Origin of the sequence: Streptomyces sp. NPDC004542, assembly GCF_040610035.1 — a bacterium.
Taxonomy (GTDB): domain Bacteria; phylum Actinomycetota; class Actinomycetes; order Streptomycetales; family Streptomycetaceae; genus Streptomyces.
This window is the reverse complement of record NZ_JBEXLP010000001.1, coordinates 131,488-321,082: the sequence shown is the minus strand read 5'-3', so window position 1 is coordinate 321,082 and position 189,595 is coordinate 131,488. Positions and strand designations below refer to the sequence as shown.

163 protein-coding genes, 11 pseudogenes and 1 riboswitch are annotated in these 189,595 nt (G+C 72.2%); of the genes and pseudogenes, 108 read left to right on the top strand and 66 right to left on the bottom strand.

Annotated elements, in window-relative coordinates; genetic code table 11:
* Positions 1-174: 174 nt before the first annotated feature.
* On the bottom strand, positions 175-1,128 hold the full coding sequence (locus ABZX30_RS01505; RefSeq protein ID WP_355927350.1) for a DUF389 domain-containing protein: 954 nt from the start codon (positions 1,126-1,128) through the stop codon (positions 175-177).
* A 16-nt stretch (positions 1,129-1,144) separates the two neighbouring features.
* A complete protein-coding gene (coaA, locus tag ABZX30_RS01500; protein ID WP_355927347.1) occupies positions 1,145-2,113 on the bottom strand; it encodes a type I pantothenate kinase in 969 nt (322 codons plus the stop codon).
* Between the two features lie 200 nt (positions 2,114-2,313).
* On the opposite strand from coaA, the gene glmS reads away from it, so the two are divergent.
* The 8 genes from glmS to ABZX30_RS01460 all read left to right on the top strand — a co-directional run bounded on the left by glmS (position 2,314) and on the right by ABZX30_RS01460 (position 10,675).
* Positions 2,314-4,161, top strand: coding sequence for a glutamine--fructose-6-phosphate transaminase (isomerizing) (gene glmS / locus ABZX30_RS01495; RefSeq protein ID WP_355927344.1), 1,848 nt, complete (start codon positions 2,314-2,316; stop codon positions 4,159-4,161).
* 43 nt (positions 4,162-4,204) lie between these two features.
* Complete coding sequence (locus tag ABZX30_RS01490) at positions 4,205-4,576, top strand: holo-ACP synthase (protein ID WP_355927341.1); 372 nt, start codon at positions 4,205-4,207, stop codon at positions 4,574-4,576.
* Positions 4,577-4,630: 54 nt separating this feature from the next.
* Positions 4,631-6,064 carry an NAD(P)H-hydrate dehydratase gene (locus ABZX30_RS01485; protein ID WP_355927339.1) on the top strand — a complete coding sequence of 478 codons (1,434 nt, stop codon included), beginning with the start codon at positions 4,631-4,633 and terminating at the stop codon, positions 6,062-6,064.
* A gap of 377 nt (positions 6,065-6,441) precedes the next feature.
* A complete protein-coding gene (locus ABZX30_RS01480) occupies positions 6,442-7,305 on the top strand; it encodes a L,D-transpeptidase family protein (RefSeq protein ID WP_355927336.1) in 864 nt (287 codons plus the stop codon).
* A 58-nt stretch (positions 7,306-7,363) separates the two neighbouring features.
* The gene (alr, locus tag ABZX30_RS01475; protein ID WP_355927332.1) at positions 7,364-8,542 is read left to right on the top strand and encodes an alanine racemase; all 1,179 of its coding nucleotides are present in this window, start codon (positions 7,364-7,366) and stop codon (positions 8,540-8,542) included.
* A gap of 85 nt (positions 8,543-8,627) precedes the next feature.
* Complete coding sequence (locus ABZX30_RS01470; RefSeq protein ID WP_355927330.1) at positions 8,628-9,899, top strand: alpha/beta hydrolase; 1,272 nt, start codon at positions 8,628-8,630, stop codon at positions 9,897-9,899.
* Positions 9,865-10,377 carry a tRNA (adenosine(37)-N6)-threonylcarbamoyltransferase complex ATPase subunit type 1 TsaE gene (gene tsaE, locus ABZX30_RS01465; protein ID WP_355927328.1) on the top strand — a complete coding sequence of 171 codons (513 nt, stop codon included), beginning with the start codon at positions 9,865-9,867 and terminating at the stop codon, positions 10,375-10,377. Before ABZX30_RS01470 ends, tsaE begins: the two co-directional genes overlap by 35 nt.
* A 130-nt stretch (positions 10,378-10,507) precedes the next feature.
* Positions 10,508-10,675, top strand: a complete 168-nt coding sequence (locus ABZX30_RS01460) for a hypothetical protein (RefSeq protein WP_355927325.1) — start codon at positions 10,508-10,510, stop codon at positions 10,673-10,675.
* 335 nt (positions 10,676-11,010) lie between these two features.
* Here ABZX30_RS01460 and ABZX30_RS01455 read toward each other — a convergent pair whose 3' ends face one another.
* On the bottom strand, positions 11,011-11,562 hold the full coding sequence (locus ABZX30_RS01455) for a hypothetical protein (protein WP_355927323.1): 552 nt from the start codon (positions 11,560-11,562) through the stop codon (positions 11,011-11,013).
* 125 nt (positions 11,563-11,687) lie between these two features.
* Between ABZX30_RS01455 and tsaB the strand changes: the two genes are divergently transcribed.
* The 4 genes from tsaB to ABZX30_RS01435 are packed head-to-tail and all read left to right on the top strand — an operon-like array spanning position 11,688 to position 14,236.
* Positions 11,688-12,344 (top strand): tRNA (adenosine(37)-N6)-threonylcarbamoyltransferase complex dimerization subunit type 1 TsaB, encoded by a 657-nt coding sequence (tsaB, locus tag ABZX30_RS01450; RefSeq protein WP_355927321.1) that lies wholly within the window; start codon positions 11,688-11,690, stop codon positions 12,342-12,344.
* Positions 12,345-12,373: 29 nt separating this feature from the next.
* A complete protein-coding gene (gene rimI, locus ABZX30_RS01445) occupies positions 12,374-12,904 on the top strand; it encodes a ribosomal protein S18-alanine N-acetyltransferase (protein ID WP_355927385.1) in 531 nt (176 codons plus the stop codon).
* Entirely contained in the window at positions 12,897-13,982 is a 1,086-nt protein-coding gene (tsaD, locus tag ABZX30_RS01440; protein WP_355927320.1) for a tRNA (adenosine(37)-N6)-threonylcarbamoyltransferase complex transferase subunit TsaD, read from the top strand. Before rimI ends, tsaD begins: the two co-directional genes overlap by 8 nt.
* Positions 13,979-14,236, top strand: coding sequence for a hypothetical protein (locus ABZX30_RS01435; protein WP_355927318.1), 258 nt, complete (start codon positions 13,979-13,981; stop codon positions 14,234-14,236). Before tsaD ends, ABZX30_RS01435 begins: the two co-directional genes overlap by 4 nt.
* 212 nt (positions 14,237-14,448) lie before the next feature.
* On the opposite strand, the gene ABZX30_RS01430 is transcribed toward ABZX30_RS01435, so the two are convergent.
* Entirely contained in the window at positions 14,449-16,755 is a 2,307-nt protein-coding gene (locus ABZX30_RS01430; protein ID WP_355927317.1) for a glycoside hydrolase family 3 N-terminal domain-containing protein, read from the bottom strand.
* A 106-nt stretch (positions 16,756-16,861) separates the two neighbouring features.
* Between ABZX30_RS01430 and ABZX30_RS01425 the strand changes: the two genes are divergently transcribed.
* The 5 genes from ABZX30_RS01425 (at position 16,862) to ABZX30_RS01405 (ending at position 22,333) form a co-directional block, all read left to right on the top strand.
* Positions 16,862-17,893: a LacI family DNA-binding transcriptional regulator gene (locus tag ABZX30_RS01425; RefSeq protein ID WP_355927315.1), complete on the top strand. Its 1,032-nt coding sequence runs from the start codon at positions 16,862-16,864 to the stop codon at positions 17,891-17,893.
* Between the two features lie 92 nt (positions 17,894-17,985).
* Complete coding sequence (locus ABZX30_RS01420) at positions 17,986-19,344, top strand: endo-1,4-beta-xylanase (protein ID WP_355927313.1); 1,359 nt, start codon at positions 17,986-17,988, stop codon at positions 19,342-19,344.
* A 109-nt stretch (positions 19,345-19,453) separates the two neighbouring features.
* On the top strand, positions 19,454-20,497 hold the full coding sequence (locus ABZX30_RS01415; protein WP_355927310.1) for an LCP family protein: 1,044 nt from the start codon (positions 19,454-19,456) through the stop codon (positions 20,495-20,497).
* A gap of 112 nt (positions 20,498-20,609) precedes the next feature.
* Positions 20,610-20,966, top strand: coding sequence for a YciI family protein (locus tag ABZX30_RS01410; RefSeq protein WP_355927308.1), 357 nt, complete (start codon positions 20,610-20,612; stop codon positions 20,964-20,966).
* Positions 20,967-21,010: 44 nt separating this feature from the next.
* Positions 21,011-22,333: an RNA polymerase sigma factor gene (locus tag ABZX30_RS01405; RefSeq protein ID WP_355927306.1), complete on the top strand. Its 1,323-nt coding sequence runs from the start codon at positions 21,011-21,013 to the stop codon at positions 22,331-22,333.
* Here ABZX30_RS01405 and ABZX30_RS01400 read toward each other — a convergent pair.
* Positions 22,281-23,561, bottom strand: a complete 1,281-nt coding sequence (locus ABZX30_RS01400) for a methyltransferase domain-containing protein (RefSeq protein ID WP_355927303.1) — start codon at positions 23,559-23,561, stop codon at positions 22,281-22,283. The genes ABZX30_RS01405 and ABZX30_RS01400 overlap by 53 nt on opposite strands.
* Here ABZX30_RS01400 and ABZX30_RS01395 point away from each other — a divergent pair.
* The 4 genes from ABZX30_RS01395 (at position 23,544) to groL (ending at position 27,674) form a co-directional block, all read left to right on the top strand.
* A complete protein-coding gene (locus tag ABZX30_RS01395) occupies positions 23,544-24,491 on the top strand; it encodes a polysaccharide deacetylase family protein (RefSeq protein WP_355927302.1) in 948 nt (315 codons plus the stop codon). The two genes, ABZX30_RS01400 and ABZX30_RS01395, sit on opposite strands and share 18 nt — an antisense overlap.
* Positions 24,488-25,330: a polysaccharide deacetylase family protein gene (locus ABZX30_RS01390; RefSeq protein WP_355927299.1), complete on the top strand. Its 843-nt coding sequence runs from the start codon at positions 24,488-24,490 to the stop codon at positions 25,328-25,330. The genes ABZX30_RS01395 and ABZX30_RS01390 overlap by 4 nt, the downstream gene beginning before the upstream one ends.
* A gap of 285 nt (positions 25,331-25,615) precedes the next feature.
* A complete protein-coding gene (gene groES / locus ABZX30_RS01385; RefSeq protein WP_165240547.1) occupies positions 25,616-25,924 on the top strand; it encodes a co-chaperone GroES in 309 nt (102 codons plus the stop codon).
* Positions 25,925-26,048: 124 nt separating this feature from the next.
* A complete protein-coding gene (groL, locus tag ABZX30_RS01380; protein WP_355927296.1) occupies positions 26,049-27,674 on the top strand; it encodes a chaperonin GroEL in 1,626 nt (541 codons plus the stop codon).
* Between the two features lie 114 nt (positions 27,675-27,788).
* Here the strand turns inward: groL and ABZX30_RS01375 are convergent, their stop codons facing one another.
* The 3 genes from ABZX30_RS01375 to ABZX30_RS01365 form a co-directional block, all read right to left on the bottom strand.
* Positions 27,789-28,496 (bottom strand): ester cyclase, encoded by a 708-nt coding sequence (locus ABZX30_RS01375; RefSeq protein ID WP_355927294.1) that lies wholly within the window; start codon positions 28,494-28,496, stop codon positions 27,789-27,791.
* A gap of 73 nt (positions 28,497-28,569) precedes the next feature.
* On the bottom strand, positions 28,570-29,343 hold the full coding sequence (locus ABZX30_RS01370; protein ID WP_355927291.1) for an SDR family oxidoreductase: 774 nt from the start codon (positions 29,341-29,343) through the stop codon (positions 28,570-28,572).
* A gap of 52 nt (positions 29,344-29,395) precedes the next feature.
* Entirely contained in the window at positions 29,396-30,064 is a 669-nt protein-coding gene (locus tag ABZX30_RS01365) for an MOSC domain-containing protein (protein ID WP_355927288.1), read from the bottom strand.
* Between the two features lie 79 nt (positions 30,065-30,143).
* On the opposite strand from ABZX30_RS01365, the gene ABZX30_RS01360 reads away from it, so the two are divergent.
* Positions 30,144-31,040 carry a LysR family transcriptional regulator gene (locus ABZX30_RS01360; protein WP_355927286.1) on the top strand — a complete coding sequence of 299 codons (897 nt, stop codon included), beginning with the start codon at positions 30,144-30,146 and terminating at the stop codon, positions 31,038-31,040.
* A gap of 155 nt (positions 31,041-31,195) precedes the next feature.
* Here the strand turns inward: ABZX30_RS01360 and ABZX30_RS01355 are convergent, their stop codons facing one another.
* A complete protein-coding gene (locus ABZX30_RS01355) occupies positions 31,196-31,525 on the bottom strand; it encodes a WhiB family transcriptional regulator (RefSeq protein WP_355927283.1) in 330 nt (109 codons plus the stop codon).
* Between the two features lie 381 nt (positions 31,526-31,906).
* On the opposite strand from ABZX30_RS01355, the gene ABZX30_RS01350 reads away from it, so the two are divergent.
* The 4 genes from ABZX30_RS01350 to ABZX30_RS01335 all read left to right on the top strand — a co-directional run bounded on the left by ABZX30_RS01350 (position 31,907) and on the right by ABZX30_RS01335 (position 36,479).
* Complete coding sequence (locus tag ABZX30_RS01350) at positions 31,907-32,518, top strand: response regulator transcription factor (RefSeq protein ID WP_003948568.1); 612 nt, start codon at positions 31,907-31,909, stop codon at positions 32,516-32,518.
* A 443-nt stretch (positions 32,519-32,961) separates the two neighbouring features.
* Complete coding sequence (locus ABZX30_RS01345) at positions 32,962-33,549, top strand: sigma-70 family RNA polymerase sigma factor (RefSeq protein ID WP_132856136.1); 588 nt, start codon at positions 32,962-32,964, stop codon at positions 33,547-33,549.
* 182 nt (positions 33,550-33,731) lie between these two features.
* On the top strand, positions 33,732-35,237 hold the full coding sequence (guaB, locus tag ABZX30_RS01340) for an IMP dehydrogenase (RefSeq protein WP_355927280.1): 1,506 nt from the start codon (positions 33,732-33,734) through the stop codon (positions 35,235-35,237).
* A gap of 117 nt (positions 35,238-35,354) precedes the next feature.
* The gene (locus ABZX30_RS01335) at positions 35,355-36,479 is read left to right on the top strand and encodes a GuaB3 family IMP dehydrogenase-related protein (RefSeq protein ID WP_355927278.1); all 1,125 of its coding nucleotides are present in this window, start codon (positions 35,355-35,357) and stop codon (positions 36,477-36,479) included.
* A gap of 112 nt (positions 36,480-36,591) precedes the next feature.
* On the opposite strand, the gene ABZX30_RS01330 is transcribed toward ABZX30_RS01335, so the two are convergent.
* Complete coding sequence (locus ABZX30_RS01330; RefSeq protein ID WP_355927275.1) at positions 36,592-37,146, bottom strand: hypothetical protein; 555 nt, start codon at positions 37,144-37,146, stop codon at positions 36,592-36,594.
* Positions 37,147-37,349: 203 nt separating this feature from the next.
* Positions 37,350-38,558 (bottom strand): nucleotide sugar dehydrogenase, encoded by a 1,209-nt coding sequence (locus ABZX30_RS01325; RefSeq protein WP_355927272.1) that lies wholly within the window; start codon positions 38,556-38,558, stop codon positions 37,350-37,352.
* Between the two features lie 280 nt (positions 38,559-38,838).
* Between ABZX30_RS01325 and ABZX30_RS01320 the strand changes: the two genes are divergently transcribed.
* The 5 genes from ABZX30_RS01320 to ABZX30_RS01300 all read left to right on the top strand — a co-directional run bounded on the left by ABZX30_RS01320 (position 38,839) and on the right by ABZX30_RS01300 (position 49,334).
* On the top strand, positions 38,839-40,545 hold the full coding sequence (locus tag ABZX30_RS01320) for a glycerol-3-phosphate dehydrogenase/oxidase (protein WP_355927269.1): 1,707 nt from the start codon (positions 38,839-38,841) through the stop codon (positions 40,543-40,545).
* Positions 40,546-40,815: 270 nt separating this feature from the next.
* Entirely contained in the window at positions 40,816-42,975 is a 2,160-nt protein-coding gene (locus ABZX30_RS01315) for a serine/threonine-protein kinase (protein ID WP_355927266.1), read from the top strand.
* Positions 42,976-43,138: 163 nt separating this feature from the next.
* Positions 43,139-45,706 carry a protein kinase gene (locus ABZX30_RS01310; RefSeq protein WP_355927264.1) on the top strand — a complete coding sequence of 856 codons (2,568 nt, stop codon included), beginning with the start codon at positions 43,139-43,141 and terminating at the stop codon, positions 45,704-45,706.
* A gap of 147 nt (positions 45,707-45,853) precedes the next feature.
* Positions 45,854-47,653, top strand: coding sequence for a serine/threonine-protein kinase (locus ABZX30_RS01305; protein WP_355927382.1), 1,800 nt, complete (start codon positions 45,854-45,856; stop codon positions 47,651-47,653).
* A 76-nt stretch (positions 47,654-47,729) separates the two neighbouring features.
* Positions 47,730-49,334, top strand: coding sequence for a protein kinase (locus ABZX30_RS01300; RefSeq protein ID WP_355927261.1), 1,605 nt, complete (start codon positions 47,730-47,732; stop codon positions 49,332-49,334).
* 8 nt (positions 49,335-49,342) lie between these two features.
* On the opposite strand, the gene ABZX30_RS01295 is transcribed toward ABZX30_RS01300, so the two are convergent.
* Entirely contained in the window at positions 49,343-50,155 is an 813-nt protein-coding gene (locus ABZX30_RS01295; RefSeq protein WP_355927259.1) for a hypothetical protein, read from the bottom strand.
* A gap of 471 nt (positions 50,156-50,626) precedes the next feature.
* Here ABZX30_RS01295 and ABZX30_RS01290 point away from each other — a divergent pair.
* Positions 50,627-51,076: pseudogene (locus ABZX30_RS01290) on the top strand (Hint domain-containing protein); the annotation flags it as partial.
* A gap of 357 nt (positions 51,077-51,433) precedes the next feature.
* Positions 51,434-51,862, top strand: a complete 429-nt coding sequence (locus tag ABZX30_RS01285; protein ID WP_355927257.1) for a DUF4259 domain-containing protein — start codon at positions 51,434-51,436, stop codon at positions 51,860-51,862.
* A gap of 105 nt (positions 51,863-51,967) precedes the next feature.
* Here the strand turns inward: ABZX30_RS01285 and ABZX30_RS01280 are convergent, their stop codons facing one another.
* The 3 genes from ABZX30_RS01280 to ABZX30_RS01270 form a co-directional block, all read right to left on the bottom strand.
* Positions 51,968-52,132 carry an integrase gene (locus ABZX30_RS01280; protein ID WP_355927256.1) on the bottom strand — a complete coding sequence of 55 codons (165 nt, stop codon included), beginning with the start codon at positions 52,130-52,132 and terminating at the stop codon, positions 51,968-51,970.
* Positions 52,133-52,439: 307 nt separating this feature from the next.
* Entirely contained in the window at positions 52,440-52,655 is a 216-nt protein-coding gene (locus tag ABZX30_RS01275; protein WP_355927254.1) for a DUF397 domain-containing protein, read from the bottom strand.
* A gap of 10 nt (positions 52,656-52,665) precedes the next feature.
* Positions 52,666-53,517 carry a helix-turn-helix transcriptional regulator gene (locus ABZX30_RS01270; protein ID WP_355927252.1) on the bottom strand — a complete coding sequence of 284 codons (852 nt, stop codon included), beginning with the start codon at positions 53,515-53,517 and terminating at the stop codon, positions 52,666-52,668.
* Between the two features lie 234 nt (positions 53,518-53,751).
* On the opposite strand from ABZX30_RS01270, the gene ABZX30_RS01265 reads away from it, so the two are divergent.
* Positions 53,752-54,234, top strand: a complete 483-nt coding sequence (locus ABZX30_RS01265) for an ATP-binding protein (RefSeq protein WP_355927249.1) — start codon at positions 53,752-53,754, stop codon at positions 54,232-54,234.
* 80 nt (positions 54,235-54,314) lie between these two features.
* Positions 54,315-54,935, top strand: coding sequence for a Uma2 family endonuclease (locus tag ABZX30_RS01260; protein WP_355927247.1), 621 nt, complete (start codon positions 54,315-54,317; stop codon positions 54,933-54,935).
* On the opposite strand, the pseudogene ABZX30_RS01255 reads toward ABZX30_RS01260, so the two are convergent.
* Positions 54,895-55,484 (bottom strand): annotated as a pseudogene (locus tag ABZX30_RS01255) (AraC family transcriptional regulator); the annotation flags it as partial. The gene ABZX30_RS01260 and the pseudogene ABZX30_RS01255 overlap by 41 nt on opposite strands.
* Before the next feature lie 88 nt (positions 55,485-55,572).
* Here ABZX30_RS01255 and ABZX30_RS01250 point away from each other — a divergent pair.
* The 4 genes and pseudogenes from ABZX30_RS01250 to ABZX30_RS01235 all read left to right on the top strand — a co-directional run.
* Positions 55,573-55,734, top strand: a pseudogene (locus ABZX30_RS01250) (MBL fold metallo-hydrolase); the annotation flags it as partial.
* 46 nt (positions 55,735-55,780) lie between these two features.
* Positions 55,781-56,770, top strand: coding sequence for a serine/threonine-protein kinase (locus tag ABZX30_RS01245; protein ID WP_355927244.1), 990 nt, complete (start codon positions 55,781-55,783; stop codon positions 56,768-56,770).
* Positions 56,771-56,886: 116 nt separating this feature from the next.
* Complete coding sequence (locus ABZX30_RS01240) at positions 56,887-58,500, top strand: succinic semialdehyde dehydrogenase (protein ID WP_355927241.1); 1,614 nt, start codon at positions 56,887-56,889, stop codon at positions 58,498-58,500.
* Between the two features lie 50 nt (positions 58,501-58,550).
* Positions 58,551-60,383, top strand: a complete 1,833-nt coding sequence (locus ABZX30_RS01235; protein ID WP_355927238.1) for a GMC family oxidoreductase — start codon at positions 58,551-58,553, stop codon at positions 60,381-60,383.
* 132 nt (positions 60,384-60,515) lie between these two features.
* Here the strand turns inward: ABZX30_RS01235 and ABZX30_RS01230 are convergent, their stop codons facing one another.
* Positions 60,516-61,544, bottom strand: coding sequence for an LAETG motif-containing sortase-dependent surface protein (locus ABZX30_RS01230; protein WP_355927235.1), 1,029 nt, complete (start codon positions 61,542-61,544; stop codon positions 60,516-60,518).
* A gap of 549 nt (positions 61,545-62,093) precedes the next feature.
* Positions 62,094-62,360, bottom strand: a complete 267-nt coding sequence (locus ABZX30_RS01225) for a chorismate mutase (RefSeq protein WP_355927232.1) — start codon at positions 62,358-62,360, stop codon at positions 62,094-62,096.
* 435 nt (positions 62,361-62,795) lie between these two features.
* On the opposite strand from ABZX30_RS01225, the gene guaA reads away from it, so the two are divergent.
* Positions 62,796-64,370, top strand: coding sequence for a glutamine-hydrolyzing GMP synthase (gene guaA, locus ABZX30_RS01220; protein ID WP_355927229.1), 1,575 nt, complete (start codon positions 62,796-62,798; stop codon positions 64,368-64,370).
* Here the strand turns inward: guaA and ABZX30_RS01215 are convergent, their stop codons facing one another.
* A complete protein-coding gene (locus ABZX30_RS01215; RefSeq protein WP_355927226.1) occupies positions 64,371-64,838 on the bottom strand; it encodes a pyridoxamine 5'-phosphate oxidase family protein in 468 nt (155 codons plus the stop codon).
* A 111-nt stretch (positions 64,839-64,949) separates the two neighbouring features.
* On the opposite strand from ABZX30_RS01215, the gene ABZX30_RS01210 reads away from it, so the two are divergent.
* The 3 genes from ABZX30_RS01210 to ABZX30_RS01200 all read left to right on the top strand — a co-directional run bounded on the left by ABZX30_RS01210 (position 64,950) and on the right by ABZX30_RS01200 (position 68,044).
* Positions 64,950-65,771, top strand: a complete 822-nt coding sequence (locus tag ABZX30_RS01210) for a class II aldolase/adducin family protein (protein WP_355927224.1) — start codon at positions 64,950-64,952, stop codon at positions 65,769-65,771.
* A gap of 213 nt (positions 65,772-65,984) precedes the next feature.
* On the top strand, positions 65,985-67,262 hold the full coding sequence (locus ABZX30_RS01205) for a hypothetical protein (protein WP_355927221.1): 1,278 nt from the start codon (positions 65,985-65,987) through the stop codon (positions 67,260-67,262).
* A 248-nt stretch (positions 67,263-67,510) separates the two neighbouring features.
* Entirely contained in the window at positions 67,511-68,044 is a 534-nt protein-coding gene (locus tag ABZX30_RS01200) for a DoxX family protein (protein ID WP_355927219.1), read from the top strand.
* On the opposite strand, the gene ABZX30_RS01195 is transcribed toward ABZX30_RS01200, so the two are convergent.
* Positions 68,041-68,295, bottom strand: coding sequence for a hypothetical protein (locus tag ABZX30_RS01195; RefSeq protein WP_355927218.1), 255 nt, complete (start codon positions 68,293-68,295; stop codon positions 68,041-68,043). The genes ABZX30_RS01200 and ABZX30_RS01195 overlap by 4 nt on opposite strands.
* A complete protein-coding gene (locus ABZX30_RS01190; RefSeq protein ID WP_355927215.1) occupies positions 68,282-69,655 on the bottom strand; it encodes a PspC domain-containing protein in 1,374 nt (457 codons plus the stop codon). The genes ABZX30_RS01195 and ABZX30_RS01190 overlap by 14 nt, the downstream gene beginning before the upstream one ends.
* Positions 69,656-69,834: 179 nt before the next feature.
* Between ABZX30_RS01190 and ABZX30_RS01185 the strand changes: the two genes are divergently transcribed.
* From ABZX30_RS01185 to ABZX30_RS01170, 4 genes and pseudogenes are all read left to right on the top strand, one after another.
* Complete coding sequence (locus ABZX30_RS01185) at positions 69,835-71,127, top strand: PspC domain-containing protein (RefSeq protein ID WP_355927213.1); 1,293 nt, start codon at positions 69,835-69,837, stop codon at positions 71,125-71,127.
* Positions 71,124-71,831, top strand: coding sequence for a response regulator transcription factor (locus ABZX30_RS01180; RefSeq protein ID WP_355927210.1), 708 nt, complete (start codon positions 71,124-71,126; stop codon positions 71,829-71,831). Before ABZX30_RS01185 ends, ABZX30_RS01180 begins: the two co-directional genes overlap by 4 nt.
* Before the next feature lie 104 nt (positions 71,832-71,935).
* A pseudogene (locus ABZX30_RS01175) lies at positions 71,936-72,127 on the top strand (sensor histidine kinase); the annotation flags it as partial.
* Entirely contained in the window at positions 72,115-72,765 is a 651-nt protein-coding gene (locus tag ABZX30_RS01170; protein WP_355927208.1) for a response regulator transcription factor, read from the top strand. The pseudogene ABZX30_RS01175 and the gene ABZX30_RS01170, both read left to right, overlap by 13 nt.
* A gap of 90 nt (positions 72,766-72,855) precedes the next feature.
* On the opposite strand, the gene ABZX30_RS01165 is transcribed toward ABZX30_RS01170, so the two are convergent.
* Positions 72,856-73,884 carry an NlpC/P60 family protein gene (locus ABZX30_RS01165; protein WP_355927379.1) on the bottom strand — a complete coding sequence of 343 codons (1,029 nt, stop codon included), beginning with the start codon at positions 73,882-73,884 and terminating at the stop codon, positions 72,856-72,858.
* A 369-nt stretch (positions 73,885-74,253) separates the two neighbouring features.
* Between ABZX30_RS01165 and ABZX30_RS01160 the strand changes: the two genes are divergently transcribed.
* On the top strand, positions 74,254-74,607 hold the full coding sequence (locus ABZX30_RS01160; RefSeq protein WP_355927205.1) for a hypothetical protein: 354 nt from the start codon (positions 74,254-74,256) through the stop codon (positions 74,605-74,607).
* Here the strand turns inward: ABZX30_RS01160 and ABZX30_RS01155 are convergent.
* The gene (locus ABZX30_RS01155; RefSeq protein ID WP_355927204.1) at positions 74,585-75,538 is read right to left on the bottom strand and encodes a tellurite resistance/C4-dicarboxylate transporter family protein; all 954 of its coding nucleotides are present in this window, start codon (positions 75,536-75,538) and stop codon (positions 74,585-74,587) included. The two genes, ABZX30_RS01160 and ABZX30_RS01155, sit on opposite strands and share 23 nt — an antisense overlap.
* 25 nt (positions 75,539-75,563) lie before the next feature.
* Positions 75,564-76,733, bottom strand: coding sequence for an NlpC/P60 family protein (locus tag ABZX30_RS01150; protein WP_355927202.1), 1,170 nt, complete (start codon positions 76,731-76,733; stop codon positions 75,564-75,566).
* A 7-nt stretch (positions 76,734-76,740) separates the two neighbouring features.
* Positions 76,741-76,919: riboswitch (cyclic di-AMP (ydaO/yuaA leader) on the bottom strand.
* 292 nt (positions 76,920-77,211) lie between these two features.
* Between ABZX30_RS01150 and pcrA the strand changes: the two genes are divergently transcribed.
* The gene (pcrA, locus tag ABZX30_RS01145) at positions 77,212-79,692 is read left to right on the top strand and encodes a DNA helicase PcrA (protein WP_355927199.1); all 2,481 of its coding nucleotides are present in this window, start codon (positions 77,212-77,214) and stop codon (positions 79,690-79,692) included.
* Positions 79,693-79,749: 57 nt separating this feature from the next.
* Here pcrA and ABZX30_RS01140 read toward each other — a convergent pair whose 3' ends face one another.
* A complete protein-coding gene (locus ABZX30_RS01140; protein WP_355927196.1) occupies positions 79,750-81,318 on the bottom strand; it encodes a M23 family metallopeptidase in 1,569 nt (522 codons plus the stop codon).
* A gap of 254 nt (positions 81,319-81,572) precedes the next feature.
* Positions 81,573-82,436 (bottom strand): alpha/beta fold hydrolase, encoded by an 864-nt coding sequence (locus ABZX30_RS01135; RefSeq protein WP_355927193.1) that lies wholly within the window; start codon positions 82,434-82,436, stop codon positions 81,573-81,575.
* Positions 82,437-82,731: 295 nt separating this feature from the next.
* Here ABZX30_RS01135 and ABZX30_RS01130 point away from each other — a divergent pair, with 295 nt between their 5' ends.
* On the top strand, positions 82,732-83,148 hold the full coding sequence (locus ABZX30_RS01130; protein ID WP_355927191.1) for a cobalamin B12-binding domain-containing protein: 417 nt from the start codon (positions 82,732-82,734) through the stop codon (positions 83,146-83,148).
* 134 nt (positions 83,149-83,282) lie between these two features.
* Here ABZX30_RS01130 and ABZX30_RS01125 read toward each other — a convergent pair whose 3' ends face one another.
* Together ABZX30_RS01125 and ABZX30_RS01120 are read right to left on the bottom strand one after the other, a co-directional pair.
* A complete protein-coding gene (locus ABZX30_RS01125) occupies positions 83,283-84,905 on the bottom strand; it encodes a DUF5691 domain-containing protein (RefSeq protein WP_355927190.1) in 1,623 nt (540 codons plus the stop codon).
* Positions 84,906-84,988: 83 nt separating this feature from the next.
* Positions 84,989-86,356 carry an SWIM zinc finger family protein gene (locus tag ABZX30_RS01120; RefSeq protein WP_355927187.1) on the bottom strand — a complete coding sequence of 456 codons (1,368 nt, stop codon included), beginning with the start codon at positions 86,354-86,356 and terminating at the stop codon, positions 84,989-84,991.
* A 132-nt stretch (positions 86,357-86,488) separates the two neighbouring features.
* Between ABZX30_RS01120 and ABZX30_RS01115 the strand changes: the two genes are divergently transcribed.
* From ABZX30_RS01115 to sucD, 6 genes are all read left to right on the top strand, one after another.
* Positions 86,489-87,619, top strand: a complete 1,131-nt coding sequence (locus ABZX30_RS01115) for an AAA family ATPase (protein ID WP_355927185.1) — start codon at positions 86,489-86,491, stop codon at positions 87,617-87,619.
* The gene (locus tag ABZX30_RS01110; RefSeq protein WP_355927183.1) at positions 87,616-89,988 is read left to right on the top strand and encodes a DUF5682 family protein; all 2,373 of its coding nucleotides are present in this window, start codon (positions 87,616-87,618) and stop codon (positions 89,986-89,988) included. Before ABZX30_RS01115 ends, ABZX30_RS01110 begins: the two co-directional genes overlap by 4 nt.
* Entirely contained in the window at positions 89,985-91,160 is a 1,176-nt protein-coding gene (locus tag ABZX30_RS01105) for a VWA domain-containing protein (RefSeq protein WP_355927181.1), read from the top strand. The genes ABZX30_RS01110 and ABZX30_RS01105 overlap by 4 nt, the downstream gene beginning before the upstream one ends.
* Positions 91,161-91,478: 318 nt before the next feature.
* A complete protein-coding gene (locus ABZX30_RS01100; protein WP_355927178.1) occupies positions 91,479-92,399 on the top strand; it encodes a hypothetical protein in 921 nt (306 codons plus the stop codon).
* A gap of 580 nt (positions 92,400-92,979) precedes the next feature.
* A complete protein-coding gene (gene sucC, locus ABZX30_RS01095; protein ID WP_355927176.1) occupies positions 92,980-94,161 on the top strand; it encodes an ADP-forming succinate--CoA ligase subunit beta in 1,182 nt (393 codons plus the stop codon).
* Positions 94,162-94,188: 27 nt separating this feature from the next.
* Positions 94,189-95,073 carry a succinate--CoA ligase subunit alpha gene (gene sucD / locus ABZX30_RS01090; protein ID WP_355927175.1) on the top strand — a complete coding sequence of 295 codons (885 nt, stop codon included), beginning with the start codon at positions 94,189-94,191 and terminating at the stop codon, positions 95,071-95,073.
* Between the two features lie 168 nt (positions 95,074-95,241).
* Here the strand turns inward: sucD and ABZX30_RS01085 are convergent, their stop codons facing one another.
* Complete coding sequence (locus tag ABZX30_RS01085) at positions 95,242-96,060, bottom strand: sigma factor-like helix-turn-helix DNA-binding protein (RefSeq protein WP_355927172.1); 819 nt, start codon at positions 96,058-96,060, stop codon at positions 95,242-95,244.
* Positions 96,061-96,173: 113 nt separating this feature from the next.
* Between ABZX30_RS01085 and ABZX30_RS01080 the strand changes: the two genes are divergently transcribed.
* On the top strand, positions 96,174-97,832 hold the full coding sequence (locus ABZX30_RS01080) for a DUF6350 family protein (RefSeq protein WP_355927377.1): 1,659 nt from the start codon (positions 96,174-96,176) through the stop codon (positions 97,830-97,832).
* 32 nt (positions 97,833-97,864) lie between these two features.
* Here the strand turns inward: ABZX30_RS01080 and ABZX30_RS01075 are convergent, their stop codons facing one another.
* The gene (locus ABZX30_RS01075) at positions 97,865-98,659 is read right to left on the bottom strand and encodes a hypothetical protein (protein WP_355927171.1); all 795 of its coding nucleotides are present in this window, start codon (positions 98,657-98,659) and stop codon (positions 97,865-97,867) included.
* Positions 98,660-98,937: 278 nt separating this feature from the next.
* On the opposite strand from ABZX30_RS01075, the gene purN reads away from it, so the two are divergent.
* Together purN and purH are read left to right on the top strand one after the other, a co-directional pair.
* Entirely contained in the window at positions 98,938-99,567 is a 630-nt protein-coding gene (gene purN / locus ABZX30_RS01070; protein ID WP_355927169.1) for a phosphoribosylglycinamide formyltransferase, read from the top strand.
* Positions 99,564-101,153 carry a bifunctional phosphoribosylaminoimidazolecarboxamide formyltransferase/IMP cyclohydrolase gene (purH, locus tag ABZX30_RS01065; protein WP_355927167.1) on the top strand — a complete coding sequence of 530 codons (1,590 nt, stop codon included), beginning with the start codon at positions 99,564-99,566 and terminating at the stop codon, positions 101,151-101,153. The genes purN and purH overlap by 4 nt, the downstream gene beginning before the upstream one ends.
* 73 nt (positions 101,154-101,226) lie before the next feature.
* On the opposite strand, the gene ABZX30_RS01060 is transcribed toward purH, so the two are convergent.
* From ABZX30_RS01060 to ABZX30_RS01040, 5 genes are all read right to left on the bottom strand, one after another.
* Positions 101,227-101,706: a hypothetical protein gene (locus tag ABZX30_RS01060; protein WP_355927164.1), complete on the bottom strand. Its 480-nt coding sequence runs from the start codon at positions 101,704-101,706 to the stop codon at positions 101,227-101,229.
* 60 nt (positions 101,707-101,766) lie between these two features.
* On the bottom strand, positions 101,767-102,693 hold the full coding sequence (locus ABZX30_RS01055) for a hypothetical protein (protein WP_355927163.1): 927 nt from the start codon (positions 102,691-102,693) through the stop codon (positions 101,767-101,769).
* Between the two features lie 120 nt (positions 102,694-102,813).
* Positions 102,814-104,346 (bottom strand): protein kinase, encoded by a 1,533-nt coding sequence (locus ABZX30_RS01050; protein ID WP_355927161.1) that lies wholly within the window; start codon positions 104,344-104,346, stop codon positions 102,814-102,816.
* Between the two features lie 4 nt (positions 104,347-104,350).
* Positions 104,351-105,091 (bottom strand): FHA domain-containing protein, encoded by a 741-nt coding sequence (locus tag ABZX30_RS01045; protein ID WP_355927159.1) that lies wholly within the window; start codon positions 105,089-105,091, stop codon positions 104,351-104,353.
* Between the two features lie 178 nt (positions 105,092-105,269).
* Positions 105,270-105,881, bottom strand: a complete 612-nt coding sequence (locus tag ABZX30_RS01040; protein ID WP_355927157.1) for a hypothetical protein — start codon at positions 105,879-105,881, stop codon at positions 105,270-105,272.
* A gap of 344 nt (positions 105,882-106,225) precedes the next feature.
* Here ABZX30_RS01040 and ABZX30_RS01035 point away from each other — a divergent pair, with 344 nt between their 5' ends.
* From ABZX30_RS01035 to ABZX30_RS00985, 11 genes and pseudogenes are all read left to right on the top strand, one after another.
* The gene (locus ABZX30_RS01035; RefSeq protein ID WP_355927155.1) at positions 106,226-107,080 is read left to right on the top strand and encodes a bifunctional methylenetetrahydrofolate dehydrogenase/methenyltetrahydrofolate cyclohydrolase; all 855 of its coding nucleotides are present in this window, start codon (positions 106,226-106,228) and stop codon (positions 107,078-107,080) included.
* Positions 107,070-107,543 (top strand): DUF3017 domain-containing protein, encoded by a 474-nt coding sequence (locus ABZX30_RS01030; protein ID WP_355927153.1) that lies wholly within the window; start codon positions 107,070-107,072, stop codon positions 107,541-107,543. The genes ABZX30_RS01035 and ABZX30_RS01030 overlap by 11 nt, the downstream gene beginning before the upstream one ends.
* A 296-nt stretch (positions 107,544-107,839) precedes the next feature.
* Complete coding sequence (locus ABZX30_RS01025) at positions 107,840-108,973, top strand: DUF2690 domain-containing protein (RefSeq protein WP_355927151.1); 1,134 nt, start codon at positions 107,840-107,842, stop codon at positions 108,971-108,973.
* Between the two features lie 429 nt (positions 108,974-109,402).
* The gene (locus ABZX30_RS01020; protein ID WP_355927149.1) at positions 109,403-110,392 is read left to right on the top strand and encodes a malate dehydrogenase; all 990 of its coding nucleotides are present in this window, start codon (positions 109,403-109,405) and stop codon (positions 110,390-110,392) included.
* A 122-nt stretch (positions 110,393-110,514) separates the two neighbouring features.
* On the top strand, positions 110,515-111,690 hold the full coding sequence (locus tag ABZX30_RS01015; RefSeq protein ID WP_355927147.1) for a hypothetical protein: 1,176 nt from the start codon (positions 110,515-110,517) through the stop codon (positions 111,688-111,690).
* 205 nt (positions 111,691-111,895) lie between these two features.
* A pseudogene (locus ABZX30_RS01010) lies at positions 111,896-112,126 on the top strand (LysR family transcriptional regulator); the annotation flags it as partial.
* Between the two features lie 251 nt (positions 112,127-112,377).
* A complete protein-coding gene (locus tag ABZX30_RS01005; protein WP_355927145.1) occupies positions 112,378-113,898 on the top strand; it encodes an aldehyde dehydrogenase family protein in 1,521 nt (506 codons plus the stop codon).
* A gap of 95 nt (positions 113,899-113,993) precedes the next feature.
* Positions 113,994-115,526, top strand: coding sequence for a GMC oxidoreductase (locus tag ABZX30_RS01000; protein WP_355927142.1), 1,533 nt, complete (start codon positions 113,994-113,996; stop codon positions 115,524-115,526).
* Positions 115,523-116,611, top strand: a complete 1,089-nt coding sequence (locus tag ABZX30_RS00995) for a glycine betaine/L-proline ABC transporter ATP-binding protein (protein ID WP_355927139.1) — start codon at positions 115,523-115,525, stop codon at positions 116,609-116,611. The genes ABZX30_RS01000 and ABZX30_RS00995 overlap by 4 nt, the downstream gene beginning before the upstream one ends.
* Positions 116,611-118,569, top strand: coding sequence for an ABC transporter permease subunit (locus ABZX30_RS00990; protein WP_355927137.1), 1,959 nt, complete (start codon positions 116,611-116,613; stop codon positions 118,567-118,569). Before ABZX30_RS00995 ends, ABZX30_RS00990 begins: the two co-directional genes overlap by 1 nt.
* A gap of 1 nt (position 118,570) precedes the next feature.
* Positions 118,571-119,533 (top strand): ABC transporter substrate-binding protein, encoded by a 963-nt coding sequence (locus tag ABZX30_RS00985; protein WP_355927135.1) that lies wholly within the window; start codon positions 118,571-118,573, stop codon positions 119,531-119,533.
* 3 nt (positions 119,534-119,536) lie between these two features.
* Here ABZX30_RS00985 and ABZX30_RS00980 read toward each other — a convergent pair whose 3' ends face one another.
* Genes ABZX30_RS00980 through ABZX30_RS00970 form a run of 3 tightly spaced genes read right to left on the bottom strand, consistent with a single transcriptional unit; the run spans position 119,537 to position 121,199 of the window.
* Positions 119,537-120,256 (bottom strand): isocitrate lyase/phosphoenolpyruvate mutase family protein, encoded by a 720-nt coding sequence (locus ABZX30_RS00980; RefSeq protein ID WP_355927133.1) that lies wholly within the window; start codon positions 120,254-120,256, stop codon positions 119,537-119,539.
* Complete coding sequence (locus ABZX30_RS00975) at positions 120,253-120,696, bottom strand: carboxymuconolactone decarboxylase family protein (RefSeq protein ID WP_355927130.1); 444 nt, start codon at positions 120,694-120,696, stop codon at positions 120,253-120,255. Before ABZX30_RS00975 ends, ABZX30_RS00980 begins: the two co-directional genes overlap by 4 nt.
* On the bottom strand, positions 120,693-121,199 hold the full coding sequence (locus ABZX30_RS00970; RefSeq protein ID WP_355927127.1) for a carboxymuconolactone decarboxylase family protein: 507 nt from the start codon (positions 121,197-121,199) through the stop codon (positions 120,693-120,695). Before ABZX30_RS00970 ends, ABZX30_RS00975 begins: the two co-directional genes overlap by 4 nt.
* Before the next feature lie 47 nt (positions 121,200-121,246).
* Between ABZX30_RS00970 and ABZX30_RS00965 the strand changes: the two genes are divergently transcribed.
* The gene (locus ABZX30_RS00965) at positions 121,247-122,638 is read left to right on the top strand and encodes a PLP-dependent aminotransferase family protein (RefSeq protein WP_355927125.1); all 1,392 of its coding nucleotides are present in this window, start codon (positions 121,247-121,249) and stop codon (positions 122,636-122,638) included.
* 68 nt (positions 122,639-122,706) lie between these two features.
* On the opposite strand, the gene pabB is transcribed toward ABZX30_RS00965, so the two are convergent.
* Together pabB and ABZX30_RS00955 are read right to left on the bottom strand one after the other, a co-directional pair.
* Positions 122,707-124,986 (bottom strand): aminodeoxychorismate synthase component I, encoded by a 2,280-nt coding sequence (gene pabB, locus ABZX30_RS00960; RefSeq protein ID WP_355927122.1) that lies wholly within the window; start codon positions 124,984-124,986, stop codon positions 122,707-122,709.
* Between the two features lie 244 nt (positions 124,987-125,230).
* A pseudogene (locus ABZX30_RS00955) lies at positions 125,231-125,467 on the bottom strand (hypothetical protein); the annotation flags it as partial.
* A 3-nt stretch (positions 125,468-125,470) separates the two neighbouring features.
* Between ABZX30_RS00955 and ABZX30_RS00950 the strand changes: the two are divergent.
* The 4 genes and pseudogenes from ABZX30_RS00950 to ABZX30_RS00935 form a co-directional block, all read left to right on the top strand.
* Positions 125,471-125,887: pseudogene (locus ABZX30_RS00950) on the top strand (glutathionylspermidine synthase family protein); the annotation flags it as partial.
* Between the two features lie 343 nt (positions 125,888-126,230).
* A complete protein-coding gene (locus ABZX30_RS00945; RefSeq protein ID WP_355927120.1) occupies positions 126,231-127,682 on the top strand; it encodes a glycine hydroxymethyltransferase in 1,452 nt (483 codons plus the stop codon).
* 77 nt (positions 127,683-127,759) lie between these two features.
* Positions 127,760-128,773, top strand: coding sequence for a tryptophan--tRNA ligase (trpS, locus tag ABZX30_RS00940; protein WP_355927117.1), 1,014 nt, complete (start codon positions 127,760-127,762; stop codon positions 128,771-128,773).
* A gap of 186 nt (positions 128,774-128,959) precedes the next feature.
* Positions 128,960-129,547: a 2'-5' RNA ligase family protein gene (locus ABZX30_RS00935; protein WP_355927114.1), complete on the top strand. Its 588-nt coding sequence runs from the start codon at positions 128,960-128,962 to the stop codon at positions 129,545-129,547.
* Between the two features lie 203 nt (positions 129,548-129,750).
* Here ABZX30_RS00935 and ABZX30_RS00930 read toward each other — a convergent pair whose 3' ends face one another.
* Both ABZX30_RS00930 and ABZX30_RS00925 read right to left on the bottom strand, forming a co-directional pair.
* Positions 129,751-130,509, bottom strand: a complete 759-nt coding sequence (locus ABZX30_RS00930; protein WP_355927111.1) for a decaprenylphospho-beta-D-erythro-pentofuranosid-2-ulose 2-reductase — start codon at positions 130,507-130,509, stop codon at positions 129,751-129,753.
* A gap of 88 nt (positions 130,510-130,597) precedes the next feature.
* Positions 130,598-131,947: an FAD-binding oxidoreductase gene (locus ABZX30_RS00925; RefSeq protein WP_355927108.1), complete on the bottom strand. Its 1,350-nt coding sequence runs from the start codon at positions 131,945-131,947 to the stop codon at positions 130,598-130,600.
* 133 nt (positions 131,948-132,080) lie between these two features.
* Here ABZX30_RS00925 and ABZX30_RS00920 point away from each other — a divergent pair, with 133 nt between their 5' ends.
* Genes ABZX30_RS00920 through ABZX30_RS00905 form a run of 4 tightly spaced genes read left to right on the top strand, consistent with a single transcriptional unit; the run spans position 132,081 to position 134,857 of the window.
* Positions 132,081-132,593, top strand: a complete 513-nt coding sequence (locus tag ABZX30_RS00920) for a phosphatase PAP2 family protein (protein ID WP_355927105.1) — start codon at positions 132,081-132,083, stop codon at positions 132,591-132,593.
* A complete protein-coding gene (locus tag ABZX30_RS00915) occupies positions 132,586-133,536 on the top strand; it encodes a decaprenyl-phosphate phosphoribosyltransferase (RefSeq protein WP_355927104.1) in 951 nt (316 codons plus the stop codon). Before ABZX30_RS00920 ends, ABZX30_RS00915 begins: the two co-directional genes overlap by 8 nt.
* Entirely contained in the window at positions 133,533-133,961 is a 429-nt protein-coding gene (locus tag ABZX30_RS00910) for a GtrA family protein (RefSeq protein WP_355927102.1), read from the top strand. The genes ABZX30_RS00915 and ABZX30_RS00910 overlap by 4 nt, the downstream gene beginning before the upstream one ends.
* Complete coding sequence (locus tag ABZX30_RS00905) at positions 133,949-134,857, top strand: YihY/virulence factor BrkB family protein (RefSeq protein WP_355927100.1); 909 nt, start codon at positions 133,949-133,951, stop codon at positions 134,855-134,857. Before ABZX30_RS00910 ends, ABZX30_RS00905 begins: the two co-directional genes overlap by 13 nt.
* Before the next feature lie 49 nt (positions 134,858-134,906).
* On the opposite strand, the gene ABZX30_RS00900 is transcribed toward ABZX30_RS00905, so the two are convergent.
* The gene (locus ABZX30_RS00900) at positions 134,907-136,163 is read right to left on the bottom strand and encodes a D-alanyl-D-alanine carboxypeptidase (protein ID WP_355927098.1); all 1,257 of its coding nucleotides are present in this window, start codon (positions 136,161-136,163) and stop codon (positions 134,907-134,909) included.
* On the opposite strand from ABZX30_RS00900, the gene ABZX30_RS00895 reads away from it, so the two are divergent.
* From ABZX30_RS00895 to ABZX30_RS00885, 3 genes are all read left to right on the top strand, one after another.
* The gene (locus tag ABZX30_RS00895; RefSeq protein WP_355927095.1) at positions 136,162-136,401 is read left to right on the top strand and encodes a hypothetical protein; all 240 of its coding nucleotides are present in this window, start codon (positions 136,162-136,164) and stop codon (positions 136,399-136,401) included. The two genes, ABZX30_RS00900 and ABZX30_RS00895, sit on opposite strands and share 2 nt — an antisense overlap.
* A 40-nt stretch (positions 136,402-136,441) precedes the next feature.
* Positions 136,442-137,779, top strand: coding sequence for a metallophosphoesterase (locus ABZX30_RS00890; protein WP_355927093.1), 1,338 nt, complete (start codon positions 136,442-136,444; stop codon positions 137,777-137,779).
* A gap of 198 nt (positions 137,780-137,977) precedes the next feature.
* Complete coding sequence (locus ABZX30_RS00885) at positions 137,978-139,519, top strand: ABC transporter substrate-binding protein (protein ID WP_355927092.1); 1,542 nt, start codon at positions 137,978-137,980, stop codon at positions 139,517-139,519.
* Positions 139,520-139,720: 201 nt separating this feature from the next.
* On the opposite strand, the pseudogene ABZX30_RS00880 reads toward ABZX30_RS00885, so the two are convergent.
* Positions 139,721-140,109 (bottom strand): annotated as a pseudogene (locus ABZX30_RS00880) (response regulator); the annotation flags it as partial.
* Positions 140,110-140,293: 184 nt separating this feature from the next.
* Between ABZX30_RS00880 and ABZX30_RS00875 the strand changes: the two are divergent.
* Entirely contained in the window at positions 140,294-142,717 is a 2,424-nt protein-coding gene (locus ABZX30_RS00875; RefSeq protein WP_355927089.1) for an MMPL family transporter, read from the top strand.
* Here ABZX30_RS00875 and ABZX30_RS00870 read toward each other — a convergent pair.
* The 5 genes from ABZX30_RS00870 to ABZX30_RS00850 form a co-directional block, all read right to left on the bottom strand.
* On the bottom strand, positions 142,710-143,324 hold the full coding sequence (locus ABZX30_RS00870; protein ID WP_355927087.1) for a Uma2 family endonuclease: 615 nt from the start codon (positions 143,322-143,324) through the stop codon (positions 142,710-142,712). The two genes, ABZX30_RS00875 and ABZX30_RS00870, sit on opposite strands and share 8 nt — an antisense overlap.
* A 90-nt stretch (positions 143,325-143,414) precedes the next feature.
* Entirely contained in the window at positions 143,415-144,137 is a 723-nt protein-coding gene (locus ABZX30_RS00865; RefSeq protein WP_355927085.1) for a TetR family transcriptional regulator, read from the bottom strand.
* Positions 144,138-144,147: 10 nt separating this feature from the next.
* Positions 144,148-144,657: a DCC1-like thiol-disulfide oxidoreductase family protein gene (locus ABZX30_RS00860; RefSeq protein ID WP_355927083.1), complete on the bottom strand. Its 510-nt coding sequence runs from the start codon at positions 144,655-144,657 to the stop codon at positions 144,148-144,150.
* Between the two features lie 32 nt (positions 144,658-144,689).
* Positions 144,690-145,097: a hypothetical protein gene (locus tag ABZX30_RS00855; RefSeq protein WP_355927080.1), complete on the bottom strand. Its 408-nt coding sequence runs from the start codon at positions 145,095-145,097 to the stop codon at positions 144,690-144,692.
* A 92-nt stretch (positions 145,098-145,189) separates the two neighbouring features.
* Positions 145,190-145,600 (bottom strand): VOC family protein, encoded by a 411-nt coding sequence (locus ABZX30_RS00850; protein ID WP_355927079.1) that lies wholly within the window; start codon positions 145,598-145,600, stop codon positions 145,190-145,192.
* A 190-nt stretch (positions 145,601-145,790) separates the two neighbouring features.
* On the opposite strand from ABZX30_RS00850, the gene ABZX30_RS00845 reads away from it, so the two are divergent.
* From ABZX30_RS00845 to ABZX30_RS00835, 3 genes are all read left to right on the top strand, one after another.
* On the top strand, positions 145,791-146,195 hold the full coding sequence (locus ABZX30_RS00845; RefSeq protein ID WP_355927076.1) for a TM2 domain-containing protein: 405 nt from the start codon (positions 145,791-145,793) through the stop codon (positions 146,193-146,195).
* Positions 146,188-146,607: a DUF2752 domain-containing protein gene (locus ABZX30_RS00840; RefSeq protein WP_355927074.1), complete on the top strand. Its 420-nt coding sequence runs from the start codon at positions 146,188-146,190 to the stop codon at positions 146,605-146,607. The genes ABZX30_RS00845 and ABZX30_RS00840 overlap by 8 nt, the downstream gene beginning before the upstream one ends.
* Positions 146,608-146,843: 236 nt before the next feature.
* Entirely contained in the window at positions 146,844-147,107 is a 264-nt protein-coding gene (locus tag ABZX30_RS00835; RefSeq protein WP_355927071.1) for a TM2 domain-containing protein, read from the top strand.
* A 152-nt stretch (positions 147,108-147,259) separates the two neighbouring features.
* On the opposite strand, the gene ABZX30_RS00830 is transcribed toward ABZX30_RS00835, so the two are convergent.
* Positions 147,260-150,730 (bottom strand): DNRLRE domain-containing protein, encoded by a 3,471-nt coding sequence (locus ABZX30_RS00830; protein ID WP_355927068.1) that lies wholly within the window; start codon positions 150,728-150,730, stop codon positions 147,260-147,262.
* Between the two features lie 51 nt (positions 150,731-150,781).
* Between ABZX30_RS00830 and ABZX30_RS00825 the strand changes: the two are divergent.
* Positions 150,782-152,377: pseudogene (locus tag ABZX30_RS00825) on the top strand (polymorphic toxin-type HINT domain-containing protein); the annotation flags it as partial.
* A gap of 965 nt (positions 152,378-153,342) precedes the next feature.
* Here ABZX30_RS00825 and ABZX30_RS00820 read toward each other — a convergent pair.
* The 7 genes and pseudogenes from ABZX30_RS00820 to ABZX30_RS00790 form a co-directional block, all read right to left on the bottom strand.
* Positions 153,343-153,977 (bottom strand): annotated as a pseudogene (locus ABZX30_RS00820) (site-specific integrase); the annotation flags it as partial.
* 404 nt (positions 153,978-154,381) lie between these two features.
* The gene (locus tag ABZX30_RS00815; RefSeq protein ID WP_355927066.1) at positions 154,382-154,960 is read right to left on the bottom strand and encodes a 1,4-alpha-glucan branching protein; all 579 of its coding nucleotides are present in this window, start codon (positions 154,958-154,960) and stop codon (positions 154,382-154,384) included.
* Positions 154,961-155,160: 200 nt separating this feature from the next.
* Complete coding sequence (locus ABZX30_RS00810; protein WP_355927064.1) at positions 155,161-155,940, bottom strand: succinate dehydrogenase iron-sulfur subunit; 780 nt, start codon at positions 155,938-155,940, stop codon at positions 155,161-155,163.
* Positions 155,940-157,694 carry a succinate dehydrogenase flavoprotein subunit gene (gene sdhA, locus ABZX30_RS00805; protein WP_355927061.1) on the bottom strand — a complete coding sequence of 585 codons (1,755 nt, stop codon included), beginning with the start codon at positions 157,692-157,694 and terminating at the stop codon, positions 155,940-155,942. The genes ABZX30_RS00810 and sdhA overlap by 1 nt, the downstream gene beginning before the upstream one ends.
* Positions 157,695-157,713: 19 nt before the next feature.
* A complete protein-coding gene (locus tag ABZX30_RS00800; RefSeq protein WP_355927059.1) occupies positions 157,714-158,208 on the bottom strand; it encodes a succinate dehydrogenase hydrophobic membrane anchor subunit in 495 nt (164 codons plus the stop codon).
* Positions 158,209-158,216: 8 nt separating this feature from the next.
* Positions 158,217-158,597, bottom strand: coding sequence for a succinate dehydrogenase, cytochrome b556 subunit (sdhC, locus tag ABZX30_RS00795; RefSeq protein WP_043406142.1), 381 nt, complete (start codon positions 158,595-158,597; stop codon positions 158,217-158,219).
* 170 nt (positions 158,598-158,767) lie between these two features.
* Positions 158,768-159,361: a 2-oxo-4-hydroxy-4-carboxy-5-ureidoimidazoline decarboxylase gene (locus ABZX30_RS00790; RefSeq protein ID WP_355927056.1), complete on the bottom strand. Its 594-nt coding sequence runs from the start codon at positions 159,359-159,361 to the stop codon at positions 158,768-158,770.
* A gap of 257 nt (positions 159,362-159,618) precedes the next feature.
* On the opposite strand from ABZX30_RS00790, the gene ABZX30_RS00785 reads away from it, so the two are divergent.
* A complete protein-coding gene (locus ABZX30_RS00785; protein WP_355927053.1) occupies positions 159,619-161,208 on the top strand; it encodes a glycoside hydrolase family 20 protein in 1,590 nt (529 codons plus the stop codon).
* Between the two features lie 621 nt (positions 161,209-161,829).
* Here ABZX30_RS00785 and ABZX30_RS00780 read toward each other — a convergent pair.
* Positions 161,830-162,324 (bottom strand): DUF1877 family protein, encoded by a 495-nt coding sequence (locus tag ABZX30_RS00780; protein ID WP_355927374.1) that lies wholly within the window; start codon positions 162,322-162,324, stop codon positions 161,830-161,832.
* 182 nt (positions 162,325-162,506) lie between these two features.
* On the opposite strand from ABZX30_RS00780, the gene ABZX30_RS00775 reads away from it, so the two are divergent.
* From ABZX30_RS00775 to ABZX30_RS00765, 3 genes are all read left to right on the top strand, one after another.
* The gene (locus ABZX30_RS00775) at positions 162,507-162,932 is read left to right on the top strand and encodes a hypothetical protein (protein WP_355927051.1); all 426 of its coding nucleotides are present in this window, start codon (positions 162,507-162,509) and stop codon (positions 162,930-162,932) included.
* A 110-nt stretch (positions 162,933-163,042) separates the two neighbouring features.
* On the top strand, positions 163,043-163,645 hold the full coding sequence (locus ABZX30_RS00770) for an RNA polymerase sigma factor (protein ID WP_355927048.1): 603 nt from the start codon (positions 163,043-163,045) through the stop codon (positions 163,643-163,645).
* A 42-nt stretch (positions 163,646-163,687) separates the two neighbouring features.
* A complete protein-coding gene (locus tag ABZX30_RS00765; RefSeq protein WP_355927045.1) occupies positions 163,688-164,398 on the top strand; it encodes a hypothetical protein in 711 nt (236 codons plus the stop codon).
* A gap of 12 nt (positions 164,399-164,410) precedes the next feature.
* Here the strand turns inward: ABZX30_RS00765 and ABZX30_RS00760 are convergent, their stop codons facing one another.
* Positions 164,411-165,016, bottom strand: a complete 606-nt coding sequence (locus tag ABZX30_RS00760) for a TetR/AcrR family transcriptional regulator (RefSeq protein WP_355927043.1) — start codon at positions 165,014-165,016, stop codon at positions 164,411-164,413.
* A gap of 125 nt (positions 165,017-165,141) precedes the next feature.
* Here ABZX30_RS00760 and ABZX30_RS00755 point away from each other — a divergent pair, with 125 nt between their 5' ends.
* The 4 genes from ABZX30_RS00755 to ABZX30_RS00740 all read left to right on the top strand — a co-directional run bounded on the left by ABZX30_RS00755 (position 165,142) and on the right by ABZX30_RS00740 (position 168,689).
* A complete protein-coding gene (locus ABZX30_RS00755) occupies positions 165,142-165,600 on the top strand; it encodes a cupin domain-containing protein (RefSeq protein WP_355927041.1) in 459 nt (152 codons plus the stop codon).
* A gap of 46 nt (positions 165,601-165,646) precedes the next feature.
* Complete coding sequence (locus ABZX30_RS00750; protein ID WP_355927039.1) at positions 165,647-166,456, top strand: alpha/beta hydrolase; 810 nt, start codon at positions 165,647-165,649, stop codon at positions 166,454-166,456.
* Positions 166,457-166,905: 449 nt separating this feature from the next.
* A complete protein-coding gene (locus ABZX30_RS00745; RefSeq protein WP_355927037.1) occupies positions 166,906-167,568 on the top strand; it encodes an RNA polymerase sigma factor in 663 nt (220 codons plus the stop codon).
* Positions 167,568-168,689, top strand: coding sequence for a hypothetical protein (locus ABZX30_RS00740; protein WP_355927034.1), 1,122 nt, complete (start codon positions 167,568-167,570; stop codon positions 168,687-168,689). Before ABZX30_RS00745 ends, ABZX30_RS00740 begins: the two co-directional genes overlap by 1 nt.
* A gap of 225 nt (positions 168,690-168,914) precedes the next feature.
* Here the strand turns inward: ABZX30_RS00740 and ABZX30_RS00735 are convergent, their stop codons facing one another.
* Positions 168,915-169,718, bottom strand: coding sequence for a L,D-transpeptidase family protein (locus ABZX30_RS00735; protein WP_355927031.1), 804 nt, complete (start codon positions 169,716-169,718; stop codon positions 168,915-168,917).
* A gap of 82 nt (positions 169,719-169,800) precedes the next feature.
* On the opposite strand from ABZX30_RS00735, the gene ABZX30_RS00730 reads away from it, so the two are divergent.
* The 3 genes from ABZX30_RS00730 to ABZX30_RS00720 all read left to right on the top strand — a co-directional run bounded on the left by ABZX30_RS00730 (position 169,801) and on the right by ABZX30_RS00720 (position 173,971).
* Entirely contained in the window at positions 169,801-171,381 is a 1,581-nt protein-coding gene (locus ABZX30_RS00730) for a methylmalonyl-CoA mutase family protein (RefSeq protein WP_355927372.1), read from the top strand.
* A 266-nt stretch (positions 171,382-171,647) separates the two neighbouring features.
* Positions 171,648-172,634 (top strand): glycosyltransferase family 2 protein, encoded by a 987-nt coding sequence (locus ABZX30_RS00725; RefSeq protein ID WP_355927029.1) that lies wholly within the window; start codon positions 171,648-171,650, stop codon positions 172,632-172,634.
* Complete coding sequence (locus ABZX30_RS00720) at positions 172,631-173,971, top strand: polysialyltransferase family glycosyltransferase (protein ID WP_355927026.1); 1,341 nt, start codon at positions 172,631-172,633, stop codon at positions 173,969-173,971. The genes ABZX30_RS00725 and ABZX30_RS00720 overlap by 4 nt, the downstream gene beginning before the upstream one ends.
* Positions 173,972-174,033: 62 nt before the next feature.
* Here ABZX30_RS00720 and ABZX30_RS00715 read toward each other — a convergent pair whose 3' ends face one another.
* The 3 genes from ABZX30_RS00715 to ABZX30_RS00705 form a co-directional block, all read right to left on the bottom strand.
* Positions 174,034-175,206 carry an acyltransferase gene (locus ABZX30_RS00715; RefSeq protein ID WP_355927023.1) on the bottom strand — a complete coding sequence of 391 codons (1,173 nt, stop codon included), beginning with the start codon at positions 175,204-175,206 and terminating at the stop codon, positions 174,034-174,036.
* 243 nt (positions 175,207-175,449) lie between these two features.
* Positions 175,450-176,814 carry a polysialyltransferase family glycosyltransferase gene (locus tag ABZX30_RS00710; RefSeq protein ID WP_355927021.1) on the bottom strand — a complete coding sequence of 455 codons (1,365 nt, stop codon included), beginning with the start codon at positions 176,812-176,814 and terminating at the stop codon, positions 175,450-175,452.
* Entirely contained in the window at positions 176,814-177,794 is a 981-nt protein-coding gene (locus ABZX30_RS00705) for a glycosyltransferase family 2 protein (protein WP_355927020.1), read from the bottom strand. Before ABZX30_RS00705 ends, ABZX30_RS00710 begins: the two co-directional genes overlap by 1 nt.
* Positions 177,795-177,992: 198 nt before the next feature.
* Here ABZX30_RS00705 and ABZX30_RS00700 point away from each other — a divergent pair, with 198 nt between their 5' ends.
* Genes ABZX30_RS00700 through ABZX30_RS00685 form a run of 4 tightly spaced genes read left to right on the top strand, consistent with a single transcriptional unit; the run spans position 177,993 to position 182,742 of the window.
* On the top strand, positions 177,993-179,348 hold the full coding sequence (locus ABZX30_RS00700; RefSeq protein ID WP_355927018.1) for a DUF6716 putative glycosyltransferase: 1,356 nt from the start codon (positions 177,993-177,995) through the stop codon (positions 179,346-179,348).
* A gap of 20 nt (positions 179,349-179,368) precedes the next feature.
* On the top strand, positions 179,369-180,595 hold the full coding sequence (locus tag ABZX30_RS00695) for an N-acylneuraminate cytidylyltransferase (RefSeq protein ID WP_355927015.1): 1,227 nt from the start codon (positions 179,369-179,371) through the stop codon (positions 180,593-180,595).
* 13 nt (positions 180,596-180,608) lie between these two features.
* Positions 180,609-181,547, top strand: a complete 939-nt coding sequence (locus ABZX30_RS00690) for an N-acetylneuraminate synthase family protein (protein ID WP_355927012.1) — start codon at positions 180,609-180,611, stop codon at positions 181,545-181,547.
* Between the two features lie 43 nt (positions 181,548-181,590).
* Positions 181,591-182,742: a hypothetical protein gene (locus ABZX30_RS00685; protein ID WP_355927011.1), complete on the top strand. Its 1,152-nt coding sequence runs from the start codon at positions 181,591-181,593 to the stop codon at positions 182,740-182,742.
* Here the strand turns inward: ABZX30_RS00685 and ABZX30_RS00680 are convergent, their stop codons facing one another.
* Positions 182,743-182,937, bottom strand: a complete 195-nt coding sequence (locus tag ABZX30_RS00680) for a DUF397 domain-containing protein (protein WP_355927008.1) — start codon at positions 182,935-182,937, stop codon at positions 182,743-182,745.
* Positions 182,937-183,779, bottom strand: a complete 843-nt coding sequence (locus ABZX30_RS00675) for a helix-turn-helix transcriptional regulator (RefSeq protein WP_355927006.1) — start codon at positions 183,777-183,779, stop codon at positions 182,937-182,939. The genes ABZX30_RS00680 and ABZX30_RS00675 overlap by 1 nt, the downstream gene beginning before the upstream one ends.
* 204 nt (positions 183,780-183,983) lie before the next feature.
* On the opposite strand from ABZX30_RS00675, the gene ABZX30_RS00670 reads away from it, so the two are divergent.
* From ABZX30_RS00670 to ABZX30_RS00660, 3 genes are read left to right on the top strand one after another with little or no spacing between them, the layout of a single operon-like run.
* Positions 183,984-184,388 carry an ATP-binding protein gene (locus ABZX30_RS00670; protein ID WP_355927003.1) on the top strand — a complete coding sequence of 135 codons (405 nt, stop codon included), beginning with the start codon at positions 183,984-183,986 and terminating at the stop codon, positions 184,386-184,388.
* A 36-nt stretch (positions 184,389-184,424) separates the two neighbouring features.
* Complete coding sequence (locus ABZX30_RS00665) at positions 184,425-185,345, top strand: hypothetical protein (RefSeq protein ID WP_355927001.1); 921 nt, start codon at positions 184,425-184,427, stop codon at positions 185,343-185,345.
* Positions 185,346-185,351: 6 nt separating this feature from the next.
* A complete protein-coding gene (locus ABZX30_RS00660) occupies positions 185,352-185,633 on the top strand; it encodes a hypothetical protein (RefSeq protein ID WP_355926999.1) in 282 nt (93 codons plus the stop codon).
* Positions 185,634-185,662: 29 nt separating this feature from the next.
* Here the strand turns inward: ABZX30_RS00660 and ABZX30_RS00655 are convergent, their stop codons facing one another.
* Positions 185,663-186,325 (bottom strand): class I SAM-dependent methyltransferase, encoded by a 663-nt coding sequence (locus ABZX30_RS00655; protein ID WP_355926997.1) that lies wholly within the window; start codon positions 186,323-186,325, stop codon positions 185,663-185,665.
* A gap of 278 nt (positions 186,326-186,603) precedes the next feature.
* Between ABZX30_RS00655 and ABZX30_RS00650 the strand changes: the two genes are divergently transcribed.
* The 3 genes and pseudogenes from ABZX30_RS00650 to ABZX30_RS00640 form a co-directional block, all read left to right on the top strand.
* Entirely contained in the window at positions 186,604-187,836 is a 1,233-nt protein-coding gene (locus ABZX30_RS00650; RefSeq protein WP_355926995.1) for an amidohydrolase, read from the top strand.
* Positions 187,837-188,135: 299 nt separating this feature from the next.
* Positions 188,136-189,164 (top strand): BMP family ABC transporter substrate-binding protein, encoded by a 1,029-nt coding sequence (locus ABZX30_RS00645; RefSeq protein ID WP_355926993.1) that lies wholly within the window; start codon positions 188,136-188,138, stop codon positions 189,162-189,164.
* A 226-nt stretch (positions 189,165-189,390) separates the two neighbouring features.
* Positions 189,391-189,595 (top strand): annotated as a pseudogene (locus ABZX30_RS00640) (BMP family ABC transporter substrate-binding protein); the annotation flags it as partial.

Below are 189,595 nucleotides of genomic sequence, written 5' to 3'. Positions count from 1 at the left end.
CGGCGGTGGGGGCCCCTCCCGCGCGAGCGAAGCCGAGCGTGGGGGAGCCGTGCCGGGCGTCGCGAGCCGGTGAACCTTTCCGGCCACAGCACTGGGGGGCGTCCGACACATGCCCGCGGCGAGCGTGCGTGCCCGACGCCGCTCCTGCTCCCGCGCTCATGAGTCAGACACCCCCTAGGCCGTCCCGCTCCCGGATGTCGGGGTGCGCTCGCGCTGTCTGGCCCAGAACCACCGCTGGGCGAGCAGCGTGAGCGTGCCGGCGATGACGATGCCGAGCAGGTTCAGCAGCAGCTGCTCCGACGAACGCACGGTCTGGTGCCCGTCGCCGTAGATCAGGGCCACGGCCGCGTTGGCGGCGGCCGGCACGGTCGTCACGGAGATGGCGACGCCGACCAGGGCACCGGACTTGGCGGACGTCAGCGACAGCGTCCCGGCGGCCCCCGCGAGCACGGCCACCACGAACGAGAACCAGTCCGGGGCGTAGATGAACCCGGTGTTGGGCCGGTCTGCCTCCAACTGCGCCTTGCTGAACAGGCCCACCGCGTCCATGAAGACGCTGAACGCCGAGGTCAGCAGCATGGCCGCCGCGAAGCCCACCAGCAGCGCGATCAACGAGCGCAGCGCCAGCCGCGGCGCCCGCCGCACCACCGCGGTGCAGATCCCGGCCAGCGGACCGAACTCCGGCCCCACCGCCATCGCGCCCACGATCAGGATCGCGTTGTCGAGCACCACGCCGCAGGCCGCGATCATCGTGGCCAGGGTTATGAAGGCGACGTAGGTCACCGACAGCGTCGACTCCTCGTGCGTCGCCTCGACCAGGTGCTCCCACAGCACCGCGTCCGCGCCCTCGCCGGGCGCCTCCTCCTCGGCCTTGTCGGCCCGCCGGGACAGGGACAGGTCGACGTTCTCGACGGCGATGGAACCGGTGCTGTCGATGTCCAGTCGCTGCAACTCCGTCAGCAGTGCGTCGCCCGCCTCCCGGGCCACGTCGCACATCACGATGTCCCCGGCGGGATCGCGGGCGACGCCCGGGAGCACGGCGAGGTGCGTGGTGCCGACCGTCTTCTCGATCAGGCGCACCACCTCGTCCGTCCTGTCGGCCGGTGTGATCAGACGCAGATGCAGCATGCCCGCAGGGTAGCGCTCAGAGTTTCCGCAGCCTCAGACGCTGCACCTTGTGGTCCGGGCCCTTGCGGAGGATGAGGGTGGCGCGGCCGCGGGTGGGCGCGATGTTCTCCACCAGGTTGGGCCTGTTGATGGTCCGCCACAGGGTCCGCGCGTAGTCGAGGGCCTCCTCCTCGGACACCTGGGTGTACGTGCGGAAGTAGGAGGAGGGGTTCTGGAAGGCGGTCCGGCGCAGCTTCTTGAACCGGCTGAGGTACCAGCGTTCGATGTCCTCGCCGCTCGCGTCGACGTACACGCTGAAGTCGAAGTAGTCGGCCAGGCCGACCCGGGTGCGGCCGTCCTTGCCGGGCAGCGCGGGCTGGAGGACGTTGAGCCCCTCGACGATCAGGATGTCGGGCCGCCGGACGGTGAGCCGCCGGTCGGGCACGATGTCGTAGATGAGGTGGGAGTAGACGGGCGCCGTCACCTCGTCCTTGCCCGCCTTGATGTCGGCGACGAAACGGGTGAGCGCCCGGCGGTCGTACGACTCCGGGAAGCCCTTGCGCGACATCAGGCCGCGCGCCTGGAGTTCCCTGGTGGGCAGCAGGAACCCGTCCGTCGTGACCAGTTCGACGCGCGGATGCTCGGGCCAGCGGGACAGCAGCGCCTGGAGCAGACGGGCGACGGTGGACTTGCCGACGGCGACCGAACCCGCGACGCCTATCACGAAGGGCGTGCCCGACTGGGAGCCCTGCTCGCCGAGGAACGTGTTGAGCGCCCCCCTCAGTCCGTCCGTGGCGCCGACGTAGAGGTTGAGCAGCCGGGACAGCGGGAGGTAGATGTCCCGTACCTCGTCGAGGTCGATGACGTCACCGAGACCGCGCAGTTTCTCGACCTCCTCGGCGGTGAGCGGCAGCGGCGTCTTGTCGCGCAGCGCGCTCCACTCGGCTCGGGTGAGGTCGACGTAGGGAGTCGCCTCCGGCCTGTGCCGGTGGGCGCTCCGGGGCATCGGGGAGACCGGAGAGATCACATTCCATTGTGAACGGAGTTTGAACGGCGCGGTGGGTGGGGTGGGTCACGCCCAGCCGGGGCTCCGGTGCGGCACTTGGCTGTGATCAGTCCTGCGGGGGTGGTAAATGCCCTGAGTATTTCCGATTTCGGGCACGCGGAGACAGTTTTCGACCGGCTTCGGATCGTAGGCTGCGGCGCATGTGCGGAATCGTGGGATACGTGGGGTCGCAGTCGGCGCTCGAGGTCGTGATGGCCGGGCTGAAACGGCTGGAGTACCGGGGATACGACTCGGCGGGCGTCGCCGTGCCGGCGGACGGCGGACTGGCCGCCGCCAAGAAGGCCGGGAAGCTGGTGAATCTGGAGAAGGAGCTGGTCGACCGGCCGCTCCCGACGGGGTCGACGGGCATCGGCCACACCCGCTGGGCCACCCACGGGGCCCCCACGGACGCCAACGCGCACCCGCACCTGGACAACGCCGGCCGGGTCGCCGTCGTCCACAACGGGATCATCGAGAACTTCGCGGCGCTGCGCGCGGAACTGGCGGAGCGGGGCCATGACCTGGCCTCGGAGACGGACACGGAGGTCGTCGCCCACCTGCTGGCCGAGGAGTTCTCGGTGACCGCCGATCTCGCGGAGGCGATGCGGCTGGTGTGCCGCCGTCTTCAGGGGGCGTTCACGCTGGTCGCGGTGCACGCGGACGAACCGGACGTGGTCGTGGGCGCGCGGCGGAACTCCCCGCTCGTGGTGGGCGTCGGAGAGGGTGAGGCCTTTCTCGCCTCGGACGTCGCCGCGTTCATCGCCCACACGCGGTCGGCGATCGAGCTGGGCCAGGACCAGGTGGTGGAGCTGCGCCGGGACGGTGTGACGGTGACCGGTTTCGACGGCCGTCCCGCGGACGTCCACTCGTACCACATCGACTGGGACGTGTCGGCCGCGGAAAAGGGGGGGTACGACTACTTCATGCTCAAGGAGATCGCCGAGCAGCCCAAGGCGGTCGCCGATACGCTCCTGGGCCGCATCGACGCGGCCGGCTCACTGACCCTGGACGAGGTCCGGATCAGCGCCTTCGAGCTGCGCGAGGTGGACAAGGTCGTCATCGTCGCCTGCGGTACGGCCTTCCACGCCGGCCTCATCGCCAAGTACGCCATCGAGCACTGGACGCGCCTCCCGTGCGAGGTGGAACTGGCCAGCGAGTTCCGCTACCGGGACCCGATCCTGGACGCGCAGACCCTGGTGATCGCGATCTCCCAGTCCGGCGAGACCATGGACACGCTGATGGCCCTCCGCCACGCCCGCGAGCAGGGTTCCAAGGTGCTGGCCATCTGCAACACCAACGGCTCGACGATCCCCCGGGAGTCGGACGCGGTGCTCTACACGCACGCCGGGCCGGAGGTCGCGGTCGCCTCGACCAAGGCGTTCCTGACCCAGCTGGTGGCGTGCTACCTGGTCGCGCTGTACCTGGGCCAGGTCCGGGGCACCAAGTGGGGCGACGAGATCGGGGCCGTCATCCGCGACCTGTCGCAGATCTCCGGAGCGGTCGAGCGGGTGCTCGAGACCATGGAGCCGGTACGGTCGCTCGCGCGCTCCCTGGCCGCCCAGGACACGGTGCTGTTCCTGGGCCGGCACGTGGGCTATCCGGTCGCCCTCGAAGGCGCCCTGAAGCTCAAGGAGCTCGCCTACATGCACGCCGAGGGCTTCGCGGCGGGCGAGCTCAAGCACGGCCCGATCGCGCTCATCGAGGACGACCTGCCGGTGGTCGTGGTGGTGCCCTCCCCGCGCGGCCGGTCCGTCCTGCACGACAAGATCGTCTCCAACATCCAGGAGATCCGGGCCAGGGGCGCCCGCACGATCGTGATCGCCGAGGAGGACGACGAGGCGGTGGTCCCGTACGCGGACCACCTGATCCGCATCCCGGCGACCCCGACGCTGCTGCAGCCCCTGGTGGCGACGGTGCCGCTCCAGGTGTTCGCCTGCGAACTGGCGACCGCCCGCGGCAACGAGGTCGACCAGCCCCGCAACCTCGCGAAGTCCGTGACGGTGGAGTAGCGCTCGCGCCCGCGGACTCGCCCGTCGCCCTAGGCTGCCGGGCATGACCATCATCGGTGTCGGTATCGACGTGGCCGAGATCGACCGGTTCCGGGCGTCTTTGGACCGTACCCCCGGGCTGGCCGACCGGCTCTTCGTCGCGAGCGAGTTGCTGTTGCCCAGCGGGGAGCGACGGGGCATCGCCTCGCTCGCCGTGCGTTTCGCGGCGAAGGAGGCGCTCGCCAAGGCCCTCGGCGCGCCGCCCGGGCTGCACTGGACGGACGCGGAGGTGTACGTCGAGGACAGCGGTCAGCCACGGCTGAGGGTGAAGGGCACGGTGGCGGCCAGGGCGGCCGAACTCGGGGTGCGGTCCTGGCATGTGTCGCTCAGTCACGACGCGGGAGTCGCGTCGGCGGTGGTGATCGCGGAAGGGTGAGCGCACCCGGGTCGGGGGTGCGGGTCCGGCCGGATCCGGGGCAGACTCGACCGCATGCGTACCGCGTACAGCGTAGAGACGGTAAGGACAGCCGAGCGCGCGCTCATGGCACGGCTCCCCGACGGTGCCCTCATGCAGCGGGCCGCCGCCGGACTGGCCGCCGCCTGTGCGGACTTGCTGGGGCGGGTGTACGGGCGCCGGGTCGTGCTCCTCGTCGGCAGCGGGGACAACGGCGGGGACGCCCTGTACGCCGGCGCCCGGCTCGCCCGGCGCGGCGCCGGGGTCGCGGCCGTGCTGCTCAGCCCCGACCGCGCCCACCCGGGCGGCCTGGCGGCCCTGCGCCGCGCGGGCGGCACCGTCGCCCGCCCCGGCGGCACGGCCGAGGACCTCGTCGCCCGCGCCGACCTCGTCGTCGACGGCATCGTCGGGATCGGCGGCAAGGGCGGCCTGCGCCCCGACGCCGAGGCACTCGCCCGGGCCGCCCGCGCCTCCCGCGCCGCCGTCGTCGCCGTGGACCTGCCGAGCGGGGTCGAGGCGGACACCGGCGAGGTGCGCGGGGCCGCGGTCCGCGCCGACCTGACCGTGACCTTCGGGACGCACAAGCCGGGCCTGCTGATCGATCCCGCCCGTGAGTACGCCGGGACCGTCCGCCTCGTCGACATCGGGCTGGAGCTGCCCCCCGAGGCCGAACTCGAGGCCCTGCAGCACGCCGACGTGGCCCGCCTGCTCCCCCTGCCCGCCGCCGAGAGCGACAAGTACCGGCGGGGTGTCGTCGGCGTCGCGGCCGGGTCGGCGCGCTATCCGGGCGCGGCCGTCCTCGCGGTGTCGGGCGCCCTGCGCGGCGGGGCGGGCGCCGTGCGGTACGTCGGGCCCGCCGGGGACGCCGTGATCGCCCGCTTCCCCGAGACCCTCGTCTCCGACCGGGGCCCGCGCGAGGCGGGGCGGGTGCAGGCCTGGGTGGTCGGGCCCGGCGCCGGGGACGACGCCGCCACCGTCGCCGAGGTGGTGGAGACGGACGTGCCGGTGCTCATCGACGCGGACGGGCTGCGCCTCGCGGACCGCGACGCCGTCCGGGCCCGTACCGCACCGACCCTGATGACCCCGCACGCCGGTGAGGCCGCCGCGCTGCTCGGTGCGGCCCGCGAGGAGGTCGAGGCGGCGCGGCTGGAGGCCGTGCGGAAGCTGGCGCTGCGGTACGGGGCGACCGTGCTGCTGAAGGGGTCGACCACGCTGGTCGCGGACGCCGGGGGCGGGGCGGTACGGGTGAACGCCACGGGCACGCCGTGGCTGGCCACGGCCGGGAGCGGGGACGTCCTGTCGGGGCTGGCCGGCTCGCTGCTGGCGTCGGGACTCCCGGCGCTGGACGCGGGGAGCGCGGCGGCGTATCTGCACGGCCTCGCCGGGCGGTACGCGGCGGACGGGGCGCCGGCGGGGGCGCACGACGTGGCTGCCGCCGTTCCCGCGGCCTGGCGGGACGTGTGCGGCTGACGTACGCGGCCGGCGTACGCGTCTGACGCCGGCGTCTGGGGTACGGGTCCCCGACGTACGGGTTCCCGGCGTACGCGTCTGACGTAGACGTCCGGGACAGGCGTCTGACGGACGCTTCCGGGCGCCCGCGGCCGGCTGCTCCTCGGGCACCGGGCGCGACACCGGCGACTCCACGGGCGCCGCCGGTGCCCCGGCCCCCGTCCGTGACCGGCGTACGTACGGGGCCGGCGTGCGCGGCCGGTCCACGCGCAGCGGCGTCTCCCGGCGCCGGTGTCCACCCCTCGGGTGACCTGCCCGCGCGGCTGCCGGGATTCGGCGGAACGGCCCGCTTCGCTGATCATGTGAAAAGTGGACATATTGCTTACCGGTTCATCGTCATGCTTCTGGCCGCCGCCACCGTCCTCCCCACGGCCGGGACCGCCCGGGCCGCCGCCCCGGCGTCCCCGCCGCCCGCCGCGGGCGCCATGACCGAACTGGTGCCCGGGGTCGCCCCCGGCCCGCAGCAGCCCTGGCAGATCGACACACCCGACCAGATGCTGCCGCCGAGGGTGTACGCGCCGAGCCCCGAGGAGGACGCCGTCGAGCCGCGGAAGGCGGCACCGGGGACGTACGACCTGATCGAGTACGTGCCGCTCGGTGACGCCGTCGCCAAGGTGTCGTGCAGCAAGCAGGCCGGGCCCTATCAGCGGCAGGTCGAGCGGTGGCTGAAGCGGAAGGTGGACGGGAAGCAGTCCGCGGCCGATTGCAGGGCCATCCGGGACTTCCAGAAGAAGCACGGGATCAAGCCCGCGATCGGATTCGCCGGCCCCGTCACCTGGGCGCAGATGATGCTCATCTCGGCCAGGAAGAACCCGAACGCGGCGAAGAAGTGCCCGGTGCGGACCTACCGGGTCGCCTGCGTGGACCTCGACCGGCAGGTCACCTGGGTGCAGAAGGGCAAGAAGGTGGTGTTCGGGCCGGTGCCGATGCGCAGCGGCCGCAAGGGGTACGCCACCCGGGCCGGGTGGCACACCGTGTACTGGCGGCACAAGAACCACTGGTCGACGCTGTACAACCAAGCCATGCCGTACGCCCAGTTCTTCGACGGCGGCCAGGCCTTCCACGCCGTCTACGGCAGCATCTACACCACCGTCGGCTCCTGGGGCTGCGTGAACCTCAGGCTGGCCGACGCGCGCAAGCTGTGGGGCGTGTTGAAGAAAGGCGACCGGGTATTCGTCTGGGGCCGCAGGCCCGGCTCCTAGGCCGTGCGAGGGCCTGCGCCCGGAGGCCGCCGGGGGCCTCTGAGACACTGGGGGCGCGATGACTGAAAGACCACCTGTGCCGACCGCGCCCCTGCGCGCCCGTGCCGAGATCGACCTGGCCGCCCTGCGGGCCAACGTGCGGACCCTGCGCGCCCGTGCGCCCCGGTCGGCCCTGATGGCCGTGGTGAAGTCCGACGGCTACGGACACGGAGCGGTGCCCTGTGCCCGCGCGGCCGTCGAGGCGGGCGCGAGCTGGCTCGGCACCGCCACTCCCGAGGAGGCGTTCGCGCTGCGCGCGGCCGGGCTGACGGGGCCGATCCTGTGCTGGCTGTGGACCCCGGGCGGGCCGTGGCGGGAGGCGGTCGAGGCCGGCGTCGACGTGTCGGTCAGCGGTATGTGGGCGCTGCGGGAGGCGGTCGAGGCGGCCCGGCAGGCCGGGCGGCCCGCGCGCGTGCAGCTCAAGGCCGACACCGGGCTCGGCCGGGCCGGCTGCCAGCCGGGACCGGACTGGGCCGAACTCGTCGCCGAGGCCCTGCACGCGGAGCGCGAGGGGCTGGTGCGGATCACCGGGCTGTGGTCGCACTTCGCCTGCGCCGACGAGCCCGGCCACCCGTCGATCGACGCCCAGCTCGTCCGCTTCCGGGAGATGCTGGCGTACGCGGAGGGGCGGGGCGTGCGCCCCGAGGTCCGGCACATCGCCAACTCCCCTGCCACGCTCACCCTGCCCGAGGCCCACTTCGACCTCGTCCGGACGGGCATCGCCCTGTACGGGATCTCGCCGAGCCCGGAGATCGGCACCCCGGCGGACTTCGGGCTGCGTCCCGTGATGACCCTGTCGGCGTCGCTGGCCCTGGTGAAGCACGTACCGGGCGGGCACGGCGTCAGCTACGGGCACCACTACGTCACCCCGGGCGGGACGACCCTCGGCCTGGTGCCGGTCGGCTACGCGGACGGCATCCCCCGGCACGCCTCCGGCACCGGCCCTGTTCTGGTCGGCGGCAAGTGGCGTACGGTCGCCGGGCGGGTCGCGATGGACCAGTTCGTGGTCGACCTCGGCGGGGACGAGCCCGCGCCCGGGGAGCGGGCCGTGCTGTTCGGCCCCGGTGACCGCGGCGAGCCCACGGCCGAGGACTGGGCGCAGGCGTCCGGCACGATCGCGTACGAGATCGTCACGCGCATCGGAACGCGCGTTCCCCGCGTCTATGTGAACGGGGAACAGGACCGGCAGCACGGGTGACCGGCACCCGCGCGGAGGGAACTCGCCGGGGTGTGGCCCGGGGGACACCTGTGACGACAGCAGCAGTCGTGATGAGGAGCGGTACGTGAGCGAGAGCAGTGCGGAGGTCGTCGCGGACGTGGCGGACGTCGCCGCCGCGGCCGTCGCCGCCTCCGCCGCGGGGGCGGCCGGGAGCTGGCGCAGGGCGACCGGCCTCGCCGGTGCCGCGATAGGCGTCCTCGCCGCGGGCGCGGCGGCCGGTGTCGCCATCGAACGGATGACCGTCGGCCGGGGCATGCGCAGGAGGGCCCGGCTGGCGCTGGACTCGGCGGGTCCGTACGGCGCCCTGCGCGGCACCCCGGGCAAGGCGCGCGCCGACGACGGCACCGAGTTGTACTACGAGGTCGACGACGTCGAGCCCGACGCCGGCGGCCCGAACCTCTCCCCGCGCCGGCGCCGGCTCTTCGGCCGCAAGGCGCCCGCCCCGGTCACGGTCGTGTTCAGCCACGGCTACTGCCTCAGCCAGGACTCCTGGCACTTCCAGCGCGCCGCCCTGCGCGGTGTCGTCCGCACCGTGCACTGGGACCAGCGCAGCCACGGGCGGTCCGCGCGGGGTGTCGCCCAGATCCAGGACGGGGTGCCGCTCACCATCGACCAGCTGGGACGCGACCTGAAGGCCGTCATCGACGCGGCCGTGCCCGAGGGCCCGATCGTGCTGGTCGGGCACTCGATGGGCGGGATGACGGTGATGGCCCTGGCCGCGCAGTACCCGGAGCTGATCCGGGACCGGGTGGTCGCCACCGCCTTCGTCGGTACGTCGTCCGGGCGGCTCGGCGAGGTCAACTTCGGGCTGCCCGTCGCCGGTGTCAACGCGGTGCGCCGGGTGCTCCCCGGGGTGCTGAAGGCGCTGGGGCAGCAGGCGGCGCTGGTGGAGAAGGGGCGGCGGGCCACCGCCGACCTGTTCGCCGGGATCATCAAGCGGTACTCGTTCGCCGGGCGGGACGTCGACCCGGCGATCGCGCGGTTCGCGGAACGCATGATCGAGTCCACGCCGATCGACGTGGTCGCCGAGTTCTACCCGGCGTTCACCGACCACGACAAGGCCGAGGCCCTCGCCTGCTTCACCGACATGCCGGTCCTCGTGCTGGCCGGGGTCCAGGACCTCGTCACGCCCAGCGAGCACAGCGAGGCCATCGCCGACCTGCTGCCCGAGGCCGAACTGGTCCTCGTGCCGGACGCCGGGCACCTGGTCATGCTGGAGCACCCGGAAGTGGTGACCGACCGCCTCGCGGACCTGCTCACCCGCGCGGGTGCCGTGCCCGCAGGGGCTACGGTAAGTGGCTATGGAAGCACCAGCAGCACCGCACAACCCCGCTGAGACCCAGCTGACCGTCACCTCCCCGGAACAGATGCGGGAGCTCGGCCGCCGCCTGGCCAAGCTGCTGCGCGCGGGCGATCTGGTGATGCTCACCGGTGAGCTCGGCGCGGGCAAGACGACGCTCACCCGCGGGCTGGGCGAGGGGCTCGGCGTGCGCGGAGCGGTGACCTCGCCGACCTTCGTGATCGCCCGCGTGCATCCGCCGCTGGGTGACGGTCCGCCGCTCGTCCACGTCGACGCCTACCGGCTGTCCGGGGGGCTGGACGAGATGGAGGACCTCGACCTGGACGTGTCGCTGCCCGACTCGGTGGTCGTCGTGGAGTGGGGCGAGGGCAAGGTCGAGGAGCTGACCGAGGAACGGTTGCAGGTCGTCATCCACCGGGCCGTGGGGGACACCACGGACGAAGTACGGCAGGTGACCCTCACCGGTCTGGGCCGGCGGTGGGCGTCCGTGGACCTGGAGGCACTGGCGGCCTGAGGGCACCGACACTTTCCGACAAGCCGTCGGCAACATGTTGCGCCGGGCGTGGAAGCCGTGATGACATGGTGTCCAGTCCGTAGTTAGGTCTGCCTAACTGCGCCCGCCCCCGCACCTCAGGAGGCGCCCCATGCCCGCTTCCCAGCCCGCGCTGCCGTGGCGGCCGCCCGTGTCCGCCGGGATCTCCATGCGTGACCTGCTGGCGTCCTGCGCGGCGGCCGAGACGATCTCGCGCCCGCCCCGGGCCCCCGAGCCGGAGCGACTGGAGCCGGCGGAACGCCACCGCGACGCGGCGTGAGCGCGGGGCCGGTGGCCGAGGAGGCCGGTGTCCGGTGACCGGGTGGGCGATGTCCCGGTCGGCTGCTCGCGCGATGGGGTGGCGTGTCGCTCGTACCTGCGCGCTCGCCCCGGAGTGGCTGGAGCCGGCGGAACGCCACCGTGACGCGGCGTGAGCGCGGGGTCCGCGGACGAGGAGAGCGGTGTCCGGTGAGCCCGCGGGCGATGTTCCGCCCGGTGCTCGTGCCGTGCGGCAGCCCGTCGGCCGGAGCTGCGAGTGCGCGCTCGCACCGTGCGGGCGGGGTGCCGTCGGGGCGCCTGGGACGGTTCGCCGCGGGCCGATCCGTCGATCCGGCCCTACCGGACCACCACGACCGGCACCCCGATCGTCGCGAACATCCACATCGCGTTCCCGTCCGCCCGTGTCTCCCTGATACCGCCGGTCCGCACGGCCGGGTCCGGGGCCTGGGACGCGTCCGGGGCGACCGCGGCGCTGAAGCCGATGGCGACGTCGTCCACGCTGGTGAAGCGCACGACGTGTTCGACGGGAACGCCGTCGGTGCCGGTGACCGCGTGCGAGCGGGACGTGACCACGTAGGCGCCCGGAGGCGGATCCACACTGCCCGGCCTCACCCGGAAGGTGCGCAGCACCCGGTTGCGCTCGCTGACCAGCCACACCCGGTCGTCGTCCACCGAGTACACGACGCGTTCACCCGATCCGGAGAAGCCGGGCAGTGCCGTGGGGTTGCTCCGGTCGCGGGGCGCCTTGACCGGAGGTGACGCGCTCGCCCGGACCCTGTCGCCGAGACCGGCCGGGACCGTGGCGGAGGCCTGGTAGGTGAGGAAGCCGACCGCCCCGACGGCCGCCGCGGTGAGCCCGGCGACGATTCCCGCGCTGGTCCGTGCCACCTTCCGCCACCTCTGTCTCGCGTTATTTGTCGTACTTCGTACATAACTCTGTGCAGACGGTAGCAGTCGGTGACCACCTGACCGGGACGGCCGCCGCGCACGCGCTGGAGCCGTAGGCTGTTCGCGTGCTCTTGCTCGCTCTGGATACCGCCACCCCCGCCGTCACCGTCGCGCTGCACGACGGCACGGACGTCCTCGTCTCCTCCAGCCAGGTGGACGCGCGCCGGCACGGCGAGCTGCTGCTCCCGGCCGTCGACCGCGTGTTCGCCGAGGCCGGGCTGAAGCTCGACGCCGTCACCGGGATCGTCGTAGGCATCGGACCCGGCCCCTACACCGGGCTGCGGGTCGGCCTGATGACCGCCGACACGTTCGGGCTCGCGCTCGGCGTGCCCGTGCACGGCCTGTGCACGCTCGACGCCCTCGCCTACGCGACCGACATCGAGAAGGGCCCCTTCGTCGTGGCGACCGACGCCCGCCGCAAGGAGGTCTACTGGGCGACGTACGCCGACTCCCGCACCCGGCTCACCGACCCCGCCGTCGACCGGCCCGCCGACATCGCCGAGCGGGTGGCGGGCCTCCCGGCCGTCGGCGCGGGCGCCCTGCTCTACCCCGACACCTTCCCGCAGGCGCACGAACCCGAGCACGTCTCCGCCGCCGCCCTCGCCTCGCTGGCCGCCGAGAAGCTGGCCGCCGGGGAGGAGTTCCCGGCCGCCCGGCCGATGTACCTGCGCCGCCCCGACGCCCAGGTCCCCAAGAACTACAAGGTGGTCACCCCCAAGTGACCGAGCCCGCAACCACCCGACTGCGCGAGATGCGCTGGTGGGACATCGATCCCGTGCTGGAGCTGGAGAAGGACCTCTTCCCCGAGGACGCCTGGTCGCGGGGCATGTTCTGGTCCGAGCTGGCCCACTCCCGGGGCTCCGAGGCGACCCGGCGGTACGTCGTGGCCGAGGCGGGCGGCCGGATCGTCGGCTACGCGGGCCTGGCCGCCCAGGGAGCGGCGTCCGACAGCGGCTTCGCCGCGGTGGCCGACATCCAGACCATCGCCGTCGCCCGCGACCTCCAGGGCACCGGTCTGGGCAGCCTGCTGCTGGCCGAGCTGCTGCGGGCCGCGACCGCCTTCGAGTGCTCCGAAGTGATGCTGGAGTGCCGCGTGGACAACATCCGCGCGCAGAAGCTGTACGAGCGCTTCGGCTTCGCCCCCATCGGCTTCCGGCGCGGCTACTACCAGCCGGGGAACGTGGACGCCCTGGTGATGCGCCTCACCACGGAACCCGACGGCGGCCCCGCCGCGGGTCCCACCCCCGAACAAGGAACAGAGAGCACAGAGAGCAATGGCTGACGAACCCTTGGTCCTGGGGATCGAGACCTCCTGCGACGAGACCGGCGTCGGCATCGTCCGCGGCACCACCCTGCTGGCGGACGCCATCGCCTCCAGCGTCGACGAGCACGCCCGCTTCGGCGGGGTGGTGCCCGAGGTCGCCTCGAGGGCCCACCTGGAGGCGATGGTGCCCACCATCGACCGCGCCCTGAAGCAGGCCGGTGTCTCCGCCAGGGACCTGGACGGCGTCGCGGTGACCGCGGGTCCGGGGCTCGCGGGCGCCCTGCTGGTCGGCGTCTCGGCGGCGAAGGCGTACGCCTACGCCCTGGGCAAGCCCCTGTACGGCGTGAACCACCTCGCCTCCCACATCTGCGTGGACCAGCTGGAGCACGGCCCGCTCCCGGAGCCGACGATGGCACTGCTGGTCTCCGGCGGCCACTCGTCCCTGCTGCTGTCCTCGGACATCACCTCGGACGTGCGCCCGATGGGCTCGACCATCGACGACGCGGCGGGGGAGGCCTTCGACAAGATCGCCCGGGTGCTGGACCTGGGCTTCCCCGGCGGCCCGGTCATCGACCGCTACGCCAGGGAGGGCGACCCGGAGGCCATCGCCTTCCCGCGCGGCCTGACCGGCCCGCGGGACGCGGCGTACGACTTCTCCTTCTCCGGCCTGAAGACGGCCGTGGCCCGCTGGATCGAGGCCAGGCGGGCGGCGGGCGAGGAGGTCCCGGTCCGCGACGTGGCCGCCTCCTTCCAGGAGGCCGTGGTGGACGTGCTGACCCGCAAGGCCGTCCGGGCCTGCAAGGACGAGGGCGTCGACCATCTGATGATCGGTGGTGGTGTGGCCGCGAACTCCCGGCTGCGTGCCCTCGCCCAGGAACGCTGTGAGGCCGCCGGCATCCGGCTGCGCGTCCCGCGGCCCAAGCTGTGCACGGACAACGGCGCGATGGTGGCCGCCCTGGGCGCCGAGATGGTCGCCCGGAACCGGGCCGCCTCCGGCTGGGACCTGTCGGCGGACTCCTCCCTGCCGGTGACCGACCCGCACGTCCCCGGCCACGACCACGTGCACGAGGTCAGCAAGGAGAACCTGTACTCGTGACGGTCGCGCTGATGTGGGAGGCCCGGGCGGTGGCGGGACGCGGCGACGCACTGCTGGCCTGGGCCCGGGCGCAGCGGCTGCCGCGCCGGCCGCTGCGCCGGGAGATCCTGCGCGCCCCGCAGGACCGCGTCCTCGTCATCACCTGGTGGAACGCGGAGTACGACGCCGAGCTGCCCGAACTGCCCGAGCCGGACGGCGAGCTGGTCGCGCGGGCGGTGCACCGGTGGCGGTTCGAGTCGGTGGGGGAGGACTGACAGCGGTCCCCGCGGGCCGCCGAGTGGTGCGCGCGCCTGTTCCTGCCCTATGATGATCACACGTGAACGGCCGGGAGATCCGGTACGGACACGATGCGTTGGTGGTCCAAGGAAAGACGCCCCGCTTCCTGCGGGGAAATGCAGGTGCAAGGCCTGCCCGGCGCTCCGTTCCGCCCCCGTCCCCGGTTCTTCCGGGGGCGGGGGCGTTGTCGTCAGCCGACTGCCGTCACGGCGGTCTCGCACCGCAGCATCCGGTCGGCGCCGGCCTCCCGTACCGGGCCCGTGAGGTTCAGCCGTGCCGTGTGCCGTACGTCCGCGCTGGACGCCGCAAGCCGTAGCTCCAGGGCGCCCGGCTCGACCACCCGGGTTCCGGAGAGCCCGGTGAAGGCCGACAGGTCCGTGTGGAAGCGGAAGGTGACCCGGGCCGCCTCCCCGGGCTCCAGTTCCACCCGCCGGTAGCCGATCAGACGGACGTCCGGGCGGGTCACCGAGGCCACCGGGTCGTGCAGGTACAGCTGCACGACCTCCGCGCCCGCGCGGTCACCCGTGTTGCGCACCGTGAGCGAGACGTCGTACGAACCGTCCGTGCCGATCTCCGGGTCCGTGCCCGCGAAGTCCTCCCAGGCGAACGTCGTGTACGAACGCCCGTGCCCGAAGGGGTACAGCGGCGTCGGGTCGAGGTTGCTGACCTCGTCCGCCAGGCCCAGCGGCGGCTGGAGGTAGGTCCACGGCTGGCCTCCGGGGACGTGCGGGACGCTCACCGGGAGGCGGCCCGAGGGGTTCACGCGTCCCGACAGCACCCCCGCCACCGCCGGGCCGCCCCCCTGCCCCGGGAAGAACGCCTGGACCACGGCGGCCGGCCGGCCCTGCCGGCGGCCGAGGGCGTACGGACGGCCGGTCAGCAGGACCAGCACCACGGGGACCCCGGTGGCGATCAGCGCGTCCAGCAGCTCGCCCTGCACGCCCGGCAGACGCAGGTCCGTCACGTCGCAGCCCTCGCCCGAGGTGCCCCGGCCGAACAGCCCGGCCAGGTCGCCGAGCACCGCCACGCACACGTCGGCCTCCGCCGTCCGGGCCACCGCCTCCTCGAAGCCGGAGGTGTCGGGGTCGGACACTCCGCAGCCCTCGGCGAACGTCACCTTGGCGTCGGGGAGTTCGCTGCGCAGCGCCTCCAGGACGGACGGGACGTCGATGCCCATCGGCACCTCGGGGTGGTGCGTGAGGACATGGGAGGGGAAGGAGTAGCAGCCGAGCATCGCCAGCGCGTCGTCCGCGCGCGGGCCGACCACCGCGATCCGGGTGCCGGGGGCCAGCGGCAGCAGGCCGTCGGGGTTGTCGAGCAGCACCACCGACTCCTCGGCCAGCCGGCGGGCCAGCGCCCGGTTCGCCGCCGAGTCCAGGTCGACCGGGCCGGCCGGCTCCGGCTGCCAGTCCTCGTCGAGCAGGCCCAGCTCGGACTTCTGCGTCAGCACCCGGCGGGCCGCCCGGTCCACCAGTGCCTCGGGGACGCTGCCCTCCCGCACCGCCGCCACCAGCGGATTCCCGTAGCACTTGAGCGTGGGCAGCTCCACGTCGATGCCCGCCCGGAGCGCCAGGTGCGCCGCCTCGGTCTCGGTACCGGCGACCCGGTGCAGGGTCCGCAGGAAGCCGATGCCGAAGTAGTCGGCGACCACCGTCCCGGTGAAGCCCCACTCCTCCCGCAGGAGCCCGGTCAGCAGGCGCGCGTCCGCCGACGCGGGGACGCCGTCCGTCTCGGTGTACGCCGCCATCACCGAGCGGGCCCCGCCCTCGCGCAGCGCCATCTCGAAGGGCGGCAGGGTGACGTCCGCGAGCTCCCGGATCCCCGCCCGCACGGGCGCCAGGTTCCGCGCGCCCGCCGAGGACGCGTACCCGGCGAAGTGCTTGAGCGTGGCGACGACCCCGGCCGACTCCAGGCCCCGCACATAGGCCGTGCCGACCGTGCCGACCAGGTACGGGTCCTCACCGATCGTCTCCTCCACCCGGCCCCAGCGCGGATCCCGTACGACGTCCAGGACGGGCGCGAGGCCCTGGTGGACGCCGACCGAGCGCATGTCGTGGCCGATGTGCCGGCCCAGCTCCTCGACGAGCGGCGGGTCGAAGGTCGCGCCCCAGGCCAGCGGCACCGGGTAAGCCGTCGCGCCCCAGGCCGTGAAGCCCGCCAGGCACTCCTCGTGGGCGACCGCCGGGATGCCGAAGCGGCCCGCGCCGGCGATCCGGCGCTGGGCACGGGCCAGGGCCCGCGCGCCCAGCGCCGGGTCCACGGGGGCCGTGCCGAAGGAGCGGGTCAGCTGGCCCAGGCCGAGGGTGATCAGCTCGTCCCAGTCGTAGTCGGAGGTCATCTCGTGCTGGAGCGGGGCGACGCCTTCACCGTCCGTGGCCGCGCCCACCCATACGCCGTACAGCTGGGCGACCTTCTCCTCCAGGGTCATCCTCGCGAGCAGGTCGTCGACGCGGGCGGCGGCGGGCAGGGCGGGATCGCGCCAAGGAGCGGTTGTCATGTGATTCTCTGCTCCCGAATGTTTCGGAATTTAGATCGAATGTTCCGGGAATCTATGGCGGGACAGGGTCTTCGTCAAGAGGGCGGGCGGGGATACGATCGCCGGCATGAAGCCTCCGAAGCCCGCCGGAACGCAGACCGCGACCCTCGCCGAAATCGCTCGTCAGGCCGGTGTCTCCGCTCCGACTGTTTCGAAGGTGCTCAACGGCCGTGCCGATGTCGCCCCCGCCACCCGCACGCGCGTCGAGGAGCTCCTGCGCGCCTACGGCTACCGGCGCCGCCGCGCCGAGGCCTCCCGCTCGCCCCTGATCGACCTGGTCTTCCACGAACTGGACAGCACCTGGGCGATGGAGGTGATCCGGGGCGTGGAGAACGTGGCCAGGGAGGCGGGGCTGAGTGTCGTCCTCAGCGAGAGCGCGGGGCGGCACACTCCCGGCAGGACCTGGGCCGACCAGGTCGCCGCCCGTCGGCCGCACGGTGTGATCCTCGTCCTCTCCGGGCTCGACGACTCCCAGCGCGCACTGCTGACCAGCAGGTCCATCCCGTTCGTGGTGATGGACCCGGCCGGTGACCCGGGCCCCGACGTGCCCTCGATCGGCGCCACCAACTGGCAGGGCGGCCTCGCCGCCACCCGCCACCTCGTCGAACTCGGCCACACCCGCATCGGCGCGATCAGCGGCCCCTCCCGGATCATGTGCAGCCGCGCGCGGGTCGACGGCTACCGGGCCGCCCTGGAGACCGCCGGGCTGCCCGTCGACCAGGGCATGATCAAGGCCGGGGACTTCCACCACGAGGCCGGCTACCGGCTGGGCCTGGACCTGCTCGGCCGCCCCGACCGGCCCACCGCCGTCTTCGCGGGCAACGACCTCCAGGCGCTCGGACTGTACGAGGCCGCCCGTGAGCTCGGGCTGCGCATCCCGGAGGACCTCAGCGTGGTCGGCTTCGACGACCTGCCGGTGGCCCGCTGGGTGGGGCCGCCGCTGACGACCGTGCGGCAGCCGCTGACCGAGATGGCCGAGGCCGCGGCCAAGCTGGTCCTCGACCTGAGCCGGGACGAGGACTCCACGGTGGCGACCCGGGTGGAGCTGGCGACGAGCCTGGTGGTGCGCAGCAGTACGGCGGCGCCCGGGACGGTGTAGCGCGGGACGATTGTCTTGACGGGGGTTCCGCGTCCCCCCACACTGCTCCGAAGCCAATCGGTCGTTCAGCCGAAACTTTCGGAGGCATCCGCATGCGATCTCTGAGAAAAGGCTTGTCCCTCGCGTCCCTCCTGACGGGCGTCGCCACACTCGGTGCCGTGCTGGTCGCGGCACCCGCCGCGCACGCCGCCGACACCCCGCTGAGGGACCTCGCGGCCGCGCAGGGCAAGGTCATCGGCACGGCGGTCACCGGCTCCAAGCTCACCGGGACCTACGGCGACATCGCGGGGTCGCAGTTCAGCTCGCTCACCCCGGGCAACGCCATGAAGTGGGGCTCGGTCGAGCCCACCCGGGGCGGCTTCGACTGGACCGAGGCCGACCAGATCGTCGCCTTCGCGCAGGCCCACGACCAGCAGGTGCGGGGCCACACCCTGGTGTGGCACAACCAGAACCCGAGCTGGCTGACCAACGGAAGCTGGACGTCCGCGCAGCTCGGCAGCCTGCTGCAGAACCACATCAGCACCGAGGTGGGCCGCTACAAGGGGAAGATCGCGGCCTGGGACGTGGTCAACGAGCCCTTCAACGAGGACGGCACCTACCGCTCGACCCTCTGGTACGACGGCCTCGGCGCGGACTACATAGCCGATGCCCTGACCTGGGCGCACGCGGCCGACCCGGCCGCCAAGCTGTACATCAACGACTACAACGTCGAGGGCGTCAACGCCAAGAGCACCGCCCTGTACAACCTGGTCAAGTCCCTCAAGCAGCAGGGCGTGCCCATCGACGGCGTCGGTCTCCAGGCCCATCTGATCCTGGGCCAGGTCCCGTCGACGCTCCGGGAGAACATCCAGCGCTTCGCCGATCTCGGCGTGGACGTGGCGATCACCGAGCTGGACATCCGGATGGCGCTGCCCGCCGACAGTACGAAACTCGCCCAGCAGGCCGCCGACTTCACGTCGGTCGTGGCCGCCTGCGCGGCGGTCACCCGCTGCGTCAACGTCACCGTGTGGGGCTTCACCGACTCCGACTCGTGGGTGCCGGGCACCTTCCCCGGGTACGGGGCGGCGACACCGTACGACGAGAACTACAGCCCCAAGCCCGCCTACTACGGCATCGCCGAGGCACTCGGCGGCTCGACCACCCCGCCGCCGACGAACGGCGCCTGTACGGCGGCGTACAGCGTCACCAGCCAGTGGAACACCGCCTTCACCGGCCAGGTGAAGATCACCTGCTCCGGCGCCTCGCTGTCCTCCTGGAAGGTGAGCTGGACCTACGGCGCGGGCCAGCAGATCACGCAGGCCTGGAACGCCACCTGCACCCAGTCGGGCTCGGCGGTGAGCTGTGCGAACGCCTCGTACAACGGGTCGGTCGCGGACGGCGGTTCGGTGACCTTCGGGTTCAACGCGTCCTGGAGCGGCAGCAATCCGGTGCCCACGGTGACCTTGAGCTGAGCCGAGCCGAACTGAGCGCGGCATGAGAAGCGTGAGATTCTCCGAAGAAAACCACCTCGCGCCGATCCCGCTAACACTCCCCTAATAATTCGGACTTACGTTCCTCCCTGTGACGGGACACGACGGGGACAGACGGACAGGCCGGCGGCCGGCGGTGCTGAAGGCCGCCGGCCTCACCCTCGCAGCGGCGCTGGTGCTGGGCGGCGCGGCGGCGGGCTGGGCGTACTGGCACCTGAACGACAACATCCGCAGCGTCGACATCAACAGCGCGCTCGGCGACGACCGCCCGGCGAAGGCGGTCGTCACCCCGTCCGCCTCCGCCTCGGCGTCCGCGTCCCCGCTGCCGACCGGGGCACTGAACATCCTGGTCCTCGGCTCCGACTCGCGCAGCGGCAAGGCGAACAAGGAACTCGGCGGCGGCGACAGTTCCGGCGCCCGCTCCGACACGGCGATGGTCGTGCACATCGACGCCGGCCGCACCGCGGCCACCGTCGTCAGCATCCCGCGTGACACCCTGGTCACCCGCCCCTCCTGCCCGCTGTCGTCGGGCGGTTCGACCGCGGTGGCGTACGACGCCATGTTCAACAGCGCCTATGCGGTGGGCGGTCCGGTGTGCGCGGTGAAGACGGTCGAGTCGGTGACCGGCGTCCGCATGGACCACTACCTCGAGATCGACTTCTCCGGCTTCGCCGGCCTGGTCGACGCCCTCGGCGGGGTCACCGTCACCACCGCCCAGGACATCGACGACGACAAGAGCCGCCTCCACCTCGAGGCCGGCACCCACCGTCTGAACGGCGAGCAGGCCCTCGCCCTGGCCCGCACCCGGCACGGCATAGGCGACGGCAGCGACCTCGGCCGCATAGGGCTGCAGCAGAAGCTGGTCAAGGCGCTGCTGGAGCAGATCGCCGCCACCGACCTGCTCGCCGACCCCGCTCAGCTCTACCGGGTGGCCGACGCGGTCACCGGAAGCCTGACGACGGACACCGGCCTGAACTCCCTCGGCGAGCTGATGAGCCTGGGCCAGAGCCTGAAGGGCCTGACGGCCGACCGGATGAAGACGGTGATGATGCCGGTCGTCACGGCGCCCTCGGACCCCAACCGCGTCGTCGCGAGGGAACCGGCGGCGGGCGAGCTGTGGAAGTCACTGCGCTAGCCGAAAAAAGCTCCGAGGATTTCTCGCGGACCTGTCGATCCGGGCGTCTCCCGTTCGACGCACAGGTGAGAAGGCGGGGAGAGGCCCCGCCGACCGGACCCGAGGAGTCACCGTGCCCCGCTACCTGTCGCTCGTGCGCATCGACGAGTCCACCGCCCCCGCCGAGGGCCCCAGCCCCGAGCTGATGCAGCGGATGGGTGAGCTGATCGAGGAGATCACCAAGGCCGGCGTGATGCTGGACACCGCCGGGCTCACCCCCTCCGCCCAGGGCACCCGGGTCCGCTGGGAGAACGGGCAGCTCTCCGTCACCGACGGGCCCTTCACCGAGTCCAAGGAGGTCATCGGCGGCTACGTGCTCATGCAGTGCAAGGACAAGGCCGAGGCACTGGAGTGGACCAAGCGCTTCCTGAAGGTCCACGAGGACTTCTGGACCGTGACCTGCGAGGTCCGCGAGATCGCCGAGAGCTGACCGTCATTGGCGCGGGCCGGGCCGGGGGTGTTGCATGGGGGGCTGTGGAACAGCAGCCCACCGCCGCCGCCCAGGCCGTCGGGACCGCCATCGAGACCGTCTTCCGGCTGGAGTCGCCCCGGCTCGTCGCCGGCGTGACCCGGATCGTGCGCGACATCGCGATCGCCGAGGAACTGGCGCAGGACGCGCTGGTCGCCGCCCTGGAACGGTGGCCCCGGGACGGCGTGCCCGACAACCCCGGCGCCTGGCTCATGGCCACCGCCCGGCACCGCGCCGTCGACCTGGTCCGCCGCCGCGAGAACTACGCCCGCAAGCTCGCCGAGATCGGCCGCGACCTGGAAACCACGGCTGGGCCGCCGGAACCGGCCGACCCCGACGACATCGACGACGACCTGCTCCGCCTGGTCTTCACCACCTGCCACCCCGTGCTGTCCCCGGAGGCCCGCACGGCGCTCACCCTGCGCCTGCTGGGCGGCCTGAGCACGGCCGAGATCGCCCGCGCCTTCCTCGTTCCCGAGCCGACGGTCGCCCAGCGCATCGTCCGCGCCAAGCGCACCCTGGCGAGGCGGAACGTCGCCTTCGAGGTCCCCTGCGGCCCCGACCGGGAGGCCCGCCTCGGCTCCGTCCTCGACGTCATCTACCTGATCCACAACGAGGGGTACGCGGCCACCGCCGGCGACGACTGGCTGCGCCCCGCCCTGTGCGAGGACGCCCTCCGCCTGGCCCGCGTGCTGTCCGGCCTGATGCCCGAGGAGCCGGAGGTGCACGGCCTGACCGCCCTCCTGGAGTTCCAGTCCTCCCGGGCCGCCGCCCGTACCGGCCCCCGGGGTGAGCCGGTCCTGCTGAAGGACCAGAACCGCCGCCGCTGGAACCGCATGCTCATCGCCCGCGGCATCGCGGCCCTCGACCGCGCCGGGGCCGTGGCCACCGGTGCCCCCGGCCCGTACGTCCTGCAGGCGGCGATCGCGGCCTGCCACGCGCACGCCCACACGTACGAGGAGACGGACTGGCCGGCCATCGCCGCCCTGTACGACCTGCTCGCCGCCCGGGCCCCGTCCCCCGTCGTGGAGCTGAACCGCGCGGTCGCCGTCTCGATGGCGCGGGGTCCGGCTCCCGCGCTGGAGATCGTGGACCGGCTGGCCGCCGAACCCTCCCTCCGCGACTACCACCTGCTGCCCAGCGTCCGCGGCGACCTGCTCGCCCGGCTGGGCCGCCCGGCCGAGGCCCGCGCGGACTTCGAACGTGCGGCACGGCTCACCCGGAACGGGCGGGAGCGGGAGATGCTGCTGCGGCGGGCGGGGGAGTGCGCGCACGTCACCTCAACGGGTGGCCGACCAGCATCGTCGGCGCCCCCGCCACCCGGGTGAGGAACACCGTCGCCGAGTGGGGGCCCTGGGGCTTGACCTTCCTGCGGAGTTCCTCGGGTTCGACCGCCGAGCCGCGCTTCTTCACGGTCAGGACGCCGACCTCACGCTGTCTGAGCAGGGCTTTCAACTTCTTGACGTTGAAGGGGAGCTGGTCGGTGATCTCGTACGCGGAGGCGTACACCGTCGGCCGGTGGGCGTCCGCCGTGACGTAGGCGATGGTCGGGTCGATCAGCCCGCCGTCCACCTCCTCGGCGACCTCCGCCACCAGGTGCGCCCGGACGACGGCGCCGTCCGGCTCGTACAGGTACCGCCCCACGGGCCGCACTCCGGGGTCGGGCAGGCCCCGGGAGAGCAGCGAGCGTGGCCCCGGCAGCAGCGTGGCCCGCACGGCCGTGCCGCCGGTGCCGAACCAGAGCACCGCCTCCTTCACGTCCCCGCCGTCGGAGATCCACTCGGCCTCGGCCCGCTCGGGGACCGCCTCGTGCGGGATGCCGGGGGCGACCTTCAGGGCGGCCACCCGGGCCGCGGACGCGGCGCTCACGGCCCAGGACAAGGGCGGTGAGTACGCCTCGGGATCGAAGATACGGCCCCGTCCGCCGCGCCGGGCGGGGTCCACGAACACCGCGTCGTACCCGGCGGTGCCGACCTCCGTGACATCGGCCTCCCGCACCTCGATGAGTTCCGTCAGCCCCAGCGCCTCGGCGTTCGCCCGGGCCACGGCCACCGTCAGCGGATCGCGGTCCACGGCGAGGACGCGGATCCCGGCGCGGGCGAAGGCGATCGCGTCGCCGCCGATGCCGCAGCACAGGTCCGCGACGGACGTCACCCCCAGCTCCCTCAGCCGGCCGGCCCGGTAGCCCGCCACGCTCGTGCGGGTCGACTGCTCGACCCCGTTCGCAGTGAAGAACATCCGCTCCGCGTCCGCGGCGCCGAACTTGGCCGCCGCCCGCTGCCGCAGCCTGGCCTGGCCGAGGGCGGCCGAGACCAGGTCCGCGGGGTGGTCGCGGCGCAGCCGGGTGGCGACGGCGAGTTCCTCGGCCGGTGCCGTGCCGCGCACCTCGTCGAGGAGGGCGCGGCCCTCGGGGGTGAGCAGGGAGCGGAAGGGGAGCAGGTCGTTCACCGGGTCATTGTGGGCCAGCCGGTGGATGGTGCGCCCGCGGCGGCGGTGTCGGGCCGGTCGGGGGCCGGGGCTCTGCGAAGATCCCACACCATGCGAGTAGTAGTACAAAATGACAAAAATGGTGCGCGAGGGAGGCGGGCGGTCACCCGGTCCGGACTGGTCGCGCTCGCCGTGGCCGCCGTCGTCTCCGGCGGTCCCCTCTCCGGCTGTACGGCACCGGGCACGGCCCCGGACGTCCGGCCGGCCCCGGGCCAGCAGCGCCTCCGCGGGCCCGCCGAGGCCCTGGACTCCTACGCCTCCCGGCTGCGTACCTCCCACGCCGCCCTGGCCGCCGCCGCCCGGCGCTGGGGCCTGGCCGCGGCCCCGCTGACACCGCCGCCGCCCCCCGCCCGCAAGCCGCGGATCACCGCCCGCGACGGATTCGAGGTCGACGGCCAGGAGGAACTGGACCTGCCTCCGGTCTTCACCACGGTCCCCACCCGGCAGAAGATCGTCTTCCTCACGATCGACGACGGCGCCGAGAAGGACCCGGCCTTCCTGCGCATGATGAGCGACCTGAAGATCCCCTACACCGCGTTCCTCAGCAACTACCTGGTCGAGGACGACTACGGCTACTTCCGGACGATGCAGGCCAAGGGCATCACCCTCAACAACCACACCCTCACCCACCCCTACCTGCCGGGCCTGTCCTACGACGAGCAGCGCGACGAGATCTGCGGCATGCAGCGGATCATGCGCGAGCAGTTCGGCAAGACCCCGGCCGTCTTCCGCCCGCCCTACGGCAACTACAACCGCGACACCCTGCTCGCCGCCAAGTCCTGCGGCATCAAGTACGCGCCCATCTGGGACGAGGAGGTCTACGTCGACCACTGGGAGTACCGGGAGGACGACCAGAGCCTGCACCCCGGCGACATCGTCCTGACCCACTTCCGGGGACGGGACGACTGGAACGGCACGATGGTCGACGACATGCGCCGGTTCCTGGACAAGGTCACGGCCGAGGGGTACGCGGTGGCCCGCCTGGAGGACTACCTGTGAGGCGGCGGTGGCGGCGACGCCGGGTCCTGGCCGCCGCCGCGCTCACCGGGGCCGCACTCCTCCTCGCCGGCTGCGCCCAGTCCGTCGACCCGATCGAACGGCTGGGTGAGAAGGCGGCCCAGCGGGTACGCCACCCCGCGCCCGCCCGTGACGTGGCGTACCGCCACTGGGGGCTGCGCGCCCCGCTCGCCCCCGCCCCGAGCCCCCCGGCCCGCGTTCCGCTCCGTCCCCGCGCGCCCCGCCGGAGGGGCCTGCCCCCGCTCCCGGTCGTCGACCGCGTCCCGACCTCCGACAAGGTCGTCTTCCTCACCTACGACGACGGCGCCGAGAAGGACCCGCGCTTCGTCGACATGGTCCGCGAACTGCGCCTCCCGGTGAGCATGTTCCTCACCGACAGCGTCGTGGGCCCCGGCTACGGCCACTTCGCCCGCCTGCGGTCGGTCGGCGCCGCCGTCCAGAACCACACCCTCGACCATCCCGCCATGGCCGGACTGCCCTACGCCGGCCAGCGCGCCGAGATCTGCGGCCAGCAGGAGAAACTCCGGTCCCGCTTCGGCGTCCGCCCCCGCCTCTTCCGCCCGCCCTACGGCACGTACGACGCCACGACGCTGCGCGCCGCCGCCGACTGCGGCATCTCGGCGGTGGTCCTCTGGCGCGCCTCCGTGACGGCCGACGCCCTCGCCTACGCCAGGGGCGAACACCGTCTCCACCGCGGCGACATCATCCAGGTGGGCCCCGAGGGATCCACCGGCCCGGACCTGAAGGACCGCACCCTGCGCCTCCTGCGCGAGGCGCAGGCCCGGGGCCTGACGGTGGGCCGCCTGGAGGACTACGTCTGAGGACGCCTTCGCGTGCCGCTCGGCTCCGCCCGGCCGAAGCGGGGCCCGGGGGCAAAGGCCCCCGGCGGACGGCCGCCGACCCCCCCCGCACACCCGACGCGCCGCACGGCAACTGGCACTCCGCTTGACCGAGTGCTAATCGCGGTCATAGTCTCGGTTCTGGCACTCGCCACAGGAGAGTGCCAACAAAGCGACGGGCAGGTCCGGCACCCGCGACGACGGATCGACCTGGTCGCCACCTCAGACAGTTAACCCCGTGAGATCTCCGAAGGGGGAGGTCGGATCGTGACGACCGCCAGCACCAAGGTTGCCATCAAGCCGCTCGAGGACCGCATCGTGGTCCAGCCGCTGGACGCCGAGCAGACCACGGCCTCTGGCCTGGTCATCCCGGACACCGCCAAGGAGAAGCCCCAGGAGGGCGTCGTCCTGGCCGTGGGCCCGGGCCGCTTCGAGGACGGTAACCGTCTTCCGCTCGACGTCTCCGTCGGCGACGTCGTGCTCTACAGCAAGTACGGCGGTACCGAGGTGAAGTACAACGGCGAGGAGTACCTCGTCCTCTCGGCCCGCGACGTCCTCGCGATCATCGAGAAGTAGTTCACCGCTTCACCTCCAAGCACCTTTGCTTGAACTGCGCCCCTGGCCCCCGCATCCGTAAGAAGCCGGGCGCCCGGGGCGCAGTGCCGTTTTGATCCAGATTTCCGAGAGGGCTCCCGCTGCCATGGCGAAGATCCTGAAGTTCGACGAGGACGCCCGTCGCGCCCTCGAGCGCGGCGTCAACAAGCTGGCCGACACGGTCAAGGTGACGATCGGCCCCAAGGGCCGCAACGTCGTCATCGACAAGAAGTTCGGCGCTCCGACCATCACCAACGACGGCGTCACCATCGCCCGTGAGGTGGAGATCGAGGACCCGTACGAGAACCTCGGCGCCCAGCTGGTGAAGGAGGTGGCGACCAAGACCAACGACATCGCGGGTGACGGTACGACCACCGCCACCGTGCTGGCCCAGGCGCTCGTCCGCGAGGGTCTGAAGAACGTCGCCGCCGGCGCCTCCCCGGCCGCTCTGAAGAAGGGCATCGACGCCGCGGTCAAGGCCGTCTCCGACGACCTGCTCGCCTCGGCCCGCCCGATCGACGAGAAGTCGGACATCGCCGCCGTCGCCGCGCTGTCCGCCCAGGACCAGCAGGTCGGCGAGCTCATCGCCGAGGCCATGGACAAGGTCGGCAAGGACGGCGTCATCACCGTCGAGGAGTCCAACACCTTCGGGCTGGAGCTGGACTTCACCGAGGGCATGGCCTTCGACAAGGGCTACCTGTCGCCGTACTTCGTGACCGACCAGGAGCGTATGGAGGCCGTCCTCGACGACCCGTACATCCTGATCAACCAGGGCAAGATCTCCTCGATCGCCGACCTGCTGCCGCTGCTGGAGAAGGTCATCCAGACCAACTCCTCCAAGCCGCTGCTGATCATCGCCGAGGACGTCGAGGGCGAGGCCCTGTCCACCCTGGTCGTCAACAAGATCCGCGGCACCTTCAACGCGGTCGCGGTCAAGGCCCCCGGCTTCGGTGACCGCCGCAAGGCGATGCTGCAGGACATGGCGATCCTCACCGGCGCCACGGTCATCTCCGAGGAGGTCGGCCTCAAGCTCGACCAGGTCGGCCTGGACGTGCTGGGCTCCGCCCGCCGTGTCACGGTCACCAAGGACGACACGACCATCGTCGACGGCGCCGGCAACTCCGAGGACGTCGTGGGCCGCGTCGCGCAGATCAAGGCCGAGATCGAGAACACCGACTCCGACTGGGACCGCGAGAAGCTCCAGGAGCGCCTCGCGAAGCTGGCCGGCGGCGTGTGCGTGATCAAGGTCGGCGCCGCCACCGAGGTGGAGCTGAAGGAGAAGAAGCACCGTCTGGAGGACGCCATCTCCGCGACCCGCGCCGCGGTCGAGGAGGGCATCGTCTCCGGTGGTGGCTCCGCACTGGTCCACGCCGTCAAGGTCCTCGAGGGCAACCTCGACAAGACCGGCGACGAGGCCACCGGTGTCGCGGTCGTCCGCCGCGCCGCCGTCGAGCCGCTGCGCTGGATCGCCGAGAACGCCGGCCTCGAGGGCTACGTCATCGTCTCCAAGGTGGCCGAGCTGGAGAAGGGCAACGGCTACAACGCCGCCACCGGCGAGTACGGCGACCTGGTCAAGGCCGGCGTCATCGACCCGGTGAAGGTCACCCGCTCCGCCCTGGAGAACGCCGCCTCCATCGCCTCCCTCCTGCTGACGACCGAGACCCTGGTCGTCGAGAAGAAGGAAGAGGAAGAGCCGGCCGCCGCCGGCCACGGCCACGGGCACGCCCACTGAGCCCTGAGCCGGGTTCCGGCCCCGGCTGAGCCGGGCCGAGCCGACGGTGCCCAGTCCCCCGCGGGGGACTGGGCACCGTTTCGTTCTCCCTGAGCCCGGGTGCGCGCCGGGCGACTACTGCTCCAGCGCGTCCAGCGCCCCCAGCTGCTGCATCAGCCCCAGCTGGTCGTGCTGCCACCAGGTCTCGGCGATCTTCCCGTTGTCCCGGAAGCGGAACACGGTCGTCCCGGTCATGGTGACCTGCCTGTCCGTGGCGGGAATCCCCAGGAAGTCCGCCTTGTGCGTGGCGTTCCAGGTCCACCGCGTGCAGGCCCGGTCGCCCTGGGCGATCACGTCCTCGACCGCGAAGGCGAAGTCGAAGGCGTCCCGCCACATCCGGTACTCGCCGCGGACGGCGTCGAGACCGATCGTGTCCTGCGGGTTGACCGGGTCGTGGCTGTGGATGTCCTCGTCGAGCAGGTCGTTGAGCGGCGGCAGCTCACCCGGGGTGGCGAGCGTCCGGTGGAAGCGGCGGACCGTCGCCGCGTACAACGGCTCGTCCCGCACCACGTCCAGATCGGTGAACGTGGGCGTCTCGTCGCACAGGGCGACCATGTCCCGGAAGATCCGGCCGGTCTCCGGGAGCCGCGAGTTCCGCACCGCCTCCTCGTACGACGGGAACTCCACCACCTCGACGACGTGCGACGCGTCCGAGCGGTCCGTGCCGACCACCGCGTGCGTCGCGGTCCGCTTCCCCTTGGTCTGCTCGACCCAGTCGTCCATGAGCCGGTTCATCTCGTCCAGCCGGCTGGTCCTGCACTCGATGAGCTGTACGAAGGTCATGACGCCGCCTCCGGCCCCCCTGGTCCGGTTCCGTCACGCCCATTTTCGCACCGCAGTGACGGCGTCACCCGTCCTAGCGGGGCCCGTACTTGCGCCCCGTCCGAGAGCTGATCCCGCCCATCAGGCCGCGCGGCGCCACCTTCACCAGTCCCATCAGCACCTTGTAGCGCGGGTCCGGGACGGACAGCGACTTGCCGCGCGCGAGATCGGCCAGCGCCGCCGCGACCAGCTTGTCGGCGTCCAGCCACATCCAGTTCGGGATGTTGTCCGTGCCCATCCCGGCCCGCTCGTGGAACTCCGTGCGCACGAAGCCGGGGCACAGCGCCATCAGCCGGACGCCGCTGTCCGCCAGGTCCCTGGCCGCGCCCTGGGTGAACTGCACGACCCACGCCTTGGACGCCCCGTACGTACCCCGCGGCACGAAGGCCGCCACCGAGGCCACGTTGACCACGCCGCCGCGCCCGCGCTCCCGCATCGCCCCGGCGGCCGCCGACGTCAGCCGGAGCACCGCCTCGCAGTGCACCTTCAGCATCCGCAGCTCGTCGGCCATGGACACGTCCAGGTAGCGGCCCTTGTTGCCGAAGCCCGCGTTGTTGACCAGCAGGTCGACCGGGTTCCTGCGGTCACCCAGGCGGGCCGCGACCGCCTCGATGCCGTCGTCGGTGGCGAGGTCGGCGGTCAGCACCTCCGCCTCGATGCCGTGCCGGTCGTGCAGCTCGGTCGCCTGCTCGCGCAGCCGCTTGGTGTCCCGCGCGACCAGGACCAGGTCGTGCCCGTCCGCCGCCAGCCGCCGCGCGAACGCGGCGCCGATGCCCGCGGTCGATCCCGTAATCAGAGCCGTTGTCATGGCCCAAGGGTAGTTACCCGGACGGACCGCGTCCGCTACCGGTGACAGGCCTTCAGCGGCCCTGTTCGGCGACGTACTTGCGGGCCGCCGCCAGGGCCTCCGGGTGCAGCGCCGCACCGGCGGCGAGCAGGCGCGGCAGCAGCTCCCGCTCCGTGGTGACGGCGCGGAACTCCATCGCCGCCGTCACCCCGTGGTCCGGCCGGTGCACGATCTCGATCGGATCGCCCGCCCGTATCTCACCCGGCTCGATCACCCGCAGGTAGGCACCCGTCGCGCCCTTACGGGTGAACCTCTTCACCCAGCCCCGTTCGCCCAGGTGGCCCTGGAACGTACGGCAGGGGATCCGCCCCGAGGTCACCTCCAGAACCACCCCGGCACCGATCCGCCAGCGCTCGCCGACCAGCGCCCCGGAGACGTCCAGCCCGCTCGTCGTGAGGTTCTCGCCGAAGCGGCCGTTGGCCAGTGACCGGCCCAGCTCGGGCTCCCACGCGTCGAGGTCCTCGCGCGCGTACGCGTACACCGCCTGGTCGTCCCCGCCGTGATGGCGCAGCTCGCACACCGTGTCCCCGGCGAGCCCGCTCCCGCCCACCCCCTTCGGCCCCGGAGCGGCCACCCGCACCGGCCCGTCGGCCGGGCGCTTGTCGATGCCGGTCACCCCCTGGGGCTGGTCCGTGTACGGCACCACCTGCGGACGGCCGAGATTGACCGAGAGAAGCTTCATGCCCGCACGGTACGGGACGTGCCTCAAAGCGTCGACGCATTATTGGGCGCCGCACCCAAGACGGCCTTATGCTCGGGGGGTGATCGAGGCCCGTCATCTCCGCGTCCTGCGCGCCGTCGCCACCACCGGCTCCTTCTCGGCGGCGGGGCGCGAACTGGGCTGCACCCAGCCGGCGGTCAGCCAGCAGATGAAGGCCCTGGAGGCGTCGGTCGGCACCCCGCTGCTGGTCCGCGGCGGCCGGGAGATGCGGCTGACCCAGGCCGGCGAGGCGCTCGTCCGGCACGCGTCCGGGATCCTGGCCGGGCTCACCGCCGCCGAGGAGGAGGTGGCCGCGATCGCCGGGCTGCGGGCGGGCCGGGTCCGGCTGGTCTCCTTCCCCAGCGGCAGCTCCGCCCTCGTCCCCACCGCCCTCGCCGCCCTGCGCGCCGCCCACCCCGGCACCCGGGTCTCCCTGGAGGAGGCCGAGCCGCCGCACTCCGTCGAGCTGCTGCGCGAGGGCGACTGCGATGTGGCGCTCGCCTTCCGGTACGAGGGCGCGACGGGCGCCGAGGAGTGGGGCGACCTCGTCGTGCGGCCGCTGCTGACGGACCGCCTGGTGGGCCTCGTGCCCGAGCGGCACCGCCTCGCGCGCGCGGAGTCGGTGGCCATCGGCGAACTGGCCGGGGAACCCTGGATCGCGGGCTGCCCGCGCTGCCGGGGGCAGCTGGTGGAGGTCTGCGAGAGCGCGGGCTTCACCCCCCGCATCGACTTCGCCACCGACGACTACCCGGCGGTGGTCGGCCTGGTGGGCGCGGGTCTCGGGGTCGCCGTGCTGCCCCAGCTGGCGATCGAGTCGGTGCGGCCCAGGGGTGCCCGCGTCCTCGCCCTGGAGCCGGCGGTGCGCCGGGAGATCGTCGCCCTCACCCTGCCCGACCTGGCCCAGGTGCCGGCGGTGGCGGCCACGCTGGAGCAGCTGGCCCGGGCCGCGCGTCGCTGAGGCGCCGGAGCAGGCGGACGCTGAGGCGGAGGCCGAGGCGGCGCAGAGAACGCGGCGCAGAGAACGCGGCGCAGAGAACGCGGCGCAGAGAACGCGGCGCAGAGAAAACGGGCACGCCTGTGCGCGCCCGGTGGCGACCGTGCAGAAACGTTCCTTCAGTTGTCCGGGGCGGTGTCCCCGCTGGCTGACGACGCCGACACCAGCCGGTTCCGCGCCCGCCCCATGAGCTCTTCGCGCTCGTCCTCGGTCAGGCCGCCCCACACCCCGTACGGCTCGCGCACCGCCAGGGCGTGTGCCGCGCACTGCGCGCGGACCGGGCACCTCATGCAGACCTCCTTGGCCGAGTTCTCTCGAGCGCTCCGAGCCGCCCCGCGCTCGCCCTCCGGATGGAAGAAGAGCGAGCTGTCGACCCCGCGGCAGGCAGCCAGCAGCTGCCAGTCCCACAGGTCCGCGTTCGGTCCGGGAAGGCGGGAGAAATCTGCCATTGCGTGACCCCTTGTAGCCGTTCTGGGCGGATACGGTGCCAACGACCGTACATCTCCGGTCTAAGGAGATGAAAATATGACTCATTGCGAATCTAGCTCCAGACACCGAAAAACGGTACGAAAAAGGACCGAACGGGGCATAGGTTGTGTTGAAAAGTTGAGGATCCGCCCGACATGTCTGCACCGTGTCGACGCCCTCACGTAGAGTGCCGAAGACGGCATGTAGCCCCGTAACTCTTTCGAGTGACCGTCGTTGAGAGTGCGGAGGCGGTTGAGAACACAAGCGCTCGGGCAGGCGTCCGAGGCGGTCGACCGCACAGGTGACGATTCCGTACCAGCCTGGAGGCTCAAGGTGACGCGCATCAGCTGCGGAGGGCGGCCATGACATCCGTCCTCGTCTGCGACGACTCCCCGCTTGCCCGAGAGGCGCTGCGCCGCGCGGTCGCGACCGTGCCCGGCGTCGAGCGCGTGACGACCGCGGCCAACGGCGAGGAGGTCCTCCGCCGCTGGGGAGCGGACCGCTCGGACCTCATCCTGATGGACGTGCGCATGCCCGGTCTGGGCGGCGTCGAGACCGTGCGCCGGCTGCTGTCCGCCGACCCGGGCGCACGCATCATCATGCTCACCGTCGCCGAGGACCTCGACGGCGTGGCCCTCGCCGTCGCCGCCGGTGCCCGGGGTTACCTGCACAAGGACGCCTCCCGCGCGGAGCTGCGGGCCACGGTGACCCAGGCCCTCGCCGACCCGACCTGGCGGTTGGCCCCGCGCCGGCTGCGCTCCGCCGAGATGGGCGCCGCGCCCACGCTCACCGCGCGTGAGATCCAGGTCCTGGAGGGCATGAGCCACGGCCGCTCCAACGCCGAGATCGGCCGCGAGCTGTTCCTCTCCGAGGACACCGTCAAGACCCACGCCCGGCGGCTGTTCAAGAAGCTCGGCGCCTCGGACCGGGCGCACGCGGTCGCGCTCGGTTTCCGTTGGGGACTGGTCCGGTAGGACGGTGAGCCCTGGGGCCTGTGGCGAACGTCCCGTCGTCCGCCCTGAGGGCGGGCCCGCCGCCCACCGCGACGGGGCCGCCCGCGCGCGGGCCCGTGCCGGCGCGGGGGAGACCGATGTCACGCTCGGTGTGTGCGCTCGGCATACCGACGTCGCGGCCGGCCCTGACCGGGGCGGGGACGGTCCCGTGCCCCCCGCCCGCCGCGGCGGAAGGGGAGTCCGGCGGCCCGCCGAGCCGCCCGGTGCGGCGGTCTGTCGGGCGACCGATGCCAGTTTCGCCGCGGATGGCGCATCCTTGAGGTGTGGAGTTCCTCGGGGACGAGTCGGTCGAGCGGAAGGGGAGGGCGCAGGGAATGAGTGCCGGCGCACCTGCTCATAACGCTTCGGTGCACAACCACGAGCACGATGCGACGGACCGGACGGCCGCAAGGCACCATGGACCGATGCGCGACGACGAGGCGGGCACGGCTCAGGGCACGATCGGTGCGCTCGTCCACCGCGCCGTCGACGGGGACGAGCAGGCCACGCACGACCTGCTCGCCCATGTCCACCCCCTCGCGCTGCGCTACTGCCGCACCCGTCTGTCCCGGCTCCCGGGCGACGCGCGCCACTTCGTCGAGGACCTCGCGCAGGAGGTCTGCGTCGCGGTCCTGCTCGCCCTGCCGCGCTACCGGGACACCGGCCGTCCCTTCGAGGCCTTCGTCTTCGCCATCGCCTCGCACAAGGTCGCCGACCTCCAGCGGGCCGCGATGCGCCACCCCGGTTCGACGGCCGTCCCCTCGGACGAGATGCCGGAGCGCCCCGACGACTCCCTCGGCCCCGAGGAGCGCGCCCTGCTCAGCAGCGACGCCGAGTGGGCGAAGAAACTGCTGGCCAACCTCCCCGAGAACCAGCGCGAGCTGCTGCTCCTGCGCATCGCGGTGGGCTTGACGGCGGAGGAGACGGGACAGATGTTGGGAATGTCACCCGGCGCGGTCCGGGTGGCCCAGCACCGGGCGCTGAGCCGGTTGCGGGCGCTCGCCGAGCAGTAACCGCCGGTGGTCCAGGGGCGGTAGGCGCCTTCCGTGAACGGACGGGCGGCCCTTCCCGTACGAACGTGCGAGTCCGTACGAATGTACGAGGCTCGGGGTCCTCCTGAATCGTGGAATGAGCTGGCCGCGCTTCCCGTTAGCATGGACATCCGCACCGATCAAGGCCATTTGGGGAAGGTGTCATGACTGCGAACGTCGACGGAGTGCCCGGTAAATTCGCGACACTCGGGCTGACCTACGACGACGTGCTGCTGCTGCCGGGCGCGTCGGACATGGCGCCCGACGAGATCGACACCGCCTCGTACGTCTCCAAGAACGTGCGGGTCAACATCCCGCTGCTGTCCGCCGCGATGGACAAGGTCACCGAGTCGCGCATGGCGATCGCCATGGCCCGCCAGGGCGGCGTCGGCGTGCTGCACCGCAACCTCTCCATCGAGGACCAGGCCAACCAGGTCGACCTGGTGAAGCGCTCGGAGTCCGGCATGGTCGCGGACCCCATCACGGTGCATCCCGACGCCACCCTCGCCGAGGCCGACGCGCTGTGCGCCAAGTTCCGGATCAGCGGCGTGCCGGTCACGGACCCGGCCAAGAAGCTGCTCGGCATCGTCACCAACCGTGACATGGCCTTCGAGACCGACCGTTCGCGCCGTGTGCGCGAGGTCATGACGCCGATGCCGCTGGTCACCGGGAAGGTCGGCATCTCCGGCGTCGAGGCCATGGAGCTGCTGCGCAAGCACAAGATCGAGAAGCTGCCGCTGGTCGACGACGAGGGCGTCCTCAAGGGCCTGATCACCGTCAAGGACTTCGTCAAGGCGGAGAAGTACCCCAACGCCGCCAAGGACGCCGAGGGCCGCCTGCTGGTCGGTGCCGCGGTCGGTGTCGCCGGTGACGCCTTCGAGCGCGCCCAGGCCCTGATCGAGACCGGTGTCGACTTCATCGTCGTCGACACCGCGCACGGCCACTCCCGGCTGGTCGGCGACATGATCGCCAAGATCAAGTCCAACTCCTCGGGCGTCGACGTCATCGGCGGCAACATCGCCACCCGCGACGGCGCCAAGGCCCTCGTCGACGCCGGCGCCGACGGCATCAAGGTGGGTGTCGGACCGGGCTCGATCTGTACCACCCGTGTGGTCGCCGGCGTCGGCGTCCCGCAGGTCACCGCCATCTACGAGGCCGCGCTCGCCGCCAGGGAGGCCGGTGTCCCGGTCATCGGCGACGGTGGCCTGCAGTACTCGGGCGACATCGCCAAGGCCCTGGTCGCGGGCGCCGACACGGTGATGCTGGGCTCCCTGCTCGCGGGCTGCGAGGAGTCGCCGGGCGAGCTGCTGTTCATCAACGGCAAGCAGTTCAAGTCGTACCGCGGCATGGGCTCGCTGGGCGCCATGCAGACCCGCGGCGACCGCAGGTCGTTCTCCAAGGACCGCTACTTCCAGGAGGGCGTCGCCTCCGACGAGCAGCTGATCCCCGAGGGCATCGAGGGCCAGGTGCCCTACCGCGGCCCGCTCTCCTCGGTCGTCCACCAGCTGGTCGGCGGTCTGCGCCAGTCGATGTTCTACGTCGGCGGCAGGACGGTGCCCGAGCTCCAGGCGAACGGCCGCTTCGTCCGGATCACCTCGGCGGGCCTGAAGGAGAGCCACCCGCACGACATCCAGATGACGGTCGAGGCGCCGAACTACAGCCGTCAGTGACGCGCACGGGCACGTGAGGCACGGCGAAGGCGGCCCCGGAGCATCCGGGGCCGCCTTCGCCGTGCCCGTCGGCGATACTGGAAGGCGCTGCAACGCATTCGTGGAAAGGCCACAGACGTGACTGAGATCGAGATCGGGCGCGGCAAGCGCGGCCGCCGGGCGTACGCCTTCGACGACATCGCCGTCGTCCCCAGCCGCCGTACGCGGGACCCGAAGGAGGTCTCGATCGCCTGGCAGATCGACGCCTACCGCTTCGAGCTGCCCTTCCTGGCCGCCCCCATGGACTCCGTCGTCTCCCCGGCCACCGCGATCCGCATCGGGGAGCTGGGCGGGCTCGGCGTGCTGAACCTCGAGGGCCTGTGGACGCGGTACGAGGACCCGCAGCCGCTGCTCGACGAGATCGCCGGGCTGCCCGCCGAGGCGGCGACCCGCCGCCTGCAGGAGATCTACGCCGCTCCCATCAAGGAGGAGCTGATCGGCGCGCGCATCAAGGAGGTGCGCGACTCCGGCGTGGTGACCGCCGCGGCGCTCTCCCCGCAGCGCACCGCCCAGTTCTCCAAGGCGGTCGTGGACGCGGGCGTGGACATCTTCGTCATCCGGGGCACCACGGTGTCGGCGGAGCACGTCTCGTCCTCGCACGAGCCGCTGAACCTGAAGCAGTTCATCTACGAGCTCGACGTCCCGGTGATCGTCGGCGGCTGTGCCACCTACACCGCGGCCCTGCACCTGATGCGCAGCGGCGCGGCCGGTGTCCTGGTCGGCTTCGGCGGCGGCGCCGCGCACACCACGCGCAACGTGCTGGGCATCCAGGTCCCGATGGCCACGGCCGTGGCCGACGTGGCCGCCGCCCGCCGCGACTACATGGACGAGTCCGGCGGCCGGTACGTGCACGTGATCGCGGACGGCGGCGTCGGCTGGTCCGGTGACCTGCCGAAGGCGATCGCCTGCGGCGCCGACTCGGTGATGATGGGCTCCCCGCTGGCCCGCGCGACGGACGCGCCCGGCAGGGGCCACCACTGGGGCATGGAGGCCGTCAACGAGGAGCTGCCGCGCGGCAAGAAGGTCGACCTCGGCACGGTCGGCACGATCGAGGAGATCCTCACCGGCCCGTCCCACTTCCCCGACGGCTCGATGAACTTCTTCGGTGCCCTGCGCCGCGCCATGGCCACGACCGGCTACAGCGAGCTCAAGGAGTTCCAGCGGGTCGAGGTGACGGTGGCGGACAGCCAGCACAGGCGCTGAGCGCTCCGCCGGTCCGGCGGCCGGACCGGCGCGCCCCTCGGGGGCGGGCGTGCGGATAGGACGGCAAGGGCCCGTCCACCTCGGGTGGACGGGCCCTTCGGCTGCCCCGGTGTCAGGCCGCGGCCTTCTTGGCGCCCGAGAACGCGGCGAACGCGGCGATCGCGAAGAAGACGAAGGTGAGCGGGTCGGCGTCCGCCTTCCAGGCCTCCTGGACGAGGCCGAAGTGCTGGAAGAACAGCTCCGAGAAGCTCACGCCGACCGCGTCGGCGCCGATCATTGCCTCGCCGACCAGCTGGCCGATGTAGACCGAGCCCAGCGCGAGCACCGCCCCGACGATCCCGAGGGCGGGGTTGCGGCCGCCCACCTTGCCCGCGGCGAGGCCGATGACGAAGCCGACGCCGACCGCCGCCCAGCCGATCTCGTGCTTGGTCAGGCCGATGACGACACCGTAGAGGGCCGCGGCGACCAGGGCCGCACCGAGCGCGGCCGCCAGGCCGAGGCCGAGGTTGTCCTTCTGCGGCGCGGGCGGCACCGGCGGGGCGAACGGGGCCCCGGCGGGGGCCTGCTGGGCGTACGGGTTGGCGCCGGCGGGCTGGGCCTCGGCAGGCTGGGCCTCGGCAGGCTGGGGCTGCGGCTCGGAGTGCGGCGGTGGAGCTGACTGGCTCATGACAGGAATCCCCCCGTGGTACGGCAGAGCTGAATCGCGTGGTGAGGACGCACGGCTGTGCGACGAGTGGGGACATTAGCAGGCAGCGGTGACAACGCCGACGGAGTTGTGCGCCGGGAACGACGGAGTTGTCGGCCGGGAACGACGGAGTTGTCGGCCCGGAACGACGGCGTCATGCGCCCCCGGGGTCCCCGCGGCCCCGCTCAGAGCCGGTGCGCGGTCCCCGCGGGCGTGGCCCCCCGTGTGTCCAGCAGCAGCTGGGCCTTCACCGACAGGCCCTGGAGGTCGTACGTGCGGTGCTGCTGGAGCAGGACCGTGAGGTCGGCGTCGGCGGCGGCCTCGTAGAGGGAGTCCGCGCGCGGGACGGGGCGGTCCAGGACGCTCCAGGAGCCCACGTACGGGTCGTGGTAGCTGACGGCGGCGCCCAGTTCCATCAGCCGGACGGCGATCTCGCGCGCGGGCGTCTCCTGCTGGTCGCCGAGGTCCGCCTTGTAGGTGACGCCCAGCAGCAGCACGCGCGCGCCGCGGGCCGACTTGCCGTGCTCGTTGAGCAGGGCGGCGGCGCGCTGGACGACGTAGCGGGGCATCCGGCTGTTCACCTCCTGGGCCAGTTCCACCATGCGCAGGTTGCGGCCGGCGTGGCCGGTCAGGTCCTGCGCGAGGCCGTGACCGCCGACGCCGGGGCCCGGCCGGAAGGCCTGGAAGCCGAACGGCTTGGTCTCCGCGCAGCGGATGACGTCCCACAGGTCGACGCCGAGGTCGTGGCAGAGCACGGCCATCTCGTTGACGAGCGCGATGTTCACGTGCCGGTAGTTGGTCTCGAGCAGCTGCACGGTCTCCGCCTCGCGCGGGCCACGCGCGCGTACCACCTTGTCGGTGAGCCGTCCGTAGAAGGCGGCTGCCGACTCGGTGCAGGCGGGGGTGAGACCGCCGATGACCTTGGGGGTGCCGGCCGGGGTGAAGTCACGGTTGCCGGGGTCGACGCGGCTGGGGGAGTAGGCGAGGTGGAAGTCGCGGCCCGCGCGCAGTCCCGAGCCCTCCTCCAGCAGCGGCCGCAGGAACTCCTCGGTCGTGCCGGGGCGCACGGGCGACTCCAGGATCACCGTGGTGTGCGGACGCAGCCGCTGCGCCAGGGTGCGGGCGGCCGCCTCGACCTGGCCGAGGTCGGGCCCGCCCTCCGCCCCGCGCGGGGTCGGCGCGCAGATGACGGCGGTGCGTACCCGGCCCAGCGCCGCGGGGTCGTCGGCCGGAGTGAAGCCCCCCGCGAGCATCCGGCGCAGCTCGGCGGGGCTGAGGGAGCCCGGTTCGGGGCCGGTGGCGTATCCGAGTGTGGAGATGCCGGCGGCGACGGCGGCCTGCGCCAGGGGGAGACCGTAGGGGCCGAGTCCGATGACGGCGAGGTCTGCGGGCATGGCGTGAGCCGTCCTTCCCAGTAGCCGAAGCGGGACAGGTGCGCAAGCCCGGTGGACAGGAGGGACGAGCGCAATGTCAGACTAGGAGTAAATATGACCTTGATGCGGGATTGCGTTCATGTGTCTTCCGCTGCTCACGCGCCGGTTGTCCACAGGCTGGGGGCGAGTGGTGGCTGAAGTGGGGCAAGCCGGTCAGAATTCTGGGCATGGGGGGAGAGGGACCGGGCTTCGCCCACCGGGTGCGGCCCGCGCAACCGAGCACGGAGAGCGGGAGGCAGCGGTGAGGACAGCGACACTGGGGCCGGCGCAGCGCGCCGAGTCCCTGGCGGCCATGGCCGAGCGTGAACTGGACGTGCTGGTCGTCGGTGGCGGAGTGGTCGGCGCGGGCACCGCGCTGGACGCCGTCACCCGCGGCCTGGCCACGGGGCTGGTCGAGGCCCGCGACTGGGCGTCGGGCACCTCCAGCAGGTCCAGCAAGCTCATACACGGCGGCCTGCGCTATCTGGAGATGCTCGACTTCGCGCTCGTCCGCGAGGCACTGAAGGAACGCGGGCTGCTGCTGGAGCGCCTCGCCCCGCACCTGGTCAAGCCGGTGCCGTTCCTGTACCCGCTCCAGCACAAGGGCTGGGAGCGCTGGTACGCCGGATCGGGCGTCGCCCTCTACGACGCCATGTCGATGGCCCGCGGTCACGGCCGGGGCCTGCCCGTGCACCGCCACCTGAGCCGCCGTCAAGCACTGCGGGTGGCGCCCGCCCTGCGCAAGGACGCGCTGGTCGGCGCCCTGCAGTACTACGACGCCCAGATGGACGACGCCCGCTTCGTGGCCACCCTCGTGCGCACGGCGGTGTCGTACGGCGCCCGTGCCGCCAACCGCGCGCGCGTGACCGCGTTCCTGCGCGAGGGCGAACGGGTCGTGGGCGCCCGGGTGCGGGACGTCGAGGGCGGCGGGGAGTACGAGATCCGCGCCAAGCAGGTCGTCAACGCCACCGGTGTGTGGACCGACGACACCCAGGGGCTGGTGGGGGAGCGGGGGCAGTTCCACGTCCGCGCCTCCAAGGGCATCCACCTCGTCGTCCCCAAGGACCGCATCCACTCCACGACCGGCCTGATCCTGCGCACGGAGAAGTCGGTCCTGTTCGTCATCCCGTGGGGCCGGCACTGGATCGTCGGGACCACCGACACCGACTGGGACCTCGACAAGGCCCACCCGGCCGCCTCCAGCGCCGACATCGACTACCTGCTGGAACGCGTCAACTCGGTCCTCTCGGTGCCTCTGTCCCGCGACGACGTCCAGGGTGTGTACGCGGGCCTGCGTCCGCTGCTCGCCGGGGAGTCCGACGCGACCAGCAAGCTGTCGCGGGAGCACACCGTGGCGCACCCGGTGCCGGGGCTGGTGGTCGTCGCGGGCGGCAAGTACACGACGTACCGGGTGATGGCGAAGGACGCCGTCGACGAGGCGGTGCACGGGCTCGACCTGCGGGTCGCCGAGTGCGTCACCGAGGACGTCCCGCTGCTGGGCGCGGAGGGCTACCGGGCGCTGTGGAACGCGCGCGCCCGGACGGCCGCCCGGACCGGACTGCACGTGGTGCGGGTGGAGCACCTGCTGAACCGGTACGGCTCGAACGCCGAGGAGGTCCTGGACCTCATCGCCGCCGACCCCACGCTCGGCGAGCCGCTGCAGGCCGCCGACGACTATCTGCGCGCAGAGGTGGTGTACGCCGCTTCCCACGAGGGCGCCCGGCACCTGGACGACGTGCTCACCCGCCGCACCCGCATCTCCATCGAGACCTTCGACCGGGGCACCCGCAGCGCCCGCGAGGCAGCCGAGCTGATGGCGCCGGTACTCGGCTGGGACAAGGACCAGATCGATCGCGAGGTCCAGCACTACGAGAAGCGGGTCGAGGCCGAACGGGAGTCGCAGCGCCAGCCGGACGACCTGACGGCGGACGCGGCGCGGCTGGGGGCGCCGGACATCGTGCCGTTGTAGCCGGACGGGGACCGGCGCGTCCGCTTCGTACGGCCTGATGCCGGGTCAGGGGTACGACGCCGACGCGCCGGTATGGCCGGAGTGTCCCCGCCGGAGGCATTTCGCCTCCCGCCTCCTCGCCGCCCGTCCGCCCCGAAACGCCGAACCCGCACCTCACCGGGCCCGCATGTCCCACGGGCCCCGGCGGGGCGCGGGGCCCCCTGGGCGTCGAGCACTTGTCGGGTGAGGGACAATGGAGGCTCTGTCAGGGCGGGTTGCATGAGGGGACGCATGTCGGAGGCGGAGCGGGCGGGGACATCTCGTCAGGAGACTCGTCAGGACAACAGCGAGCAGCGTCTTCTCGCGGGCCGGTACCGGCTGGGGGACGTACTCGGCCGCGGCGGCATGGGCACGGTGTGGCGCGCCGAGGACGAGACCCTCGGGCGGACGGTCGCCGTCAAGGAGCTGCGGTTCCCGTCGAACATCGACGAGGACGAGAAGCGGCGTCTGATCACGCGTACCCTGCGCGAGGCCAAGGCGATCGCGCGGATCCGCAACAACAGCGCGGTGACCGTCTTCGACGTGGTCGACGAGGACGACCGCCCCTGGATCGTGATGGAGCTGGTCGAGGGCAAGTCCCTCGCCGAGGTCATCCGCGAGGACGGCGTGCTGGAGCCCAGGCGCGCGGCCGAGGTCGGGCTCGCGGTCCTCGACGTGCTGCGCTCGGCGCACCGCGAGGGCATCCTGCACCGGGACGTGAAGCCGTCCAACGTGCTCATCGCCGAGGACGGCCGGGTCGTGCTCACCGACTTCGGCATCGCGCAGGTCGAGGGCGACCCGTCCATCACCTCCACCGGCATGCTCGTCGGCGCGCCCTCGTACATCTCCCCGGAGCGGGCCCGCGGCCACAAGCCGGGCCCCGCGGCGGACCTGTGGTCGCTCGGCGGCCTGCTGTACGCGGCGGTCGAGGGCGCACCGCCGTACGACAAGGGTTCGGCCATCGCCACGCTCACCGCGGTGATGACCGAGCCGCTGGAGGAGCCCAAGAACGCCGGCCCGCTCAAGGACGTCATCTACGGGCTGCTCAACAAGGATCCGGCCAAGCGGCTCACCGACGCGGGAGCGCGGGCGCTGCTCGACGCGGTGATCAACGCGCCCGGACCGGAGGTCCTGGACGCCACCCGGGTCGTCCCGCTGCCGGTGCCGCCCGGCGGGGCCGGCGACAACGGCGCTGCGGGCGACGGCGGTCCGGGCAAGGAGCCCGGGGAGAAGCTGCGCGGGGCACTGCGTTCCGTCCGCAAGGCCGTCGCGCCGGGGGCGGCCACTTCGGCGTCCGCGTCCCGCACGAAGAGCGGCAACGGCAGCGGCAGCGGCACGGGTGGCGGCGGCAGCGGTGCCGGTACCGGAGCGGCCGCGGCGTCCGGTGGGACGGCTGCCGGGAAGTCCCCCGTGAGGACGTCGAAGGGCGCCGCGTCCGGTAGTACGGCGTCCGGCACCGCGGCCGGTGCCTCGTCCTCGGCTGCGTCCTCGTCCTTGTCCTCGGCTGCGTCCTCGTCCCGGTCCGCCTCCGGGCCGGGACAGCGGTCGGGCGAGGGGGCCGACAAGAAGAGTTCGGGGTGGCCCGTGGTACCGCCGCCGGACCTGGACCTGCCGCCCAGGCCCGTGCCCAGGGCGCCGCTCACCGACGTGGTGCCCAAGCGGACACTCGTGATCATCGCGGTCGTCGTGGCGCTCGCCGTGCTCGGCACGGTGCTCGCCCTGACGCTCGGCGGGGACGACGGCGACTCCTCCAAGGGCGCGAAGAGCGGCGGCGGCAAGGCCGTGGCGAGCGAGAGCGCGAGTGCCGGCCGGAGCCCGAGCGCCTCCACGAAGGAGGACACCGGCGGCGGCACGCGTACGGACGGTGACCATTCCGCGTCCACCGGGACCGGCACCGGCACCGGCACGGCCACGAGCGCGAACACGGCCGACAGCGGGAACGGCAGCGGGTCGTCGGGTTCCGGCGGCGGCTCGAGCGCGCCGGCCGTGTCGAAGCACCAGGGCGGCCAGGGGTACTCGATCGGCCTGCCCAAGGGCTGGAAGTACCAGTCCACCAGCGCCGCGGGAGACCGTTACACCGGGCCCGACGGACAGAAGCTGCTCGTCGCCTGGACGAGCACGCCCAAGGACGACCCGGTGGCGGACTGGCGGAACCAGGAACGCTACATGGTGCGCGCGCAGTACCACCGGATCCGTATAGAGGCCGTGCACTACCGCGGGTGGAACACCGCCGACTGGGAGTTCACCTACGCCGAGGGCGGGACCAAGTACCGGACGATCGACCGCGGTTTCGTCGTCAACGGCCATCAGGGGTACGCGCTCATGTACACCGCGAAGGCGGCCGACTGGGGCAGCCAGCTGCGCAAGGACACCTGGAAGACGCTGACGGAGTCCTTCCAGCCGAAGAAGTGAGCTGATCCGGAGCCGGTTCGGGGCGTGAGAATCCGGCATCCCCCGATGCGGGTTGCCTCCGGCACGTATCGTGAGTGGTTGCGGACCGTACGCGTCCAGGTATGCATACAGAACGGGCCGCGCACGAACGGATGTGACCAACCGGGTGGCCGGGGGAGGCATTGTGGACGACTATGCGGGCCGGGTGATCGCCGACCGCTACCGCCTGCCGCTGCCGCCCTCCGACGAGTACGAACTCACCGAGACCCGGGCCTTCGACACCTACAGCGGCCAGGAAGTCCTGGTCCGTCAGGTGCCGTTGCCCGAGGTGGTCGAGGCCGAGGTGCTCGACGCGGACGGGCTGCCCGACGGATTCACGGCACGCCACAGCGGTGCGCGACGGCCCCCGGCCGGCCGGGCCGCCACCCGGCGCCCCGCCGACCCGGCGGTGCGGCGTGCCGTCGAGGCCGCGCAGGCCGCGGCCCGCATCCCCGACCACCCGCGGCTCGACCAGGTCTTCGACGTGTTCGCCGAGGGCGGCTCGCTGTGGATAGTGAGCGAGCTGGTGGCGGCGCGTCCGCTCGCCGCGCTGCTGGCGGAGCGGCCGCTGACGCCGTACCGGGCCGCGGAGGTCGCCTCCGACGTGCTGATGGCGCTGCGGGTGTTGCACGCCCACGGCTGGGTGCACCGCAACATCACCGCCCGCACCGTCCTGATATGCGACGACGGGCGCGTCATGCTGACCGGCCTCGCGGTCGGCGCGGCGGAGGAGGCCCTGTCCGGGTACGACCCGGTGCCCGCCGGGGACGGCTTCCCCGAGCAGCCGGCCGGAGCCGGCACCGAAGACCCCGCCGGTCCGGACGCCTCCCGAGCCCCCGGTGGGGCGGCGGCCGGAGAGGTGGACCCCGAGGCCGCCCGGCGGGCCGCCATCCAGGCGCGGGCGGCCGGCGGACTCGCCCCCGGCGCGCAGGCGACGGACGTGGTCCCGGCCCCCGGTGCGCCGGCCCGGCGGGCGCTGGAGAGCGGCGAGGACGTCAGGGCCGCCCGGGCCGGGGCGATCGCCGCGTACCGCGCGGGCGCGCGCGCCGCGGCACGCGTGCAGGAGGCCCAGCAGAACGGACGGGCCGCGCTGCCCGGCGCCCACCCGTCCGCCGAGGGCGACACCGGTGCCGCGGGCCGGCCGAACGGCTCGGCCCCACCGCCGTACGCCGTCCCCGGCCAGGGCACCGACCCGCGGACCGGCGCGACGCCACCCGGGCCCCCCGGCCAGATCGCCGACCCCTATGGTGTGCGGCCCACGTCCTGGCACGGCGCCGCCCCGCGCAGCGCCCCCGAAGCCACGCCCCCCGCCGTGCCCGGCGGCCGGCGGCCCACGGAACTGCCCCCGGGCGGTGCCACCACCGGGCCCCCGCCCGCGCCCGGCGAGCCCCGCCCCGCGCCCGGCGGGCCCCGCCCCGCGCCCGGCGAGCCGCACTGGGGCGCCCCGGCCCGCCGCACCCCCGCCACCCCCCTCGCCGCCGAGCGGGCCCGGCAGGTGCGGATGACCGTGGTGGGGCCGGTGACCGAGCGCTGGGCGCCGGAGCAGGCCGGGCCGGTGCACGAGAACTGGCAGCTGGCGGCCCCCATCGGCCCGGCCACCGACCTGTGGGCGCTCGGCGCGCTGCTCTTCCGGGCCGTACAGGGACACGCGCCGTACCCGGAGGAGTCGACGGCCGAGCTGGTGCAGCTGGTGTGCGCGGAGCCGCCCGCCTTCGCGGAGGAGTGCGGACCGCTCAGACCGGTGGTGGAGTCGCTGCTGCGGCAGGACCCCACCGAGCGGCTCGACTTCGAGGAGCTGGGCGGTTGGCTGCGCTCACTGGTGCGCTCCGCGCCCGAGCCGGAGGCCGGCACGCACGTGATAGCGGTGCCGCCCCCCGATCGGAGCCGGCTGCCGATCGTGCGCCGGCGCGGCGAGCTGGTGCGCAGACGGCGCGCCGGTCTGCCCGCGACCAGCGCGCACGGCCGGCACAAGCGGGCCAGGCAGGAGGCGCGTTCGCCGCGCAGTCTCGGCCGCACGCTGCTGTTGCTGGTACTGCTCCTGCTGGCCGGCGCGGTCGCCTACGCCATGCTGTTCATGCCGAAGGCCGGGGACAGCGGCGCGGCGGCGAGCGGCGACCGCACGGGAGCCGCGGGCCAGGCGAGCCAGGCGCCCACGCCCACCGGCTCGGCGTCCTCGGGCGGGACCACGCCGAGCACGGAACCGAGCTCCTCCCGGTCGGCCCCCTCCACCGAGACCCAGACCACCACGGACCCGGACGTCGCCGACGGGTTCACCCTGAGCAAGGACTCCGAGGGCTTCCGGATCGCCGTCGCCAAGGGCTGGGACCGCACGCCCAAGAACGGGCGCGGAGAGGTCGTCTACTCCCACGGGAACTTCGAGCTCATCGTCGTACCGGGGCGGGACAGCGCCTCGAAGTACGGCAGCGACCCGATGGCCTACCAGCGGGACAAGGAGAGCGAGCTCCAGCCCTACCGCGACTCCAGCTGGGCCACGGCCACCGGCCTGAAGACCATAGAGGTCGGCGGACGGTCCATGGCCGAGGGGCAGTTCACCTGGACCGACGGTCAGGGACGCGACCTGTTCGTCCGCAACATCGCGATCCTCATCGACGGCCGCTACCACATCGTGCAGGTCCGCGGCCCGGAGGCGGAACGGGACGAGGTGACGCGGCTGTACGAGCAGGCGTCGGCTACTTACCGGTACACCGGCTGACGCCAAGACAGCCCCCGATGGTTGCCCCGAATTCCACGAAGCGAGAACCGTCACAGTGCTGTCTCCATGGCCCCCCGCTTGTTCCCAGTCGGCAGGCGGATCCTTAGTCTGACCCTGTCAAGACCATTGCGGGGCAACGTGAATCAGATGCAGGGCCTGCTCGTCGCGGGCCGCTACCGGCTCGTCGACTCCATAGGCAGCGGCGGCATGGGCCGGGTGTGGCGCGCCCACGACGAGGTGCTGCACCGGGCGGTCGCCGTCAAGGAGTTGACCGCCGCGCTCTACGTCTCCGACAGCGACCAGGCGGTGCTGCTCGCCCGCACCAGGGCCGAGGCACGCGCCGCCGCCCGCATCAACCACTCCGCCGTCGTCACCGTGCACGACGTCCTCGAACACGACGGCCGTCCGTGGATCGTGATGGAGCTCGTCGAGGGCAACTCCCTGGCCGACGCGGTCAAGGAGCAGGGGCGCGTGGAGCCCCGGGAGGCGGCCCGCATCGGCCTGTGGGTGCTGCGCGCGCTGCGTGCCGCGCACACCGCCGGAGTACTGCACCGGGACGTCAAGCCGGGCAACGTCCTGCTCGGCCGCGACGGCCGGGTCCTGCTCACCGACTTCGGCATCGCGCAGATCGAGGGCGACTCCACCATCACCCGCACCGGAGAGGTCGTCGGCTCGGTCGACTACCTCGCCCCCGAGCGGGTGCGTGGCCACGACCCGGGCCCGTCCTCCGACCTGTGGGCGCTCGGCGCCACGCTGTACACGGCGGTCGAGGGCCGCTCGCCGTTCCGCCGCACCTCACCGCTGACCACCATGCAGGCGGTCGTCGAGGAGGAGGCCGCCGAGCCGCAGCACGCCGGCCCGCTCGGACCCGTCATCACCGCCCTGCTGTGCAAGGACCCGGCGCACCGGCCCGCCGCGGACGAGGCGGAGCGGATGCTCGCCGAAGCCGCGGAGGGGCGACGACCGAGCGCGGCGCAGGCCTTCGTGCCCACGCGGAACGGCGGTTCGTTCACGGGGACGGGGCCGCAGAACCCGGCCGGGACGGGGCCCCAGTACTCCGCCGGGTCGGAGTCCCCGTACTCCGGTGGGTCGGGATCCCCGTACTCCAGCGGTTCAGGATCCCCGTACTCCAGCGGGACGGGAACGCCGTACCCGCCGCAGGCCGCGGCGCCCCCGTACGGCCAGGGGCACGGCTACGGTCAGAGCCACAGCCCGAGCCAGGGCCCCGGCACGACGCCGACGACGGTCGGCCCCCCGGACGTCCCCCAGCCCCCGGCGACCGCCCGTCCCCGGCGCCGCCGCCTGCGCATGCTCGCCCTCGTCGTCGCCTTCGCCGCCGTCTTCGGCGGGGTCGGCGCGGTGGCGTGGCAGAAGTACGGCTCCGGGCAGCAGCAGGACGACAACGACTCCGGCGCCTCACCGGCTCCCGGGGACTCGGCCTCCTCCCCGGCCCCGGCAGGCGGCATCCCGTCCGGCTGGGTCACCGAACACGACCCGCTGGGCTTCAGCATCTCCCTGCCCTCCGGGAGCTGGAGGCGCTCGGCGGACACCTTGGACGGCGGCATCAAGCAGATCGACTACTCGCCCGACAACGGCAAGCACTTCGTCCGCATCGCCGTCGACACCTCGCCGGACTTCCTCGACGCCCACTCGCACCAGAAGGACCTCGAGGACTACCTCCGGCGGCACCTGGTCGACTACCGGCGGACCACCCTGAAGACCAACACCTACCGCGACTGCAAGGGTTCGCTGTGGGAGTACACCTGGAACGCGCTGGCGAAGGACCCGCCGTACGTGGCCGGGCCGCGGCACGCCGTCGAGGAGACGTACTTCTCGCGGGAGGGCACCGAGTACGCGATCTACATGTCCACGCCCGAGAAGGACTGGGTGAGGACGAGCAAGCAGTTCAAGTGGGTGCTCCAGAGCTGGCAGCCGCCCGCCTCCTGACCTTTCGGGCGTCGGTTGTCGGCCACCCGGGCGTACGGCCCGGAGCGGCCGCGTCCGTGTGGGGCATGATGGGCCCATGGGGACCGAGGGGGACGACTGCCGTGTGATCGCGGGCCGTTACCGCCTGGAGGCGCGGATCGGGCGCGGCGGCATGGGCGTGGTGTGGCGGGCGACCGACCAGTTGCTGGGCCGCCGGGTCGCGGTCAAGGAACTCGCCCTGGAGGCTTCCCTCTCCGACGACGAGGCACGGCAGCAGCGCGACCGCACCCTGCGCGAGGCCCGGGCGGTCGCCCAGTTGCGCCACCCGCACATCATCGTCGTGCACGACGTCGTGGAGGACGGCGAACGCCCCTACATCGTGATGGAGTTGATCGACGGTGATTCGCTCGCCGAGCGGATCGCGGCGCGCGGCCCGGTCGACGCGGCCGAGGCCGCCCGGGTGGGGATCGGCCTGCTGAGCGCGCTGCGCACCGCGCACGCGGCCGGTGTCCTGCACCGGGACATCAAGCCCGCGAACGTGCTCGTCGAGTCCGGCACGGACCGTGTCGTCCTCACCGACTTCGGGATCGCCCAGGTCGCCGGGGCCACGACGCTCACCGAGACCGGCTCCTTCGTGGGCTCGCCCGAGTACACCGCGCCCGAGCGGATGTCCGGGGTGCGGACCGGACCCGAGTCCGACCTGTGGTCGCTGGGCGCGCTGCTGTGCACCGTGCTCAGCGGGGAGTCACCGTTCCGCCGGGACTCGATCGGCGGCATCCTGCACGCCGTCGTCGCCGCCGAGATCCGCCCGCCCGCGCAGGCAGAGCCGCTGCTGCCCGTCGTACGGGGTCTGCTGGAGCGCGATCCGGACCGGCGGCTGGACGCGGCGGAGGCGGAGCGGATGCTGCGGGCGTTCCTGGAGACGGGCCGCACGCCTCCGGTGCCGTACACGCCGACCCAACGGGACGTCCCCCGCCACACCCCCCAGCCCGCGCCCCCGCCGCAGCCGCCGCCGGCCGGGCACTCCACGCGGGGTGTGCTGGTGGCGGCGCTGCTGGTCGCCGCGATGGCCGGGGCGGGCGTGTCGGCGGCGGCGCTGCTGATGCACGGCGGCGGGGACGGCGGCGGTACGCCGACCAGCTCGGCGCCGGGCACCACGACGAGTGCGTCCGCCTCGCCCGCCCCCACGGTCACCGCGCCCCGGAGCGCCGCCACCAGCCCGGCCGCCACCGGTCCGGCCGCCGCGCACTCCCGCACCGCGCCGTCCGGTTACCGCCTCGTGCGGGACCCGGCTGGCTTCTCCCTCGCGGTGCCGGACGGCTTCACCCGGGACCCGCAGGGCGAGCGCGTCTTCTACATGTCGCCGTGGCAGACCTTCCGCCTCGGCATCAAGACGGCCGACCCGCAGACCGGCGGCCCGCTGGCGGTGATGCGCCGCTCCGCCGCCAACGGTGCCGGCACGAACCCCGGTTACCACGACGGCCGGGTCACGCGGACCACGCACGACGGAAACCCCGCCGCGCTCTGGGAGTTCACCTGGAACGGCTTCAGCCCGGCGGAGGGCCCCAGGCACACCTACGACCTGTGCTGGGAGGAGGACGGCCGGATGTACGACGTGTGGGTGTCGGCGCCGGTGGGGAAGGTCGCGGAGGCGAAGGAGTACTTCGACGTCGCGGTCGACACGTTCGCGCACTCCGACTGAGCCGGCGGCTACCTGAGCCGTCTTGCCATCGCCTTCACGAGCTTGGTCCTCGCCACCTCCAGCGCGAACCGTCCGCCGCCGTCGGGCACGGGTTTGGCGTACCAGGGCAGGCCCTGCCGACGCCACTTGGCCGGAGCGAGGTCCCGGGGCAGCTCGGGAAGGGGTAACACCCACGGCCCGAGCCGAAGCTCGCCGCCCCAGACACCGGCCGGCAGCGTGGCCACCGGTACCCGCACCACGAAGTCACCGCCGGCGCCGGAGACCTGACGGGCGGGAAAAGAGCCGACGCCGCCGCTCTCACTGTCCGTCAGTCCGACCATCAGGGCCCCCTCCGGGTACGAGGCGAGCGTGCACCGCCCGGTGACCTCCAGCTCGGTGAGCGCGTCGGCGGCCCAGCGGATGCCGTCGATACCGAGGTGAGGCAGTACCTCGTGCTTGCACTCTCCGAGGTCGAGGGTGAAGTTGCCGTACGGCTTGGTGGTGTAGAGGGCGACGGCACGGAGCTCCTCGCCGGTAGCGACGACCTGGGCGCTCGTCTTCCTGGAGACGTCCTCGGCCCGCTTGCTGCCGATGCGGACCTCTTTGGACAGGCCCTGGGCGCCGATGGCGAGGGAGATGTCCCACAGCCCGTCGGGGAGCGGCTCGCCGTCGGCGGCGGTGGTGATGTCGACGGCGACCTCGAAACCGGCGAGGTCGTAGGCGAACCGCCCGTCGTCCTCCGCCGCCCCCAGCCCGGGCGTCGCGGTGTGCGTGACGGGCAGCCGGTACGTGACGGGCTCCGACCCGACCGGCCTGTGGTGCGACAGCTGCAATGACGGCAAGGGCTGGCCCACCGTCGACGGGTACGGCGACGACAAGCCGAAGAAGGGCGGCACCGGCAGCGGGAAATCGGGCGGCGGCGGTGGCGGTGGCGGTGGCAGCCCCAGTCCTCCGCCGGCCCAGGCCAAGGCGGACCAGGCCCGCGAGAAGGAGGACGCGGCCAAGCAGCGGGCGATGGCCATCGCCAAGGAACTCGCCGGCATCGCGCCGACGAACTCGGCATCACGGACGCCCTGGACTGCTTCACGACCGGCAGCCTCGGCTCGTGCGGCAACACCGCGCTCAACGTGGTGTCCTCCTTCCTGGGGGGCGGCCCGCTCGCCAAGCTGGCCAAGAAGTACTTGCTCCATATGGACAAAGCCTGGGCCTTGGCCAAGCGCGTCAAGCGCCTCGGTGACGACCTGCTGGACAGCTTCAACGGCTGGCGCAAGAGCCGCAAAGAGGCGAACCGGCTGGAGAAGGTGGCCAAGGAGTGCAACAGCTTTACACCTGACACCAAGGTGCTGATGGCTGACGGCTCGACGAAGAAGATCAAGGACGTCGACATCGGCGACAAGGTCCTGGCCACAGACCCCGCCACTGGTGAGACACGAGCCGAAACCGCCACCGCCGAGATCAAGGGCAACGGGCTCAAGCACCTCGTCCGGATCACCGTCGACGTCGATGGCAAGAAGGGCGGTGAGACGGCCAAGGTCACCGCGACCGACGGCCACCCCCTCTGGGTCCCGGAGCTGAACACCTGGATCAGGGCGACCGACCTGAAGCCGGGCGAGTGGCTGCGCACCAGCGGCGGGACGTACGTCCAGGTCGGCGCGGTGAAGAGGTGGACGGCGCAGCGGGCGACGGTCCATAACCTCACCGTCAGTGATCTGCACACGTACTATGTGCTGGCTGGGCAGACGCCGGTCCTCGTTCACAATTCCGGCGGATGTCCGAAGGTGGGCCTCCTCAGCCCATCGCATCAGGCCATCGGTGATCCCCATGCCAGGGGCGGCATCTATGCATTGGTATCGGAGAGCGGAACGGTGATGCGAACGGGCATGGCCACGGATCTGCAGTCCCGCCTCGCAACGCACCGACGGGACTATCCCGGTCTGACGGGTGTGGTTATCTACAGGACGGATAATCGAGCTGCGAGGCGAGGTCTGGAGGAGATGACCGAGAATTGGTACACGCCAATCTTGGCCAATCAAAGGGCGATCCGCCTCGGCAATCCGCGGCGCCAACAATACTTGCAAGCCGCACGTGATTTTCTGGATGAGTGGAGGTGAGTGGACGGTATGAGCGCTTCAGGTGTAGGGCCGTTCGAGAATGACTCAGCGCTGGATCTGCTCGATGAGCTGCGAGGACTTGATGAGCGCGAGGTGATCGACGCGTTGCGTGAGGCGTTGTCGTCCGCGACTGAAGTCGAGCCCGGGGACTACCTTGATCGAGACTTGGGCGAGCCGGCGGTAGCTGCTTCGGCTGTTGCTTTGGCAAAGGTTAAAGGAAGGGACAGTGTCCTCGAAGCGGTAGAACTGGGGGATGCGATCCCCGAGATTCCTTCCTCCTTCTTCGCGCTGGTCGTTTCGGCTCTTTCCAGAGTACTGCAAGAGGATTCCGAGGCTTATGGCCTGTGGATCGATGAAGGCCGCGGGGATGAGTGGAGATCTGAAGTGGAACGTCTCCTGAACGAAGCCAGCGAGGTGGTTCAAGGGGCATCAGGCTGACGCCGCCTAGGTTTTTCCACTGCCTCATCTCGGCAGGATTGGCACAGAAAGTCAGAAGCCCCACCGGAGAATCCGGTGGGGCTTCTGGCGCATCTGACGGCAACGTCAGCGGACGATGGCTACGGCGGGTGGGTCGTCAGGGGCGTCGTCGCTCTGACCGAGGGCCTCGATGGCGTTGCGCTGGAGGCGGAGTCGGACGTAGGCGTAGACGCCGGCGGTGACGCCGATGTGGGCGTGGCCGAGGATTTCCTTGATTGCGACGAAAACCAAGGGTGTTGATGGTTTCACGTGTTCGATGCCCTGCTCAAGGCGACCGCTTGAGGCAGGTCGCGGGTGGCAGGGCCGCCCCCCCGGTCCGCTCTCCACTCCGCCACCGCGGACCGGTCGGCGACCAGGCCGCGCAGGAGCGCGAAGTGGACGATCAGAGCGGGTGAAAAGTCGCTCGGATCGCTGAGTTAAGGCCCGTTGCATCGAGAAACCTGGAGTGATTGGCAGATATGGGCCACAACCGAGCGTAGTGGCCTGCGGTTTCGTGGTCGGGCCTGGCGCATATCTGCCAAGTGCCGGGTGAGTGAGCCTACGGGAGGCAGGTGCCACTCGCGTCGAGGGGGCGGTCCGTGCGCAGGGTGGCTATCAGGGCGTCGAGTTGTGCGGGGCCGGTGGTGAGGATGGCTTCCGGGCTGTCGCTCTCTCGGAGGAGGATCGTTCCGGCGGGGGTGGTGGCGAGGTAGACGCAGGAGGAGGCTTCCTCGCTGAAAGTGGACTTCTGCCAGGTGAGTTCGATCTCGGTCACGACTCGGCTTTCAGGTGTCTTCGGCGATGTGGTGGATGAGGTCTCGCGAGGCCTCGGTGTCCAGGGTGGCCTCCTCCATGCGGTCCAGGATCAGTCGATATTTCGTCAACTGCGCCGTGGCATCGATCAGCTCACTGCCGTGGGCGGCGTCGAGCTGAGCCGTGTCCAGGGCGGGAACCGGGCCGTACGCGTAGTCGAGGCCATGGCCGACCGTGGGGAACGCGGTGCCGTCGAAGGGGATGACCCGGAGGCTGACGTGCGGTTGTTCGCTCATCTTGACCAGGTGGTCCAGCTGGGCGCGGGCCACTTCCCGACCGCCGAAGCGCATACGCAGAGCGGCCTCGTGGATGATCGCCGTGTATCGCGGTGGCTGCTCGCGGTGGAGGACGGCCTGGCGCTTGATGCGGTGGGAGATGCGGTACTCGATCTCGTGCGGGCGCAGGGCCGGCACCACCTGGCGGAAAAGGGTGCGAGCGTGTTCCGGGGTCTGGAGCAGGCCAGGGATGTTGATGACCTGGGCCACGCGAAGCGCCACCGCGTGGTACTCCATCTCCGCGACGTCCAGGAAGCGGGGAGGAAGCGTGTCGCGGTACTCCTCCCACCAGCCACGCTCCCGGCGGACCGCCATCGCCACAAGGGCATCGACCAGAAACTCGTCGGTGCAGTCGTAGTTGTGGGCGAGAGTCCGGACGCGCTGCTCGCTCAAGCCGAAGCGGCCCGTCTCGATGTTGCTGATGCGTGCCTGGTTGGCGCCGATCATTTCGCCGGCCTCGCGCGCGGTGAGTCCCGCGCTTTCGCGCAGCTTGCGTAGCTCGACCCCGAGGCGGAGTTGGCGTGCCGTGGGTGTCTGCCGTGGTGGCATGGTTTCCGCTCCCTTGCTGCGTATCGAACACGGTCACCCACATGAGTGGAGCGTCGAATGTATCCACAGAATCAGTAGAAACCATTCTACTGAGCTCGCTACGGTGAGACCCGACCCCGCTCAACCAACCCCACCGGCATACCGGAAGCGCACCGCGCCGCACTCGACCGCGCGCGGCAGGACACCGCACGGCCGGGTCTTCGAGCGAATCAGGTTCCCCCGCAGGAGGCGTTCATGGTCACCGTATCCCCGTCGGAGTGCGAAGCGGCCCCAAAGTGGTCGTACGCCCTCCAACTGCCCCACGATCCGCGTGCAGCGGGCATCGCCCGGGTTACTCTGCGGGCCGTACTGGCCGGGCACGGGGTTTCGCAACTCAGCTACACGGCTGAGCTGTTGGCGTCGGAGCTGGTGACCAACGCCTACCGGCACTCCACAGGGCCCGCGACCCTGCGTCTGCGCGGGCTGGGCGGGGGCCGGCTGCGGGTGAGCGTCTGGGACACCAACCCGCACATCCCGCCGCCCTTCGACAGGAGGCCCAGTCCGGTCCGTCCCGTCCCGGTCGACGCGGACGGCGGGCGCGGGCTCTTCCTCGTGTGCCACTACGCGGACGCGTGGGGCGGCTACCCGCTCGGTGACGATCTCTTCGGGCGGGGAGGGAAGCTGCTGTGGTGCGAGATCGGGCCGCCGCGCGCCACGGGGCGGGCGGCAGCAGCGTGACGGCGGCTGTGTCGCGGGCGGCGGAGGCGGCCCGGCGCTATCGTGGGAAGGGCGACACGCTCTGTAACCAGTGGAGGACCGTGGTGACCATCATGACTGAGCGTCCGGCTGCCATAGATGCTCCTCCGGCCGGGACCTTCGAGGACCTGCTCCGGATCGTCGAGACGCTCGACACACCTGCTGGCTACAAGGCCGAAATCATCCGGGGGAAGATCGTCGTGTCGCCGTGGTCCAAGCTGCGCTACAAGCGGGTGATGAAGTCTCTCCGGCTTCAGTTGGAGTCCCATGTGCCGGAGGGACATGACGTCGATGTCGCCCCTTTCCTCTTCACTTTCCCCGATTCCGAGCGCGGGTACGGTCCGGACCTGCACGTCGCCGATGAATCCGCCTTTGAAGCCGAAGGCCGGCATGCTGACGGTGCCGCCCTCTCCCTCGTCGCGGAACTGACATCGGACTCGACCAAGGATGCTGACTGGCTCGACAAGCTGGAGACGTACGGGCGGGTCGTGCCCGTGTATCTGCTGCTCGACATGCACGTCCAGGAGATCAACGCGTTCTGGGACCCGTCTCCGAAGGGCTACCGCTCCCGTACCAACGTGCCCTTCGGGCGGCCCCTGCACGTGCCCGCGCCGTTCGACTTCGACTTGGACACCTCGGAGTTCATCCAGCCCGAACCTCCTGCCGGTACCTCCCCGGAGTGATCCCGAACTCCCGGCTGAACGCGTGCGACAAGGCGTACGGGCCGGCGTAGCCGGATTCGCGGGCCACCGTGGCGAGGGGGGCGTCCGTGTCGCGGAGGCGGGTGGCCGCGAGGGTCAGGCGCCACCAGGTGAGGTAGGCCATGGGCGGGCGGCCCACCAGGGGTGTGAAGCGGCGGGCCAGGGTCGCGCGGGAGACACCCGCCGCGGTGGCCAGGCGCGCGGTGGTCCAGGGGGCCGACGGGGCGGCGTGCAGGGCGCAGGGCCGCCGTCTCACCGGGTCGGACAGGGCGGAGGCCAGGCGCCGGACCTCGCCTCGGTCAGCCAGGCCCGGACCATGTAGACCAGCAGGAGGTCCAGCAGGCTCGGCAGGGCGAGGGTCGCGCCCGGGCGGTCGCCGGTCAGTTCGCGGGCCAGGAGGTCCACGGCGGCGCGGAGTTCGGGGTGGGCGCCGGCCCGGCCCGGCAGGTGGACCACCTCGGGCAGTTCCGCCATCAGCGGGTGCACCCGGGCCCGGTCCAGGCGGTACTTGCCGCACAGCAGTTCCACCTCGGGTCCGGTTCCGGCACGCCGTACGTCCGCCTCGGTCAGCTCCTCGAACGGCACCGCCCGCCGTACGTCCCCGGCCGACACCGGCCCGTTCTGCCTCGACCCGCGGCAGGCCGCCCGGAGCAGGCAGCGGGTCCTCGAACGTGCCACTGAGCAGCGCGAGTTGGTGATCCCGGCGCACTTCTCGGGAGGTGGTGCCGTGGAGGTGCGGCGGGTGGGTGGCCGGTTCTCCCTCGGTCGCTGGGCGGCCTGACCCGCACGCGTCGACAAGGGCATGGTGCGCACGGTACTCATGGGGCATGAGCGAAGACGGCGAACCTGCGCCCGGCGTACGTCTGATCGGTGGGCGCTACCGTCTGATCGAGCGCATCGGTACCGGCGTCAACCGCACCGGCGGTACCGGCACCGGCGGCACGGGCACCGCAGCCGGCGCCGTGTGGCGGGCGCTGGACGAGTCGACCCGGCGGTACGTCGCCGTCAAGCGGCCCTTGCCGCCCGGTGACCCGGCGGACGAGGAGCACACGCGGGCCGCCCACCGGCTGCACCGCGAGGCCCGCGCCGCCGCCCGCGTCGACCACCCGGCCGCGGTGCGCATCCACGACGTCGTCCTCGAGGACGGACTCCCCTGGATCGTGATGGAGTTCGTCCTCGGCGAGTCCCTGCACACGCTCCTCGAACGAGGGCCGCTGCCCGATCCCGAGGCCGCCCGCATCGGACTCGCCGTGCTCGGCGCCCTGCGCGCGGCGCACACGATCGGGATCGTCCACCGTGACGTCAAACCCGCCAACGTCCTCCTCGAATCCGGCACCGGCCGCGTCGTCCTCACCGACTTCGGCATCGGACACGTCCACGGCGGACACGGCCCCGGTTCACCGGCCGACACCGACTTCGTCGCGCCCGAGCGGTGGACGGAACCCGGCGCGGGACCCGCCTCCGACCTGTGGTCCCTCGGCGCCTTGCTGCGCGCCGCCGTCGAGGACGAGCCGGCCCCGGCCGAGGACGCCGCCGGGCTCCGCCCGCTGGTCGCCCGCCTGCTGGCGCCGGAACCGGCCGAGCGGCCGGAAGCCGAGGAGGTGGCCGTCGTACTGGCCGCGACCGCCGCGACCACCGAGAGTGCCGCGCCCACCGAGCGCACCGTGGCCACGGAAAGCGCCGCGACCGCCGAGAGCGCCGCGACCGCGGGAAGTGCCGCGACCACCGAGAGCGCCGCGACCGCGGGAAGTGCCGCGACCGCCGAGAGCGCCGGAAAATCCCGGCCCGCGCTGACCGCCACCCCCACGACGCCTTGAACAACGCCCTGATCAGCGCATTCACCGCCAGCAGTCACTGGCGTCGTGTGTGTGATCGGTGAATCCTCGTTACCGACGGGTACCCAAAGGCGTCGGTCCGGCATACCCTGCGCGTCATGACGGACTCGCAGGCCCCGGAAATGACCGGCACCAACCCCCTCGCCCCCGCCCCGGAAGGCGCCCGTACCGCCGCCGACGTGGTCACCCCGGAGCTGATCGCCCAGCTCACCAAGGGCGTCGTAGGCTCCGGCAAGACGCAGAGCCACACCCCCTTCACCGGTGAAAAGCTGGCCGACCTGCCCGAGTCCACCCCCGAGGACGTGGCCATCGCCTACGACCGGGCCCGCGCCGCCCAGGCCGTCTGGGCCCGGACCCCGGTACGGCAGCGCGCCGCCGTGCTGCTCCGCTTCCACGACCTGGTGCTGGAACGCCAGGCCGAGGTCCTCGACCTCATCCAGGTGGAGACCGGCAAGGCCCGTCTGCACGCCCACGAGGAGGTCCAGGCCGTCGCCGTGTCGTCCCGGCACTACGGCCGCAGGGCGCCCGCGTACTTGAAGCCGAAGCGGCACGCCGGCGCCGTGCCGACCCTGACGAAGGTCACCGAACTGCGGCACCCGCGCGGTGTCGTCGGCCAGATAGCCCCCTGGAACTACCCGCTGGAGCTGTCCGTCGGCGACGCGCTCCCCGCGTTCGTCGCGGGCAACGCGGTGGTGATGAAGCCGGACACGGAGACCTGCCTGACCGCCCTGTGGGCCCGCGACCTGCTCATCGAGGCCGGACTGCCCGCCGATGTCTTCCAGGTCGTGCTCGGCGAGGGCCCCGTCGTCGGCCCGGAGGTCGTCCGGCACGCCGACTACGTCTCCTTCACCGGCTCCACCCGCACCGGCCGCGAGGTCGCCCAGGGTGCCGCCGCCCGCCTCGTCGGCGTCTCCCTCGAACTCGGCGGCAAGAACGCCATGCTGGTCCTCGAGGACGCCGACATCGAGAAGGCCGCGGCGGGCGCCGTCCGCGCCTGCTTCTCCTCCGCCGGCCAGCTGTGCATCTCCATCGAGCGGCTGTTCGTGCACGAGTCGGTCGCCGACGCCTTCCTGGAGCGGTTCGCCGCCCGCACCAAGGCCATGCGCCTGGGCAAGTCCCTCGCCTACGGTGCCGACATGGGCTCGCTGGTCGGCGACCGGCAGCTGGAGGCCGTCACGCGGCACGTGGACGACGCCGTCGCCAAGGGCGCGAAGGTGGTCGCCGGCGGGGTCGCCCGCCCGGACATCGGCCCGTACTTCTACGAGCCGACGATCCTCGACGGAGTGACCGAGCCGATGTCGGTGTGCACGGAGGAGACCTTCGGCCCCGTCGTCTCCGTCTACCGCTTCAAGACCGAGGACGAGGCGGTCGAACTCGTCAACTCCACGCCGTACGGCCTGAACTCCTCGGTGTGGACGAAGGACGGCCGCCGCGGCCGCGAGGTCGCCGCCCGGCTGCGCACCGGCACCGTCAACGTCAACGAGGGCTACGCCCCCGCCTACGGCAGCGTCCAGTCCCCGATGGGCGGCATGAAGGACTCCGGCCTCGGCCGCCGGCACGGCTCCGAGGGCATCCTCAAGTACACCGAGGCGCAGACCATCGCCCAGCAGCGGCTGCTGCCGATGGCGCCGTCGCTGGGCATGGACGATGAGAAGTACGCGGCGTTCATGAGCACCAGCCTGAAGCTGATGAAGGCCTTCCGCTTCCGCTAGGCCGTCCGCCGGACCGTCCGACCCGACCCCGTTCTCGACGAGGAGAGCACGTGTCACAGGAGAACTCCGTCCGCACGCGGGACGGCGCCGCGGGCGACCACGACGCCGGCTACGACTACGACGTCCTCGTCGTCGGATCGGGATTCGGGGGGTCAGTGACCGCCCTCCGCCTCACCGAGAAGGGCTACCGCGTCGGCGTCCTGGAAGCCGGCCGCCGCTTCACCCGCGCGTCCCTGCCGAAGAACTCGTGGGACCTGAAGAACTACCTGTGGGCCCCGAAGCTCGGCATGTACGGCATCCAGCGCATCCACCTGCTGGGCAACGTCATGGTCCTGGCGGGCGCGGGCGTCGGCGGCGGTTCCCTCAACTACGCCAACACCCTCTACGTACCGCCGAAGCCCTTCTTCGACGACCCCCAGTGGCGGGACATCACCGACTGGCAGGAGGAGCTGAAGCCGTACTACGACCAGGCGCGGCGCATGCTCGGCGTGCGGCTCAACCCCACGATGACCCCCTCCGACGTGCACCTGAAGGCGGCGGCGCAGCGAATGGGCGTCGGCGACACCTTCCACATGGCGCCGGTCGGGGTGTTCTTCGGGGACGGCGAGGACGCCGACGGCACGGCGAAGGCGAAGCCGGGGGAGCCGGTCGCCGACCCCTACTTCGGCGGGGCCGGGCCCGACCGCAAGGCCTGCACCGAGTGCGGCGAGTGCATGACGGGCTGCCGGCACGGCGCGAAGAACACCCTCAACGAGAACTACCTCCACCTCGCCGAGAAGGCGGGCGCGGTGGTGCACCCCATGACGACGGTCGTGTCCGTCACTGACGACTCGCGCGGCGGGTACGCGGTCGCCACCCTGCCGACGGACCGGAAGGACCGGAAGAAGAGGGGCGCGGGCCGGACCTTCACGGCCCGCCGGGTCGTCCTCGCCGCCGGTACCTACGGCACGCAGACACTGCTGCACCGCATGAAGGCCCATGGCCAGCTGCCCCACCTCTCCGACCGGCTGGGCGAGCTGACCCGCACCAACTCCGAGGCGCTGGTGGGCGCCCAGACGGACAACCGGCGCTACCGCAGGGCGCACGGCACGCCCAAGGCCGACTTCACCCGGGGCGTGGCGATCACGTCCTCCGTCCACCCGGACGAGAACACGCACATCGAGCCGGTCCGCTACGGCAAGGGCTCCAACGCGATGGGCGGTCTGTCCATCCTCCAGGTGCCCTACGCGGAGGGCACCTCCCGCGTCCTGGCCTGGCTGTCGAACGCGGCCCGGCACCCGGTGCTGGTCGCCCGCTCGCTGTCCAACCGCCGCTGGTCGGAGCGGACCATCATCGGCCTGGTGATGCAGTCGCTGGACAACTCCCTGACGACGTACCTGAAGCCGGACGGCGTCGGCAAGGGCCTGCTGACCGCCCGCCAGGGCCACGGCGCGCCCAACCCCAAGCAGATCAGGGCCGCTTCCGAGGCCGCTTCCGCGCTCGCCGCCGAGATCAACGGGTTCGCCGGCAGCAACGTCGGCGAGCTGATGGGTACTCCGCTCACCGCCCACTTCCTCGGCGGCTGCCCGATCGGCGACTCCGGTGAGACGGGTGTGATCGACCCGTACCACCGGCTGTACGGCCACCCCGGCATCTCGGTCGTCGACGGCGCGGCGGTCTCCGCCAACCTGGGCGTCAACCCTTCGCTGACCATCACGGCGCAGGCCGAGCGGGCGATGTCGTACTGGCCCAACAAGGGCGAGGCGGACCCGCGTCCGGCCCAGGGCCGGCCGTACGAGCGGCTGAAGCCGGTGGAGCCGGCCCACCCGGTGGTCCCGGCCGACGCCTTCGGCGCCCTGCGGCTGCCGTTCCTGGGGACGCCGACCGTGCCGCCGAAGAAGTAGTCCGTACGGAAGAGAAGAAGTAGTCCGTACGGAAGAGAGGACGAAGCAGTCCGTACGGAAGGGAAAAGGGACCTGCGCCCCCCTCCGAGCGCAGGTCCCTCTCCCGTTACCGGCTTCTGCCGGTCGTCCATGTCACGCGCCGGCCGAGGCCTTGCGCCGGCGCACCGTGTACACGGCACCCGCACCGGCGACGACGGCGAGACCGCCGACCAGGCCGATGACGGGCAGGGCGGAGCTGGAGCCGGTCTCGGCGAGGTTGCCGGTCGGCAGGTCGGAGACGTCGCCCTGCGGCTTCTTCACCGGGTCCTTGCTGTCGTCGTCGCCGGGGGTGGCGTCACCCGGGTCGGGGTTGGCGGAACCGGGCTCGAGCACCTGGAAGTCGTACTGCGCCCAGCCCTCGGCGATGCAGTCCTGGCCCTCGACGTTGTCGAGGTAGGCACCGGAGCCGAAGGAGTAGGCGTCACCGGCCGGGGCCTTGGCGTCGATGCTGACGCGCAGGTCGAGCGACTTGCTGGCGCCGGACTTCAGGTTCTCCACGTAGAAGAAGTAGTCACCGGCCCAGTCGTCGGTGCCGATGCGGTCCCAGGTGCCGTCCTCGGGGTTCTTGAACTCCAGGTCGACGTACGGGCTCAGGTACTTGGACTCGTCGAGCTCGTAGTTCTCCACCTCGGCGTAGAAGGCGACGCCGTCGACGTCGGTCTTCGACTCGTTGGTGACGACCAGCTTGAAGCCGTGGAAGCCGTCGCCCGCGACGATCTTGCCCGGGAGGCCCTTGATGTCGGCGGTCACCTTGGCGTCGCCGAAGTTCTCGTCGAGGTCCTCGCAGTACGGCACGTCGGGGTCCGACGGGTCCTCGGTCGGCTCGGCCGTGGTGGGCTCGGCCGTGGTGGGCGTGGCCGTGGCGGTGTCGGTCGGGGTGCCCGTCGCGCTGGTGGTGGTGTCGGTGGGCGTGCCGGTTCCGGTCGTGGGCGCCTCGGTCGTGGGTGCCTCGGTGGTGGGTGCCTCGGTCGTCGGCGTCTCGGTCGGCGAGCTGGTCGCCGTCACGGTGTCGGTGGGGTCCGGCGTGGAGTCCTCGGCGAACGCGGCGGGCGCGGACAGCAGCGCGAGGGGGGCCAGGGCGGCTGTCGCGGCCGCTGCGGCCATGGCACGGCGGAGCTTCATGAACACCTCGGGGATCCGTTGTGCCGCGGTGGCAGCACAGTTGGCGGAGGGCGGCTCCACGTGTGGGGCGCGGGTGACCCTTGTTTCTGCTGTGGGGTTTGATCCACGACGGGCCCGAAGGGTTGCCCCGCTCCTCACGGGATTCTTATGTGGTCTGAGTCACACGTGTGGGCGGGCGCGGGAACGGCATGACGAAGGGCCCCGCGGGACGGATCCGCAGGGCCCTTCTTTCGTCGGCACCGGCGTCGGGGCGGCGGTGCTCGGGGAGCGGCGCCGGGGGGCCGCGCCGCACGCCTCGGGAGTTCCGGCGGCCGGCCCCGGGCGTCCCCGGAGCCGGCCGTTCTCTTGGGTGACCGGTCTGCTGTCCCCTGCCGTCCGGTCACTCTGCCGGAGCGAGGTCCCACGACGCACGGCACGATCCGCACGCCTCATCGCTCCAGCGAGCCACGCGTGGTTCTTACGGGCCCGCCCCTGGCTGGCACGGACACCCGGACCAACGAAACGGCCGCCCGGGCGTCACGCGCCGTACGGGTGAGAGGCGGGCCGAACTCAGATGCGACCCCGGCACAGTTCGAGGAGGGTCATGGCGAGCGGGGTGCCCGGCTTGCCCAGGGCGTCCCGGTACCGGCCGAGGATCTCCATCTCCCGGGACAGGTGCACGCGCCGCCCGCCGGAGGCGATGCGGGTCTCCTGCACGACGGCGGACACGGCCATCCGCTCCTGGATGAGGCCGATGATCCGGTCGTCGAGCGCGTCGATGCGCTCCCGGGCGTCCGCGATGGTCCGTTCCGCGCCGGTGGTGGCGGTGGTCGTCATGTCGGGGCTCCTCACAGAGATACAGAGATGTACGGGCGGGGTGCCCCGGAGCGAGAGGACCCGGGAAACGACAGGCGCCCCGGGCCTTGTCGGCCCGGGGCGCCTGGGAAGTCGCTTGGCGGTTCGCTCAAGCAGCACGACCATGGCAGCCGGCGGGCCGGGTGCCATAGGTAAAGAGGAAGGTCGTCTGCGCGAGCATGAGGCCAGTATGCCACGGGGGCCGGCGCCGTCCGGCCCGCCAGCACCGTCCAGCCCGCCAGCCCGCCAGCCCGCCGGCCCGCCGGCCTGCCCGGCGATCGAGGCCGAGGCCGAGGCCGTTCAGGCCGAAGCGGGGGTACGGGGGCGGCAGCCCCTTCGGGAGACGGCGAGGCCGCCCACGGCCACCCCGGTAGACTCGGCGAGTACAGCCCCCGCCCCACCGCCGGAAGGCACCTCGTGTCAGCGAACCCCGCAGCCGCTCCCGACACCGTCCTGGTCGTCGACTTCGGCGCGCAGTACGCCCAGCTCATCGCCCGTCGCGTCCGCGAGGCGCGGGTCTACAGCGAGATCGTGCCGAGCACCATGCCGGTCCAGGAGATGCTCGCCAAGAACCCCGCGGCGATCATCCTCTCCGGAGGCCCCTCGTCGGTGTACGAAGAGGGCGCCCCCCGCCTGGACCGCGAGCTCTTCGAGTCCGGTGTCCCCGTCTTCGGCATGTGCTACGGCTTCCAGTTGATGGCGCAGGTCCTCGGCGGCACGGTCGACAACACCGGTGCGCGCGAGTACGGCCGTACGGACCTGCACGTGTCGAAGTCGTCCTCCACCCTCTTCGAGGGCACCCCGGCCGAGCAGGCGGTCTGGATGTCCCACGGCGACGCCTGCTCCGCCGCCCCCGAGGGCTTCACCGTCACGGCCTCCACCGACGTCGTCCCGGTCGCCGCCTTCGAGAACGACGAGAAGAAGCTGTACGGCGTCCAGTACCACCCGGAGGTCATGCACTCGACGCACGGCCAGCAGGTGCTGGAGCACTTCCTGTACCGCGGCGCCGGCCTCACCCCGTCCTGGACGACCGGCAACGTCATCGAGGAGCAGGTCGCCGCGATCCGCGAGCAGGTGGGCGACAGGCGGGCCATCTGCGGGCTGTCCGGCGGCGTCGACTCCGCCGTGGCCGCCGCCCTCGTCCAGAAGGCCATCGGCTCCCAGCTGACCTGCGTCTACGTCGACCACGGCCTGATGCGCAAGGGCGAGACCGAGCAGGTCGAGAAGGACTTCGTGGCGGCGACCGGCGTCCAGCTGAAGGTCGTGGACGCGGAGGAGCGATTCCTGAAGGCCCTCTCGGGCGTCTCGGACCCCGAGGAGAAGCGGAAGATCATCGGCCGCGAGTTCATCCGCGTCTTCGAGCAGGCGCAGGCGGAGATCATCGCGGACGAGGGCCCGGCGGTGGAGTTCCTCGTCCAGGGCACCCTCTACCCGGACGTCGTCGAGTCCGGCGGCGGCACCGGCACCGCGAACATCAAGTCCCACCACAACGTCGGAGGCCTCCCCGAGGACCTGGAGTTCAAGCTCATCGAGCCGCTCCGCAAGCTGTTCAAGGACGAGGTCCGGATGGTCGGCCAGGAGCTCGGCCTGCCGGAGGAGATCGTCCAGCGCCAGCCGTTCCCCGGCCCCGGCCTCGGCATCCGGATCGTCGGCGAGGTCACCAAGGAGCGCCTGGACCTGCTGCGCGAGGCCGACGCCATCGCCCGTGAGGAGCTGACGGCGGCCGGCCTCGACCGGGACATCTGGCAGTGCCCGGTGGTCCTGCTCGCGGACGTGCGCAGCGTCGGCGTCCAGGGCGACGGCCGCACCTACGGCCACCCGATCGTGCTGCGCCCGGTCTCCTCCGAGGACGCCATGACGGCCGACTGGTCGCGACTGCCGTACGACGTGCTCGCCCGCATCTCCACCCGGATCACCAACGAGGTCCGCGACGTCAACCGCGTCGTCCTCGACGTGACCTCCAAGCCGCCGGGCACCATCGAGTGGGAGTGATCACTTGCGCTTGACGACGCGCAAGTGATCACCGGGCTTCCAGACCTGGACGACCAGGTACGTGTCGTCCTCGACGTAGGTCCGCACGACCTCTGTCAGCTCGGTGCGGAAGAGGTGGAACGGCTCCGGCGGTTCCACCTCTTTCACGTACGCCCCCTTCACCGCCGGGTCGTCGACCTCGACCGCGCGCCCGCCGATCCGTACGTCCCCGCCGCCCATCGCCGTGCCCCCGCCCGGGTTGGCCTGGAGCGCGAAACGCGGATCCCGGCGCAGATCGAGCGCCTTGACCGAGTCCGGCATCATGCCGAACCACAGCTCACCGCCGAGAAACCGGACCTCGAGCCCGGACGTGCGCGGGGAGCCGTCCGCGCGCAGGGTGGCGAGCACATGGTGGGTGAAGGCGCCGAAGCGCTCCTCGACGGTCCCGGCGAACTCGGGTGCGGCGGCGCGGAAGGATTTCCAGGTCATACGGACGAGTGTTCCGCCGATACCAGACGCCTTCTGTCGGGATTCGAGCCTGTGCGCCATCTTTACAGAACAGCTCTGCCCTTTTGCGCTGACCGGAGGTAACTTCCGGCCGTGAGCAATCCCAGTGCCGCAGGCCCCACGCACGGGCCCACCCCGCCCCCGCCGCTGCCCACCGACCGGCTGCGGTTCGCCATGCCGCCGAAGTTCGACTCGGTCGACGACGAACGCCGGCACCGCAAGGAGCGGCTCACGGGCGCGCTGCGCATCTTCGCGCGGTCCGGCTTCGAGGACGGGGTGTCGGGACACATCACCGCACGCGATCCCGAGTTCACCGACTGCTTCTGGGTGAACCCCTTCGGGATGCCCTTCAGGCACGTCACCGTGAGCGACCTGGTCCTGGCCAACCAGGACGGCCAGGTGATCGAGGGCCGCTACCACGTCAACCAGGCCGCGTTCACCGTGCACGCCCAGGTGCACGCCGCCCGCCCGGACGTCGTCGCCGTCGCCCACTGCCACTCGGTGCACGGCCGGGCCCTGTCCGCGCTCGGTGACCTGCTCGACCCGATCACCCAGGAGAGCTGCGCCTTCTACGAGGACCACGCCCTGTACGACGCCTACACGGGCGTCGCCGTGGACGCCGAGGAGGGCCGCCGCATCGCGACCGCGCTCGGCAGCCGCAAGGCACTCGTGCTGCGCAACCACGGCCTGCTGACCGTCGGCGACTCGGTGGACGCGGCGGCCTGGTGGTTCCTTTCCATGGAGCGCTCCTGCCAGGTGCAGCTGATGGCGAAGGCGGCGGGCCGCCCGCTGCTCATCGACCACAAGCTCGCGGTGGCCACCCGGGAACAGCTCGGCGGCGACCTGGTCGCCTGGATCAACTACCAGCCGCTGTGGCAGGACATCAGCCGCAGCGAATCCGACCTGCTCAGCTGAACCCCCGCGGCGGCCACATCGGCGTTCTCGCGCCAGAGTCAACAGCGCAGGACCCCCTTCACCCGCGGTGACCACACCTGCCGGACGGAGAGGGCGTGGTGTAGGGCACAATGCGTCGTCACAGGGGTCGTAGGGGAGTTCCACGGCGACGGCCGGGCCCGCGGAAGACGGTGCCGGCCGTGCCGGCGGTCGTGGGGAAGGCGGGCATCGGTCGTGGCGGTGCAGGAGGCGAGACAGGGCGCGGACACCGGCGGCCACGCGGGCGGCTGCGCCTGCGGGGACTGCCCGGTCGGGGCGCGCGAGGGGCACCGGCGGGCGGTCGCGGAATTCCTCTCGAAACGCGACGAGTTCGCGGCCGGGCAGGGGCTGCCGGTGGCGGTGGCCCACTCCGCTTCGGCGTCCCGGCAGTGGGTCTCCGAGGAGCTGACGCAGTCCGCCGACGTGGTCGCCGAGCGCGGTCGGCTGGAGGGCGAGGCCTGGCTGGCCCGACTGTGGGTGCGGACCGCGTGCGCGGTGTGGGCGGCCGTCCTCGCGCTGCTGCTGACCCAGTCGCTGACCGCGACCGGCACGGGCTGGACGAGCGCCCGCACGGCCGGACTGCTCGCCGCGCTGGTGACGGCCGGCGCGCTGACCGCCGCGTCCTGGTTCCACCGGGCGCGCGGCGGGGCACTGGCACCCGTCATCGGCGAGGACAACCGGATGTCCACCTCCCGTACCGTGGCCGCGGGTTGGGTGCTGCTCGTCGCCTACGCGGTACTGGTCCTGGCCGGCCGGCTGGCCGCCGCCTCCGGGCGCGCCGAACGCGACGCGCTGATCTCCGGCCTCGACCTGGCGCGCGGGGCGGGCGTGGTGACCGTGCTCGCCGTGGTGTGCGGGATCGCCGTGCTGGTCCGGCGGGTGGTCGGGACCCGGGTCACGGGGCAGCGGCTGCAGAAGGTGCGCGCCCACCGGCCGAGCGCGGCCGACCTGCTCACCGACGACGCCGGGCGGGGCGCCTTCGCCGACATCCAGTACGTCGTGATCAGCGCCGTCGCCCTGCTGTTCGCCGCCGTCCGGCTCGCCCGCCGCCCCGACCAACTGCCCGACCTGCCCTGGGGGCTGGCGGTGGTGGTCCTGGTGTCGGCGGCCACCTACCTGGCCGGCAAGTACGCGGAGGGCGGCCGTCCGGTGATCCACTCCGTGGTCCGCGCCCGCGAGGCGGGCGACCTGGACGGGCCGATCCGCACCGGCGACGACATCGAGATCCGCGGCACCGGCTTCGTCCCGCCCGGCGCCCAGACCGCCGACCGCCTCTCCCGCATGGTCGTCCGCATCGGCGCGGTCAACGTCCACGTCCCCCTGGTCCCGGTCACCGGCGGCTTCAGCAACCCCACGGACACCGTGCTGACCGTCCCCGTCCCGGCCGAGGTCGAGCCCGGATCGGTGGAGGTCCAGGTGGTGACGGCGGCCGGGGTGGCGACCAACCGGTGCGTGGTCGAGGTGACCGAGTGACCGAGTGACCGGGGCCGGTGAGCGACGACGTCCTGACCTCGTCGTACCGGTCGACGCCGATCTGGATGTTCTCGAGATCGGTGTCCGTGTCGTCGGCTGAGGCCCGCCCGGACGGCTCTGTCTCCTCCGGCTCGTCCGACTCCACAGGAAATCGGAAAACACACGGGAGAGGGTTGAGCCGGGCCGTCCTGCCGTACGTATCGTCTTGGTGAGGGTCTCGGCACGGCGGGCGAGAGGCGGCTAGAGCGATGACTCACAGCATGCGAATGGACACACACAGCTCCTACCACGACGGCGGTCGCCGGGACTGGCGGGACGCCGCCGGCCACTACGCGCTCCTTCCGCTGCGCGTCTTCCTCGGCGTCACCTTCATCTACGCCGGTCTCGACAAACTGACCGACAGTGCCTTCATGAAGTCCGGCGGCGCCGGCTCGATCGGCGACACCATGCGCGCGGTCCGGGACTCCTCCGCCATCCCGGCCCTGGTCGACCTGGCCCTGAAGAACCCCGTCGGCTTCGGCTACGCCATCGCCCTCGGCGAGCTGGCCGTCGGCATCGGCGCCCTGCTCGGCCTGCTCACCCGCCTCGCCGCGCTCGGCGGGGCGCTGATCTCGCTCAGCCTGTGGCTGACGGTGAGCTGGGCCTCCGACCCGTACTACTACGGCAACGACCTCGCCTACCTGATGGCCTGGCTGCCCCTCGTCCTCGCCGGCGCGCCGTACCTCTCCCTGGACGCCGCCCTGCGCGCGAGGCGACGACAGCGGAGCGGGGGGCTGCGCTAGGGAGTTCCGGTCCCGGCTGCTCCGGCTGCTCCGGCCGCGTCCCGGGTGTCCCGCCCACCGCGCCGTCTGCGTACCGCCCGGGCCACCGTGCCCACCGCGCCGGCCAGGCACAGGCCGCCGACGACGACGGGTATGCCCGCGAACCACGGCGTGTCCCATGCGTCGCCCGCGTCCCCCGCGTACATCGCGCCCGCGACGGTGAGGAAGAGACCGGCGACCAGCCTTCCCGGCTGGAACTCATGACGCAGCACGGGTCACCTCCACCTGTCCCACACCGACCTGGACGTCGACGTCGATCGTGCCGCTGTTCCTGCCGCCCGTCCTCGGCGTCAGCGTCACGTCCTGGTGCCTGCCCGGTTCCACGTCCACGTCCTTCCTGTCGTCCCCCGGCAACCGGATGTCGCCCACACCCACGTCGATACTCAGCCGCACGGTCACGTCCGCCGGCGCGATCAGCTTCAACCGGCCCGCGCCGACCTCGGCCGCCGTCGCCAGCGTCCGCCCCTTGCCGGGCCGTACCCGGCTCAGGTCCAGGGTGCCGACGCCCGTACCGAGGTCGTAGGCGGGCCGCAGGTCACTCGCGGCCGCGGGCGTCCACGCCGTGCGTATCCAGTGGGTGGTGATGTTCTTGGGCACCACCGCCGTGCCGACCAGCAGCGCCGCCGTCACGATCGCCAGGAACACCGATCCGGCCCCCGTGCGCCCCAGGAAGGAGCTGACCGCGACACCCAGTCCGAGGACGACCAGCGCGCAGGCCAGGCCGGTCTGCAGGCTGGTGGCGAGCGGACGCTCCGACCATGTCGCCCCGGTGGCCAGCCCCCCGGCCAGCAGGGCCAGCAGGAAGACCCAGCCGCCGATCCAGCGCGGGCCGCGTGGCCTGGCCGGCTCGGTGCACCGGCCGCGTATGCCGTCGTAGGCGGTCCAGGAGTCGCCGCGGGCGATGTTGACCGCAGCCGCGACATCCCTGTCCCGGGTGTCACCCGGGCCCCACAGATAACCGGTCCCGCCGACGTGCGTGCCGTCCTTGACGATCGGATCGCGCCACCACGACGGGTAGGCGGCGGCGACCGGCGGGGCCTGGGCCTCCGGAGGGGCGTCGGCGACGGCCTGCGCGGCCAGCGGATCGGGATCGGGGGCGTCCCGCTGCCGCGACCAGTACCCGGCACCCGCGAGGAGCAGCGAGAGGACCACGGCGAAGGTGAGCACCCCGCCGTTCCTCAGCATGGACAGGAAGACCCCGCACCCCACCAGGGCGAACAGCACGGCCGCCAGCGCCTGCCCGTCCACCCGGCCGGTCAGCAGCTTGCGGACCTCGTTCTCCTCCTCGTCCTCGTACGGCGTGAAGAGCCAGGCGAAGCCGTAGAAGATGAGCCCGATCCCGCCCGCCGCGGCCAGCACCGCGAGCGTGATCCGGAAGATCACGGGATCCATGCCGGTGTGCCGCCCGAGCCCCGCGCACACGCCCGAGATCATCTTGTGCCGCCGGTCCCGCCGGAACCTGCCGGGCGCCTCGGCCGCGGCGGGCGCGGCATCCGTCGGCCCGGTGCCCCGGCCGGGGCTCGGGCCGGGGCCGGGTCCCGGACCCGTCGCGGCGTGGTGGTGATACGTCATGCGTCCATGGTGACGGCCGGGCCGCCGCGACGGCAGTCGGTACGACCCTGGGCGAACCCTGATATTCGGCCCTGAGACGGAACCCGTGACCTGTTCGACGACCGCCGGCGGGAAGATCAGGGCTGTCTCGGGGCCGGACCCTGATGCCCCGCTGCTCCGGCCGTGTGACCATCGTTGGCATGCCGGAAGCCGCAGCAGTGATCCACGACGACCCGCGGCCCCTGCGCAAGCTCTACCGCAGCAGCGACGGCCGCTGGCTCGGTGGCGTGGCGCGGGGCCTCGCCGGGCACCTCGGGCTGCCCGTGATCTGGGTGCGGCTCGTCTTCGTGGGCCTGTTCATGGCCGACGGCCTCGGCGCGCTGCTGTACGCGGCGTTCTGGTTCTTCGTCCCGCTCGGCGTCGGCGGCGTCGGCGGCCAGCGCCCGCCGTCCCTCGTCGGTACGGAGACCGCCCCGGACGGCCGGCGCAGACTCGTCGCCCGCAGACCGGACCGGGGACAGATCGTCGCCCTGCTCCTCATGGTCGTCGTGGCCGTGGTCTTCGTGGGCAGCGTCAACCTGGGCAGCGCGGCCAAGGCGTACCTGATACCCGCCGTCCTGGTCGGCGCGGGTGTCGCCCTCGTCTGGCGCCAGGCGGACAACGCCCGCCGGGCCCGCTGGGTCGAGGTCGGCAGACGCCGCCGCACCCTCACGCTGCTGCGCGCGGTCGCCGGCGTCCTGCTCGTCACCGCCGGTGTCTCCGGCATGTTCGTGCTGCAGGGCTCCGCCGCCCACCTCGGCTCCGTCCTCCAGGCCGCCCTCGCGGTCCTCGTCGGCATAACGCTGCTCGCCGGTCCCTACCTCGTCCGCATGACCCAGGACCTCTCCGAGGAGCGCCTGATGCGCATCCGCGCCCAGGAACGCGCCGAGGTCGCCGCCCACGTCCACGACTCCGTGCTGCACACCCTCACCCTGATCCAGCGCAACGCGGAGAACGCCGGCGAGGTGCGCCGCCTGGCCCGCGCCCAGGAACGCGACCTGCGCGCCTGGCTCTACAAACCCGAGGGCAACGGCAAGGACGAGGCGGACGAACCGGCCACCCTCGCCGAGGCGGTGAAGCGCAACGCCGCCGAGGTGGAGGACAAGCACGGCGTCCCCATCGAGGTCGTCGTGGTCGGCGACTGCCCGCTCGACGAACGGATCGGCGCCCAGATGCAGGCAGCGCGGGAAGCCATGGTGAATGCCGCCAAGTACGGTGGCGAGGGCGGCGCCGTGCAGGTCTACGCGGAAGTCGAGGGCAGGGCGGTCTTCGTGTCCGTCCGTGACCGAGGCCCGGGCTTCGACCTGGATTCGATACCCGCCGACCGCATGGGTGTCAGAGAATCGATCATCGGCCGTATGGAGCGCAACGGCGGCACGGCCCGGCTGCGGGCGGTGCCGGACGGCGGCACGGAGGTCGAGCTGGAGATGGAGAGGGCGGAGAAGACGTCATGAGCGACGCGACCGAGGCGAACGGCACGGCGGGGGCGGCGGGTGAGCGCCGGGTGCGCGTGGTCCTCGTCGACGACCACCGCATGTTCCGTACGGGCGTCCAGGCCGAGATCGGCCGGACCGAGGAGACCGGCGTCGAGGTCGTCGGCGAGGCCGCCGACGTCGACCAGGCGGTCTCGGTGATCACTGCGACCCGGCCCGAGGTGGTCCTCCTCGACGTCCACCTCCCCGGCGGCGGCGGGGTCGAAGTGCTGCGCCGCTGCGCCCCCTTGATGGCCGACGCCGAGCGGCCGGTCCGCTTCCTCGCCCTGTCCGTCTCGGACGCGGCCGAGGATGTGATCGGCGTGATCCGCGGCGGTGCCCGCGGGTACGTCACCAAGACGATCACCGGCACGGACCTCGTGGACTCCATCTTCCGGGTCCAGGAGGGCGACGCGGTCTTCTCCCCCCGGCTGGCGGGCTTCGTCCTCGACGCCTTCGCCTCCACGGACGCCCCGCCGGTCGACGAGGACCTCGACCGCCTCACCCAGCGCGAACGGGAGGTCCTGCGCCTCATCGCCCGCGGCTACGCCTACAAGGAGATCGCCAAGCAGCTGTTCATCTCCGTGAAGACCGTCGAGTCCCATGTGTCGGCGGTCCTGAGGAAGCTCCAGCTGTCCAACCGGCACGAACTGACGCGCTGGGCGACGGCGCGTCGGCTGGTGTGACGAGGCTCTGACGCCGTGCTTGCGGAGAGGGTGCCACGCTGATCGCGTCGGCGGCGATGACGCCCAGGGCATCCCCCCACGGCGAGGCCACTGACCGTCAGTCGACCGTCGAACGGATCGGGAAGGTGCTACGTGTGAACGTCACCGACGACGGGATCGGCGGCGCCGACGCCTCAGCCGGCAGCGGGCTGGGCGGACTGGCCAAACGCGTCGGCTCCGTCGACGGATCGTTCCGCGTCAGCAGCCCCGCCGGGGGCCCGACCACCGTCACCGTGGAGCTGCCGTGCGAGCTGTGATCGCCGAGGACTCGGTACTGCTGCGCGTGGGGCTCGTCAAGGTGCTCGAGATGGCGGGCTTCGAGATCGCGGCCGACGTGGGTGACGCGGACGCCCTGTTGACCGCGGTCGATCGGCACCGGCCCGAACTCGCCCTGGTCGACGTCCGGATGCCGCCCCGTTTCACCGACGAGGGGGTACGCGCCGCGCTGGTGATCCGCCACCAGTGGCCCCGGACGGCGGTGGTTCTGCTCTCGCAGTACGTGGAGGAGCGGTACGCGGCCGATCTGCTGACCGCCCACACCAGCGGCGTCGGCTATCTGCTCAAGCAACGCGTCGCCGACGTCGAGGAGTTCATCGCCGCGGTACGGCGGGTCGCGGACGGCGGTACGGCGCTGGATCCCGAGGTCGTCGCCCAGTTGCTGCTGCGCCGCCACAGCGACCCCCTGGAGCGGCTGACACCCCGTGAACGGGAGGTGCTGGCGCTGATGGCCGAGGGACGATCCAACGCGGGGATCGCCGGGGCACTGGTGGTCAGCGACAGCGCGGTCGCCAAACACATCAACAACATCTTCGCCAAACTCGACCTGTCCGCCGCCGACACCGACCACCGACGCGTCCTCGCCGTGCTGAGATTCCTCGGGGTGTCCCCGGCCTGACCGCACGGCGCGAAGGCGAGTTCGGACCACACCTCCTTGCCGAGGCCGTCACCGCGCCCGCCTGGGCCGCGTTCATCGCGTCGTCGGCCGTCACGCCACCCGCGTAGCCCCCGCGAACGGCATCTGGTCGACAGGCGCCAGCCGCACCGGTGCGGACGGGTTCGGGGCGTGGATCATCTGGCCGTTGCCTACGTAGATGCCGACGTGACTGATGCCGGAGTAGAAGAACACCAGGTCCCCGGGGGCGAGTTCGGAGCGGGTGACGCGGCGGCCCGCGTTGATCTGGGCGTAGGTCGTGCGTGGCAGGGCGATGCCCGCGGAGCGGTACGCGGCCTGGGCGAGGCCGGAGCAGTCGAAGGCGTTGGGGCCGGTCGCGCCCCAGACGTAGGGGCTGCCGAGCGCCCGGTAGGCGTAGGCGACGGCCGCCGCGGCGCGTGAGTTCGGGGCCCGGGTGTCCGGGGCCGGGGCGTGTCCGGCCGGGGCGTGTCCGGCAGGGGGCGGGACGCGGTCGCGCGGAGGCAGCAGGGACAGCAGCCGCCGGGCCTCGGCCAGCTTCGCGGTGACGGTCTTCTTCTGCCGCTCCAGCTCCGCCTGCCGGGATCTGAGCGAGGTCAGCTCGACCTGGGCGGCGCCCCGCAGCTGCTCGATCTCCCGCAGCCGGTTCCGTACCAGGGCCACGGCCCGCGCCTGCCGGTGTCCGGCCCGTTCGGCGAAGGCGGCGCCGTCCAGGTACTGGTCGGGGTCGTCGGACAGCGCCAGTCGCAGCGCCGGGTCGATGCCGCCGCCGCGGTACTGCGCCGTGGCGAGGGGACCGAGCGCGTCGCGGGCCGAGTTCAGCTTCTCCTGCTTGCGGGCGGCCTGGTCGCGCAGCGTGTCCAGCCGCCGCTGGGCCGAGTCGGCCTTCTCCTTCAAGCCGTTGTACTTCTCGGTGGCGACCTCCGCCTCCTGGTACAGCTTGTCGACCTTGGCCCTGACCTGGGCCGGTGAAAGCCGCGGTGCGGCGTGCCCGGTTCCGTCGAAGCCCGTCGCGGTGGCCGCGCCCGCCAGGGCGAGGGTGGCCGCCGTGCGTGCGGCGGTGCCGCCGATCGGGCGCTGTCTGGGCTTGCGGTGCGCTGCCACCTGGACCGTCACGTCCTCTCCGTAGGACCGCCGTGGGGGAGCGGTTCACGCGTCCGGTGGCGGCCCGCACAGGGGAGACGGGCCGCCGCCGGGCCTTCTCGGCGGTGGTGCCCGACTGCCGCCCCTGGCCCGGGCGGCGGTGGGGAGCCGGGCACCTGGGGGAGGACGCTAAACCCGGCTGTGACCGTCCGGTGACGCGATGTACGCAACTGACCTCACGGGAGCGCCGGGTGTTCGCACCTGACCGCGCTCCCGGCCCACAGTCGCCGCCTTCGGGCAGTGCGCTGACCGATGCGGCGGTTTCCCGGGCGGGCGGGAGCCGTGGGGTGCTATGAGGCGCATATGTGCGGCCCATTAGGCTCCGGCTTCATGGGCGTACTCATCCATCTCTTCGTCGGCCTGCACATCGTCGGCATCGCCGCGCTCCTCGGCGGCTTCCTGACCCAGATGAAGGCGATGGGACGCGGCGAGGCCCGCTTCGTCCCGGCCATGCTGCACGGCGCCTTCACCATGCTGGCCACCGGCGTGATCCTGGTCGGGCTCAACGAGGCCGACGGCCACCACGTCGACAACGTCAAGATCGGGGTGAAACTGGCCCTGCTGATCGTGATCCTCGGGCTCGTCTACGTCAAGCGGGACGAGGAGCGGGTGGACAAGGGCCTCTTCGGACTGGTCGGCCTGCTGACCACGGTGAACATCTTCATCGCCGTGCTGTGGACCTGACCGCGCCGACGGCGACCGCCAGCCACGCCGCCACCGAGACCCAGACCAGCACCACCCCCGGCCCCCGCAGCCACGGGATCCCCAGGGCGGTGCCGGCCGACAGCGTGGCCGCCGCCGTCATGCCCATCGGGAACACCGTCGACCAGCGGCGCACGTCGTAGCCCGGCCGCGGCCGCACCGCCTCCGCGACCAGCAGAACGGCGTACCAGGCCCCGTCCAGCACCAGCAGCGCGGCGGTCACCGCGCGCAGGACGCCCTGGTCGTCGCCGCTCCACAGGTACGGGCGGGTGCTGCCGACGGCGACCAGCCGCGCCCCGGCCAGTGCCGAGACGGCGAGCGCACCGCCCACGATCCACTGGTCCCCGGCACCCTCGAGCAGCTGCCGCGGATCGAACCGGGCCGCGGCGAGCCCGTAGAACACCAGCCCCAGCCAGAACAGCACGAGCGCCAGGTGCGCGAGCCACGCCGTGGCCGTCGCCCGGGCCAGCACGGCCCCCAGCGCGGCGATCGACTCCGTGGCCACACAGCCGAGGAACACCGCCCCCGGCATGCGCCGCTCCCACCGCCGCAGGACGTGGACCAGCAGCACCGGCCAGAGCGCGACCGCCAGCGCGAGCAGCGCCCCGGCCAGGACCTGCCGGCCCAGCAGCGCGAAACGGGTGCCCAGCACCGCCGTGGCGGCCACCGCGGTGAGCGCGCTCGGCGTCGGCGCCGCCCGCCGCTCTCGCAGCAGCCACAGGGCGAAGCCGGCCGCGAACCCCAGCCAGGCGGCGCAGGCCAGTCCCAGGGCGGCCTGGGACAGCACTGCGCGACCCGCCTGCTGGAGGGCCACCGACACGATCCCGGTCGCCATGACGGCGGCGCCGGCCGCCGGTGAACGCCGGGCCCACCGGGCCCATCGGACCCGCAGGGGCGAGGCGGTGCCGTGCATGGCCCGATGCTAGGGGCCCGGTGGCTCAGGCCGGCCGCACCACGCTGTGGATGATCGATTCGCCGGCGTAGTAGATCGACTCCTCCCGGACGTAGGCGCCGGGCTTGGGGGCGTGGATCATCATGCCGTTACCGATGTAGACGCCGACGTGGCTCACATCGTCGTAGAAGAAGATCAGATCACCGGGCTGGGCGTCAGCCAGGGAGACCGTGGTGCCCACATCGACCTGGTCGTAGGTGGTACGGGGCAGGCTGACGCCGGCGGCCTTCCACGCGGCCTGGGTGAGGCCGGAGCAGTCGTAGGAGTCGGGGCCGGTGGCGCCCCAGACGTACGGCTTGCCGATCTGGGCGCGGGCGAACGCGATCGCCTTCTCGGCCTTGGTGGCGTATGTGGAGGACGACGGGGCCGACGAGGACGACGTGGAGGTCGGGGAGGACGTGTCCGACGAGGAGCCGGCCGGGGCCGACGCGTCGGACGAGCCGCTGTCCTGCTGCTGGGCCTCCGCCTGCTTCTTCGCGAGTTCCGCCGCCTTGCGCGCGGCCTCCTCCCGCTGCTGCTTCTCGATCGCCGCGAGCCGCGCCTTCTCCTGCGCCGTCAGCGTGGACAGCAGCTCGCGCGCCGTGGCGAGCTTCTTCTGGACGGTCGACTTGGCGGCCTGCAGGTCGTGCTGCGAGTCGGTCAGCGTCGCGAGGCTCTCGGTGGCCTCCCGCCGCTTCTCCATGGTCGCGGACTGCTCGGTGACGTAGTCGTCGACCGCGGTCTTCTGCCGCTTGGTCAGCCGGCTCATCAGCTGGGCCTGGTCGAAGTAGTCCTGCGGGGTGTCCGCGAGCAGGAAGGTGGCGGTGTCGGGGAGGGTGGCCCCGGTCCGGTACTGGGCCGCGGCGAACGAACCCAGCTTCTCGCGCGCCTTGTTCAGCTTCTCCGTGCGCTTGGCCACTTCGTCGAGGAGCGTGTCGACGCGCCGGCGCTGCTTGCCGGTCGTCTCCTTGGCCGCGTTGTACTTCTCGGTCGCCGACTCCGCCTGCCGGTACAGGTCGTCGACCTTCTTCTCGACCTCCTCCAGGCTCGGCTTGCCGCCGTCGGCGGACGGGGCGGCGCCCGCCGTCTGGGAGAACAGGGCCACGGAGGTGAGGGCGGCGGTGGCGAGGGCGGGCTTGTGCAGGCCGGCGGGGCGGGACTTGCGGTGCGACGCCAACGGAGGCGACTCCTTCCAAGGTTCCGCCTACCGGGTTAGCTGTCGGGTTCGGGCGGGTGGTTCGGAAGGGTTGCCCTACGGCCGTCGTCCCCGTGGGGAAGGCGAACCGATTCACCCCAGGTCTCGGTGTGGGTCCCCGGCTCCGGCTGCCGCAAGGGGGCGCACCGGACTCGGCGGAGGCCGCGCGGCCCGGCGGGGTTCGCCGGTGAGGGTCGTGCGGCCTGGCGGAACGCTAGCCAACTCATGTGTCTCCTGTGAAGGTTGGTGCACGATATGTCCGATACATTTTCGTGACCCGAGACGGGCGTGTCGCTGTGGTGACCAGGCGGCTCCGCAGGGTGAGGGGAGCATTCCCCGAGGGGTCCGAGCTGTCCGAGGTGCTCGCCGGTGTGTCCCCGACGCGTCCTCGAGGCATCCGTCGGCCAAGTTCCGAGGGCGGCGGCCGGTTGTCGGTGGGGCGCCCTAGACTCGTAGAGCGATGAGCAGCCTCTTTGACGACAGCTTCCTGGCGGACCTCCAGGCCCCTCGCGGGCACGAGGAGGAACCCCCGCCACCGCCCGAGGACGATCACGCTCCGGAGCCGGTTCCGGACGATCTGTTCGGCGGGAAGTTCGACCTGCCGCCGGACCGGGACGCCTACTACCGGGACGGCGCCCACCGCCCGGCCGTCGACGCGGCCGCGCTCCTGGAGGGGCTGAACGAGAACCAGCGTGCCGCCGTCGTCCACTCCGGCTCCCCGCTGCTCATCGTGGCCGGCGCGGGCTCCGGCAAGACCCGCGTGCTCACCCACCGCATCGCCCACCTGCTCGGCGAGCGGGGGGTCCACCCGGGCCAGATCCTGGCGATCACCTTCACCAACAAGGCCGCCGGCGAGATGAAGGAGCGCGTCGAGCAGCTCGTCGGCCCGCGGGCGAACGCGATGTGGGTGATGACGTTCCACAGCGCGTGCGTGCGCATCCTGCGCCGGGAGAGCAAGAAGCTCGGCTTCACGTCGTCGTTCTCGATCTACGACGCCGCCGACTCCAAGCGCCTGATGGCCCTGGTCTGCCGCGACCTGGACCTCGACCCCAAGCGCTACCCGCCGAAGTCCTTCAGCGCCAAGATCTCCAACCTGAAGAACGAGCTGATCGACGAGGAGGACTTCGCCGCCCAGGCCGCCGACGGTTTCGAGAAGACCCTCGCCCAGGCCTACGCCCTCTACCAGTCCCGGCTGCGCGAGGCCAACGCCCTCGACTTCGACGACCTGATCATGACGACGGTCAACCTGCTCCGCGCCTTCCCGGACGTCGCCGAGCACTACCGCCGCCGCTTCCGCCACGTCCTCGTCGACGAGTACCAGGACACCAATCACGCCCAGTACGCCCTCGTGCGCGAGCTCGTCGGCAACGCCGCGCACCCGGTGGACGTGCCGCCCGGCCCGGACGACCTCCGGCCCGCCGAGCTGTGCGTGGTGGGTGACGCCGACCAGTCGATCTACGCCTTCCGCGGCGCGACCATCCGCAACATCCTCCAGTTCGAGGAGGACTACCCGGACGCGACGACGATCCTGCTGGAGCAGAACTACCGCTCCACCCAGACGATCCTGTCCGCGGCCAACGCCGTCATCGAGCGCAACGAGTCCCGCCGCCCCAAGAACCTGTGGACCAACGCGGGCGCGGGCGCCCGCATCACGGGCTATGTCGCCGACACCGAGCACGACGAGGCGCAGTTCGTCGCCGACGAGATAGACCGTCTCACGGACGCGGGCGAGGCCAAGGCGGGCGACGTCGCCGTCTTCTACCGCACCAACGCCCAGTCCCGTGTCTTCGAAGAGGTCTTCATCCGGGTCGGCCTGCCCTACAAGGTCGTCGGCGGTGTCCGCTTCTACGAGCGCAAGGAGGTCCGGGACGTCCTGGCCTACCTGCGCGTCCTGGCCAACCCCGAGGACTCGGTCCCGCTGCGCCGCATCCTCAACGTGCCCAAGCGCGGTATCGGCGAACGCGCCGAGGCGATGGTCGACGCCCTCGCCCAGCGGGAGAAGATCAGCTTCCCGCAGGCGCTGAAGCGGGTCGACGAGGCGTACGGCATGGCGGCGCGGTCGACGAACGCGGTCAAGCGGTTCAACGTGCTGATGGAGGAGCTCCGTACGATCGTCGAGTCCGGCGCGGGTCCGGCGACCGTCCTGGAAGCCGTCCTCGAACGCACCGGATACCTGGCCGAGTTGCAGGCCTCCACCGACCCGCAGGACGAGACCCGTATCGAAAACCTCCAGGAACTCGCGGCCGTGGCGCTGGAGTTCGAACAGGAACGCGGCGAGGGCGAGCCGGTGGGCCTGTCCGACTTCCTGGAGCAGGTCGCGCTGGTCGCCGACTCCGACCAGATCCCCGACGAGGAGGACGGTGACGGAGTCATCACGCTGATGACCCTGCACACCGCCAAGGGCCTGGAGTTCCCGGTGGTCTTCCTCACCGGCATGGAGGACGGCGTCTTCCCGCACATGCGCGCCCTCGGCCAGACCAAGGAGCTGGAGGAGGAGCGGCGTCTGGCGTACGTCGGCATCACGCGTGCGCGGGAGCGGTTGTACCTGACCCGGTCGGCGATGCGCAGCGCGTGGGGCCAGCCCTCGTACAACCCGCCCTCCCGCTTCCTGGAGGAGATTCCGCCCACGCACGTCGAGTGGAAGCGGAAGGGCGCGGCGGCCCCGATGCCCTCCGGACCGGCATCCGGGGTGGCGGCCTCGCTGTCCTCCAGCCGCTCGCGCTCCTCGGCGTCGGGTGCGTCGGGCTTCGCCACCCGCAGGACCTCGGAGAAGCCGGTGGTGGCGCTGGCCGTCGGGGACCGGGTGACGCACGACCAGTTCGGGCTCGGCACGGTCGTCGCGGTGAAGGGCACGGGCGCGAACGCGGAGGCGACGATCGACTTCGGCGACACCAAGCCGAAGCGGCTGCTGCTGCGGTACGCGCCGGTGGAGAAGCTGTAGGAAGCGCCGGAAGGCGCCGGCCGGGTTTCCGGGGGCCGCGGTGGGGCCTTCGGGAGCCTACGTCGGGTCGAGCCCGTGGCTGCGCAGCCACGGCAGCGGGTCTATGGCCGCCCCGCCGCCCGGCCGTACCTCGAAGTGCAGGTGCGGGCCGGTGGAGTTGCCGGAGTTCCCGGAATACGCGATCGGCTGCCCGGCTTTGACGACCGTGCCGGAGGGTACCCGGTAACTGGAGAGGTGGCAGTACCAGGTCTCCGTGCCGTCCTTCGCCGTCAGGATCAGCATGTTGCCGTAGGCGCTGTTCCACTCGGTCGTCACGGTGCCGTCGGTCGCCGCCATCACCGTCGTGCCGTACGCGACGGGGAAGTCGATCCCGGTGTGCACCGACATCCAGTTGACGCCCGCCTGGCCGAAGTAGGCGCTGAGGCCCTTCTGCATGACCGGAAGGACGTACTTGGGGCGCAGCCGTTCCTTGCGGGCCGCCTCCGCGGCCGCCTTCTTCTTCTCGGCCTCCTGCTGGGCCTTGAGGTCGATGCGCTCCTGCGTCCGGCTGGCCCGGTCGGCGAAGTCGTCGGCGCCGGCGGAGAGGGTCCTGAGCTGGGAGTCCAGTTTGCTGTTGGCGATGGACGGCTTCACCGCGTGCGCGTCCGAAGCGGTGGCCGTGGTGTCCTTGCCCCCGTCGTCGGTCAGGCCACCGACGGAGGCGGCGGCGATCCCGGCGACCCCCATCACGCAGACCGAGGGCACGGCGACGGTCAGCAGGGCGGAGCGCTTGGGGGGCGTACGGCGGCGGGAGCGGGCCGCGCCGCGGGAGCCCGCCCGGGGCGGGGCCGGGACGGTCTCCTCCTGGCCGTCGAGCAGGGGAGCGACGGTGGGCAGCTCGCCGGTCGCGGCCAACTCCTCCCCGTCCGCGACGTGTTCCTCTTCGCCGCCGTCCTCGTGCTCTTCGTGTTCGTCGTACTCCTGGTACTCCTGGTACTCCTCGTACTTTTCGTACTCCTGGTACGAGACCTGCTCGAAGGCGGCGGTCGCCTGCTGGTCGAGGGGCTGCTCGAAAGGCTCGGGCTGCTGCTCGAGTCCGGTGGCCGCGGCGGTGCCGTCGGAGTTCCACTGCGTCGCGTCGTACGCGCCGGTGTCGAAGGCCTGCGTGCCCCACTCCCACTGCTGGGTGAGTTCGGCGGGGGCCGCGGCCTGTTCGGGCTGGAGCCACGCGTTCGCGTCCCATTGGCCGCTGACGTCGGGGGACGTGGCCTGGTGCGGGATGCCGGCGAACTGCTGCTGCCCGGTCGTCCAGGCGGTGGCGTCGTAGGCGCCGGAGTCGTAGGCGGCGTGGTGCTGGGCCGCGTACGGGTCGTAGTGGGCACTCTGGCCGGTTCCGGTCGTCCACTGCGTGGTGTCGTACGCGCCGGTGGGGTGACCCTCGCCCGGGAGATTGCCGAAGAGCGGGTCGGAATCGAAGGTCGTGGTGGCGTGGGCACCGGTCTCGAAACCGGTGGCGCCGTAGCCGTCGTACGTGGTGAAGTCGCCGTACTGCGGTTCCTGACCGCCGTGGGCCGCGTAGTGCGCGGAGGCGGCTTCGGAAGCCGGAGCCGGGGTGGTCATGGCCCCCGACGGGTGACGGTCGTTCACCAACTTCTCTTTCGCCTCGACAACAGGGGCTGGCAGAGCAGTGCGGCGACTGTACCCGGCGGTACGCGGGCGCGACAATCTTCGGCCGGTTTCACGCTCGTGGGAAACGGGCATTCGGCCGTGTTTCGGGGGACGACGGGCGTGGGTTTGGCTTTATGTTCGAAGAACGTTCGATGTCGGACGGCTCTCCACCCGGCGACCGGGCCGCCGCGGGCGGCTGTTGCGCCGCCCGGCGTGCCGTGGCCACGCCCGGATCAAGAGGCGACCGTGAGGCCGTTCCGGCGCTCCGTGGTCCCCGCCGCCGGCCGTTCGCTGTCGAGGGCCTGCCGTATTCCGGCCGCGACGGCCGGATGCACCGGCAGCGCGAGATGCCCGATCCCGGTCACCGGGACGTTCAGCGCCATCAGGTCGGGATGGTCGATACGGGCGGTTTCCAGCGGGTCCATCAGGGAGTCGAGGTCGCTCCAGAAGCTGACGAAGTACGTGCGGCAGCCGGGCGCCGGCCGGGTGAGCTCCTCGATCAGCTCGGAGTCGGGACGCATCTGGCGCACGATCGGGTGCGCGTCTGCCAGCGGCACGACCCGGGTGCCGCCGTGCGGGCTGCCCAGCGTCACGAGCGTACGGACACGGAGGTCGCCGCCCAGCCGCTGCACGTAGTAGCGCGCGATCAGCCCGCCGAGGCTGTGGCCCACCACGTCGACCCGCGGGCTGCCGGTCCGCTCACAGACCTCCTCTACGCGCCGGCCCAGCAGCTCCGCCGCGGCGCGGATGTCCCGGGTCAGCGGGCAGTAGTTGAGCGACTCGATCCGGCGCCTGCCGTGCTGGAGGAGACTGCGGCGCAGCAGCATGAAGACCGAGCGGTTGTCCACGAAGCCGTGCAGCAGGACGACCGGGGGCCGCTCCTGGACCGGCAGCTCGGAGCCGCGGTCCGGTACCGCCACGACGGGGGAGCGGCGCTCCGGGAGGATGCCGGTCGGATACAGCAGCACGTGGCCCGCGAGGATCGCGGCTTCCAGGACGGTCGCCTTCAGGAGCGCCAGGGACAGGCCCGCGATGCCGTCCGGCACGAGGCGGCGGCAGAGCGGGAGTACGGGGCCCAGCGCCCTGGTGACCTTCATGGCCGGCCTCCTGTCGGCACGCCGGAGGACGGCTGTGCCCCCGTGTGCACTCATGGGGTGCCGCGAGGAGCACGGTCGACGGGGCGCGAGTGGCCCGGGGGAGAGACGTGAGGCGTACGGCGCCCACGGCGTCCTGCCTCAGCTGCCCAACGTGCCTTTCGCGACTCCGTGGACCACGCCGCGGCTCCCGAACGTGTCCCACCGTGTGATTTCCCCCTCGGTCAGCGCCGTGAAACTGGCGGGTGCGGGATCCTGTGGATAACGTTCGTTCACTTCTCGCTTCATGGAGGCAGTGATGGGTGTGGCAGCCGGTCCGATCCGCGTGGTGGTGGCCAAGCCGGGGCTCGACGGCCACGACCGCGGCGCCAAGGTGATCGCGCGGGCGCTGCGCGACGCCGGTATGGAGGTCATCTACACCGGCCTCCACCAGACACCGGAGCAGATCGTGGACACCGCGATCCAGGAGGACGCAGACGCGATCGGCCTGTCCATCCTCTCCGGTGCCCACAACACCCTCTTCTCGGCGGTCATCGACCTCCTCAAGGAGCGGGAGGCCGAGGACATCCTGGTCTTCGGCGGCGGCATCATCCCCGAGGCGGACATCGCACCCCTGAAGGAGAAGGGCGTCGCGGAGATCTTCACCCCCGGTGCGACCACGGCGTCGATCGTGCAGTGGGTCCGGGAGAACGTGCGCCAGCCCGCGGAGGCGTAGCGCCCGGGGCGGCTCACCCGGGCGGAGCGGCCGGCCGGACGTTCTCCGCGTCGCGACGCCCGGCACGTGCCCCCACCGCACCGAGGGCATCGGCCGCGCCCCGCTCGCCGCACCGGACGCCGCTCCTGGGCGCACTAGACCGCGCCCAGCTCCGCCGCCATCGCCGCGCGCAGCCGGAGCGTCGTGACGAGACGCTGGAACGCCTCCGCCCAGTAACCTCCGGCCCCCGGCGACGCGTCATCCGGCTCGTCCGGCACCGCCAGCAGCCCGTCCAGCCGCGCGGCCTCCGCCGGATCCAGGCACCGCTCGGCCAGGCCCATCACGCCACTGAAACTCCACGGATAACTCCCCGCGTCCCGAGCGATGTTCAGGGCGTCCACCACCGCCCGCCCGAGCGGCGCGGACCACGGCACCGCGCACATCCCGAGCAGCTGGAACGCCTCGGACAGCCCGTGCGTCGCGATGAACCCCGCCACCCACGCGGCACGTTCCTCCGCGTCCAGCGTGCCCAGCAGCTTGGCCCGCTCGGCCAGGGAGACCGCCCCGGGGCCGCCCGCCTCGGGCGCCGACGGCGGGCCGAGCAGCGCCCGGGACCAGTCGGCGTCCCGCTGCCGCACCGCAGCGCGACACCAGGCCGCGTGCAGCTCGCCCAGCCAGTCGTCCGCGACCGGCAGCGCCACGATCTCCTCAGGCGTGCGCCCCCCGAGCCGTGCCGGCCAGGTTCCGAGCGGTGCCGCTTCCACCAACTGGCCCAGCCACCACGACCTTTCTCCTCTGCCCGCAGGAGGTTTGGGCACTACACCGTCTCTCTCCATCCCCGTGTCGCACTCAAGCGGTGCCTCCACCACGATCGTCGCCGTGTCCCCCGTGTGATCGACGGCCACACAGGCCCCGGCCCGCACCGCCATCCGCGCGGCCAGCGCCGATCCCGGCAGCGCGGACAGCAACTCGGCGGCCGTCGCCCGCACATTGCGGCTGCGGTCGGCCAGCGCCTGCTCCAGGAAGGGCTCGTCCTCCGCGGCGAGCCCCGTGCGCAGCGAGTCCAGGAACATCAGCCGGTCCTCCGCGCGCTCCGTCGTCCACGTGGCCGCCAGCAGTTCGCGCCCGACCGCGGGCCAGCGCGCCCGGACCGCCGAGAGCAGCGCGACCCGCTCGGCGAACAGCCCCTCCTCCCAGAGCCGGCGCACCCCGTCGGTGTCGTCGGGGTCCGGCAGTGCCGCGCCGCCACCGGGTGCCGCGCGCAGGGCGAACCGCCAGTCCGGGTTCAGCCGGGCCAGCCACAGCGCCCGCGGCCCCGCGAACGCCAGCACGGCCGGCCGCAGGTCCGTACGGCCCCGGGCCGCGTCCAGCAGCGCGGGCAGCGCCTGCGGGGGCGGGGCGTAGCCACGCGCGTTCGCCGCCGCGAGCCACTGGGGCAGCAGCTCCATCAGGTCGGGCGAGGTGCTCCGGCGCCCGGTCCCGCCCACGCCCGGGCGGTCGGCCAGCAGCATCGCCAGCCTGCGCCCGGCCGGGGCGGGCAGCGCGGGGCGCGGGTCCTCGGGCGCCGGGTCCGGCCGCCGGGCCGCCGGCCCGGGACGCAGCCCGGCCCTGCGCCGTACGGTCTGCACCGCCGCCGCGTCCAGCAGTGCCACCGGCGCCTCCCGCCCGGGCGGTCCCCCGGCCGGCGGACGCCGGTCGGTACCGAGCAGCGCCGCGGTGACGAGCTCCTCCCAGGCGCCCGCGGGGGGCGCGTCCGCCGGAGCGGGGGTGCTGTCCATGGCGTGCCTCTCGGTCGGTGGGCGGTCCGGCGAAGCGGTCGGGGGCGTCCCCCGGGGCGCGGCGGCCGCGTGCGTGCGCCCGGTCAGCACAGCGCCACCGCCTCCCCGGCTCCCGCCGGCCAGGCCGTCAGGGGGGTGAAGCCCCGGTGGCCGCACTCGCCGAACACCGTGACGGGGGCGCCGCCCGACAGGGCGACGAGGCGCCACAGGCCCGGTCTCGAGCGGGCGGCGGGGGTGAGGGGGAGCGCCGAGTCGGCGTCGGCGTCCGCCAGCTGCCAGGAATCACCGGCCTGGGCCGGGACGACCCGGTCCAGCGTGACCGGAACCGCGTCCAGCCAGGGATCCTCCCGCAGCGCCTCGCCGTACCGCGCGGCCGCCTCGGCCGTGGTCAGACCCGGCGGCCGGACCGCCACGGGCGCGGGCGGGGCGAACCGCTCGCCCAGCGCCACCCGCGGCTGCCCGGGGCCCGGATACGCGGACACCTCGGCGTCCAGCGCCAGCCCGACCGGCAGCGCCGGCTCGGGGGCGCGGCCGGCCGCGCCGTACGACAGCAGCAGAGCCGTACGGCCCGACTCGGCGCCGTACAGCCATATCCGGCGCGTGGTCAGCTTCGGATCGGACGTGTCGTACTGGGCGAGGACGAGCCAGCGGTCGCGCAGCGGCGGGCCGTCCGCCGAGGCGGGCAGGCCGACGCGGGAGCGGACCGTCGCCGCGAGCCCGTCCGGGAGCCGCTCGCGGCCCAGCCAGCCCTCATCGAGCAGGTGCAGCAGCGCGCACTCCTCCAGCAGCCGCACCGGCCAGCCCGGCCCGGACGCCGGTATCGCCCCCAGCTCCCGCACCCGGGCGGCCAGCCCCGGCGCCTGGGCGTCGACCATGCGGGCCGCCGTCTCCTCCCACAACCCGTACCCCGCCTGCTCCGCCGAGGCGAGGCCGCCGCGCAGCAGATCGGCGAGCCGCTGCTCCAGCTCCGTGGCGCCCGCGGTCACCCGCTCGGCCCGGCGCTCCGCCCGGCGCCGCGCCGCCTCCGGATCGGCGGTGGCCGCCGAGCCCGCACCACCACTACCGCCGCCACCCGCCGGTTTCGCCTCCGCGCGCCTGCGCCTGCCCGAGATCCACTGCTCCGCCCAGTCCGGCGCCTGCGCCGTCCCCAGCACCGCGTCGTTCCCGCCCGCCCACAGCAGCAGCAGGCCGAGCGCGTGCTTGCACGGGAACTTCCGGCTCGGACAACTGCACTTGTACGCGGGCCCGGCCGCGTCCGCGATGTCGACGACCGTCTGATACGGCTTGCCGCCACTGCCCTTGCACAGCCCCCACACCGTCCCCTCGTCGGAACTGCCCGTGCCGGACCACGGCCCGGCCGCCCCGAGCTTGCTCCCCGCCTTGCGTGACGCGGCGTCAGGCGCCAGTGCCAGCACCTGCTCCGCGGTCCAGCGCACCCCCTGCTCAGTCATGCCACCGACGGTAGATCCCACCACTGACAATCGGCCCTGCGAGAGCGTCTGTGCAGGTCAGGGCGATTGTCAGTGGCGTGGTGCAGGGTTGGTGACAGATCCGAACCGGCCGAGCTGGAGGGGGCCTCAGCCATGTCTGTGTCCGTGGAACCGACGTCCGTGCAGGCGGGTGCGAAGCAGCCGGCCGAGGCGCTCAGGCCGCACGCCGAGGACGCCTTCGCGGCCGAACTCACCGCGCTGGCCGCGCAGGACGACCGCCCGCGCCCGGCCCGCTGGAAGCTGTCGCCGTGGGCGGTCGCCACGTATCTGCTCGGCGGCACGCTGCCGGACGGCACGGTGATCACACCGAAGTACGTGGGCCCGCGCCGCATCGTCGAGGTCGCCGTCACCACGCTCGCCACCGACCGCGCCCTGCTGCTGCTCGGCGTGCCTGGCACGGCCAAGACCTGGGTGTCCGAGCACCTGGCCGCCGCCGTCAGCGGCGACTCGACCCTGCTGGTGCAGGGCACGGCGGGCACCCCCGAGGAGGCCATCCGCTACGGCTGGAACTACGCGCGGTTGCTCGCCCACGGTCCCAGCCGCGACGCCCTCGTGCCCAGCCCGGTCATGCGGGCCATGGCCGAGGGCATGACGGCCCGCGTCGAGGAGCTGACCCGTATCCCGGCCGACGTGCAGGACACACTGATCACGATCCTGTCGGAGAAGACGCTGCCGATACCGGAGCTGGGGCAGGAGGTGCAGGCCGTCCGCGGGTTCAACCTCATCGCCACGGCCAACGACCGCGACCGGGGGGTCAACGACCTGTCCAGCGCCCTGCGCCGCCGCTTCAACACGGTGGTGCTGCCGCTGCCGGAGAACGCCGACGCCGAGGTCGGCATCGTCTCCCGCCGCGTCGACCAGATCGGCCGCTCCCTCGACCTGCCGGCGGTGCCCGACGGCATCGACGAGATCCGCCGCGTCGTGACCGTCTTCCGGGAACTGCGCGACGGCATCACCGCCGACGGCCGCACGAAGCTGAAGTCGCCCAGCGGCACGCTGTCCACGGCCGAGGCCATCTCGGTCGTGACCAATGGCCTCGCCCTGGCCGCGCACTTCGGCGACGGCGTGCTGCGGCCGGCCGACGTCGCCGCGGGCATCCTCGGTGCCGTCGTCCGTGACCCGGCGGCCGACCGCGTCATCTGGCAGGAGTACCTGGAGACGGTGGTCCGTGAGCGGGACGGCTGGAAGGACTTCTACCGGGCCTGCCGGGAGGTGAGCGCGTGAACCACTCGGCGCGGGCATCGGCTGCCGGACCGCTGCTGCTCGGCGTGCGACACCACGGGCCGGGCTCGGCGCGGGCGGTGCGGGCCGCGCTGGAGGCGGCCCGTCCGCGGGCGGTGCTGATCGAGGGGCCGCCCGAGGCTGACGCCCTGATCCCGTTGGCCGCCGACGACCGTATGCGGCCCCCGGTCGCGCTCCTCGCCCACGCCGTGGACGAGCCCGGCCGCTCGGCGTTCTGGCCACTGGCCGGGTTCTCCCCGGAGTGGGTGGCGATCCGCTGGGCCCTGGCCCACGGCGTACCGGCCCGCTTCATCGACCTGCCCGCCGCACACACGCTTGCCTGGGAGAGAGAGGAAGGAAGCGAAGAAGGAAGTAAAGAAGGGGGAGAGGAGGGGAGAGGAGCAGGGCAGGCCGACGGCGTCCGTCTCGACCCCCTCGCCGTCCTCGCCGAGGCCGGCGGTTACGACGACCCCGAGCGCTGGTGGGAGGACGCCGTGGAGCACCGGGGCGCGGGCGACCGCGACCCGCTCGCGCCGTTCGCCGCGCTCGAGGAGGCCATGGGGGCGCTGCGGGAGCGGTACGGCGTCGGCGGGCACGCCCGGGATCCGGTGCGGGAGGCGTACATGCGGCTCCAGGTGCGCGCCGCCCGGCGGGAGTTCGGGGACGAGGTGGCCGTGGTCTGCGGGGCGTGGCACGTGCCCGCGCTGCGGGAGAGGAGCGCCGTCACCGCGGACCGGGCGCTGCTGAAGGGACTGCCCAAGGTCAGGGCGGACATGACGTGGGTGCCGTGGACGCACCGCAGACTGGCCCGGGCCGGCGGGTACGGCGCGGGCATCGACTCGCCCGGCTGGTACGGACACCTGTTCACCGCTCCGGACCGGCCCGTGGAGCGGTGGCTGACCAGGGTCGCGGGGCTGTTGCGCGAGGAGGACCGGATCGTCTCCCCGGCCCATGTCATCGAGGCGGTGCGGCTGGCCGAGACGCTCGCCGCGATGCGCGGCCGCCCGCTGGCCGGCCTGAGCGAGACCACCGACGCGGTGCGCGCGGTGATGTGCGAGGGCTCGGACGTGCCGCTGGCCCTGGTGCACGACCGGCTGGTGGTCGGGGACGTACTGGGCGAGGTGCCCGAGGAGGCGCCCGCGGTGCCGTTGCAGCGCGACCTGGCCCGTCAGCAGCGGCGGCTGCGGCTCAGACCCGAGGCGCTGGAGCGGGAGCTGGAGCTCGACCTGCGCAAGGAGACCGACGCCGGACGGAGCCGGCTGCTGCACCGGCTGCGGCTGCTCGGCGTCGACTGGGGCGAACCGGCGGCCTCCCGGGGCGGCACGGGCACGTTCCGGGAGACCTGGCGGCTGCGCTGGGAGCCGGAGCTGTCCGTGCGGGTCGCCGAGGCCGGGGTGTGGGGCACGACCGTGGTCGCCGCCGCGACGGCCCGGGCCGAGGCGGACGCCCTGGCCGCCCGCTCCCTCGCCGACGTCACCGCCCTCGCCGAGCACTGCCTGCTCGCCGAACTGCCGGACGCCCTGCCCGTGGTGATGCGTGTGCTCGCCGACCGGGCCGCGCTGGACGCCGACGTCGGCCACCTGGCGCAGGCCCTGCCCGCCCTGGTCCGCTCCCTGCGCTACGGCGACGTGCGCGGCACCGGCACCCAGGCCCTCGCCGAGGTCGCCGGGGGCCTCGCCGAGCGGGTCTTCGTCGGCCTGCCCCCGGCCTGCGCCGCGCTGGACGCCGACGCGGCCGAGGAGATGCGCGGCCATGTGGACGCCGTGCACGGGGCGGTCGGCCTGCTCGCGGAGGCGGCCGTACCCCGACCGGGCGACCTGCGTCCGCGATGGCGCGCGGTGCTGCGGACCCTGTCCGCGCGGGACGCCGTTCCCGGGGTCGTACGGGGGCGTGCGGTGCGGATCCTGCTGGACGACGGCGAGCTGGGGCAGGACGCGGCGGCCCGGCTGATGGGGCTCGTGCTGTCGCCGGGGACGCCGCCCGCCGACGCAGCCGCGTGGATCGAGGGCTTCGTCGGCGGCGGTGGCGGGATGCTGCTGGTGCACGACGAGCGGCTGCTCGGCCTGGTCGACGCCTGGCTGACCGGGGTGCCCGCGGAGGCGTTCACGGACGTACTGCCTCTGCTGCGGCGCACGTTCTCGGCGTACGAGGCGGGCGTGCGCCGGACGCTCGGGGAGCTGGTGCGGCGCGGTCCGGGCACCGCGGGGAGGACGACGGCCGCCGGCCCGGGCCTGCCCGGCTTCGCGGCCGAGCTCGATCCGGACCGCGCGGACGCGGTGCTGCCGGTGGTGCGGCTGCTGCTGGGTCTGGGCGGGAACGGCACGGCCGGCGCGCCCGCCGACGACAACGACCTGATGGGGGTGGGCAGATGACGAACGGGCAGGCGCACGCCGACGACCCGGACCGGGAGCGGCTGCGGCGCTGGCGGCTGGTCCTCGGGGGAGACCCGGCCGACGGCACCGGATGCGCGCTGTCCGGGCGGGACGCGGCGATGGACGGGGCGCTGACCGCCCTCTACGGCAAGGGCGACCGGCCGCGGACGGGCCGGGACCGGGCGGCGGGGCTCGGAGCGTCGGCGCCGTCGGTGGCCCGCTGGCTCGGGGACATCCGCACGTACTTCCCCTCCTCCGTCGTCCAGGTCATGCAACGGGACGCCATCGACCGGCTGGGGCTGGCCACGCTGCTGCTCGAGCCGGAGATGCTGGAAGCGGTCGAGGCCGACGTGCACCTCGTCGGCACACTGCTCTCGCTCAACAAGGCCATGCCGGAGACGACGAGGCAGACGGCACGGGCGGTCGTGCGCAAGGTCGTCGAGGACCTGGAGAAGCGGCTCGCCACCCGCACCCGGGCCACCCTCACCGGCGCCCTCGACCGCAGCGCGCGGGTCAGCCGGCCGCGCCACCACGACATCGACTGGAACCGCACGATCGCGGCCAACCTCAAGCACTACCTGCCGCAGTACCGGACGGTCGTGCCGGAGCGGCTCATCGGCTACGGGCGTGCCGCGCAGTCGGTGAAGAAGGAGGTGGTCCTCTGCATCGACCAGTCCGGTTCGATGGCGGCGTCCGTCGTCCACGCGTCCGTGTTCGGGGCGGTGCTGGCCTCCATGCGGTCGATCAGCACGCGGCTCGTCGTGTTCGACACGGCCGTCGTCGACCTCACCGACCAGCTGGACGACCCGGTCGACGTGCTCTTCGGCACCCAGCTCGGCGGCGGTACGGACATCAACCGCGCGCTCGCCTACTGCCAGTCCCGGATCACCCGCCCCGCGGAGACGGTGGTCGTGCTGATCAGCGACCTCTACGAGGGAGGCATACGCGCGGAGATGCTCAAACGGGTCGCCGCGATGAAGGCGTCGGGGGTGCAGTTCGTGGCGCTGCTCGCGCTGTCGGACGAGGGGGCGCCCGCCTACGACCGGGAACACGCGGCCGCGCTCGCCGCGCTGGGGGCACCGGCGTTCGCCTGTACACCGGATCTGTTCCCTGAGGTGATGGCGGCGGCGATCGAGAAGCGCCCGCTTCCGGTGCCGGACGCGACGGCGTGACGCCGGACCCTCCGGATGCCGGTCAGCGGTGTCCTGCGCACGTTCGGTCCGGGGCGCGCGTGCGCAGGTAGTCGGCGAAGGCGGGTGCGAAGTCGTCGCAGACGAAGGCGCCCGGCCGCGGGCAGGGCCGATGCAGGCGGACGACGGCGTCGAGTCGGCTTCCGTCCGCGCCGGCCCCGCCGGGGCGGGGAGCCAGAAAACGGACATGAGTACCGATCGGTAACAGGGGCTTGCGCAACCTCGGGCGGGCCGTGCGAGGATCGGCAGCACGTCCCGTCGACCCGTCAGCCGTTCCGTCGCACGGAGGATCCCCCGCTCTTGACCTGGCCAGCAGCCCTGTCCGGTGCCGCTCTGCGCGTCCCGCGCACGGCGGCCGGGCGGCGTGCGCTGCAACTGGCGCTGCTGGTCGGCGGGCTGTTCGCCTGGGGCTTCCTCTGCGGAGCGCAGGCGCATGCGGCCGAGGGGGCGACACCGGACACTTCGGGGTCGGCGGGGTCAGCGGTGTCCGCCGTGTCCGCGCTGTCGTCGGGGACCTCCACGTCCTCCAGGTCCTCCACGTCCTCCACGTCCTCTGCGACCACCTCGACCACCTCGACCACCTCGACCACCTCGACCACCTGGGATGTCGTACGGTCCGTCGGCGCGCATGTCACCCGGCCGGTCGGTGACGTCGTCGGTGCGGTGACCCGGGTCCTGGGCGAGGTACAGGCCGAGGCGCCGTCGTTGCCCACCCTGCCGGCGCTGCCCGCGGAACCCTCGCTGCCCGCGCCGCCGGTCGTCGAGGTGCCCGCGCCGCAGCGGCCGGGCGGGCAGGAGGTGCCGTCGCCCCCGGGGACCGCGTCCGTGGGACACGCGGGCGCGGCGGACCGTACCGGGGCCCGCGCGGACTCCCGTACCGAGCGCACCGAGCGCCGTACCGAGCGCCGTACGGCGGTCGCGTCCTCCGGTCCGCGCGTCGCCGCCCCGGACATCGGCGTACCGGTCACCCGGACGCACGCCGGCGGCCCGCACACCGTGGAGCGGGCCGGCGCCCCCTACCGGCCCGCGCCCGCCGGAGACCCGGACGGGGCACTCGCCGACCGGGCCGGGACCGACGGCGGCACCGCACGCCATGCCCACACGTATGCCGTCACCCCTGACCACCGGGCGCCGCTGCGCCTGACGCCCGGTGCCGCCGCGCGCGTCGACGCGCACGGGACGCGGGACAGGCAGCGGGCCATCCCCGTCTTCCCCGGCTAGGGCTCTTTCCCCCCGGCCGGGAACGGCCGTCGGGGTCCTTCGCGCAGGACCTGGGCGTCGCCGGGTCCGTGCTCCCGAGATATGTCCATGACATCGGGTACACGCGGATCACGCGGAACCCGCACCACAACAGGCACGACGGGCCCACCCACCGCGTCAGCGCGGCCCGTCCCCACCGACTCCGTGAGGCTGAACGGCCCGGACGGCCGAATGCCGTCGGCCCGTCCCTCCCGACACCTCACGGACCTGGGTGGCTGGTTCCCATTGGGGTGGGGATCAGCCACCCGTGGCCCTGAAGGGCCATCTCAGAGGCCTCACCGGGTCAACCCCAGCCCGGTGAGGTCTCGCCTCCCCGGCACGCCGTGCCAGTGAGGCCGGCATCATGTGACAGGTATCACCGCTCAGGTGTGACCCTCGATTTAGGGAGCCCCGGGGTGCGGCGATAACCTGCGAGACGGACATGCCGCGCGCTCGGACACCGTGTGCGCTTCCCTAGTGACACATGCGGACGTCACGTTGCCCTTCGCGGCACGCCCACGCATCCAACGAACCGCGAGATCACTGATAGGGACGGAAGCGCGTGGACCTGTTCGAGTACCAGGCGAGGGACCTCTTCGCCAAGCACGATGTACCGGTGCTGGCCGGTGAAGTCATCGACACGCCTGAGGCGGCGCGCGAGATCACCGAGCGGCTGGGCGGCAAGTCCGTCGTCAAGGCGCAGGTGAAGGTCGGTGGTCGCGGCAAGGCCGGTGGCGTGAAGCTGGCCGCCTCCGCGGACGAGGCCGTCGCCCGTGCGACGGACATCCTCGGCATGGACATCAAGGGCCACACGGTCCACAAGGTCATGATCGCCGAGACGGCTCCGGAGATCGTCGAGGAGTACTACGTCTCCTTCCTCCTCGACCGTGCCAACCGCACCTTCCTCTCCATCGCCTCCGTCGAGGGCGGCATGGAGATCGAGGAGGTGGCGGCCACCCGCCCGGAGGCCGTCGCCAAGACCCCGATCGACCCGATCGACGGTGTGGACGAGGCCAAGGCCCGCGAGATCGTCGAGGCCGCCAAGTTCCCGGCCGAGGTCGCGGACAAGGTCGCCAACGTCCTCGTCAAGCTGTGGGACACCTTCATCAAGTCGGACGCCCTCCTCGTCGAGGTCAACCCGCTCGCGAAGGTCGCCTCCGGTGAGGTCCTCGCCCTCGACGGCAAGGTGTCGCTCGACGACAACGCCGAGTTCCGCCACCCCGAGTACGAGGAGCTCCACGACAAGGCCGCCGCCAACCCGCTCGAGGCGGCCGCCAAGGAGAAGAACCTCAACTACGTCAAGCTCGACGGCGAGGTCGGCATCATCGGCAACGGCGCCGGTCTCGTGATGAGCACCCTGGACGTCGTCGCGTACGCCGGTGAGAAGCACGGCAACGTGAAGCCCGCCAACTTCCTGGACATCGGCGGTGGCGCCTCCGCCCAGGTCATGGCCAACGGCCTGGAGATCATCCTGGGCGACCCGGACGTCAAGTCCGTCTTCGTCAACGTCTTCGGCGGCATCACCGCCTGTGACGAGGTCGCCAACGGCATCGTCCAGGCCCTGAAGCTCCTCGAGGACCGCGGCGAGAACGTCACCAAGCCGCTCGTCGTCCGCCTCGACGGCAACAACGCCGAGCTGGGCCGGCAGATCCTCACCGACGCCGCCCACCCGCTGGTGCAGCGCGTCGACACCATGGACGGCGCGGCCGACAAGGCCGCCGAGCTGGCCCACGCCGCCAAGTAAGCACTCAGGACGAGGACACATCACACCATGGCTATCTGGCTCAACAAGGACAGCAAGGTCATCGTCCAGGGCATGACCGGCGCCACGGGCATGAAGCACACCAAGCTCATGCTCGGTGACGGCACCAACGTCGTGGGCGGCGTGAACCCGCGCAAGGCGGGTCAGACCGTGGACTTCGACGGTACCGAGGTACCCGTCTTCGGCACCGTCAAGGAAGCCGTCGAGAAGACCGGCGCCGACGTCTCCGTCATCTTCGTGCCGGAGAAGTTCACCAAGGACGCGGTCGTCGAGGCCATCGACGCCGAGATCCCGCTGGCCGTCGTGATCACCGAGGGCATCGCCGTGCACGACACGGCCGCCTTCTGGGCGTACGCCGGCAAGAAGGGCAACAAGACCCGCATCATCGGCCCCAACTGCCCCGGCATCATCACCCCGGGCCAGTCGAACGTGGGCATCATCCCGGGCGACATCACCAAGCCGGGCCGCATCGGCCTGGTCTCGAAGTCCGGCACGCTGACCTACCAGATGATGTACGAGCTGCGGGACATCGGCTTCTCCACGGCCGTCGGTATCGGTGGCGACCCGATCATCGGCACCACGCACATCGACGCCCTCGCCGCGTTCCAGGCCGACCCCGACACCGACCTGATCGTGATGATCGGTGAGATCGGCGGCGACGCCGAGGAGCGCGCGGCCGCGTTCATCAAGGACAACGTGACCAAGCCGGTCGTCGGCTACGTCGCGGGCTTCACCGCGCCCGAGGGCAAGACCATGGGTCACGCGGGCGCCATCGTCTCCGGTTCGTCGGGCACGGCCCAGGCGAAGAAGGAGGCCCTGGAGGCCGCGGGCGTCAAGGTCGGCAAGACGCCGACCGAGACGGCGAAGCTGGCCCGGGAGATCCTGGCCGGCTGAACAGTCGGCCGACCGTCGGTAGGCCCGTTCCCCGGGAGGGGGCGGGCCTACCGCCTTCTGCTCCGCGGAACCGTCTGGTCCTGCGGAGTCGCCCGGCTCTGCAGAATCGTTTCACCTCATCTGTCCCATGCGAACTTCTTGCGGCATGCGCCCCATGGCGGCAAGGGATCAGCCCGGTACCGGTGTCAGTCTCTCCGGCCCGTGCGCCGATTCCCGGCGCAGCTTGGCCCGCAGCGCCAGCTCCTTGGCCGACAGCGGGCCCAGGGCCGCTCTCGGCGGTACGCCCCGCACCGCCTGGGCCGGACCCGGGGGTTTCTCGAAGTGGGTCGGGGCGGTCCGCAGCGTGAGTGCCGTCGCGCCGACGACCGCGGCCGTGAGCGCGATCGCGGCCCGGGTCCAGCGGCGGACCCGGCGTTCGCCGGCCGTGCGCACCACCGTCGGTCGGGCGGCCCGCAGCTGATCGGCGGAGGCCAGTTCGGTCAGCCGCCGGTGCAGCAGCCGGGAGTCCGCCAGTTCCGGGATCCGCGCGGCAACCGCGTCGCGGGCGCGCGTCAGCCGACGGCCGGCCGCCGGTGTGCTCGCCTCCGTCTCCGCCGCGGTCTCCGGCAGGTCGAGGCCGACACCGTCGTACAGCAGGAGTGTGCGGCGGTGGGGCGGCGGGAGCTTCAGCAGTGCGTCCAGCAGAGCACGGTCGGCGGCGCCGGCCGGGGGCGGGTCCGGTCGGCGGAGCAGGCGGAAGCGGTGCCAGGGGGAGAGCGCGCACTCGTACGCCGTGGCCCTCACCCAGCCCGCCGGATCCCGGTCCCGGGCCACCTCCGGCCAGCGCTGCCAGGCGAGCTCGAAAGCCCGTTCCACGGCGGCGCGGGCCGCTTCGCGGCGCCCGGTGAGCAGGTACGCCTGCCGTACGAGGGCGGGGGCGCAGAACTCGTACAGCGCGTCGAAAGCCTGAGCGGGCGTCAGGGCGGCGCCCGTGTGACGGGGCGTCACCGGTCAGCCCTCCAGAGGAAAAAACACATAAACATATATTGGGCGACACTTCGATGGTTCGCCTGTTACGCACCAGAAGCGCGTGTCGTTGGGAGCATGGCGGTGTGACGCAGATGACCGCTCGCCGACCGTCGTTGTCGTTCTTGCTCACCCGGCTGCGGGACCGCTCGCCCGGACTGGCCGCGAGCCTCCTGGCCGGCGCGGTCGCGGCCGGGCTCGGCCTCGGCTGCCTGGCCGTGCTCGTCATGGTGCTGTGGGTCAGCTCCCCCTACCCCGACAGCGGCCCGGGCGGCGCGCTGCACGTGGCCGCCGCGCTGTGGCTGCTGGCCCACGGCGTCCAGCTGGTCCGCACCGAGACGCTCTCCGGTGTCCCCGCACCCGTCGGTGTCACCCCGCTGCTGCTCCTCGCGCTGCCGGTCTGGCTGCTGTACCGGGCGGCGCGGGACGCGACGGACGCGCCGGCCGACGCCGACGACCCGCCGCCGGTCGCCGCGTACACGGCGTGGACGGGCGTGGTCCTCGGCTACCTCGCGGTCGGCGTCGGCGCCGCGCTGTACGCCTCGGGCGGCGCGCTGCGGCCCGAGTGGCAGCGGGTGGCGGTGTGCCTGCCGCTCGTCGCGGTGGTCGCGGCGGGCGCGGGAGTGTGGTCGGCGTACGGCCGTCCGTGCGAGCCCCCGCCGCACGGGTCGGCGTCGCTGCCGGGGTTCCTGCGCCGCCTGGTCCTCGCGCCGGGCGGCCGGGCCGCGCTCGGGGCGTCCGTGCGGGCGGCGCTGGCCGGGACGGCGGCACTCCTCGCGGGCGGGGCGCTGCTGCTCGGCGTGTCACTGGCGGGGCACGGCACGGCAGCCCGCGCCTCCTTCCTCCAGCTGACGGAAGGCTGGACGGGACGGTTCGCCGTGCTCCTGCTCTGCCTCGTGCTGCTCCCCAACGCGGCGGTGTGGTCGGTGGCCTACGCCCTCGGTCCCGGGTTCGCGCTCGGCGCCGGGCACCTGGTCGCCCCGTCGGCCGCCCGCCCCGCGCCACTGCTGCCGCCCTTCCCGCTGCTGGCGGCGGTACCGGACGCGGGGCTCGCGATGCCGTGGGGCTGGGCCACCAGGATCGTGCCGGTGGCGGCGGGGGTGACGGTCGCCTGTTTCGCGGCGCGGGCCGGGGAACGCCGGGCGCGCTGGACCCTCGTGCGGGCCGCCGGGACGGCGCTGCTGGCGGCCGTGCTGTGCGGGGCGGTGTTCGCCGTCCTGGCGGTGCTGGCGGGCGGCCCGCTCGGAGTGGCGGCGCTGGCCCGGTTCGGGCCGGTGTGGTGGCAGGTCGGCGGTGCGGTGCCGGCCTGGCTCGGGGCGGTGGCGGTGCCGGTGTCGGTGGCGGTCAGGTGGTGGCGGGGGCGGACCGCGTGGACGGCGGCGGGAAGCGCTCCCGAGGGATCCGGGAAGACGGGGACGCCGGTGGCTCCGCGGCGGTGGGAGCAGCCTTCGAAGGGCCGGGAGGCGACACCGGCACCGGCACGCGAGTCGTCCGTCTACGACAGCGCCCTGGACGCCTACGACGTCCTGCCGGCCGAGGCACCGGCCCTGCCTGCCCGGCCGGCCTCGACTGCTCCGTCGACGCGGCCCGCTCCGGTGACTCCGTCGACTCCGGTGACTCCGTCGGTTCCGCTGATTCCGCCGGTTCCGCCCGGCTCGTCGGTTCCGCCGGGCCAGGCGGAATCAGCGGCCGCGTCCGTCCCCCCGGGCCCGGAGGCCCCGTCGGCGCAGCCCGCGTCGCCGGACGGCGAGTGACCCCCGCTCACCGCCCGCCCCGGCGCGGCCCCTCAGCCGTTGTTCCCCAGCAGCCCCCGCAGCTCCTGGGGCAGCAACTGCTTGCAGGTCTGCTTGGCCTCGTTGGTGAGGGAGTCGTGCACGCACGTGTAGTAGTCGCGGTAGACCAGCTGGGCCGTGAAGGTGGCCGCCACGAGGGCCAGGGCCAGGCAACCGGTGACCAGGCCGCTGACCGCCGCCGTGGTCTGGGGGCGGCCGCCGCCCTGCGGGGCCGGGGCGTCCGGGTCGGGCCTGCGCGGCTTGGCGCGCAGGGCGCCGATGCCCCAGTGGAGGGCGAGGGCACCGAGCAGCAGGGCCACGTACGGCCAGCTGAACAGGGCGAAGAAGAACGCCCACATGCCGCACAGCAGCGCGTAGCGGGCGCGGCGCTGGGCGGGGTCGGTGGGGTCCCAGCGCAGGTTGGGGCCGGGGCCGCCGCCCTGGCCCTCGGGGCCGCCGCCGGGCCGCTCGCCGAAACCGCCGGGGGAGCGGCCGGGCTGGCGGTCGCTCCACTGGCTGCCCCACGGGGAGTGCCCCCCGTCCCCGGAGCCCGGGGAACCCCCGGAACCCGGCGAGCCCCCGGAACCCGAAGGGTGGCGGGGCTGCCAGGGCCGGTCCGGTGAGCCCTCCGGCGGCGGGGCGAAGGGGTTGTCGTCCTGCGGCGCACCCTCCCGGCCGTCGCCGTCGGGCCGGCCCGAGGGCGCGTCGGGCGGTGAGGCGGGCCGCTCCCGCAGCAGCACGGCGCCGCGCTCCCTCCCCTGATCCGACTGCGGGGGGAACGTGAGGAGTCGCAGACTGCGGTCCGGCATCAAGTGAGCGTCTTCCCTAGATGAATACGGCAGATGAATACGGCTGTCCCACGTGGGCTTCACTGAAGGGAACGCGCCACGCGGCGGCCACGTTCCCGACGAGCTCCCCCAGACGCTACCTGCCGGCCCCGCACCCGTCCCGCGGGGGCCGTCCCGAGTGCCGGTATCGTTGCTGGCGGTCGGCCGCTTCGTAGACTTCCCCGTATCACGGGGCGCGAAGCATTCGTATGAACGGACAAGCCGCCCGTACAACCGCTTCCCCGAGAAAGGGCCCCACCGTGGCCGCCAAGCCCGTGGCCAAGCGCCTCGTCGTGCTGGTCTCCGGATCCGGCACCAATCTGCAGGCGCTCCTGGACGAGATCGACCGCGTCGGCCCCGAGGCCTACGGCGCCGAGATCGTGGCCGTCGGTGCGGACCGTGAGGGCATCGAAGGGCTCGCCCGCGCCGAACGCGCCGGGCTCCCCACCTTCGTGTGCAAGGTCAAGGACCACGCGGACCGGGCCGAGTGGGACGCGGCCCTCGCCGGGGCCGTCGCCGCGCACCGGCCCGACCTCGTCGTCTCGGCCGGGTTCATGAAGATCGTGGGCAAGGAGTTCCTCGCGCGGTTCGGCGGGCGGTTCGTGAACACCCACCCCGCCCTGCTGCCCAGTTTTCCGGGAGCCCACGGCGTGCGGGACGCGCTCGCGTACGGCGCCAAGGTCACCGGCTGCACCGTCCACTTCGTCGACGACGGCGTCGACACCGGACCGATCATCGCCCAGGGCGTGGTCGAGGTCCGGGACGAGGACGACGAGAGCGCTCTGCACGAGCGCATCAAAGAAGTCGAGCGAAGGCTGCTCGTCGAGGTCGTGGGGCGGATCGCCCGCAACGGCTATCGCATTGAGGGACGAAAGGTAGTTATCCAGTGACCGCCGAGAGCAACAAGCGGCCCCTTCGCAGGGCGCTCGTCAGCGTCTACGACAAGACCGGCCTGGAGGAACTGGCCCGCGGCCTGCACGAGGCCGGTGTCGAGCTGGTGTCCACCGGTTCCACCGCCGGCCGTATCGCCGGTGCCGGCGTCCCCGTCACCAAGGTCGAGGAACTCACCGGCTTCCCCGAGTGCCTCGACGGCAGGGTCAAGACCCTGCACCCCAGGGTCCACGCGGGCATCCTCGCCGACCTGCGCCTCGACAGCCACCGCGAGCAGCTCGCCGAGCTGGGCGTGGAGCCGTTCGACCTCGTCGTCGTCAACCTCTACCCCTTCCGCGAGACCGTCGCCTCGGGTGCCTCGCCCGACGCGTGCGTCGAGCAGATCGACATCGGCGGTCCGTCGATGGTCCGGGCCGCCGCCAAGAACCACCCCTCGGTCGCCGTGGTCACCAGCCCCGCCCGGTACGCGGACGTCCTCGCCGCGGCCGTGGACGGCGGCTTCGACCTCGCCACCCGCAAGCGGCTCGCCGCCGAGGCCTTCCAGCACACGGCCGCCTACGACGTCGCCGTCGCCTCCTGGTTCGCCTCCTCCTACGCCCCCGTCGACGCTGCGGCCGACAGCGGCTCCGCCGCGGGGCAGTTCCCCGACTTCCTCGGCGCCACCTGGGAGCGCGCGCACACCCTGCGCTACGGCGAGAACCCGCACCAGCCCGCCGCCCTGTACGTGGACGGCGGCGGCAGCGGGCTCGCGGTCGCCGAGCAGCTGCACGGCAAGGAGATGTCGTACAACAACTACACGGACACGGACGCCGCCCGCCGTGCCGCGTACGACCACACCGAGCCGTGCGTGGCGATCATCAAGCACGCCAACCCGTGCGGCATCGCGATCGGCGCCGACGTCGCCGAGGCGCACCGCAAGGCGCACGCCTGCGACCCGCTGTCCGCGTTCGGCGGGGTCATCGCCGTGAACCGGCCGGTCAGCAAGGAGATGGCCGAGCAGGTCGCGGAGATCTTCACCGAGGTCATCGTCGCGCCCGACTACGAGGAGGGCGCCCTGGAGGCGCTCACCAAGAAGAAGAACATCCGGGTGCTGCGCTGCCCCGAGGGCCCGGCGAACCCGGTCGAGGTCAAGCCCGTCGACGGCGGCGCGCTGCTCCAGGTCACCGACCGGCTCCAGGCCGACGGCGACGACCCGGCCAACTGGACGCTGGCCACCGGCGAGGCGCTCGACGCCGAGGGGCTGCGGGAGCTCGCCTTCGCCTGGAAGGCGTGCCGGGCCGTGAAGTCCAACGCCATCCTCCTCGCCAAGGACGGCGCCTCGGTCGGCGTCGGCATGGGACAGGTCAACCGGGTCGACTCCTGCAAGCTGGCCGTCGAGCGGGCGGGCGAGGAGCGGGCGCGCGGCTCCTACGCGGCGTCGGACGCCTTCTTCCCCTTCCCCGACGGGCCGGAGATCCTCATCGCCGCCGGTGTGAAGGCCATCGTCCAGCCCGGCGGTTCGGTCCGCGACGAACTGGTCGTGGAGGCCGCGCAGAAGGCGGGCGTGACGATGTACTTCACGGGCACGCGCCACTTCTTCCACTGACGCGCGCGGACGGCGGAACGGGCGGCCCGGTGCAGTACCGGGCCGCCCGTCCGTGCCTGGTGGTGCCCGGCGGTCAGCTCATGAAGCGGCTGCAGCTGCTCGCGTTCACCCACTCGTGGCCCATGATCTGGTTGTCCATGGTCATTCCGTTCGTGAACGTGTTGCGGGACAGGTTGTCCACGAAGTACTCGGAGGCCTTCAGGCAGTTGTAGGCCTGATACCCCGAGCCCACGGGGAGGTAGTAGAACTTCACGACGTCCAGGCTGCCGGTGTACCCGCTGTTCATGACGGACGACGCCTTGTTCGCGTCACCCCCCTGGAACGCCCCGGCGGAGTCGCTCCAGTCGCCGTCGTTCCCGGCAGTGCCGCCCAGCAGCGTGCCCTGGCAGTCGGAGCCGTCCCACGCCCGGACGTAGCCGTCCCGTCCCGGCCACTTGCTGTTGCAGCCGCTGGCCTGGGCGCCGGTGCCGGACGCCTGGGCCGCCGTGGCGGGCAGGCCGAGTCCCAGAGCGGTCAGGCCGGCGACGGCCGCCGCGATGGCGAACTTGCGCATGATGGTCCCCCTGGTGGTGTGTGAGTGGTGATCGGTGAGTCGTGACGGAGATGCGTCACGTCAGGCGCGCTGCGGCACGATCCGTACCGCGCGGTCGAGCGCCTGGTTCCGCAGGCGACGGTAGGTGTTCAGTTCGTCACCGTAGGTGTCGCCAAGCTTGTCGATGTACTCGCTCTCGAGCTTGCGGCCGAGGTCCTTCAGGCCGGCGTCGCGGGCGCAGCCGGCGTCGGCCACCGCGATCCGCCGCTCGGCCGCGAAGGCCTCGGCCTCCTCGGCGCGCGACAGCCCGTCCTTCGGCGTCGCGGCGGCACGGGCCTCGTCCGGGGTGCCGAACGGCCGGCCCGCGCGCCGCATGCAGCCCGCCCATGCCGTCACGGCCCGGGTGAGCCGGCGGTCCTTCAGCATCCGGGAGACGTAGAGCGGCTGGAGGTTGCTCGCCGTCGCATCGGCGCGGAACCAGGTCGCCGCGTCCCCGTAGAGCCGCTGTTCCGCCTCGGCCGCGCAGCCGCCGACGTGCTTGCGGACCGTACCGCCGCCCGGCATGCGCACCTGGAGGACGCGTGCCGACGTGCCCCCGTCCAGGGCGGTGTCGTAGGCCGCCCGCCGGCCGTCGGAGAGGCTCTTGCGGTAGGCCAGGTTCGGGTTGGCGCGGCGCGCGCGGTCCTGCTCGGCCAGGAGGCGGCTGCCGTAGCCGTACTCCCGCGCCCACGCCACGTCGTCCTGCACGTACCGCACCGGCATGCTCTCGCGCAGCGTCAGGGTGCGGTCCTCCCAGTACCTGAAGCCGTGCCGGTTCATGCACTGCCGCACCAGGCGCTGTTCGGCGTCGCTGACGCGCAGTTCCTGCTGCCACGTCAGCGGCTCGGGCCGGGCCTGGCGCGCGGCGGCAGCGGTCCGGCCGCCGGCGTCGGAGCCGTGACCGCATCCGGCCGCGACGGCCCCCGTGACCACCGCGACCGCACACAGTGAAGCGAACGCACGCTTCATGGGACGTTCCCCCCGTTCCCCCGTGGGTCCCCTGGTTCCCCGTGGGTCCCCTGCCGCGCATCCCCCTGTGCGGCACTCACATCCTGTGGCACCCGGGAGACGGGGAGTACCTCGGAACTCTCAGGGTCCCGTCCGGCCGGGAGGCGAGTAGAGCTTGAGGTAGTGGGCGACGCGGTCGGCGTAGTCGCGGTATTCGGCGGGGATCCCGTGCGCGGCGTTCACCTTCTTGTACGACGTCCGGTAGCCGAGCGCGATGAGGATCCGCTTGTCGCCGGGCAGGTCGTCGGCGAGGCGTTGTTCGATGAAGCACAGGTACCGGCCCATGGCCGGGATCGACTGGGCAGGGGTCAGCGGAGGCGTGGGGATCGCCGAGGCGGGCGTGCCGTCGTCCCGGATCCACCAGCGCAGCACGGCCGGCGTCCACCGGGCGATGCCGTACTCCTGGTTGCCGGGATCGTAGAGGTCGGGGTCGAAGTCGCTCTCGGCCTTGAGCATCGCGGCGATGAGCACGGGCGACACATCAGGCCGGGGGCAGGAGTGGGCGGCGTCCACGATGAGCCGGCGGTAGGCGACCGGGACGCCCTTGTCGGTGCGCAGTTCCGAGGCGCCGTAGGAGGCGGGGCCGCTCCCGCCGGCGCGGGGCGCGGCGTCGCCCGCCCAGGTGTCGATGCCGTAGCCCAGGGCCGCCACGACGACGGTGGCGGCAGCGGCGGCCAGCACGCGGGCGCGCCGGGAGCTCGGGCGTCGTCCGGCCGGGCGCGGTGGGGGGCCGGTGCCCGCCGCCGATGCGACTCTCCGCAGCAACGCCCGGGTGGTGATGCGCTCGTCGTGGGTACGGGTCAGGCAGTCCCGCACGATGTCCCGCCAGGCGTCCGGGAGTTCGGGCGACAGGCGCAGCTCGTCGGTGCCGTGGGCGTAGGCGGCGGCCGCGTCGCGGCGTGCGCTCGGGGTGCCGCCGGGCAACGGGAAGGAGCCGGTCAGCACGAGATGGGCCAGCACGCCGAACGCCCAGACGTCCGCCGACGGGCGGATACGGCGGCCCCGGTGGCCGACTTCCGACCAGAGCAGCTCGGGCGGGGTGTAGTCGGGGGTGGAGAAGGCCGGCGTGTAGGCGTGCGTCCCCTCCAGTTCCCCCGCCATGTTGAAGTCGGCGAGCCGCGCCGAACCGTCCGCCAGCAGCAGCACGTTGGCCGGCTTCAGGTCCCCGTGCACCCAGCCGGCGCCGTGCAACTGGGCCAGGCCCTCGCAGATCTGTGCCAGCAGGGCGGGCCCGGCGGCCGGGCGCGGTTCCCGGCCGAGCAGGAAGGCCAGCGAGGTCTGCGCCTTCTCCAGCACGAGGACCGTGGCGCCGTCGAGATCAGGCCGTGCGGCGTCGTCCACGGTGAGCGTCTGGTACATGCGGATGAGCCGGGGCTGCTTCAGCCGGCGGTGCAACGTGACCTCGCGCTCGACGAGTTCGCGCAGGTGGGCCAGGTGGCGGGGGGTGCCGGTGCCGGTGGGCAGGAACTTGAGGGCGGCCGTGCGGGGTTCGCCGTCGCCGGTGCGCCGTCCCTCGTACACACTCGCGAAGGCTCCCGTGGCGATCGGCCCGCGCACCTCCCACTCCCCGACCCGGTAGCCCCGCGGCACCGGCACGGCGTACGGCTCGGGCACGGTGTCACCCGGCCCGGCGGTGAGGCGTCAGGACGGCCAGGTCGTCCTCGCGTACCAGGTCGAAGCGGAGCGCCAACGACACCAGGGACTCCTTCTTGCCGTTGAGGCGCGGCCCCGCGTCCGGCTCCTCCGGGCCGGGTTTCAGACGCAGTTTCACGGCGAGGTAGTCGATGTTCCACTGCACCGCCGTGCGGGACGCGGCCGGCCAGGTGGCCCGCAGCCGGTCGACGACCTGGTCGACCGTGGGCAGCGGGGCGTGCAGTGCGCCCCGCAGGCGGGGTTCGCACAGGGCGGCCAGGACCGCGAAGTAGCGTTTGGTGCGGTCGACGGAGAAGGCGGGCGCGGTGGTGCCGCCGTCCGGGCCGTCCTCGGCCGTCACGTAGTCGTGGCGCGGTGCCCACACCTCGATGGGCAGGAGGTCTCCGGACGCCGGCAGCACGATCCGCGAGAACTCGAACGGAACCGGCGCCTCCAGACGGCCGGGCGCGATCTTGATGTGCTCGCCCGCGCCCTCCGGGTTCTCCACGACGTACGTCTGCTCCCGGCTGAGGTTGCTCAGGGCCCAGTAGGAGCCCTGCGCGGTGATCTCGCCGGCCCTGCGGGACACGCCGTCGTGCGCGATCGGCAGGTCGTTGCCGTGCGGTGAGCGGCCGAAGGCGAGGCGCTCGCCCGGGGCCAGGCGGATCTGGGCGCGGTGCTGCCCGTCCTCCGCGGTCGGCGGAGGTACCACGATGATGCTGAACAAGATGCATCTCCCCGTGCCCGACGACTACCCACGTCAGAGTAGGGGGACGCGGCGGGGCCGTGCCCCCCTCGTACGGGTGGGACACGGCCTCCGGCGGTTATTGGCGTGAACTGTGTGCCGTGAAGCGTGCCGCGCACTGTTCAGCGGCGTGCGCCGCCCGGCAGCGGGGCCGGCTGGATCAGTAGCGGGGCCGGTTGAACCAGACCGAGGCCGCGCTGTTGACCATCGACGCGAGGATGATCGCGGCGAACGCGAGGGAGACGACGCCGCCGAAGGTGCCCGAACCGCCCGCGCCGCGCACGATGTTGACCAGGCTGCCCAGCAGCATCAGCGACGAGTACACGATCGTCGTGATGCGGATGCCGCTGCCGCCGTTCCTGAACTTCACGCCCAGGAAGATCGACAGGCTGCCCAGTGCCAGCATCAGCAGGGCGAACCCGATCAGGACACCGGTGGCCGTGCTGGTGTCGTCACCCGAGCCGAAGCCGTTGGAGGCGTCCTGTGCGGCACCGGCCGCGATGCCGAGGAACAGGCCCACCAGGATCTGGAGGCCGGCGATGATGAACAACAGCACCCGGGCGGTCTTGATCAGGCCCGGCATCTCCATCGGGGCGCCGTAGCCGTAGCCCTGCGGGACCGGCGGGGCGGTGGGGTAGCCGTAGCCGGGCTGCACCGGGGGAGCGGACGGGTAGCCGTAGCCGGGCGGGCCCTGCGGCGGCTGCTGGGGCGGGTAACCGGGCTGCTGGCCCTGGGGCGGGCCGTAGGGGTTGTTCGGGTCGCCGAAGCTCATGGCCGGTGTTTCCTCCGTTGCTCAAGTGCGGGGACGACGAGCGGCACGGTGCGGAGGAGAGAGAGTTCTACAGATGCGGCCCGTCCCCCCGGTACTGCCCGCGGCACTGTGTACTCATCGTTCTTTAGCAGACTCTTACTTGTCCAGCCGCATTCGCGATGTGTTGTGCAAGTGCAACATCATCGATCAAGGTCGGACATGGGCGGTGGTAACCGGAACCGTCCCCTGGCACCCGAACCGGCCCCCGGCCGGCACCCGAACCGGCCCCCGGCCGGCACCCGGGCCGGAACCCGGACCGGAACCCGGATTGGAAGAGAGGGGCCGTCATCCGCGAGGATGGGACCATGACCGCCCAGATTCTCGATGGCAAGGCCACCGCAGCCGCGATCAAGTCCGATCTGACCGCCCGCGTGGCGGCGCTGAAGGAGAAGGGCGTCACGCCCGGCCTCGGCACGATCCTGGTCGGGGACGACCCCGGCAGCCAGAAGTACGTAGCCGGCAAGCACCGCGACTGCGCCCAGGTCGGCATCGCCTCCATCCAGCGCGAGCTGCCCGCCACGGCGACGCAGGAGGAGATCGAGGCGGTCGTCCGGGAACTGAACGAGGACCCGTCCTGCACCGGTTACATCGTCCAGCTGCCGCTGCCCAAGGGCATCGACGAGAACCGCGTCCTGGAGCTGATGGACCCGGCCAAGGACGCGGACGGCCTGCACCCGATGAACCTCGGCCGACTCGTCCTCAACGAGCCGGCGCCGCTGCCCTGCACCCCCAACGGCATCATCACCCTGCTGCGCCGCCACGGCGTGGAGATCAAGGGCGCCGAGGTCGTGGTCGTCGGCCGGGGTGTGACCATCGGCCGCCCGATGCCCCTGCTGCTCACCCGGCGCAGCGAGAACGCCACGGTGACCCAGTGCCACACGGGCACGCGGGACCTGGCGGCGCACCTGAAGCGGGCGGACATCATCATCGCGGCCGCCGGCGTGGGCCACCTGATCCGGCCCGAGGACGTCAAGCCGGGCGCGGCCGTCCTCGACGTCGGCGTCTCCCGCGACGCCCAGGGGAAGATCGTCGGCGATGTGCACCCCGGGGTCGCCGAGGTGGCCGGCTGGATCTCCCCCAACCCGGGCGGCGTGGGCCCGATGACCCGTGCGCAGCTGCTGGTCAACGTGGTCGAGGCGGCGGAGCGCAGTGCCGGCTGAGGACACCCACGACAGTGCGGAGCCGACCGTCCGGGACGCGATCAGCGCGCCGGACGCCGAGGGGCGGCCGAAGCGGGCCACGCGCCGCTTCCCGCTGTTCACCCGGGACACCGCGCGGCCCGAGGGCGGCGGCCGGGCCGCCTCCGGTGACGCGCCGGCCCCGGCCCGGCAGTGGCCGATGCTCGCCGTCACCGCCCTGGTCGCGCTCGGTCTGCTGCTGACCGCGTTCGACCTGTTCCGGCTGGGCACCCTGGTCGTCGGCTCGGCCCTGCTCGCGGGCGCCGCACTGCGCTGGGTCCTGCCCGGCGTCGGCATGCTCGCGGTCCGCTCCCGCTTCACCGACATAGTCACCTACGGCGTGCTCGGCCTCGCGATCGTCCTCCTGGCGATGATGGCCCAGCCCAAGCCGTGGCTGGAGATTCCCTTCCTGGGGGACACCCTGCACTTCACGCTGACCAACTAGGTCACCCGGCGACTGTTCCGGGGACGGGCCGACCGTCCGACGAGCCCTGCCGCCCGCCGCCCGCCGCCCGCCGCACGCCGCCCGCTGCCGGCGGCGTGCGGCGGGCGGCGGTGCGTGTCCGACGGCCCGTGCCCCGTGCCCCGTGTCCCCGTGCGCCCCCGGCCCGGGAACGGGGACCCCGAGCGGGGGCATCCCCGTGGGCAGCCAGAACGGGGACTCGGGGGCCCGCGTCGGTGGGGACGGCGTGGGACGCACGGCACGACCCGGGGAAGAGCCCGGGTGAGAGAGGGGAACCGATGCCTCGTCGGAAGGCCTTACCGGACGAGCTCGATCCGCAAGTGCGGGAGTTCACCGGGCAGTTGCGGAGGCTGGTGGACCGCGGCGGGCTCAGCATCGCGGCGCTGGCCGACCGCACGGGCTACAGCAAGACGTCCTGGGAGCGTTATCTGGGCGGCCGGCTGCTCGCGCCCAAGGGTGCGGTCGTCGCGCTCGCCGAGGTCACCGGGACCGATCCGGTTCATCTGACCACCATGTGGGAGCTGGCCGAGCGGGCCTGGAGCCGCTCGGAGCTGCACCACGACCTGACCATGGAGGCGAGCCGGATCTCCCGGGCGCGGGCCGCGCCCGGGAGATCCGGGCCGCCCGCGGCGACCACGGGCGGCAGGACCGGGACCGCCCGCCTCGGCGGCAGCGCGACCGTGAGCCCGGGCATCGCGGCTCCCGCGGGCGTGTCGCCCACGATCCCGCCCCAGCCGACGGCACCGGACGCGGACGCGTGGGAGGCAGCGGGGATCGCTCGTGTCCCGGACGACAGCAGGCCGGCGCCGGGCCCGTACGGCTCGACCGGCCCGTACGCCTCACCCGGCTCGCACGGGGAGCCCCCACGGCGGTCCGACGGCCCCTCGGAGGGCGGACGGTGGCTGACGATGTTCCTCGCGGGCGTCCTCCCCGTGCTCACCGTCGTCGCCGCCGTCTTCTTCCTTACCGGTGACGGCGACGGCGGCGGTGGCGGCGGTGGCGGTGGCGGCAGGGCCACAGGCACGGCCGGGTCGCCCGCCGCCCCGTCCGCCACCCCCCACCGCGACCTGCCCGCGGGTGTGAAGTGCGCGGGTGGCGACTGCACCGGCAAGGACGCGGAGAGCATGGGCTGCAGCGGCGACCTCGTCAGCACGGTCAAGTCCGCCTCCGTGGGCACCACCGTCGTCGAGGTCCGCTACAGCAGGACGTGCCGCGCGGCGTGGGGCCGGATCACCGGAGCCGCGCCGGGGGATGCGGTGCGGGTGAGGGTCGGGGCGCGGTCGGAGTCCGGGGCGGTCGTGCCGCGGGGCGGGGAGACGATCGCCTACACGCCGATGGTGGCCGTGCGGGACGCGTCCGCGGTGGAGGCGTGCGTGACGCCGGCTTCGGGAGGGCGGGTCTGCGCGAAGTAGCGGCGGCCCGCGAGGCCGCCGTGTGCGGCCTCGCGGGCGTGTACGGCGATGTCCGCGAAAGAGGCCGCGCCCGCCGCGGCATCCGCCCCCGTGCGCCCCGGCAACCCGGAAGAAAAGATTCAGCGCGAAGACGCATGACCGCCGGGATTCCGGGCACGCGAACCGTACCCCCACGGGAGTCCGGTCACGGTCCCCCGATTGGCGGCCGTCTCTGTTCCTCCTCTCCCGGACAGGCGGCCGCCTCTTCGTGTGCCCGGCGGAAGCGGCGCGGCGGCTTGTGGGGTGGGCCACACGAGCCCGGGCCGTTCGCCGTCCCGGATGCGCGATAGCCTGACCGCTGGATCTCTCTTGATACCAAGAGATCGATCATTTGCACGGTCCCATCCGGGGCAGGGACGCCCCGCCGCCAGCTGTCATACGGAGAACGCCATGACCCGCACTCCCGTGAACGTCACCGTCACCGGCGCGGCCGGCCAGATCGGTTACGCCCTGCTCTTCCGCATCGCCTCCGGCCAGCTGCTCGGCGCGGACGTGCCGGTCAAACTGCGTCTGCTGGAGATCACCCCGGCGCTCAAGGCCGCCGAGGGCACCGCCATGGAGCTGGACGACTGCGCGTTCCCGCTCCTGCAGGGCATCGACATCACGGACGACCCGAACGTGGCCTTCGACGGCGCCAACGTGGCCCTGCTCGTCGGCGCCCGGCCCCGCACCAAGGGCATGGAGCGCGGCGACCTCCTCGAGGCCAACGGCGGCATCTTCAAGCCGCAGGGCAAGGCCATCAACGACCACGCCGCCGACGACATCAAGGTCCTGGTCGTCGGCAACCCCGCCAACACCAACGCGCTGATCGCGCAGGCCGCCGCCCCGGACGTACCGGCGGAGCGCTTCACCGCGATGACCCGGCTCGACCACAACCGCGCGCTGACCCAGCTCGCGAAGAAGACGGGCACCACCGTCGCCGACATCAAGCGTCTGACCATCTGGGGCAACCACTCCGCCACCCAGTACCCGGACATCTTCCACGCCACGGTCGCCGGCAAGAACGCCGCCGAGGTCGTCAACGACGAGAAGTGGCTGGCCGAGGACTTCATCCCGACCGTCGCCAAGCGCGGCGCCGCGATCATCGAGGCCCGTGGCGCCTCGTCGGCCGCCTCCGCCGCCAACGCCGCCATCGACCACGTGTACACCTGGGTCAACGGCACCGCCGAGGGCGACTGGACCTCCATGGGCATCCCGTCGGACGGTTCCTACGGCGTCCCCGAGGGCCTGATCTCCTCGTTCCCGGTCACCACCAAGGACGGCGCGTACGAGATCGTCCAGGGCCTGGACATCAACGAGTTCTCCCGCACCCGGATCGAGGCCTCCGTCAAGGAGCTCGAGGAGGAGCGCGAGGCGGTCCGCGGTCTCGGCCTCATCTGAGCCGCGCGCGGTCCTGCCGTGCGTACGGGCCCCCTGCCGGATTCCGTCCGGAAGGGGGCCCGCGCCCGTTTTCACCGCTACCTTCGAATGCGGTACGCAACGCGCTGATTCGGGGGGTCGCGATGAGCGGACGCAGCAGTCAGGACGGGCCCGAGCAGGAGCCGGGCGAGGAGGGGGGCCAGGCCCCCTGGGGCGGCGAGCCGGATGCCGCGCCGCCGTGGGCGTCGGCGCAGACCCGGACCGCCCAGTCGCCCCCACCGTGGGCGGACCGGGCCGCGGCCGACCGCCGCCGGGGCGACCCCGCGCCCCCTGCCGCCGACCGCCGGGCGGGTGACCCCGCGCCCCCTGCCGCCGACCGCCGGGCGGGTGACCCCGCGTCTCCCGCGGCGGACCGCCGCGCGGGCGACCCGCCGCCCCCCTCCGCCGAGGGGCGCCACGACCGGCAGTACCACCAGTACGGTGACGTGCCCCCGCCGCCGCACCCGTGGGCGTCGTCCGGGGCCCCCGCCGACGGCCCCCCGGTCCCCCTCCCGCCGCCGGCCCAGCCACCCGTGCCGGCCCAGCCACCCGTGCCGGCCTGGACGCCCCCGCCGGCCGCCCCCGCGTACGCCCCGCCCTCCGCGCCCCGGCGCGCCACCGGCCGCCTGGCCGCCCTGGTCACCGTGATGGTCCTGGTCGCGGCGGGATCCTTCCTGGGCGTCTGGTACCTCGGCCGCGACCACGGCGACGGCACCGGAACGGAATCCGGCCCGGTCCCCGGCAGCAGCCTCACCGACTCGGCCGCCCGTACCTCGCCGCCCGCGTCGACCGCCTCGGGCTCGACCCCCACGTCCTCCTCGGTTCCCGAGGGCTACCGCCTCGCCCACGACCCGGTCGGCTACACCCTTGACGTCCCCGAGGGCTGGAAACGCAGGCAGAAGCGGGGTGTGAAGGCCATGGTGGTCTTCTACGACTCCCCGTCCGACGGCCGTCAGCTGCAGATCTTCGAGCTGTCCGAGTCCAGCCCCGCCGAGTCCCTGGACCTGGCCGAGAACGACTCGGTCTACGGCTACTCGCACCAGCCGGGCTACGAGACCCACGACCGCACGTCCGGGGACACCTGGTCCGAGCTGACGTACCGCTACGACGACAAGGACAAGGGAGCCCGTCAGGTCATCGACCACCGGTTCCGGGCCGTCGGCGGCACACTGTTCGCGATCCGCTCCAGCGGCCCGGAGAGCCTGTCCTCAGCGCTGGTCCGCGCACCGCTCACCACGGCGGTGGCGTCCTTCTGCCCGACCGGCGCCGCCTGCCCCTAGGGCGTGCCGTCGACTCCGCCCGCCGTGGCAGCGGCTGAGGTGCACGTCGGTGCGTGGTCCGGGGGGCCCGGTCGAAGGCTGGGGGAGGGACTTGCGCACCGGGCGCCGGCCGTCCTCCCCGCCGTCGTGCCGGCCGGCGCCAGAGGCGGGCCGGCCGTCCGTCACGGGCGGGCCGAGCGCGTGCGGCCCCGTTCCGGCGCGGACGGCCTCGCTCTTCGTCCTCCGTGACACCGACCTGGTCGGCCTGGTCAGTTCCTGGAGCCTGCCCCTGGTGTCCGCGCTGGGCCTGGTCACCTTCGAGGTGCCGCTTCCCCTTCCCGCCCTGCGGCTCGGCCTGGCCTGGCACCCCCGCCACGACGCCGACCCGGCCCACGCCTGGCTGCGCGGCTGCGTACGGGAACTGATGCCCGAGGCAACAGGCAAGGGCCGTACGTGAGTCCGCGGTAGCCGCCGCGACGCGCGCACCGGCCGTGGCGGCGCCCCCGCCCGCGGCTCCTCCCGGTAGATCTCGCCGTAGCCGTTCGTGGTCCACTTTGTCCGCATTTGCCCGCATCTTCAGTGATGCAAAGCACTTTCGGCCACCGATTGCGCATGCAATTCGAAGGTCCGGGCAGGCGGACACGGTCCCCGAGAGTGACACGTGTGTGACGCACGGGAGCTGAACAGGAACGGAAGGCAACAGCGATCATGGCGAAGAGAGCCGAAGCACAGGCACGGGCGACCATCCACGCCGGGGGCGAGTGGCTGGAAGCGGTCTCCGGTGCGACGCGTGAGATCCTCGACCCCGCGGACGCCCAGCCCTTCGCCGTGGTCGCGGAGGGTGACGAGAAGGACGCGGAAGCGGCGGTGGCCGCCGCCCGCCGCGCCTTCGACACCGGCGACTGGCCGCGCACCCCGGTCGCCGAGCGCGCGGCCCTGCTGCGCCGGGTGGCCGACCTCCTCGTCCGCGACCGCGAGGAACTCGGCCTGCTGGAGAGCCGGGACGCGGGCAAGACCGTCGAGGAGGGCCGCGTCGACATCGACTGTGTCGCCGACGCCTTCCGGTACTTCGCCGACCTCGCCGCCGGCGAGGCCCCGGGCCGGGTCGTCGACGCGGGCTCGCCCGACGTCCACAGCGTCGTCGTGCACGAGCCCGTCGGCGTCTGCGCGCTGATCACGCCCTGGAACTACCCCCTCCTCCAGGCCAGCTGGAAGATCGCCCCGGCACTCGCGGCCGGCAACACCTTCGTGATCAAGCCCAGCGAGATCACCCCGATGACCACCATCGCCCTGATCGAGCTGCTGGTGGAGGCCGGGCTCCCGGCCGGCGTGGCCAACATCGTCACCGGCCCCGGCCACACCGTCGGCGCCCGCCTCGCCGAGCACCCCGACGTCGACCTGGTCTCCTTCACCGGTGGCCTGGTCAGCGGCACCAAGGTCGCCCAGGCCGCCGCCCCGACCGTCAAGAAGGTCGCCCTCGAACTCGGCGGCAAGAACCCCAACGTCGTCTTCGCCGACGCCTGCGCCACCGACGAGGGCTTCGACACCGCGGTCGACCAGGCCCTCAACGCCGCCTTCATCCACAGCGGCCAGGTCTGCTCGGCGGGCGGCAGGCTCATCGTCGAGGAGTCCGTCCGGGACCGCTTCGTCGCCGAACTCGCCCGCCGCGCGGAGCGGATCCGCCTCGGCCGGGGCACCGAGGACGGCGTGGAGTGCGGCCCGCTCGTCTCCGAGCAGCAGCGCGACAAGGTGGAGGCCTACGTCGAGTCCGCGCTCCGTGAGGGCGCGGTGCTGCGCTCCGGCGGCAAGCGGCCCCGGCCGAGCGACATCCGCCCCGAGTCCGGCTACTTCTACGAGCCGACCGTCCTCGACCGCTGCCACCGCGAGATGAAGGTCGTCCGGGAGGAGGTCTTCGGCCCGGTCCTCACCGTCGAGACCTTCCGCACGGAGGACGAGGCCGTGTTCCTCGCCAACGACACCGAGTACGGCCTGGCGGGCGCCGTCTGGACCGCCGACGCCGGCCGCGCCCGGCGCGTCGCCGGACGGCTGCGGCACGGCACCGTGTGGATCAACGACTTCCACCCCTACCTGCCGCAGGCGGAGTGGGGTGGCTTCGGCAAGAGCGGCGTCGGACGCGAACTGGGTCCCGCCGGACTCGCCGAGTACCGCGAGACCAAGCACGTCTACCAGAACCTGGCGCCGAAGCCGGTGCGCTGGTTCGCCGGCTGACCCCCGGGCCGGGCCTCCCCATACCCCGGCTCCCCGCGGGCTCCACGTCCCCCTCCGACTTCCCCCGAGCGTTCCCCACCTGGAGTGAGACCCCCATGTCCGACAGTCCCCACGTCTACGACTACGTCGTGATCGGCGGCGGCACGGCAGGCTCCGTCATCGCCTCCCGCCTCACCGAGAACCCGGACGTCACGGTCGCCGTGATCGAGGGCGGCCCCAGCGACGTCGACCGCGAAGACGTCCTCACCCTGCGCCGCTGGATGGGCCTCCTCGGCGGCGACCTCGACTACGACTACCCCACCACCGAACAGCCGCGCGGCAACTCCCACATCCGGCACAGCCGCGCCCGCGTCCTCGGCGGCTGCTCTTCCCACAACACCCTCATCTCCTTCAAGCCCCTGCCCTCCGACTGGGACGAGTGGGAGGCCGCCGGCGCCAAGGGCTGGGGCGCCGTCCCCATGGAGGCCTACTACGCCCGCCTCCTCAACAACATCGTCCCGGTCGACGAGAAGGACCGGAACCCCATCGCCCGCGACTTCGTCGACGCCGCCCGGTCCGCACTCGGGGTACCCCGGGTCGAAGGCTTCAACCGCGGGCCTTTCACCGAGGGCGTCGGGTTCTTCGATCTCGCCTACCACCCGGAGGACAACAAGCGCTCCAGCGCCTCCGTGGCCTATCTGCACCCGGTGATGGACGAGCGCCCCAACCTGACGATCATGCTGGAGACCTGGGCGTACCGGCTGGAGCTGGACGGCACCCGCGCCGAGGGCGTGCACGTGCGCACCAAGGACGGTGAGGAGATCCTCGTCCGGGCCCGCACCGAGGTACTGCTGTGCGCGGGCGCGGTCGACTCGCCCCGCCTGCTGCTGCACTCCGGCATCGGTCCCAGGGCCGATCTGGAGCGGCTCGGCATACCGGTCGCCCACGACCTGCCGGGCGTCGGCGAGAACCTGCTGGACCACCCCGAGTCGGTGATCGTCTGGGAGACGAACGGCCCGATCCCCGACAACTCCGCGATGGACTCCGACGCGGGCCTGTTCGTGCGCCGCGACCCCCAGCAGGCCGGCCCGGACCTGATGTTCCACTTCTACCAGGTCCCCTTCACCGACAACCCGGAGCGGCTCGGCTACCGGCGGCCCGAGTTCGGCGTCTCGATGACCCCGAACATCCCCAAGCCGAAGAGCCGCGGCCGCCTCTACCTGACCAGCGCCGACCCCTCGGTCAAGCCCGCACTGGACTTCCGCTACTTCACCGACGAGGACGACTACGACGCCCGCACCCTCGTCGACGGCATCCGCATCGCCCGCGAGATCGCGAAGACCGAACCGCTCGCGGGCTGGCTCAAGCGCGAGGTGTGCCCGGGCCCGGAGATCGTCGGCGACGCCGAGCTCAGCGAGTACGCCCGCAAGGTCGCGCACACCGTGTACCACCCGGCGGGCACCTGCCGCATGGGTGCCGCCGACGAGGAACTCGCCGTCGTCGACCCCGAGCTGAAGATCCGCGGCCTCGACGGCATCCGCATCGCCGACGCGTCCGTGTTCCCGACCATGACCGCCGTCAACCCGATGATCGGGGTGCTGATGCTCGGTGAGAAAGCCGTCGACCTGATCGGAGGTGGTGTGCGATGACCGCCACACCCGCCACGCCCGCCACACGCAAGCCGCCGACCGCCGACGCCCCCGTCTTCGCGGTGGACGGCCTGTGGAAGGTGTTCGGGCCCAAGGCCGACCGCGTCCCGGCCGACCCCGAGCTCACCGGACTCCCGCCCGCCGAACTGCGCTCCCGCACCGGCTGCACGGCCGCCGTCCGCGACGTCTCCTTCGACGTCCGCAAGGGCGAGGTCTTCGTCGTCATGGGCCTGTCCGGCTCCGGCAAGTCCACGCTCGTGCGCTGTCTGACCCGGCTCATCGAACCCACCGCGGGCAGCATCGCCATCGACGGCGAGGACGTCCGCTCCATGGACCGCACCCGGCTGCGCGAGCTGCGCCGCCACCGCGCCGCCATGGTCTTCCAGCACTTCGGCCTGCTGCCGCACCGCACCGTCCTCGACAACGTGGCCTACGGACTGGAGATCCAGGGCGTCGGCCGCGCCGAGCGCCGCTCCCGGGCCAAGGAGGTCGTCGACAAGGTCGGCCTCAAGGGCATGGAGAAGCGCCGGCCCGCCCAGCTCTCCGGCGGCCAGCGGCAGCGCGTCGGCCTCGCCCGCGCGCTCGCCGTCGACCCCGAGGTACTCCTCTTCGACGAGCCGTTCAGCGCCCTCGACCCGCTGATCCGGCGCGACATGCAGGACGAGGTGGCCCGCCTGCACCGGGAGGAGGGCCGCACGATGGTCTTCATCACCCACGACCTCACCGAGGCGCTCAAACTCGGCGACCGCATCGCCCTCATGCGCGACGGCCGCGTGGTGCAGCTCGGCACCCCCGAGGAGATCGTCGGCTCCCCGGCCGACGACTACGTCCGCGAGTTCGTCCGGGACGTCCCCCGCGAGCAGGTCATGACCGTCCGCAACGCCATGCGCCCCGGCGACTGCGGCGGCCCGGACCACCCCGGCGCCCTCCCGCCGGACGCGGTCGTCGCCGACGCCATCCGGGCCGTGGCCCTGGGCGGCCGGCCCGCCTGCGTGGTCGAGGACGGGCGCTGCATCGGCGTCGTCGACCACGAGCGGCTGCTCGAAGTGGTGGCCGGAACGGAGCAGTTGAAGGAGGCGGCGTGATGGCGACCGTCACCGCAGCCGCGCCGCGCCTCGCGCTGCCCGGCTTCCTGCGGCATCGCGCCGCCCGGAAACTCCTCCTGCTCGCCCTCGCCACCGCGGTCCTCGTGCCCCTGGCCGCCGCCCGCTGGCCGGGCGCCGCGTGGCCGCACGCGCTGACCGTCGACCTGTCCAAGCCGCTCGCCGACGCCAGCGACTGGGTCATCGACAACCGGGACAGCCACCCGCTCTTCCTGTACTTCTTCGGCTACATCAGCAACGCGGTCGTGCTCTGCGTACGCGCCGTGTACCTCACCCTGCTGGCCGCGGGCTGGGCCGGCGTCACCGCGTTCGGCGCGCTCGTCGCCTGGCGGGTCGCCGGGATCCGGCTCGCCCTGGGCACGGCCGCCGCGTTCCTCGCCTGCGGTGTGCTCGGCATGTGGGTGCCGACCATGCAGACCCTCGCGCTGATGGTGATCGCCGTCCTGTTCTCCGTCGGCGTCGGCTTCCTGCTCGGGCTGGGCGCCGGGCTCTCCGACCGGCTGGACCGCGCCCTGCGCCCGGTCCTGGACACCATGCAGGTGCTGCCGGCCTTCGCCTACCTGCTCCCGGTCGTGCTGGTCTTCGGCATCGGCGTCCCGGCGGCGGTCCTCGCCACCGTCGTCTACGCCGCCCCGCCCATGGCCCGCCTCACCTCCCTCGGCCTGCGCGGCGCCGACCCCGAGGTGCTGGAGGCGGTGGACTCGCTCGGCGCCACGGCCCGCCAGCGCCTGCTGACCGCGCGCATCCCGCTCGCCCGCAAGGAACTCCTCCTCGGCCTCAACCAGACGATCATGATGGCGCTGTCCATGGCGGTCATCGCCTCGGTCATCGGCGCCGGCGGCCTCGGTGACCGCGTCTACCAGGCGCTGGCCTCGGTCGACGTGGGCGCGGCCCTGGCGGCGGGCATCCCGATCGTGCTCCTCGCCGTCGTCCTGGACCGGGTCACCGGCGCGGCCGGCGACGACACGGGCACCGCCGGTGAGGGCACCGCCCGCTCCCGCGCCACCGGCTGGCTGTACGCGGCGGCCGGCACCGTGGCCGTCGCGCTCGCCGCCCGCCTCCTGGGCCGGGTCGACTGGCCCGACGCCCTGACCCTGGACATCGCCGAACCCGTCAACCGCGCCGTCGACTGGATGACCGCGCACCTGTACACCGGCGTTCCGGTCGTCGGCGGCACCGCGGACTGGGCCGGGCACTTCACCACCTGGGTCCTCAACCCCCTGCGCTCCGGTCTGCAGTGGCTGCCCTGGTGGTCGGTGCTGCTGATCGTGGCCGCGCTGGCCTGGCTGATCGGTACCTGGCGCACCGCGCTGACCGCCGTCCTCGCCATGGCCGCGATCGGTGTGCTCGGCGTGTGGAAGCCGTCCCTGGACACCCTCTCGCAGGTCCTGGCGGCCGTCGCGGTCACCCTCGTCCTGGGCCTCGCCACCGGTATCGCCGCCGCCCGCAGCGACCGCGTCGAACGGGCGCTGCGCCCGGTCCTGGACGTCTTCCAGACGATGCCGCAGTTCGTGTACCTGATCCCGGTCGTCGCCCTGTTCGGCGTGGGCCGCGCCCCGGCCGTCGCCGCGGCCGTCGTCTACGCCCTCCCGGCCGTCGTACGGATCACCGCGCAGGGCCTGCGCCAGGTCGACCCGGCCGCGCTGGAGTCGGCCCGCTCGCTCGGCGCCACCGGCCGCCAGCAGCTCTGGCAGGTGCAGCTCCCGCTCGCCCGCCGGTCGCTGCTGCTCGCCGTCAACCAGGGCGTGGTCCTGGTCCTGGCCGTGGTCATCATCGGCGGCCTGGTCGGCGGTGGCGCCCTCGGCTACGACGTGGTCTTCGGCCTCGCCCAGGGCGACCTGGCGACCGGTCTGGTGGCCGGCGCGGCGATCGTCTGCCTCGGCCTGGTCCTGGACCGGGTGACCCAGCCCACCGAACGCCGCACGGCGAAGGGAGCGTGACATGAGGCTCGACCGCAGGGCGGCCCTGATCGCCTCCGGCGCGGCGACCCTGTCGCTGCTCACCGGGTGCGGCGCCGCCGACATGACCAAGCAGGCCTCGCCGTTCGCCAACGCGCAGGGGTCGAAGACGGTCACCCTGTCCGTGCAGTCCTGGGTCGGCGCCCAGTCCAACGTGGCCGTCGCCCAGTACCTGCTCGAGCACAAGCTCGGCTACCGCGTGGACACCGTCCAGGTCGACGAGGTCCCCGCCTGGGACGCGCTCAGCCAGGGCCGGGTCGACGCGATCCTGGAGGACTGGGGCCACCCCGACCAGGAGAAGCGGTACGTCGACGACAAGAAGACGATCACGCCCGGCGGGGACCTCGGGGTGACCGGGCACATCGGCTGGTTCGTGCCGACGTACCTGGCCGAGCGGCACCCCGACATCACGGACTGGAAGAACCTGAACAAGTACGCCTCCCTCTTCCGCACCGCGGAGAGCGGCGGCAAGGGCCAGCTGATGGACGGCTCGCCGTCGTACGTCACCAACGACAAGGCGCTGGTGACGAACCTCAAGCTGGACTACAAGGTCGTCTTCGCCGGCTCCGAGGCCGCCCAGATCACCCAGATGAAGCAGTTCGCCAAGGAGAAGAAGCCCTTCCTGACGTACTGGTACTCGCCCCAGTGGCTGTTCGAGAAGGTCCCGATGACGGAGGTGAAGCTGCCGCCGTACAAGGAGGGCTGCGACGCGGACGCGGCGAAGGTCGCCTGCGCCTACCCGCACACGCCGCTGAAGAAGTACCTCAACGCGGACTTCGCCGAGTCGGGCGGCCCGGCGGCCGCCTTCCTGAAGAAGTTCAAGTGGACCACCGAGGACCAGAACGAGGTCTCCCTGATGATCGCCGACCAGAAGCTGACACCCGAGGACGCGGCGAAGAAGTGGGTGGACAGCCACCCGTCGACGTGGAAGGCGTGGCTGTCCTGAGCCCTACCGCGACCCGTCCGCGATCTCCCGCAGCGCCGGCATGGACCGCCGCTGGAATCCGGGCCCGAACGTGACCCGGGTGGCCCCGAGTCCGCCGAGTTCGGCGGGCGAGGGGCCCTCGCCGTCCAGTCGGCCCCTCACCTTGATCGGCCCCTGGATACCGGACCGCAGCAGCGGCAGCACGGCCACCGGGGCGTGGATCGGGTACACGCACTCGGCGCCCGCCGCGACGTACAGCGCGGCCCGCTGAAGGGCCTGTGAGGGATCCGTCACCCCGCGCGCGAACGTGTCGATGCGCGCGTTGACGAACAACAGGTCCGCCGCGGCCGAGCGCACCTCCGCGAGCCAGTCGGCGTGCTCGTGCGGGTCCTTCAGGACGCCTCCGTGGGAGTCCTCGAGGTTGCAGCCGACGGCGCCCGCCTCCAGCAGCCGCTCCACCAGTTCCTTCGGAGGCAGCCCGTACCCGCCCTCGACGTCCGCCGACACCGGCACGTCCACGGCCCGCGCGATGCGCGCCACCGCGGCGAACATCTCGTCGGCGGGAACCGAACCGTCCGCGTACCCGAGGGACGCGGCGACCCCGGCGCTGGGCGTGGCGAGCGCCGGGAAGCCGGCCTCGGCGAACACCCGGGCACTGGCCGCGTCCCAGGGGCCCGGCAGCACGAGCGGGTCGCCGTGGGCGCGCCGCCGGTGCAGCGACCGCACGACGTTCACCTTGCTCACGGCCGGTACCCCCCGGGCGGGACCCGTCGGCTCACCATGAGCCGGTTCCAGCCGTTGATGACGGTGATCAGCGCGATCAGGTGGGCGAGTTCGGCCTCGCTGAAGTGCTCGGCCGCCGCCCGGTACACCTCGTCCGGCACGAACCCCGCCGTCAGCACGGTCACCGCCTCGGTCAGCGCCAGCGCCGCCCGCTCCCGCTCGCTGTAGAGGTCCTCCGCCTCCTCCCAGGCGCTCAGCAGCTGGACGCGGTGCTCCGACTCGCCGTTCTCCCGGGCCGCGCGGAGGTGCATGTCGAGGCAGAACGCGCAGTGGTTGACCTGCGAGGCCCGGATCATGACCAGTTCGGCGAGGACCGGGTCGCCGAGCCCCTTCTTCGCGGCCGCGCTGAGCGCCGACATGGCCGAGCCGACCTCGCGGTCCAGCAGGTGCGTACGGCTCACCGGTACTGCCCCGGCTGGTAGTGGCCCGGCGTCATCCGGGTGGTCACGCCGAACCGGTTCCACGCGTTGATCACCGTGATCGCGGCGATCAGCTGCGCCAGCTCGGCCTCCTCGAACTGCTCGGCGGCCTTCTCGTACACCTCGTCCGGCACGAAGCCGTCCGTGAGGACCGTGACCGCCTCGGTCAGCTCGATCGCCGCGAGTTCCTTCGCCGTGTAGAAGTGCCGGGACTCCTCCCACGCGCTCAGCTGCACGATCCGCTCGACGCTCTCGCCTGCCGCGAGGGCGTCCTTGGTGTGCATGTCGAGGCAGAAGGCGCAGTGGTTGATCTGCGAGGCGCGGATCTTCACCAGCTCGTACAGCTTGGGGTCGAGGCCCTTCCTGGCGGCGGTCTCCAGCCGGACCATCGCCTTGTAGACCTCGGGAGCGTGCTGGGCCCAGCGCAGACGGGGAGCCTGTTCGGGGGCGTACTCGACGGTCGCCGCGGTTTCCTGTGTGGTCATGCTCCCGACCCTAGGAGCGAGGCAGCCCAGGAGTATGGTCCATTTCCATGGTGGAAAACCGGGCCACTTCGGGTATCGACCTGCACCTGGAACCGGGCCGCTCGGGCGGGCTGCGGCGGGGCCTGACCGACGCCCTGCGGGACGCCGTCCGCACCGGCCGACTCGCTCCCGGCACCCGGCTGCCGTCCTCCCGCACCCTCGCCGCCGACCTGGGCATCGCCCGCAACACGGTCGCCGACGCCTACGGAGATCTGGTGGCCGAGGGCTGGCTCACCGCCCGGCAGGGCTCGGGCACCCGGGTCGCCGACCGCACGGTCGTCCCGCCGGCCGGCGCGGCACCCCGTCGCCGCGCACCCGCCCGGCCGGCCTACAACCTCGTCCCCGGCACTCCCGACCTCGCCGCCTTCCCCCGCGCCGAGTGGCTCAAGGCCGCCCGCCGCGCCCTGTCCGCCGCCCCCGGCCACGCCCTCGACTACGGCGACCCGCGGGGCCGGCCCGAGCTGCGCACCGCCCTCGCCGCCTACCTCTCCCGCTCCCGGGGCGTACGCGCCGACCCGGACGCCGTCGTCGTCTGCGCCGGCTTCGCGCACGGGCTGCGGATCCTCGCCACGGTCCTGCGGGCACGCGGCGTGCGGACGGTGGCGGTGGAGTCCTACGGCCTCGACGTCCACTGGAAGCTGCTGACCGACGCGGGAGCGGCCACGCGCCCCCTGCCGTACGACGATCTCGGCACCGACCCGCACGGACTGGGGTCGGCGGAGGCCGTGCTTCTCACCCCCGCCCACCAGTTCCCGATGGGCGTGGCGCTCCACCCCGACCGGCGGGCGGCCGTCGTGGACTGGGCCCGGCGCACCGGCGGGCTGGTCCTGGAGGACGACTACGACGGGGAGTTCCGCTACGACCGCCAGCCGGTCGGCGCCCTCCAGGGACTCGACCCCGACCACGTCGTCCACCTGGGCACCGCCAGCAAGTCCCTCGCCCCCGGGCTCCGGCTGGGGTGGATGGTGCTGCCGCCGGCGCTGGTCGCGGAGGTCACGGCGGCCAAGGGCGGCATCGACACCTGCGGGGTGCTGGACCAGCTGACCCTCGCCGAGTTCCTCGCCTCCGGCGCCTACGACCGCCACGTCCGCTCCTCCCGCCTGCGCTACCGGCGGCGCCGGGACGCCCTGGTGGCCGAGCTCGCCAGGAGGGCCCCGGCGGTCCGTGCCACCGGCATCGCGGCGGGCCTGCACGTGGTGCTGCGGCTCCCGCCGGGCACCGAACAGGCGACGCTGCGGGCGGCGGCCTGGCACGGTGTCGCGGTGCACGGCCTGAGCCGCTACCGGCACCCGGAGTCGACCGTCGAGCCGCCCGACGCGCTCGTCGTGGGCTACGGGACCCCGCCGGACCACGCGTGGTCCGGGGCGCTGGACGCACTGTGCGCGGCGCTGCCCGAATGACCGGGCCGGTCCCCGATCCGCAGGGTGTGCCGAGTGGTGTCAGCCGGGGCCGGCGGGTCGCGGGGCGGTCAACGGGCGGGCTCTTCCACGGCGGCCGGGAGGGCGGCGGGCTCGCGGCGGGGGCGGATGCGCGGCGGGGCCGGGGCGGTGGCCGCTCCCATGTCCTGGAGGGTCCGGACCCGTATCGCGGCGCCGCCCCCTTCCCGGGGTGCCCCGGCCCGCGCCGGGGTCCGCTCCCGCAGGGCTCGCAGGGCCCGCATCCCGGCCGCCGTCTTCAGCAGCATCTCCTCGTACTCGGCGACCGGATCGGAGTCGAGGACGATCGCCCCGCCGGCGCCGAGGTGCAGCAGACCGCCGGCCAGGACGGCCGTACGGATGACCATGCTCAGGTCCGCGCCGCCGCTGCACCCGAGGTAGCCGAGGGCGCCGGAGTAGACGCCGCGGGCCTCGGTCTCCAGGGAGTCGATGATCTCCAGGGTGCGCGGCTTCGGCGCGCCGGTCATCGAGCCGCCGGGGAAGCAGGCGCGCACGCAGTCCAGGGCGTCGGTGTCCTCGCGCAGCCGTCCCTCCACGGTGGAGACGAGCTGGTGCACGGTGGCGTAGGTCTCGGTGGCCATGAGCCGGGACACCCGTACCGTCCCGGTCCGGCAGACCCGTCCCAGGTCGTTGCGGAGCAGGTCGACGATCATCAGGTTCTCGGCACGGGTCTTGGGGTCCGCCGCGAGCGCGTCGCGCAGCTCCGCGTCCTGTGCCGGGGTGTCCCCGCGCGGCGCGGTGCCCTTGACGGGCCTGGCCTCGGCGATCCCGTCCCGGGTGATGCGCAGGAACCGCTCGGGGGAGGAGCCGGCCACGTCGACGTCGCCGAACCGCAGGAAGGCCCCGTACGGCGCCGGGTCCTCGCGGCGCAGGGCCCGGTAGAGGGCGTACGCGTCGGAGGGCGCGGGCAGCCGGGCGGCATTGGTCAGACAGACCTCGTAACTGGTGCCCGAGCGCAGCTCCTTCTGACAGGCCTCGATGTCCGCGAGGTACGTCGCCCGGTCGCGGACCAGCCACGGCTCGGCGGCACCGAGATCCGGCGCGGTGGCGTCGGGCAGCGGCTGCGGGTCCCCGTCCGGGGCCACGAAGGTGAGCTGGGCGACCGCGCTCTCCAGCCAGTCCGCGGCCTCCAGCGTGGCCTGCGGGGTGTCCTCGGCCAGGCAGACCGCGTAGGTGAACCCCTCCTCGTGGTCCACCGCGATCAGCCGGTCGGCGAACAGCCAGCAGGCGTCCGGCGTGCCGGCCCTGTGCCGGTTCGGTGACCCGCAGTCGGCCTTCGTCTCGTAGCCGAAGTAGCCGACGTAGCCGCCGGTGAAGTCGAAGGGCAGTCCGGTGGCGTCCACCCGGCGGTTCGTCAACTGCCGCCTGAGGTAGTCGAAGACGCTCGCCGTGACCTTGCGCGGGGGCCGTCCGGCCCGCTCGATCTCGCAGCGGCCGGCCGTGACGTCGTAGCGCACGAACTCGGCGAGCGGGCCGCTGTCGTCACCGAAGAACGAGAAACGGGCCAGGCCCGGCTCGACCAGGGAGCTGTCCAGCCAGAACGACCGCGCGGAGGCGGCGTACATCCGGGTGAAGGCGGCCTCGGCGTCCACCGCGGTGGCGATGCGCCGGGTGTGCAGGCGGTAGGCGGGCCGTCCGACGCGCCGCGGGCGGGGGACGGCCGCGGCCGGCGGGGTGAGCGAGGGGCGGGTGATCGGGGTGACCGCGGTGTTCTTCGTACGGGGCTTGCGGGCGAGCTCCGCCGTGAGGTTGCGGAAGTTCACCAGCATCCGGTGGCCGTACTCGGTCAGCACGGACTCCGGGTGGAACTGCACCCCCCACAGAGGCCGCCGGCGGTGCCGAAGCCCCATCAGGACGCCGTCCTCGGACCAGGCGGTGGCCTCGAGGCTCTCGGGCAGCGGCTCGTGCACGGACAGCGAGTGGTAGCGGACCGCGGTGAAGTTCTGCGGCAGTCCCCGGAACAGGTCCCGTCCGTCGTGCCGGACCGTGGACAGATGGCCGTGCCGGGGCTCCGGGGCGGGCCGCACCCGGCCGTTCTCCCCGAGGGCGATCCCCTGGTGGCCCAGGCAGACGCCGAGCACGGGGAGCGGCGACTGCGCGATCACCCGGGCGCCGATGCCGAAGTCGCGGGACTCGCCCGGGTGCCCCGGACCCGCGGACACCACCACGTTGCCGAATTCCGTGAGGTCCGGGATCGCGTCGGCGGGGGTGTCATTGCGGATCACCACCGGTTCCTCGCCGTTGACGTCGGCGATCAGCTGGAACAGGTTGTACGTGTACGAGTCGTAATTGTCGATGAGCAGGGTCTTCACCCGCCCACCTCCCTTGGGTCGTTCCCGGGGCTGGGCGGTCCGTCGTTCGTGCCGTCCACGGAGCGCCTGAGGCGGTGGACACAGCCACTGAGAGCCTTCGCCCCCGGAAGTCGGTCTCGCGGCCCGGCACCACGGGATACGCCACGGTGATGGTGACGGGATCACTGGTCACGCCATCGAGTACGAGAAGAAACGTCACGGCGTTCACGAGGCGACAGCGGGGCCGACAGCCGGCCGGGCGCCGTCAGGCCGCCTCGGCCGGCGCCTCCCCGAACCGCGCCAGCGCCAGCGCGCCCGCCACCGCCACGAGGAATCCCAGCACGGCCAGCCACGCCAGCCCCTCCCGCGTCCGGTCGCCCAGCCACACCACGCCCACGGCCGCCGGGCCGAGCGTCTCCCCGATGACCATCCCAGCGGTGGCCGCCGTCACCGAGCCCCGCTGGAGGGCCGAGGTCAGCAGCAGGAACGCGGCACCCCCGCCGCCCTCGACAACGGCGGCGGCACCGGCAGCACCCTGTGGATCGAGCCCGCCTGGAAGACGCTCCTGAGCAACAAGGCCCTGCTCGCCGTCCTCTGGGAGCTGTACCCCGGCCACCCCAACCTCCTCCCCGCCTACCTCGACGGCCCGCGCGAGCTGGCGGCCACGACCGGCTACGTCGCCAAGCCGCTCCTCGGCCGCGAGGGCGAGGGGGTCACCCTCCACGCGCCGGGCACCGCCCCCGTCGTACGCGACGAGCCCTGCTGCTACCAGCAGCTGGCCCCCCTCCCCGCCTTCGACGGCAACCACGCCGTCCTCGGCGCCTGGGTCGTCGCGAACGAGCCGGCGGGCCTCGGCATCCGGGAGTCCTCGGGCCTGATCACGGACGAATACGCCCGCTTCGTGCCGCACGTGATCCTTTAGCGGCCGGGTCCGGACCGGACTCCACCCCGGCCACCAGGCACGGGGCGCCGGCGGCCGGCTCGTCCGCGGCCTGCCGCACGAGGCCCTCGGCACGGCGACCGGGCCGGCACGAAGTCGCCCGGCACGGCGAGAACGACATCAAGATCAGGGGCACCCGATCCGCTCGCATGGTGGACGCCGGACCGGTGCCGCCCGGCCCGCCCGGTAGGCTGACCAGCGGGCCGTGACTGGCGCGCTGGGATGGGACCGACCATCAGGGAGCGGCCCGGTCGGGAACGAGTGCCGTGCGCCTGGGCCGAGCCGTGAACGCGAACGCTGTACGAAACGCCGTCCGGAGGCCGACATGCCAGAGCAGCAGCCCCTGTCCACCGAGTCCACCGCCTTCCGCGCCGCCCTCGACGTGATCCGCGCCGTCGAGCCGCGGGTCGCCGACGCCATCGGGCAGGAGGTGGCCGACCAGCGTGAGATGCTCAAGCTGATCGCCTCCGAGAACTACGCCTCCCCGGCCACGCTCCTGGCCATGGGCAACTGGTTCAGCGACAAGTACGCCGAGGGCACCGTCGGCCGCCGCTTCTACGCGGGCTGCCGCAATGTCGACACGGTGGAGTCGCTGGCCGCCGAACACGCCCGTGAACTCTTCGGCGCCCGCCACGCCTACGTCCAGCCGCACTCCGGCATCGACGCCAACCTCGTCGCCTTCTGGGCCGTCCTCGCCGACCGCGTGGAGGCGCCCTTCCTGGAGAAGACCGGCGTCCGCCAGATCAACGACCTCTCCGAGGCCGACTGGGCCGAGCTGCGGCAGGCCTTCGGCAACCAGCGCATGCTGGGCATGTCCCTGGACGCCGGCGGCCACCTCACCCACGGCTTCCGCCCGAACATCTCCGGCAAGATGTTCGACCAGCGCTCCTACGGCACGGACCCGGCGACCGGCCTGATCGACTACGACGCCCTGCGCGCCCAGGCCCGCGAGTTCAAGCCGTTGATCATCGTGGCCGGCTACTCGGCCTACCCCCGCCTGGTGAACTTCCGGATCATGCGGGAGATCGCCGACGAGGTCGGCGCCACGCTCATGGTCGACATGGCGCACTTCGCGGGCCTGGTCGCGGGCAAGGTCCTCACCGGCGACTTCGACCCGGTCCCGCACGCCCAGATCGTCACCACGACCACCCACAAGTCCCTGCGCGGCCCGCGCGGCGGCATGGTCCTGTGCGACGACTCCCTCAAGGACCAGGTGGACCGCGGCTGCCCGATGGTCCTCGGCGGCCCGCTCCCGCACGTCATGGCCGCCAAGGCGGTGGCCCTGGCGGAGGCCCGGCAGCCCGCCTTCCAGGACTACGCCCGGCGGATCGTGGACAACTCCCGCGCCCTGGCCGAGGGCCTGACGCGCCGCGGCGCCACCCTCGTCACCGGCGGCACGGACAACCACCTCAACCTGATCGACGTCGCCACCTCCTACGGCCTCACCGGCCGCCAGGCCGAGGCGGCCCTCCTCGACTCGGGCATCGTCACCAACCGCAACGCCATCCCCGCCGACCCCCACGGCGCCTGGTACACCTCCGGCATCCGCGTCGGCACCCCCGCGCTGACCACGCGCGGCCTCGGCACCGCCGAGATGGACGAGGTGGCGGGCCTGATCGACCGCGTCCTGACCACCACCGAGCTGGGCACCACCAAGTCGGGCGCCCCCTCCAAGGCCGCCCACGTCCTGGACGCGAAGGTGGCGGAGGAGATCTCCCAGCGGGCGACGGACCTGGTGGCGGGCTTCCCGCTGTACCCGGAGATCGACCTCGGCTGACGGCGGACTCCCGGCGGGAGCGCTCTTCCGGGGCGCTCCCGTCAAAGTGGTCCCCCGCACCTGAGAGAATGGTGTGCATGGCCACTGACCGACCTCGCGTGCTCTCCGGAATCCAGCCCACCGCAGGCTCGTTCCACCTCGGCAACTACCTCGGCGCCGTCCGCCAGTGGGTGGCCCTGCAGGAGACCCACGACGCGTTCTACATGGTCGTCGACCTGCACGCGATCACGGTCCCGCAGGACCCGAAGGAGCTGCGGACGAACACCCGTCTCGCCGCCGCCCAGCTGCTGGCGGCCGGGCTCGACCCGGACCGCTGCACCCTGTTCGTCCAGAGCCACGTCCCCGAGCACGCCCAGCTCGCCTGGGTCATGAACTGCCTCACCGGCTTCGGCGAGGCCTCCCGCATGACCCAGTTCAAGGACAAGGCGGCCCGGCACGGCGCGGACCGCGCCTCCGTCGGCCTGTTCACGTACCCGGTCCTCCAGGTCGCCGACATCCTGCTGTACCAGGCCCAGGAGGTCCCGGTCGGCGAGGACCAGCGCCAGCACGTCGAGCTCACCCGTGACCTCGCCGAGCGCTTCAACACCCGGTTCGGCCAGACCTTCGTCGTCCCGAAGCCGTACATCCTCAGGGAGACGGCGAAGATCTACGACCTCCAGGACCCGTCCGTCAAGATGAGCAAGTCGGCGGCCACGCCGAAGGGCGTCATCAACCTCCTGGACGAGCCGAAGACCACCGCGAAGAAGGTCAAGAGCGCCGTCACCGACACGGACACCGTGATCCGCTACGACGTCGAGAACAAGCCGGGCGTGTCGAACCTCCTCACCATCTACTCCACGCTCACCGGCAAGACGATCGCCGAACTGGAGCACGACTACGAGGGCAAGATGTACGGCGCGCTGAAGACCGACCTCGCCGAGGTGATGGTCGAGTTCGTGACGCCCTTCCGGGAGCGCACCCAGAGCTACCTGGACGACCCGGAGACGCTCGACTCGGTCCTGGCCAAGGGCGCGGAGAAGGCACGCGCCGTGGCCGCGGAGACCCTCGCCCAGACGTACGACCGGGTGGGCTTCCTGCCCGCGAAGCACTGAGGCGCACGACCGCACGCACGTCCCGGTGGGCGGAGCGCTGCACATCACTCCGCTCGCGCCTGCCCACAGGACACCCGTGGCCGTACAGTCGATAGCCGGACGGCTGTGTACGTTCCGGACGAGAACGCACGGGCGTACGAGCGCACGAACGCACGAGAACGAAACAGAGCGACGACAGGAGACGACGTGGGGACCGTAACGATCGGCGTGTCGATCGCGGTCCCGGAGCCTCACGGCAGCCTGCTCCAGGAGCGGCGCACGGGCTTCGGCGACGCCGCTGCTCACGGCATTCCCACCCACGTGACACTGCTGCCGCCGACCGAGATCGAGGACACCGGACTGCCGGCTGTCGAGGCGCATCTGACGGAGGTGGCCACGGCCGGCCGGCCGTTCCCGATGCGGCTGTCCGGCACCGGCACGTTCCGGCCCGTGTCGCCGGTGGTCTACGTGCGGATCGTGGCGGGCGCCGAGTCCTGCGCCCGGCTGCAGCGGCACATCCGCGACGCCTCCGGTCCCCTCGCCCGTGAGCTCCAGTTCCCGTACCACCCGCACGTCACGGTGGCGCACGGCATCGACGAGGCGGCGATGGACCGCGCCTTCGAGGAACTCGCCGACTACCGGGCGGAGTGGCCCTGCACCGGCTTCGCCCTCTACGAGCAGGGCGCCGACAGGGTGTGGCGCAAGCTGCGGGAGTTCACCTTCGGCGGCGGCGCCGTGGTCCCCCCACAGGCGACGCCCGCGGACCGCGACACCATCCCCACCACCAGCCGTTAGAAGCCCGATGAAGGTCTTGCTCCGGCCGCCCGGCTCGCCCTGGATTGCCGGTAAACGTCAATCGCCGTGAACCGGTGCAAGCCGGGCGCGATTTCAAGATCTTCAGGACGCTTCTAGCCGCCCCGCGGGCGGAGCCCTGACGCCGCCGCCCCGCGGGCGGAGCCCTGACGCCGCCGCCCCGCGGGCGGAGCCCTGACGCCGGGTCACTGGATCGGCAGCCGCCGGAACAGCGCGCGTGGTGCGTGCCGGAGCACCGACATCACCAGCCGGAGCGCTCCCGGCACCCACACCGTCTCCGCGCGCCGCCTGAGCCCCAGTTCGATGGCCGTGGCCACCGCCTCCGGCGTGGTGGCGAGAGGGGCCTGCGCGCGGCCGGCGGTCATCCTCGTCCGGACGAATCCGGGGCGTACGACCATGACGTGCACGCCGGTGCCGTGCAGCGCGTCGCCCAGGCCCTGGGCGAAGGTGTCGAGGCCGGCCTTGCTGGAGCCGTAGATGAAGTTCGAGCGGCGGGCCCGCTCGCCGGCCACCGAGGAGAGCACCACCAGGGAGCCGTGCCCCTGCGCCTGCAGGGCCCGGGCGCTGACCAGACCCGCCGATACCGCCCCCGTGTAGTTGGTCTGCGCGACCCGGATCGCGCCGGCCGTCTCCCGCTCGTCGATCGCCTGGTCGCCCAGGACGCCGAAGGCGAGCAGGACCATGTCGATGTCGCCCTCGGCGAAGACCTTGCCCAGCACGTCCTCGTGCGATTCCGGGTCGAGGGCGTCGAAGGCGACGGTGCGCACGTCTGCCCGCAGGCCGCGCAGCTGCGCGGCCGCCTGTTCCAGGGCGGGGGAGGGGCGGCCGGCCAGCCAGACCGTGCGGGTGCGGCGGGTGATCAGCCGGCGCGCGGTGGCCAGCGCGATCTCGGACGTACCGCCGAGGACGAGCAGGGACTGGGGAATTCCGAAAGCGTCCTTCACGACAACTCCTGGAGGTCGAACCGACGGGAGACCGGACCGGCTGGGGGCTGGACCGGCTGAGGGCTGAACCCGTTCGAGGCCGAGCCCACTAGAGGCCGAGCCGGCGGGAGAGGTCCGACGTGAAGACCCCGTTCGGGTCCAGTTCCGCGCGCAGTGCCCGGAACTCGTCGAGCCGTGGGTACATCGCGGCGAGCAGTTCCGGACGCAGCCGGGAGTCCTTGGCCAGGTAGACGCGCCCGCCGGCGGCGGCCACTTCCTCGTCCAGCTCGTCCAGGAAGGTCCCGAGGCCCGGCAGCCCGGCCGGGACGTCGAGGGCGAGCGTCCAGCCGGGCAGGGGGAAGGACAGCCAGCCCGGGTCGCCGTCCCCGAAGCGCTTGAGGACGGCGAGGAAGGACGGGCAGCGGCGCTCGGAGACGCGGCGCACGATGCGGCGCAGGGTGTCCTCCTGGCCGTGTCCGACGACGAACTGGTACTGGACGAGGCCCGTCCGGCCGTAGATCCGGTTCCAGTGGGGGACACCGTCCAGGGGATGGAAGAAGGCGGCGGCGGGCTTGAGCTCGCCGGTCCGCGCGCGGGGCGCCTTGCGGTACCAGATCTCGTTGAACAGTCCGACGGTCGTGCGGCCGACGAGGCCCTCCGGTACGAGCGCGGGTGCGGCCGGGAGCCGGCGGGGGCGGAAGGCCAGGGGGCGCCGACGCGCGCGCGTGCCGAGCGCTTCCAGGGGCGCGTGGTCGCCGCGGGTGAGTACCGCGCGGCCGGTCGCGGCGCCGCGGGCGAGCAGGTCGATCCAGGCGACCGAGTAGCGGTGGCGGTGGTCGCCGGCGGTCAGCCGGGCCATCAGGTCGTCGAGGTCGGCGGCCCGTTCGGTGTCGACGGACATGTACGACGTCTCGACCGGCAGCAGCCGCAGGGTGGCTGTGAGGATCACCCCGGTCAGGCCCATGCCGCCGGTGGTCGCGTCGAACAGGGGGGTGCCCGGGCGCACGGTGCGGATCCCGCCGTCCGCGGTGAGCAGGTCCAGGGACAGCACGTGGCGGGAGAAGGACCCGGAGACGTGGTGGTTCTTGCCGTGGATGTCGGCGCCGATCGCCCCGCCGACGGTCACCTGGCGGGTGCCCGGGGTCACCGGCACGAACCAGCCGAGCGGCAGCAGCACCTCCATCAGCCGGTGCAGGGAGACGCCCGCGTCGCACCGTACGGTCCCGGCGCCGGCGTCGATCGCGTGGACGCGGTCCAGGCCGGTCATGTCGAGCACGGCGCCGCCCGCGTTCTGCGCCGCGTCCCCGTACGCCCGCCCCAGGCCCCGCGCGATGCCGCCACGGGCCCCGCAGTCGCGGACGGCGGCCGCGGCCTCCTCGTGGGTCCGCGGGCGGACCAGCCGGGCGGCGGTGGGTGCGGTGCGGCCCCAACCCGTGACGCAGACGGTGTCTCCAGGCATGTCGGCGACCGTATCGTCCGCGGGTGAGCGGTCAGTTGCGGAACATCCCCTCTCTCCCCGAAATGGGTGATTAATGGGATGTCGCTTGATATTGCCGTAAGCAAAGCGGTCCGGGCGTGGACAGTGGATCCACATGGACGACATGGATCGCGACCTGGACCACCGGATCCTTTCTGCACTCCACGCCCGCGGTGCCGACCCGCGGGTGGCGTCCGCCGCCCGCGGACTGTCCCTGGCCGGTGAACACGGCGCGCTGTGGCTCACGGCGGGCCTTGCCGGGGCCGCCGTGGACGGCGCCCGGCGCGGCTGCTGGCTGCGCGGCACGGCGCTCGTCGCGGGCGCGCACCTCACCAGCACGGCCGTGAAGCGGATCGTGCGCCGCGCGCGCCCCACGCACGTCCAGCCCCTGGTACGGACCGCCGGCCGGTACTCCTTCCCCAGCTCGCACGCCGCCTCCGCGGCGGCCGCCGCCGTGGCCTTCGGCACGCTCGGGATCCGCGCGGTGCCGCCGCTCGCCGCCGCCATGTGCCTGTCCCGTCTGGTCCTGGGCGTCCACCACCCCTCCGACGTGGCCGCGGGCGCCGCCCTGGGGGTGCTGACCGCACGGGCGGGAGCGCGCTGGATGAGGGGGAGCACCCGTGGCTGACACCGCGCTGCTGGAACACCGCCCGCCCGGCGGGCGGCCCCCCTCACCGCCGCGCCGCCCAGCCACCCTCCTGGGCGGCCTGCTGCGGACCACCCGCCCGAAGCAGTGGGTCAAGAACATCCTGGTCCTCGCCGCCCCGGCCGCCGCCGGGCGGCTCTTCTCCCGGGAGGCGCTGATCCAGGTCTCCCTGGTCTTCGTCCTCTTCACCGCCTGCGCCGCCGCCGTCTACCTGGTCAACGACGCCCGCGACGCCGAGGCCGACCGCGCCCACCCCACCAAGTGCCGCCGCCCCGTCGCCGCCGGCCGGGTCCCCGTGCCCGTCGCCTACGCCACCGGGGGCACCCTGGCCGTGCTCGCCCCGGCGGGTGCCGCCTGGCTGGCCTCGCCGGCCGTCGCCGCCGTGCTGACGGCCTACCTCGGCATGCAGCTGGCGTACTGCGTCACCCTCAAGCACGTGCTGGTCGTCGACCTCGCCGTGGTCACCACCGGCTTCCTGATGCGCGCGGTGATCGGCGGGGTCGCGCTCGGCATCGCGCCGTCCCGCTGGTTCCTGATCACCACCGGCTTCGGGGCGCTGTTCATGGTGTCGGCCAAGCGCTACTCCGAAGCCGTGCAGACGACCGGGCGGCCGGGTGCCACGCGCGCGCTGCTCACCGAGTACACCACCGGATACCTGCGCTTCGTCTGGCAGCTGGCGGCCGGTGTCGCCGTCCTCGCCTACTGCATGTGGGCCCTGGAGGAGGGCGGTGTGCCGCACACGAGCGTGCTGCCCTGGCGGCAGCTGTCCATGGTCGCCTTCGTCCTCGCGGTCCTCAGGTACGCGGTCTTCGCCGACCGCGGGGTCGCGGGCGAGCCGGAGGAGGTGGTCCTGCACGACCGCGCCCTGGCCCTGATCGGCGCGGTCTGGCTGGCCATGTACGGCCTGGCGGTGGCCGATTGGTGACCCCGGTGCACCGGCGCGAACTCCTCGGCTTCGCCACCGCGGGCCTCGTCGCCTACGCCGTCGACCTGGCCCTCTTCACCTGTCTGCGCGGCCCGGCCGGCTGTGATCCGCTGACCGCCAAGTCCCTCTCCTTCGCGGCCGGCTGCACGGTCGCGTACGCCGGCAACGCCCTCGGCCCCTACCGCGGCACCCGGCCCCGGGGCCTGCGCCCGTACGCCGTCTTCGTCGCCGTGAACCTCGCCGGCGCCCTCGTCCAGCTCTGCTGCCTCACCGTCAGCCACTACGGCCTCGGCCTCACCTCCCAGCGTGCCGACACCGTCTCCGGCGCCGGAATCGGCATGGCTCTGGCCACAGTCCTGCGCTTCTGGGGTACCCGGACATGGGTCTTCCGAGACGAGGGCAGAAGCGGATCATGGACTGGCTGAAGAAGCTCCCCGGCGTCGGGCCGCTGTTCGCCCGCCTGATGACCACGCACGCGTGGCGCTCGTACGAGCGCCTGGACCGGGTGAAGTGGACGCGGCTGGCCGCCGCCATGACCTTCGTCAGCTTCATCGCGCTGTTCCCGCTGCTCACCGTCTCCGCCGCGGTCGCCGCCGCCACGCTCGACCCGGCCCGGCAGCGGAACGTCGAGAAGAAGATCGCCGAGCAGTTCCCCGGCATCTCCGACCAGCTCGACATCAGCTCGCTGGTCCAGAACGCCGGCACCGTCGGCGTCATCGCGGGCGCGCTGCTGCTGCTCACCGGCATCGGCTGGGTCGGGCAGGTGCGGGACTGCCTGCGCGCGGTGTGGGAGCTGCCCGACACCGAGGAGAACCTCCTCCTGCGCAAGGCCAAGGACGCCGGGATCCTGATCGGGCTCGGCGGCGCCCTGCTGGTCACGCTCGTCGCCTCCACCGTCGCCTCCGCGGCGGTCGGCTGGGCCGCCCGGGGTCTCGGCCTCGACGAACACGGCTGGGGCAGCGCGCTGCTCCGCGTCGTCGCGTTCGCCGTCGCCGTCCTCGCCGACTTCCTGGTCCTGCTGTACGTGCTGACCCTGCTGCCCGGTGTCGAACCGCCCCGCCACCGCCTGCTCGTCGCGGCGCTCACCGGAGCGGTCGGTTTCGAACTGCTGAAGCTGCTGATCAGCGGCTACATCCAGGGAGTCGCCTCGAAGAGCATGTACGGCGCGTTCGGCGTGCCGGTCGCCCTGCTGCTGTGGATCGACTTCACCGCGAAACTGGTCCTGTTCTGCGCCTCCTGGACGGCGACGCGGAGCAGGGAGGCCGAACTCACGAACGGCCCCGCCGTCGTACGAGGTCCGGCAGCGGCCAGCGGCGGTTGACCGGGAACTTCCCGCCGGTCCCCGGTGACGCGGTGCGAAGGGGCCGGGCTCAGGGGCGGGTCCGTCGTCGTACGAGGTCCGGCACCGGCCAGCGGCGGTTGACCAGGAACGCCCCGCCGGCCAGCAGCACCAGCAGGCCTCCGGCGACCGCCCCGGCGATGCCGACGCCGCGCCGGCCACCGGACGGGCCGACGGCCACCGGCTTCGACGGCGCCCCGCCGGTGCCCGTACCGCCGGCCTGCCCGGCCGACGGGGTGGGGCCGGGCCGGGCGGTCGCCCGCGCCGCGCTCTTCGGCGGTACCAGCTCGCCCACCGGCTGGACCTTGCCGACCGCCTGGAAGCCCCAGTCGAAGAGCCGGGCGGCCTCCTTGTAGACCTCGTTGTGCTCCTGCCTCTCCGGGTTCATCACGGTGACCAGCAGGACGTGGCCGCCGCGTTCGGCGACGCCGGTGAAGGTGGCGCCCGCGTCGGTGGTGTTGCCGTTCTTCACACCCGCGATGCCCCGGTAGACCGGGACGTCGGTGTCGCCGCTGAGCAGCCGGTTGGTGTTCCGGATCTCGCCCGAGCCGAACGTCGCGGTCACGGTCGAGCAGTAGTCCCGGAAGTCCTTCTTCTGCAGTCCCGAGCGGGCGAACAGCGTCAGGTCGTACGCCGACGACACCTGCTGCGGCGCGTCGTAGCCGTCGGGGCTGACCACATGGGTGTCGAGGGCCTGCAGGTCGTCGGCGTGGGCCTGCATGTCCTCGACGGTCTGCCGGATGCCGCCGTTCATCCGGGACAGGACGTGCACCGCGTCGTTGCCGGAGCGCAGGAAGACGCCGAGCCACAGGTCGTGGACGGTGTAGGTGCGGTTCGGCTTGATCCCGACCACGCTCGAGCCGGCGCCCATGCCCGCCAGGTCGGCCGGGACCACCTTGTGCTCGGTCGTCCTCGGGAAGCGCGGCAGGACCGTGTCGGCGAAGAGCATCTTCAGCGTGCTCGCGGGAGGCAGCCGCCAGTGCGCGTTGTGCGCGGCCAGCACCTCCCCCGACTCGGCGTCGGCGACGATCCAGGAGCGCGCGGTGACGTCCTTGGGCAGCACCGGGGCCCCACTGCCCAGGTCGGCCTGCGTGCCGGGCCGGCCCAGACGGATGCCGCCGACCGTCGACATGCCCGCCGGGGGAGTGGCCGACGGGCTCGTCGAGGGGGCCGGCGCGGCGACGGCGACGGGCGTGGCGAGCGCGGCGGACAGCAGGGCGGCGGAGGTGACCAGCAGGCTCCCACCCCGGGCGCGGCGCCCGACGGACCCCGGCGATACTGAACGCATGAAGCTCAGCCGCCCGGTGTCCTGGTTCCTGCTCGCCTTCGGGGTGTGGAGCTGGGTCATCTGGGTCACTTTCGTCAAGAATCTCGTCAAGGACAGCAGCGGTCTCGCCTTCGACGACGGCCACCCGACGGCCTACTTCTGGGTGCACCTGACGCTGGCGGTCGTCTCCTTCGTATGGGGGACGGTCATCGGGGTCATCGGGTTGCGCGGTCTGCGCGCACTGCGCCGCACGTCGTAACGGAAACCGTCACAACCTAAAGCACGGGGGACACCACCACGTGGTCATCGTCTTCGCGCTCGTCGCCCTGGCGGTCCTGGCCGTCGTCGCGGTCCTGCACTGGTACGTCTGGCGCCGCCTGGTCCGCGACACGACGGCGGGCCCCGGCCCGGCACGCCGCGCGGGGACGGCCGTCTTCGTGGCCGGCCCGGTGCTGATGGCCGCCGCCCCGGTCGCCGAACGCGCCGGCGCCCCGTTCTGGCTCCAGCGCACCCTCGCCTGGCCCGGCTTCCTGTGGATGGCCCTCGCGCTCTACCTGCTGCTGGCGGTGGTGGCCGGGGAGGCGGTACGGCCCGTGCTGCGACGGCTGCCGGTGCGGCGGGGCCGTACCGCCCCGGTGCCCGTGGCCGTACCGGCCCGGGCGGCGACGGCCCCGGCGGCCGTACCCGTACCGCGGCAGCAGGCCCCGGAGGAGGCCGGGGCGCCTCCGGAGCCCGAGGGGCCCGAGGAGTCCCAGGCGCCCGGGGAGTCCCAGGCGCCCGGGGAGTCCCAGGCGCCCGACCGGGCGTCCCCGCTCGCGCCCTCCCGGCGCCTCTTCGTCTCCCGGGTGGTCGGCGGCGCCGCCGCCACCGCGGCCGTGGCCACCGTCGGCTACGGCACCTACGGCGTGCTGCGCGGTCCGAGGGTGAAGCGGGTCACCGTCCCGCTGGCCAGACTCCCGCGCGCCGCACGCGGGTTCCGGATCGCCGTGGTCAGCGACATCCACCTCGGTCCCGTTCTCGGCCGGGACTTCGCGCGGAAGGTCGTCGACACCGTCAACGGCACCCAGCCCGACCTCATCGCGGTCGTGGGGGACCTGGTGGACGGCAGCGTCAAGGACCTGGGTCCGGCCGCGGCGCCGCTGGCGGGGCTGCGGGCTCGGCACGGGGCGTACTTCGTCACCGGCAACCACGAGTACTTCTCCGGCGCCCGGCAGTGGGTGGAGGAGGTGCGGGAGCTGGGGATGCACCCGCTGGAGAACGCCCGTACCGAACTGCCGTACTTCGACCTCGCCGGTGTCAACGACCTCCAGGGCGAGAGCGAGGGGCAGGGCCCCGACTTCGGCAGGGCGCTCGGCGACCGGGACACGGCACGCGCGTGCGTGCTGCTCGCCCACCAGCCGGTGCAGATCCACGAGGCCGTCCGGTACGGCGTCGACCTGCAGCTCTCCGGCCACACCCACGGCGGCCAGCTCTGGCCGGGCAGCCTCGTCGCGGCGGCCGCCAACCCGACCGTCGCGGGACTGGAGCGCTACGGCGACACCCAGCTGTACGTCAGCCGGGGCGCGGGGGCGTGGGGTCCGCCCACCCGGGTGGGCGCCCCCTCGGACATCACCGTGATCGAACTGACGACCCTTTGAACAAGCCGTGAGGGAACTGGGGGATCCGGAGGCCGCACCGCCCGGGTAAGTTCTTTCTCATCTCGGCAGACCGCCCTTCCCCCGGCTCAAACCCGTGTGATTAGGTGAGCCGCGCCACTAGGGGGTGGCGGGTGTGCGCAGGGCCTGGGCAGGGCTCGGGCAGGGCCTGGGGAGGGCACGACCGTGCGATCGGTTCGCATGCGGATTCTTGCGGGTTTTCTCGTTCTGGCAGCCGTGGGGATCGGCGGCTGGCAACTGCTTCCGTCACAGGAGGACAAGGACAAGACCATCACGGTCGGCACGACGGACGCCGTCACGTCGCTCGACCCGGCCGGCGCCTACGACGCGGGCTCCTGGGCGTTGTTCGGCAACGTTTTCCAGTCGCTGATGACCTTCGATCCGGACGGTGTCACGCCGGTGCCGGACGCGGCCAGGAGCTGCGTGTTCGTCGGCAGCGGGCTGACGGCCTACCGGTGTGAACTGCGGTCCGGGATCACCTTCCCGAGCGGCCGGGCGATGACCGCGGAGGACGTGAAGTACTCCTTCGACCGGGTCAAGAAGATCAACTCCGAGGTCGGCCCGGCGTCCCTGTTCGCCACCCTCGGCTCGGTGACCGCCGAGGGCGACACCGTCACCTTCCACCTCTCGTCCCCGGACGCCACCTTCCCGTACAAGGTGGCCACCGGCGCCGGTTCGATCGTCGACCGGGACAAGTACCCGGCGGACGGCCTGCGGACCGGCAACGGGGTCGACGGCACCGGCCCGTACCGGCTCACCGGGTACACCAAGGACAAGCTGGCCACCCTGGAGCCGAACTCCTCCTACAAGGGCGACGTGAACGGCACCGGCCGCCCCGTCGAGCTGCGCTACTACGGCGACTCGGACAAGCTGAACGCCGCCTGGAAGGCCGGGCGGATCGACGTGGCCACCCGCACGCTGCCGCCGGGCGTCCTGTCCGGCCTGTCCGCGAGCGACCCGGGCCGGCGCGTCACGGAGTCCGACAGCTCCGAGACCCGCAACCTCTACCTCAACACCCGCGCGAGCTCGCCGCTGCACGACGTCCGCGTCCGGCGGGCCCTGGCCTGGCTGGTCAACCGGCAGCAGTTGGCCGCGACCGTGTACCACGGCACCGTGGAACCGCTGTACTCGCTGATCCCGGCCGGGCTCACCGGCCACACCACGTCGTTCTTCGACGACTACCCCGAGCAGAGCACCCAGAAGGCGAGGCAGCTGCTCACCGAGGCCGGGATCACCACCCCGGTGCACTTCACCTTCGGCTACGGCAAGGGCCGCGGCGCCTCCGCCGAGGAGGCCGCGGAGCTGAAGAAACAGCTCGAGGCCGGCGGCCTGTTCAAGGTGGACCTCAAGGGCTACGAGTGGACCGCCTTCCAGAAGCTGTGGGCGGGCGGCAAGCTGGACGCCTGGGCGGTCGGCTGGGTCGCCGACTACCCCGACCCGGACACCTTCGGCGCCTCGCTCGTCGGCACCGGCTCCACGATGAGCACCGGCTACAGCAACAAGCTCGTCGACAACCTCATCCAGGACAGCCAGCGGTACGCCGACCGCCGCCGGGTCGCCCAGGACTTCCGCACCCTGCAGCAGGACGTGGCCGAGGACGTGCCCCTCATCCCGCTGTGGCAGCGCAAGGAGTACGTCGTCAGCAGTGAGGACGTCGGCGGCGGGCAGTACCTCGTCGACGGCACCGGCCTGTTCCGCCTGTGGCGTCTGGAGTGGATCTGAGGCGGGCGGTTCAGGGCCGTACGGGCGGGCGTTCGGGCAGGGTCACCGTCACCGCGAGCCCCTTCCCGGGCGCCGTCCGCACCGCCACCGCGCCGCCGTGCGCGGACCGGAGGGCCCAGGGCGTGCCGCCCGTCCCGCTGTGGCGGCGCGTGGCTGTCGCGGTCGTGGTGTCCGGGGCGGTCCGAGGCGGGCGGTTCAGGGCCGTACGGGCGGGCGCTCGGGGATGACGTCGGCGGGCCGCGTGCGGCGCAGCACCGCGCGGATCCGGGCGACGACGACGTCGAGGTCGAACGGCTTGGTGATGTAGTCGTCGCCGAAGCCGAGGGCGCCGACCACCTCGGCGGGGGAGTCGCGCGCGGTGAGGAAGACCAGCGCCGGTTCCGGCTGCCGGGCGCGCAGTTCGCGGCCCAGGGCGCGGCCGTCCCCGTCCGGCAGCATGACGTCGGGCAGGGCGGCGTCGAGCAGGGCGCCGTCGGGCCGGTTGCGTTCGGCGAGCGCACGGTGCCCGCGGTCATCACCTCGAAGCGGTGGTAGCGCAGGGCGATGGAGAGGACGTCCGCGATACTCTCCTCGTCCTCCACGACCAGCACGGTTCCTGGAGCCGTCATGTCCCCGGTATCGGCGGGGCCGCCGGTGCCGGGGGCGGATCGTGCTTTGGAGTTCCTTGAGAGTCATGCGCGTCACGTGTCCCCGCGGGTGTGCCGATGCCGATCCTGGAGCCAGGACCTGGGGGACCGACCGAAGAAGTGAAGATCTTTTCAAGGAGCGTTGAGCGTGACGGCATGGGCACGGTGGTGCTATCGGCACCGGCTGGTGGTCCTGGTGTTGTGGGTGGGGGCGCTGTTCGGCCTGGGCTTCGCGGCCTCGGCGGCGGGTACGGACTACGCGAACGTCTTCTCCCTCCCGAACACGGACTCCAAGCGGGCGTACGACCTGATGGAGAAGGCCTTCCCGGACAGCGCGGGCGACACCGACACGGTGGTGTGGAAGACCGACGGCGGATCGGTGCGTGACGCGTCCGTGCAGTCCCGCGTCCAGCCCGCGCTGGACGAGATCGCGAGGATGAAGGGCGTCGGCGAGGTCACCGGCCCCTACGACGGTGCCCGGGGGGCGGCGCAGATCAGCCGGGACGGGCGGATCGCCTACGCCCGGATCACGTTCGCCGAGCAGGCGAACGCCGTACCCAAGGACCTGGTCCAGAAGGTCCTCGACACCGCGCGGGGCGCCGAACGCGGCGGTCTCGAAGTCGAGTTGGGCGGCCAGGCCGTCCAGCGGGTGCAGCAGCCGCCGCAGGGGCTGGCGGAGTCGGTCGGTCTCCTCGCCGCGGCCGTCGTGCTGTTCCTGGCCTTCGGCTCGCTCCTCGCGATGCTGCTGCCGATCGGCATCGCGGTCTTCGGCGTCGGCATGGGCCTGTTCGGCGTCCAGCTGCTCAGCCACACCACCGACATCCCCGACCTGGCGCCGCTGCTGTCCTCCCTGATCGGCCTCGGCGTCGGCATCGACTACGCGCTGTTCATCGTCACCCGGCACCGGCGCGGCATCCTGCGGGGCATGGACCCCGAGGAGTCGGCGGTCATCGCCCTCAACACCTCCGGCCGGGCGGTGCTGTTCGCCGGCGGCACGGTGTGCATCGCGCTGGCCGGCATGCTGGTGACGAACCTGCGCTTCCTGGACGGCGTGGTCATCGGCACCTCGCTCACGGTCGTGCTCAGCGTCCTCGCGGCCACCACCCTCCTCCCGGCCCTGCTGGGCTTCCTCGGCCCGCGCGTGCTCAGCCGCCGCCAGCGCCGCCGCCTGGCCGAACACGGCCCCGAGCAGGAGCGGGCGAGCGGTCTCGCGGCACGCTGGTCGGCGGGCGTCCAGAAGCGCCCCCGTACGACCGCCGTGCTCGCCCTCGTCGTCATGGCCGTGCTGGCCCTGCCGGTGCTGTCCCTGCGCCTCGGGGCGACGGACCAGGGCAACGACGACGCGTCCACCACGACCCGCAAGGCCTACGACCTGCTCGCCGAGGGCTTCGGCCCCGGCTTCAACGGCCCGTTGCAGGTGGTCGTCGCGGGCGGTGACACGGACGCCCTGGTGAAGGACATCCGGGCGACCGAGGGGGTCGCCCAGGCCGGCGCGGTGCCCGCGCGCGGCGGCGTCACGGTGGTGCAGGTGATCCCGAAGAGCTCACCGCAGTCGAAGGAGACCGACGACCTGATCGACACCCTGCGGGACGAGGTGATCCCCGAGGCGGGGGTGCGGGCCCACGTCGGCGGGGTCACCGCGGTCTCCAAGGACTTCGCGTCCGTCACCGGCGACCGCCTCCCCTACTTCATCGCCACGATCATCGGCCTCGGCTTCCTGCTCCTGCTGATCGCGTTCCGGTCCCTGCTGGTGCCGCTGACGGCCGCGGTGATGAACCTGATCGCGGCGGCGGCCTCCTTCGGCGTCCTCGTCGCGATCTTCCAGTGGGGCTGGGGCCTGGACCTGCTCGGCCTCGGCAAGGAGGGCCCGATCAACGCCTTCCTGCCGGTCATCATGCTGTCCCTGCTCTTCGGCCTGTCCATGGACTACCAGGTGTTCCTGGTCAGCCGGATGCACGAGGAGTGGGTGCACACGAAGGACAACGCCCGCGCGGTCCGCGTCGGCCTCACCGAGACCAGCCGGGTGATCAACTCCGCGGCCCTGATCATGGTGTGTGTCTTCATGGCCTTCGTCCTCAGCGGCGACTCGGGCGCGTCCATGGCGGGCGTGGGCCTGGCGGCGGCGGTCGCGCTCGACGCGTTCGTCCTGCGTACGGCACTGGTGCCGGCCGTGATGCACCTGATGGGGAAGGCCAACTGGTGGCTTCCCACGTGGCTGGAGAAGCGGCTGCCGCACCTCGCGGTGGAGCCGAAGGAGGAGGAAGCCCAGGCCGTACCCGCCGGGGGCGCGGAGGGCGCCGCCTCGGTGGTCCACGGCTACGTCCGCACGGCCGACGGCGAGCCGGTGGGGGGCGCCGCGGTGACCCTGCTGTCCAAGGGCGGGCGCCGGCTGGACCGGGTGACGTCCCTGGCGGACGGCTCGTACATCGTGTCGGTGCCGGGACCGGGCTCGTACCTGCTCGCGGTCACGGCCGGGGCGCACGGCGCCAAGGCACGGCACGTGGTCGTGGGGGACGGGCCGCTGGTGTACGACGTCGAGGTGGCGGAGGGGGAGGTGGACGCGGTCAGTTAGCTTTCCTCTGCCCGGCCTTGAGGATCTGGTCGACGTCGAGGGTGACCTTGGCGCCGATGGAGTCGGGCAGGGTGACGAGCTCGCCGGGGGCATGCGGCCGGTGGTACTGGTAGGTGCCCCCGGCCGGTTCCGCGAGCACGTGGAGACGCTGGTGCTTGCGGTCCACGACGACGTAGACCGGCACCTCGGCCTCCGCGTAGGCGGCGACCTTCGTCTTGAGGTCGTCCTTCCAGTTTCCGGAGGTGACCTCCAGGACGAGACGGAAGCACACCGGGTCGTACGCGTTGTTGTCGACGTAGTGGTCGTCGATGTCGGCGTCGACCACCACGAGGTCGGGGATGGCGTAGTCCTCGGCGCCGGTGGGCAGCCAGAGGCCGACGTTCTGGAGGACCTCGGTCTCGTCGTCGTCGAGTCCCGCCGCGATGAAGGGACGCATGAGCTTCGTCAGCGCGCGGGCGTGGGGGGCATCCGGGGATGGGGTCACGATGAGGTGGCCTCCGATGATCTCGACGCGGTAGCCCGGATGGCGCTCCATGATCTCGTCGGCGAGGGCCGTGAGCGAGAACGGCTCGTCGTCGAAGGGCTGCTCGACGGATGCAGCGGACATCGCGTGCCTCCTAGGGGCTGGTGTCGAGAACATCATCGTAGGCAGGCCGGGCGCCGGATGTCCCCTTCGCGACCGGTCACCCGGAAGTGATCACCCGTCCTGCCGCCCCCGCCCCGCCGGATCCGGCAGCGCCCTCGTCATCCCCGGCAGGAAGTCCGTGAACAGCTCGTGCACCTCCCGCAGCAGCGGCCGCAGCACCCGGAACCGCGCCAGGTACACGCCCCGCGCGGTGAGCCGCGCGCCCCGCTCGGCGAGCCGGTAGCTCCGCTCGCGTCCCTCGGTCCGGTCGAAGACCCAGTACAGGACGAGCCCCATCTGTGAGAGCCACATCAACTCGGGCAGGATGTCCCGCAGTTCCTCGGGCACCTTGGTCTTCGTGCCCGCCAGCACCTCCCGGTGGACGCTGATGGCCTCCAGACGGGCGTGCTCCGACTCGGGGGAGAAGGGGCTGAGCGGGCTGTCGGGGTCGGCGGCGTTCTTGAAGAACTGCACCGCGAACTCGTGGTACGGCGTGGCGATGTCCAGCCAGGCCCGCAGCACGCCCGCGAGCCGGGCCTCGAGGTCGGTCTCCCGGTCCAGGACCTCCCGGACCGCCACCTGGTGCTCGGCGGCGATCCGGTCGTAGAAGCCCTGGATCAGGTGCTCCTTGCCGGCGAAGTAGTAGTACGCGTTGCCGACGGAGACGCCGGCCTCCTTGGCGATGGCCCGCATGGTCGTCTTGTCGTAGCCGCGCTCCTGGAACAGCCGCATCGCCGTCTGAAGGATCAGCGCGCGGGTCTGCTCGGACTTGCTGGCTTCGTTCTTCGCGGACACGGACCCGAGCCTAACGACTGCCGCAGGTACCGCCGTCACAGCCCGGCGGGGCATAGCTCCAGCCCTGACTCGGGCGGTACGCCCACCCGCCGCCCGAGCCCCGCCCCTCAACGAGGCGCTGCGCGCCGCCCCCGTTGACTGCCGCCCTTCGGTACGCCTTCCCGCCCCACTGCGCGCCCCGCCACCGCGCCGCCGCCAGCACCGCGCCCTTGGCCAGCGCCGCGCCGGCCGGCGTGCTGAGCCGGTGGGCGAGCGGGCGGTGCTCGCGCAGGGCCCACAGGACGACGACCCAGGCGGTCGCGCCGCGGTAGACCTGCCCGGCGTCCCCCACCACGGTGATCTCGTCCAGGGTCCCGCCGTGATCCAGCGAGGGGAACCGGGCCCGCGCCTCGTCGGACCCCGCCGGGACCAGTTCCAGCGGTACCAGCTGCCGCTGCCGTACGAGCCAGTCCCGTACGAAGGCGCACAGGGCGCAGTCGGCGTCGTACAGCACGGTCAGCCCGCGGACCGGGACACGCACGGCGCCCCGGTCCCCGGTGTCCGCCACCGCGCTCACGCCCCGGCCGACGGCGCGGTCCAGCCCTGCGGGGCGACGGGCGGGATCTGCTCCCGCTCCATGACGCCGCGCCGGCGGATCCGGTTCAGCACGTACACGTTGCCCAGGTGCATCACCCCGAGCACCAGCAGCACCACGCCCAGCTTGGTCGACAGCGCCTCGAAGATCCCGCGGGTGTCCTCGATGGCTTCGTCGCCGCTCAGGTAGAGCGCCACGAAGCCGAGGTTGACCAGGTAGAAGCCGACCACCAGGAGGTGGTTGACGGCGTCGGCGAGCTTCTCGTTCCCCTGCAGCACGTCCGCGAGGAACACCCGGCCGTTGTGGCTGAGCGTCCGGGCCACCCAGATGGTCAGCGCGATGCTGACCACCAGGTAGATGACGTAGGCGATGACCGTGCGGTCCATGCCCCCACCCCTTCTCGACACTTCTTGAACACGTTCAAAACGCTGACAGCAGTGACTGTAGACCTGTTTTTGAACATGTTCAACTCATGTCTTCAGGACCGCCGGGCCAGCTCCGGCCGCTTGGTGTAGTCCGTGAACCCGAAGACGTTCCCCCACGGGTCGGCGAACTCCACGGTCCGCCCCGTGGCCGTGGAGAGGGGCTCGTCGAGCGGCTCGATCCCGGCGTCGGCGAGCCTGCGGAGTGCCGTGCGCGCGTCCGGCACCTCCAGCCACAGCCGGGCCGAGGGCCAGGCCGGCGGCCGGTGCCCGAGCCCGTGCTCCACCCGCAGCAGGATCCCGGGCGTCTCGCCCCCGACCTTCAGCAGGACGATCCCGGCCTCGTCGAACCGGAACCCCACGACGAAGCCGGCCCGCTCGTAGAACTCCACGGCCTCACCGAGGTCCCCGACGGGCAGCAGCACGTTGTCGAAGCCGAGCAGTTCGTAGGACTCTTCATCTGACATGCCATCACATTAGGTGCCCCGCGGCGGCTACCGGCGGGGGCTGACCGTGGGGTCACTCGCCCGGAGGCGGGGACGGCCGAACCGGATCAAGGGCACCCCGGTAGGAGCCTGGCCGCATTTCTCCTGCAAGATGGCCTGCACTCATCTCGTATGTAGATCATCAGATCGCCTGGCCCCGGGAGAATCAGCCGTGTCCGAACAGCCGCAGCAGCCGCAGCAGCCGCCCCAGCCCCCGCAGCCCGGCTACGGGTACCCCACGGCCGGCAGCCCCGGCCCGTACGGCTACCCCCAGCCCGGCGGCTACCCCGCCCCCGGTTACGTGCCTCCCGGCACCTTCACCGGCGACCCCAACGCCCCCTACGGCTACGACCCTTACGGCCGTCCCTACTCAGACAAGTCGAAGATCGTCGCCGGTATCCTCCAGCTCGTCCTGGGCAGCCTCGGCGTCGGCCGGTTCTACATAGGCAACGTCGGCATCGGCCTCGCCCAGCTCTTCACCTGCGGAGGCCTCGGCTTCTGGGCGCTGATCGACGGCATCATCCTGCTGACCAGCAACGACAAGACCGACGCCGACGGGCGGATCCTGCGTGGCTGACGCGTTGCGCCGCTCCGTCCGGGAGCGCGCGGCCGTGCTGCGGCACCCGGCGGCGGCCCCCCTCGCGGTGCTCGCCGCCGGCGCGGCCGGCTCCGCCTACCTCTACGTCACCGACCCGCACCAGCCCGGCCACGTCCTCCCCCGGTGCCCGTTCCGCCTCGTCACCGGCCTGCTCTGCCCCGCCTGCGGCGGCACCCGCATGGCGTACGACGTGATGCACGGCCACGTCGCGCAGGCCTGGCTGGACAACCGCGTCCTGCTGCTCGCCTCGCCGTACGCGCTCACGCTCCTGGCCCGCTGGAGCTGGGAGGGCCTGCACGGCCGCACCTGGCATCCGCGCCTCGGCCCGAGGGCCCTGGCGGCCGTCCTCGGTATCGCCGTGACGTGGACGGTGGCCAGGAACATCGCCTGAAAATGACCGAACTTGATCACGAATTAGGAACAGTGGATCATCTCCACTCCCTTTCTCCCCTCTGTCCTCTTTAAGCTCGCAGTTCACAGGGGGGATGTCCTGGCACGGCCGCAGCCGTGCGCGGACGTCGGTCGACGTCGGTCGACGCAGGTGTTCTTCTCGTCGCATGCCTCCTGGACCTCCCGTTCCGGAACAGGCCGCCCCGGCCTCCCGCAGTCACCCCAGGAGCAGCGCTCATGACCGTCCCCACCCCGCAGGCCCCCTACGGCGTCGACCCGCTGGGGCGCCCGTACTCCGACAAGTCCAAGATCGTCGCCGGTATCCTCCAGATTTTCCTGGGCTCCCTCGGCATCGGACGCTTCTACGTCGGCTCCGTCGGCGTGGGCCTCGCCCAGCTCTTCACCTGCGGCGGCCTCGGGCTCTGGGCGCTGATCGACGGCATCCTGTTCCTCACGAGCAACGACCGCACGGACAAGCAGGGCCGCATCCTGCGCGGCTGACCCCGACACGCATACGGCGAGGGCCCCCGCTCACAGGGGACAACCTGCAAGCGGGACAACCTGCAAGCGGGGCCTTCGGAAAGCCACCGGAAACGTCACTGCCGGGCCGGCTGCCTCGCCGCACTGCCGGCCCCGCGCAGGCAGCGGCGACCTCACCCGATGGCGATCCGGGTCTTCCAGTAGTCCTTTGCGGCGATGATCTCTGTTCCCGATCCAGTAAGAGCTGTTTTGCTGCCTGCGTAGAACCGGACAGATCCGTCGGAGCGAATGGCCCAGATGTCGGGGATCGAGTCTCCGTTGACGCTGGGCGTACCGATCAGAAGCGGGATGCTGCCGCTGTTCCAGCCCGAGGCGCCGTATTCGGTGTCGACGCCACCGGAAGAGTTGGCTGCGGAAGCCAGCGAGTCGAGGTTGACCCCACCGCCGGACGCGGCGATGCCCTTGCGCAGCAGAAGCCTCCCGGTGACGTCGGTGCGGTAGAGGAGGTCGGTGACACCGTCCCCGGTGATGTCCTGGACGGTGACCACATCCCGGTCCTTCCACGCGGAGGCCGAGAGTCTGATCGCCTGGTCGATGGTGGCACCGTGGTACCCGGTCAGTGCCCAGAGCTCGTCGTCGGCGCCGCTTTTGACAGTCGCGAAGAAGTCGGTGCGTCCGTCGCCGGTGGCGTCTCCGGCGCTGACGATCTGGGTCATGTCTGCAGGGCTGGGCGCTCCGTCCGGCAGCAGGATCTCCCGGCGCTTGTCGACGTTGACGGCTCCGTAGCCGTCTCCGGGATAGACCCACAGCTTGCCGCCCAGGCGGACGACGAGGTCCTGAAGCCCGTCACCGCCGTATATGTCACCGTTGTGAGTGATCAGGGCGCCTTTGAAGTGACCGGAGGAAGCCGCAACATACGGTGGCAACTCGTCGCCGTTGGGGTCCTTGTCGGGGTTGGCCCGGTAGGCACCCGACATCGAGTAGTCCAGGTCACCGGTTCCCTTGGCCGGGTCGTCCTTGTCGGCCTGCGACGGATACATGGCCAGGTTGCCGCCCTCGGTGACGACCATGAGGTCGGCCATCTTGTCGCCCGTGAAGTCGCCCGGGGCATCGGCCTGGTCCCGGGGCGCGACGTAGAAGAAGTACTTCGTGGGATCGGATGCGTTGCCCGCGCTGTCGACGGTGCGCACGTACAGCACGTTCGGGCCGGCGGTCGGAGGCCGCGCGTCCGCGATGGTCGCGCTGACACTGGTGGCCGTACCCGCCTTCCGGTCGATGTGGAAGGGGTAGCTGGCCGAGTTGAACCCGTACTCGTACCGCACCACGTCCGTGTTGAGGGCACGTACGGTGAAGGAGCCGGGCGTACCGAACTTCTTCGTGCTCCAACGGGTGTCCTCGTCGTCGCTGCCGAAGCCGTTCTCATCACCGTCGGCGTTCGGGAAGTCGGTGGAGCTGACCTTGGGCGGTTTCGGCGCGGCGGTGTCCAGGACGAACCGGCACGGTGTCTTGGAAGGCGAGTAGGCCGACGAACTTCCCGCGTCGTCGACGGCTCTGACCCGCCAGGAGTAGACGGTGCCGTTCTTGAGTGTGCTGGTGGAGAAGACCGCGGTGCGCAGGGCGGTGTCCGTGTCACCGCCGACGGACTTCTTGCCGGCTGATTTCAACAGGTCACCGATGCTGTCCCACTTGCCCGTCGGCCAGAGGTCGAAATCGAGATAGTCGAGGTTCTTGTCCTTGTCCGTACCCTTGGCGGTGAAGGTCAGATCACCCGATCCCATCCGCACGTACGGCGTCGTCGTGGTGCACTTGGCCTCGGGGCCGAGGTCCAGGGAGCCGGAGACGATCGTGGGCCTGCGGTTGTAGACGAGTTCCAGGACGGGGGCGTAGTCGCCGTCGGCCTGGAACTTCTTCCACGCGTACTGGGAGTCCTCATCGCGGGCGCGCAGCCCGAAGGTGATGGTCTCGTCGCCCTGGTCGGCGGCCTTCTGGGCACCCTTCTTCACGTCGAATGCTTCGAACGCGTCATGGCAGCGGGAGGCTTTCCACCCGTGTGCGAAGCTCTTGGTGGCCAGCTTGTTGCCGTCGTGGAGCTTGGGCGCGTTGCTCCAGTTGGTGTGGGAGTCGATTTCTCCGGTGAGGTGCACACTCATCGAGCGGTCGCTGCAGGACCAGGAATAGGTCTCCAGCATGCGCAGCTTCGCGCTGGTGATCTTGGTGCCCTTCAGATCCTTGTCGAAGGAGATGTTGAAGAACGACCGCGAGGTGCCCCAGGTGTCGGACTCGAAGCCGACGCGGGCTTCATGGCTGCCGCCCTTGTTGAACCCCTTGCCGTTGTAGAAGGTGGCTTTGGGGAAGCGGTCGTAGGCGGTGGTCCAGTTCTGGGTGTGCTTCTTCACCGAAGGGTCGATGAACACCGGGTAGGTGGTGGCCGGGTCGCCCAGGAACTCCTGATCCGGTGTGAGCGTCCACTTGCCCGCGGACAGGTCGGCCTCGACGAGCGCGCCGAGCGAGTCGGGCGAGGGGCCGTCGAGCGAGGGAAGACCCAGAGTCGCCGCTGATCCGGTCTGTGAGGGAACGGGCGTGGGCTCCGCGGGAACTGATGGCAGGGGGGATTCCGACACTGAGGGCTCGGGGCCGTCACTGGCCGAGGGAAGGACCTCGACGTCGGTGTCGCTCTGCTCGTCCGACTCGATGGGGTCTTCCCCAGCGGTGGTAGGGGTGTCGCCGGGGTCGGGGGAGGCGGAGTCGGATGGGTCCGGGTTTTCGGGCTCCGTCGGCTGGGCGGATTCCCCCACGCTGCTGTCGCTGACGGCTGGGGCCCCGCTGCTGTCCCACATCAGCGGGGTGGGCGACATCGCGATCTCGTCTCCATGGGCGTTCTCCGCGCCGACGATGCCCGAAGCGGGGTCCAGCCGGAAGGTGAGGTCGGCGGAATGGAGGCCGTATGCCAGCTGCCGGACGTGTGGGTCGGAGGCCGCCTGCCGGTCTTTCAGCACGACGAGCTGTGCAAAACCGTCGTCGTCGGCGGTGAGGACGAGGTCACCGCCCGGAAAGATGTCCGGGTAAAGGGCACGGTTGCCGGCGATGATCGGAGTGGGAACGGTCCCGGGCCAGGTGAGCTGGATGTCGTGCTCGCCGACGTGGAGGGTGACCAGGGGGGTTCCGTCGTCCGCCGCCGCGTCCTGTAGCAGGGAGATACGGCGTACGGCTGATCGCGAGGCCCGGCTCTTGCTGCGCGTCGACGAGCCGGCCGAGAAGACCACGCGTGTGTTGGTGGCCTTCGGCTCCCATCCGGCCTTCGTACGATGCAGGCTCGGATCGAGCTTCTTCCACCCGCCGCCTACTTTTGCTCGGATCGGTGACGAGTAGAGACGCTTCACCATCAGACCGTCGGGGCGGGCCCACGTGGTCGAGTGTGAGGTCCGCGCGGCGGTCACCTCGACATTCTTGTGGGTGCGGGCCGCCAGAGCGAGTGCGGTCGGCTCGGTGACGGTCTGGGCGAGCGCGTCGCGGCCACTTCGGTCTCCCGTGCCCGCACCGTCCGTCCGGGACCCCACGTAGACGATCCCTGTCGTCATGAGTGCGGTCGCCATCAGCGCCACGCTTGCACGACGGCTGGGCGCACGGCGCCAGTTGCGAGTCATTGGGCGGCTGTCCCCTCCCCCTTGTTCCCCCTCGGAACCGGCATGGCAACGACCTCGAACCCCTTGGGTAAGAGCAGTGCCTACACCTACGACGAGTCAGGAAACACCAAGACGCGGGACCTGTTCAGCACCAAGCAGGACCTGGTCTGGACACCGGAAAACAGGCTCGACAACATCACGGCCGACGGCAAGAAGACGACGTACGTCTACGACGCCGACGGCAACCGCCTGCTGGAGAACTCGTCCGCCGGCTCCACCCTGTACCTGGGCGAGACCGAACTGACGACGAACGCATCGGGCACCATCACCAAGGCATCGCGCGCGTACGCCCAGCCGGGTGCACCCGCGGTGGTCCGTACGACGACCAACGGCGCGACGACGGGCCACAAGCTCAGCGTCCTGATCGCCGACCAACTGGGCACGGCAGACACGTCGGTGGAACTGTCCAGCACCCAGCCGATCACACGCCGCGCGTTCAAGCCCTACGGCGAGACCCGCGGCACGAAGCCGTCGACTTGGCCGAACAGACGCAGCTACCTGGGCGTCGGCATCGACGACCCGGTCACCGGCCTGACCCATATGGGCGCCCGCGAGTACGACCAGAATGCGGGCCGATTCCTGTCGGCGGACCCGATCATCGACTTCGCGGCCCCGCTGCAGATGAACGGCTACGCGTACAGCGGCAACAGCCCGATCAGCAAGAGCGATCCCACAGGCCTGTGGTGCTCCAGTTGCAATGACGGCAAGGGCTGGACACGACCCGACGGCGGGACCAGGGGTGACCCGAACGGGGGACGCAACTCCGACGGCACCGTACGCGGCACTCCGAACAGCGGATGGACATCCGGAGGTAACTCCGTAGGCCGGTCAGTCGTGGTTGACCTCGGTGACGGCAAGTCAGCCCTGCCGCCCAAGAAGATCTACCGGGAATTCCAGAGGAAGCTTCCTGGGATCGGCCAGCTGCAGCGGAACAGGGTCTACTTCAGTGATCTCAGCTACGAGCTCATGGTGGAACTCTACTTCCGTGAGCGGTGCAGTTTCAGCTTCACCGACGGATGCAGCGACCTCCGCCAGTTCTATGACGGCTGGAAGCACGTCGACAGCATTGACTCCCCTGATACCTGCCCTGTATGCGACAACGTAGGTTTCCAGGCAATACTGGAACGCGTCATCGCCGGGCGGTCCGGAAAGGTGGGATGGGGAAGATCCTGCACCCAGTGTTTCCTGGCCGGTACCGATGTCCTCATGGCCGACGGTAAAACCAAGAACATTGAGGATGTGAAGATCGGGGACAAGGTTCTTGCTACCGACCCGGAAACCGGAGAATCAGGTCCCCGAACAGTCACAGCCCTGATCGTCACCGAACACGACAAGCACTTCAACGAACTGTCGATCACCACACCCGACGGCATCGAGAAGCTGACCGCTACCTACGAGCACCCCTTCTGGTCCCCGTCGGAGCACGCCTGGCTCAAGGCGGCAGCTCTCAAGCCGGGCATGACGCTGCTCACGAACAAGGGCCACACGGTCATCGTCACGGGGAACCGTCCCTTCAGCAGGTACGCCCGCACGTACAACCTCACGGTGGACGACCTCCACACGTACTATGTGCTGGCGGGGGCCACGCCGATACTCGTTCACAACAGCGGGCCGTGCGGCCCGGCCAAGGGAGCAGCGGGCGAGGCAAGAGCTGTCCAGGAGCTTCAGGACCGGGGTTACACGATCATGGGGACGCACGTGAAGCTTGAAGCTAAAGACGGGACGATATCGTATGTTGATGTCGTCGCAACCAGGAACGGTCCCGGCTTGGGTGCGCCCGAGTATTTTGAAGTGAAGAATGGCCCTTCGGCCAGACTTTCACCGCAGCAGAAGACCGTGTATGGGCAGCTTGGGGACAGTGGGAATGTAATTCTGCGATCCGACCAACTGGGTAGCTGGGGCTTGAAGAGTGGCGATTTGCTCCCACAGGCCGACGTCAACGTGATCCTTTATGGCGGGGCAAAGGCATGGTAGGAGGAGTCAAGGAGGCAGCATTGGCAAGCGCCGAGCTCTACTGCACGCGAGGCGAGGTGAGTGAAGGATGAGCTACGACTTGGCGGTTTGGCAAGGGGATGTGCCGTCCAATGATCGCGAAGCGGCTAGGGTGCATAGTCGCCTGTACGACGAGTACCTCGATGGCGATGAGCTGTTCCCGGTAGTAAGTGTCGTCGCCGACTTCCTGGCCGCCCTTACTGAGCGTTGGCCTGATAGGGATACCGGAGACGATACGCCCTGGGCTGCAACGCCCCTTTCCAAAGGGGCAAGTGGGCCATACGTTTACATCGCGCTTGCGTGGAGTAGTGCAGATATGGCGTCTGCGTATGTGGCACAAGTTGCCAACAGGTTTGGGCTGAACTGTTTTGACCCTCAGATGAAGGTGCTCCGGTCAGAGTAGTTTCGACTCTCCTGGGAGTTTTCTGAGGGGCCCGGTATCAGGTAGCTCTCGGTCGCGTGAAATTTTTTCGTGAAATGAATCCCGCTTAAAGGGTCGATGGCGCCAGCAAAGTGAAGCCCCGTCAGGTGCGTCCTGGCGGGGCTTCTGCGTGGGGTGACGGCAGTAGTTGACGGCAACGTCAGCGGAAGAGGGCGGCGCAGGGTGGCGGTTCATCGCCGTCGCGTTGGCCGTCTCGGTGATCGCCGGGCCGTTGAGCGCGGTGCTGAGGGTGTCGATGGCGTCGCGCTGGAGGCGGAGCCGGACGTGGGCGTAGACGGTGGCGGTGACGCCGATGTGGGCGTGGCCAAGGAGTTCCTTGATGACGACGAGTTCGACGCCCTGTTCCAGGAGCAGGGTGGCCGTGGAGTGTCTGAGGTCGTGGAAGCGGATGCGGCGGAGGCTGGCCCTGCTCAGGAGCGTGGTGAAGGCGCGGGTGAGGTTGGTCGGGTCGATCGTTCTGCCCTGCGCGGTGGCGAACACGTGCCCGCTGTCCCGCCACATGGGGCCTGCCGCTTTCCGTTCGCGCTGCTGCTCGTGGTGGTGCTTCAGCGAGTGGACGCAGCGGGCGGGGAGAGCGATGCGGCGTTCAGAAGCCCGGGTCTTGGTGGGCAGCGTGGTGAGCCCGTCTGTGATGGTGCGCTGGAGTGTGCGGCGGATGGCGGCGGTGCCCGTGCCGAGGTCGAGGTCTTCCCAGCGCAGGCCGAGTAGTTCGCCCTTGCGGAGTCCGGTGTGGAGGGCGAGTTCGAACAGGGCGTGCAGTCGGTGGCCTTGGGCGGTGGCCGCCACCCTTCGACAAGCGTCAGGGTCGCCGCCCCTGCCCCGTCCCGGCGGAGGCCACCGGCGGGCGCGGGCTGTTCCTCGTGTGCCACTACGCGGACACGTGGGGCGGCTATCCGCTCGGAGACGATCTCTTCGGGCGAGGGGGGGAAGCTGCTGTGGTGCGGGGTCGGGTCCTCGGCGGGCCGTGGTGCGCAGGCCGTCGGGTGAGGTGGTGAGTGGCGGGCATGGGCGTACGGCGGTGGAAGAAGGCGCAGGCCAGCGAGGAGTGGGGTTCGCCCGTTTCCGCCCATTCCCATTCCGCACCGGACGCCGCCCGTCGCGTTGCGGCGAGGGCCCCACTCCACGCCGTGGTTTCCAGGGGCTCCTCGTGACCACGCGGCCGCCGTTCCCGCGACCCCCTACCGCGGCACCGCGGTCGCGAGTACTCCCCGTGCGGCCGTGCCGTCCGGCCAGGTCCACCCGGCGACGACGCGTCCGGACGACCCGGGCGCCGCCTCCGTCGGCCGCAGCACGCGGTTGACGTGCACGTCGAGCCCGTCGTCAGGGCCGGTTCCGTGCACGGTGACGGTCGGGTCAGGGGTGTCGCTCTCGCTCTGGTGCTGCGGGATCGCCTCACCGCGCAGGAGCGCGCGCAACTGCGCCGTCACCACCGGGTCGTGGACGCCGTCGTAGATCCACCGGGTGCCGAGCACTCCGTGCTCGGAGGTGCCGATCAGCGCATCGCCGGGGACGCCCTCCAGCTCCGCGCCGCGGTAGCCCATCGGCACCAGGTACGCCACCGGCTCCTGCGCGGTGGTGTCCACCACGACCATGAACTCGATCCCGACCGCTCCCTCCGGATCGTCCAGTCGGAACCCGCCGGCCTTGACCAGTTCCGGCGTTTCCGCGTCGCCCACGTACCAGCTCTGCTTCGGCAGCCAGCCGGTGAGCAACTCCAGCTTGGTCGGCTTCATGGTGGTGCGGTGGACCATGGCCATGCGAGCTCCCTCACGCGTAGGTCTGGGCCCGTCCTCCAACGGGACGTGATCGAACCTATAGGAAACCGCCGTGCTTCCCGAGCCGCGGCGAACCGGCCTCGCACCGCGTCTCACCGGCCACGACCGGCGCGTCACGGCGAAGGCCCCGCCCCCGGCGGAACGCCGGTGAGCGGGGCCTTCGGGGGGCCTGTGGGCGTACCTCAGTAGCGGCGGGTGATCAGCGCCCGCTTGACCTCGGCGATCGCCTTGGTGACCTCGATGCCGCGCGGGCAGGCGTCCGTGCAGTTGAAGGTCGTGCGGCAGCGCCAGACGCCGTCGCGGTCGTTGAGGATCTCCAGGCGCTGCTCGGCGGCCTCGTCGCGCGAGTCGAAGATGAAGCGGTGCGCGTTGACGATGGCGGCCGGGCCGAAGTACTGGCCGTCGTTCCAGAAGACCGGGCAGGACGACGTGCAGGCGGCGCAGAGGATGCACTTCGTGGTGTCGTCGAAGCGCTCACGGTCCTCGGCCGACTGAAGGCGTTCCCGCGTGGGCTCGTTCGTGTCCTTCGTGATGAGGAAGGGCATGACGTCCCGGTACGCCTGGAAGAACGGCTCCATGTCCACGACCAGGTCCTTCAGGACCGTCAGGCCCTTGATGGGCTCGACCGTGATCGGCTTCTCGGGGTTGATGTCCTTGATCAGCGTCTTGCACGCCAGGCGGTTCTTGCCGTTGATCCGCATGGCGTCGGAACCGCAGATGCCGTGGGCGCAGGAGCGGCGGAAGGTCAGGGTGCCGTCGACGTCCCACTTGATCTTGTGGAGGCCGTCGAGGACGCGCTCCTTCGGGTCGATCTCCAGCTGGAAGTCTTCCCAGGTCGCCTCGGCCGAGACCTCCGGGTTGAAGCGGCGGACCCGGAAGGTGACCGTGATGTAGGGGGAGTCGGCGAAGCCGGGCTCGGGCCGGCCGGCCGCCTCTTCCTTGTCCAGAACGGGGGTTGCCATCAGTACTTACGCTCCATCGGCTGGTAGCGGGTCTGGACGACCGGCTTGTAGTCCAGGCGGACGGTCTCGGTGCCGTCGTCGCCCACCTCGCGGTACGCCATGGTGTGGCGCATGAAGTTGACGTCGTCGCGGTTGGGGTAGTCCTCGCGGTAGTGACCGCCGCGCGACTCCTTGCGGGCCAGGGCGGAGACCGCCATGACCTCGGCCAGGTCCAGCAGGTTGCCCAGCTCGATGGCCTCCAGCAGGTCGGTGTTGAACCGCTTGCCCTTGTCCTGGATCGCCACGTTCTTGTAGCGCTCGCGCAGCTCGGCGATCTTCTCGACCGCCGTCTTGATCGTCTGCTCGGTGCGGAACACCATGACGTTGGCGTCCATGGTCTCCTGCAGCTCGCGGCGCAGGTTCGCCACCCGCTCGTTGCCCGTGGAGGTGCGCAGACGCTCGATCTGCTCGACGACCAGGGACTCCGGGGCCTCGGGGAGCTCCACGAAGTCGGCCTTCTGGGAGTACTCCGCCGCCGCGATGCCGGCCCGCTTGCCGAACACGTTGATGTCCAGCAGGGAGTTGGTGCCGAGGCGGTTGGCGCCGTGCACCGAGACGCAGGCGACCTCGCCGGCCGCGTACAGGCCGGGCACGACCGTGGTGTTGTCCGCCAGGACCTCACCCTCGACGTTCGTCGGGATGCCGCCCATGGCGTAGTGCGCGGTGGGCTGGATCGGGATCGGGTCCGTGTACGGCTCGATGCCCAGGTAGGTGCGCGCGAACTCGGTGATGTCCGGGAGCTTGGCGTCCAGCTGCTCCGGCGGGAGGTGGGTGAGGTCCAGGTAGACGTGGTCGCCCTCGGGGCCGCAGCCGCGGCCCTCGCGGATCTCCGTGTAGATGGAGCGGGAGACGACGTCACGGGACGCGAGGTCCTTCATGACCGGCGCGTACTTCTCCATGAAGCGCTCGCCGTCCTTGTTGCGGAGGATGCCGCCCTCACCGCGGGCGCCCTCCGTCAGCAGGATGCCCATGCGCCAGATGCCGGTCGGGTGGAACTGGAAGAACTCCATGTCCTCCAGCGGCAGGCCCCGGCGGTAGACGGCGGCCTGGCCGTCACCGGTCAGCGTGTGGGCGTTCGAGGTCACCTTGAAGAACTTGCCGCAGCCGCCGGACGCGTAGATCACGGCCTTCGCCTGGAAGACGTGGATCTCACCGGTCGCCAGCTCGTAGGCGACGACACCGGCCGACTTCCTGACGCCGTCGACCTCGGTGATCAGCTGGTCCAGGACGTAGAACTCGTTGAAGAACTCCACGCCCTCCTTGACGCAGTTCTGGTACAGCGTCTGGAGGATCATGTGGCCGGTGCGGTCGGCCGCGTAGCAGGAGCGCCGGACCGGGGCCTCTCCGTGGTTGCGGCTGTGACCGCCGAAGCGGCGCTGGTCGATCGTGCCGTTCGGGGTCCGGTTGAACGGCAGGCCCATCTTCTCCAGGTCGAGGACGGAGTCGATGGCCTCCTTCGCCAGGATCTCGGCGGCGTCCTGGTCGACCAGGTAGTCACCGCCCTTGACCGTGTCGAAGGTGTGCCACTCCCAGTTGTCCTCCTCCACGTTGGCCAGCGCGGCGGCCATGCCGCCCTGCGCGGCGCCCGTGTGGGAGCGGGTGGGGTAGAGCTTGGTCAGCACGGCGGTGCGGCTGCGCTTCGTCGACTCGATGGCGGCGCGCATACCGGCGCCACCGGCGCCGACGATGACGGTGTCGTACTTGTGGATCTTCATGATTCTCGCAGCCCCGTGCCTAGCGGATGTTCGGGTCGAAGGTGAAGATCACCAGCGTGCCCAGCAGGATGGTGAACACCGTGGCGGTGTAGAGCAGAGCCTTCAGCCACAGCCGGGTGTTCGCGCGCTCCGCGTAGTCGTTGATGACCGTACGCAGGCCGTTGGCGCCGTGCAGCATGGCGAGCCACAGCATCAGCAGGTCCCAGACCTGCCAGAAGGGGGACGCCCAGCGGCCGGCCACGAAGGCGAAGCCGATCTTGGAGACGCCGCCGTCCAGGACGAGCTGGATCAGCAGGTGGCCGATGACCAGGACGACCAGCACGACGCCGGACAGGCGCATGAACAGCCAGGCGGCCAGCTCGAAGTTGCCCCGGGTGGACCTGGGGGTCTTCTTGGTGCGCTTGCGCGGGGCCTCGATGAAGGGCGCGGGGTTGTCGACGCTGTAGGACGAACCGCCCTCGACGGGGCCGATTCCGGAAGCGGTCTGTTCAGTCGTGACCGAGTTGTTCGACATGGTCGGCGTCAGCTCCCGAAGAGGACTCGAGCGGCGTGGCCGAGGACCGGATAGATCGCGCCGGCCATCAGGACGACCCAGACGCCGACGACGGTCCACAGCATCTGCTTCTGGTAGCGCGGGCCCTTCGACCAGAAGTCGACGGCGATGACGCGCAGGCCGTTGAGCGCGTGGAAGAGGATGGCGGCGACGAGGCCGTACTCCAGCAGCGCGACGATCGGCGTCTTGTACGTGGCTACGACCTTGTCGTAGTCCTCGGGGGAGACACGCACGAGAGCGGTGTCCAGGACGTGGACGAACAGGAAGAAGAAGATGAGGACGCCGGTGACTCGGTGAGCCACCCAGGACCACATTCCTTCCCGGCCGCGGTACAGCGTTCCAGCCGGCACGGAAGAACCCTCCGAAAGCGGGGACTAGGGCCGCGCCGGCTTCGGTGTCGGTCGGGCCCGGCCGGGTACGGTCCACCGGCCCCCAGCATCGTAGCGAGGCGCTTCGCCGGGCTCAGCGGCGGGGCCTTGCTGTGTGATCAAACTGGCACCGGACGGGCTAGCTCGGGCGGCTACCGGGGCGGAGTGTCCTGGTATCCGCCGGGTGTGGTGCCGCCGTGGCTGTCGGCGCCCCGCGGCGGAGCCGCAGCTCGGCGCTGCCCCGCGCCTCTGGTGGCGGCTGCCAGACGCCCTCTCGCGAGGCGCCGGAGTTCCTCCGCGGCCACCACGCGCTCCTCGTCCGGATCGTTCGCCAATCGTGATCGGATGCCTTCGAGGACGCGGTCGAGGGCTTCCTCGGGTGCGGCGTCACCCAGATAGATGACGAACACGTGTCCGAATCGAGCCTCGTAGGCCGCGTGGGCCGCGCTCAGGGCGGTGTGCGCCGCCGAGTACGTGTCCTCGGGCAGGGGCGGCAGGGCCTCCGCGGCCAGCGCCTCCGCGAGGTCGGCCGGGGACAGGTCGTATGCCGCCTCGTCCGCCGCGGCCAGGAGGGAGTCCAGGTCCGGGTAGGGGCGGTGCTCCGCGATGCGCTGGGCCCAGCGGGGGCTGTGCAGGCAGGTCAGGAGGGTGGCGTGGGTCTCGTCGGCGGGCGCGGTGTTGAACCCCTCGACCGCGGTGGCGGACGGCGGGGTGCGGGTCTGTCCGGGAAGGGCCGGTATGGCCACTCGTCCGGAGGGGTACGGGTGCGCAGGCAGCGTGGGGTCCTCGCGTCACATGTGGTGTGGCTGGGGATCTTGTGAGAGGTGTGTCATCACGCTAGCGAGAAGGGTCACGCTGTGTCCGGGGGATGCCCGAATTTCACTCGGACGGGAGAGTTTCGGAACATGTGGGTGACGAAGAGTCGGCGCCCGGGCCGTAGGTTGGGGACGTGAGCCAGCACAGACGCCGGATATCGGAGCGACAGGTGAGGCGGAGGCGGGCGGTGACCGCCGCCGTCTTCGTCGGCACGGTCGGGCTCGGAGTGGGAGTCGGCGTCTGGGCGTCGGCGGACGGCGGTGGCGAGGGCGCCGGGGGCGCGCGGCGCTCCGCGGACGCCGGGGCCGCCGCCACGTCGCCGGAGCCGAGCCCGACGGCCGGCCGCTCCTACCCGCTGTCCCAGGCGCCCCGCACGATCCCCGCCGTACGGTCCCACACCCCCGCCCGCGGTCCCGGCTGGCGCCCGGCCCCCGGCGAGCGGGTGGTGGTGAGCGACGCCGACCTGGCCGACGAGGGCAGGCTGATCGCGGGCGAGCTGGGGCTGTCGTACGGGGGCGAGCGGGACGACGTGCGTGCCGGGGACGTGCGGCTCGCGCTGAACGACGACGAGGGCGCGGACCCGGAGTCGTACACCATGACCGTGCGCGGCGGCCGCGTGACCATAAGCGGGCCCGCCGACGCGGGCGTCTTCTACGGCACGCGCACCCTGAAGCAGGAGGTGCACGGCGGTGGCACGGCTCCCGAGGGCGTCGTGCGCGACCAGCCCGCCAAGCCGCGCCGCGGGTTCAACCTGGACATCGCCCGCAAGCCGTACTCGGCCTCCTGGATCGAGGACCGGGTCAAGGAGCTCGGCGATCTGAAGTTCAACGAGCTGGGGCTGCACTTCTCCGACGACCAGGGCTTCCGGATCGAGTCCACCTCCCACCCGGAGGTCGTCTCCAAGGACCACCTGACCAAGGCCCAGGTCAAGCGGATCGTGGACCTCGCCGCCCGACGGCACATCACCGTCGTGCCCGAGATCGACTCGCCCGGGCACCTCGGCGCCGTCATCGCCGCCCACCCCGACCTCCAGCTGCGCAACGCGCAGGGCGTGCCCACGCGCGGGGCGGTCGACATCTCCAAGGACAGCGCCGCGACGATCGTGGACGACCTGCTCGACGAGTACGCGGACCTGTTCCCGGGCTCCGAGTGGCACCTCGGCGGCGACGAGTACCAGGCGCTGACCGTCGCGAATCCGCAGGCCTCCTATCCGCAGCTGGCCGCCGCCGCGCGGGAGGCCTACGGCGCCGGGGGAACCGTCGCCGACCTCGCCACCGGCTGGCTGAACGACCGCGCCGACACCGTCCGCGCCCACGACCGCACGATGCGGGCGTGGAACGACGGGTTCTTCCGGGTGACGTCCGTGCGGGCCGCGAAGGACCTCCAGGTCGCCTACTGGACCGGCAAGGAGATCGGCGCCCGGCAGCCGGCGGAGTACCTGAGCGCGGGGCGGAAGGTCCTCAACTACAACGACGAGTTCCTGTACTACGTCCTCGGTGAGCCGCAGACCTTCGTCTACCCGACGGGGCAGCGGATCTACGAGCAGTGGAACCCGCGGGTGCTGCGCGGCACCACCGCCGTCCCGGCGCGCTACGACGGGCAGATCCTCGGCGGGTCCCTCGCGGTGTGGAGCGACTTCCCGAACGCCCAGACGGAGACGCAGGTCGCCGCGGGCATCCGGATGCCGCTGCGGGCGACGGTGCAGAAACTGTGGGACCCGGGCAAGCCGGCGCTCTCCTGGGCGGAGTTCCGCAAGCTGGCGGACCGGCTGGGCTGAGCGGCCGCGTCCCGATGGACGCGCGGCACCGGTCAACCGTGGCCCGCGCGTGCCGCACGGGCGCCTCGGCGGAGAGGCGCGCCCGGCTTCCCGGCCGTACCCCGGGGGGCCGCCGTGATCTGCTCACGCCGCCGTCACTTCGCCGCCGCGCCCGCCGGCACCGGTGCACCCGGCGCAACCGGTGCACCCGGCGCACACGAGAAGGCGCTCGCGGGGCCGGTGCCGCAGCGGTCTGAGGTTGGCCGAAAACATGCCTGTGTGACAGTCCCGCGCCCTCGCACGCAGTAAGGGGAAATGCGGGCTCCGTACAGGTCGGCGCCCTGGCGAGGGAGGCTTCCATGAGCTTGGTGGAACTGATCGCTCAGGCCGACGACCGTGGATTGGCCGCCAGTGCTCTGGCTTGTTTGGATCGCTGCGTGCCGCTGCTGGGCGGCGACGACGCCCGGCACGACAGCCCGCCGCGCTGGTCAGGCCTTGTCGTCGGACTTCCGTCCGCCGCGCGGCGTCCGGTGCGTGCTCCGGGGGCCCCGGCCGAAGGCTGGGGGAGTACCGGGCGGGAGTTCCACGACAGGACCTGGGCGCATCGGCTCGTCGCGGGAATGGGCGCCGGCCCCCGGCGGCTCACAGCACCACCCACTTCACCACCGCCGCACCGGAGGCGGAGGCCCGGGCGTAGAACTCCGTGAGGTCGCGGTGGGCCGCCGCGAAGGCGCCGCGGGTCTGCGGCTCGGTGGCGGGGCCGCCGTACCGGGGGAGCAGGTCGTCGCGGGACCCGCGCCACAGCGCCGCGAAGTCGGCCGAGGCGAGGAAGGCGGCGACGGCGGCGGTCTCGGCCGCGGTCAGCAGCAGGAACGGCGGCAGCCCGAGCGCCGGGTGGAACACCGGGCGGCCGCCCAGGACGACCTGGGCGCGCGGGTCGTCCTCCGCGAGGTCCGGGGGCGAGCCGGCGTACAGCAGCTCGTGATCCAGGTAGCGCTGGTCCAGCACCTCCTCCCGGCGCAGGCCGATCCGCTCCCGGACGGTCTCCCAGCCGTCCTGGAACAGCCGCTCCAGCGAGCGCGCGTCGTCTCGTAACTCCGCGGGCGGCACCGCGCGGAGATGGAAGCACATAGTCATCGTGATCAAGAGCGCACGGGAGGCGCCGAACATCACTCCCGGCCGAAACCGTGAGCGCGGGCGGATCCTGTGACGGTCCTGCGGCGGACCCGGGTCGGTGTTGCGCCGATCACGCGATCGGCCCGGATCGGCGTGACGAAAGACCCGCCGGCCTCGCTCTCCCCTATGTGACTACCCAGTACGTGACAGCACAGCAGCAGACCAGGCCGCACGCCGCGGCCAAGCCCGTGCGGTGGGCGGCGGACGTGGTGGCGACCATGCGCGAGGGCGCGCGGGTGCGGCTCGACTACTCGGCACAGAGCCTGTGGCGCGTCGACCGGATGATCGAGGAGATACGGCGCGAGGGCGCCCCCGCCGAGGCGGTACGGGACGTGCTGCGCGGCTTCGGGGCGTACGCCGGTGAGGTGATCGTCCGGCAGACCGGCGCCGAGTGGTGGGCGACCGGCGGCGACCACTGGATCCGCACGCCCGACGGGCGTCTGTGGGACCCGGTCGAGGAGGCACGGCGCTGCTTCGGCGGACACGGGTCCCTGCGGCTGCTGTGCCAGGACGCGATCGCGGGAACGATCGCGGGGACGGAACCGCGGCACCGAGGGCACGGGCACTGACGGCACGGGCACGGCCGGGACCGGCGCTGTGACACTTCCCCGGGGTCCGGCGCTGATGACCTTGAGGCACCGAGGAAACGGTTCTTGGCCAGGGAGGGGACACCGGCCGCGTGCAGGCGTACGACGGGGAACTGGGCGCGGCCGTCGCGCGGGCCCAGGAGGGCGACGAGGCGGCCTTCGCGGTGGTGTACCGGATGGTGCAGCCCGGCCTGCTCGGCTATCTGCGCGGTCTGGTCGGGGACGAGGCCGAGGACGTGGCCTCCGACGCCTGGCTGGAGATCGCCCGTGACCTGGGCCGGTTCAAGGGCGACGGGGCGGGGTTCCGCGGCTGGAGCGCGACCATAGCCCGGCACCGTGCCCTGGACCATCTGCGCCGCCGGCGGGCCCGGCCCCGGTCGACGGCGCTGGAACAGGACGTACTGGAACTCCCCGGCCGGCACAGCACCCATGAGCAGGCCCTGGAGTCCATCTCCACCGCTCAGGCGCTGGCCCTGCTCCGCCGGCTGCCGCGCGACCAGGCCGAGGCCGTACTGCTGCGTGTGGTCGTCGGTCTCGACGGTCCCGCCGCCGCCCGGGTACTCGGCAAACGCCCCGGCGCGGTGCGCACGGCCGCGTACCGAGGGCTGAAGCGACTGGCGGGACAGCTGGGTGTGGCGGAAGCGGCGGAGGATGTGACGGACGACGGCCCCGGCACGCTGGGGGAGTCGAAGTGACCGACGACGGCGGCCTGCCGCCGCACAGGAATGGATGCGCTCATGGGTGAACGCCACGACGCAGGCGGCCCATCCCCCCGGCGGCAGGCCGAGGAACTGCTCGGCGCCGCGCTGCGCCCGCGCGGTGTCGACGCGGAGGCCGAGCGGCGTGCGGCCGAGGCCTTCCGGGTCGCGCGGGACGCCGGGGCGCAGCGGGCGCGGACCCGGCGCCGGGACGACTGGCGGCCCCGCGAGGGCGGGCAGGTGCTGCGTTCGGCGCGTACGACGGTGCTGATGCTGCTGGCGAGCCTGACCCTGGGCGGAGTGGCGGTCGCCGCGATCGGCTCGGCCGGCCCCTCCGGGCAGGCACCCGGCGGCCGGCCCGGCCCGGAGGCGACGGCCGGGGCACCGGACCCGACGGCCGGGCGGACCCGGCCCCCCGCGCCCGCCTCCCCGTCGTCCGGACCGGCGACGCCGCGGCGCCCGGCCACCGCCAAGGACACCCTGGCCCACTGCCGGGCCTACGAGTCGGTCAAGGGCCACGGCAAGGCGCCGGCCGCCACGGCCTGGCGGCGGCTGGCCGCGGCGGCCGGCGGCGGGGCGAACGTCGCCTCCTACTGCGCCGGGCGGATCGCGGCGGCCACGCACGACGGCCGGACCCCCGCGGCCGAGGGCGCGGCCGGGGGCGCGGCCAGGGCGGCGAAGAAGCCGGGTACGGGCACGGGAACGAACAAAGCCGACGAGGCGGGCGGCGAGGCCCGGGCGAAGAAGTGACGGCGCGCCCCGCTACGCGGTCCCGCGCACCGCGGCGTCGGTGAGGGTCGACGCGGTCCGTACGGCGCTGGAGACGGCCGTGTCGGGGTCGAGCCCGCACAGGTCGGTGAGGGTGAAGAGCGCCTCGGCGCTCACGACCACCGCGAGGTCCCGCTTGAGCTGGGCGAAGGCGTCCGGGTCCGTCGCGCCGAGCGTGTTCTCCAGCGGGAGCAGCGCGTGGTCGATGAGCCCGAAGCGGATGCCGGGGCGCGTGGTCACCGTCTCCGGCCGGGTGACGGTGGCGGCGATCATCGCCCGTACCGAGCCCTGGCGGGCGAGTATGCCGCGGAGCAGGAACTCGCAGGCGAAGGCGACGCGTTCGACGGGGTCGGCGGAGTCCGCGACCGGCGCGAGCGCTTCGGCCGGCGGTGGCCAGGCGCCGGCCAGGGCCTCGCTGATCAGCGAGGGCAGGTCGGGGAAGTACCGGTAGGCGGTGGCCTCGGAGACCAGGGCCGCGCGGGCGATCGCGGGCATCGTCACTTCGGCGCCCGTGCCGATGAGTTCGCGGGCGGCCGCCACGATCGCCGTCCGGGTGCGCTGCTTCTGGTTGGTGCGGCCACCCCCGGTGCGTGCCGTCATCACGTGACTCCTCCCGTTGTCTCCCCCCACATCTTAGCAGTGGCCCCTCATTGTGAGGGTGCACTTGCATGAAGAGAGGTGACTCTCCTACTCTCGTGCGAGTCAGCTCTCATGAAGGAGAAGCCATGAGCAGGGTCTCCGTGGTCGGCCCGGACGACGGCGAGACCGTCCGCCTGGGCCCCATCCGCATGCGCATCCTCGAGGACGGCAGCACCACCGGACATCGCATCGGCATCGGGGAGATCACCGTCGCCCCGCACACCCAGGGGCCGCCGCAGCACCGGCACGCCCAGCACGACGAGGGCTTCTACGTCGTCTCCGGCACCGTGCACTTCACCATCGGGGAGACCGTCCACATCGCCCCGGCCGGCACCCTCGCGATGATCCCGCCCGGCGCCCCGCACACCTTCGCCAACCTCGGCGACGAGCCCGCGGTGCTGCTCAACACCTTCACCCCGGACCTGTACGTGCAGTACTTCCGCGACCTGCGGAACATGATCGCCGACGGACAGGAACCGACCCCGGAGTCGACCGTCGCGGTGATGAGCCGCTACGCCACCGTCCCCGCGACCGACTTCGCGTGACGGCACCCCGACCTTCCTGCGGCACAGTCCACTCGAGGAGCACCGAATGACCCGCGGCACCCACACCCTCACGCTCGACCAGGGCACCCTCGACGTCACCGTCGACCTCCACGGCGAGCAGGGGCACCCCTTCCTGCTCCTGCACGGAGGCGGCGGCCCGCAGACCGTCACCCCGTTCGCCGCTCTCCTCGCCGGGCAGCGGCCGGCCAGGGTGTTCACCCCCGTCCACCCGGGCTTCGACGGCACCCTGCGGCCCGAGTGGCTGACCGATGTCACGACCCTGGCCCAGGTGTACGCCCACCTGCTCGACGTGCTCGACCTGCGGGACGTCTGCGTCGTCGGCAACTCGATCGGCGGCTGGACCGCCGCCGAGCTGGCGGCGCTGGGCAGCGACCGGATCAGCAGCGTCGTCCTCGTCAACGCGGTCGGCGTCGAGGTCCCCGGCCACCCGGTGGCCGACATCTTCTCCCTGACGCCCGTCGAACTGTCCCGCCTCTCCTTCCACGATCCCTCGAAGTCCCGGTTCGACCCCGGCGCGCCGACCGAGGCGCAGCGCGCGGTCATGGCCGCCAACCGCGCCGCGCTCCAGGTGTATTCGGGCCCGCACGCCATGGCCGACCCCACCCTGACCGGGCGTCTCGCCGAGGTCACCCATCCGACCCTGGTCGCGTGGGGCGCGAGCGACCGGGTCGTGGACGCCGGCTACGGGCGGGCGTACGCAGGGGCCGTCCCCGGCGCGGAGTTCCGTCTGCTGGAGGGCACCGGCCACCTGCCGCAGAGCGAGACGCCCGAACAGCTGCTGCCGGTCGTCTGGGACTTCGCCGACAGCCACGCCACCCACCGGCCGCGGCGCTGACCCCGAAGCGGCTCCGCTGCCGCACCCCGGCCGCGGCAGGCCCCGCCGGTCACGGCCGCCCGCTGCCTGAGCGTGCCGCCGGCCGGCCTCGGGGGCCGCGCTGGGTCACCGGTCGGACGCTCGCTGCCGCCGGCGGCCTCGTCCGACGGATACGGGCCTCCCGCGCCGACAGGAACCGGGGCAACGGCCGAGGCCGCCACCCCCCACAGGAGAGGCCCCGGCCGTCGCGCGGTACGGACCGCGCGGCGGCCCGTACTGTCTACAGCGCCAGGGGGGCGTTTTCTGTCACACCCCGCCACGGATCACCGCGTCACGAGTTAGTTGCATCTTGGACGGACGTGGACGAGGAGCGGTTTCAGGTCGTAACGTGCCTTTCGCGTCGAGCGCGAATGCATGATCAGTGCAACGATCGGCGGCCTCGAGGCCGCGACCATCTACCGAGGAACCAGGTGCTGGGGGACGACGCGGAGCTGACCGCCGCGGTGCGTGCGGCACAGGCCGGGGACGAGACCGCGTTCCGTACGGTCTACCGCGCGGTGCATCCGCGGTTGCTCGGGTACGTACGGACGCTGGTCGGCGACCCGGACGCCGAGGACGTCGCATCCGAGGCCTGGCTGCAGATAGCCCGTGACCTGGAGCGTTTCAGCGGGGACGCGGACCGCTTCCGCGGCTGGGCGGCCCGTATCGCCCGCAACCGCGCCCTGGACCACATACGGATGCGCGGCCGCCGCCCCGCGATCGGCGGCGACGAGACCGAGCTGACCGGCCGGGCCGCCGAGTCCGACACCGCGGGCGAGGCCATCGAGTCCCTGGCCACCGACAGCACCCTCTCCCTCATCGCGCGGCTCCCCCAGGACCAGGCCGAGGCGGTCGTCCTGCGCGTGGTCGTCGGCCTCGACGCCAAGGCCGCCGCCGAGACGCTCGGCAAACGCGCGGGCGCCGTACGCACCGCCGCGCACCGTGGCCTGAAGCGGCTCGCGGAGCTGCTCGGCGAGGATCCGGAATCGGCCGGCAGGCTCGACGCGCTGCCGCCCCAGCGAGAACCGCGCCGCCGCGCGGTGACGTCCGCCACTGTGACGCATACGCGCGCGCGGACGCAGAGGGACATGTGATGGCCAACGAGCGCTGTGTCTCCCCGGAGGACAGGCCCCGGACCCCCGGCCGGTGGCTGAACCGCGCGACGGCGGAACGTCTGCTGCGCGGCGAGTCGGTCGAGGCCGTCGACCCCTTTGCCCGTGACCAGGCCGAACGGCTCGCCAAGGCCCTCGGGGCACTGTCCGCCGACGCCACCGCGGCCGACACGGTGCTGCCCGGCGAGGAAGCCGCGCTGGCCGCCTTCCGCAAGGCACGCGACGCCCGCGAGGACGCCGCCGCGCAGGCCCGCGCCGCTCACCCGGCCGCGGCGCCCGACGAGCCCGCCGACGCCGGACTGTTCCGCATCGGCGGCCGGCCCCGTGCCGTGCCCCGCCCCGCCTGGGCCCGCCCGGTGCGCCTGGCGCTCACCGCCGTGCTGGCCGTGGGCACGCTCGGCGGGGTCGCCGTGGCCGCCGGAAGCGGAGTGCTCCCGACGCCGTTCGGCGACGACGGCCCCGGGCCCGCCGCCTCGGCCTCGGGCGCCGTGAGCCACCGGCGGCCGCTCACCTCGCCCTCCCCGGACGGCACCGAGGGCGGGACATCGGGTCTGCTGCCCCCGGGCGGCGGCGCGAGCGCTACCTCCGGTGACGGCGCCTCGCCCGGCGCGAGCCGGGAGGGCCGGACCGAGGACGGTGCCACCGGCTCGTCCGGTGCTTCCCACGGCGACGGCACCTGGTGGGGCGGCGCGCCCTCGGCCTGCCGCGCCATCCGGTCCGGCAAGGAACTCGCCCCCGGCCGCGAGCGCGCCCTGGAGGGGGCGGCGGGCGGCTCCGCGCGCGTGTGGACGTACTGCAAGGGCGTCCTCGATTCGTCCGGCGGCGCGACCGGCGGCGAGGACCGGCACGGCAAGGACGGCGAGGACGGCAAGGAGAGCAAGAACGGCGAGGACGGCGAGGACGGCAAGGCCGGCAGGAAGAGCGAGGGCGGCAAGGCCGGCCGGGGCGGCGGTGACGACGACCGCACCGGGTCGGGCGGCACCGGCCGGCAGCGGCGCGGACGCTCGGCCACGCCTTCCTCCACGACCTTCGCCCCGCTCGCGCCGCAGCGCACGCAGACCCCGGGGTCCTTGTCGCCGAGTCCGACGTACACCGCGCTCTGAGCGGACCGGCGCCCGGCTGACCTGCGCTTTCGTGCCGCCGGAAACTTTTTTGCGGGAGCGCGTAACGTTTCCGGCCCCGGGTACGCAGTAGAGAGTGAGCCGACTGGTCATCGGCCGTCGCACTGAGCCGGGGTTCCCCCCGTACCTACGGCTCGTGCACCTGGCGCGGGCGGGACACGTTCCCCCGGTCCCGCCCGCGCCCCGCAGTCCCTCCCGCCCTCGCGCTCACCCGTACACGACGACCTTGTCGCCGTTCCTCACCTGCGCGAACACAGCCGCGATCGCCGCCTCGTCCCGCACGTTGACGCAGCCGTGGGAGCCGCCGGCGTAGCCCCGCGCGGCGAAGTCGTACGAGTAGTGCACCGCCTGGCCCCCGCTGAAGAACATCGCGTAGGGCATGGGGGAGTCGTAGAGCGTCGACACATGGTGCCGCGACTTCCAGTAGATGTGGAACACACCCTCCCGGGTGGGGCTGTACCGCGAGCCGAACCGGACGGCCATGGTGGACACCGTCCGCCCGTCGACCATCCAGCGCAGCGTCCGGCTGGTCTTGCTGATGCACAGCACCCGGCCGGTCAGGCAGCGCGGGTCCGGCGCGGCGGCCGGCTGACCGCCCATCAGGTACAGCTCCCACGTGCCCGGCGTGTGCGTCATCCCGATCAGCCGCCGCCAGGTGACGGTGTCGGTCCGGCCGGTCCGCGGCAGTCCGCGTTTGCGCTGGAAGCCCTTGACGGCCTGCTCGGTCAGGTCGTCGTACGTCCCGGTCGGCCCGTCGAAGAGCCAGCCGATCTGCCGCAGCCGGGCCTGGAGCTCGCGCACGTCGGTGCCGCTGTCGCCCCGGGCCCACAGCACGTCGGCCGCTGTGGGGGCGGGAGCGGGGCCGGATGCCCGGCCGCCCGGCAGCCGGATGTGCACCGGAGAGCGCTGTTTGCCGCCGGCTGCGTCCGGGGCCCGCACCGTGCAGCCGCAGAGGACGGCGAGCGCGACGGCCAGGACGAGTGCGGCGGTCGAGCGTCCGGTGCGGCTCATGCCCCAGATGCTTCCCCGCGTGACCGCCGCCGAACAACGGGGCATGGTGAGGAGTACCGAACGCAACTCGGAGGCACACACCATGGCGCGTGAGTCGGAGTCCGGACTGCCGATCGAGCCGGTCTACGGGCCGCAGGCCCTGGCCGGCTGGGACCCGGACGGGAAGCTGGGCGAGCCGGGCGCATACCCCTTCACCAGGGGCGTGTACCCCAGCATGTACACCGGGCGGCCCTGGACGATGCGCCAGTACGCCGGCTTCGGCACGGCGACCGAGTCCAACGCCCGCTACCGGCAGCTGATCGAGCACGGCACCACGGGACTGTCCGTCGCCTTCGACCTGCCCACCCAGATGGGCCACGACTCCGACGCGCCCCTCGCGCACGGCGAGGTCGGCAAGGTCGGCGTGGCCGTCGACTCGATCGACGACATGCGGGTGCTGTTCGACGGGATCCCGCTGGGCGAGGTCTCGACGTCGATGACGATCAACGCGCCGGCCGCCCTGCTGCTGCTCCTGTACCAGCTGGTGGCGGAGGAACAGGGGGTGCCGGCGGACCGGCTGACCGGCACCGTCCAGAACGACGTGCTGAAGGAGTACATCGCCCGGGGCACGTACATCTTCCCGCCGAAGCCCTCCCTGCGGCTCACCGCCGACATCCTCAAGTACTGCAAGGCCGAGATGCCCCGGTGGAACACCATTTCGATCTCCGGCTACCACATGGCCGAGGCGGGCGCCTCGCCCGCGCAGGAGATCGCCTTCACCCTCGCGGACGGCATCGAGTACGTCCGTACGGCGGTCGCGGCCGGCATGGACGTCGACGACCTCGCGCCGCGCCTGTCCTTCTTCTTCGTCGCCCGTACGACGCTCCTGGAGGAGGTCGCCAAGTTCCGGGCCGCACGCCGGATCTGGGCACGGGTGATGAAGGAGGAGTTCGGCGCGCGGGACCCCAAGTCGCTGATGCTCCGCTTCCACACCCAGACGGCGGGCGTCCAGCTGACGGCCCAGCAGCCCGAGGTCAACCTGGTCCGGGTGGCCGTGCAGGCCCTGGCGGCGGTGCTCGGCGGCACGCAGTCCCTGCACACCAACTCGTTCGACGAGGCGATCGCCCTGCCCACGGACAAGAGCGCCCGGCTCGCCCTGCGCACCCAGCAGGTGCTGGCCCACGAGACGGACGTGACCGCGACCGTCGACCCGTTCGCGGGCTCGTACGCCGTCGAGCGGATGACGGACGACGTGGAGGCGGCGGCCCTGGACCTGATGCGGAGGGTCGAGGACCTGGGCGGCGCGGTGGCGGCGATCGAGCGGGGTTTCCAGAAGGAGGAGATCGAGCGCAACGCCTACCGCATCGCCCAGGAGACGGACGCGGGCGAACGGGTCGTGGTCGGCGTCAACCGCTTCCAGCTCGACGAGGAGGAGCCGTACGAACCGCTCCGCGTGGACCCGGCGATCGAGGCCCGGCAGGCGGAGCGGCTCGCGAGGCTGCGGGCGGAACGGGACCAGGGGGCGGTGGACTCGGCGCTGGCCGCTCTGAGGAAGGCGGCCGCGGGCGAGGACAACGTCCTGTACCCGATGAAGGAGGCGCTGCGGGCGCGGGCGACGGTGGGGGAGGTGTGCGACGCCCTGCGGGAGGTGTGGGGGAGCTACGTCCCGAGCGACGCGTTCTGAGCGACGGACGGCTCGGGGGCGGCCTGCCTCCTGGGTCCGCCGTCACGCCGGCGCTCACCCGCGCGCAGGGCACCTCACGGGTCGGCCGCGGGGTCAGAAGGTACTGGTACTGATCCGGCCCGTGAAGCCCTCCGTGACGGCCCGCGGGGACGGAAGGCCATCTCGTCACCCTGAGTTCACCTGACGGTCGAGCCGCCGTTGGTATGCGGCGTCGGCATTTTCCTACCGTCGCAGGAATCTGTCCCGGAGAAAGTTCAGGTGTTCGCGTGCCCAGCCCCCCACCGAAACTGTCTGTGATCGTCCCCTGCTTCAACATCGAGGGCTACGTTCCCGAAACCGTGACCAGTTTGGTGAACAACGCCAAGGACGAATTCGAGTTCATATTCGTCGAGGACCGGTCCACCAAGGACCGGACCTACGAGGCGTTGCTTCAGCTGACGAAGCGGCTGAAGAACAGCAGGGTGATACGGCACGAGCAGAACGGCGGACTGGCCACCGCCCGGAACACGGGCATCGACGCGGCCGAAGGCCGGTACCTCACCTTCCTCGACGGCGACGACTGGCTCGCCCCCGGCTATCTGGCCCAGCTGGTCGATACCGCCGAACGCTTCGACGTCGACTTCGTCCGCACCGACCACGTGCAGGTCACCGGCGTCGAGCGGGCGGTCCACCGGGCCCCGGAAGGCCGCCGGCACACCCCGCTCGACCCGCGCGGCTCGATCCTCCCGGTCGACGACACCACCATGGTCGACTATCCCTACGCCTGGGCCGGCATCTACCACCGCCGCCTCCTCGACCGCGGCCTGCTGCGCTTCCACGACGGTCTGCGCACCGCTGAGGACCGCCCCTGGATCTGGGACCTGCACCGCAGGGCCGACTCCTACGTCGTCGCCAGCCTGAGGGGCGTCTTCTACCGCCGCGGCGTCGCCAGTTCGCTCACCCAGATCGGCGATGTCCGCCAGCTGGACTTCTTCCGCTCCTTCGACCTCGTCCTCGCCGAACTCGAAGCCGACCCCGACGCGTCCCTGCTGCGCAAGAAGGCGCTGCGCAACTACTGCGTCGTCATCGCCCACCAACTGCTCGACCGCGGGCGCTTCGAGCGCGGCGTGGCCGCCCGGCTGAAGCAGATGAGCGCCGAGGCGCTGGGGCGGATGGCGGAGGAAGAACTGAACGAGGCCCTGGTCGGCATGGGCGAGGAACGCGTACACATGCTGCGCCGGATACGCGGCGGCATGAAGGGAGTCGCGGCATGATCCAGATATTCTTCTCGGCCACCCAGTACGCCGCCGCGACCGTCACCGCCGCCCTCCGCGCCGGTCTCTTCGGCCCCCGTGCCGCCCACCGCCGCATCCTCGTCGTCAGCAACACCGCCGCCGTGCCCGAGGTCGGGACCCCGCTCGACCGGATGGCCGGATTCGAGAAGCTGCGCCCCGAGTTCGACGAGGTGCGTTCCTGGAACGAGTTCATCTCGCCGCACCACCCGGCGGGCTGGTCCCCGCGCGCGCAGGACGCCCTGCTGTGGGAGAAGGCCGTACGGCTCGCCTGGGACCTGGGCGACGAACCCGTCGAGATCGCCTGCGAGTCCATCCAGGCCAATCCCTCCCGGGCGGTCGCCGACATCTTCGCCGACAGCCCGATCCACGTGTACGCGGACGGCCTGATGAGCTACGGCCCCACCCGCAACCGCATCCCGCACGGGCTGAGCAGCCGCATCGCCCGCGTGCTCCACCTGGACCTCATCCCCGGGCTGCGCCCCATGCTGCTGGCCGAGTACGGCGTCGAGCCCGAGCCCGTCCCGAACGAGGCGATCGTCGACGTCCTCGCCCAGATCGGTGAGGAGGGCGCCGCGATCCTCGCCGGCCGCGTCCCCGCCGAGGGGCGTCCGACCGCCGTACTCCTCGGCCAGTACCTCTCCGCCATCGACCTCATCACCCAGGAAGAGGAGGAGGAACTGCACGTCCGTATGCTGCGTGCCGCCGCCCGCGCCGGGCACACCGGCGTGCTGTTCAAGCCCCACCCGAGCGCGCCCGCCGTCTACAACACGTCGCTGGAGGCGGCGGCCGAGGAACTGGGGGTACGGCTGACCGTCCTCAGGGAGCCCGTGCTCGCCGAGACCGTGTTCGCGTACCTCCAGCCCCGGCTGGTCATCGGCTGCTTCTCCACCGCCCTGATGACCGCCGCCGCCTTCTACGGCATCCCGGTCGCCCGCGTCGGTACCCGGCTGCTGCTGGAGCGGATCACGCCGTACGAGAACAGCAACCGCGTCCCCCTCACCATCATCGACGCGGCGCTGCCCGACGCGGAGCTCGACACGGTCGGCAGCCCGCTCGAACTCGGCTCTCTGAGCAGCGAGTTGGAGCAGCTGGTGCACACGGTCGGCTACTGCATGCAGTCCCGCAAGCATCCGGGGCTGCGCGACGAGGCGGTCGCCTGGCTCACCGCCCACCTCGCCGAGCACCCCCAGTACTTCAAGAAGCGCCGCCTGACCAGCCTGCGGCTGCCCGGCGGCAGCCCCATCCGCGCCGAGGCGCTGCGCCGCCACCCGACGGTCCGGCGGGCCGTACGGCAACTGCGGGCCCGGCAGGGCTGACGCGGCGGGCGCTGACCGGAGGCCGGTGGGTACGTCCCCACCGGCCTCCGGCCGTCCCCGAGCTACCGGTGCGCCGAGAGCGGCTTCGGCCTGTACGCGGCCAGGGCCCGCTTCAGCCGGGGCCCGAAGGGCCGCTCCACCACCCGGTGGATCAGCCAGGCCAGGACCAGCAGTGCGGTCAGGGTGAGGGCCAGCGTCGGGTACGGTCCCACCCCGAAGCCCCGGTGCAGCACCCGGATGAGGAACCACCCCAGGTGCTCGTGGACCAGGTAGAACGGGTACGTCAGAGCCCCGGCCACCGTCAGCCAGCGCCAGTTCGCCCAGCGTGTCCAGCCCAGCGCCACCACGGCGACGGCCGCGAACGACAGGAAGGCGATCGCCTGGATGACGTGCGGGTCACGGTCGAAGTCGCCCTGCATGCCCGGGTGCCACAGGGCCGTGACCGAGTAGCGCTGCCCCAGCAGGAAGGACATGCCGACGATCCCCCACAGCAGCAGGTCGCTGCCGAAGCGGTGGATCAGGTACAGCGCGAGCCCGCCGATGAAGTACGGCGCGTGGTCGCGCATGACCAGTTCGTCGGTCAGCCGGGTCTCGGCGACCCGGGCGAAGACGCCGGCCAGCGTCCACAGGATGCAGAAGGTCACCACCCGCCGGTAGGTGACGCCCTTCCAGATCACGAACAGCGCGAAGAGCACGTAGAACCGCATCTCCACCCACAGCGTCCAGCACACGCCCAGGACCCGCGGCACGCCCATCGGCTGCTGGAGCATGGTGAAGTTCATCAGGAACTCGTCCGACCGCAGCGGGTGGAAGACGACGGGCAGGGCGACCGAGGCGGCCCCCACGATCAGCAGCGCCGCCCAGTACGCCGGGTAGAGACGAGCGATCCGGGAGCGGAAGAAGTCGCCCAGGGTGCGTCCCCAGCTGCTCATGCAGATCACGAAGCCGCTGATGACGAAGAAGAACTGCACGCCGAGGCAGCCGTAGGTCGCGGCCCGCGACAGGGTCGGGAACATGAGTCCCGGTGACTGGTGCCAGCAGGCGGAGATCTCGCCGTTCTTTCCGGCGAAGTGGTAGAGGCACACCATCAGCGCGGCCAGCAGCCGCAGGCCGTCCAGTGCGCGGAGCCGGTCCGCCGCGCGTGGGCGGGGCGCGGTGGGCTTCGCGGGAGGTAATCGCACGGTGGCCGCCGCGGCCGGGCTCGATGGTGCCTGGTTTTGGTCAGCCGTGTTCATCCTGGACCCTTCTCGGCAGGAAGGAAGGGAACGTCCGATCGTCAACGACGAGACGCTAGGAACTTCAGACGGATGACAGATGATCCGGCGTTGTCGTGCACACGTCCCCCACGCGTCGCCCGGATGAATGAACCGGCGTCGGATCGACGCCGGGCATACGGCAACGCGCGTCACCCCCGGCCCGGTGGGACGGGGGTGACGCGCGGCAGGAGAGGAAACGCGTCAGGCCGGGACCTGTCCGGTCTAGCGCCGGGACAGTGCCCGGGCCCGGCGGGCGAGCCGGCGCACGGTCGCGTTGCGCGGGATGAACGACAGCTGGGCCGGTACGGCGCCCGGCAGGGCCAGCGAGGTCAGGCGGCGGCGCTTGAAGTACCGCCAGGTGTGCGGGTCCAGGTGCCGGGCCAGGTAGCTCTCTGCCGCCCCGCGCAGCGCCGGGTGGATCTTCGGCTGCATGGCGTAGCCGACCGCCTTGAGCAGTGCGGCCAGTCGGTCCACCCGCTCCGGCGAGGGCATCGACCAGTCGGCCACCGCCTGCCGGTCGTCCAGGTCGGGCAGCAGCGCGTCGACGATGGTGAGCGGCACCCGGTTGCTGTTCTGGTAGGGCGCCAGCCGCGCCAGCAGGGTGGCGGTTCCCACCCGGGCGACCGGAATGCCGTACAGGCCGGCCGCGGTGAGCAGGGCGGTGGAGAAGCAGCCGACGACCAGGGCGGGCCGCATCCGCTGGAACGCCACCTCGGCGAGGACCGGCGCCTCCAGCACGGTGAGTCCGGCGCCGAGCCGGTCCGCCTCGTCCTCCAGCAGCCGTGACCAGCGGGCCGGGGCGACGGGGTGCGGCTTGAAGACCAGCGTGCGATGGCCGAGCGCCACGGCGCCGCGCACCATGCTCAGGTGCAGCTCCTCCTCCTCGGCGTCGGTGAGGATGCCGAGCGCCGAGAGGTACTGGCCCAGCAGCAGGACGGGCCGCGGGCCGTCGGTGTCCGGCGACTCGGGTCCGCCGGCGGCGGGTTCCGCGGCGAGTTCGGCGAGCACCTTCAGGAACGCCTCGGCCGGCACCAGCTCCGGCCGGACCCCGAACTCGGTGAGCAGCAGCGGCGTGAGCCCCGGCACCAGGTCGAGGTGGAGCAGGCGGCCGATGCGGGTACCGACCAGCGGGTCGATCTTGTCGCGCGTGGGTCCGTAGCTTATGAGGCCGTCGGCGTAGACGTCGACGGGAGCGCCGGTGAACAGTTGGCACACCGCGAGCGACGGGTTGACCTGCACGGACTCCACGGATAGCCGGATCCGGTCGTCGCCGAGCCCCCACAGCAGCCGTACGTACCGCTCCCACAGGGGGATGTCGTCGGCGCGCGGGCTCCAGCCGCCGGGATGGAACGGGGCGATGGTGTCGTTCCACGACAGCACTCCGTCGAAGCGCTCGCGCAACCGGTCGAATCCCGGCATCCGGTCGACGGCCGGGGTGGTCTCGGGATTCGCCGCGTTGTTCGTGATGAGCAGCAGCCGCCGGTCGGCGGGCTCGAACAGGCCGGCGTCGAGGGCGGCGGCCAGGGTCGCGGCGCCGAACAGGGTCGACGCGCAGAAGACGTGGGTGGTACGAGTCGTACGGGACATCAGGCGGCCACCGTCCGGCCGGCCACCGGCCTGCGCTTCAGCCGCCGCAGACGGCTCGCCCGCTGCGGGTCCATCGAGTCCATCACCTCGGCGAGCACGCCCTGAGGCAGCCGTTTCAGGGCAGCCGAGGTCAGGGAGCGCAATTGTCGGGCCACAGCGGGTTCGAACCTCTCGATCGATCCGAGATGGTGCGCCATGATGGCGCAATACGTGCGCACCGCTTTCGGAAGCAGTTTTTCCGCTTCGGGATCTCGTGCCGTCTCTTCGATCACCTGGTCGAATGCGCGGATGAAATCGAGTTGCCGCACATCGCCGATCTGCGTGAGGGAAGAGGCCACACCGCGCCGGTAGTACACGCCGAGCAGGCCCGTCACGGCGAAGGAATCCGCCTCCCGGTGCAGCTTCCAGATCCAGGGCCGGTCCTCGGCCGTGCGCAGCCCGTGGGTGAAGTGCAGCAGCCCCCGGTCGACGAGCCGGCGGTGGTAGATCCCCGCCCAGGCGTACGCGTAGTCGACGGACGTCGACCTGTCGGCGGGCAGGATCGCCTCCCGCGGGTTCAGCACGGCGTCCCGGCGGCCGTGCGGCACCCGGTGCACCGAGCGGGCCCGCCCGGTGCACTGCACATGGTCGGTGCGCACGAAGTCGCAGCCCAGCTCCTCGATGGCGGTGAGGAGGCGAGGGTAGTAGCCGGGGGCCAGCCAGTCGTCGCCGTCCAGGAAGGTCAGGTACTCGCCGCGCGCGGCGTCGATCCCGGTGTTGCGCGCGGTCGCCAGCCCTCCGTTCTGCTCGTGTCTGATCAGCACCACGCCGGGCACCTCCCGCTCGGCGCGCGCGAGAATGTCCGGCGTCCCGTCGCGGGAGCAGTCGTCGACGAGAATGAATTCGAAGTCCTCACGCGCGTTCGCACGCAGGCTCTTCAGCGTGTCGGGCGCGTATTGCTGCACGTTGTAGAACGGCACGATGACGGAGAGCTTGACCACGCACAGGACATTAAAGGGAGGCCCGGCATTCTTCCTGTCCGTCTGCTTGATGTCAGGTGAACGACGCGTGGCGATGCAGTGAACCAGACTTTTTTCGCACGTGTTCCCGGGGCGATTCTCCGTTCGTCGACGTGCTGTTAACCGTTTGTTGCGTTCAGGTTGGGCGGAACCTCGAAATGCCTTCCTAGCGTCTTCGACGTGCCAGCAAGTGCGACGAAGTCCCCGCGAGCAGCCGTCCTCGCGGATTCCGACACCCGGTGGAAATGGGGCGCGCTCACCGCGAACCGCATCGCGTCCGATGATTCCGCCGAACCGGACATCCGCCTCGACGGTTACCTCCTGCGGGGCCGTGCCACCCCGACCGCCCGCCAGCTCACGGAGGTGGGCGTCCGCGCCGACTCCCTCCGCGAGGTGACCGGCGTCGAGTTCCTGCGCGCCATGGCGGAGGACGCCGAGGACCCCTACGACGTGCTCGTCCTCGCCCTCGTCGGCGGCGGCGTCCAGGCCATGCTGCACGGCCTCAAGCGGATCTGGGAGGGGCGCACCAGGCGGCCCGTCGTCGTCACCGGCTACGTCGGCGTCGTCTACGAGAAGCTCGCCGACGGCCTGCTGCTGCGGCACGGCGCGGACCTCGTCCTCGCCAACTCCCGCCAGGACGCGGAGCGTTTCCGGGCCGTGTACGAGGGCGTGGGCGCCGACGCCGGCGCGGTCACCGAGGTGGCGCTGCCCTTCCTCGGCGGCACCCCGTACCAGGGCGGATCCGACGCCTCCGCGGAGCAAGGGCACAGGCCGTACACGGTGGTGTTCGCGGCCCAGCCCTCCGTGCCGGACAGCCGCAAGGACCGTACCTACCTGCTGGAACGCCTGGTCCGGCACGCGCGCCTGCACCCGGAGCGCGACGTCCTGCTCAAACTGCGCTCCAGGCCGGGCGAACACACCACGCACATCGAGGAACTGCCCTACCAGAAGCTGGCCCAGCGGCTGGACGCGCCGGACAACTTCCGCCTGGTCTACGGGAACATGGGCGAGGTCCTCGACCGCACCGACCTGCTGGTGACGGTCAGCTCCACGGCCGCGCTGGAGTCCCTGCACCGCCGGATCCCCACCGTCGTCCTCACCGACCTCGGCATCCGCGAGAGCCTCGGCAACCACCACTTCGTCGGCTCCGGCTGCCTCGCCTCCTGGGACCAGCTCGACGCCGGACACCGGCCGGCCCCCGATCCGCAGTGGGTGGCCCGCCAGGGCGTCGCCGCCGACGGCGGGTACGCCACCGCCTTCGACGCGGCACGCGAGCGCATCGCCGAGCTGCTCGCCCAGCCCGGCGGCCTCCCGCCGCTCACCCCGTACTACACACCCGCGACCGCGCCCGGCTACCTGCCCGGCATCCTCGCCCGCCACCACCTCGGCCCGGACGGCAGCCCGCTGCCCGGCGCGCCCGCCGCCGACAAGGAACCCGGACCGGTCCGGCAGATCGTCCGCCGCGCGGCGCGCGGCGCCTACCGGCACGGGGTGCAGCGGGTGGCCCCCGTCATCCGGCGGATGGGGGAGCTGTGAGCCTTCAAGGAGAAAAGCCCATGTCCGAAACGTCAGTCGGGGTGCGCCGCGTCCTCGCCGTGATCCCCGCCCGGGGCGGCTCCAAGGGAGTGCCCGCCAAGAACCTGGCCCCCATCGGCGGTGTCCCGCTCGTCGCCCGGGCGGTCCGCGAGTGCCGGGCCACCCGCCTCGTCACGGACGTGGTCGTCTCCACCGACGACCAGGCCATCGCGGCCGCGGCCCGCGAGGCGGGCGCCGAGGTCGTGCTGCGCCCGGCCGCCATCGCCGGGGACACCGCCACCTCCGAGGCGGCCGTCCTGCACGCGATGGACGCCCACGAGGCCCTGCACGGCGCCCCCGTCGACGTCGTCCTGCTCGTGCAGTGCACCAGCCCCTTCCTCGTCCGCGAGGACGTCGACGGTGTCGCCGGGGCGGTCGCCGAGCAGGGCGCGGACACCGCCGTCACCGTCGCCCCCTTCCACGGCTTCGTCTGGCGCCACTCCGACGAGGCGGGCGAGGGCGGCCACGGGGTCAACCACGACAAGTCCTTCCGCCCGCGCCGCCAGGACCGCCCCCAGGACTTCCTGGAGACCGGCGCCGCCTACGCCATGGACGCGGCCGGCTTCCGCAAGCACCGGCACCGCTTCTTCGGCCGCACCGAACTCGTGCGCACCGACCCCGCGCGCGTGCTGGAGATCGACGACCCGCACGACCTGGCCCGCGCCCGCGCGCTGGCCCCCCTCTTCGACGCGGGCCGCCCCGACACGCTGCCCACCGCCGACGACATCGACGCGGTCGTACTCGACTTCGACGGCACCCAGACCGACGACCGGGTGCTGATCGACTCCGACGGACGGGAGTTCGTCTCCGTGCACCGCGGCGACGGCCTCGGCATCGCCGCCCTGCGCAGGAGCGGGCTGAAGATGCTGATCCTGTCCACGGAACAGAACCCGGTGGTCGCCGCCCGCGCGCGGAAGCTGAAGCTTCCCGTGCTGCACGGCATCGACCGCAAGGACCTCGCGCTCAAGCAGTGGTGCGAGGAGCAGGGCATAGCGCCGGAGCGCGTGCTCTACGTCGGCAACGACGTCAACGACCTCCCGTGCTTCGCCCTCGTCGGCTGGCCCGTGGCGGTCGGAAACGCCCACGACGTCGTACGCGGCGCCGCACGCGCGGTCACCACCGTCCCCGGTGGCGACGGCGCGATCCGGGAGATCGCCGGCTGGATCCTCGGCCCCTCCCTCGAAGTCCCCGCCCAGTCCAACACGTAAGGACATCTCCGCCATGAGCACCAACTCCCGTATCCGCACCCTCGGTTCCCGCCAGGCCGGCCCCGGCCGCCCCGTCTACGTCTGCGGCGAGATCGGCATCAACCACAACGGTGAGCTGGAGAACGCGTTCAAGCTGATCGACGTGGCCGCCGAGGCCGGCTGCGACGCCGTCAAGTTCCAGAAGCGCACCCCGGAGATCTGCACCCCGCGCGACCAGTGGGACATCGAGCGCGACACCCCCTGGGGCCGGATGACCTACATCGACTACCGCCACCGCGTGGAGTTCGGCGAGGACGAGTACCGCCAGATCGACGAGTACTGCAAGAGCAGGAACATCGACTGGTTCGCCTCCCCGTGGGACACCGAGGCCGTCGCCTTCCTGGAGAAGTTCGACGTCCCGGCCCACAAGGTCGCCTCCGCCTCGCTGACCGACGACGAGCTGCTGCGCACCCTGCGCGCCACCGGCCGCACGATCATCCTGTCCACCGGCATGTCGACCCCGAAGCAGATCCGCCACGCGGTCGAGGTCCTGGGCAGCGAGAACATCCTGCTCTGCCACGCCACCTCCACCTACCCGGCCAAGGCCGAGGAGCTGAACCTCCGCGTGATCAACACGCTGGAGAAGGAGTACCCGAACGTCCCGATCGGCTACTCCGGCCACGAGACGGGCCTGCAGACCACGCTGGCCGCCGTCGCCCTCGGTGCCGCCTTCGTCGAGCGCCACATCACCCTCGACCGCGCGATGTGGGGCTCCGACCAGGCCGCCTCCGTCGAGCCGCAGGGCCTCACCCGCCTGGTCCGCGACATCCGCACGATCGAGGCCTCCCTCGGCGACGGCGTCAAGAAGGTCTACGACTCCGAGCTTGGCCCGATGAAGAAGCTGCGCCGCGTCACCGGTGTCGTCGCCGAGGCGGAGATCGCGGCGGCCGCGGGCGAGCCGGTCGCGGTCTGACCCCGCTCTCCTGATTCCCTTACGACGGGACGGTCGTACGCCGATGAGCCCCCGCGCCGGGAGAACCGGCCCCCGCACTCTCGCGTTCGTGGAGAGTCCGGTGCAGTTGCTGAACGTGCTGGAGTGGGCGCACGTCCACGGCCTGCGCGGGCCGGACACGTCCGGCGCGGGCCGTGCGCTGCCGCTGCCCCCGCAGGTACGGCGCTCGATGGACGGCGGTCCGCCGCCGGCCGGCGTGGAGCTCACCGTCGTCGTCCTGTCCCCGACCGACCCGATGACCCGCGGCCAGCTGCGCCGCATGGCCGACCTGGCCCGCGACGAGGGCCACCGGGTCCGCTGGGAGGAGGCGCGGGGCGGCCCGGCCGCGCCCTTCCAGACGATCGGCGGGCTCGCCGGGCAGCTGCGCCGGGCGGACCGGATCGTCATGGGGGACCCCTTCTCCCGATACGTGCAGCTGCTGCTGACGATCACCCGGGCCAAGGACCTGGTGGTGGTCGACGACGGCACGGCCACGATGGAGTTCGTCGCCCAGCTCGCCCGCGGTGAGCGCCTGGTGCGCTGGCACCGCAAGGGCGGCCGCCCCGGCGCGCGCGACCTGCTGTTCGCGCCGGTGTCCTCCTCGGCCCGGCGCCGCCTGACCCCGGCCGGCGGGCGCCGGGTGGAGGTCTTCTCCTCCATGCCGGTGGAGGAGAAGCCGGACGGGGTGACCCTCACGGCCAACGACTTCGCCTGGACCCGCGCCCGCTTCGGCCCGCCGCGCATCACCAAGGGCGCGGACATGGTCGGCACCTCGCTGGTCGAGACCGGGGTCGTCGACGGGGACCGGTACCTCGAGGCGGTCCGCACCCTGGCCAAGGCCCACGGGACCACCCGCTACTTCGCCCACCGCCGGGAGAGCACCGAGAAACTCCACCGGCTCGCCGCGGAGACCGGACTGGAGATCGTCCGCCCCGACCTGCCGCTGGAGCTGATCGCCCGCCGCGGCCCCATCGGCCGCACCATCCTCAGCTTCCCCTCCACGGTCGTCCACACCCTGCCCCTGGCCCTCGTCGGCACGGGCGTCCGCGTCGCCGTCTGCGACATCGACCCCGCCTGGCTGACGGCGAACGCTTCGCCACGGGCCCAGGGCTTCCTGTCCGGGGTGACGGGGACGGCCCGGGACGTGCACCGGCTGGCGGCGGTGGGGATGGCCTGACTAGGGCTGCCGACCGTCTTTCAGGGCTTCGACGAAGGGGGCGAAGACCTCGGCGGGGAAGGTCAGGGTGCCGCGGGCGGGGTCCTTGGAGTCGCGGACGGCTATGTGCGGGGGGCGGGGGGCGATCTCTACGCAGGAGTCTCCGTCGCCGAAGCTCGAGTAGGACGACTTCTGCCAGTTGTCAGGGACGGACATCAAAGCTCCTTCGCCACACGATGGATCAGGTCTCGTGATCTTTCGGGGGTGAGTGCCGTTGCTCGCACTCTACGGAAGAGGGATCGCAAGTCGCTGAGTTGGGCCTCGGAGTCGATGTACACCGCACCGTTGGGCGCGTCGCGTACGACGGTGTCCAGCTTGGGTACGGCACCTCCCGCGTGCATCATGGCACTCGCGGCACCTGCGAATCCCTCCACGGCGAAGGGGATGACACGCACGGTGACATGGCAGGCCTCGGAGACTTCGAGAATGTCCGCCAACTGGACTCGCCACGCGGCACGATCGCACACCATGATGCGCAGCGCCGCTTCGTGGACGACGACCTCGTAGGGAGTGGTTTCGCGGGCCGCTTTGCGTTGCATCCGGTGCTGGACACGCAGGTCGAGATCGTCGTCGGGCAGTTCCGGGACTCTGTACCTGAAGACGGCCCGGGCGTAGTCCTCCGTCTGGAGCAGGCCTGGGACGTACAGGAACTGCGCTTCCCGGAGGAACGTGGCGTGGTGTTCCAGCTCGGCGAGATCGAGGAACGGCGCGGGTAGCAGAGTCCGGTACTGCTCCCACCACCCCCGTGTGCGATCGGTGGCCATGGCAACCAGCGCGTCGATCAAACTTTCGTCGTGGCATGAGTAGTTGGCCGCCAAGCGGCGTAGGCGCTTCTCGCTCACACCTGCGAGGCCGGACTCGATCTGGCTGATCTGAGGAGCGGTCACCTCGAGCAGTGCCGCTGCCTCCCGGGAGGCGAGACCTGCCGCCTCGCGAAGCCTGCGCAGTTCAACCGCCAGCCGTGCCTGACGCGCCGTTGGCTCCGTTCTCTTCGCCATCGACCGGTCCTCTCAACACGCCTGGCGGAGTTACTCGTTCGAGTGCCAGATTACGGGACCAGCTTGCAGGATCTAAATAATTCCCCCTACTGTCGGTGATGTTTCGAGCGCGCAGCGGAAGCGCACCGCCTCGTCGTGCCCCGACGGCTGCGGCAATGCCACCGCGCGCCGGATCACCCTGTCACTGAACGGAGTTGCTGCCGCATGCCCGAAACCTGGGACTACACCCTCTACATCCCCAACGACCCGAGAGCGGTCACGATCTCGCGCCGCACCCTGCGCCTGATCCTGACGATGCACGGCCTGATCGGGCTGGTCGACACCGCGGAGCTGCTCGCCACGGAACTGGTGGCCAACGCCGTACGGCACACCAAGGGGCCGGCCGCGCTGAGGGTGCGCCGTGCCCCGGAGGGCGTGGTGTGGATCGGGGCGTGGGACACCGACCCCGCGCCACCGGAACCCCCAGGCCCCTTGGGTCGGGTGACCGACCTGGAGGGCGGCCGGGGTCTGGGCCTGGTGCGGGCGTGCGCCGACTACTGGGGCTGGCGCCCCTCGGCCAGGTTCGGCGACCGGGGCAAATACGTCTGGTGCGAACTTGTGGCGGCCTAGCTCGTTGATCACCTCGACCGACCGAACGGAGAACTGATGGTCAGCTCGTCGCACGAGGCGATGCACCGCATCTTCCAGAAGGACCCCACGCTGCTCACCCGGGCCCTGCAGCGCGTGCTGCACGTGCCGTTCCCCGAGCCGCTCGAGATCGCCGCGCTGAACGTGGACCTCACGGAGGTCGAACCGGTCGAGCGCCGCGTGGACACGCTGCTGCGGGCGGAGACGGACGAGGGCACCTACCTCTTCGTCATCGAGTCGCAGAAGAAGGTGGACGAACGCAAGCGGGGCAGCTGGCCCTACTACCTCTCCTACTTGTATGAGAAGTTCCGCTGCGAGCCGATCCTCATCGTCACGACCCAGAGCAGCACCACCGCCCGATGGGCCGCACGCCCCATCCGGCTCGGCTTCCGCGACTGGCACTCGCTGACGGTACGGCCCCTGGTGCTGGGCCCGGACAACGTTCCGGTGATCACCGACGAGCGGACGGCCGTACAGGACGTCCCCCTTGCGGTGCTCTCGGCGATGACACACGGACGCGGCCCCGAGGCTCCGGCCATACTGGAATCCACGGCAGCCGCCCTGCGGACCATCGACCCCGACAGTGCCGCAGTACTCGTACAGTTCGTCGACTCCTGCCTGGCCGACGCCCAGGCGAAGCAGATGTGGAGGGACCTGATGACGGCGATCCAGTACTTCTGGCGACACCCGCTGGCCGAGCAGGTGCGCGAGGAAGGGCGCGAGGAAGGGCGCGAGGAAGGGCGCGTGGAAGGGCGCGAGGAAGGGCGCCTCCAAGCTCGCCGGGAGATGGTTCTGCGCATGCTGGAGTGGCAGGCCGTGCCGGTGTCCGACGCCGTGCGTGAGCGGGTGAACGCGTGCACCGACCTCGACCGGCTCGGGGTCTGGGCCCAGCGGGCGCTGCACGCCAAGGACGCCGCCGACCTCTTCCGTGAGGAGTGAGCGAGCATGACGCCGATCCAGTACTTCTGGCGACACCCGCTGGCCGAGCAGGTGCGCGAGGAAGGGCGGCAAGAGGGACGCGAAGAGGTACGCGAAGAAGGGCGCGAAGAAGGGCGTCTCCAGGGTCGGCGGGAGATAGTTCTGCGCATGCTGGAGTGGCAGGCCGTGCCGGTGTCCGACGCCGTGCGTGAGCGGGTGAACGCCTGCGCCGACCTCGACCGGCTCGAGGTCTGGGCCCAGCGGGCCGTACACGCCGAGGACGCGGCGGAGCTGTTCCTCGAGCGGTGAGTGGGCCGGGCCCGGCTGAGTGGCGCGCCTCAGCGGGGTCTGCGGGCCAGGACGAATGCCCGGGGGCGGGTCTGCTCGCCCTCCGGGTCCGGTTCCCGGGTCACCGTGGCCGTGAGTTCCAGGCCCGCCGCTGTGAGCAGGTCCGTCACCCGGGCCGGGGTGCGCCAGTAGTAGTGCAGGTCGATCTCCTGGCCGAAGCGTTCCGTGAGGTGGAGGCCGCCCGGTTCGGGGCCCGTCTGGAAGGCGAGGAGGACGGGGGCGCCGGGGGTCAGGGTGCGGTGGAACTCGGCGAAGGCCGCCGGCAGGTGGGCGTCGGGGACGTGGATCGTCGAGTACAGGGCGAGGATGCCGCCCAGGGTGGCGTCCGGGAGGTTCAGGGACGTCATCGAGCCCACGTGGAAGCGGAGCCGCGGATGGGCCGCCCGGGCCAGGGCCACCATGGCGGGGGAGACGTCGACACCGAAGACCGGGACGCCCAGGTCGTGCAGGCGGGCGGCGACGTGACCGGGGCCGCTGCCCAGGTCGGCCACGGGGGCCGGGCCGTTCGCCGTGACCAGCTCGGCGAAGGCGGTGATCAGCGTGCGGTCCAGGGGATGGGACAGGCCGTCCGGCAAACGGGACGCGTAGTCCTTGGCGATGGCGTCGTAGGACGTGCGGGTGGCGTGTATGAAGTCTGGCTCCGGAGGTGTCACGCACGCGCACACTACCGGCGCACCCGGTCCGGTGGGGGCGACCGGCCGGCTCCGTCACGTGGACGACTCCAGCGTGGCTGCGGTGCCGCGTGGTAGACGTGAAGGAAAGAGAACTCGGTGGGGGCCCGCCGTGGTGCGCAAGCGCGCGAGTTTACCCATCCGAGACAACGGCTATGCGTCGGGCGGTCGGATTTTCTTCCCCGAACGGGTTGAATTTTTGTTGATCGCGGGTCGGTCCACCGGTCCGGCGTTCTACCCTTCAGAGGGTGAACCAATTGATGTCCCGACAGTCCGAGGCCGACCTTCCCGGCGATGCCGTGCTCCCGGGCCTGCTGAGCGAGTCGCTGCACGCCGAACTCGTGGCGTTCCGGCGCGACCTGCACATGCACCCCGAGCTGGGCAACCAGGAGTTCCGTACCACCGCCGCGATCAAGGCGAGGCTCGAGAAGGCGGGGCTGACGCCCCGTGTCCTCACCACCGGGACCGGGCTCGTCTGTGACATCGGGGTGCGGCCCGGCGAGGACCTGGGCGGCACGCCCGTCCTGGCGTTGCGGGCCGACATCGACGGCCTGCCCATCCCGGACACCAAGAGCGAGTGCTCGTACCGGTCCACCGTGCCGGACCGGGCGCACGCCTGCGGCCACGACGTGCACACGGCGGTCGTGCTGGGCACCGGGCTCGTCCTGGCCGGCCTGCACGAGAAGGGGCTGCTGCCCCGGCCCGTGCGGCTGATCTTCCAGCCCGCCGAGGAGGTGCTGCCCGGGGGCGCCGCCGACGTCATCGCGTACGGGGCGCTGGAGGGCGTCGGCCGGATCATCGCCGTGCACTGCGATCCCCGGCTCGACGCCGGCAAGATCGGGCTGCGGGCGGGCGCGATCACCAGCGCCTGCGACCGGCTGGAGATCGCGCTGGACGGACCCGGCGGCCACACCGCCCGGCCCCACCTGACCACCGACCTCGTGACCGCCGCGGCCCGCGTCGCCACCGACGTGCCCGCCCTGGTCGCCCGGCGGGTCGACAGCCGCAGCGGCCTCGCGGTGACCTGGGGGCGGATCGAGTCCGGCCACGCGCCGAACGTGATCCCGCAGCACGCCGAGCTCTCCGGGACCGTACGGTGCCTCGACATCGACGCCTGGCGGCTGGCGCCCGACGTCCTGCACGCGGCGATCGACGAGGTCGCCACCCTGCACCGGGCCAAGTCCGAGATCAACTACGTGCGCGGAGTGCCGCCGGTCGTCAACGACCCCGCCGTCACCGAGCTGCTCCGCGACGCCATGGTCGCGCGGCGCGGCATCGAGTCCGTCGAGGACACCGAGCAGAGCCTCGGCGGGGAGGACTTCTCCTGGTACCTCGAGCACGTGCCGGGCGCCCTCGCGCGGCTCGGCGTGCGCACGCCGGGTGAGCGGACCGTGCGTGACCTGCACCAGGGCGACTTCGACGCCGACGAGCGCGCCATCACGGTGGGCGTGGAGCTGTTCACCGCCGCCGCGCTGCTGGACGCCGTGCAGTAGACAGGGGCACGGGTGGGGAAGGGGTGCCCGGTCGGCACCCCTTCGTCCCGTTGTGAGACCCGGGCGTAACCTTGGGACGGCGCTTGTAACCGCGGTCGGCACGAATCGATAACGGCCCGGCGAAACCCCGTTCCCCTCGTCTTCTACGCGCGTTACTGTGCGCCGAACTCGCCACCACTGGCGGCACTTGCCACCGGGCGGCACATTGGGGAAGAACGGGCCGGTGACGGTGCCGTGGGGCTGAAGGAGTACTTGCTGTGCGTCTGATCTCTCGGAGGACGAGATTCTCCCAAGCTGCGGTGACCGTCGCGGTCGTCGCCCTCGCGGCCGCCGGATGCGGCAAGTCCAGCACGGAGTCCAGCACCTCCAGCTCCAAGGACGGCAAGTACTCCGGCAAGGGCATCGGCCTGGCGTACGACGTCGGCGGCAAGGGTGACCAGTCCTTCAACGACGCCGCGTACGCGGGCTTCCAGAAGGCCGAGGCCGAGTTCAAGATCGGCGGCCGGGACGTCGAGCCGACGGACAACGAGTCGGACGCGGACAAGGTGCAGCGTCTGGTGACGCTGGCGAAGGCGGGGTACAACCCGGTCATCGGTGTCGGCTTCGCCTACGCGGGTGCGGTGAAGGAGGCCGCGGCGAAGTTCCCGAAGGTCACCTTCGGCATCATCGACGACAACCAGACCCAGGCGAAGAACGTCGCGGACATGGTGTTCCACGAGGAGCAGTCCTCGTACCTGGCCGGTGTGGCGGCGGCGAAGGCGACCAAGAAGAACCACATCGGTTTCATCGGCGGCGTGGACGTCCCGCTGATCCACAAGTTCGAGGCGGGCTACGTCCAGGGTGCCAAGTCGGTCAACCCGAAGATCAAGGTCGAGTCGCAGTACCTGACCCAGACGGCCCAGGAGGGCGGCTTCTCCAGCCCGGACAAGGGGGAGAACGCGGCCAACGGTCAGATCGAGGCCGGTGCCGACGTGGTCTACGCGGCGGCCGGCCTCTCCGGCCAGGGCGTGATCAAGTCCGCGGCGGAGCACAAGGTGTGGGCCATCGGCGTCGACTCCGACCAGTACCAGCAGGCCGCCCTCGCCAAGTACAAGGACTACATCCTCGGCTCGGCACTGAAGAACGTCGGCGGCGCGGTCTACGAGCTGTCCAAGTCGGTGTACGAGGGCAAGCCGCTCAGCGGCGAGGTCCGCGGCGACCTGAAGTCCGGCGGCGTCGGCTTCGCCGACTCCAACCCGAAGTACAAGGCGATGACCGATGTGGTCTCGGCCGTGGACAAGGCCAAGCAGGACATCGTCGACGGCAAGATCACGGTCGACACCAAGTGATCTGACCGGTCGGCAACCCCACCGGTACGCGCCGTGGAACCACGGTCCGGCAGTGCGCCCCTTGCCACCCGCAAGGGGCGCACTGCTGTGCGTGACGCCGAGCGGTGCCTGCGGCCACAGCTGGATAACGGACCGGACATTGGGGGTTTTCCGTCAGGTCTACGCGCGTTACGCTGCGGCGGAACCAGCGCCTGGTTTGGGCGCTTGTACAAAGGAGTCACGTTCCATGCGCCGGGTGTCCCGTATCACGATTGCAGGCGTTGCGACCGCAGCGCTCGCCGTCACCGTCTCTGCCTGTGGCAGCTCGTCCACCTCCTCCTCCGGTGGGGGCAAGTCCAAGGGCATCGGCCTGGCGTACGACGTCGGCGGCAAGGGTGACCAGTCCTTCAACGACGCCGCGTACGCGGGCTTCCAGAAGGCCGAGGCCGAGT

Bases quoted from the DNA above. Each gene is read 5' to 3' on its own strand.
- ABZX30_RS01505 (WP_355927350.1), bottom strand. From the start codon at position 1,128: ATGCTGCATCTGCGTCTGATCACACCGGCCGACAGGACGGACGAGGTG.
- coaA (WP_355927347.1), bottom strand. From the start codon at position 2,113: ATGCCCCGGAGCGCCCACCGGCACAGGCCGGAGGCGACTCCCTACGTC.
- glmS (WP_355927344.1), top strand. From the start codon at position 2,314: ATGTGCGGAATCGTGGGATACGTGGGGTCGCAGTCGGCGCTCGAGGTC.
- ABZX30_RS01490 (WP_355927341.1), top strand. From the start codon at position 4,205: ATGACCATCATCGGTGTCGGTATCGACGTGGCCGAGATCGACCGGTTC.
- ABZX30_RS01485 (WP_355927339.1), top strand. From the start codon at position 4,631: ATGCGTACCGCGTACAGCGTAGAGACGGTAAGGACAGCCGAGCGCGCG.
- ABZX30_RS01480 (WP_355927336.1), top strand. From the start codon at position 6,442: ATGCTTCTGGCCGCCGCCACCGTCCTCCCCACGGCCGGGACCGCCCGG.
- alr (WP_355927332.1), top strand. From the start codon at position 7,364: ATGACTGAAAGACCACCTGTGCCGACCGCGCCCCTGCGCGCCCGTGCC.
- tsaE (WP_355927328.1), top strand. From the start codon at position 9,865: ATGGAAGCACCAGCAGCACCGCACAACCCCGCTGAGACCCAGCTGACC.
- ABZX30_RS01460 (WP_355927325.1), top strand. From the start codon at position 10,508: ATGCCCGCTTCCCAGCCCGCGCTGCCGTGGCGGCCGCCCGTGTCCGCC.
- rimI (WP_355927385.1), top strand. From the start codon at position 12,374: ATGCGCTGGTGGGACATCGATCCCGTGCTGGAGCTGGAGAAGGACCTC.
- tsaD (WP_355927320.1), top strand. From the start codon at position 12,897: ATGGCTGACGAACCCTTGGTCCTGGGGATCGAGACCTCCTGCGACGAG.
- ABZX30_RS01430 (WP_355927317.1), bottom strand. From the start codon at position 16,755: ATGACAACCGCTCCTTGGCGCGATCCCGCCCTGCCCGCCGCCGCCCGC.
- ABZX30_RS01425 (WP_355927315.1), top strand. From the start codon at position 16,862: ATGAAGCCTCCGAAGCCCGCCGGAACGCAGACCGCGACCCTCGCCGAA.
- ABZX30_RS01420 (WP_355927313.1), top strand. From the start codon at position 17,986: ATGCGATCTCTGAGAAAAGGCTTGTCCCTCGCGTCCCTCCTGACGGGC.
- ABZX30_RS01395 (WP_355927302.1), top strand. From the start codon at position 23,544: ATGCGAGTAGTAGTACAAAATGACAAAAATGGTGCGCGAGGGAGGCGG.
- groL (WP_355927296.1), top strand. From the start codon at position 26,049: ATGGCGAAGATCCTGAAGTTCGACGAGGACGCCCGTCGCGCCCTCGAG.
- ABZX30_RS01375 (WP_355927294.1), bottom strand. From the start codon at position 28,496: ATGACCTTCGTACAGCTCATCGAGTGCAGGACCAGCCGGCTGGACGAG.
- ABZX30_RS01370 (WP_355927291.1), bottom strand. From the start codon at position 29,343: ATGACAACGGCTCTGATTACGGGATCGACCGCGGGCATCGGCGCCGCG.
- ABZX30_RS01365 (WP_355927288.1), bottom strand. From the start codon at position 30,064: ATGAAGCTTCTCTCGGTCAATCTCGGCCGTCCGCAGGTGGTGCCGTAC.
- ABZX30_RS01355 (WP_355927283.1), bottom strand. From the start codon at position 31,525: ATGGCAGATTTCTCCCGCCTTCCCGGACCGAACGCGGACCTGTGGGAC.
- ABZX30_RS01350 (WP_003948568.1), top strand. From the start codon at position 31,907: ATGACATCCGTCCTCGTCTGCGACGACTCCCCGCTTGCCCGAGAGGCG.
- ABZX30_RS01345 (WP_132856136.1), top strand. From the start codon at position 32,962: ATGCGCGACGACGAGGCGGGCACGGCTCAGGGCACGATCGGTGCGCTC.
- guaB (WP_355927280.1), top strand. From the start codon at position 33,732: ATGACTGCGAACGTCGACGGAGTGCCCGGTAAATTCGCGACACTCGGG.
- ABZX30_RS01330 (WP_355927275.1), bottom strand. From the start codon at position 37,146: ATGAGCCAGTCAGCTCCACCGCCGCACTCCGAGCCGCAGCCCCAGCCT.
- ABZX30_RS01325 (WP_355927272.1), bottom strand. From the start codon at position 38,558: ATGCCCGCAGACCTCGCCGTCATCGGACTCGGCCCCTACGGTCTCCCC.
- ABZX30_RS01315 (WP_355927266.1), top strand. From the start codon at position 40,816: ATGTCGGAGGCGGAGCGGGCGGGGACATCTCGTCAGGAGACTCGTCAG.
- ABZX30_RS01305 (WP_355927382.1), top strand. From the start codon at position 45,854: ATGCAGGGCCTGCTCGTCGCGGGCCGCTACCGGCTCGTCGACTCCATA.
- ABZX30_RS01300 (WP_355927261.1), top strand. From the start codon at position 47,730: ATGGGGACCGAGGGGGACGACTGCCGTGTGATCGCGGGCCGTTACCGC.
- ABZX30_RS01285 (WP_355927257.1), top strand. From the start codon at position 51,434: ATGAGCGCTTCAGGTGTAGGGCCGTTCGAGAATGACTCAGCGCTGGAT.
- ABZX30_RS01270 (WP_355927252.1), bottom strand. From the start codon at position 53,517: ATGCCACCACGGCAGACACCCACGGCACGCCAACTCCGCCTCGGGGTC.
- ABZX30_RS01265 (WP_355927249.1), top strand. From the start codon at position 53,752: ATGGTCACCGTATCCCCGTCGGAGTGCGAAGCGGCCCCAAAGTGGTCG.
- ABZX30_RS01245 (WP_355927244.1), top strand. From the start codon at position 55,781: ATGAGCGAAGACGGCGAACCTGCGCCCGGCGTACGTCTGATCGGTGGG.
- ABZX30_RS01240 (WP_355927241.1), top strand. From the start codon at position 56,887: ATGACGGACTCGCAGGCCCCGGAAATGACCGGCACCAACCCCCTCGCC.
- ABZX30_RS01230 (WP_355927235.1), bottom strand. From the start codon at position 61,544: ATGAAGCTCCGCCGTGCCATGGCCGCAGCGGCCGCGACAGCCGCCCTG.
- ABZX30_RS01225 (WP_355927232.1), bottom strand. From the start codon at position 62,360: ATGACGACCACCGCCACCACCGGCGCGGAACGGACCATCGCGGACGCC.
- ABZX30_RS01215 (WP_355927226.1), bottom strand. From the start codon at position 64,838: ATGACCTGGAAATCCTTCCGCGCCGCCGCACCCGAGTTCGCCGGGACC.
- ABZX30_RS01200 (WP_355927219.1), top strand. From the start codon at position 67,511: ATGACTCACAGCATGCGAATGGACACACACAGCTCCTACCACGACGGC.
- ABZX30_RS01190 (WP_355927215.1), bottom strand. From the start codon at position 69,655: ATGACGTATCACCACCACGCCGCGACGGGTCCGGGACCCGGCCCCGGC.
- ABZX30_RS01185 (WP_355927213.1), top strand. From the start codon at position 69,835: ATGCCGGAAGCCGCAGCAGTGATCCACGACGACCCGCGGCCCCTGCGC.
- ABZX30_RS01180 (WP_355927210.1), top strand. From the start codon at position 71,124: ATGAGCGACGCGACCGAGGCGAACGGCACGGCGGGGGCGGCGGGTGAG.
- ABZX30_RS01160 (WP_355927205.1), top strand. From the start codon at position 74,254: ATGGGCGTACTCATCCATCTCTTCGTCGGCCTGCACATCGTCGGCATC.
- ABZX30_RS01155 (WP_355927204.1), bottom strand. From the start codon at position 75,538: ATGCACGGCACCGCCTCGCCCCTGCGGGTCCGATGGGCCCGGTGGGCC.
- pcrA (WP_355927199.1), top strand. From the start codon at position 77,212: ATGAGCAGCCTCTTTGACGACAGCTTCCTGGCGGACCTCCAGGCCCCT.
- ABZX30_RS01135 (WP_355927193.1), bottom strand. From the start codon at position 82,436: ATGAAGGTCACCAGGGCGCTGGGCCCCGTACTCCCGCTCTGCCGCCGC.
- ABZX30_RS01130 (WP_355927191.1), top strand. From the start codon at position 82,732: ATGGGTGTGGCAGCCGGTCCGATCCGCGTGGTGGTGGCCAAGCCGGGG.
- ABZX30_RS01125 (WP_355927190.1), bottom strand. From the start codon at position 84,905: ATGGACAGCACCCCCGCTCCGGCGGACGCGCCCCCCGCGGGCGCCTGG.
- ABZX30_RS01120 (WP_355927187.1), bottom strand. From the start codon at position 86,356: ATGACTGAGCAGGGGGTGCGCTGGACCGCGGAGCAGGTGCTGGCACTG.
- ABZX30_RS01115 (WP_355927185.1), top strand. From the start codon at position 86,489: ATGTCTGTGTCCGTGGAACCGACGTCCGTGCAGGCGGGTGCGAAGCAG.
- ABZX30_RS01105 (WP_355927181.1), top strand. From the start codon at position 89,985: ATGACGAACGGGCAGGCGCACGCCGACGACCCGGACCGGGAGCGGCTG.
- sucD (WP_355927175.1), top strand. From the start codon at position 94,189: ATGGCTATCTGGCTCAACAAGGACAGCAAGGTCATCGTCCAGGGCATG.
- ABZX30_RS01080 (WP_355927377.1), top strand. From the start codon at position 96,174: ATGACCGCTCGCCGACCGTCGTTGTCGTTCTTGCTCACCCGGCTGCGG.
- ABZX30_RS01075 (WP_355927171.1), bottom strand. From the start codon at position 98,659: ATGCCGGACCGCAGTCTGCGACTCCTCACGTTCCCCCCGCAGTCGGAT.
- ABZX30_RS01060 (WP_355927164.1), bottom strand. From the start codon at position 101,706: ATGCGCAAGTTCGCCATCGCGGCGGCCGTCGCCGGCCTGACCGCTCTG.
- ABZX30_RS01055 (WP_355927163.1), bottom strand. From the start codon at position 102,693: ATGAAGCGTGCGTTCGCTTCACTGTGTGCGGTCGCGGTGGTCACGGGG.
- ABZX30_RS01040 (WP_355927157.1), bottom strand. From the start codon at position 105,881: ATGAGCTTCGGCGACCCGAACAACCCCTACGGCCCGCCCCAGGGCCAG.
- ABZX30_RS01035 (WP_355927155.1), top strand. From the start codon at position 106,226: ATGACCGCCCAGATTCTCGATGGCAAGGCCACCGCAGCCGCGATCAAG.
- ABZX30_RS01025 (WP_355927151.1), top strand. From the start codon at position 107,840: ATGCCTCGTCGGAAGGCCTTACCGGACGAGCTCGATCCGCAAGTGCGG.
- ABZX30_RS01020 (WP_355927149.1), top strand. From the start codon at position 109,403: ATGACCCGCACTCCCGTGAACGTCACCGTCACCGGCGCGGCCGGCCAG.
- ABZX30_RS01015 (WP_355927147.1), top strand. From the start codon at position 110,515: ATGAGCGGACGCAGCAGTCAGGACGGGCCCGAGCAGGAGCCGGGCGAG.
- ABZX30_RS01005 (WP_355927145.1), top strand. From the start codon at position 112,378: ATGGCGAAGAGAGCCGAAGCACAGGCACGGGCGACCATCCACGCCGGG.
- ABZX30_RS01000 (WP_355927142.1), top strand. From the start codon at position 113,994: ATGTCCGACAGTCCCCACGTCTACGACTACGTCGTGATCGGCGGCGGC.
- ABZX30_RS00995 (WP_355927139.1), top strand. From the start codon at position 115,523: ATGACCGCCACACCCGCCACGCCCGCCACACGCAAGCCGCCGACCGCC.
- ABZX30_RS00990 (WP_355927137.1), top strand. From the start codon at position 116,611: ATGGCGACCGTCACCGCAGCCGCGCCGCGCCTCGCGCTGCCCGGCTTC.
- ABZX30_RS00985 (WP_355927135.1), top strand. From the start codon at position 118,571: ATGAGGCTCGACCGCAGGGCGGCCCTGATCGCCTCCGGCGCGGCGACC.
- ABZX30_RS00970 (WP_355927127.1), bottom strand. From the start codon at position 121,199: ATGACCACACAGGAAACCGCGGCGACCGTCGAGTACGCCCCCGAACAG.
- ABZX30_RS00965 (WP_355927125.1), top strand. From the start codon at position 121,247: ATGGTGGAAAACCGGGCCACTTCGGGTATCGACCTGCACCTGGAACCG.
- ABZX30_RS00945 (WP_355927120.1), top strand. From the start codon at position 126,231: ATGCCAGAGCAGCAGCCCCTGTCCACCGAGTCCACCGCCTTCCGCGCC.
- trpS (WP_355927117.1), top strand. From the start codon at position 127,760: ATGGCCACTGACCGACCTCGCGTGCTCTCCGGAATCCAGCCCACCGCA.
- ABZX30_RS00925 (WP_355927108.1), bottom strand. From the start codon at position 131,947: ATGCCTGGAGACACCGTCTGCGTCACGGGTTGGGGCCGCACCGCACCC.
- ABZX30_RS00920 (WP_355927105.1), top strand. From the start codon at position 132,081: ATGGACGACATGGATCGCGACCTGGACCACCGGATCCTTTCTGCACTC.
- ABZX30_RS00905 (WP_355927100.1), top strand. From the start codon at position 133,949: ATGGACTGGCTGAAGAAGCTCCCCGGCGTCGGGCCGCTGTTCGCCCGC.
- ABZX30_RS00895 (WP_355927095.1), top strand. From the start codon at position 136,162: ATGAAGCTCAGCCGCCCGGTGTCCTGGTTCCTGCTCGCCTTCGGGGTG.
- ABZX30_RS00900 (WP_355927098.1), bottom strand. From the start codon at position 136,163: ATGCGTTCAGTATCGCCGGGGTCCGTCGGGCGCCGCGCCCGGGGTGGG.
- ABZX30_RS00885 (WP_355927092.1), top strand. From the start codon at position 137,978: ATGCGGATTCTTGCGGGTTTTCTCGTTCTGGCAGCCGTGGGGATCGGC.
- ABZX30_RS00870 (WP_355927087.1), bottom strand. From the start codon at position 143,324: ATGTCCGCTGCATCCGTCGAGCAGCCCTTCGACGACGAGCCGTTCTCG.
- ABZX30_RS00855 (WP_355927080.1), bottom strand. From the start codon at position 145,097: ATGGACCGCACGGTCATCGCCTACGTCATCTACCTGGTGGTCAGCATC.
- ABZX30_RS00850 (WP_355927079.1), bottom strand. From the start codon at position 145,600: ATGTCAGATGAAGAGTCCTACGAACTGCTCGGCTTCGACAACGTGCTG.
- ABZX30_RS00835 (WP_355927071.1), top strand. From the start codon at position 146,844: ATGACCGTCCCCACCCCGCAGGCCCCCTACGGCGTCGACCCGCTGGGG.
- ABZX30_RS00830 (WP_355927068.1), bottom strand. From the start codon at position 150,730: ATGACTCGCAACTGGCGCCGTGCGCCCAGCCGTCGTGCAAGCGTGGCG.
- ABZX30_RS00815 (WP_355927066.1), bottom strand. From the start codon at position 154,960: ATGGCCATGGTCCACCGCACCACCATGAAGCCGACCAAGCTGGAGTTG.
- ABZX30_RS00810 (WP_355927064.1), bottom strand. From the start codon at position 155,940: ATGGCAACCCCCGTTCTGGACAAGGAAGAGGCGGCCGGCCGGCCCGAG.
- sdhA (WP_355927061.1), bottom strand. From the start codon at position 157,694: ATGAAGATCCACAAGTACGACACCGTCATCGTCGGCGCCGGTGGCGCC.
- ABZX30_RS00800 (WP_355927059.1), bottom strand. From the start codon at position 158,208: ATGTCGAACAACTCGGTCACGACTGAACAGACCGCTTCCGGAATCGGC.
- ABZX30_RS00780 (WP_355927374.1), bottom strand. From the start codon at position 162,324: ATGACTATGTGCTTCCATCTCCGCGCGGTGCCGCCCGCGGAGTTACGA.
- ABZX30_RS00765 (WP_355927045.1), top strand. From the start codon at position 163,688: ATGGGTGAACGCCACGACGCAGGCGGCCCATCCCCCCGGCGGCAGGCC.
- ABZX30_RS00760 (WP_355927043.1), bottom strand. From the start codon at position 165,016: ATGACGGCACGCACCGGGGGTGGCCGCACCAACCAGAAGCAGCGCACC.
- ABZX30_RS00755 (WP_355927041.1), top strand. From the start codon at position 165,142: ATGAGCAGGGTCTCCGTGGTCGGCCCGGACGACGGCGAGACCGTCCGC.
- ABZX30_RS00750 (WP_355927039.1), top strand. From the start codon at position 165,647: ATGACCCGCGGCACCCACACCCTCACGCTCGACCAGGGCACCCTCGAC.
- ABZX30_RS00740 (WP_355927034.1), top strand. From the start codon at position 167,568: ATGGCCAACGAGCGCTGTGTCTCCCCGGAGGACAGGCCCCGGACCCCC.
- ABZX30_RS00735 (WP_355927031.1), bottom strand. From the start codon at position 169,718: ATGAGCCGCACCGGACGCTCGACCGCCGCACTCGTCCTGGCCGTCGCG.
- ABZX30_RS00730 (WP_355927372.1), top strand. From the start codon at position 169,801: ATGGCGCGTGAGTCGGAGTCCGGACTGCCGATCGAGCCGGTCTACGGG.
- ABZX30_RS00720 (WP_355927026.1), top strand. From the start codon at position 172,631: ATGATCCAGATATTCTTCTCGGCCACCCAGTACGCCGCCGCGACCGTC.
- ABZX30_RS00715 (WP_355927023.1), bottom strand. From the start codon at position 175,206: ATGAACACGGCTGACCAAAACCAGGCACCATCGAGCCCGGCCGCGGCG.
- ABZX30_RS00710 (WP_355927021.1), bottom strand. From the start codon at position 176,814: ATGTCCCGTACGACTCGTACCACCCACGTCTTCTGCGCGTCGACCCTG.
- ABZX30_RS00695 (WP_355927015.1), top strand. From the start codon at position 179,369: ATGTCCGAAACGTCAGTCGGGGTGCGCCGCGTCCTCGCCGTGATCCCC.
- ABZX30_RS00690 (WP_355927012.1), top strand. From the start codon at position 180,609: ATGAGCACCAACTCCCGTATCCGCACCCTCGGTTCCCGCCAGGCCGGC.
- ABZX30_RS00685 (WP_355927011.1), top strand. From the start codon at position 181,591: ATGAGCCCCCGCGCCGGGAGAACCGGCCCCCGCACTCTCGCGTTCGTG.
- ABZX30_RS00680 (WP_355927008.1), bottom strand. From the start codon at position 182,937: ATGTCCGTCCCTGACAACTGGCAGAAGTCGTCCTACTCGAGCTTCGGC.
- ABZX30_RS00675 (WP_355927006.1), bottom strand. From the start codon at position 183,779: ATGGCGAAGAGAACGGAGCCAACGGCGCGTCAGGCACGGCTGGCGGTT.
- ABZX30_RS00670 (WP_355927003.1), top strand. From the start codon at position 183,984: ATGCCCGAAACCTGGGACTACACCCTCTACATCCCCAACGACCCGAGA.
- ABZX30_RS00665 (WP_355927001.1), top strand. From the start codon at position 184,425: ATGGTCAGCTCGTCGCACGAGGCGATGCACCGCATCTTCCAGAAGGAC.
- ABZX30_RS00660 (WP_355926999.1), top strand. From the start codon at position 185,352: ATGACGCCGATCCAGTACTTCTGGCGACACCCGCTGGCCGAGCAGGTG.
- ABZX30_RS00650 (WP_355926995.1), top strand. From the start codon at position 186,604: ATGTCCCGACAGTCCGAGGCCGACCTTCCCGGCGATGCCGTGCTCCCG.